General features: G+C 69.1%; 185 protein-coding genes, 1 tRNA gene, 3 rRNA genes, 9 pseudogenes and 1 riboswitch (2 of these 199 only partly in view). Of the genes and pseudogenes, 128 read left to right on the top strand and 70 right to left on the bottom strand.

Going from position 1 to position 230,686, the window contains the following annotated elements:
* Nucleotides 1-6, bottom strand: the start of a protein-coding gene (locus OG819_RS04120; protein WP_266648062.1) for a class I SAM-dependent methyltransferase. The gene continues 822 nt to the left of window position 1, outside the view; the window shows 6 of its 828 coding nt (coding positions 1-6); the start codon lies at nt 4-6; its stop codon lies beyond the left edge, outside the window.
* A gap of 199 nt (nt 7-205) precedes the next feature.
* Here OG819_RS04120 and proS point away from each other — a divergent pair, with 199 nt between their 5' ends.
* The 18 genes from proS to OG819_RS04030 all read left to right on the top strand — a co-directional run bounded on the left by proS (nt 206) and on the right by OG819_RS04030 (nt 14,954).
* Complete coding sequence (gene proS / locus OG819_RS04115) at nt 206-1,621, top strand: proline--tRNA ligase (protein WP_266648060.1); 1,416 nt, start codon at nt 206-208, stop codon at nt 1,619-1,621.
* A gap of 251 nt (nt 1,622-1,872) precedes the next feature.
* Nucleotides 1,873-2,469 carry a hypothetical protein gene (locus OG819_RS04110; protein ID WP_266430897.1) on the top strand — a complete coding sequence of 199 codons (597 nt, stop codon included), beginning with the start codon at nt 1,873-1,875 and terminating at the stop codon, nt 2,467-2,469.
* 309 nt (nt 2,470-2,778) lie between these two features.
* Nucleotides 2,779-3,207, top strand: coding sequence for a 30S ribosomal protein S16 (gene rpsP, locus OG819_RS04105; RefSeq protein WP_060901212.1), 429 nt, complete (start codon nt 2,779-2,781; stop codon nt 3,205-3,207).
* 2 nt (nt 3,208-3,209) lie between these two features.
* Nucleotides 3,210-3,449 carry an RNA-binding protein gene (locus OG819_RS04100; protein WP_003973401.1) on the top strand — a complete coding sequence of 80 codons (240 nt, stop codon included), beginning with the start codon at nt 3,210-3,212 and terminating at the stop codon, nt 3,447-3,449.
* 107 nt (nt 3,450-3,556) lie between these two features.
* Nucleotides 3,557-4,144, top strand: a complete 588-nt coding sequence (rimM, locus tag OG819_RS04095) for a ribosome maturation factor RimM (protein ID WP_266648058.1) — start codon at nt 3,557-3,559, stop codon at nt 4,142-4,144.
* A complete protein-coding gene (gene trmD, locus OG819_RS04090) occupies nt 4,144-4,965 on the top strand; it encodes a tRNA (guanosine(37)-N1)-methyltransferase TrmD (protein WP_266430892.1) in 822 nt (273 codons plus the stop codon). Before rimM ends, trmD begins: the two co-directional genes overlap by 1 nt.
* 131 nt (nt 4,966-5,096) lie before the next feature.
* On the top strand, nt 5,097-5,447 hold the full coding sequence (gene rplS / locus OG819_RS04085) for a 50S ribosomal protein L19 (RefSeq protein ID WP_266430890.1): 351 nt from the start codon (nt 5,097-5,099) through the stop codon (nt 5,445-5,447).
* A gap of 45 nt (nt 5,448-5,492) precedes the next feature.
* Nucleotides 5,493-6,209: a signal peptidase I gene (lepB, locus tag OG819_RS04080; RefSeq protein ID WP_266629051.1), complete on the top strand. Its 717-nt coding sequence runs from the start codon at nt 5,493-5,495 to the stop codon at nt 6,207-6,209.
* Nucleotides 6,202-7,284, top strand: coding sequence for a signal peptidase I (gene lepB, locus OG819_RS04075; protein ID WP_266629053.1), 1,083 nt, complete (start codon nt 6,202-6,204; stop codon nt 7,282-7,284). Before lepB (OG819_RS04080) ends, lepB (OG819_RS04075) begins: the two co-directional genes overlap by 8 nt.
* The gene (gene lepB, locus OG819_RS04070; RefSeq protein ID WP_266586169.1) at nt 7,169-8,119 is read left to right on the top strand and encodes a signal peptidase I; all 951 of its coding nucleotides are present in this window, start codon (nt 7,169-7,171) and stop codon (nt 8,117-8,119) included. Before lepB (OG819_RS04075) ends, lepB (OG819_RS04070) begins: the two co-directional genes overlap by 116 nt.
* 81 nt (nt 8,120-8,200) lie before the next feature.
* A complete protein-coding gene (gene lepB / locus OG819_RS04065; protein ID WP_266629056.1) occupies nt 8,201-8,944 on the top strand; it encodes a signal peptidase I in 744 nt (247 codons plus the stop codon).
* Nucleotides 8,934-9,464: an NUDIX hydrolase gene (locus OG819_RS04060; protein ID WP_266629058.1), complete on the top strand. Its 531-nt coding sequence runs from the start codon at nt 8,934-8,936 to the stop codon at nt 9,462-9,464. The genes lepB (OG819_RS04065) and OG819_RS04060 overlap by 11 nt, the downstream gene beginning before the upstream one ends.
* A 55-nt stretch (nt 9,465-9,519) precedes the next feature.
* Nucleotides 9,520-9,828, top strand: coding sequence for a DUF2469 domain-containing protein (locus OG819_RS04055; RefSeq protein ID WP_003965949.1), 309 nt, complete (start codon nt 9,520-9,522; stop codon nt 9,826-9,828).
* A gap of 169 nt (nt 9,829-9,997) precedes the next feature.
* Nucleotides 9,998-10,369 carry a YraN family protein gene (locus OG819_RS04050; RefSeq protein WP_266430878.1) on the top strand — a complete coding sequence of 124 codons (372 nt, stop codon included), beginning with the start codon at nt 9,998-10,000 and terminating at the stop codon, nt 10,367-10,369.
* A complete protein-coding gene (locus OG819_RS04045) occupies nt 10,369-11,994 on the top strand; it encodes a YifB family Mg chelatase-like AAA ATPase (RefSeq protein ID WP_266648057.1) in 1,626 nt (541 codons plus the stop codon). Before OG819_RS04050 ends, OG819_RS04045 begins: the two co-directional genes overlap by 1 nt.
* Nucleotides 11,991-13,139, top strand: a complete 1,149-nt coding sequence (dprA, locus tag OG819_RS04040; protein WP_266648055.1) for a DNA-processing protein DprA — start codon at nt 11,991-11,993, stop codon at nt 13,137-13,139. The genes OG819_RS04045 and dprA overlap by 4 nt, the downstream gene beginning before the upstream one ends.
* Nucleotides 13,140-13,411: 272 nt before the next feature.
* On the top strand, nt 13,412-14,254 hold the full coding sequence (whiG, locus tag OG819_RS04035) for an RNA polymerase sigma factor WhiG (protein ID WP_266430872.1): 843 nt from the start codon (nt 13,412-13,414) through the stop codon (nt 14,252-14,254).
* 142 nt (nt 14,255-14,396) lie between these two features.
* The gene (locus OG819_RS04030; protein ID WP_266431898.1) at nt 14,397-14,954 is read left to right on the top strand and encodes a TetR/AcrR family transcriptional regulator; all 558 of its coding nucleotides are present in this window, start codon (nt 14,397-14,399) and stop codon (nt 14,952-14,954) included.
* 137 nt (nt 14,955-15,091) lie between these two features.
* Here OG819_RS04030 and OG819_RS04025 read toward each other — a convergent pair whose 3' ends face one another.
* A complete protein-coding gene (locus OG819_RS04025; protein WP_266648053.1) occupies nt 15,092-15,751 on the bottom strand; it encodes a M23 family metallopeptidase in 660 nt (219 codons plus the stop codon).
* A gap of 270 nt (nt 15,752-16,021) precedes the next feature.
* On the opposite strand from OG819_RS04025, the gene rpsB reads away from it, so the two are divergent.
* From rpsB to OG819_RS04000, 5 genes are all read left to right on the top strand, one after another.
* Entirely contained in the window at nt 16,022-16,945 is a 924-nt protein-coding gene (rpsB, locus tag OG819_RS04020; protein ID WP_266430868.1) for a 30S ribosomal protein S2, read from the top strand.
* 95 nt (nt 16,946-17,040) lie between these two features.
* Nucleotides 17,041-17,877 (top strand): translation elongation factor Ts, encoded by an 837-nt coding sequence (tsf, locus tag OG819_RS04015; protein WP_266629069.1) that lies wholly within the window; start codon nt 17,041-17,043, stop codon nt 17,875-17,877.
* Nucleotides 17,878-18,056: 179 nt separating this feature from the next.
* Nucleotides 18,057-18,827 (top strand): UMP kinase, encoded by a 771-nt coding sequence (pyrH, locus tag OG819_RS04010; RefSeq protein WP_266430864.1) that lies wholly within the window; start codon nt 18,057-18,059, stop codon nt 18,825-18,827.
* Nucleotides 18,828-18,997: 170 nt separating this feature from the next.
* Entirely contained in the window at nt 18,998-19,555 is a 558-nt protein-coding gene (gene frr / locus OG819_RS04005; RefSeq protein WP_054235439.1) for a ribosome recycling factor, read from the top strand.
* Nucleotides 19,555-20,685: a phosphatidate cytidylyltransferase gene (locus OG819_RS04000; RefSeq protein ID WP_266430861.1), complete on the top strand. Its 1,131-nt coding sequence runs from the start codon at nt 19,555-19,557 to the stop codon at nt 20,683-20,685. The genes frr and OG819_RS04000 overlap by 1 nt, the downstream gene beginning before the upstream one ends.
* 137 nt (nt 20,686-20,822) lie before the next feature.
* Here the strand turns inward: OG819_RS04000 and OG819_RS03995 are convergent, their stop codons facing one another.
* Entirely contained in the window at nt 20,823-21,188 is a 366-nt protein-coding gene (locus OG819_RS03995; RefSeq protein ID WP_266430859.1) for a DUF6479 family protein, read from the bottom strand.
* Nucleotides 21,189-21,438: 250 nt separating this feature from the next.
* Between OG819_RS03995 and OG819_RS03990 the strand changes: the two genes are divergently transcribed.
* The 3 genes from OG819_RS03990 to OG819_RS03980 all read left to right on the top strand — a co-directional run bounded on the left by OG819_RS03990 (nt 21,439) and on the right by OG819_RS03980 (nt 24,098).
* Complete coding sequence (locus tag OG819_RS03990) at nt 21,439-21,735, top strand: hypothetical protein (protein WP_266648051.1); 297 nt, start codon at nt 21,439-21,441, stop codon at nt 21,733-21,735.
* Nucleotides 21,736-21,894: 159 nt separating this feature from the next.
* A complete protein-coding gene (locus OG819_RS03985; protein ID WP_266648049.1) occupies nt 21,895-22,893 on the top strand; it encodes an LppY/LpqO family protein in 999 nt (332 codons plus the stop codon).
* A complete protein-coding gene (locus tag OG819_RS03980; protein WP_266629076.1) occupies nt 22,893-24,098 on the top strand; it encodes a cytochrome P450 in 1,206 nt (401 codons plus the stop codon). Before OG819_RS03985 ends, OG819_RS03980 begins: the two co-directional genes overlap by 1 nt.
* A gap of 151 nt (nt 24,099-24,249) precedes the next feature.
* Here OG819_RS03980 and OG819_RS03975 read toward each other — a convergent pair whose 3' ends face one another.
* Nucleotides 24,250-25,563 (bottom strand): glycoside hydrolase family 3 N-terminal domain-containing protein, encoded by a 1,314-nt coding sequence (locus OG819_RS03975; protein ID WP_266648047.1) that lies wholly within the window; start codon nt 25,561-25,563, stop codon nt 24,250-24,252.
* A 529-nt stretch (nt 25,564-26,092) separates the two neighbouring features.
* Here OG819_RS03975 and rlmN point away from each other — a divergent pair.
* The 5 genes from rlmN to OG819_RS03950 all read left to right on the top strand — a co-directional run bounded on the left by rlmN (nt 26,093) and on the right by OG819_RS03950 (nt 31,491).
* On the top strand, nt 26,093-27,199 hold the full coding sequence (gene rlmN, locus OG819_RS03970) for a 23S rRNA (adenine(2503)-C(2))-methyltransferase RlmN (protein ID WP_266629080.1): 1,107 nt from the start codon (nt 26,093-26,095) through the stop codon (nt 27,197-27,199).
* Between the two features lie 90 nt (nt 27,200-27,289).
* Nucleotides 27,290-27,408, top strand: a riboswitch (TPP riboswitch).
* A gap of 79 nt (nt 27,409-27,487) precedes the next feature.
* Nucleotides 27,488-28,564 (top strand): thiamine ABC transporter substrate-binding protein, encoded by a 1,077-nt coding sequence (locus tag OG819_RS03965; RefSeq protein WP_266648045.1) that lies wholly within the window; start codon nt 27,488-27,490, stop codon nt 28,562-28,564.
* Complete coding sequence (locus tag OG819_RS03960) at nt 28,540-30,216, top strand: iron ABC transporter permease (RefSeq protein ID WP_266648043.1); 1,677 nt, start codon at nt 28,540-28,542, stop codon at nt 30,214-30,216. Before OG819_RS03965 ends, OG819_RS03960 begins: the two co-directional genes overlap by 25 nt.
* 53 nt (nt 30,217-30,269) lie before the next feature.
* A complete protein-coding gene (locus OG819_RS03955; protein ID WP_266634706.1) occupies nt 30,270-31,337 on the top strand; it encodes an ABC transporter ATP-binding protein in 1,068 nt (355 codons plus the stop codon).
* A gap of 10 nt (nt 31,338-31,347) precedes the next feature.
* A complete protein-coding gene (locus OG819_RS03950; RefSeq protein ID WP_266629086.1) occupies nt 31,348-31,491 on the top strand; it encodes a hypothetical protein in 144 nt (47 codons plus the stop codon).
* 223 nt (nt 31,492-31,714) lie between these two features.
* On the opposite strand, the gene OG819_RS03945 is transcribed toward OG819_RS03950, so the two are convergent.
* From OG819_RS03945 to OG819_RS03915, 7 genes are all read right to left on the bottom strand, one after another.
* Complete coding sequence (locus tag OG819_RS03945; protein WP_266629088.1) at nt 31,715-32,413, bottom strand: LAETG motif-containing sortase-dependent surface protein; 699 nt, start codon at nt 32,411-32,413, stop codon at nt 31,715-31,717.
* 149 nt (nt 32,414-32,562) lie between these two features.
* Nucleotides 32,563-33,678, bottom strand: coding sequence for an LOG family protein (locus tag OG819_RS03940; protein ID WP_266629090.1), 1,116 nt, complete (start codon nt 33,676-33,678; stop codon nt 32,563-32,565).
* Between the two features lie 57 nt (nt 33,679-33,735).
* A complete protein-coding gene (locus OG819_RS03935) occupies nt 33,736-34,143 on the bottom strand; it encodes a VOC family protein (RefSeq protein ID WP_266586199.1) in 408 nt (135 codons plus the stop codon).
* A gap of 149 nt (nt 34,144-34,292) precedes the next feature.
* On the bottom strand, nt 34,293-35,555 hold the full coding sequence (locus tag OG819_RS03930; protein ID WP_266648041.1) for a hypothetical protein: 1,263 nt from the start codon (nt 35,553-35,555) through the stop codon (nt 34,293-34,295).
* Nucleotides 35,537-36,274, bottom strand: a complete 738-nt coding sequence (locus tag OG819_RS03925) for an ABC transporter ATP-binding protein (protein WP_266586201.1) — start codon at nt 36,272-36,274, stop codon at nt 35,537-35,539. The genes OG819_RS03930 and OG819_RS03925 overlap by 19 nt, the downstream gene beginning before the upstream one ends.
* A 189-nt stretch (nt 36,275-36,463) precedes the next feature.
* A complete protein-coding gene (locus OG819_RS03920) occupies nt 36,464-37,846 on the bottom strand; it encodes an aspartate aminotransferase family protein (protein WP_266629096.1) in 1,383 nt (460 codons plus the stop codon).
* Entirely contained in the window at nt 37,831-38,349 is a 519-nt protein-coding gene (locus tag OG819_RS03915) for an Lrp/AsnC family transcriptional regulator (RefSeq protein ID WP_054235338.1), read from the bottom strand. The genes OG819_RS03920 and OG819_RS03915 overlap by 16 nt, the downstream gene beginning before the upstream one ends.
* Nucleotides 38,350-38,514: 165 nt before the next feature.
* Here OG819_RS03915 and OG819_RS03910 point away from each other — a divergent pair, with 165 nt between their 5' ends.
* Together OG819_RS03910 and OG819_RS03905 are read left to right on the top strand one after the other, a co-directional pair.
* Nucleotides 38,515-39,954, top strand: a complete 1,440-nt coding sequence (locus tag OG819_RS03910) for a gamma-aminobutyraldehyde dehydrogenase (RefSeq protein ID WP_266430827.1) — start codon at nt 38,515-38,517, stop codon at nt 39,952-39,954.
* 226 nt (nt 39,955-40,180) lie between these two features.
* Nucleotides 40,181-40,366 (top strand): annotated as a pseudogene (locus OG819_RS03905) (spermidine/putrescine ABC transporter substrate-binding protein); the annotation flags it as partial.
* Nucleotides 40,367-40,384: 18 nt separating this feature from the next.
* On the opposite strand, the gene OG819_RS03900 reads toward OG819_RS03905, so the two are convergent.
* A complete protein-coding gene (locus OG819_RS03900) occupies nt 40,385-41,839 on the bottom strand; it encodes a carboxylesterase family protein (RefSeq protein WP_266648040.1) in 1,455 nt (484 codons plus the stop codon).
* Between the two features lie 112 nt (nt 41,840-41,951).
* Here OG819_RS03900 and OG819_RS03895 point away from each other — a divergent pair, with 112 nt between their 5' ends.
* From OG819_RS03895 to OG819_RS03885, 3 genes are all read left to right on the top strand, one after another.
* Nucleotides 41,952-42,929, top strand: a complete 978-nt coding sequence (locus tag OG819_RS03895; RefSeq protein ID WP_266629101.1) for an Lrp/AsnC family transcriptional regulator — start codon at nt 41,952-41,954, stop codon at nt 42,927-42,929.
* Between the two features lie 214 nt (nt 42,930-43,143).
* A complete protein-coding gene (locus OG819_RS03890; protein ID WP_266648039.1) occupies nt 43,144-43,512 on the top strand; it encodes an amidohydrolase family protein in 369 nt (122 codons plus the stop codon).
* Nucleotides 43,473-44,768, top strand: coding sequence for an amidohydrolase (locus tag OG819_RS03885; RefSeq protein ID WP_266648038.1), 1,296 nt, complete (start codon nt 43,473-43,475; stop codon nt 44,766-44,768). The genes OG819_RS03890 and OG819_RS03885 overlap by 40 nt, the downstream gene beginning before the upstream one ends.
* Before the next feature lie 280 nt (nt 44,769-45,048).
* Here OG819_RS03885 and OG819_RS03880 read toward each other — a convergent pair whose 3' ends face one another.
* From OG819_RS03880 to OG819_RS03850, 7 genes are all read right to left on the bottom strand, one after another.
* Nucleotides 45,049-45,891, bottom strand: coding sequence for a PaaX family transcriptional regulator C-terminal domain-containing protein (locus OG819_RS03880; protein ID WP_266652559.1), 843 nt, complete (start codon nt 45,889-45,891; stop codon nt 45,049-45,051).
* An 18-nt stretch (nt 45,892-45,909) separates the two neighbouring features.
* On the bottom strand, nt 45,910-46,317 hold the full coding sequence (locus tag OG819_RS03875) for a thioesterase family protein (protein WP_266629105.1): 408 nt from the start codon (nt 46,315-46,317) through the stop codon (nt 45,910-45,912).
* A gap of 38 nt (nt 46,318-46,355) precedes the next feature.
* Nucleotides 46,356-48,725 carry a bifunctional salicylyl-CoA 5-hydroxylase/oxidoreductase gene (locus tag OG819_RS03870; RefSeq protein WP_266648037.1) on the bottom strand — a complete coding sequence of 790 codons (2,370 nt, stop codon included), beginning with the start codon at nt 48,723-48,725 and terminating at the stop codon, nt 46,356-46,358.
* Nucleotides 48,722-50,362: an AMP-binding protein gene (locus OG819_RS03865; RefSeq protein ID WP_266629109.1), complete on the bottom strand. Its 1,641-nt coding sequence runs from the start codon at nt 50,360-50,362 to the stop codon at nt 48,722-48,724. The genes OG819_RS03870 and OG819_RS03865 overlap by 4 nt, the downstream gene beginning before the upstream one ends.
* A gap of 63 nt (nt 50,363-50,425) precedes the next feature.
* Complete coding sequence (locus tag OG819_RS03860; protein ID WP_266648035.1) at nt 50,426-51,352, bottom strand: acyl-CoA thioesterase domain-containing protein; 927 nt, start codon at nt 51,350-51,352, stop codon at nt 50,426-50,428.
* Complete coding sequence (locus tag OG819_RS03855) at nt 51,349-51,831, bottom strand: cupin domain-containing protein (protein WP_266629113.1); 483 nt, start codon at nt 51,829-51,831, stop codon at nt 51,349-51,351. Before OG819_RS03855 ends, OG819_RS03860 begins: the two co-directional genes overlap by 4 nt.
* Before the next feature lie 2 nt (nt 51,832-51,833).
* Nucleotides 51,834-52,658, bottom strand: a complete 825-nt coding sequence (locus OG819_RS03850; protein WP_266648033.1) for a fumarylacetoacetate hydrolase family protein — start codon at nt 52,656-52,658, stop codon at nt 51,834-51,836.
* 113 nt (nt 52,659-52,771) lie between these two features.
* Between OG819_RS03850 and OG819_RS03845 the strand changes: the two genes are divergently transcribed.
* Entirely contained in the window at nt 52,772-53,194 is a 423-nt protein-coding gene (locus tag OG819_RS03845) for a RidA family protein (RefSeq protein WP_266430807.1), read from the top strand.
* 257 nt (nt 53,195-53,451) lie between these two features.
* Here OG819_RS03845 and OG819_RS03840 read toward each other — a convergent pair whose 3' ends face one another.
* A complete protein-coding gene (locus OG819_RS03840) occupies nt 53,452-53,925 on the bottom strand; it encodes a MarR family winged helix-turn-helix transcriptional regulator (protein WP_266648031.1) in 474 nt (157 codons plus the stop codon).
* 129 nt (nt 53,926-54,054) lie between these two features.
* Here OG819_RS03840 and OG819_RS03835 point away from each other — a divergent pair, with 129 nt between their 5' ends.
* The gene (locus OG819_RS03835; protein ID WP_266648029.1) at nt 54,055-55,248 is read left to right on the top strand and encodes an ABC transporter permease; all 1,194 of its coding nucleotides are present in this window, start codon (nt 54,055-54,057) and stop codon (nt 55,246-55,248) included.
* 251 nt (nt 55,249-55,499) lie between these two features.
* Here the strand turns inward: OG819_RS03835 and OG819_RS03830 are convergent, their stop codons facing one another.
* Nucleotides 55,500-55,958, bottom strand: a complete 459-nt coding sequence (locus OG819_RS03830; protein ID WP_266648027.1) for a MarR family transcriptional regulator — start codon at nt 55,956-55,958, stop codon at nt 55,500-55,502.
* A gap of 201 nt (nt 55,959-56,159) precedes the next feature.
* On the opposite strand from OG819_RS03830, the gene OG819_RS03825 reads away from it, so the two are divergent.
* From OG819_RS03825 to OG819_RS03805, 5 genes are all read left to right on the top strand, one after another.
* Nucleotides 56,160-56,582 carry a Tat pathway signal sequence domain protein gene (locus tag OG819_RS03825; protein ID WP_266629135.1) on the top strand — a complete coding sequence of 141 codons (423 nt, stop codon included), beginning with the start codon at nt 56,160-56,162 and terminating at the stop codon, nt 56,580-56,582.
* The gene (locus OG819_RS03820) at nt 56,579-57,190 is read left to right on the top strand and encodes a class F sortase (RefSeq protein WP_266648025.1); all 612 of its coding nucleotides are present in this window, start codon (nt 56,579-56,581) and stop codon (nt 57,188-57,190) included. The genes OG819_RS03825 and OG819_RS03820 overlap by 4 nt, the downstream gene beginning before the upstream one ends.
* Before the next feature lie 198 nt (nt 57,191-57,388).
* Nucleotides 57,389-57,880 (top strand): RNA polymerase sigma factor, encoded by a 492-nt coding sequence (locus OG819_RS03815; protein ID WP_054235333.1) that lies wholly within the window; start codon nt 57,389-57,391, stop codon nt 57,878-57,880.
* Complete coding sequence (locus tag OG819_RS03810) at nt 57,864-58,358, top strand: hypothetical protein (RefSeq protein ID WP_266648023.1); 495 nt, start codon at nt 57,864-57,866, stop codon at nt 58,356-58,358. The genes OG819_RS03815 and OG819_RS03810 overlap by 17 nt, the downstream gene beginning before the upstream one ends.
* Nucleotides 58,359-58,454: 96 nt before the next feature.
* Entirely contained in the window at nt 58,455-59,036 is a 582-nt protein-coding gene (locus OG819_RS03805; protein WP_266629142.1) for a PadR family transcriptional regulator, read from the top strand.
* Between the two features lie 34 nt (nt 59,037-59,070).
* Here the strand turns inward: OG819_RS03805 and OG819_RS03800 are convergent, their stop codons facing one another.
* A complete protein-coding gene (locus OG819_RS03800; protein WP_266648021.1) occupies nt 59,071-60,069 on the bottom strand; it encodes an Lrp/AsnC family transcriptional regulator in 999 nt (332 codons plus the stop codon).
* Between the two features lie 190 nt (nt 60,070-60,259).
* Nucleotides 60,260-61,726: pseudogene (locus OG819_RS03795) on the bottom strand (MFS transporter); the annotation flags it as partial.
* A gap of 338 nt (nt 61,727-62,064) precedes the next feature.
* Here OG819_RS03795 and OG819_RS03790 point away from each other — a divergent pair.
* Together OG819_RS03790 and OG819_RS03785 are read left to right on the top strand one after the other, a co-directional pair.
* Entirely contained in the window at nt 62,065-62,919 is an 855-nt protein-coding gene (locus tag OG819_RS03790; protein WP_266648019.1) for a class I SAM-dependent methyltransferase, read from the top strand.
* A gap of 159 nt (nt 62,920-63,078) precedes the next feature.
* Nucleotides 63,079-64,815 (top strand): sigma-70 family RNA polymerase sigma factor, encoded by a 1,737-nt coding sequence (locus OG819_RS03785; protein WP_266648017.1) that lies wholly within the window; start codon nt 63,079-63,081, stop codon nt 64,813-64,815.
* A gap of 44 nt (nt 64,816-64,859) precedes the next feature.
* On the opposite strand, the gene OG819_RS03780 is transcribed toward OG819_RS03785, so the two are convergent.
* Both OG819_RS03780 and OG819_RS03775 read right to left on the bottom strand, forming a co-directional pair.
* On the bottom strand, nt 64,860-65,543 hold the full coding sequence (locus OG819_RS03780) for a glycerophosphodiester phosphodiesterase (protein WP_266648015.1): 684 nt from the start codon (nt 65,541-65,543) through the stop codon (nt 64,860-64,862).
* A gap of 20 nt (nt 65,544-65,563) precedes the next feature.
* A pseudogene (locus OG819_RS03775) lies at nt 65,564-66,677 on the bottom strand (adenosine deaminase).
* 103 nt (nt 66,678-66,780) lie between these two features.
* Between OG819_RS03775 and OG819_RS03770 the strand changes: the two are divergent.
* On the top strand, nt 66,781-67,659 hold the full coding sequence (locus tag OG819_RS03770; RefSeq protein WP_266629152.1) for a DUF4190 domain-containing protein: 879 nt from the start codon (nt 66,781-66,783) through the stop codon (nt 67,657-67,659).
* Here OG819_RS03770 and OG819_RS03765 read toward each other — a convergent pair.
* Nucleotides 67,633-68,247 carry an NADAR family protein gene (locus OG819_RS03765; RefSeq protein WP_266648013.1) on the bottom strand — a complete coding sequence of 205 codons (615 nt, stop codon included), beginning with the start codon at nt 68,245-68,247 and terminating at the stop codon, nt 67,633-67,635. The genes OG819_RS03770 and OG819_RS03765 overlap by 27 nt on opposite strands.
* Nucleotides 68,248-68,425: 178 nt before the next feature.
* Between OG819_RS03765 and OG819_RS03760 the strand changes: the two genes are divergently transcribed.
* From OG819_RS03760 to OG819_RS03735, 6 genes are all read left to right on the top strand, one after another.
* Entirely contained in the window at nt 68,426-69,949 is a 1,524-nt protein-coding gene (locus OG819_RS03760; RefSeq protein WP_266629156.1) for a gamma-aminobutyraldehyde dehydrogenase, read from the top strand.
* A 100-nt stretch (nt 69,950-70,049) separates the two neighbouring features.
* Entirely contained in the window at nt 70,050-71,297 is a 1,248-nt protein-coding gene (locus tag OG819_RS03755) for a spermidine/putrescine ABC transporter substrate-binding protein (RefSeq protein WP_266648011.1), read from the top strand.
* A 159-nt stretch (nt 71,298-71,456) separates the two neighbouring features.
* On the top strand, nt 71,457-72,608 hold the full coding sequence (locus OG819_RS03750) for an ABC transporter ATP-binding protein (RefSeq protein WP_266648009.1): 1,152 nt from the start codon (nt 71,457-71,459) through the stop codon (nt 72,606-72,608).
* Nucleotides 72,608-73,531: an ABC transporter permease gene (locus tag OG819_RS03745; protein ID WP_266648007.1), complete on the top strand. Its 924-nt coding sequence runs from the start codon at nt 72,608-72,610 to the stop codon at nt 73,529-73,531. The genes OG819_RS03750 and OG819_RS03745 overlap by 1 nt, the downstream gene beginning before the upstream one ends.
* Nucleotides 73,532-74,332, top strand: a complete 801-nt coding sequence (locus tag OG819_RS03740; RefSeq protein ID WP_266648005.1) for an ABC transporter permease — start codon at nt 73,532-73,534, stop codon at nt 74,330-74,332.
* A 71-nt stretch (nt 74,333-74,403) separates the two neighbouring features.
* Nucleotides 74,404-75,822 (top strand): FAD-dependent oxidoreductase, encoded by a 1,419-nt coding sequence (locus OG819_RS03735; RefSeq protein ID WP_266648003.1) that lies wholly within the window; start codon nt 74,404-74,406, stop codon nt 75,820-75,822.
* A gap of 170 nt (nt 75,823-75,992) precedes the next feature.
* On the opposite strand, the gene OG819_RS03730 is transcribed toward OG819_RS03735, so the two are convergent.
* The gene (locus OG819_RS03730) at nt 75,993-76,814 is read right to left on the bottom strand and encodes a phosphatase PAP2 family protein (protein WP_266648002.1); all 822 of its coding nucleotides are present in this window, start codon (nt 76,812-76,814) and stop codon (nt 75,993-75,995) included.
* A 338-nt stretch (nt 76,815-77,152) separates the two neighbouring features.
* On the opposite strand from OG819_RS03730, the gene OG819_RS03725 reads away from it, so the two are divergent.
* Nucleotides 77,153-78,310: a transposase gene (locus tag OG819_RS03725; RefSeq protein ID WP_266647998.1), complete on the top strand. Its 1,158-nt coding sequence runs from the start codon at nt 77,153-77,155 to the stop codon at nt 78,308-78,310.
* Nucleotides 78,311-78,514: 204 nt separating this feature from the next.
* Here the strand turns inward: OG819_RS03725 and gabT are convergent, their stop codons facing one another.
* Nucleotides 78,515-79,849 carry a 4-aminobutyrate--2-oxoglutarate transaminase gene (gene gabT, locus OG819_RS03720; RefSeq protein WP_266647997.1) on the bottom strand — a complete coding sequence of 445 codons (1,335 nt, stop codon included), beginning with the start codon at nt 79,847-79,849 and terminating at the stop codon, nt 78,515-78,517.
* 331 nt (nt 79,850-80,180) lie between these two features.
* Here gabT and OG819_RS03715 point away from each other — a divergent pair, with 331 nt between their 5' ends.
* The 3 genes from OG819_RS03715 to OG819_RS03705 all read left to right on the top strand — a co-directional run bounded on the left by OG819_RS03715 (nt 80,181) and on the right by OG819_RS03705 (nt 86,361).
* Nucleotides 80,181-82,634, top strand: a complete 2,454-nt coding sequence (locus tag OG819_RS03715; RefSeq protein WP_266647995.1) for an ATP/GTP-binding protein — start codon at nt 80,181-80,183, stop codon at nt 82,632-82,634.
* Nucleotides 82,635-82,822: 188 nt separating this feature from the next.
* Nucleotides 82,823-84,484 (top strand): PucR family transcriptional regulator, encoded by a 1,662-nt coding sequence (locus OG819_RS03710; protein WP_266647994.1) that lies wholly within the window; start codon nt 82,823-82,825, stop codon nt 84,482-84,484.
* 431 nt (nt 84,485-84,915) lie between these two features.
* Nucleotides 84,916-86,361 (top strand): aldehyde dehydrogenase family protein, encoded by a 1,446-nt coding sequence (locus tag OG819_RS03705; protein WP_266647993.1) that lies wholly within the window; start codon nt 84,916-84,918, stop codon nt 86,359-86,361.
* 102 nt (nt 86,362-86,463) lie between these two features.
* Here the strand turns inward: OG819_RS03705 and OG819_RS03700 are convergent, their stop codons facing one another.
* Nucleotides 86,464-89,319: a glycoside hydrolase family 3 C-terminal domain-containing protein gene (locus OG819_RS03700; RefSeq protein WP_266647991.1), complete on the bottom strand. Its 2,856-nt coding sequence runs from the start codon at nt 89,317-89,319 to the stop codon at nt 86,464-86,466.
* Between the two features lie 376 nt (nt 89,320-89,695).
* Between OG819_RS03700 and OG819_RS03695 the strand changes: the two genes are divergently transcribed.
* From OG819_RS03695 to OG819_RS03665, 7 genes and pseudogenes are all read left to right on the top strand, one after another.
* Nucleotides 89,696-91,393, top strand: a complete 1,698-nt coding sequence (locus OG819_RS03695; RefSeq protein ID WP_266647989.1) for an extracellular solute-binding protein — start codon at nt 89,696-89,698, stop codon at nt 91,391-91,393.
* 27 nt (nt 91,394-91,420) lie between these two features.
* Nucleotides 91,421-92,455, top strand: coding sequence for an ABC transporter permease subunit (locus tag OG819_RS03690; protein WP_266647988.1), 1,035 nt, complete (start codon nt 91,421-91,423; stop codon nt 92,453-92,455).
* Nucleotides 92,452-93,387 (top strand): carbohydrate ABC transporter permease, encoded by a 936-nt coding sequence (locus tag OG819_RS03685; protein ID WP_266629189.1) that lies wholly within the window; start codon nt 92,452-92,454, stop codon nt 93,385-93,387. The genes OG819_RS03690 and OG819_RS03685 overlap by 4 nt, the downstream gene beginning before the upstream one ends.
* A 150-nt stretch (nt 93,388-93,537) precedes the next feature.
* Nucleotides 93,538-94,242: pseudogene (locus tag OG819_RS03680) on the top strand (1,4-beta-glucanase); the annotation flags it as partial.
* A gap of 2 nt (nt 94,243-94,244) precedes the next feature.
* Nucleotides 94,245-95,345: pseudogene (locus tag OG819_RS03675) on the top strand (beta-galactosidase trimerization domain-containing protein); the annotation flags it as partial.
* Nucleotides 95,342-97,621 (top strand): glycoside hydrolase N-terminal domain-containing protein, encoded by a 2,280-nt coding sequence (locus OG819_RS03670; protein WP_266647987.1) that lies wholly within the window; start codon nt 95,342-95,344, stop codon nt 97,619-97,621. The pseudogene OG819_RS03675 and the gene OG819_RS03670, both read left to right, overlap by 4 nt.
* A gap of 35 nt (nt 97,622-97,656) precedes the next feature.
* A complete protein-coding gene (locus tag OG819_RS03665; RefSeq protein ID WP_266629193.1) occupies nt 97,657-98,370 on the top strand; it encodes a hypothetical protein in 714 nt (237 codons plus the stop codon).
* Nucleotides 98,371-98,389: 19 nt separating this feature from the next.
* On the opposite strand, the gene OG819_RS03660 is transcribed toward OG819_RS03665, so the two are convergent.
* The 3 genes and pseudogenes from OG819_RS03660 to OG819_RS03650 form a co-directional block, all read right to left on the bottom strand.
* The gene (locus tag OG819_RS03660; protein ID WP_266629195.1) at nt 98,390-98,881 is read right to left on the bottom strand and encodes a hypothetical protein; all 492 of its coding nucleotides are present in this window, start codon (nt 98,879-98,881) and stop codon (nt 98,390-98,392) included.
* Between the two features lie 117 nt (nt 98,882-98,998).
* Nucleotides 98,999-101,046, bottom strand: a pseudogene (locus OG819_RS03655) (TIM-barrel domain-containing protein).
* 181 nt (nt 101,047-101,227) lie between these two features.
* Entirely contained in the window at nt 101,228-102,241 is a 1,014-nt protein-coding gene (locus tag OG819_RS03650; protein WP_266647985.1) for a LacI family DNA-binding transcriptional regulator, read from the bottom strand.
* Nucleotides 102,242-102,559: 318 nt separating this feature from the next.
* Between OG819_RS03650 and OG819_RS03645 the strand changes: the two genes are divergently transcribed.
* The 5 genes and pseudogenes from OG819_RS03645 to OG819_RS59065 all read left to right on the top strand — a co-directional run.
* Nucleotides 102,560-103,366, top strand: coding sequence for an endo-1,4-beta-glucanase (locus tag OG819_RS03645; RefSeq protein ID WP_266629201.1), 807 nt, complete (start codon nt 102,560-102,562; stop codon nt 103,364-103,366).
* Between the two features lie 166 nt (nt 103,367-103,532).
* On the top strand, nt 103,533-105,464 hold the full coding sequence (locus OG819_RS03640; RefSeq protein ID WP_266629203.1) for an acyl-CoA dehydrogenase family protein: 1,932 nt from the start codon (nt 103,533-103,535) through the stop codon (nt 105,462-105,464).
* Between the two features lie 645 nt (nt 105,465-106,109).
* A complete protein-coding gene (gene dxr, locus OG819_RS03635) occupies nt 106,110-107,402 on the top strand; it encodes a 1-deoxy-D-xylulose-5-phosphate reductoisomerase (RefSeq protein WP_266629209.1) in 1,293 nt (430 codons plus the stop codon).
* Nucleotides 107,399-108,703, top strand: coding sequence for a site-2 protease family protein (locus OG819_RS03630; protein ID WP_266629211.1), 1,305 nt, complete (start codon nt 107,399-107,401; stop codon nt 108,701-108,703). Before dxr ends, OG819_RS03630 begins: the two co-directional genes overlap by 4 nt.
* A 120-nt stretch (nt 108,704-108,823) precedes the next feature.
* Nucleotides 108,824-109,645, top strand: a pseudogene (locus tag OG819_RS59065) (recombinase family protein); the annotation flags it as partial.
* A 271-nt stretch (nt 109,646-109,916) separates the two neighbouring features.
* Here OG819_RS59065 and OG819_RS03625 read toward each other — a convergent pair.
* Both OG819_RS03625 and OG819_RS03620 read right to left on the bottom strand, forming a co-directional pair.
* Nucleotides 109,917-110,363 carry an inositol monophosphatase family protein gene (locus OG819_RS03625; RefSeq protein ID WP_266647983.1) on the bottom strand — a complete coding sequence of 149 codons (447 nt, stop codon included), beginning with the start codon at nt 110,361-110,363 and terminating at the stop codon, nt 109,917-109,919.
* A 2-nt stretch (nt 110,364-110,365) separates the two neighbouring features.
* Nucleotides 110,366-110,527: pseudogene (locus tag OG819_RS03620) on the bottom strand (inositol monophosphatase family protein); the annotation flags it as partial.
* Nucleotides 110,528-110,873: 346 nt separating this feature from the next.
* Between OG819_RS03620 and ispG the strand changes: the two are divergent.
* The 4 genes from ispG (at nt 110,874) to OG819_RS03600 (ending at nt 115,609) form a co-directional block, all read left to right on the top strand.
* Nucleotides 110,874-112,031 carry a flavodoxin-dependent (E)-4-hydroxy-3-methylbut-2-enyl-diphosphate synthase gene (gene ispG, locus OG819_RS03615; RefSeq protein ID WP_266430715.1) on the top strand — a complete coding sequence of 386 codons (1,158 nt, stop codon included), beginning with the start codon at nt 110,874-110,876 and terminating at the stop codon, nt 112,029-112,031.
* Nucleotides 112,032-112,279: 248 nt separating this feature from the next.
* Nucleotides 112,280-113,128, top strand: a complete 849-nt coding sequence (locus OG819_RS03610) for a GNAT family N-acetyltransferase (protein ID WP_266629217.1) — start codon at nt 112,280-112,282, stop codon at nt 113,126-113,128.
* Between the two features lie 112 nt (nt 113,129-113,240).
* Complete coding sequence (locus OG819_RS03605; RefSeq protein WP_266586303.1) at nt 113,241-113,810, top strand: GNAT family N-acetyltransferase; 570 nt, start codon at nt 113,241-113,243, stop codon at nt 113,808-113,810.
* 104 nt (nt 113,811-113,914) lie between these two features.
* Complete coding sequence (locus OG819_RS03600; RefSeq protein ID WP_266629219.1) at nt 113,915-115,609, top strand: proline--tRNA ligase; 1,695 nt, start codon at nt 113,915-113,917, stop codon at nt 115,607-115,609.
* A 247-nt stretch (nt 115,610-115,856) separates the two neighbouring features.
* On the opposite strand, the gene OG819_RS03595 is transcribed toward OG819_RS03600, so the two are convergent.
* The 3 genes from OG819_RS03595 to OG819_RS03585 all read right to left on the bottom strand — a co-directional run bounded on the left by OG819_RS03595 (nt 115,857) and on the right by OG819_RS03585 (nt 117,909).
* The gene (locus OG819_RS03595; RefSeq protein ID WP_266652557.1) at nt 115,857-116,798 is read right to left on the bottom strand and encodes an aminoglycoside phosphotransferase family protein; all 942 of its coding nucleotides are present in this window, start codon (nt 116,796-116,798) and stop codon (nt 115,857-115,859) included.
* Nucleotides 116,799-116,887: 89 nt separating this feature from the next.
* Nucleotides 116,888-117,370: a ferritin-like domain-containing protein gene (locus OG819_RS03590; RefSeq protein WP_266647981.1), complete on the bottom strand. Its 483-nt coding sequence runs from the start codon at nt 117,368-117,370 to the stop codon at nt 116,888-116,890.
* Entirely contained in the window at nt 117,367-117,909 is a 543-nt protein-coding gene (locus tag OG819_RS03585; RefSeq protein ID WP_266647979.1) for a hypothetical protein, read from the bottom strand. The genes OG819_RS03590 and OG819_RS03585 overlap by 4 nt, the downstream gene beginning before the upstream one ends.
* Before the next feature lie 582 nt (nt 117,910-118,491).
* Between OG819_RS03585 and rimP the strand changes: the two genes are divergently transcribed.
* The 9 genes from rimP to OG819_RS03540 all read left to right on the top strand — a co-directional run bounded on the left by rimP (nt 118,492) and on the right by OG819_RS03540 (nt 130,637).
* Nucleotides 118,492-118,998 carry a ribosome maturation factor RimP gene (rimP, locus tag OG819_RS03580; RefSeq protein ID WP_266430698.1) on the top strand — a complete coding sequence of 169 codons (507 nt, stop codon included), beginning with the start codon at nt 118,492-118,494 and terminating at the stop codon, nt 118,996-118,998.
* Between the two features lie 2 nt (nt 118,999-119,000).
* Complete coding sequence (gene nusA, locus OG819_RS03575; RefSeq protein WP_266430695.1) at nt 119,001-120,023, top strand: transcription termination factor NusA; 1,023 nt, start codon at nt 119,001-119,003, stop codon at nt 120,021-120,023.
* Nucleotides 120,024-120,125: 102 nt separating this feature from the next.
* Nucleotides 120,126-120,404: a YlxR family protein gene (locus OG819_RS03570; RefSeq protein ID WP_266430692.1), complete on the top strand. Its 279-nt coding sequence runs from the start codon at nt 120,126-120,128 to the stop codon at nt 120,402-120,404.
* A 147-nt stretch (nt 120,405-120,551) separates the two neighbouring features.
* Nucleotides 120,552-123,707: a translation initiation factor IF-2 gene (infB, locus tag OG819_RS03565; RefSeq protein ID WP_266629227.1), complete on the top strand. Its 3,156-nt coding sequence runs from the start codon at nt 120,552-120,554 to the stop codon at nt 123,705-123,707.
* 263 nt (nt 123,708-123,970) lie between these two features.
* Complete coding sequence (locus OG819_RS03560; protein WP_266647977.1) at nt 123,971-124,264, top strand: DUF503 domain-containing protein; 294 nt, start codon at nt 123,971-123,973, stop codon at nt 124,262-124,264.
* Between the two features lie 33 nt (nt 124,265-124,297).
* Nucleotides 124,298-124,753 (top strand): 30S ribosome-binding factor RbfA, encoded by a 456-nt coding sequence (gene rbfA / locus OG819_RS03555; RefSeq protein WP_266629231.1) that lies wholly within the window; start codon nt 124,298-124,300, stop codon nt 124,751-124,753.
* Entirely contained in the window at nt 124,750-125,655 is a 906-nt protein-coding gene (gene truB / locus OG819_RS03550) for a tRNA pseudouridine(55) synthase TruB (RefSeq protein ID WP_266647976.1), read from the top strand. The genes rbfA and truB overlap by 4 nt, the downstream gene beginning before the upstream one ends.
* A 255-nt stretch (nt 125,656-125,910) precedes the next feature.
* Nucleotides 125,911-129,567, top strand: a complete 3,657-nt coding sequence (locus OG819_RS03545) for a serine protease (protein WP_266647975.1) — start codon at nt 125,911-125,913, stop codon at nt 129,565-129,567.
* Nucleotides 129,568-129,683: 116 nt separating this feature from the next.
* On the top strand, nt 129,684-130,637 hold the full coding sequence (locus OG819_RS03540) for a bifunctional riboflavin kinase/FAD synthetase (RefSeq protein ID WP_266629237.1): 954 nt from the start codon (nt 129,684-129,686) through the stop codon (nt 130,635-130,637).
* Between the two features lie 127 nt (nt 130,638-130,764).
* Here OG819_RS03540 and OG819_RS03535 read toward each other — a convergent pair whose 3' ends face one another.
* The 5 genes from OG819_RS03535 to OG819_RS03515 all read right to left on the bottom strand — a co-directional run bounded on the left by OG819_RS03535 (nt 130,765) and on the right by OG819_RS03515 (nt 136,729).
* The gene (locus OG819_RS03535; protein WP_266647973.1) at nt 130,765-131,766 is read right to left on the bottom strand and encodes an ABC transporter ATP-binding protein; all 1,002 of its coding nucleotides are present in this window, start codon (nt 131,764-131,766) and stop codon (nt 130,765-130,767) included.
* Nucleotides 131,763-132,785 (bottom strand): ABC transporter ATP-binding protein, encoded by a 1,023-nt coding sequence (locus OG819_RS03530; RefSeq protein ID WP_266629246.1) that lies wholly within the window; start codon nt 132,783-132,785, stop codon nt 131,763-131,765. Before OG819_RS03530 ends, OG819_RS03535 begins: the two co-directional genes overlap by 4 nt.
* The gene (locus OG819_RS03525) at nt 132,782-133,705 is read right to left on the bottom strand and encodes an ABC transporter permease (RefSeq protein ID WP_266431891.1); all 924 of its coding nucleotides are present in this window, start codon (nt 133,703-133,705) and stop codon (nt 132,782-132,784) included. Before OG819_RS03525 ends, OG819_RS03530 begins: the two co-directional genes overlap by 4 nt.
* Before the next feature lie 23 nt (nt 133,706-133,728).
* Nucleotides 133,729-134,796 (bottom strand): ABC transporter permease, encoded by a 1,068-nt coding sequence (locus OG819_RS03520; protein ID WP_266629248.1) that lies wholly within the window; start codon nt 134,794-134,796, stop codon nt 133,729-133,731.
* A 61-nt stretch (nt 134,797-134,857) separates the two neighbouring features.
* Entirely contained in the window at nt 134,858-136,729 is a 1,872-nt protein-coding gene (locus OG819_RS03515) for an ABC transporter substrate-binding protein (protein WP_266629250.1), read from the bottom strand.
* Between the two features lie 699 nt (nt 136,730-137,428).
* On the opposite strand from OG819_RS03515, the pseudogene OG819_RS03510 reads away from it, so the two are divergent.
* A pseudogene (locus OG819_RS03510) lies at nt 137,429-138,651 on the top strand (RNA-guided endonuclease InsQ/TnpB family protein).
* A 57-nt stretch (nt 138,652-138,708) separates the two neighbouring features.
* Here the strand turns inward: OG819_RS03510 and OG819_RS03505 are convergent.
* The 3 genes from OG819_RS03505 to eccE form a co-directional block, all read right to left on the bottom strand.
* Entirely contained in the window at nt 138,709-141,798 is a 3,090-nt protein-coding gene (locus OG819_RS03505; RefSeq protein ID WP_266647972.1) for an SCO5717 family growth-regulating ATPase, read from the bottom strand.
* Nucleotides 141,799-141,984: 186 nt separating this feature from the next.
* Nucleotides 141,985-142,827, bottom strand: a complete 843-nt coding sequence (locus OG819_RS03500; protein ID WP_266629255.1) for a hypothetical protein — start codon at nt 142,825-142,827, stop codon at nt 141,985-141,987.
* A complete protein-coding gene (gene eccE / locus OG819_RS03495; RefSeq protein WP_266629257.1) occupies nt 142,827-144,149 on the bottom strand; it encodes a type VII secretion protein EccE in 1,323 nt (440 codons plus the stop codon). The genes OG819_RS03500 and eccE overlap by 1 nt, the downstream gene beginning before the upstream one ends.
* A 352-nt stretch (nt 144,150-144,501) precedes the next feature.
* Here eccE and eccB point away from each other — a divergent pair, with 352 nt between their 5' ends.
* The 10 genes from eccB to OG819_RS03445 all read left to right on the top strand — a co-directional run bounded on the left by eccB (nt 144,502) and on the right by OG819_RS03445 (nt 154,285).
* Nucleotides 144,502-146,103: a type VII secretion protein EccB gene (eccB, locus tag OG819_RS03490; protein ID WP_266629259.1), complete on the top strand. Its 1,602-nt coding sequence runs from the start codon at nt 144,502-144,504 to the stop codon at nt 146,101-146,103.
* 217 nt (nt 146,104-146,320) lie between these two features.
* On the top strand, nt 146,321-146,632 hold the full coding sequence (locus OG819_RS03485; protein ID WP_030602125.1) for a WXG100 family type VII secretion target: 312 nt from the start codon (nt 146,321-146,323) through the stop codon (nt 146,630-146,632).
* Between the two features lie 145 nt (nt 146,633-146,777).
* Nucleotides 146,778-147,062 carry a WXG100 family type VII secretion target gene (locus OG819_RS03480; RefSeq protein ID WP_266430643.1) on the top strand — a complete coding sequence of 95 codons (285 nt, stop codon included), beginning with the start codon at nt 146,778-146,780 and terminating at the stop codon, nt 147,060-147,062.
* A gap of 324 nt (nt 147,063-147,386) precedes the next feature.
* Nucleotides 147,387-148,592, top strand: coding sequence for a type VII secretion-associated serine protease mycosin (gene mycP / locus OG819_RS03475; RefSeq protein WP_266647971.1), 1,206 nt, complete (start codon nt 147,387-147,389; stop codon nt 148,590-148,592).
* Nucleotides 148,593-148,690: 98 nt separating this feature from the next.
* Nucleotides 148,691-149,041, top strand: a complete 351-nt coding sequence (locus tag OG819_RS03470; RefSeq protein WP_266647969.1) for a hypothetical protein — start codon at nt 148,691-148,693, stop codon at nt 149,039-149,041.
* Nucleotides 149,042-149,083: 42 nt separating this feature from the next.
* Nucleotides 149,084-150,631: a hypothetical protein gene (locus OG819_RS03465; RefSeq protein WP_266647967.1), complete on the top strand. Its 1,548-nt coding sequence runs from the start codon at nt 149,084-149,086 to the stop codon at nt 150,629-150,631.
* 210 nt (nt 150,632-150,841) lie between these two features.
* Nucleotides 150,842-152,071 (top strand): type VII secretion-associated serine protease mycosin, encoded by a 1,230-nt coding sequence (gene mycP, locus OG819_RS03460; protein WP_266647965.1) that lies wholly within the window; start codon nt 150,842-150,844, stop codon nt 152,069-152,071.
* Between the two features lie 310 nt (nt 152,072-152,381).
* Entirely contained in the window at nt 152,382-152,780 is a 399-nt protein-coding gene (locus tag OG819_RS03455; protein WP_266647963.1) for a hypothetical protein, read from the top strand.
* 47 nt (nt 152,781-152,827) lie between these two features.
* Complete coding sequence (locus OG819_RS03450) at nt 152,828-153,937, top strand: hypothetical protein (RefSeq protein ID WP_266647961.1); 1,110 nt, start codon at nt 152,828-152,830, stop codon at nt 153,935-153,937.
* A gap of 33 nt (nt 153,938-153,970) precedes the next feature.
* Complete coding sequence (locus tag OG819_RS03445; protein WP_266647959.1) at nt 153,971-154,285, top strand: hypothetical protein; 315 nt, start codon at nt 153,971-153,973, stop codon at nt 154,283-154,285.
* Between the two features lie 169 nt (nt 154,286-154,454).
* Here the strand turns inward: OG819_RS03445 and OG819_RS03440 are convergent, their stop codons facing one another.
* The gene (locus OG819_RS03440) at nt 154,455-155,843 is read right to left on the bottom strand and encodes an IS1380 family transposase (protein WP_266622617.1); all 1,389 of its coding nucleotides are present in this window, start codon (nt 155,841-155,843) and stop codon (nt 154,455-154,457) included.
* 407 nt (nt 155,844-156,250) lie between these two features.
* Nucleotides 156,251-157,489, bottom strand: coding sequence for an IS701 family transposase (locus tag OG819_RS03435; RefSeq protein ID WP_266647957.1), 1,239 nt, complete (start codon nt 157,487-157,489; stop codon nt 156,251-156,253).
* 163 nt (nt 157,490-157,652) lie between these two features.
* Between OG819_RS03435 and OG819_RS03430 the strand changes: the two genes are divergently transcribed.
* From OG819_RS03430 to OG819_RS03420, 3 genes are all read left to right on the top strand, one after another.
* Nucleotides 157,653-158,156, top strand: coding sequence for an NUDIX hydrolase (locus OG819_RS03430; protein ID WP_266647955.1), 504 nt, complete (start codon nt 157,653-157,655; stop codon nt 158,154-158,156).
* Between the two features lie 637 nt (nt 158,157-158,793).
* On the top strand, nt 158,794-160,065 hold the full coding sequence (ltrA, locus tag OG819_RS03425) for a group II intron reverse transcriptase/maturase (protein WP_266647954.1): 1,272 nt from the start codon (nt 158,794-158,796) through the stop codon (nt 160,063-160,065).
* Nucleotides 160,062-160,523, top strand: a complete 462-nt coding sequence (locus OG819_RS03420) for a S8 family serine peptidase (protein WP_266647953.1) — start codon at nt 160,062-160,064, stop codon at nt 160,521-160,523. The genes ltrA and OG819_RS03420 overlap by 4 nt, the downstream gene beginning before the upstream one ends.
* On the opposite strand, the gene OG819_RS03415 is transcribed toward OG819_RS03420, so the two are convergent.
* Nucleotides 160,511-161,809, bottom strand: coding sequence for an ISAs1 family transposase (locus OG819_RS03415; protein ID WP_266647952.1), 1,299 nt, complete (start codon nt 161,807-161,809; stop codon nt 160,511-160,513). The genes OG819_RS03420 and OG819_RS03415 overlap by 13 nt on opposite strands.
* A gap of 134 nt (nt 161,810-161,943) precedes the next feature.
* On the opposite strand from OG819_RS03415, the gene OG819_RS03410 reads away from it, so the two are divergent.
* From OG819_RS03410 to OG819_RS03400, 3 genes are all read left to right on the top strand, one after another.
* A complete protein-coding gene (locus tag OG819_RS03410; RefSeq protein ID WP_266647951.1) occupies nt 161,944-162,456 on the top strand; it encodes a hypothetical protein in 513 nt (170 codons plus the stop codon).
* A gap of 24 nt (nt 162,457-162,480) precedes the next feature.
* Nucleotides 162,481-162,783, top strand: coding sequence for a hypothetical protein (locus tag OG819_RS03405; protein ID WP_266647949.1), 303 nt, complete (start codon nt 162,481-162,483; stop codon nt 162,781-162,783).
* A 124-nt stretch (nt 162,784-162,907) separates the two neighbouring features.
* A complete protein-coding gene (locus tag OG819_RS03400) occupies nt 162,908-164,257 on the top strand; it encodes an ISL3 family transposase (protein ID WP_266647383.1) in 1,350 nt (449 codons plus the stop codon).
* A gap of 585 nt (nt 164,258-164,842) precedes the next feature.
* On the opposite strand, the gene OG819_RS03395 is transcribed toward OG819_RS03400, so the two are convergent.
* From OG819_RS03395 to OG819_RS03380, 4 genes are read right to left on the bottom strand one after another with little or no spacing between them, the layout of a single operon-like run.
* Complete coding sequence (locus OG819_RS03395; protein WP_266647947.1) at nt 164,843-165,466, bottom strand: hypothetical protein; 624 nt, start codon at nt 165,464-165,466, stop codon at nt 164,843-164,845.
* A complete protein-coding gene (locus tag OG819_RS03390) occupies nt 165,463-166,167 on the bottom strand; it encodes a hypothetical protein (protein WP_266647945.1) in 705 nt (234 codons plus the stop codon). Before OG819_RS03390 ends, OG819_RS03395 begins: the two co-directional genes overlap by 4 nt.
* On the bottom strand, nt 166,164-167,447 hold the full coding sequence (locus OG819_RS03385) for a putative T7SS-secreted protein (RefSeq protein WP_266647943.1): 1,284 nt from the start codon (nt 167,445-167,447) through the stop codon (nt 166,164-166,166). Before OG819_RS03385 ends, OG819_RS03390 begins: the two co-directional genes overlap by 4 nt.
* Nucleotides 167,447-167,773: a hypothetical protein gene (locus tag OG819_RS03380; RefSeq protein ID WP_266647942.1), complete on the bottom strand. Its 327-nt coding sequence runs from the start codon at nt 167,771-167,773 to the stop codon at nt 167,447-167,449. Before OG819_RS03380 ends, OG819_RS03385 begins: the two co-directional genes overlap by 1 nt.
* Before the next feature lie 399 nt (nt 167,774-168,172).
* Between OG819_RS03380 and OG819_RS03375 the strand changes: the two genes are divergently transcribed.
* Complete coding sequence (locus tag OG819_RS03375) at nt 168,173-168,637, top strand: hypothetical protein (protein WP_266647940.1); 465 nt, start codon at nt 168,173-168,175, stop codon at nt 168,635-168,637.
* Between the two features lie 414 nt (nt 168,638-169,051).
* Here OG819_RS03375 and OG819_RS03370 read toward each other — a convergent pair whose 3' ends face one another.
* Both OG819_RS03370 and OG819_RS03365 read right to left on the bottom strand, forming a co-directional pair.
* On the bottom strand, nt 169,052-169,273 hold the full coding sequence (locus OG819_RS03370; RefSeq protein ID WP_266647938.1) for a DUF397 domain-containing protein: 222 nt from the start codon (nt 169,271-169,273) through the stop codon (nt 169,052-169,054).
* A complete protein-coding gene (locus OG819_RS03365) occupies nt 169,273-170,142 on the bottom strand; it encodes a helix-turn-helix transcriptional regulator (protein ID WP_266647936.1) in 870 nt (289 codons plus the stop codon). Before OG819_RS03365 ends, OG819_RS03370 begins: the two co-directional genes overlap by 1 nt.
* A 212-nt stretch (nt 170,143-170,354) precedes the next feature.
* Here OG819_RS03365 and OG819_RS03360 point away from each other — a divergent pair, with 212 nt between their 5' ends.
* The 4 genes from OG819_RS03360 to OG819_RS03345 all read left to right on the top strand — a co-directional run bounded on the left by OG819_RS03360 (nt 170,355) and on the right by OG819_RS03345 (nt 172,139).
* Nucleotides 170,355-170,594, top strand: coding sequence for a hypothetical protein (locus tag OG819_RS03360; protein WP_266629284.1), 240 nt, complete (start codon nt 170,355-170,357; stop codon nt 170,592-170,594).
* A 4-nt stretch (nt 170,595-170,598) separates the two neighbouring features.
* A complete protein-coding gene (locus OG819_RS03355; protein ID WP_266629286.1) occupies nt 170,599-170,898 on the top strand; it encodes a hypothetical protein in 300 nt (99 codons plus the stop codon).
* On the top strand, nt 170,895-171,293 hold the full coding sequence (locus OG819_RS03350) for a hypothetical protein (protein WP_266647935.1): 399 nt from the start codon (nt 170,895-170,897) through the stop codon (nt 171,291-171,293). The genes OG819_RS03355 and OG819_RS03350 overlap by 4 nt, the downstream gene beginning before the upstream one ends.
* Nucleotides 171,294-171,551: 258 nt before the next feature.
* Nucleotides 171,552-172,139, top strand: a complete 588-nt coding sequence (locus OG819_RS03345; RefSeq protein ID WP_266629290.1) for a hypothetical protein — start codon at nt 171,552-171,554, stop codon at nt 172,137-172,139.
* Nucleotides 172,140-172,145: 6 nt separating this feature from the next.
* Here the strand turns inward: OG819_RS03345 and OG819_RS03340 are convergent, their stop codons facing one another.
* The 5 genes from OG819_RS03340 to OG819_RS03320 form a co-directional block, all read right to left on the bottom strand.
* Complete coding sequence (locus OG819_RS03340) at nt 172,146-172,718, bottom strand: hypothetical protein (protein ID WP_266647933.1); 573 nt, start codon at nt 172,716-172,718, stop codon at nt 172,146-172,148.
* A 47-nt stretch (nt 172,719-172,765) separates the two neighbouring features.
* Nucleotides 172,766-174,064, bottom strand: coding sequence for an ISAs1 family transposase (locus OG819_RS03335; RefSeq protein ID WP_266647931.1), 1,299 nt, complete (start codon nt 174,062-174,064; stop codon nt 172,766-172,768).
* Between the two features lie 169 nt (nt 174,065-174,233).
* Entirely contained in the window at nt 174,234-176,312 is a 2,079-nt protein-coding gene (locus OG819_RS03330) for an SUKH-4 family immunity protein (protein ID WP_266647929.1), read from the bottom strand.
* Nucleotides 176,313-176,426: 114 nt separating this feature from the next.
* Nucleotides 176,427-181,436 carry a toxin glutamine deamidase domain-containing protein gene (locus tag OG819_RS03325; protein ID WP_266652555.1) on the bottom strand — a complete coding sequence of 1,670 codons (5,010 nt, stop codon included), beginning with the start codon at nt 181,434-181,436 and terminating at the stop codon, nt 176,427-176,429.
* 574 nt (nt 181,437-182,010) lie between these two features.
* Nucleotides 182,011-182,667, bottom strand: coding sequence for a hypothetical protein (locus OG819_RS03320; protein WP_266647927.1), 657 nt, complete (start codon nt 182,665-182,667; stop codon nt 182,011-182,013).
* A gap of 124 nt (nt 182,668-182,791) precedes the next feature.
* Between OG819_RS03320 and OG819_RS03315 the strand changes: the two genes are divergently transcribed.
* Entirely contained in the window at nt 182,792-183,220 is a 429-nt protein-coding gene (locus OG819_RS03315) for a hypothetical protein (protein WP_266647926.1), read from the top strand.
* A gap of 49 nt (nt 183,221-183,269) precedes the next feature.
* On the opposite strand, the gene OG819_RS03310 is transcribed toward OG819_RS03315, so the two are convergent.
* The 6 genes from OG819_RS03310 to eccCa form a co-directional block, all read right to left on the bottom strand.
* Entirely contained in the window at nt 183,270-183,575 is a 306-nt protein-coding gene (locus OG819_RS03310; protein WP_266629316.1) for a hypothetical protein, read from the bottom strand.
* A 104-nt stretch (nt 183,576-183,679) separates the two neighbouring features.
* The gene (locus OG819_RS03305) at nt 183,680-185,008 is read right to left on the bottom strand and encodes an SUKH-4 family immunity protein (RefSeq protein ID WP_266647924.1); all 1,329 of its coding nucleotides are present in this window, start codon (nt 185,006-185,008) and stop codon (nt 183,680-183,682) included.
* 51 nt (nt 185,009-185,059) lie between these two features.
* Complete coding sequence (locus OG819_RS03300) at nt 185,060-187,006, bottom strand: ATP-binding protein (protein WP_266647923.1); 1,947 nt, start codon at nt 187,004-187,006, stop codon at nt 185,060-185,062.
* Nucleotides 187,007-187,103: 97 nt separating this feature from the next.
* A complete protein-coding gene (locus OG819_RS03295; protein ID WP_266647922.1) occupies nt 187,104-187,418 on the bottom strand; it encodes a DUF397 domain-containing protein in 315 nt (104 codons plus the stop codon).
* Nucleotides 187,419-187,527: 109 nt separating this feature from the next.
* Nucleotides 187,528-187,914 (bottom strand): hypothetical protein, encoded by a 387-nt coding sequence (locus OG819_RS03290; protein ID WP_266647920.1) that lies wholly within the window; start codon nt 187,912-187,914, stop codon nt 187,528-187,530.
* A gap of 130 nt (nt 187,915-188,044) precedes the next feature.
* Nucleotides 188,045-191,989, bottom strand: a complete 3,945-nt coding sequence (gene eccCa, locus OG819_RS03285) for a type VII secretion protein EccCa (RefSeq protein ID WP_266629321.1) — start codon at nt 191,987-191,989, stop codon at nt 188,045-188,047.
* A gap of 271 nt (nt 191,990-192,260) precedes the next feature.
* Here eccCa and eccD point away from each other — a divergent pair, with 271 nt between their 5' ends.
* The 6 genes from eccD to OG819_RS03255 all read left to right on the top strand — a co-directional run bounded on the left by eccD (nt 192,261) and on the right by OG819_RS03255 (nt 199,446).
* On the top strand, nt 192,261-193,718 hold the full coding sequence (gene eccD / locus OG819_RS03280; RefSeq protein ID WP_266629322.1) for a type VII secretion integral membrane protein EccD: 1,458 nt from the start codon (nt 192,261-192,263) through the stop codon (nt 193,716-193,718).
* Between the two features lie 207 nt (nt 193,719-193,925).
* Nucleotides 193,926-194,213 (top strand): 30S ribosomal protein S15, encoded by a 288-nt coding sequence (gene rpsO, locus OG819_RS03275; protein ID WP_037741887.1) that lies wholly within the window; start codon nt 193,926-193,928, stop codon nt 194,211-194,213.
* A gap of 373 nt (nt 194,214-194,586) precedes the next feature.
* A complete protein-coding gene (locus OG819_RS03270) occupies nt 194,587-196,803 on the top strand; it encodes a polyribonucleotide nucleotidyltransferase (RefSeq protein WP_266647918.1) in 2,217 nt (738 codons plus the stop codon).
* A complete protein-coding gene (locus tag OG819_RS03265) occupies nt 196,800-198,179 on the top strand; it encodes a pitrilysin family protein (RefSeq protein WP_266647916.1) in 1,380 nt (459 codons plus the stop codon). The genes OG819_RS03270 and OG819_RS03265 overlap by 4 nt, the downstream gene beginning before the upstream one ends.
* A gap of 26 nt (nt 198,180-198,205) precedes the next feature.
* Entirely contained in the window at nt 198,206-198,958 is a 753-nt protein-coding gene (gene dapB, locus OG819_RS03260; RefSeq protein WP_266430514.1) for a 4-hydroxy-tetrahydrodipicolinate reductase, read from the top strand.
* Between the two features lie 32 nt (nt 198,959-198,990).
* A complete protein-coding gene (locus OG819_RS03255) occupies nt 198,991-199,446 on the top strand; it encodes a hypothetical protein (protein ID WP_266430511.1) in 456 nt (151 codons plus the stop codon).
* Between the two features lie 126 nt (nt 199,447-199,572).
* Here the strand turns inward: OG819_RS03255 and OG819_RS03250 are convergent, their stop codons facing one another.
* Together OG819_RS03250 and OG819_RS03245 are read right to left on the bottom strand one after the other, a co-directional pair.
* On the bottom strand, nt 199,573-200,130 hold the full coding sequence (locus OG819_RS03250; RefSeq protein WP_266629328.1) for a hypothetical protein: 558 nt from the start codon (nt 200,128-200,130) through the stop codon (nt 199,573-199,575).
* Nucleotides 200,131-200,252: 122 nt separating this feature from the next.
* Nucleotides 200,253-200,492, bottom strand: coding sequence for a hypothetical protein (locus OG819_RS03245; protein WP_266629330.1), 240 nt, complete (start codon nt 200,490-200,492; stop codon nt 200,253-200,255).
* A gap of 203 nt (nt 200,493-200,695) precedes the next feature.
* On the opposite strand from OG819_RS03245, the gene thyX reads away from it, so the two are divergent.
* The 8 genes from thyX to OG819_RS03205 all read left to right on the top strand — a co-directional run bounded on the left by thyX (nt 200,696) and on the right by OG819_RS03205 (nt 210,996).
* Entirely contained in the window at nt 200,696-201,436 is a 741-nt protein-coding gene (gene thyX / locus OG819_RS03240) for an FAD-dependent thymidylate synthase (protein ID WP_266586409.1), read from the top strand.
* Between the two features lie 210 nt (nt 201,437-201,646).
* Nucleotides 201,647-202,546, top strand: a complete 900-nt coding sequence (gene dapA, locus OG819_RS03235) for a 4-hydroxy-tetrahydrodipicolinate synthase (protein ID WP_266430499.1) — start codon at nt 201,647-201,649, stop codon at nt 202,544-202,546.
* A gap of 137 nt (nt 202,547-202,683) precedes the next feature.
* Nucleotides 202,684-204,369 carry a ribonuclease J gene (locus OG819_RS03230; protein WP_266629332.1) on the top strand — a complete coding sequence of 562 codons (1,686 nt, stop codon included), beginning with the start codon at nt 202,684-202,686 and terminating at the stop codon, nt 204,367-204,369.
* A 518-nt stretch (nt 204,370-204,887) separates the two neighbouring features.
* Nucleotides 204,888-206,413, top strand: a 16S ribosomal RNA gene (locus OG819_RS03225).
* A 317-nt stretch (nt 206,414-206,730) separates the two neighbouring features.
* Nucleotides 206,731-209,851: ribosomal RNA gene (locus tag OG819_RS03220) — 23S ribosomal RNA — on the top strand.
* A gap of 94 nt (nt 209,852-209,945) precedes the next feature.
* Nucleotides 209,946-210,062: ribosomal RNA gene (gene rrf, locus OG819_RS03215) — 5S ribosomal RNA — on the top strand.
* The 16S, 23S and 5S rRNA genes sit together here, the layout of an rRNA operon.
* A 114-nt stretch (nt 210,063-210,176) precedes the next feature.
* Nucleotides 210,177-210,839, top strand: a complete 663-nt coding sequence (locus OG819_RS03210; RefSeq protein WP_266652553.1) for a DegT/DnrJ/EryC1/StrS family aminotransferase — start codon at nt 210,177-210,179, stop codon at nt 210,837-210,839.
* Nucleotides 210,840-210,923: 84 nt separating this feature from the next.
* A tRNA-Thr gene (locus tag OG819_RS03205) sits at nt 210,924-210,996 on the top strand.
* Nucleotides 210,997-211,088: 92 nt separating this feature from the next.
* Here OG819_RS03205 and OG819_RS03200 read toward each other — a convergent pair.
* Nucleotides 211,089-213,836 (bottom strand): SpoIIE family protein phosphatase, encoded by a 2,748-nt coding sequence (locus OG819_RS03200; protein WP_266629334.1) that lies wholly within the window; start codon nt 213,834-213,836, stop codon nt 211,089-211,091.
* 443 nt (nt 213,837-214,279) lie between these two features.
* On the opposite strand from OG819_RS03200, the gene OG819_RS03195 reads away from it, so the two are divergent.
* From OG819_RS03195 to OG819_RS03150, 10 genes are all read left to right on the top strand, one after another.
* Entirely contained in the window at nt 214,280-219,775 is a 5,496-nt protein-coding gene (locus tag OG819_RS03195; RefSeq protein WP_266647913.1) for a HAMP domain-containing protein, read from the top strand.
* A 301-nt stretch (nt 219,776-220,076) separates the two neighbouring features.
* Nucleotides 220,077-220,760, top strand: coding sequence for a two-component system response regulator (locus tag OG819_RS03190; RefSeq protein WP_054228614.1), 684 nt, complete (start codon nt 220,077-220,079; stop codon nt 220,758-220,760).
* Nucleotides 220,761-220,904: 144 nt separating this feature from the next.
* Complete coding sequence (locus OG819_RS03185; protein WP_266647912.1) at nt 220,905-223,643, top strand: DNA translocase FtsK; 2,739 nt, start codon at nt 220,905-220,907, stop codon at nt 223,641-223,643.
* A gap of 313 nt (nt 223,644-223,956) precedes the next feature.
* Nucleotides 223,957-224,811, top strand: a complete 855-nt coding sequence (locus tag OG819_RS03180; protein WP_266430479.1) for a helix-turn-helix domain-containing protein — start codon at nt 223,957-223,959, stop codon at nt 224,809-224,811.
* Nucleotides 224,812-224,953: 142 nt separating this feature from the next.
* Nucleotides 224,954-226,429: a 30S ribosomal protein S12 methylthiotransferase RimO gene (gene rimO / locus OG819_RS03175; protein WP_266430476.1), complete on the top strand. Its 1,476-nt coding sequence runs from the start codon at nt 224,954-224,956 to the stop codon at nt 226,427-226,429.
* Nucleotides 226,426-227,139, top strand: coding sequence for a CDP-diacylglycerol--glycerol-3-phosphate 3-phosphatidyltransferase (gene pgsA, locus OG819_RS03170; RefSeq protein ID WP_266647910.1), 714 nt, complete (start codon nt 226,426-226,428; stop codon nt 227,137-227,139). The genes rimO and pgsA overlap by 4 nt, the downstream gene beginning before the upstream one ends.
* Nucleotides 227,136-227,681, top strand: coding sequence for a CinA family protein (locus OG819_RS03165; RefSeq protein ID WP_266586423.1), 546 nt, complete (start codon nt 227,136-227,138; stop codon nt 227,679-227,681). Before pgsA ends, OG819_RS03165 begins: the two co-directional genes overlap by 4 nt.
* A 109-nt stretch (nt 227,682-227,790) precedes the next feature.
* On the top strand, nt 227,791-228,168 hold the full coding sequence (locus tag OG819_RS03160; RefSeq protein WP_266430466.1) for a helix-turn-helix domain-containing protein: 378 nt from the start codon (nt 227,791-227,793) through the stop codon (nt 228,166-228,168).
* Nucleotides 228,169-228,422: 254 nt separating this feature from the next.
* Complete coding sequence (locus tag OG819_RS03155; protein ID WP_266430463.1) at nt 228,423-228,893, top strand: Dps family protein; 471 nt, start codon at nt 228,423-228,425, stop codon at nt 228,891-228,893.
* A gap of 164 nt (nt 228,894-229,057) precedes the next feature.
* A complete protein-coding gene (locus OG819_RS03150; protein ID WP_266629343.1) occupies nt 229,058-229,300 on the top strand; it encodes a hypothetical protein in 243 nt (80 codons plus the stop codon).
* Nucleotides 229,301-229,515: 215 nt separating this feature from the next.
* Here the strand turns inward: OG819_RS03150 and OG819_RS03145 are convergent, their stop codons facing one another.
* Nucleotides 229,516-230,277: an SDR family NAD(P)-dependent oxidoreductase gene (locus tag OG819_RS03145; protein WP_266647909.1), complete on the bottom strand. Its 762-nt coding sequence runs from the start codon at nt 230,275-230,277 to the stop codon at nt 229,516-229,518.
* A 32-nt stretch (nt 230,278-230,309) separates the two neighbouring features.
* On the bottom strand, nt 230,310-230,686 hold the final stretch of the coding sequence (locus tag OG819_RS03140) for a DNA-formamidopyrimidine glycosylase family protein (RefSeq protein ID WP_266647908.1). It continues 484 nt past the right edge of the window; only the last 377 of its 861 coding nucleotides appear in the window; its start codon lies beyond the right edge, outside the window; the stop codon is at nt 230,310-230,312.

Genomic DNA, 230,686 nt, shown 5'->3' with positions numbered 1-230,686 from the left:
TGTCATCGAAAGCGCCCCAATCCGCCGAGAGTTGCCGCTGCGCCCCGTTTCCCTTGCCCCCGTGCAGTGCGCTCGCTCTTCCCCCGTATGTCAGGTAACTCCGCACTCGTCGCGCCGTCCAGGGGTTGTGGCGCGCTGCTTGCGCGCTGTTTGCGCGCGGCACAAGAATTCACATTCCGGCAACATGTGCCCGTACCATCGCGCCATGGCAAAGGCACCCGTTCTCACGCCCCAGGCGGACGACTTCCCGCGCTGGTACCAGGATTTGATCGCCAAGGCCGAGCTGGCCGACAACGGACCGGTGCGCGGCTCCATGGTCATCCGGCCGTACGGGTACGGGCTGTGGGAGCGGATGCAGGCGGAAATGGACGCCCGCATCAAGGAGACGGGTACCCAGAACGCGTACTTCCCTTTGCTGATCCCGCAGTCGTACCTCGCCAAGGAGGCCGACCACGTCGAGGGCTTCGCACCGGAGCTCGCGGTGGTCACGCACGGCGGCGGCAAGGAGCTGGAGGAGCCCGCGGTCGTCCGCCCCACCTCCGAAATGATCATCAACGACTACTTCTCGAAGTGGGTGCAGAGCTACCGCGACCTGCCGCTGCTGATCAACCAGTGGGCGAACGTGGTCCGTTGGGAGCTGCGGCCCCGCCTCTTCCTGCGGACGTCCGAGTTCCTCTGGCAGGAGGGCCACACCGCGCACGCCACGTACGAGGACGCCCGCGACTTCGCCGCCCACATCCACCGCCAGGTGTACGAGGACTTCATGGTGAACGTCCTCGGCATGGATGTCGTCCCCGGCCGCAAGACCGCCAAGGAGCGCTTCGCCGGCGCCATCAACACCCTCACGCTCGAAGGCATGATGGGCGACGGCAAGGCCCTCCAGATGGCCACGAGCCACGAGCTGGGCCAGAACTTCGCCAAGGCCTTCAACACCCGGTACCTGTCGAAGGAAGGCAAGCAGGAGCTGGTCTGGCAGACCTCCTGGGGCTCGACGACCCGCATGATCGGCGCCCTGGTGATGATGCACGGCGACGACAACGGACTGCGCGTCCCGCCGCGGCTCGCCCAGATCCAGGCCGTCGTCCTCGCGATCAAGGGCGACGAAGCGGTTCTGGCCAAGGTCCGCGAAATCGGCGACCGGTTGAAGGCGGCGGGTGTGCGCGTCCATGTGGACGACCGCACCGACGTCCCGTTCGGACGGCGCGCCGTCGACTGGGAGCTCAAGGGCGTCCCCGTCCGCGTCGAGGTCGGCCCCCGTGACCTGGAGAACGGCACGGCGATGCTGGCCCGCCGTATCCCCGGCGGCAAGGAGCCGGTCGCCATCGACGCTCTGGTGGAACTGCTCCCCACCGTCCTCGAAGAGGACCAGGCGCTGCTTCTGAAGCAGTCGCGTGAGCGCCGGGAGTCCCGCACTTCCGAGGTGTCGACCATCCAGGAGGCCGTCGAGGCGGCCGTCGCCGGCGGCTGGGCGCGCATTCCGTGGGCCGAGCTCGGAGAACAGGGCGAGGCCGAGCTCGCCGAGCACTCGGTGACCGTACGGTGTCTGGTCGCCGTGGACGGGTCGGTGCCCGACGCCGACGACGCACCGGGTAACGTCGCGGTCGTCGCACGCGCTTATTAAGTAGGCCCCCAGGGAGGCCGAAACGCCTCTTGCGCATCTGATGACCACAGGTGCCCCGGTGTGCGGACATCGTCTATGCGTCGGGGCGTACGTGTTACTACGTACCGGCTTGGCGTGAGCTGTGAGGCTTCTCCGCAGATCAGCGCACCCGCCCTCGTCCGGACGCATCAGCGGCAACTGACGGGTACGTGCAAATTATTTGGGATGGCCCGGAATAGGAACACAGAGGCCCCCCGGCTCGTTGTCATTACGTGAGCACGACACCACCTGTTCTCGCCGCAGAGCTGGCAGGGGCGTGGGCCGACATTCAGCGGCACCACCCCGAACTGCCCGATCTTGCCGCGCCAGAGTCCCTGATCGGAGAGTCGTCGTCCGCCTGCGGACACGAACTCTCCTTCGAACGACTGCTGCATGAGGCAGTCCATGGCATCGCAGCCGCCCGCGGAGTCCGCGACACTTCGCGCGCCGGCCGGTACCACAACCGCAGATTCCTCGCCATCGCCGAGGAGCTTGGCCTCGACCACCCGGAGGAGCCACACCCCAGTAGTGGCTTCTCCCTGGTCACACTCAACCCCGAGGCGAAGCGGCGCTACCGCCCGACGATCGAGCGGCTGCAACGCGCCCTCAAGGCGCACACCGCCGCGACCGCCGCCGACACGGCCCGCTCGTTCCGGGGCCCGGCCGCCCGGCACGGCTCCTCCGGAGGAGGCGTCCGGGTCAAGGCGGTCTGCGACTGCGGCCGCAACGTACGGGTCGTCCCGTCCGTGCTGGCGCAGGCGCCGATCATGTGCGGAGGGTGCGGGCAGCCGTTCCGCATCCCCGAGGTCGTGGGCGCTGCGGCGAGCTGAGAAGACGGCTGCTCGTGGCAGCCGTACTCAGCCGGCCTCAGCCCCGCGCGGCGGCACCCGGCCCGAGCCGGTGCGCGCTGCCGACCTCGGCGACGACCCCCGGTGCCGGGCATCCGGCGCCGGGGGTCGCCGCACGCTGCCCCGTGAAGGCGGCCCGTCAGGGTGTGGCACAATGGCTAGCTGTACTCGACAGCCGCACAGGACCCCTCTCTCCTCCGGCTGACGCGTCCATCGGGCACTCGGGTACCGCAACCCCACGCGGCCATCTCGCCGTGCCCAACCACGTCAAGACCAGGAGACACCACTTCCGTGGCAGTCAAGATCAAGCTGAAGCGTCTGGGCAAGATCCGTTCGCCTCACTACCGCATCGTCGTCGCCGACTCCCGTACCCGCCGTGATGGTCGGGCCATCGAGGAGATCGGTCTGTACCACCCGGTGCAGAACCCCTCGCGCATCGAGGTCGACTCGGACCGCGCGCAGTACTGGCTGGGTGTCGGCGCGCAGCCGACCGAGCCCGTTCTCGCCATCCTGAAGCTGACCGGCGACTGGCAGAAGTTCAAGGGCGAGCCCGCCCCTGCTCCGCTGCTCGTGGCCGAGCCGAAGGCGACGCGCCCGTCGTTCGACGCCCTGGGCGGCGACGACGAGGGCAAGGGTGAGGCCATCACCCAGAAGAAGAAGGCTGAGAAGAAGGACGAGGCCCCGGCCGCGTCTTCTTCGTCTGAGTCGACCGAGGCCTGAGCATGCTCGAGGAGGCTCTCGAGCACCTCGTGAAGGGCATTGTCGACAACCCCGACGATGTGCAGGTCGCCTCGCGCAACCTGCGCCGTGGTCGCGTTCTCGAGGTCCGGGTGCACCCCGACGACCTCGGCAAGGTGATCGGCCGCAACGGCCGTACCGCCCGCGCGCTGCGGACCGTCGTGGGTGCCATCGGCGGCCGAGGTGTCCGCGTCGACCTCGTCGACGTGGACCACGTCCGCTGACGTAACAGGCAGCACCGGCTCGGGCCGGGGAGGGCTTTCGAGCCGTCCCCGGCCCGTAGTCGTCTACGAACCAATGCCGTAGGCACATCGACAGGAGATCAAGCACAGTGCAGCTGGTAGTCGCTCGCGTCGGCCGCGCCCACGGCATCAAGGGCGAGGTCACCGTGGAGGTCCGTACGGACGAGCCGGAACTCAGGCTCGGGCCCGGCGCCGTCCTGCTCACCGATCCGGCCTCCACCGGACCGCTGACCATCGAGACCGGCCGTGTGCACAGCGGCCGTCTGCTGCTGCGCTTCGCGGGCGTACGCGACCGGAACGCCGCCGAGGCGCTGCGCAACACCCTTCTGATCGCCGAGGTCGACCCGGACGAGCAGCCGGAGGACCCGGACGAGTACTACGACCACCAGCTGATGGACCTGGACGTGGTCACCAAGGACGGGGTGGAGGTCGGGCGGATCACGGAGATCTCCCATCTGCCCTCACAGGACCTGTTCGTGGTCGAGCGGCCCGACGGGACCGAGGTCATGATCCCGTTCGTCGAGGAGATCGTCACCGAGATCGACCTGGAGGAGCAGCGGGCCGTCATCGACCCGCCGCCGGGCCTGATCGACGACCAGGCGGAAATCGTCTCCTCCAGGGACGCGGAAAACGCCTCCTCCAAGGGCGACGAGGACTCCTCAGGGGCCGACGCCTGATGCGGCTCGACGTCGTCACGATCTTCCCCGAGTACCTGGAACCGCTCAACGTCTCGCTCGTCGGCAAGGCACGCGCGCGTGGGCAGCTGAACGTGCAGGTCCATGACCTTCGGGAGTGGACGTACGACCGCCACAACACGGTCGACGACACTCCGTACGGCGGCGGCCCCGGCATGGTGATGAAGACCGAGCCCTGGGGCGACGCCCTGGACTCCGTCCTGGCCGACGGCTACGAGACCGGCTCCCACGGGCCCGTCCTGGTCGTGCCCACGCCGAGCGGACGCCCCTTCACCCAGGAACTCGCCGTCGAGCTCTCCGAGCGCCCCTGGCTGGTCTTCACGCCCGCCCGCTACGAAGGCATCGACCGAAGGGTCATCGACGAATACGCGACCCGGATGCCTGTCTACGAGGTGTCCATCGGCGACTACGTGCTCGCCGGCGGTGAGGCGGCCGTACTCGTCGTCACGGAGGCCGTGGCGCGGCTGCTGCCGGGTGTTCTCGGCAACGCCGAGTCCCACCGGGACGACTCGTTCGCCCCCGGGGCCATGGCCAACCTCCTGGAGGGGCCCGTCTACACCAAGCCCCCGGCGTGGCGCGGTCGCGAGATCCCCGACGTGCTGGTCAGCGGCCACCACGGGAAGATCGCCCGCTGGCGTCGCGACGAGGCGCTGCGGCGTACGGCGGCGAACCGGCCCGATCTCATCGAGCGCTGCGACTCTTCCGTCTTCGACAAGAAGGACCGCGAAATGCTCTCGATCCTGGGCTGGCAGCCGGATCCCGGCGGTCGATTTTGGCGCAGGCCGGAGGCCGTGGAAGAATAGGCCGCTGTTGTCTGCGTAGACCGGGCGCCCCTGCCACAGGGGGACACGACGACCGTCCCGACGCGACAGCACCCTCTTGGAAAACTAGCTCCCGTTGATGACCTGTGGCATCAGCGAAGAAAGCAGACGAAATGTCTCACCTGCTCGACACCGTCGACAGCGCGTCGCTGCGCAGCGACATCCCGGCCTTCCGCCCGGGTGACACCGTCAACGTCCACGTCCGCGTCATCGAGGGCAACCGCTCCCGTGTGCAGCAGTTCAAGGGCGTAGTCATCCGCCGTCAGGGCGCCGGTGTCCGCGAGACCTTCACGGTCCGCAAGGTCTCCTTCTCGGTCGGCGTCGAGCGTACCTTCCCGGTGCACACCCCGATCGTCGAGAAGATCGAGCTCGTCACCCGTGGTGACGTGCGTCGCGCGAAGCTGTACTACCTGCGTGACCTGCGCGGCAAGGCCGCGAAGATCAAGGAGAAGCGCGACAACTGAGCTCGCGAAGGGGTTCACATGGACGCCGGATAACATCTGGCTCCGATGGACACCGAAGCACAGCACACGGAGCGCGACCGCTCCTCCCGCCCTGTCGAGTCCGAGGACATCTCGGACGTCGAGGGGCCGGAGGAACGGTCGCGTTTCGCGTTGGTGGCCCGGGTCGCGGACTGGCTCCCAGGTGGACGGTTCACTCTGACCGTGCTGGTCTGCCTGCTGTTCGTGGTGCTGTTCAGCAACTTCGTGATGCAGCCGTTCGAGATCCCCAGCGGTTCGATGGAGCGCGGATTGAGGATCGGGGACCGCGTTCTCGTAAATAAGTTGGCGTACCGTTTTGGTGCTGGGCCGCAGCGGGGCGACGTAGTTGTGTTCGACGGCACTGGGTATTTCGGGAACGCGGACTACGTCAAACGCGTCGTCGGTGTGGGGGGAGACCACGTGGTCTGCTGTGACAAGGACGGGAGGCTCCAAGTGAACGGCAGGTCGGTCGACGAGTCGACGTTTCTGTACCCGGGGAACAGCCCGTCCGATGTCCCCTTCGACGTCGTGGTGCCCGACGGCAGCCTGTTCCTCCTCGGCGACCACCGCAGCGACTCCAGCGACTCCCGCGACCATCTGGGGTCCCCCGGCGGCGGCATGGTCCCCGTCGGTGACGTGATCGGCAGGGCCGACTGGATCGCCTGGCCCGCGGGCCACTGGACCCGGCTGCGGCGTTCCGCCGCCTACGCGCGTGTGTCAGCCGCGGACGGTGCCCATGGGTAACCGTGGCAGGCCACGCGGAGTCTCCGACCACGTCGCCGACAACCTGCTGCCCACCGGCACCCGGCGCGCCGCCGGCGGCGCGGTCCGGCCCGGCCGTGCCGAGCGCCGCAAGCTCCAGCGCAAGGTCAAGCGGCGCCGACGGCGCTCCGCGGTCAAGGAGATACCTCTCCTCGTGGGCGTCGCGGTGCTCATAGCCCTTGTCCTCAAGACCTTCCTCGTCCAGGCCTTCGTGATCCCGTCGGGCTCCATGGAGAACACGATCCAGATCGGCGACCGTGTGCTCGTCGACAAGTTCACGCCATGGTTCGGCTCCAAGCCCGAGCGCGGCGACGTCGTCGTCTTCAAGGACCCCGGCAACTGGCTGGCCGGGGAGAAGACCACCAAGAAGAACGACCCCGTCGTCGTCAAGCAGGTCAAAGAGGGCCTGACGGCCATCGGTCTGCTGCCCTCCGACAACGACAAGGACCTGATCAAGCGGGTCGTCGCGGTCGGCGGCGACACCGTGAAGTGCTGCGACACCCAAGGGCGCGTGACCGTCAACGGCATGCCGCTCAACGAGACGTACATCCAGGCCGGGAACAAACCGTCGGACTTCTCCTTCGAAGAGACCGTGCCCAAGGGCCGTCTCTGGGTGATGGGCGACCACCGGGCCAACTCCGCCGACTCCCGCTACCACCGCACCGAGAAATACGGCGGTACCGTCTCCGAGAGCTCGGTCGTCGGCAGAGCCATGGTCATCGCCTGGCCCTTCGGGCACTGGACCCGTCTGAAGGAACCGGACACGTTCTCGTCCGTACCGAGCGGGTCGACAACCGCCCTCGGCCCGTCGCATAGGGTGGCGTCCGCGGATCTCAATCGATTGATCCCGCTCCCGAGCCCTGCGGAACTCCCGCTCGTTATGGGAGTGGTGGGCCTGCGCCGGATCCGGAGCAGGCGGCGGCACGGAGTGAGGAGTGGATGTGGGGGATTTGGCGGTCGGCGCACGATCCGGACATGGTGGCCCCGAGGAGCAGCCGGAGCGACCCGACGGATCGGCCACCCCGGCCACGAACGACGTCACTGGTTCCGGGAGTGACTCCGGGGACGGTGGCGGCGGTACGAAGGAGCAGGGCGAGCAGGAGCCGAAGCCCAAGAAGCCGCGTTCCTTCTGGAAGGAGCTTCCGCTCCTCATCGGTATCGCGCTCGTTCTCGCGCTGCTGATCAAGACCTTCCTGGTCCAGGCGTTCTCGATTCCCTCGGACTCGATGCAGAACACCCTTCAGCAGGGCGACCGGGTCCTGGTCGACAAGCTCACCCCGTGGTTCGGTTCGGAGCCCTCGCGCGGCGAGGTGGTCGTCTTCCACGACCCCGACAACTGGCTGGCGGGCGAGCCCACGCCCAACCCGAACGCCGTGCAGACGTTCCTCAGCAAGATCGGCCTGATGCCGTCCGCCAACGAGAAGGACCTCATCAAGCGGGTCATCGGTGTCGCCGGTGACACGATCGAGTGCAAGGGCAACGGCCCGGTGAAGGTCAACGGCAAGGCGCTGAACGAGACCTCGTACGTCTACGCCGGGAACACCCCGTGCAGCGTGGACGACCAGGGCGGCCAGTTCAAGGTGACGGTACCCAAAGGCAAAATCTGGGTCATGGGTGACCACCGGCAGAACTCGCTGGACTCCCGCTATCACCAGCAGGACAGTCACCAGGGCTTCGTGCCGGTGGGCAATGTCGTCGGCCGCGCCATCGTGATCGCCTGGCCGCCCACCCGCTGGGACACACTGCCGATTCCCGACACCTTCGACCAGAACCTCAGCGCCGCCGCTCCGGGCGCGCTCGGACTGGCCGGCGCGGTGCCGCTGGTGCTGTGGCGCAGGCGTCGCCTTACCGCCGGAAACCCGAGGGTTTCTGGTCGGGGTACCGCCGGGTAGGGTGCCGTCCCAGATCGCCGATCTTCCGCGGCCCGCAGGTGGGGCCGTGGGATCGATTCTCCGAGTTGGGGGAGCACTGGGATGAGCAGGACGTCAGGTCGTACGGACGAGGGCCGCGGGCGGCTCGGCAGCGTGCTGTCGGGGCTGGCCGTGGCCCTCGGCTGTGTGCTCTTTCTCGGCGGCTTCGCCTGGGGCGCGATCGAATACCAGCCGTACACCGTGCCGACCGAGTCGATGGTGCCGACCATCAAGGCGGGCGATCGCATTCTGGCCCAGCGGATCGACGGCGATGACGTCAAGCGCGGCGACGTCATCGTCTTCAAGCAGAAGAGCTGGGGCGACACGCTCATCGTCAAGCGGGTCGTCGCGGTCGGCGGTGACTCGGTCGCGTGCTGCACGAACAACAAGCTGACCGTCAACGGCAAGCAGATCGACGAACCGTATCTCCCCAAGGGCCAGGCCGCGGAGTCGAAGCAGATCCCGACCATCGAGGTGCCCAAGGACCGGCTCTTCCTGCTCGGTGACGAGCGCAGCGGCTCACTGGACTCCACAGCCCACCTCACCGAGGCCTTCAACGGTACCGTCGCGCGCAGCGCGGTGAAGAGCCGTGTCGACGCCGTCGCCTGGCCGATGAACGGCATGCTGGCACGCCCCACGGGCTTCGAGAAGCTCGGCGGGATCTCGTCGCCGGGGCCGCTGCGGCTGGTCCTGACCGCCGTCGTGGTCGGCGCGGTGCTGGTGCTGGGCGGGGCGGCGTACGGGCCGATCGCGGGGCGGCTGAGGCGGCGCGGCCGGACGCGGACGGAGCTGGCCGGTGCCGCCTGAGGCGTCGTACGGGGGTTTTGTCACGGACTCCGGCGCCGGCGGGCCACGGAAGGTGGCCCGGGTCGTGCTGCTCGACGCGGAGGACCGCATTCTGCTGCTGCACGGTCACGAGCCGGACGATCCGGCGGACGACTGGTGGTTCACGCCCGGCGGCGGCCTCGAGGGCGACGAGACGCACGAGGAGGCCGCACTGCGGGAACTCGTGGAGGAGACCGGCATCACCGATGTCGACCTGGGCCCGGTGCTGTGGCAGCGGACCTGTTCGTTCCCGTTCGCGGGCCGCCGCTGGGACCAGGACGAGTGGTACTTCCTGGCCCGTACGACCCAGAAGGGAACCGTCGCCGCCGGGCTGACGGAGCTGGAACGGCGCAGTGTCGCCGGAGCGCGCTGGTGGACGTGCCGGGAACTGACCGAGGCACATGAGACGGTGTATCCGACCAGACTCGCCGAGCTGCTGCGCAGGCTGCTCGACGAGGGTCCTCCGGCCAGGCCCGAGATCCTCGACACCGAAATCGTCTAGGGGCTCGCGGGGCTGGCGCACAATAGGGGGACGCACGGCTGAAGGGGAACATGCCATGAGCGCCGAGGACCTCGAGAAGTACGAGACCGAGATGGAGCTGAAGCTCTATCGGGAGTACCGCGATGTCGTCGGTCTGTTCAAATATGTGATCGAGACCGAACGGCGCTTCTACCTCACCAACGACTACGAGATGCAGGTGCATTCGGTCCAGGGCGAGGTGTTCTTCGAGGTGTCCATGGCGGACGCCTGGGTGTGGGACATGTACCGACCTGCTCGCTTCGTGAAGCAGGTGCGTGTCCTCACGTTCAAGGACGTGAATATCGAGGAGCTGAACAAGAGCGACCTGGAGCTGCCGGGCGGCTGATGACGGGTGGCCGATGACAGACGGCCGGCGACGGACCCGGATCCCTCGCTGACAACGGACCAGGAACCCTCGTGTGGGTGAGGGAGTTGTCCACAGTCGGCCGTTTGTCCACCAAGATCCAATAGCGGGTCGAAGTGGCCTCAGTGTTGGCGCCGGAGGTGGTGCCGACATGAACACACCCGAGGCACGCAACGCACTGGGCAAGTACGGCGAGGATCTGGCCGCACGGCGGCTGACCGAGACCGGGATGACGGTCCTGGCGCGCAACTGGCGCGGCGGCAGGACCGGCGAGATCGACATCGTGGCCCGGGACGGCGACGCGCTCGTCGTCTGCGAGGTCAAGACGCGCAAGTCGGGGGCCTTCGAGCACCCGATGGCGGCCGTCACCCCGGCCAAGGCACAGCGCCTGCGTGGCCTGGCCGAGCGCTGGCTCCAGGAACACGGCGGGGCACCACCCGGCGGCGTCCGCATCGATCTGATCGGCGTCGTCCTCCCCGACCGTGGTGCCCCCGTGGTCGAGCACGCGCGAGGGGTGGCCTGATGGGATTCGCACGTACCTGTGCGGTGGCCCTCGTGGGCGTCGAGGGCGTGGTCGTCGAGGTCCAGGCGGACCTGGAGCCGGGCGTCGCGGCCTTCACCCTGGTCGGTCTGCCCGACAAGAGCCTGACCGAGAGCAAGGACCGGGTCCGGGCGGCGGTGGTGAACTCCGGCTCGGCGTGGCCCCAGAAGAAACTCACGGTCGGCCTGAGCCCGGCCTCCGTACCCAAGGGCGGCAGCGGTTTTGACCTGGCCGTCGCCTGCGCGGTGCTGGGAGCCGCCGAGCGCATCGATCCCCGGGTGCTCTCCGACATCGTGATGATCGGCGAGCTGGGCCTGGACGGACGTGTGCGGCCGGTGCGGGGCGTGCTGCCCGCGGTCCTGGCCGCCGCGGACGCCGGGTACGAGCAGGTGGTGGTGCCCGAGTGCGCGGCCGCCGAGGCCTCGCTCGTACCGGGGATCTCGGTGCTCGGGGTGCGCAGTCTGCGCCAGCTGATCGCGGTGCTCACGGACGAACCGGTGCCCGAGGAGGACCCGGACGAGCAGGGCCGACCGGACCCGCTGATGGCGGGGTTGCGGATGCCGGGCACGGGCGCGGCCACCGGCATGCACAGCATGGGCGCGGCCCGGCACGGCCACGGCCATGACCTCGCCGACGTCGTGGGCCAGCACTCGGCACGGACCGCCGTGGAGGTCGCGGCGGCGGGCGGGCACCACCTTTTCCTGGAAGGTCCCCCAGGAGCGGGCAAGACGATGCTCGCCGAGCGGCTGCCGGCCATCCTGCCGCCGCTCACCCAGGGCGAATCCCTGGAGGTCACCGCCGTCCATTCGGTCGCCGGCCTGCTGCCACCGGGCAAACCTCTGGTCGACATCGCTCCCTACTGCGCCCCGCACCACTCGGCGACCATGCAGGCCCTCGTCGGCGGCGGCCAGGGGATCGCACGGCCGGGCGCGGTGTCCCTGGCTCATCGAGGCGTGCTTTTCCTGGATGAAACGCCCGAATTCAGCAGCCGGGCCCTCGACGCGCTGCGCCAGCCCCTGGAGGCGGGGCATGTGGTGATCGCGCGCAGTGCGGGGGTGGTGCGGTTTCCGGCGCGGTTCCAGATGGTGCTGGCGGCGAATCCCTGCCCGTGCGGCCGCTTCTCGCAACGGGACGACCTGTGCGAGTGTCCGTCCTCCATGATCCGCCGCTATCAGGCCCGGCTCTCCGGGCCGCTGCTCGACCGCGTCGACCTGCGGATCGAGGTGGACCGCGTCACCCGCGCCGAGCTGACCGAGCGTGGTGCCCGGGGTGAATCCACCGAGACGGTCGCCGACCGGGTGCGGGCCGCCAGGGAGCGGGCCGCCGCGCGGTTGGCGGGCACGCCCTGGCGGACGAACAGCGAAGTGCCGGGACGGGAGCTGCGCAGCCGCTGGTACGCGTCCCTGGGCGCGATGGACGAGGCGGAGCGCAGCCTGGAGCGAGGTGCCCTGACCGCCCGTGGCCTGGACCGGGTGCTGCGTGTCGCCTGGACCGTCGCGGACCTGGTGGGACACGACCGACCCGGCGCGACGGACGTCGCCCTCGCCCTGCAACTGCGCACCGGCGTCCCCCGTGGGGTGCCGATGGCGATCGGCGCGCTGTCGTGAGCCAGGAGGACGAAAGGCTTCAGCGGGCCTTCCTCGCGCGGGTGATCGAACCGGGCGACGAGGCGTGCGGGCGCTGGCTCCGTGCGGTCGGTGCCGCGGAGGCGGTCCGGCGGCTCGTCGCGGGCGGTGAGCAACCACGGGGAGTGACGGACAAGCGCTGGGCGGGGCTGCGGGCCCGGGCGGAGCGGGCGGACCCGGAGCGGGACCTCGCGGTGGCGCGGGAGGCGGGGACCCGGTTCGTGTGCCCGGGGGACCCCGAGTGGCCGGCGCAGCTCGACGACCTCGGCGACACACGTCCCACCGGCCTGTGGGTACGGGGGCGGCCCAGCCTGCGGATATGGGCACTGCGCTCGGTCGCCGTGGTCGGAGCGAGGGCCTGCACCGAGTACGGCGCCCACGTGGCGGCCACGCTCGGCGCCGGGCTCGCCGAGCGTGGCTGGGTGGTCGTGTCGGGCGGTGCCTACGGGGTGGACGGCGCCGCGCACCGGGGTGCCCTCGGGGCGGGCGGTGCGACCGTCGCCGTGCTGGCCTGCGGAGTCGACCGGCCCTATCCGCGCGGACACACCGAGTTGATCTCCAGGATCGCCGAACAGGGACTGGTCGTCGGGGAGTTGCCGCCCGGTGACCATCCCACGCCGAGCAGATTCATCCTCAGGAACCGGGTCATCGCCGCGCTCACCCGGGGGACGGTGGTCGTCGAGGCCGCGTACCGCAGTGGCGCGCTGGTCACGGCGCGGGCGGCGCAGCGGCTGGGACGGTTCGCGATGGGGGTGCCGGGCCCCGTCACCAGTGGACTGTCGGCCGGGGTGCATGAGCTGCTGCGTGGGGAAGCGGTCCTGGTCACGGACGCCGCGGACGTCACAGAGCTGGTGGGCGACATCGGCGAGCTGGCCCCCGACCGGCGTGGGCCCGTGCTGCCGCGTGACCTGCTGGATCCGGGCGCCGGACGTGTGCTGGCCGCGCTGCCGGCGCGCGGTCCGGCGGAGGCGGAGGAGATCGCCCGCGAGGCGGGGACCACCACGGACGACGCGGTCGGGAGACTGTACGAACTCCGATCACTTGGTTACGTCGAACGACACGGCGACGGCTGGAAGTTGACACGCCAGGCAACGATCTCGGTCCGTGATGATCATCGCGGGTGTTGACCGAGCGTGTTCGGCCGTCCGGGCGAACGCCGACAGCCTTGGTAATTCCCGCAGTTGATGTCCCTCGGTGATCACGGAGGGCGACGAACATGCCCCCGAGGGGCACACAGCGGAACGTATCTGCGCACGACTGATCCGCTCCCCTTCGCGCACTGCGACGCTCCAGTCACGCTACGCTCACGTGGATTCCGACGCAGGACAGGCAACTCGACATCAGCGCGACAGCGCACCCAGGTACCCCCAGTTCACGGCAGAACGGCACAAGGCGACGAATGCCCCAGCACACCTCCGGGTCCGATCGGGCGGCGATCCCCCCAGCCGCCCGCGACGGCGGTAGCGTGCGGCCGCCCGCTCCCTCGACGCTCGACGAGTTGTGGCGGTCGTACAAGGCGACAGGGGACGAGCGGCTGCGCGAGCAGTTGATCCTGCACTACTCGCCGCTGGTGAAGTACGTCGCGGGCCGGGTGAGCGTGGGTCTGCCGGCCAATGTGGAGCAGGCCGACTTCGTCTCGTCGGGGGTGTTCGGGCTGATCGACGCGATCGAGAAGTTCGACATCGAGCGGGAGATCAAGTTCGAGACGTACGCGATCACGCGGATCCGGGGCGCGATGATCGACGAGTTGCGGGCGCTGGACTGGATCCCCCGCTCGGTGCGGCAGAAGGCGCGCAATGTGGAGCGGGCGTACGCGACGCTCGAGGCGCGACTGCGGCGGACGCCGTCGGAGGGCGAGGTGGCCGCCGAGATGGGGATCGGGGTGGAGGATCTCCACGCGGTCTTCAGTCAGTTGTCGCTGGCCAACGTGGTGGCGCTGGAGGAACTGCTGCACGTCGGCGGTGAGGGCGGTGACCGGCTGAGCCTGATGGACACGCTGGAGGACACCGCGGCGGACAATCCGGTGGAGGTCGCCGAGGACCGGGAGCTGCGGAGGTTTCTGGCGCGGGCGATCAACACGCTGCCGGAGCGGGAGAAGACCGTGGTCACGCTCTACTACTACGAGGGTCTGACACTCGCGGAGATCGGGAACGTGCTGGGAGTGACGGAGAGCCGGGTGAGTCAGATCCACACCAAGTCGGTGTTGCAGCTGCGCGCCAAGTTGGCGAGTTTCGGGCGCTGACCTCGAGCGGGGCAGGCTGCTGAATCGTCCCTGCCTGGTCACTCCGACTCCCTGGCGCGTTCCTTTCGGTGGTGGGAGTGGCTGCCGTTCGGGGCGGTCCGTCCGTAAAGTGGAGTGCGTGCCAAGGATTCGAGCGGCCTCCGTGGCCGAGCACCGGTCGATGCAGCGAGCCGCCCTGCTGGACGCGGCCCGGTCCCTGCTGTCCGAGGGCGGGACGGAGGCGCTGACCTTCCCGGCCCTCGCGGAGCGCACGGGGCTCGCGCGGTCTTCCGTGTACGAGTACTTCCGGTCCCGGGCGGCTGTGGTCGAAGAGCTGTGCGAGGTGGACTTTCCGGTCTGGGCCGCGGAGGTCTCGTCGGCGATGGCCGCGGCGGACGGGCCCGAGGGCAAGGTCGAGGCGTACGTCCGGCAGCAGTTGGCGCTGGTCGGGGACCGGCGGCACCGGGCTGTCGTGGCCATCTCCGCGAGTGAGCTCGACGCCGGGGCCCGGGAGAAGATCCGCGCGGCGCACGGCGGGCTGGTCGCGATGATCGTCGACGCGCTGCGGCAGATGGGCCACGCCGAGCCGCGGCTGGCCGCGATGCTGCTTCAGGGCGTGGTCGACGCGGCGGTACGGAGGATCGAGCTCGGGGCCGCGGAGGATCCCGGCACGATCACGGACGCCGCGGTGGGGATGGCACTACGAGGCGTACGGGGCTGAGCACCTGTACGCCGGGTGCCCGGCATCGGGGCAGGTCGCACTGCGTGGCCCCGTGCGGAGTGCCCCTTGCGGATCGAGGCCCCGCTTCCGATCGCACGTGCGCCTGTCGGCGTGGCGGCGAGTGCTCTGCCGGTTTCTCAGGGCATGTGGGCCGGGGACCCGGACGGCTGTCTCTGGGCCCCTGTCAGCGGGAGCAGGCGGGACGGACCCCTGTGCAGGAGCCAGGGCGGGAGCAGGGACAGGGGGTTCAAGTAGGTTCTGTCTCGGCGCAGGCCCCAGTGCAGGCATGATGTTCCACAGTGGGCGTCGCCCGGTTCGAGCGTGCCCAGCACCTCGCCCGCGGCCACCTCGTCGCCCTGGCGCACTGTCGCCCGTACGGGGGTGAAGGTCGTGCGCAGGGGCGGAGTGCCCGTGCCCGCCAGTTCGACGGCGACCACTCCACGGCCCGCGACGCGCCCCGCGAAGGAGACGCGGCCGGCCGCGACGGAGCGGACCGGGGCACCCGGGGGCGCCGCGAGGTCCACCCCGCGGTGGCCGCGGGCGTACGGCGTCGCCGGCGGGTCCCAGCCGCGCAGGACCGAGGGGCGCAGACCCACCGGCCAGAGACGGGCGAGAGGCGCAACCGTCGTGTCGGAGGCCGGTGGACCGGCGGGAGTCGGGGCCGGTGGACCGGCGGGAGTCGGGGGCGCCGGACCGTTCGCCCGGGCCAGGGCTGAGGGGGTCAGGGCACCCAGAACGGTCACCGTCATTCCCAACAGCAACCCCAGCCACGTACGCACACATCGTTTCGCTCGCATGCGAGAACGGTCCCGCATCGGACGGATCTTGGCCGGGATCTGTGGACCACCGGCCGGTTGTGGACAGCGGCGTCACCCCGCACCTCGCGGGTCCCGTACACTTCTCGTGGCGATCCGGGTCACCGGGTCGACTTCGCACGCCCCGACATCCGGTCATCAAAAGCCGGTGTCAGCGCCCCTCGGTCCCTCGTGGCAAGGCGCATCGCGGGCGTCAGGCGCGAGTGCCGTCCGGCACACGCGGCACAACCGAGAACACCAAGGAGAACGGCCATGGCCGTCGTCACGATGCGGGAGCTGCTGGAAAGCGGCGTCCACTTCGGTCACCAGACCCGTCGCTGGAACCCGAAGATGAAGCGCTTCATCTTCACGGAGCGCAACGGCATCTACATCATCGACCTGCTCCAGTCGCTGTCGTACATCGACCGCGCCTACGAGTTCGTCAAGGAGACCGTCGCCCACGGCGGCACGGTCATGTTCGTCGGCACGAAGAAGCAGGCGCAGGAGGCCATCGCGGAGCAGGCCACCCGCGTCGGCATGCCCTACGTCAACCAGCGCTGGCTGGGCGGCATGCTCACCAACTTCTCCACCGTCTACAAGCGTCTGCAGCGCCTCAAGGAGCTCGAGCAGATCGACTTCGAGGACGTCGCCGCTTCGGGTCTGACCAAGAAGGAGCTTCTCGTGCTCTCGCGCGAGAAGGCCAAGCTGGAGAAGACCCTCGGTGGTATCCGCGAGATGCAGAAGGTGCCCAGCGCCGTCTGGATCGTGGACACCAAGAAGGAGCACATCGCGGTCGGTGAGGCCCGGAAGCTCAACATCCCGGTCGTCGCCATCCTCGACACCAACTGCGACCCCGACGAGGTCGACTACAAGATCCCGGGCAACGACGACGCGATCCGCTCCGTCACCCTGCTCACTCGCGTGATCGCCGACGCCGTCGCCGAGGGCCTCATCGCCCGCTCCGGCGCCGGCAAGGCCGAGGGTGACAAGGCCGCGGGCGAGCCGCTCGCCGCGTGGGAGCGCGACCTGCTCGAGGGCGAGAAGAAGGCCGACGAGGCCGAGGTCCAGACCTCCGCCGAGACCGAGAAGGTCGCCGACGCCGAGCAGGCCGAGGTTGTCGCCGAGGCCGTTGTCGAGGCTCCGGCCGCCGAGGCCCCCGTCGCCGAGGCCCCGGCCGCGGACGCCGAGCAGGCCTGACCCCTCACCCCTTCGGGTAACGAACGGCGGGGGCACACCGAGCCCCCGCCGTTCGGCCCGTAGATCTTCAGACTTCGAGAGAGATTCCAGGAATCATGGCGAACTACACCGCCGCCGACGTCAAGAAGCTCCGTGAGCTCACCGGCGCCGGCATGATGGACTGCAAGAAGGCGCTGGACGAGGCCGACGGCCACGTCGACAAGGCCGTCGAGGCGCTGCGTATCAAGGGCCAGAAGGGCGTCGCCAAGCGCGAGGGCCGCTCCGCCGAGAACGGCGCCGTGGTCTCCATCATCGCTGACGACAACACCTCCGGTGTCCTGGTCGAGCTGAAGTGCGAGACGGACTTCGTCGCCAAGGGCGAGAAGTTCCAGACCGTCGCCAACGAGATCGCCCAGCACGTCGTCAAGACCTCCCCGGCCGACCTCGAGGCGCTTCTCGGCTCCGAGATCGAGCCCGGCAAGACGGTTCAGGCGTTCGTCGACGAGGCCAACGCCAACCTGGGCGAGAAGATCGTCCTGGACCGCTTCGCCCAGTTCTCCGGCGCCTACGTGACCGCGTACATGCACCGCACCATGCCCGACCTGCCCCCGCAGATCGGTGTCCTGGTCGAGCTGGACAAGGCCGACGCCGACCTCGCCAAGGGTGTCGCGCAGCACATCGCCGCCTTCGCGCCGAAGTACCTCTCCAAGGAGGACGTCCCGGCCGAGGTTGTCGAGTCCGAGCGTCGCGTCGCCGAGGAGACCACCCGCGCCGAGGGCAAGCCCGAGGCCGCCCTCCCTAAGATCGTCGAGGGTCGCGTCAACGGCTTCTTCAAGGAGGCCACCCTCCTCGGTCAGCCGTACGCGCTCGACAACAAGAAGTCCGTTCAGAAGGTCCTGGACGAGGCCGGTGTCACCCTGAAGCGCTTCGTGCGCATCAAGGTCGGCATCTGAGTCCGTACCGCGATCGACGCGCGGCCCCTATAGGGTCGGCAGCAGTCGTCCGCGTACGCCGACACGCGCGCGTGCGTGACGGACGACAGCAGATCTGACGAGGAGGCCATTGCCGCGTATGGGAGCCAACACCCCACCGGCAATGGCCTTCTTCGTATGTGCACCATGAGGAGATCTCCATGACCACCACCCAGGCCGACAAGGGCGAGAAGACCGACGACGGCAAAGGCGCGGGCCGCTTTCTGCTGAAGCTTTCCGGTGAGGCGTTCGCCGGCGGCGGCGGACTGGGCGTCGACCCCGACGTGGTGCACAAGATCGCCCGCGAGATCGCGGCCGTCGTGCGCGGCGGCGCCCAGATCGCCGTAGTCATCGGCGGCGGCAACTTCTTCCGCGGCGCCGAGCTCCAGCAGCGCGGCATGGACCGGGCCCGCTCCGACTACATGGGCATGCTCGGCACGGTGATGAACTGCCTCGCGCTCCAGGACTTCCTGGAGAAGGAGGGCATCGACAGCCGCGTGCAGACCGCCATCACCATGGGCCAGGTCGCCGAGCCGTACATCCCGCTGCGCGCCGTACGGCACCTGGAGAAGGGCCGTGTGGTCATCTTCGGCGCGGGTATGGGCATGCCCTACTTCTCCACCGACACCACCGCCGCCCAGCGCGCCCTGGAGATCGACGCCGAGGCCCTGCTGATGGGCAAGAACGGCGTGGACGGGGTCTACGACTCCGACCCCAAGACCAACCCCGAGGCCGTCAAGTTCGACTCGCTCGGCTACGGCGAGGTCATCACCCGCGACCTCAAGGTCGCCGACATGACCGCCATCACGCTGTGCCGCGACAACAAGCTGCCGATCCTGGTCTTCGAACTCCTGGCGGAGGGCAATATCGCGCGGGCCGTCAAGGGTGAGAAGATCGGCACACTCGTGGGTGACCAAAGCGGCCGGGGCTGACCGGGACCGACCCCGGCCGGGGACAAGCCCGGGCCGAGGACGGACCCTGACCGGGGGATGGACAATGTCCTGCCGGTCCGGAACCGTGCAGGAATAAGACGCGACGCAGCCGGCCGCCACCCCGACGAGGAGCAGCTGCCGGGCCTACTCAAGACACGCAGGAGCAAGTGGTGATCGAAGAGACCCTCCTCGAGGCCGAGGAGAAGATGGAGAAGGCCGTCGTGGTCGCCAAGGAGGACTTCGCCGCGATTCGCACCGGCCGTGCGCACCCGGCGATGTTCAACAAGATCGTGGCCGACTACTACGGCGCGCTGACGCCGATCAACCAGCTGGCCTCGTTCTCGGTGCCGGAGCCGCGCATGGCCGTGGTGACCCCGTTCGACAAGAGCGCGATGCGCAACATCGAGCAGGCGATCCGCGACTCCGACCTGGGCGTCAACCCCAGCAACGACGGCAACATCATCCGGGTGGTGTTCCCCGAGCTGACCGAGGAGCGCCGCAAGGACTACATCAAGGTCGCCAAGACCAAGGGCGAGGACGCCAAGGTGTCCATCCGCTCGGTCCGCCGCAAGGCCAAGGACGCCATCGACAAGCTGATCAAGGACGGCGAGGTCGGCGAGGACGAGGGCCGCCGCGCGGAGAAGGAGCTCGACGACACCACCGCGAAGTACGTCGCGCAGGTGGACGAGCTCCTCAAGCACAAGGAAGCGGAGCTGCTCGAGGTCTGATGAACGACTCTTCCTGGGGGGCGCCGCCACAAGCCGGGTACTGGGGGCCGTCCGAGCAGGGGCCTGTCCAGGGGGCAGCCCCGGCGGGTCCCGCATACGATGCGCATAACGCGCAGCAGACTCGCCCCATGCCCATCGTGCCCGGCGTACCCGCACACGGCGGAGACCAGGATGACGACCGGGGGGCCGCTCGGCTGAGTGGCCCCCTGTTCCGCGACGACACACCGCAGGCGGGATCCCTCGGGACCCCGTCGCAGAAGCCGCAGGAGCCCATGCCCAGCCCCGCCCCACAGCCCGCCCCCGCACCGCAGAAGAAGAGTGCGGGACGCGACCTGGGCGCCGCGATAGGGGTCGGCGTCGGGCTGGGCGCGGTGATCGTCGCGTCGTTGTTCGTCGTCAAGGCCGTGTTCGTCGGGGTCATAGCGGTCGCCGTGGTGGTGGGCCTGTGGGAGCTCACATCACGGCTCGAGGAGCGCAAGGGCATCAAGGCACCGCTCGTCCCGCTGGCGGTCGGCGGTGCGGCGATGGTCGTCTCCGGCTACGTCCGGGGGGCCGAGGGCGCGTGGGTGGCGATGGCGCTCACCGCGCTGGCGGTCCTGGTCTGGCGGATGACGGAACCGCCCGAGGGCTACCTCAAGGACGTCACGGCGGGCGTCTTCGCCGCGTTCTACGTGCCGTTCCTGGCGACGTTCGTGGCCATGATGCTGACCGCCGACGACGGTCCGCGCCGCGTCCTGACGTTCCTGCTGCTGACGGTCGTCAGCGACACGGGCGCGTACGCGATCGGCTGGCGCTTCGGCAAGCACAAGCTGGCGCCGCGCATCAGCCCCGGCAAGACCCGTGAGGGCCTGTTCGGAGCGGTCACCTTCGCGATGGTCGGGGGCGCGCTGTGTCTGCAGTTCCTGATCGAGGGCGGCACGTGGTGGCAGGGGCTGATCCTCGGCCTCGCGGTCGCGGCCACCGCCACGCTCGGCGATCTCGGCGAGTCCATGATCAAGCGGGACCTGGGCATCAAGGACATGGGCACCTTGCTGCCGGGCCACGGCGGCATCATGGACCGGCTGGACTCACTCCTGCCGACGGCGCCGGTGGTCTGGCTGCTGCTGGTGCTCTTCGTGGGATCCGGCTGACCCGCACACGTGAATGAGGGGCTCGTCGGCCACAGGGCGGCGGGCCTCTTTTCGTGGCGGGCCTCTTTTCTTCTGCGGTGGCCGAGACGTCTTCGGGTGTGGCGGAGACGTCTTCGAGTATGGCCGAGGCGCCAGCGTCAGTGGTGGCCCAGTCCGCCGCTGCCGAACGAGCCGCTGCCGCCCTCGTGCCAGCGTTGCCGCTTCTGCGACGAGCTCGTACGGGTCGACATATGGGTCAGCTCGTACGGGGTGAGAGCGTGCCCGCCCTTGGCCACCTTGGGTATCTCGGCGGGCTCTCGGATCTCCCGCGCCTCGCGGACCGGGCCGTCCTGCGGCATGTGCGGCTGCTCCTCCGGGCGTGGCAGGCGCGGTGCGCGGGTCCGCATACGGCAGCTCAGCCAGAAGCTGCCGGCCAGGAGCGTGATGAGAGCCACGGCGATCAGGAACAGCCCGAGGCTGAGCAGACCGCTGGGTTCCGCCAAATACATCGATGCATTACTCATACCAGGCAAATACCCTCAAATCGGCCGACGAACCAGCCGTCCCGACCGCGCCGGACGTCGGCTGGACCGTCGACGGTCAATCCAAAAGGGCGCCGTCAACGTAGTCATGTAGAGAGCCCCACCTCGGGGGTACGCCCCGGTCGGCTGGTTTCCGTACCGCGGGGATCTTGGCTGCGAGACGTGATTCCCGTACGTATGCGCGACACCTGCGACCGCGCCGCTCCTCCACGGAAGGAAAGGTGCATCCATCATGCGAGTACAACGCGTGACGCGTCTCGCCGCGGTGTCCGCGGTCGGCATTCTGATGGCCGGTGGCGCCGCGATCGGCGCGGCGGGCACGGCCTCAGCGGCAACCCCTGCCGTGCACGCTCATGTGACCACGAACTGGTGCGGCGACCGTGGTGACCGGTGGGGCGGAGGCTGCTTCGATCACCGCTTCGATCACAACGGGTTCGGCTTCGATCACCGCTTCGATCACAACGGGTTCCGCTTCGACCACCACGGGTTCTTCGTCAACCGCGGAGGTGTCCTGATCTTCGTGTTCTAGTACTCCCTCGCCACCCGGCCCGCTCGGTGACAGGGGCGAGCTGTGGCACGGCCGCGGTCCATCGGCGGCAGCCAGTTAGCCCACCTGGCGGGACGTGGCTGTGCCGATCAGCGGTCCGGGAGGTCTCCTGTGCTTCCATCGCGCCAGGAGGCATATGACATGGCTGACGAGCGACAGCAGGACACCCGCTCCCGACCCATCGCGTCCCAACGCCGCATGCCGGCCGCGGCCGCCCTTGCGCCCGTACTCACCGGTGTGCCTGCCGGGGCCCGAGCCCTGTCCCCCGGACCGGAGGACCGCTCCCCGGTCGAACCGGTGATGACCGAGCCGGCGGACTGGGCGGACGTGGGAGAGGCTCTGGGCCGGCCCGGTGACATGAGGCGGTTCATGTACCACACGGGCTTGCCGCGCCGGGACCTCACGGTCTTCTCTCGCGGTATCCGGATCAACCCCGGGCTCGCCCTGGGCACGCAGGTGTCCTTCGTCCGTTACGCGGACCGCAGCACGCTTCTGATGGGCGACGCGGTGGTCACCGAGCGCGAACTGCAGCACTTCAGTGACGTCCTGCAGGAGTACGGGATCATGCAGGTCGGCATCCACAAGCACCTGCTCGCCCACGAGCCGGATGTCTGGTGGGTTCATCTGCACGCACACAGCCACGATCCCGTCACCGTCGCACGCGGTCTGCGCGCCGCGTTCGACCGCACCGGCACCCCGCCCGCCGAACCCACCACCTCTTCGCCGCCCGTCGACCTGGACACCGCCGCGATGGACGCCGTCATGGGCGTCAAGGGCGCCACCGACGGTGAGATCTACAGGTGCGCCTATGTCCGCCGCGAGACCGTCGTCGACGGCCCTGTGATCCTGCCTCCGGGGCTGGGTGCCACCAGCTCCGTCAACTTCCAGCCGCTCGGCGGCGGAAGAGCCGCCCTCAGTGGTGGCCTGGTCGTGATCGCCGAGGAGGTCCGGGCCGTCCTCATGGCCCTGCGGCGCGGCGGCGTCGAACTCGTCGAGGTGCACCACCACAACCGCACCGATGAACCACGCCTGTTCTTCGTCCACTACTGGGCCGACGGCGATGCCGTCAGGCTCGCCCAGGCCATTCGCCGGGCCGTGGACACCACCAACGTCGTACCCATGCCCGGAGGAGCCGGCTGATGGCCGTGGACAACGAGAAGAACATCTGCCCGTTCGACTTCAGTGAAGCCCTGGAGTTCGACCCTGAGCTCGCGGACCTGATGGACCGCGATTCCCCTGCGTACATTCGCCTTCCCTACGGTGATGCGGGCGCCTGGCTGGTCACCGGCTTCGACGCCGTCAAGCAGGTGACCACCGACCACCGGCTCAGCCGGGCCGCCATCATCGGCCACGACTACCCCCGACTGACGCCGGAGCCGATCGTCTCGCCCGAATCGGTCAACGTGATGGACCCGCCGCACAGCAGCCGTGTCCGCCAGCTGGCCTCGCAGGCCTTCACACAGCAGCAGGTCGAGGGGATGCGGAGCCGGATCACCTGGCTCGCGGATGTCCTGCTGGACAAGATGGAGGAGGACGGCCGGCCGGCGGACCTGGTCCAGTACCTCTCCGACCCGCTTCCCCAGCACACCATCCTGGACCTCCTCGGCATCGAACGGGACGAGTGGCCCCAGATGCAGGAGTCCGTGCGTCGGCTGCTCGTCGTCGACCCGGACAACAAGGAGGCCGCGGCAAGCGCCAAGGCCGACCTGACGTCCTACTTCGCCAAACTCGTCGAGCAGCGCCGGAAGTCACCCGGCAAGGACATCATCAGCACGATGGCCGCGGCGCGGGACGGCAAGGACCAGCTTGACGACAGGGAACTGGCCGTCATGGCACTGACGCTGACACTCAGCGGCCAGGACACGGCGACGTGCCAGATCAGCGACATCGCCTACCTGCTCCTGACGCGTCCCGAGCTGATGGAACACCTCAGGCGCAGGCCGGAGACCCTGACCGACGTCCTGCAGGAGATGCTCCGTCACATCCCGTTCCGCAAGGGGGTCGGCATCCCCCGGCTGGCCCTTGAGGACGTGGAGCTGGACGGCGCACGGATCAGGGCGGGCGACTTCGTCCATGTGTCGTACCTGGCGGCCAACCGTGACCCGAAGCGCTTCCCGGACCCGCACGTCCTCGACCCCGACCGGCCGTACCAGCCGCACATGACGTTCGGCTGGGGCGGACACCGGTGCATCGCGGTGCCCTTGGCCATGGCGGAGCTGGAAGTGGCCATCGGGCGTCTCTTGCAGCGCTTCCCCGGGCTGCGGCTCGCGGTGCCGCCGGAGGAAGTGCGCTGGGACACGGAGACGATCCGGCGCTTCCCGATGGAGCTGCCGGTTACTTGGTAGGAACGCCCGCTCTCGCTGTCCGGCCGACAGCGGGAGCAGGCACCGACGCCAATCGTTTACAGGTTCGATCCCAAGGTCGTGGAGAGCTGACGGGCATCAGACGTGAGTAGGCCCCCTACCAGCACCTTTGGCGCTGGTAGGGGGCCCGCTGTCAGGAGCAGAGGTTCACGTGCCGGACGGCCAGGACGTGCCCCGCCGCGTCGATGAGGCGGCTGCGGGAGAGGTGTCCGCCGGCCACCGCATTGGTGATCGCCGTGGCGATCGAGGACGTTTGGGAGCTGACGTTGCCTCCCAGGTCGAACATGACCATGTCGGCGCCGGAGCGCAGGGCCTGGACGGCGGCGGCGGGAACGCTGAAGCCGGCGGCGGAGATGGCCTTGGCGCTGAGCGAGTCGGTGACCACCAGCCCCTTGAATCCCAGCTTGCCGCGCAGCTCGGAGCTGATGGCGGTGGGTGACAGGCTCGCCGGATTGGTGCCCAGTCCCGGCACGATGTTGTTGGAGACCATGATGGCCGGGGCGCCGGCCTTGATGGCCGCTGTGAACGGCGGGATGCCCACCTTCTGCAGGGTGGACCAGGGCAGGGTGCGGGCCGGGCCGAAGTCGGAGTTGTACGTGGAGCCGCCGAGGCCCGGGAAGTGCTTGACGACGGGTATCACGCCGCCGGCGCGCAGCCCGTTCATGTACGCGACACCGGCCTTGGAGACCACCGAGGTGCTGCCGCTGAAGGACCGCCATCCGTCGGGATTGGTCTTGCTGGGGGCCACGTTCCTGCCGTCGACGTCGACCACCGGCGCGAGGTCCATGTTGACCTGGGCGGCAGCCATCTTTTTGGCGACCTTCGTGACGTTCTGCTGGATCTGGGCCGGGGTCCAGTGCGCGCCCATGTACGCGGGCCAGGGCAGGGACCCGACGAGGTTCGACATGCGCTGGATGCCGCCGCCCTCCTCGTCGGTCATCACCAGCAGGCCCAGTTTGCCGGGTACATGGGACTTCAGGGCGGTCAGCCGGGAGCCGAGGTCGGTCGGAGCCTTGCTGCCGAACAGCAGCACGCCGCCCGCACCCGCGCTCACCTCGGAAGTGACGTCGGACACCGAGGTCTCCGACACCGGGACGGCGACGGTCAGCATGGCCAGCCGGCGGTTCGACCACCCGGCCAGCTTCGTGCTGTTGGTGCACGCGGTGGCGGCGGAGGTGAGGGCCGGAGCGAGGGACGAACGAGAGGAGGAAGGCGTGGCGGACGGGGCGAAGGCCGAACGGGAGAGGGAAGGCGTGGCGGACGGGGCGAGGGACACGCCGGGGCCACTGGAGTGCGGGGCCGCCTTGGGGGTGTCTGTGCCACAGCCCGCCAGGAGCATCGCCGCCACGGCGGCGGCCGTGCTCAGTCTTCGTGCGGTCGTGGCGCGGCCGGGGAGCCGCGGCGGTGGTGTCGCGCTTCTGCGGTCACGGTACGACAGGAGATCCATCGCCCGGCCTCCTTGGGGAAGGCGCGACGGTACCCGTCGCACTGAGAGCCGTATGAGCATGAGGTGAGCCTTCCGGCGCGTGAGAGGCGCACCAGCCCGGATTTGTGCGCTGGTCCACGGTCGGAGTACCAGGATCTCGCGCCTAGGAGCCGGACGAAAGTCCAGCCGACGTGAGCCAGGGCGTGCCTTCGAGCGCGCTTCACCCGAGTCGCAGCGAAGCTCACCGTGGGACGGGTGTCGGGCGAGGGCGCCCTCGGGCCGGGAAACGGCAGGTCAGGGCGGCTCCGAGCGCGGTCTGCGGATCTGCCGACGCGCCGCCTCCTGGCCCGCCCGGCAACGCTCCGCGGCTGGGTACGTCCGCTGCCGCACCGGCAAGGGAAGCGACGGTGCCTGATCAGCACAGGCGGGCGTGCCAAGCCCCGAGTCCCCCCAGGCAAGGCCCGGCGACGACCGGCGACGGCCCATGACGACCACCCCGCACGGCTCGCGGCCCAGGTCACGCAATTCGATCTGCGACACTGGTATGGCCATGCCTAAGCCCGGAGAACTCACATTCGTCGCCCCCCGCGGAGCCAAGAAGCCGCCGCGGCATCTCGCCGACCTCACGCCCGCCGAGCGTAAAGAGGCGGTTGCCGCGATCGGTGAGAAGCCGTTTCGCGCCAAGCAGCTCTCGCAGCACTACTTCGCGCGGTTCGCGCACGACCCCGCGGAGTGGACGGACATCCCGGCCGCCGCGCGCGGCAAGCTCCAGGAGGCGCTGCTTCCCGAGCTGATGACGGTCGTGCGGCACCTGTCGACCGACCAGGACACCACCCGCAAGACCCTGTGGCGCCTGTTCGACGGCACGCTCGTCGAGTCCGTGCTGATGCGCTACCCGGACCGGGTGACCATGTGCATCAGCTCGCAGGCGGGCTGCGGGATGAACTGCCCCTTCTGTGCCACCGGACAGGCCGGGCTGGACCGGAACCTGTCCACCGGTGAGATCGTGCACCAGATCGTGGACGGGATGCGGGCCCTCAGGGACGGCGAGATCCCGGGCGGCCCGGCGCGGCTGAGCAACATCGTCTTCATGGGCATGGGCGAGCCGCTCGCCAACTACAAGCGGGTCGTGGGCGCCATTCGCGCGCTCACCGACCCCGAGCCGGACGGGCTCGGGCTCTCGCAGCGCGGGATCACCGTGTCGACGGTCGGGCTGGTGCCCGCGATCCACCGGTTCTCCGACGAGGGCTTCAAGTGCCGCCTCGCCATCTCGCTGCACGCCCCGGACGACGATCTGCGCGACACCCTCGTCCCCGTCAACACGCGGTGGAAGGTGCGCGAGGTGCTGGACGCCGGCTGGGAGTACGCGGCCAAGTCCGGACGTCGGCTGTCCATCGAGTACGCCCTCATCCGGGACATCAACGACCAGGCATGGCGCGGTGACCGGCTCGGGCGGCTGCTCAAGGGCAAGCCCGTGCACGTCAATCTCATCCCGCTGAACCCGACGCCGGGTTCGAAGTGGACCGCCTCGCGGCCCGAGGACGAGAAGGCGTTCGTCGAGGCGATCGCGGCCCATGGTGTGCCGGTGACCGTCCGGGACACCCGGGGCCAGGAGATCGACGGGGCATGCGGTCAGCTGGCCGCGACCGAGCGATAGTCTGATCCGCGGCAGTTCCCTTTCGGGCAGTGCCACCGGCCAGTGCCCGTCACCGTGCCAGTCAGTGCAATTCGATATTCCGACATCTTCATATTCCGACAGGGGAGCGCCACAGCGCTGAGAGTGCGGTAGCCGGAGCACCGGTGGGCCGCAGACCCTCTGAACCTTGCCCAGGTCATTCTGGGTAGGAAGTTCGGGCATCACTCAAGCTGTTGCGCCCTGCCCGGGAACCTTCCGAGGATCCCGGGCAGGGCCGCGTCTCTTCCTGGTCATCCCAGGAGGAATTCAGTGAGCATCAAGAGGACGACCACGGCCGTGGTCATCGGGCTGGGCCTCGTCACGCTGTCCGCGTGCGGGTCCTCCGACAGCGGCGGGGCCGGGGACCCCAAGACCGTCACGCTCGTCAGCCACGACTCGTGGGCCGTGTCGAAGAGCGTGCTGGGGGACTTCGAGAAGCAGTCCGGGTACAAGGTCAAGGTCCTCAAGGACGGCGACGCCGGGCAGGCCGTCAACAAGGCCATCCTCACCAAGGACAACCCGCAGGGCGACGTCTTCTTCGGCGTCGACAACACCCTGCTGTCCCGTGCGCTCGACAACGGGCTGTTCCAGCCGTACGAGGCCAAGGGCTCCGACCAGATCGTCCAGCAGTACCGGATCGACCAGGACAAGCACCGGGTCACGCCCATCGACTCCGGTGACATCTGCGTCAACTACGACAAGGCCTACTTCAGCAAGCACAAGCTGGCCCCGCCCACCTCGTTCGACGACCTGATCAAGCCCGCGTACAAGAACCTCCTCGTCACCGAGAACGCGTCCACGTCCTCGCCCGGCCTCGGCTTCCTGCTCGGGACCGCCGCGAAGTACGGCGACGACAGCTGGCAGGACTACTGGAAGAAGCTCAAGGCCAACGGCGTGAAGGTGGTCGACGGCTGGGAGCAGGCCTACAACGACGAATTCTCCGGGTCCGCGGGCGGCAAGAAGGCCAAGGCCGACCGGCCGCTGGTCGTCTCGTACGCCTCCTCGCCGCCCGCCGAGGTGATCTACGCCGACCCGAAGCCGAAGACCGCGCCGACCGGGGTCGCGAGCGGCACCTGTTTCCGGCAGATCGAGTACGCGGGGCTGCTGAGCGACGCGAAGAACACGAAGGGCGGCAAGGCACTCCTCGACTTCCTCATCAGCATGAGGTTCCAGGAGGACATGCCGCTGAACATGTTCGTGTACCCGGTCCGCGAGACCGCTCAGGTGCCCGAGGAATTCGTCAAGTTCGGCCCCCAGGCCGAGCACCCCGAGACCATGGCCCCCGCCAAGATCGCCGACAACCGTGACCAGTGGGTCAAGTCGTGGACCTCGCTCGTACTGAAGTAGCGCCTCGAAGGAGCCGCAAGGAGAGCGCGACGCGGATCGGGCTGATGGCCCTGCCCGTCGCGTTCTTCGCCGTCTTCTTCGCCTACCCCGTCGCCGCGATCGTCGCCCGCGGCCTCAAGATCGACGGGGTCTGGCGGTTCGGGCGGATCGGTGAGGTGCTCGCGCAGTCCGACATCCGGCACGTCCTGTGGTTCACCACCTGGCAGGCGCTCGCCTCCACGGCGCTCACGCTGCTGATCGCGCTCCCCGGCGCGTATGTCTTCGCGCGCTTCGACTTCAGGGGCAAGCAGGTGCTGCGGGCGGTGGTGACGGTCCCGTTCGTCCTGCCGACGGTCGTGGTCGGTACGGCGTTCCTCGCCCTCGTAGGCCGGGGCGGATTCCTTGACCAGCTGTGGGGCGTACGGCTGGACACCACCGTCTGGGCGATTCTGCTCGCGCATGTCTTCTTCAACTACGCGGTGGTCGTACGGACGGTCGGCGGGCTCTGGTCGCAGCTGGACCCGCGTCAGGAGGAGGCCGCGCGGATGCTGGGCGCCTCCCGGTTCGCGGCCTGGCGCAGGGTGACGCTGCCGGCGCTGAGCCCGGCCGTGGCCGCCGCCGCGCTGATGGTCTTCCTCTTCACCTTCACCTCGTTCGGTGTGGTGCAGATCCTCGGCGGGCCGACCTTCTCCACTCTCGAGGTCGAGATCTACCGGCAGACCTCGGAGATCTTCGACCTCGCGACCGCGGCGGTACTGACGATCGTCCAGTTCGTGGCCGTCGGCGCGATTCTCGCCGTGCACGCGTGGACCGTACGCCGCCGGGAGACCGCCCTGCGTCTGGTGGCTCCGGAAGTGACCGCGCGCCGACCGTGTGGGGCTGGTCAGTGGGCGCTGCTGGGCGGGGTCCTGGCGAGCATCCTCGTCCTGCTCGTCCTGCCGCTCGGCGTACTGGTCCAGCGGTCCCTGGACGCACCGGGCGGCTACGGATTCGCGTACTACAAGGCGTTGACCTCGGCCGACAGCGGTATCTTCCTGGTGGCACCGATCGCGGCGATCGGCAACTCGCTGGAGTACGCGCTCGCCGCCACCGCCATCGCCGTCGTGATCGGCGGTCTGGCGGCCGCCGCGCTCACCAGGCGGACCGGGCGTCTCGTACGGGGTTTCGACGCGCTGCTGATGCTGCCGCTCGGTGTGTCCGCCGTGACCGTCGGGTTCGGCTTCCTGATCGCGCTCGACGAACCGCCGCTGGATCTGCGCTCCTCGTGGATCCTGGTGCCGCTCGCGCAGGCGCTGGTGGGTGTCCCCTTCGTCGTACGGACCATGCTGCCGGTGCTGCGGGCGGTGGACGGGCGGCTCCGGGAGGCGGCAGCCGTCCTCGGGGCGTCGCCGTGGCGGGTGTGGCGGGAGGTCGATCTGCCGATGGTGCGGCGGGCGCTGCTGATCGCGGCGGGGTTCGCCTTCGCCGTGTCGCTGGGCGAGTTCGGGGCGACGGTCTTCATCGCGCGGCCCGACAACCCGACCCTGCCGGTCGCCGTGGCCCGGCTGCTCGGGCGCGCGGGTGACCTCAACTACGGCCAGGCGATGGCCCTTTCGACGATCTTGATGGTGGTGTGCGCGGTGGCCCTGCTGCTGTTGGAGCGCATCCGCACCGACCGGACGGGGGAGTTCTGATGGCGCGGCTCGCGAAGCAAGCGACAGAGGTGGCGCAGGAGACGCATGAGCGGATGCCGACGCCGGTGCATCCCCGGACGCGTAACGCCCTGCTGAGGGTCGAGGCCGCGACCGTACGCTTCGGCGGTCGGCCGGTGCTCGACGCCGTCGGCCTCGACGTCGCCGAGCACGAGATCGTGTGTGTGCTCGGACCCAGCGGCAGCGGCAAGTCCACGCTGCTGCGCGCGGTGGCCGGATTGCAGTCGCTCGACGCGGGCCACGTGCTCCTGGCGGGACGCGACCAGGCAGGGGTGCCCGCGCACAAGCGGGGCGTCGGACTCATGTTCCAGGACCATCAGCTCTTCCCGCAGCGGGACGTGGGCGGCAATGTCGCCTTCGGGCTGCGTATGCACGGCGCGTCGAAGGCCCAACAGGCCGTACGGGTCGAGGAGTTGCTGGAACTCGTGGGGCTGCCGGGGGCTCGTGCGCGCGCCGTCGCCGCCCTCTCCGGCGGTGAGCAGCAGCGGGTCGCGCTGGCCCGTGCGCTCGCGCCGCGCCCCCGGCTGCTGATGCTCGATGAGCCGCTCGGCCAGCTGGACCGCTCGCTGCGCGAACGGCTCGTCGTCGAACTCCGGCAGCTCTTCGGAGAGTTGGGCACGACCGTGCTCGCGGTCACCCACGACCAGGGCGAGGCCTTCGCGCTCGCCGACCGGGTCGTGGTGATGCGTGAGGGGCGGATCGCCCAGTCCGGCACGCCACTTGAGGTCTGGCAGCACCCGGGGGACGAGTTCGTGGCACGGTTCCTCGGCTTCGACAACGTGGTGGCGGCGACGGTGCGTGACCGGATCGCGGACACCCCATGGGGGAGGCTCCCGGTACCGGAGGGTACCCCGCAGGGACCCGGCACGCTCCTTGTACGGCCCGCCGGTGTACGGCTGGTCGCCCCCGCGGACGGGCTGCGCTGCACCGTGGCCGCACGCACCTTCCGAGGCACCCACGTCGCCGTACAGCTACTGCCGGAAGGCGCGCCGCGCATCGAGGCGGCGTGCGCGCTACGGGAGGCGCCCGCGCCCGGTGACGAGGTCGGCGTGGTGTTCGAGGCAGCCGAAATCGTCGTGCTCGGAGAGCCGCCGGCGCCATAAGGTACGGATCATGACGCCACTCGCACATGACCGCTACTGCGACGCGATCGAGCTGGTGATCCACCGCGCCGACGCGACGCCGGCGGCCGGGCTGCCGTACGAGGTGGCGCCCGATGTGGCACGGTCGCCTTCTCGTGGTTCCGGCGCCAGGTGACGCCCTCCTCGGTGAGCTCGATGACCCACTCGGCGTCTCGCCTTCTACCGCCGACTCCCGCTGGACGACGCGCGGTTGGAGGTGCTGGGGGAGCGGGAGCTGCTGGACTTCTGGCTGGAGCGGGCGACCTTCGGGTAGCAGGCGCACCACCCGGACAGGCGTGTGGCCCGCTCCCTTCGAGAGGGGCGGGCCACACGTTTCACTCAGACGTACGGTGTGCGGTTCAGCTCGACTTCGAGGCGCCGCGGCGACGCATGCCGAAGAACACCGCTCCGCCGCCGACCACCACGAGGGCACCGGCGATACCGGCGATCATCGGCGTGTTGGAGTTCGCACCGGTCTCGGCGAGGTTGGAGCTACCGGCCGCGGGCGACGGGGCGTTGTCGCCCGGCGTCGCGGGAGCGGCGCTGCTCTCCGACTCCGACGGGTTCGCGGAAGGCGTCTCCGAGGAGGCGGGCGAGGACGGGGTCTCCGACGGCTTCGGGGTCTCCGAGGCCGACGCCGACGGCGACGGCGACTCGGTGGTCGCGCATGCCGTGGACGGAGCGGTCACGTTCGTCGGGATGTCCTTGTCGACCTGGTTCCCGGCCTTGACGTGGACGCGGTACGTGGCGTTCGGCTTCCAGTCCTCGGCGAAGGTGATGGTGACACCTTCGCGCGAGCCCTTGACCTCCTGCTGGCCGACCTTCTGCACGTCGGCACCGTTGTTCTCGAGGAACACGGAGACGACCGCCGGAGTGCCGGAGGCGTCCACGTCCGTGACGGAGATGATGCCCTTGGCGCCGTCGCACTTGGCTTCGGCGGAGAACTCACTGATGTTGCAAGCAAGGGCGTTGCCGGCGGCACCGAGCGCGAGCGCGGCGGTGGCGGAGGCGACACCGAGGATTCGCACGGAACGTGCGGTACGGCGAGATATGGACACGATTGCCCTTCACAGAATGCGCAACTGCGGGGGGTTTAAGGGGGGTTCTGCTGTGTCAACAGGGCCCCCTCGGGCCTCACAGGTCTATAAGCGCCACCTAAGTGCTGTCAATGCATATGCCCTGCCGTGCCGTCGGTTTTGCCTTGTCATTAACCACCGAGGCGTTTGAGCGCCTCCGGTGCCTCCTCGATCCGGTCCACCAACGCGATCCGGGACTCCATGGACCGCTCGCGGGCAAGTGACTGGAGAAGGGGCCAAGTGGGAAGTTTTACGGTCCAATGCGCACGGTTCACCAGAACCATGGGGGTGGGCTCGCCGCGCGACTCGTAGTAGTTCGGGGTCGCGTTGTCGAAGATCTCCTGTACGGTCCCGGCGGCGCCCGGCAGGAAGACGACGCCCGCGTTCGAGCGGGCCAACAGCCCGTCCTCCCGGGTCGCGTTGGCGAAGTATTTGGCGATGTGGGCGGCGAAGGCGTTCGGCGGCTCGTGGCCGTAGAACCAGGTCGGGATGCCGACGGAGGGGCCGCCGTCCGGCCAGCGCTCGCGCACGGCGAAGGCGGCACCCGCCCAGTCGCTGATGGAGGGGGTGAACGACGGCGCCTCGGCGAGAAGCTGGAGTGCCTTGGTGAGCATCTCGTCGTCGAACGCGGCGGCGTACGCGCCGAGGTTCGCGGCCTCCATCGCGCCGGGGCCACCGCCGGTGGCGACCATGAGTCCGGCGCGCGCCAGTTCGCGCCCCAGGCGTGCGGCGCCCTCGTACGCCTCCGTGCCGCGTGCCATCGCGTGACCGCCCATCACTCCCACCACTCGGGTGCCGACGAGGAGTTCGTCGAGCGCGTCCGACACCGAGTCGTCGTGGATCGCGCGCAGCATCGACGCGAAGACGTCGCCGTCGGCCTTGGTCTGCTGGAACCAGGTGTACGCGAGGGCGTCCGGGGTCGCCTCGTAGCCGACGTCGAGCGACGCGAAGAGCTCGTCCGGGGAGTAGAGGAGCCCGCGGTAGGGGTCGAAGGGCAGCCCGGGTATGGGCGGGAAGACGAGCGCGCCCGTGCCTCGTACACGTGCCGCCGCCTCGGGGGCCATCGGACAGCCGAGGAAGACGGCGCCCGCGGTGTCCATGGTGAGCAGGGCGTCCGTACGGTCCGTCAGATCCACGGCCTGGACGCGGAACCGGGTGAGCGAGCCGTGCTCCGAGACGACCTTGTCGAACTCGGCGAGGGACTCGATCTCGCGGTCATGGGCGGCATGGAGGGGGGTTGGCTGCACGCGGCCATGCTAGGGCCTCCCTTGAGGGGGACACGCGCGTCGGTGTCCCCCCGGGGCTCAGCCCTGGACCGCCGCCGGGTCCATCCACATGACCTCCCAGGTGTGGCCGTCCGGGTCGTCGAAGGCGCGGCCGTACATGAAGCCTTGGTCCTGGGCCTCCCGGGTCCCCGAGCCACCCGCGGCGAGGGCCTTGTCACAGAGCTCGTCGACCTTCTCGCGGCTCTCGGCGCTCAGACACAACAGCACCTCGCTGGTCTTCGTCGGGTCCGCGATGTCCTTCTTCGTGAAGTCCGCGTAGCGCTGCTTGCTCAGCAGCATCGCGATGATCGTGTCGCTGATGACGACACAGGCGCAGTCGTCCGTCGTGAACTGCGGGTTGATCGTGTAGCCGAGCTCGGTGAAGAACTTCTTCGAGGTGTCGACGTCGTTCACGGCGAGGTTCACGAAGATCATCTGCTGGTACATGAGGGGCCTCTCCCGGTGCGGGTGAAGTGATGCGGTGCCGTTCGCAGAGGTAGACCGCTCCTCCGCGCGGAACTCATCGCTCGCCGGGAAAAGAGCGGGAAGAAGGCGGGAAGCACGGGAAGGAAGCGGGAAGGAAGCGCGTACGCGTCTCAGCGCGTCAGCGGCAGCGCCGCGAGTTCAGCGACCACCCAGGTCAGCGGGCCGAACGCGGCGAGCAGCGCGCCCGCGCGGAGCAGCGCGGCGCCCCGCAGCACCGTGGTCGGTGCTCCCAGGCGCAGCAGCGCGGCCGTGGTGTCGGCGCGCGCGTGCTTGGCCTCGACCGCCGCGGTCAGCAGGGTCGCGACGGTGCACCCGGCCACGAGCAGCGCCCCGAGCGTGCTGAGCGGACCGAACGAGGGGCGCGCCCCGGAGTACACGGTCGCCATGGCGTACGCGCCGGACGCGACCGCGCACACCACGCCGAGCGGGCGCCCGATGCGCCGGGCCTCCTCCTGGAGCACGCGCCCGGCCAGCAGCCGCAGCGCGCCGGGGCGTACGGCCTGGAGCAGCCGCCCGCACAGGTGCGTGATCGCGGGCGCGGCCAGCATCAGCCCGAGCGCGGTCAGGGACCAGCCGCCGAACACCCGGGCAGGGCCGCCCGTGAAGCGGCCGGGCAGCGCCAGGCCGGGTCCCGAACGGCTCGCGTACGCCTCCACGGCAAGGCCTGCCGCGAGGACGGCGATGCCCCAGGGCAGTCCCCCGGGGGTGGGTAGCGGAGGGGCGGGCTGCTGCGGATCCAGCGGGCGCCCCGGCTGGTCGGCGTACGGGCCGGACTTGGCGCGCGTACGGGACGGCTCACGGGAGGAGTCGCCGTCGGCGCCCGGCCGTCGGGGACGGGTCGGCCTGGGGCGGGTCGGCCGGGGACTCCGCGGTCGCAGTGCCACCGCGGTCGCCAGGGAGGCGGCCAGCGGGACCGGGAGCAGCAGGGTCAGGGCCGCGGGCAGGGGCAGCGGCTGGTCGGAGGCGAGGAAGGCCGCCGCGTCGCCGTCGAAGGACATGCCGGGGAGGTCGCCGCGCAGGTGCAGGAAGACGAGCAGCGCGAGGATCGAGCCGAGCGTGGTCGACAGGGCGGTGGTGACGGCCGAGATCGCCATCAGCCGGCCGGGGCCGAGTCCGACTGCCGAGAGCCCGGGGCGCGGCCGAGTTCCCGGGTCCGTACGGGCGACCGCGACCGCGAAGTGCACGGTGGCGGCGGCGGGCGCGAGGCACCACAGGAGTCGGAGCAGCGCGCCGGCCGAGGGGTCCGGGTGCGCCAGTGCGTACCCCAGCGTGCACAGCAGCAGGAAGCCGGTGCCCGCCGAGGCGGCGACGACAAGGAGTCTGCGCAGCTGGACGAGGGAGTGAGCCCCGAGGGCTAGACGGAGAGCGAGCACGCGGCCCGGCCTTCCGCCTCGACGACCGGGGGCAGATGGAGGGTGTTCACGCGCCGTCCGTCGAGCAGCGACACCGTGCGGTCGGCGAGGGCCGCGGTGTCCGCGTAGTGCGTGGCGAGGACGACCGTGATGCCGTGAGAGCGGGCCGCCGAGGTGAGGGTGCGCAGGACGTGGTCGCCGTCCGCGCGGTGCAGCGGGGCGGACGGTTCGTCGGCGAAGAGCACCTTGGGGGAGAGGGCGAGCGCCCGGGCGATGGCGACGCGCTGCCGCTCGGTCTGGAGCAGGGCGTGCGGGCGTTTGCGGGCGCAGTCACGGATGTCGAGGCGTTCCAGCCATTCGAGGGCGGCGGTCTTGGCGGCCCGACGGCCGCAGCCGCGCAGCATCAGGGGCAGCGCCGCGTTCTCCCAGGCGTTCAGTTCCGGTACGAGGACGGGCGTGGGGTCGATCCAGCCGAAGCGGTCGCGGCGCAGCCGTTCGCGGGTGACGGGGTCCATGGTGTGCACCGGCGTGCTGTTGAACCAGACCTCGCCCTGCTGGGGCAGCAGCTGCCCCGACAGACACTGGAGCAGGGTCGTCTTGCCGCTGCCGCGCGGGCCGCCAACGGCGAGGATCTCGCCGTCGCGGATGCCGAGCGAGACACCGCTGAGCGCGGGCGAGCCGTTGTGCTTGACGTGCAGGGCGCGTGCCCAGAGCACGTCGTTGTCCGGCGGGGCCACCATCGCGTACACCTCGTTCAGATCAGATTTGCGCTGCCAATCCCCCGGACGAGGGAACGAAGGCAGGGCCGATCGGTCACTGGGCACGCTAGGGAGTCGGGGCCGTCAGGGCGGACAGCACGCGGCCCCGGGGCGCCCTTTCTCACTCGAACGGGCGGCACCGGGGCCGTTGTTGATCATCCGGGAGGAAGATCAGAGCTTCGCCCACGCCTCCGTCAGCACCTGACGGACGATCCCCTCGATCTCGTCGAAGGTCGACTGGTCGGAGATCAGCGGCGGCGACAGCTGGATGACCGGGTCACCGCGGTCGTCGGCGCGGCAGTAGAGGCCGTACTCGAAGAGCTTCTTGGAGACGAAGCCGTAGAGCACGCGCTCCGACTCCTCGTCCGTGAAGGTCTCCTTGGTGGCCTTGTCCTTGACCAGTTCGATGCCGTAGAAGAAGCCGTTGCCGCGGACGTCGCCGACGATCGGCAGGTCGTGCAGCTTCTGCAGGGTCTGGAGGAAGTTGGCCTCGTTGTCGAGGACGTGCTGGTTGAGGCCCTCGCGCTCGAAGATGTCGAGGTTGGCGAGGCCGACCGCGGCGGAGACCGGGTGGCCGCCGAAGGTGTAGCCGTGCAGGAAGGTGTTGTCGCCCTTGTAGAACGGCTCGGCCAGGCGGTCGGAGATGATGCAGGCGCCGATCGGGGAGTAGCCCGAGGTCATGCCCTTGGCGCAGGTGATCATGTCCGGTACGTAGTCGAACTTGTCGCAGGCGAACATCGTGCCGAGGCGGCCGAAGGCGCAGATGACCTCGTCCGACACCAGCAGTACGTCGTACTGGTCACAGATCTCGCGCACGCGCTGGAAGTAGCCGGGCGGCGGGGGGAAGCAGCCGCCGGCGTTCTGCACCGGCTCCAGGAAGACGGCCGCGACCGTCTCCGGGCCCTCGAAGAGGATCTGCTGCTCGATCTGGTCGGCGGCCCAGCGGCCGAAGGCCTCCGGGTCGTCGCCGAAGAGCGGGGCGCGGTAGATGTTGGTGTTCGGGACCTTGTGGGCGCCCGGGACCAGCGGCTCGAAGGGGGCCTTGAGGGCCGGCAGGCCGGTGATGGACAGGGCGCCCTGCGGGGTGCCGTGGTAGGCGACCGCGCGCGAGATGACCTTGTACTTGGTCGGCTTGCCCTGCAGCTTGAAGTACTGCTTGGCGAGCTTCCACGCGGTCTCGACGGCCTCGCCGCCGCCCGTGGTGAAGAAGACCTTGTTCAGGTCGCCCGGAGCGTAGTTCGCGAGGCGCTCGGCGAGCTCGATGGCCTTGGGGTGGGCGTAGGACCACACCGGGAAGAAGGCCAGCTCCTGCGCCTGCTTGAACGCCGTCTCCGCGAGTTCGGTGCGGCCGTGGCCCGCCTGGACCACGAACAGGCCCGCGAGACCGTCGAGGTAGCGCTTGCCCTTGTCGTCGTAGATGTAGGTGCCCTCACCACGGACGATGGTGGGAACGGGCGCGTTCTCGTACGAGGACATGCGGGTGAAGTGCATCCACAAGTGGTCGTACGCGGTCTTGCTGAGGTCCTTGGTGCTCACGGCTATCGGGTTCCCCACATGTAGGTCTGCTTCTTGAGCTTCAGATAGACGAAGCTCTCGGTGGAGCGCACCCCGGGCAGGGCCCGGATGCGTTTGTTGATGACGTCCAGCAGGTGGTCGTCGTCCTCGCAGACGATCTCGGCGAGGATGTCGAACGAGCCCGCGGTCATCACCACGTACTCGACTTCCGACATGGCGGTCAGCGCGTCGGCCACCGGGTCGAGGTCGCCCTCGACATTGACGCCGACCATCGCCTGCCTGCGGAAGCCCACGGTGAGCGGGTCCGTGACGGCGACGATCTGCATCACGCCCTGGTCGAGCAGCTTCTGGACGCGCTGGCGCACGGCCGCCTCGGACAGGCCCACGGCCTTGCCGATCGCTGCGTACGGGCGGCGTCCGTCCTGCTGGAGCTGCTCGATGATGGCGAGGGAGACGGAGTCCAGCTGGGGACTGCCGTTCCTGGACTCGCGGGTGGAGTCCCTGGGGTCTGCGCTTCGACTGGCCACGAGCTCACTGTGCATGACGTCTCGACGGTTGCGCAAGGCTGTGGCGATGAAATTCGTTGTTTACGAGGCCGTAGCTTGCGGATTTCGCAGTCAAGGGGTGACCAGGGGTGTTGAAAACGTGGGGCCACGGATTAGGGTGGGTGTCTCAGCGATTGGACACCTGAACTTGGAGGGCCGGCAGTGAGCACCGAGCTGCGTCGTCTGCGCAATTACATCGACGGTGAGTTCCGGGATGCCGCCGACGGGCGGACCACCGAGGTCGTCAACCCCGCGACCGGCGAGGCGTACGCGAGCGCGCCGTTGTCCGGTCAGGCCGACGTGGACGCCGCCATGGCGGCCGCCGCCGCGGCCTTCCCGGCCTGGCGCGACCAGACGCCCGCCGAGCGCCAGAAGGCCCTCCTGAAGATCGCGGACGCGTTCGAGGAGCGGGCCGAGGAACTGATCGCGGCCGAGGTCGAGAACACCGGCAAGCCGATCGGGCTGACCCGGTCCGAGGAAATCCCGCCCATGGTCGACCAGATCCGCTTCTTCGCGGGTGCGGCGCGGATGCTCGAGGGCCGCTCGGCCGGCGAGTACATGGAGGGGATGACCTCCATCATCCGTCGCGAGCCGATCGGCGTCTGCGCGCAGGTCGCGCCGTGGAACTACCCGATGATGATGGCGGTGTGGAAGTTCGCCCCGGCGCTCGCGGCGGGCAACACGGTGGTCCTCAAGCCCTCGGACACCACCCCCGCCTCCACCGTCCTGATCGCCGACATCATCGGTGGCATCCTGCCCAAGGGTGTCTTCAACGTCATCTGCGGCGACCGCGAGACCGGCCGCGCGATGGTCGAGCACCCGACCCCCGCGATGGCCTCCATCACGGGCTCCGTACGCGCGGGCATGTCCGTCGCCGAGTCGGCGTCCAAGGACCTCAAGCGGGTCCACCTGGAGCTGGGCGGCAAGGCCCCGGTCGTGGTCTTCGAGGACACCGACATCGCCAAGGCCGTCGAGGACATCTCGGTCGCGGGCTTCTTCAACGCGGGCCAGGACTGTACGGCCGCCACCCGCGTCCTCGTCCAGGAGTCCATCCACGACGAGTTCGTCGCCGCGCTCGCCAAGGCCGCCGCCGAGACGAAGACCGGCCAGCCGGATGACGAGGACGTGCTCTACGGCCCGCTGAACAACCCGAACCAGCTCAAGCAGGTCGCCGGCTTCATCGAGCGGCTGCCCGCGCACGCCAAGGTCGAGGCGGGCGGCCAACAGGTCGGCGACAAGGGCTACTTCTACGCCGCGACCGTCGTCTCGGGCCTCAAGCAGGACGACGAGATCATCCAGAACGAGGTCTTCGGGCCGGTCATCACCGTCCAGTCCTTCACGGACGAGGCCCAGGCCATCGAGTGGGCCAACGGCGTCGACTACGCCCTCGCCTCCTCGGTCTGGACGAAGGACCACAGCCGCGCGATGCGCCTGTCCAAGTCCCTCGACTTCGGCTGCGTGTGGATCAACACCCACATTCCGCTGGTCGCCGAGATGCCGCACGGCGGCTTCAAGAAGTCCGGCTACGGCAAGGACCTGTCGGCGTACGGCTTCGACGACTACACGCGGATCAAGCACGTGATGACGTCGCTGGACGCGTAGTCCGTACAGAAACCGTGAACACTTAAGCGCTTAAGTGTTCACGGTTTTCCGAGGAGGGTGTCCCCGGCGGCGGATTCGCCGCCGGCGTCCGGGCGTAACCGCCCGGTAACGAGCCGGTCGACAGGGTGTCGGGTCGGCGCGCGAGTGCTCGACGCAGCGTCCATTGTTCGCGCCGAGTCGCAGAAGGCATGCTGCCGGAGTGCCAGAGATTCGGAAGACCTCGCCGATGTCCCGCCGGTCCCTGCTGCGCGCCCTGGGCGGGGGTGCGGCACTAGGGGCCCTCACGGGCTGCGGGGTGCCCGCCGCGTATGTGTCACCCGGTGACCGCGCCGGAGCCGACCTCTCGGCCCGCGACAAGCGGCTGACCTGGGCGAACTGGCCGCTCTACATAGACACCGACGACACGGACCACACAACGGCCCTCCTCGGCTCAGGCGAAATGCCGGATGCGGGCGGCCGTTGAGGTCGCGTAGGGCAGCCAGTCGTTCACCGATCCAGTGGTGACGAACTCGGTGACGGCGGTCGCGAAGGTGTGTCCCAGGGCGCGTTGGGCATCTGTGGGCCTGCCCAGCATCGGGCTGTCCGGGTAGGCGTCGAAGGTGTTGAAGAGGAAGGGCAGTTCGCCGCAGTGGGTGGCGCCCAGGGCGTGTGCGTCCTCGGCCGGCTGGTAGTCGAACTGGTAGGCGTAGGTGGCGTTGCCGCCGGCCGCGTGGTGGTCGGCGATCTGCAGCGCGCCGTCGCGGAACAGCTCATCGGTCTGGACCGCGGTGAAGATCTGCGCCGGCGTCGCCTGCGGAAGCCGGGCGGCATGCCGCCGGAAGACCTCGTGGGCGTCCTGTTCGCCGATCTGGCCGGCGAGGATGTCCAGCGCGCCGGTGGCGGTGAGGTTCTGGATGCGCGGGTCGAAGGCGAAGAAGGCCGTCGCTTCGTCCCGGGTGGTGCCGATCAGTAGAGCCTTGCCCTCCAGGGCGCCGTCCGCGAGAGCTCGCTGCCAGGTGCGGGGCACGCCGGGGCCGCCGAGCACCGGATACATCGGCGGGGCCGCGTTGCCCGGACGCGCAAGCTGACCCGCGAGCCGGCCGTACGCGGACAGCAACTGCTCGACCGGCAGTGCACGCAGCGTCTTCGCGGTGTCCGCGCCGCTCTGGACGCCGAGCAGCCGCAGGTATGCCTCGGCGTTCTCGGCCGCGTTCTGCGGGTCCTGCGGGGGCAGGCCGAAGGGGCCGCTTTCCAGCAGTACCCGGGTGACGAGTCCCGTGGTCTGCGGGTCGAGCGCCAGCGACAGGGCGGAGTACGCTCCGGCCGACTGTCCGCCGACCGTCACGGTGCGCGGGTCGCCGCCGAAGGAGGCGATGTTGTCCCGCACCCAACGCAGCACGGCGGCCTGGTCCTGGGGGCCGGAGTTCGCGGCGCCGATCTCCGGCAGGTACAAGTAGCCCAGCGGTCCCACCCGGTAGTTGGCGGTCACCACCACGATGTCGCCCAGTGCGGCGAGGCGGCCACCGTCGTACCAGTCCCAGCCGCCGGAGCCGCTGGTGAAGCCGCCCCCGTGCCACCAGACCAGGACCGGGCGGGGCGCCCTGTCCTCCAGTGCCCGCCGCGGGGTGAAGACGTTCACGGTCAGGCTGCCGTCCTCGTTCCAGTCCGGCACGCGCTGTCCCATCACCTGCTCCAGCCGGGAGGCTGCCTGCGGTACTGCCGGTCCGGCCGTCACCGCCTCCCGCACTCCCAGCCAGCCCGGGTGCGGCTGCGGCGGCGCGAAACGCAGCTCACCGACGGGCGAGGCGGCATACGGGATTCCCCGGAAGGAGATCGCCTCACCCTCTGTGACGCCCCTGACCTTGCCCCGGTCCGTGTCCACGACCTGGCTCTCGGTACCTGTCATCGTGCTCACCTCTCCCACCTCGGCTGCTCTGTGACCGTTTCTATGCGGCCAGAGCAATCTGAGCCAGAAGAAGCACCTGGATGCGCGAAAGAAGGACATAGAATGCTGCTGCATGGAGAAAGTGCGCCACAGTCTGGATGAAACAGACAGCCGGATCGCCGCCGCGATACTGGCTGCCCCGCGCGCCTCGTGGCGTACGGTCGGCCGCGTCCTGGGCATCTCGGAGCGCACCGTGGTGCGCCGTGCGTCGCCGCTGTTCCACGACGGAACGCTGCGTGCCACAGCCGTGCGCAACCCCACGCACTTCCCCGATCTGATTCCGCTGGCCCTGCGCATCCGGTGCCGCCCCAACCGGATCACCGCCATCGCCGCCACCCTGGCCCGCCACCCCGACACCATCTGGGTGGACGTCCTCGGCGGCGGGGACGAAATCTGCACCATCCTGTTCCTGGACGGCCCGGACGCACGCAACGCGCTGCTACTGCGCGACCTCCCCGCCACCCCCGCGGTCCAGTCGTGGACCTCTCATGTCCTCCTGCGGGTCTTTCCCGCCGCCTTCGACTGGAGCGGCGGCCTGCTGTCAAAGGCCGAGCTGACCAGCCTGCGGCCGAACGCGCCTGCGACACCCGGCCGTACCGGCCTCCTGCCCCTCGACCACCAGCTGATCGCCGCGCTGACCGAGGACGGAAGGGCCTCCTACACCGACCTCGCGCGCCGCGCCGACACCACCGCCCTCACCGCCCGCCGCCGCCTGGAGGCGCTGGTGGGCGGCCAGGTCATCCGACTCGCGACCGAGGTCGATCTCGCCCGGCTGGGCATCCGCACCGAGGCGCTGTTGTGGATCACCGTCGCGCCGGGCGGCCTGGAGGAGACGGGCCGACAACTCAGCCGTCACCCACAGGTCCGTTTCGCGTCCGCCACCACCGGCCCGGCCAACCTCCTCGTGGCCGTCGCGGCAGCCGACCTCAACGCGCTCTACCACTTCCTGAGCGACACCATCGGCGCCCTCGAACACGTCTCCACCATCGAGGTCACCCCCATCCTGACCGGGGTCAAGAGGACCGGGCTGGTCCGCCCCGGCAGCCTCTGAGCGTCGAGCGTTTGGCGCATGATCTGCATCGCAGCCCAGCACCGTGGCGCATTTCATGCATTCATCACCACCGAACGTACGTGAATCAGCTGACGGCTCGTACAACGGTCTCGTCAGCGGACGCGGCGGACCAACGGTCAGCCGAGTACGGTCCCGGCCACTCGCGGCGTCCCTGACACGCTCCGAAACACTTCGAGATGGCATGGAGATGACGATGACTGACCACGGAGCCGATCTGCTGATCCGGGCCGATGCCGTGCACACCCTGGTGCCCGGCCAGGCTCCGCAGCGGGCGCTGGCCGTACGGGGCGACCGCATCGCGGCCCTCTCACCCGACCCGAACGGCCTCGACCACCTGGTGAGCGCGCACACCAGGGTCCACGACCTGCCCGGCGCCACCGTGCTGCCCGCCTTCGACGACACCCACACCCACATGATCTTCGCCGCGCTCGGCGCCCAGGACGTCCCCGTGCACCGGGCCCGCACCATCCCGGAGTTCCTCGACCTGATCCGGGAGCGGGCCGCGGTCACCCCGGAGGGCGAGTGGATCCGCACAACACCACCACCAACTGGCAGGAACTGAACCTGGCCGAGCGCCGCCTGCCCACCGCGGCCGAACTCGACACCGCCACCGACCGGCACCCGGTCCTGGTCAAGCGCGGCGGCCACAACGACGTCGTCAACAGCTACGCGCTGCGTCTCGCGGGCATCACCAAGGACACCCCCGTACCGCCCGGCGGCACCATCGGCATCGGCGCCGACGGCAGGCTGGACGGGCGGCTGGTCGACAACGCCCTGCACCTGGTCGAGCGTCTGGTCCCGGCCCCGGACCGGGCCCAGCGCGTCGAGGGACTGCGGATCGCCTCCCGCGACTACGCCGCCACCGGCATCGGCACCGTGCGCGACTGCGCGGTCACCCCCGAGGACTACCGGGTGCTCCGGGCCGCCCGCGAGGCCGGAGCGCTGCACACCCGGGTGCGCGCGCTGATCTCGGCGCTCGGCATGACCAGCGCGGCCCAGGTGGAGGACCTGCTCGACGTCATGGAAGAGTGGCGCGACACCTCCGACCCGCAGTTGTCGGTGTGGGGCGTGAAGTTCGGCCTCGACGGCGGCCTGGAGGCCGGTGCCACCGAGGAGCCGTACGCCTGTGACCACTCCTTCTCCGGGATGCTGATCTGGGAGCCGGACGCGCTGGTCGAGGCGGTCGAGGCGGTGGTCCGGCGCGGCTGGCGGGTCGGCACGCACGCCTACGGCGACCGGGCCGTCCGTACCCTCCTCGACGTCTACGAACGCGTCCTGGAGCGCAACCCCGGCCTGCCTGCCGGTTCGCTGGTCATGGAGCACGGCGGCCTCGCCGGCCCCGAGCAGCGCGCCCGCGCCGTCGCCCTCGGCATCCCGGTCACCATCCAGCAGCCGCTGCTGCACGACACCGCCGAGGTCGAGGAGGTCTTCTGGGGCCCGGAGCGGGTCGCCCGCCTCTTCCCGGCCCGCGGCTGGGTCGACCTGGGCGCCCAGGTCAGCGCGGGCTCCGACTTCCCGGTCGGCCAGTTCGGCGCCATGCGTTCCGTGTGGGGCATGACCACCCGGCAGACCGTCATCGGCGTCAAGGGCCCCGAGCACGCCATCACCTACGACGAAGCCGTCGCCCTGCACACCGTCAACGCCGCCCGCCTGTGCGGCGAGGAGCACCTGCGCGGCACCCTCACCCCCGGCCGCTTCGCCGACCTCACCGTCTGGGACCAGGACCCCGCCCACTGCCCCGGCGACGCGCTGCGCGACCTCAACGCGACGCACACCTTCGTCGGCGGCCTCCTGATCACACCCGCAGACGCGCGGTAGGCCGGGCCGGGACGGCGGCCGTGCATGCCTTCGTATGCGGCACGGCGGCCGTCCAGGACATGTGCGAGACCGCTAGGGCCTGTCTGACAATTCCCGCCTGCCTGGCGACGCCATGCACGCTCCCCCACTGCCTCAAGGGCGTGGGAGGTGCCCCCACTCGCCGCACCGGCCCCAGACCCGAGTACATCCAGTACGCGGGACTGGGGCCGGCACGCCGAGAGCACGCACCTGACGCCGCCAGGCCGCCCTTCGGGCGACGACGGGAATTGTCAGACAGGCCCTAGGAGTCGGCCAGCAGGCCCCGCGCGAACTCGTGTGCCGGCTCCTCCAAGGTGCGCCGGAGCTCGAAGAAGAGGTCCGCTGCCGTTGTGCCGGACCAGGTGGCCGGGAGGAGGGCGGCGGGCAGGCCCGGATCGAGGTAGGGGAAGCGTCGCCAGGCTGTCAGGACGTGGACGTAGTCGACGAACGCGTCCCGGGACGCCGTGTTCTTCTCGGTCTCGGCCGCACGCGTGGCCATAGGCGTGAACCTGGCGACGAACTCGTCGTAGAGGCCCTGGAGTGCTGCCAGGTCCCACCAGCGGCTGACCTGGTCGGCGGGGTCCCCGAAGGCCACGTAGTCGCCGCGGAAGAGGTTGACGTACTGGTCCAGGCCGTGGCGGAGCAGGTGGTCGCGGGTGTCGTCGAGGGCGTGGGCGGGAGCGATCCAGACTCCCGACGCGACGGTGCCGAAGCCCAGCCAGGTGAGTCGTGACCGGAGCTGGTGGCGGTGCTGCCGCTCGCTCTCCGGTACCGAGAAGGCGGCGATGACCCAGCCGTCGGCGGGGGCGGCGTGGCGCTCGAAGATACGCCGGTCACCGGTCTCGAGGACAGAGCGGGCGTACGGCGAGAGCGCGTAGCCCGCCCGGCCGTCGCGCCGCTCCGACAGCAGGATCTCGCGGCGCTTGAGACGGGAGATCGACGAGCGGACCGCCTGGGCGTCGACGCCGAGTTCGGAGAGCAGCCGTATCAGGGTGCCCACCCCGATCCAGCCACCGACCTCGCGCGCGTAGAGGCCGTAGACCGTCACGATCAGGGATCGCGGCGGTGCCGCCTGGGTCGGGTCGTCGTCGACGAGGTCGCTCATGGTCACGAAAGCGGAATTTTACCGGAGTCGGTCGACCACCTCCGGGTACACCCCTTCGGCCAGCGCCGTGCGCCAGGCGGCCGGCCAGGGCGCGCTGCCGCCCGCTTCCTTGCCGGGGACGTGCACGGTGACGTAGCTGCCCCGGGCGGCACGTCGGCGTGGCCGGCCGGCGGAGGCCTCCCGCCACACCTCGAAGGCGAAGGTCATCGAGGACCGGCCGAGGCGGATGAGCTCGACCCGGGTCTCCACCTCCTCGCCGAACAGGAGGGGTGCCTCGAACTCCGCCTCGTAGCGCACCCTGGGCGCCACCGGGAAGTAGCCGGGGACACCGCGCTCCCGCATCAGCGCGGCCTCCGCCGCCTCGGCGAACCGCACGACGGTGGTGTTGTGGTAGATCCCGGCGGCGTCGGTGTCCACCCATTCCACGCGGGCACGGTGGACACCGAACGGGCGGCCCGGGCGGCTCATCCCGTCGTCCGGCCGGGCGTCCACCGCAGGTGGACGGCGTCCCGGGGGGCCTCGCGCAGCAGCGCGAGGCGCGGGCGGACCGCGTCGGTGCGTGAGGTGGGAGGCTTGCGGCGGCCGGCCGCGAACTGCGTCGGCCACTGGGCGCCCGGGCCGCGGTACTCCTGCTCGGCGGCCGCCTGCAGGGTCCACTGCGGGTTGTAGAGGTGGGTGCGGCCGAGCGCGCACAGGTCGGCGCGGCCGGCGAGCAGGATCGAGTTGACGTCGTCGTACGACGAGATCGCGCCCACGGCGATCACGGCCGTCCCCGCCGGGGCGGCGACCTCGTGGCGGATGCGGTCGGCGAACGGGGTCTGGTAGGACCGGCCGAACGCGGGCTTCTCGTCCTTGGTGACCTGGCCGGAGGAGACGTCGACGGCCGCCGCTCCGTGGGCGACGAAGGCCCGGGCGATCTCGACCGCGTCGTGTTCGGTGTTTCCGTCGGGGGTCCAGTCGGTCGCCGAGATGCGTACGGTCACCGGGCGGTCGGCGGGGAAGGCGGCCCGGACGGCGTCGAAGACCTCCAGAGGGAAGCGCAGGCGGTTGGCCAACTCGCCGCCGTACTCGTCCGTCCGGTGGTTCGCGACGGGGGTGAGGAAGGAGGAGAGCAGGTAGCCGTGGGCGGCGTGTACTTCGAGGAGGTCGAAGCCCGCGTCGCCGGCCCGCCTGGCGGCGGCCGCGAAGTCGGCGAGGACCGCGTCCATGTCCGCACGGGTCATCTCGCGCGGTACGTGGCTGCCCGCGCCGTAGGGGAGTGCGGAGGGGCCGAGCACCTCCCAGTTGCCCTCGTCGAGCGGCTGGTCGATGCCCTCCCACATCAGCCTGGTCGAGCCCTTGCGGCCCGCATGGCCGAGCTGGAGCCCGATCTTCGCTGTGCTGCGCTCGTGGACGAAGGCGGTGACCTCGGCCCACGCCTCGCGCTGCTCGTCGTTCCACAGGCCCGAGCAGCCCGGGGTGATCCGTGCCTCGGGTGAGACGCAGACCATCTCAGTCATGACCAGGCCGGCGCCGCCGAGCGCCTTGGAGCCCAGGTGGACCAGGTGGAAGTCGTCCGGTACGCCGTCCACGGCCGAGTACATGTCCATCGGGGAGAGCACGATCCGGTTCTTCAGTTCCAGGCCGCCGATCGAGAACGGCTGGAACATCGCCGGGGCCGCCTCCGGCAGCCCCTGTGCCTGCGCGAAGCCGCGCTCGATCAGCTCGGCGAAGCCGGGGTCGCGGTCCTTGAGGTTGTCGAAGGTGATCCTGCGGGAGCGGGTGAGCAGGTTGAAGCAGAACTGCGCGGGGTCCTGGCCGACGTACATGCCGATGTTCTCGAACCACTCCAGCGAGGCCTGGGCGGCGCGTTGCGTGGACTCCACCACCGGACGGCGCTCGGTCTCGTACGCCGTCAACGCCTCGGTGACGGTGGGGTGTTCGTGCAGACAGGCGGCCAGGGACAGGGCGTCCTCCATCGCCAGCTTGGTGCCGGAGCCGATCGAGAAGTGGGCGGTGTGGGCGGCGTCGCCGAGCAGGACGACGTTGTGGTGGTGCCAGCGCCGGTTGCGGACGGTGGTGAAGTTGAGCCACTTCGAGTTGTTGGTCAGGAGTGTGTGACCGGCCAGTTCCCCGGCGAAGATCTCACGGATCTGTGCGACGGCCCGCTCGTCGGAGACCCCGGGCGGGAACACCGTGCCCTCGGTCGCGTCGAAGCCGGCGCGACGCCACACGTCCTCCTGCATCTCGACGATGAAGGTCGATCCGGCGTCGGAGTACGGGTAGCCGTGGATCTGCATGGTCCCGAACTCCGTCTGCTTGACGAAGAACTGGAAGGCTTCGAAGACCCGGTCGGTGCCCAGCCACATGTACTTGTTCGTCCGCCGGTCCAAGGAGGGGCCGAAGGCGTCGGCGTACTTGGTCCGCACGGCCGAGTTGAGCCCGTCCGCCGCGACCACGAGGTCGTGGGACTCGCGCAGTTCGTCCGGGTCCGGCGCGGTGGTCAGGTAGTGCACGGTGACGTCCAGCGCGGAGGCTCGCTCCTGGAGGATGTGCAGCAGGTCCTTGCGGGACATCGCCGCGAAGCCCTGGCCCCCGACCGTGAACGGGTGCCCGTTGAACTCGATGTCGATGTCGGTCCACCGGGCGAATCGGTTCTCCATCGCGTCGTGGACGACGGTGTCGGCGTTCTCGATGCCCCCGAGGGTCTCGTCGGAGAAGACCACCCCGAAGCCGAAGGTGTCATCGGGGGCGTTGCGTTCCCAGACGGTGATCTCGTGGGAGGGGTCCAGCTGCTTCATCAGAGCGGCGAAGTAGAGCCCGCCCGGGCCGCCCCCCACGATTGCGATCCTCATGCCTGGTTCTCCTTCTCGATCAACTGGCGCAGCAGGTAGTGCTGGAGCTTCCCGCTGGTGTTACGGGGCAGGGCGTCGCTGAAGCGCACCGCGCGCGGGTACTTGTACGGCGCGAGCCGGGCCTTGACGTAGTTCTGGATGTCCTTGGCCTTGGCGTCGTCGCCGGCCACCCCCTCGCGCAGCACGACGAACGCGCACACGACCGAGCCGCGTTCGGGGTCGGGCTTGGCGACCACCGCGCACTCGATCACGTCCGGGTGGGTGTCGATCGCGGCCTCGACCTCGGGGCCTCCGATGTTGTAGCCGGAGGAGACGATCATGTTGTCCGTACGGGTGCGGTAGCGGAAGTAGCCGTCCTCGTCGCGGATGTAGGTGTCGCCCGTGACGTTCCAGCCGTTGACGACGTAGGTCTCCTGGCGCCGGTCGTCGAGGTAGCGGCAGCCGACCGGGCCGATCACCGCCAGCCGTCCCTCGACACCGGGGCCGACCTCCTCGCCGTCGGGGCCGAGGACGGTGGCGCGGTAGCCAGGGACTGGTCTTCCGGTCGCTCCGGGGCGGATGTCGTCACCGGCGGCGGAGATGAAGATGTGGATCATCTCGGTGGCCCCGATGCCGTCGACGACCCTGATCCCGGTCTCGGCGTGCAGCTGCTGCCACACGTCGTCCGGCATGTGCTCCCCGGCGCTGACCGCGGTGCGCAGACCGCGCAGCCGGTCCGCCTTGCCGGACTTGAGGATCTGTTTGTACGCCGTCGGCGCGGTCGCGAGGACGGTGACCCCCGTCTTGGCGACGAGGTCGGCGAGCGGCTCCGGTGCGACGGCCTCGGTCAGCAGTGCGCACGCGCCGGCGCGCAGGGCGCAGACCACCAGGATGCCGAGGCCGAAGGTGAACGCGAGCGGCGCGGTGCACGACACGAGATCGTCGGGCCGCAGCCGGAGTGTGTGCCGGCCGAAGGTGTTGTCGATGGAGAGGAGGTCGCGGTGGAAGTGGGTGGTGATCTTCGGTATGCCGGTGCTGCCCGACGTGGGCCCGAAGAGGGCCACGTCGTCAGCGGCCGTGTCCACCGCGGTGAACTCCGCGGGCTTCGCCGCCGTCCGGCGGGTCAGGTCGTCGGGTGCGTCGCCGCCGTACGGCACGATCGTGAGGTCCGGCAGGACGGTGTCGCGTACGGCCTCGACGTCCCGTGTGTACCGGTGGTCGACCAGTGCGACGGCGGGGCGGGTCTTCTCCGCGATGGGGGTGAGCTCGCGCACCCGCAGGGCCGCCATGGTCGTCACGACGATGCCGCCGGCCTTGAGGACGCCGAGCCAGGCCGCGACGGTCCACGGGTTGTTCGGGGAGCGCAGCAGCACCCGGTTGCCGGGTATCAGGCCGAGGTCCTCGGTGAGCACGTGGGCGACCTGGTTGGCGCGGCGCAGCAGTTCGCCGTAGGTCCACACCTCGCCCTCCGGCGTGCGCAGGGCGGGACGGTCGGGGCCGAAGGCGGTGGCGGGTACGTCGATGATCTCGGTGGCGGCGTTGTGGCGTTCGGGGTACTGGAGTTCGGCTGTGGTGAATTCGAGGACCGGCCACAGGTGGTGCGGGGGGAGGTGGTCGCGGGCGAACGTGTCCGGGTAGGCGGAGGGCGCGAGGGCCATCGAGGGTTCCTTTCTGCGGGGTCCGTGCCGGGTGTGGGTGCGGGCCGTGCAGAGCGCAGGAGTTCAGGAAGTGGTGCGGATCAGGCCTTCCTGGACGACGGTGGCCAGGTGGACTCCGGCGGCGGTGAAGAACCGGCCGGTGGCGAGGCCGCGGCCGGACTCGGCGGCGATGGCCTCCTGGGCGTAGAGGAGCCAGCCGTCCACCGGGCCCGGGCGGTGGAACCACATCGCGTGGTCGAGGCTGGCGGTGACGAGTCCCGGCAGGGTCCATGGCAGGCCGAGCACGCGCAGGACGGGTTCGAGGATCGTGAAGTCGCAGACGTAGGCGAGCGCGGCGAGGTCGCGCTGAGCGTCGGTCAGCCCGTCGACGGGCTTGAGCTGGTCGAACGGCCGTACCCACACCGCTTGGTGGGGGGTCCGCTCGCCCTCGACGGTGAGGTAGAGGGGGCCGGGGACGTGCCGCATGTCGAAGCTGCGGCCGCCGCCCCAGTACTCCCGTACCGCGTCGGTCATCGTGTGCGGTGGCTGGGTGGTCGGCCGGGACGCGGTGTCGCGGAGATACGACCCCGCGGTGGGCAGCGACTCGGGATCCGGTACGTCCGCGGGCGGCTGCGTGGCGTACTCCCGCGAACCCGGCTCGCCCGCCGCGAAGTTGGCGAGGCAGACGTAGACGGGTTTGCCGTTCTGGAAGCCACGGACCTGCCGGGTGGCGTAGCCGCGGCCGTCGCGCAGCAGCTCCACCTCGTAGCGCACCTCGGCGCCGATGTCGACCGGCCGCAGGAAGTAGGAGTGCATGGAGTGCAGCGTCTTGCCCTCGACCGACCGGATGGCGGCGGCCGCGGCCTGGGCGACCATGTCGCCGCCGTACGCCTTCGGCCAGGGGCAGGGCTGGGTGGTCGCGGTGAAGGCGCGGTCGAAGTGTTCGGGCTCGGCGGGCTTCAGCGTGACCGCCGCCGCGAAGGCCGCGGACGTCGGCTCCGTCCTCGTCATCGGTTCAGCCAGTCGCGCAGCTCGGCGTCCGCGACGTCGGGCAGGTTGACGACGATGTTCTCCGGTGTCCGGGTGGTCATCCACGTCAGTGGCCTGGACCGTGAGAGGTTGCACTCGATGTGCGGCATGAACGGCGGTACGAAGACCCAGTCGCCCTCCGCCATGTCGACGTAGTCCTCGAACTTCTCGCCGAAGTAGATGCGCGCCCGGCCCGACAGGACGTAGCCGCCGGTCTCGGCCTCGCCGTGGTGGTGGGTCACCGAGCGGTAGCCGGGCTCGTTGCTCACCTTTCCGAACCACAGTCTGGTGGCCGGGGTGTGCTGGACAGAGACACCGGAGACACGGGTCGCGCCGGCGGACTGGCCGGTGGCGCCGGCCTCCAGGCCGCCGCGCGTCACGAACGGCACGACCAGGCCGGACTCGTCGGCGTACATCGAGTTGTCGCCCTCCAGGGCGTACTTGGAGAAATCGGGTTCCATGATCAGCTCCTGGAATCGGTCAGGCGAAGGCGGTTGCGCAGGGTGCCGATGCCGGGGATCTCGGTCTCGACGAGGTCGCCGTCGGCGAGGAAGACCGGCGGGGTCATGCCCATTCCGACGCCGCCGGGGGTTCCGGTCAGCACCACGTCGCCGGGGCGCAGGGTGGTGAAGGTGGAGACGTAGGCGAGCAGGTCGGCCGCGTCGAACACGAGAGTGCGGGTGTTGCCGCGCTGGCGTTCGGTGCCGTCCACCCGGCAGATCACCTCGACGCCCGCGGCCGGGTCGAGTTCGTCGGGGGTGACGACCACCGGGCCGAGCGGGGTGGTGCGGTCCCATGCCTTGCCCTGGAACCACTGCAGGGTGCGCTTCTGCCAGTCCCGCACGCTGATGTCGTTGGCGACGGTGTAGCCGGCGATCGCCGCCCGGGCCGAATTCCGGTCCGCGCCGGTGAGTTCGGCGCCGACGACGACCGCGAGCTCCGCCTCCCAGTCCACGTCCAGGCCCTTCGGGAGGACCAGGTCGTCCTCGGGTCCGGTCAGCGAGTCGGCGTACTTGGCGAAGAGCGTGGGGTGGGCCGGCAGCTCCCGACCCATCTCGGTGATGTGGTCGGCGTAGTTGAGGCCGCAGCACACCACCTTCCGGGGGGACGGAAGCGGCAGCACGGGGACGGCGCCGGGCAGGGCCACGCCGACGAGGTCCGCGGCGCGGTCGAGCGCCGTGGCGGCCAGCAGGTCGGAGAGGTTGTCGGCCGGCAACGAGCGCCAGTGGTCACCGTCGAGGACGGCGGCCGTCGTACGGCCGTTGTGAGCCACCGTGGCGAGTTTCATCGGAGTTCTCCCTGGGCCTCGGCAGCGGTATAGCGAGATTTTCACGATCGTCGAAAACAGTCAATAGATGGGTTACGCTGCCCGCACTCACCCCGTCCCAGGAGGTACGCGCAATGACTCCGATCCCGGTGAACCCGCCCTCGCTCCCCGCACCGAGCGGCTACTCGCATGGCACGCTGAGCGGCAACACGCTCTATCTGGGCGGCCAGACCGCGCTCGACGAGCGGATGCGCATCGTCCCCGGCGGCATCGTCGAGCAGTTCCGGCAGGCGTTCGGCAACCTGCTCACCACGCTGCGCGCCGCCGGCGGGATCCCCGAGGACCTGGTGAGCATCACTCTCTTCCTCACCGACATCCCCGACTATCAGGCGCACGGCAAGGAGATCGGGAAGGCCTGGAAGGAGCTCGCGGGGGGCCCGGTCTTCCCGGCGATGGCCGGCATCGGCACGACCGCCCTCTGGCAGCCGGAGGCGATGATCGAGATTCTCGGCGTCGCCGTGATCCCGGACGAGCGGCTCATTCGCCCGCAGAGCTGAGACGACGGCGTCAGGGGTCGGCCCACCGTGTACCGGGGCCGGCCCCGACGCGTGAGGGCCGACTGCCCGGCATTTTGACAAGCGGTACATCCCGGGGCGGCTGGGCATACGCGGATGCCGGCCCTGCTCCCGGGGGGAAGGGTGATGTCCTCCGTGCCGTTCAGGCGGGGGGAGAAGGCGCACGGCGCCCTGGGCCGCCTACGTCACGGGCCGCACCGTCGAGGCGGGCGGCGGTTTCTGATCCCCGCCTGCCGGCCTTACATCGGCTCGCGGGCTCCCCGGAGTGCGCTGTCGCCGTCCATGAATGCCGGATTCAGCGACGTCAACAGTTTCACCAGCAGTGAGTGCACCTGCTCCTGCTCCTGTGGCGCCAGTGCCTCCAGGGCTTCGGCGTGTGTGGAGTCCACCGCGCTCCTGGCCTCCGCCGCGAGCCGCCGGCCGGGCTCGGTGGCGTGCAGCCGATGGGTGCGCCGGTCGCCGGGGGTGGTCCGGCGTTCCAGAAGTCCCCGCTCGACCAGCCCGTTCACCGCGGTTCCCATGGACTGAGGGGTGATCGCGGTCCTGCGGGCCGCGGTCGCACTGGAGACACCCGGATCGAGGATGGCCTGCGTCAGGGCGTTGTTCTGGGCGAGGGTCAATTGGAACGGGCGCAGTGTGCGCTCGATCCGGGTCGCCATGATCTGGCCGATCTGCCAGGCCACATGGCCTGTGCGCTGGTCGGAATGGTTCACGTGGCGGATCCCTTTGTAAGTCAACTGATTATGATGTACAACAGACTATCAGTTGGCTTCTATTCTAGGAATCTGTTCGCGATGGCCCTTCGCTCCTCTTCCGCAAAGTCTCACAAGCATGCGCTGGATGTGGCCCATCCGCTCCCCCGCCCTGGAACCGCACGCGCCGTCCTGGGCCCCGTAGCGGTCGTCCTGCTGATAGGCACCGTGTTCGTCAGCGTCTATCTCGCCGCCTTCCACGCGCCACGCCCGCATGAGCTGCGCGTGGGCACGACGGAGGTCGGCACACATCAGGCGCAGCTGCGCGAGGGCCTCGCGCGCGCCGTACCGGGCGGCTTCACGCTCGAGACGTACCCCGATGAATCCGCCGCCCGACGGGCCGTCCAGGACAGGTCCATCTACGCGGCCTATCTCGGCAAGGGGAACCTGCTCTACGCCAGCGCCAACGGAGCCGGCGTCACCGCGACCGTGACCACCGCTTTCGGCGGCGTGGCCCGTGCGGAACACCAGCACCTCTCCGTCGAGGACGTCGCCCCGTCGGCGGCCGAGGACACCCGGGGACTCTCCGCCTTCTACGCGGCCTTCGGCCTGGTGCTGGCCGGATACCTCTTCGGCATGACGACCTACCAGCTCGCACCCCGGCTCACGTTCCGCTGGCGTATGGGCAGCCTGGCCCTGTTCGGAGTGATCGGCGGCATCATGGTCGCGCTCATCGGCGGGAGCGTGGGGTTCGGTGCGCTGCCCGGCGCCTCCCTGCCCCTGGCCCTCGTCGTCGCGCTGATGGGCGCCGCGGTCGGCGGCACGACGATGGTGCTCCTGCGACTCTTCGGTTCCGCGGGCGTCAGTCTTGCCTCGATACTCCTGTTGATCCTCGGCAATGCCAGCAGCGGCGGGGTCCTGCCGGCGGCGTACCTCCCGTCCTGGCTGCACCCGCTGTCCGAGGTTCTGCCCGTCGGGGTGGGCGTCCGCGCGATGCAGGGGCTGTCCGGGTTCCAGAACGACGGTCTGACCCGCGCCCTGGTGATCCTCCCGCTGTGGGTGCTCGGCGCCGCCGCCGTGCTCTACCTGAAGGACGTGTTCCGACGCGAGGGCCCGGGTGCCGAGCAGAACACGGCCGAGCCTCAGTACGCGGCAGCCCTTCCGGTCGAGGAGGCCGGGACCCGCGCCGAGCCGACGTGGCAGGCCGGGGCCCGCACCGAGCCGACGTGGCAGGCCGGGACCGGCGTCGAGCCGACGTGGCAGGCCGGGCCTGGCGGTCTGTCGGGTCTCGGCGGCGGCGGTTTCGATGAAGGGGCGCAGCAGCGCGCGACGTGGTTCGGGTGAGCGCACTCCGGCCCGGGCGTATCGACCCGCAGGGTTGTGCGGGCGGCTGATCGGTGGCCGGCCCGCGAGTGCGATGCGCCGGAGCGTGCCGCGCCCGGCCTCACCGCTGACGTCTGCGCGAAGCCGCCGCAGCAGCTCGGCGGCCTTTTCCGCTGTTCAGGCTCGCCCCCGGGGCGCGTGCCCTTCGTCTTCGTCTTTGCTGGGGAGCCGCCCACACATCGTGTGCGGTTCCTCATTGTGTGCGGTCGACGTCATCGTGTGCGGTCGACGTCCGTGGCCGCCGGATTCAGTGCTGCCAGGAGTTTCAGGAGCACTGTGTGGATCTGTCCCTGTTCCGCCGGTGTCAGCGCGTCCAGGGCTTCGGCGTGGGTGGCGTGCACGGCGGTGTCGGCCTGTGCCGCGAGCCGCAGGCCGACCTCGGTGGCGTACAGGCGTTGGGTGCGTCTGTCGCCGGGGGTGGTGCGGCGTTCCAGCAGTCCGCGTGCGACGAGTCCGTTGACGGCGGTGCCCATGGACTGGGGGGTGATGGCCGTTCGGCGTGCGGCGGTGGCGCAGATGACGCCCGGGGTGAGGGCGGCCTGTGTCAGGGCGCTGTGCTGGGCGAGGGTGAGGTGGAAGGGGCGCAGGGTGCGCTCGACCCGGGTCGCCAGGATCTGGCCGATCTCCCACGCGATGTTCCCGGCGGGGCGGTCGAGATGGTTCAGGTTCACGTCGCGGGCCCTCTTTATAAGCCAACTGATTGTGGTGAACGGGAGATTATCAGTTGGCTTCCATTGTGTGTGGACCACCTCCTGTCGCCCGGCTTTGCCCGCTCTTTACAACCCGCTCTCCCGCTGCCTCGTCTCTCCGCACGATCCGTAACTCAGCCCGCTGGTTCACCGGACGGGCGGACCGACGAAAGAGAGCGATTCATGCGCCGAACTGTCCTCAGCACCATGGCACTCGCGTGCACCGCCGTGCTGGCGAGCACGGTGCCCGCGTTCGCCTCCGGGGCGAGCCCGGTACCGACGACGGTCCACCCGACCGCCACCACCGCCCCGTCCCAGGCGCCGACCGCCACCGCCGCCCCGAGCGCCGCCCCGAGCGCGGTGCCGACCAGCCGTCCGGGCTCCGGCACCCCGTCCCCGGTTCCGAGCGCCGGCCTGCCGACCCGGGCGCCGTCCCCGGGCCAGGTCTCCGTCGTACCGAAGGGAGCCCCCGACACCGGTGTGGCGCCGACGGCGTCGAAGTCCGGAGGCCAGGGCGGGCTGATCGGCGGGAGTGCCGCCGCGGTGTTCGCCGTGGGCGGCGCGGCGGTCTTCGTCGTACGTCGCCGGCGGGCGACCGGGGAATGACCTCGCTCTCCAGGCGCGCCTTCGTCACCGCGGCGATGGCCTCGCTGCTCGTGAGCTGCGGCGGCCACGGGACCGACTCGGCCGCACCCGGACACCCCAGCGGCACGTCGGTGCCTTCGCGGACCTCCGCGAAGGCCGCGCACGCCCTCGGGCGTTCGGTCCCGGTCGGGTTGCGGATCCCGGCCATCGGGGTCGACACCCCGGTCATGCGGCTGGGGCTGGCCGCGGACGGCAGCGTGCAGGTGCCCCCGATCACGGCGCACGACCGGGCCGGCTGGTACCGGCACTCGCCGACACCGGGCCAGACCGGCCCGTCGGTGATCCTCGGCCATGTCACGGTCGGCTCCTACGGGGACGGGGTGTTCCGCAACCTCGCACGGCTGCACCGGGGCGACCGGATCGTGGCGCGCCTGGAGAACGGCAGGACGGCGGAGTTCACGGTCGACGCCGTACGGACGGTCGCCAAGGCGGACTTCCCGGCGGACGAGGTCTACGGGGACGTGGACCGGCCGGAGCTGCGGCTCATCACATGCGGCGGCGCCCGTACCGGTGACGGATACCCCGACAACGTGATCGTCTTCGCCACGCTGAGCTCCGCGAGCCCCTGACCCACCACGGCGCCACAGTCACCACGGCCACTCGCCACAGTCACCCACCACCGCCCCCGGATCGCGGGGGATTCCGGGCCGCTGGAACGTACGCCGGCGGCCCGGACTCCTCACCCACGAGTGCGGTACGAGACTCACGAGTGGCATCCATCCGGGCACCCGAGTGGTGTCCGAGCACCCCCACGACCATGGAGAGCGTTGAAACGGTCCCGCGAGAAGGCCGCGTCCGAGCTGTTCGCCGCCCTCTATCCGCGCCTCGCCGGCTGGTGCCGCCGTCTCGTCGACGACGACGAGACGGCCCACGAGATCGCCTCCGAGGCGTTCACCCGGCTCTGGGCCCGCTGGACCTCCGTGGCGGAGCCCCGAGGCTTCCTCTACGTCACCGCCGCCAACCTCGTCCGGGACCACTGGCGCAAGCTGGAGCGCGAACGCAGAGCCGTACACCGTGCCACCGCCGAGGCGGCCGTCCGCCCGCACACCGAACAGTCCGACCCGTCCGTACGCCTGCTCGTGCAGTCGCTGCCGGAACGACTGCGCGTCCCGATCCTCCTGCACTACTACGCTGACATGCCGATCCGGGAGGTGTCCGTGCTGACCGGACGCAAGGAAGGAACCATCAAGGCCGACCTCCACGCGGCCCGCGAACTGCTCCGCGCCCACCTGAGGAGAAGCCTTGATCACACACTCTGACGAGGGCTCGGACTTCGAACCCGACGACCCGCTCGCCGTCATCCTGCGGCCCGCCTCCGACTACCTCGGCCCGCCCGCCGGTCGCTACGAGGCGATCCGCCGCGGTGCGGCCCGCCGCAGGCTGCTGCGCACCGCGGTAGGGGTCGGGTCGGTGTGCGCCGTCGCTGTCCTCGTCGCGCTGCCGGTCCGCCTGTCGACGTCCCAGGCGCCCACGTCCCCGACGGTCCCGCTCGCCCCGCCCTCCGAGGGCAGCCCGTCGGCCGTGCCCCCCACCCCGCAGGCGTCCCCCGAGTCCGTCAGCCCCAGTCCCACCCCGGGGAGACGGACGACCGTTCCCACCCAGACGGCTCGGACGACCGGCCGCGCCACGACCCACCCGGCCGTCCCCACCCCGGCGCCGTCCTCGACACCGACCACGCCCGTCGTCGAGCCGTCGATCGAGCCGTCGATCGCGCCGAGCGGATCTCCATCCCAGTGACCGAACGATTGACCGACTGATCGACCGAGTGATTGACCGACGGTCACTGCGTTGACTAATCAATGGAGTGTCGATACGGGGTGTTAATTTGGGGAAATGGCTCTGCGCAACGCGGTGATGGCCGCGCTTCTGGAGGGCGAGGCGTCCGGATACGACCTCGCGAAGGGGTTCGAGGCCTCCGTCGCCAACTTCTGGATGGCCACCCCCCAGCAGATCTACCGCGAGCTGGAGCGCATGGAGGGCGAAGGGCTCGTCCGCGCCCGCGTCGTGCAGCAGGAACGCCGTCCCAACAAGCGGCTCTTCTCGCTCACCGAGGCCGGACTCGACGCGATGCGCGCCTACACGGCCGAAGTCCCCAGCAAGCCGACGGCGATCCGGGACGAGCTGCTGGTCAAGGTGCAGTGCGTCGACATCGGCGACGCCGAGGCCGTACGGGCCGGGGTCGCCGAGCGCGTGGAACGGGCCGGAGCCAAGCTGGCCCGCTACCGGCGCGCGCAGGAACGCATGCTGGCCGGGCGCACCGAGGAGGAGTACCTCGCCACCGTCGAACGCGTGGGCCCCTACCTCACCCTGCTCGGTGGCATGACGCTGGAACAGGGAAACATCCAGTGGGGGGAGACGGTCCTGAGGAGGCTCGACCAGCGGGCCGAGGCCCTCGGCGCCAGGGCTCGCGGCTGAGGCTCCCGGTACCCCGCGGCCGCCCTGCGCGAAGTCAGCGGCCCGGGTCGTAGGCGAGTTGCTTGACCAGGCGCAGGGTCAGGGCGGTCTCGACGGCCCGGACACTGTCGAGGGCGCCGATCTTCTCGCTCAGATACGTGTACAGCTCCGCGCTGTTGCGGTAAACGGTCGCGGCGACGATGTTGGCCTGGCCGGTGGTCGCCGCGGCGAAACGCACCTCGGGATGCGCAGCGAGGGCCCGCCCGACGTCGGCGAGCGCGGTCGGCGCCACGGTGAGCCACAGCATGGCCTCCACGTCGTGGCCGAGGGGCTCCTGGTCGAACTGGACGTCGAAATAGAGCACCCCGGTGGCCCGCATACGCTCCAGACGCCGCTTGACCACGGACTCGGTCTGGCCGGTGGCCGCCTGGAGTTCGGTGAGGGTGGCGCGCCCGTCCCGGACGAGCACAGCCAGCAGCGCCTCGTCGGCCGCCTCCAGCGTGACGGGTTCGGTGACCGGCTCGACCGGCGGTGGACGCAGGGCCGCCCGCTGGTCGGGGGAGAGCCCGTCGGCCTTGTTGAGCCAGTCCAGGCGGCCGCCGTAGAAGGAGTGCAGCACACAGTGGGCGCTGACCGACACGACTCGGGGGGTGCGCTGCAACCGGTCGAAAAGCAGCTCGTCCCGGGCCTGTCGGCTGCGCGGTTTCATCGCGCACAGCACCTCGGTGCCTCCGGAGATCAGCGACACGTACGCGGTGTCGGAGCGCCGGGCGAGCGCGCCCGCCAGTTGCTCGGCCACGTCCGGGGTGCAGCGCAGCCGGACGATCCAGTTGGTGCGTCCGAGCAGGCTCTCGTCGACCACGCCGAGCACCCGCAGGCGGGCCGTGGTGCGCAACCGCCGCATGCGCCGGGCGACGGTCTGGTCGGAGACCCCGAGCACCTCCGCGATCCGGGTGAGCGGCGCCCGTCCGTCGATCTGCAGGCACTGCAGCAGTTTCAGGTCGAGCGGGTCGAGCGCGCGGGACGGCATCGGCTCCGCCTCCTCCCGCTCCATGTGGACTCCCGAGGTCAATGATCGAGCACGACGGCGAGGCCCGGGACCCGCATGCTACGACGGCGAGGCCCGGGACCCGCATGGTCCCGGGCCCCGTACGGGCGCCCGCTCCGTCCCCACGACAGGGCCTGGTGCCGGGGTCAGCCGCGCTGCCCCAGCCGGGGCTCCGCCGCCCCGGTCTCCTGAAGCGCCGCGGGCTGCGCAGCAGTACGGCACCGACCGCCGCGGCCACCAGGGTCAGCACCGCGGCGATGATCAGGCACAGGTGGAGGCCGTCGAGGAAGGCCTCGGACAGGGCGCCCAGGGCGCGGCCCCGGTCGGCGCCCAGGTTCATGCCCGCGACCGCGCCCAGGCCGCCCGCGTCCACCACGGAAGTGACGCTCCGTACCGTCGCGGCGGGCAGACCGACGTCGGTGAGGTGTCCCGGCAGGGTGTGCACGGCCTTGGTGGACAGCACGGCGCCGAGGACGGCCGGGCCGAGCGCGCCACCGACCTGGCGGAAGGCGCTGTTCCCGGCGGCCGCCATACCGGCTTGACGGAACGGTACGGAGGCGACGGCCGCGGCCGTCATGGGCGTGATGACGAAGCCCAGGCCGAGGCCCAGCAGGGCGAGCCGCCAGGCCAGCGAACCGAACGACGTTCCGGCGTCGATGGACGTCAGCGACAGCAGCGAGGCAGCGGTCACCAGCAGCCCGCCGGTGATCAGGACGCGCGGCGACACCTTGTGCATCAGCCGTCCGGCCGGTGCCCCGACGAGGATGCACATCAGCGTGACCATCAGCATCCGGGCCGCCGCCTCCAGGGTGCTGAGCTGTTGCACCATGCCGAAGTAGAGGCTGAGGGCGAAGAAGAAGCCGATCAGGCCCAGGAAGCTGATCATGGCGACGAGCGTCGTGGCGGTGAAGGCGGGGCTGCGGAACAGCGTCAGGTCCAGCATCGGGCTGTCGCTGCGCCGCTCCGCCAGGACGAACGCGACGGCCGCGACCGCCGCCGCCACCAGGGCCACGATCACCTTCACCTCGGTGAAGGAGCCCGCGCCGCCCTCGATGACGCCGTAGACCAGCGCGGTGATCGCCACCGCGGCGGTGATCTGGCCGGGCCAGTCCAGGCGCCGTGAGCCGGGGGCGCGCGAGTCGGTCACCAGCCGGGCCGCGACGGCCATCGCGAGGAGCGAGGCGGGTATGGGCAGCAGATAGATCCAGCGCCAGGAGAAGTGCTCCAGGATCAGTCCCGCGATCACGGGGCCGACGGCCAGGGCTCCCAACAGGGCCGTGGCCCACAGCCCGACGAACTTGCCGCGCTCGCGGTGGTCGGGCACGGCGTGGCTGATCAGCGCCAGCGTCGTGGGCAGCAGGGCGGCCGCGCCCAGACCGGCGAAGGCCTGGCCGACCCAGAGAACCTCGACCGACCGCGCGCACAGCGCGATCGCCGCTCCCACCGCGCTGAACGCGAGGCCCGCCTGGAAGACCTTCTTGCGGCCGTGGACATCGCCGAAGACACCGGCGGTCAGGATCAGCGCGGCCATGGGCAGCACGAACGCGTCCGAGACCCACGACAGTTGGGCGGTCGACGTGTTCAGCGCCCGCTGGATGGCAGGCAGACTCACCGAGACGGTGGTAACCGGCAGATACGCGACGAACACGCCCACGCAGGCCATGACAAGCGTGGCCGCCCGCCGTTCCCGCGGCTCGTTCACCGTCGTTGTCGTGACGTTCACGGAACTCTCCTCCCCTGCGGCGCACGGCACCGCGATCGCTCGATACGGCGCTCACCCTCGGGCCTGTCCGCGAGCCGGAGCCAGCCACGGCGGGGGAAACCCGGAAATTCGACATTCCGGGCCCGGTTTCCGGGGATTTCCGTGATGACGGTCAGGGGGGGAGACCGCTGGGCGTGCGGGTGCCGGTCGGCGGGGGAGAGGCTCGCTCGGCGGACAGGTTCGCTCGGCGGACAGGTTCGCTCGGCGGACAGTTTCGCTGGGCGGATAGGTTCGCGAGTATGACGACGACATCGCAAGAAGCCTTCCTGCGGGCCTTCCACGCCGAGCGGCCGGCGGTGACGGCGGACGCGTTCGCCGACGGCCGGGCCGCGGACGGCCGGTCCAGCTACGAGCTGCTGTGCGACCGGGTCGCCGGACACGGTCGGGTGCTGGATCTCGGCTGCGGCGACGGCCTGTTGCTCGAACTGCTCGCCCGGACCGGGGGACGGCGGCTGGCCGGGGTGGACCTCTCCCCGGAGGCCCTGGCGCTGGCGCGATGCCGACCGCTGCCCACCGGGACGACGCTGTCGGAGAGCCGGGCCCAGGACCTTCCCTTCGCCGACGACACCTTCGACGCCTGCGTCTCCCACATGGCCCTGATGCTGATGGGTGAGGTGGAACAGGTCGCCGCGGAAGTGGCCCGGGTGCTGCGCCCCGGGGGCACGTTGGCCTGCGTGATCGGCGGCGGCGCCGTGGGCGGTGAGGCGTACGAACTGTTCATCGGACTGTTGCGGTCCGCGATCGAGACGGCCCCCGCCGGGCAGCGCATCCCCGCCCTCGGGGACCGCAGGACCCGCAGCCGTGCGGGGCTCGACAGCGTCCTCGCGCCGGTGGGATTCGCTCCGGTCGACTGGGAGACCGTGCCCATCGACCTGAGCGGACCGGTGGAGCAGGTGTGGGACGCCCTGTCGGGTGTCTATGACGTCGGCCCGCTCGACCCGGCCACCGTGGAGTCCCTGCGCGCGGCCTTTCTGACCGGGGCGAAGAATCTCACGGCACCGGACGGGGTCGTCCCGTGCGGGATGAACGTCCATCTCGTGACGGCCCGTCTGACGGCGAAGCGAGCGGCGGATGTGACGGTGAGTCCGCGGTGACGAGCAAAAAACTGTTATCGCGGAGGGCGTCCCTCCGTCTCCTGTGTGTCGGGACCCGACGAACGGCTGTGATCTGCGGCATAGCGCGCGGACAGGCTCGCCGGGGTGGGGGATCCTGCACTCCCGCCCGTGTGTCGTCGAGCGCCACGGGCGGTCACCGTGACACCGGAAGGGACGTACGTGGACGGGCGGCAGTGGCGCTTCACCATCGCGGCCGCGCAGGCCGGTGACCGGCGCGCCCTCGACGAACTCGTCGAGGGCTGGCTCCCCCTCGTCTACAACATCGTCGGCCGCGCCCTGAACGGCCACGCGGACGTCGACGACGTCGTGCAGGAGACCATGCTGCGCGCCGTCGACAACCTCGGCTCGCTGCGTGCCCCGGACAGCTTCCGGTCGTGGCTGGTCGCCATCGCGATGCGGCAGATACGGGAGCGCTCTCGCCGTCGGACGGTCGAGCCACTGGCCGACGGTGCCGGCGAACAGGCCGCCGACTTCGCCGAACTGACCGTGTTGCGGCTCCAGTTGGAGGGGCAGCGGCGCGAGGTCGCGGAGGCGGTGCGCTGGCTCGACGACGAGGACCGCCAGTTGCTCTCGCTGTGGTGGCTGGAGGTCGCGGGCGAACTCACCCGGCGCGAGCTGGCGGCGGCGGTCGGGATCAGCAGGCAGCACGCGGCGGTGCGGGTGCAGCGGATGAAACAGCGGCTGGAGACCGCGCGGGACATCGTGCGGGCGCTCGACGGCCACCATCCCGGCGCGGGCAACTCCCCCTGCCCCGACCTGCGGTTGGTGACGGCCCGCTGGGACGGACGGCCCGACTCGGTGTGGCGCAAGCGGCTGGCCCGGCACATCCGGGGCTGCGCGTACTGTTCGGGCGCCCGTGAGGCCGTCGTACCGGCCGAGCGCCTCCTCGTCGGGATCGCCCTCGTCCCGCTGCCGGTCGGCTTCACGCTGTCGCTCGCGCTCGGCGGCAAGACGGCGGTCGCCGCCACCTCCGTCGGCTGGTCCGCCAAGATCCTCGGTCTGCTCACCAAGCCCGCCGTCGCCGTCACGGCGGGTGCCACCCTCGCGGCGGGCGGCCTGTACGTCGTCACCCGGACGCCCGCCGATCCGCCCCCGGCCCTCGCCTCGCCCACGGCGGCGAGCACCGCCCGCCCACCGTCGGGACGTACGGGCGAGCCGTCCCCCTCCCCGACCCCGACCGCGTCACTGTCCCCCTCCGCCTCTCCGTCACCCTCACCCTCGCCCTCGAAGACCCGCGCCCAGCTGTACGGCACCGTCGTCGACGCCGTCGACAGCGCGCCCGCCGCGAGCGCGCTTCCGGTGGCGCTGCCCCGGCGCGCCGAGAAGGGCGTGACCGCCACCGGCGCGCCCGCCACCGGCCTCACCCACCGCGGCGAGACGGTCACCCTCAGCGGCCAGGGCTACTTTCGGGTCCGCTGGCAGGTCCTGCCCCAGCAGCGTCCCGGCGCCCTGCTCATGCCGACCTGGACCGGACTCAGCGGCAAGCTCTTCCACGTCGCCTCGGGCGGCGGTCATCGCATGGACGACGTCCAGCCCGGCTCGACGGACGGCACGACATGGATGGGCGGCCCGTCCGTGGGCTATGCCGTCCTGCCGTCCGGCACCCAACAGATGTGGCAGAACGAGTACTTCTGGATCGACGGCACCGTCACCCTCCACCAGAACGAGGGCCCCGCCGACTACAACCTCTTCGTCCAGACCTCGACCTGGGACAAGGTGACCGAGGACGTCACGACCGGTCCCGCCCAGGGCGCGGTCCGCTACGGCCTCGTCCGCGACAACGGCAAGGACACATCCCCGGTGCCGCAGTACCTGACCCGCTCGACCCCCACCGACCCGGCGACGGTGAGCCGGCGCTCGCGGGTCTCCTCGTGACTCCTCGTGACTCCTCTAAATCCGTTCGAACCGGCCGCGTCGACTCAGGCCTTGCGCAGTGCGCACAGCGCGTCGATGCGGTTCGTCGTGATCGAATCCACCCCCATGTCGAGCAGCCGGCGCATGGAACGGCGGGTGTCGGGCGTCCAGACGGAGAGCAGGTGGCCGCCGCGGTGGACGCGGGCCGTCAGGGCGCGGTCGACCAGACTGAAGCGGTAGTTGAGCCAGCGCGGCCGTACGGCTTCGAGGAGGGCCGGGCGCGGCGGTGCGATGCTCGTCCAGGTCAGCGCGATCTCGGCGGCGGGGTCGGCGGCGCGTACCGCCAGCATGGCCGGGGCGCCCGCGCAGTAGTACACCCGGTCCTGGGCCCCGCACTCGCGGACGACATCGACGATCCGGCGTACGGCCGCGCCGTCGGGCTCACCCGGCAGATCGACCAGGATCCGGCTGTCCTTGGTCGCCTCGATGGCCTCCGCGAGCGTCGGCACCCCGCCGTCCGTGAGCCCGCGCACCTCGTCGGAGGAGAGCGACGTGAGCGGCCGCTCCAGCTCCCACAGCCGTTTCAGCGTCTCGTCGTGCAACAGCACGGGCACCTTGTCGCGGGTCAGCCGTACGTCGATCTCGACGGCGTCCGCGCCCAGTTGGAGCGCGGAACGCAGCGAGTCGAGGGTGTTCTCGCGGACGCGATAGGGGGCGCCGCGGTGGGCCACGGCAGTCACGGTGCGCATGGGCCCATTGTGCTGGTCGCTCAGGGAGCGAGCCACGCCGAGGCGTAGGTGTCGATCTCCTCGGCGAGGCGCGTCTTGTCGGCCGGGTCGAGGAAGGACGCCTCCACCGCGTTCTTGGCGAGCGCGGCGAGGCCGAGCTCGTCGAGGTCGAGGAGACGGGCGGCGACCGCGTACTCGTTGTTGAGGTCGGTGCCGAACATCGGCGGGTCGTCGGAGTTGATGGTGACGAGGACCCCGGCCCGGGTGAACTCCTTTATGGGGTGCTCGTCGAGGGTGCGGACCGCGCGGGTGGCGATGTTGGAGGTCGGGCAGACCTCCAGCGCGATGCGGTGCTCGGCGAGGTGGGCGAGCAGCTTCGGGTCCTGCGCGGAGCTGGTGCCGTGCCCGATGCGCTCGGCGCGCAGCTCGTTCAGCGCGTCCCAGACGGTCCCCGGCCCGGTCGTCTCACCCGCGTGCGGCACCGAGCGCAGTCCGGCCGCGATCGCCTGGTCGAAGTACGGCTTGAACTGCGGCCGCGGTACGCCGATCTCGGGCCCGCCGAGCCCGAAGGAGACCAGCCCCTCCGGTCGCAGCCGGTCGTCGGTCGCGAGCCGCAGGGTCTCCTCGGCCGCCTCCAGCCCCGCCTCGCCGGGAATGTCGAAGCACCAGCGCAGGACGACCCCGAACTCGGCCTCCGCCGCCTTGCGGGCGTCCTCGATGGCGTCCATGAAGGCGCGCTCGTCGATGCCGCGGCGGGTGGAGGACCACGGGGTGATGGTCAGCTCGGCGTAACGGACCTGCTGCCGGGCCATGTCCCGCGCGACCTCGTACGTCAGCAGCCGCACGTCCTCGGGGGTGCGGATGAGGTCGACGACGGACAGATAGACCTGGATGAAGTGGGCGAAGTCGGTGAACGTGAAGTAGTCGGCGAGAGCCTCGGGGTCCGTCGGCACCTGGGAGTCGGGGTGGCGGGCGGCGAGGGTGGAGACGATGCGGGGGGAGGCGGATCCGACGTGGTGCACGTGCAGTTCGGCCTTGGGCAGTCCGGCGATGAAGGCGTGCAGGTCGCGGACGCCCTCGCGGGTACTGAGCTGGTCGGTCAAGGGTTCCTCCCCAAAGCGGCGTCCCCGGAAGGTGGGAGGGGACGCGGGTGATCGGCTGATCGGCGACTCGGGGATCATCGTAGGCCGCCGCTCACGGGGTGCGGCCCCGGGCCGTAGCATGACGGCAGGTACAGACAGGGGAGGGGACCTCACACATGTCCGACGACGCGCAGGCGCCGCAGAACGCCGCCGCGAACCCGTGGGCGTCCCCGGACCCGTCGGCTCCGCCGCCGACGCAGATCGACATGCCGTCGGCCGCCGGTCCCGAGGACGCGATACCCGGTGGTGACCCCCAGCCGGGTTCCCCGTCCAAGGACCCCCAGGACAACGGCGCCGCCGGAGCGCGCCCTGAGCCGAACCCCTGGGCCCCGCCCGCGGACCAGGCACCCTCCCGCGCGCCCGGTGCTCCCACACCCCCCTCGGTGCACAACCAGCCGACGGTCGTCGCCCTCCCCGGAACGGGCACCCCGAGCCACCCCCAGCCGCACCCTCATCCCCAGTCCCCGCCGCAGTCCTGGGACAACCCCTTCGCGTCCCCCGCCGCCGGGCCCCCGCCCCACCCCGTTCCCGGAGAGCCGGTTCCCCCGCCGCCCATCGCCCCCGAGGGCCCCGGTCAGGTCTCGTACGGATATGGATACGGCTACCCGGCCTACCCCGCGCCGGGAGCCGGCCACCCGGGCGCGCCCGGCTACGGCTGGCCGATGATGCCCCCGGCGCCGAGCAACGGCATGGGCACCGCCGGGCTGGTGCTCGGCATCATCTCGGCCGTCGTGTTCTGTCTGTGGCCGGTGGCCATCATCCTGGGCATCCTCGCGGTGACCTTCGGCGTGCTGGGGCGCCGCAAGGCGCGCCACGGCGAGGCGAACAACCCCGGGCAGGCGCTGGCCGGGATCATCTGCGGAGCGGTCGGCATCGCGCTCGGTATCGCGATGATCGTGGTCTTCTTCGCCCTCCCGGACGACAGCGGCGACAGCGACCCGTTCAGCGGGGACGACGGCTACTCCACCTCACTCGTCGTGCCGCACCTCGGCTAGATCCTTCTGATGGAGGCGTTCGCGCGCCTCCATCAAGGCGAATCCCAGCAGGTTCAGCCCGCGCCACCGCTCGGGATTCGCCGTCCGCTCGTCGTCCGCCGCGAGCCCGATGCCCCACACCCGGTCCATGGGGCTGGCCTCGACCAGTACTCGCGCGCGCGTGCCCAGCAGGAACGCCCGCAGTTCGGGATGGGCGGCGAACTTGTGCACGCTGCCCTCGACGACGATCCCGAAGCGCTCCAGCTCCCAGGTCGCCTCGTCGAAGCCGCGCACGAGCCGCCCCGCCTTCTTGGCGAGTGCGGGGCTGGACGCCTCGATCGCGCGCCGCTCCGCCTCCGCGTCCCCGAAGAGCCGTGCCTTGCCCGCCATCATCCAGTGCTCCGCGGTCGCGTAGGAGACACCGTCCACCATGAACGGTGACGGCCACCACTGGCTCAGGCAGCTCGCGCTCACCTGGCCGTCCGGTCGCGGGCGGTGCCCCCAGAAGTGCAGGTACTTGACTCTCGCCCCCGAGCGGACCGCGCTGACCAGCGCTTCCCAAGAATCGATCTTCGCCATGCACGCCACTGTGGCACGCACCACTGACATTCCGTCCCGCCTTTTCCATGGGGACTCGACACCTGGTCGACAGATTCCGTCGCGTAACCAAAAGGCAACAACGGAATCACTTGTTGGAGTCCCTTGGCTCTGTCAGGATCGGCACTCAAATCGAGCTGGAGCTACGCCCACCCCCGCGTCACCGGGGAGAACGGCGGAGGAGAGCGACATGCACAATCCGGGCCATCGCTTCCAGGCGCAGGACCGTTTCGCGGACGGCGCGCAGTACATCGCGGGCAGGCTGACCAAGGGCACTTCGGGCCGTACGCACGCGGTCGTCGACCCCGCCACCGGCGACGAGGTCTACACGTACGAGCTGGCGAGCACCGTCGACGTCGACGCGGCCGTCGCCGCCGCCCGTGAGGCGTTCCCCGGCTGGGCGGGCGCCACCCCCGGCGAGCGCTCCGACGCCCTGCACCGCTTCGCCGCCGTACTCGCCGACCACGCCGAGGAGTTCGCCCGGGCGGAGTCGCTCCAGTGCGGAAAACCCCTCAAGCTGACCCGTGAGTTCGACGTGCCCGGCACCATCGACAACACCGCCTTCTTCGCGGGTGCGGCCCGGCATCTGCAGGGGCAGTCCGCGGGCGAGTACTCCGGCGACCACACCTCGTACGTACGCCGCGAGCCCATCGGCGTCGTCGGCTCCATCGCGCCCTGGAACTACCCCCTCCAGATGGCGGCTTGGAAGATCCTCCCGGCGATCGCCGCGGGCAACACGATCGTGCTGAAGCCCGCCGAGCTGACCCCGCTGACCTCGCTGCTCTTCGCCATGGCGGCCACCGAGGCGGGCATCCCGGACGGCGTGATCAACATCGTGACGGGGGCGGGCAAGGACGCCGGTGAGCACCTCGTCGGCCACCCCGACGTGGCGATGACCTCCTTCACCGGGTCGACCGCGGTCGGCAAGCGCGTCGCCGAGATCGCCACCTCGACCGTCAAGCGGCTCCACCTGGAGCTGGGCGGCAAGGCCCCCTTCGTGGTCTTCGACGACGCGGACCTGGACGCGGCCGTGAACGGCGCGGTGGCCGGCTCGCTCATCAACACCGGGCAGGACTGCACGGCCGCCACGCGCGCGTACGTGCAAAGGCCCCTCTACGAAGAGTTCGTGTCGAAGACGGCCGCCCTGATGGCGAGCGTCCGCCTCGGCGACCCGTTCGCGTCCGGCACCGACCTCGGCCCGCTGATCTCGCACGCCCAGCGCGACCGCGTCGCCGGATTCGTCGACCGGGCCCGCGGTTACGCGCGTGTGGTGACGGGCGGAGAGATCCCCGAGGAGCTCAAGGACGGCGCGTACTACCGGCCCACGCTCATCGCCGACGCTCCTCAGGACAGCGAGATCGTGCAGTCCGAGATCTTCGGTCCCGTCCTGGTGGTGCTCCCCTTCGACAGTGACGACGAAGGAATCCGGCTCGCCAACGACACTCCGTACGGCCTCGCCGCCTCCGCGTGGAGCCGGGACGTGTACAGGGCGAACCGTGCGACCCGGGAGATCAAGGCGGGCTGTGTGTGGGTCAACGACCACATTCCGATCATCAGCGAGATGCCCCACGGCGGCTACAAGGCGTCCGGCTTCGGCAAGGACATGTCGGCGTACTCGTTCGAGGAGTACACCCAGATCAAGCACGTCATGTTCGACAACACCGCGGTCGCCAGGAAGGACTGGCACCGCACGATCTTCGGGGACCGGCCCTAGTCGATCCGGAGTCGGCCGCGCGTCGACTTCCGACTATCGCCGAGTGGCAGACCAGGCCGCCAGACCACGGCCGCGACCCTTCCGAAAGGGCATCACGAGCATGGAGCAGTACGAGCCAGACCGCCTCTCCCCGGCCCAACTGGCCGCCATGCGGCGCAGCTTCAGGAACGGCAGGGCGGCCCTCAGCCGCCGCTCGCTGCTGCGCGCCTCCGCGGGCGGCGCGCTCGCCGTCGGCGGGCTGGGTGCGCTGAGCGGCTGCGGAATCCCGGCGGCGGGCAAGACCCAGGGCGGCGTCTCCGCCGAGGACCACTCGGCCAAGGAGAAGACGATCAACTTCTCCAACTGGACCGAGTACATGGACGTCGACGACAGCGGGAAGCACCACCCGACGCTCGACGCGTTCACCAAGCGCACCGGCATCTCGGTCAAATACACCGAGGACATCAACGACAACGTCGAGTTCTTCGGCAAGATCAAGCCGCAGCTCGCGGCGGGCCAGGACACCGGGCGCGACCTGATCGTGGTCACCGACTGGCTGGCCGCCCGGCTGATCCGCTTCGGCTGGGTGCAGAAGCTGAACGCCTCCAACCTCCCGCACGCTTACGCCAATCTTTCCGCCCAGTTCCGGGGCCCCGACTGGGACCCCGGACGCGCCTACTCCTACCCCTGGCAGGGCATCTCGACCGTCATCGCCTTCAACAAGGAGGCGTTGAACGGCATCGAGGTGAAGTCGGTCTCCGACCTGCTCGACAATCCCAAGCTCAAGGGGCGTGTCGGCTTCCTCTCGGAGATGCGCGACAGCATGGGCATGACGCTGCTCGACATGGGCAAGGACCCGGCGAAGTTCACCGACGACGACTTCGACGCGGCAACCGCCCGACTCCAGAAGGCCGTCGACAAGGGCCAGATACGCCGCTTCACCGGCAACGACTACACGTCCGACCTCACCAAGGGCGACCTCGCGGCCTGTGTCGCCTGGGCGGGCGACGTCGTCCAGCTCAAGGCGGACAGCCCGGACGTCGACTTCATCATCCCGGACAGCGGCTATCTGACGTCCACGGACAACATGCTGATCCCCAACAAGGCCCGTCACAAGACGAACGCCGAACGGCTCATGGACTACTACTACGAGCCCGGTCCGGCCGCACAGCTCGCCGCGTACATCAACTACGTCTGTCCCGTCGACGGGGTCAAGGACGAGCTCGCGAAGCTCGACAAGTCGGCGGCGGACAACCCGCTGATCATCCCCGACAAGGCCATGGCCGCGAAGTCCCACGCCTTCCGCTCGCTGACGCAGAAGGAAGAGACGGCCTACGAAGAGAAGTTCGCCAAGCTCACAGGGGCGTAACGCCTCCGGCGGCTGAGCGGTCGCGGTGCTCCGGGCCGCCGGGCGGTTGCCCGGCGCCCCAGTAGTCGCGTGCCGGCTGCGCCGCGCGGCCCCCGACCGGCGCAGCGACCGCAACCCGCCCCGGACACCCCTACGACCCCGACATCCAGGGACCACACCATGACGACAGACAACGGCGGCGACGTCCGCCTCTCCGGGATCAGCAAGACGTACGGCTCCTTCACGGCCGTCCACCCGCTCGACCTGACCGTCCCCGAGGGCTCCTTCTTCGCCCTCCTCGGGGCGTCGGGCTGCGGCAAGACCACCACCCTGCGGATGATCGCGGGTCTGGAGGAACCTTCCTCCGGCACCGTCTTCCTCGGCGACCAGGAAGTGACCCACCTGCCGCCGTACAAGCGGCCGGTGAACACCGTCTTCCAGTCCTACGCCCTCTTCCCGCACCTCGACATCTTCGAGAACGTCGCCTTCGGCCTGCGCCGACGGGGCATCAAGTCGGTGAGGAAGCAGGTCGAGGACATGCTGGAGCTCGTCCAGCTCGGCGAGCAGGCCCGCAAGAAGCCGCACCAGCTCTCCGGCGGCCAGCAGCAGCGCGTCGCCGTGGCCCGCGCCCTCATCAACCACCCCAAGGTGCTGCTCCTCGACGAGCCGCTCGGCGCCCTCGACCTCAAGCTGCGCCGCCAGATGCAGCTGGAGCTCAAGCGCATCCAGACCGAGGTCGGCATCACCTTCGTACACGTCACGCACGACCAGGAGGAGGCCATGACGATGGCCGACACGGTCGCCGTGATGAACGCGGGCCGCGTCGAGCAACTCGGCGCCCCCGCCGACCTCTACGAGAACCCGCAGACCACGTTCGTCGCCAACTTCCTCGGCACCTCGAACCTCATCGAGGCCGCCGTCGACAGCAAGAACGGCGAGGACATCGTCCTGGCGGCGGGCGGCGGCAAGCTGGTCCTGCCGCAGGCGCGCTGTTCGGCGCCCACGACGGCCGGCGGCAAGGTCCTGGTCGGGGTCCGCCCCGAGAAGGTCTCCCTCACCCATGTCGACGACGCGGGCGAGATACCGGACGGCCGCAACCGGATCACCGGCAAGATCGCCGACTCCAGCTTCATCGGAGTCTCCACGCAGTACGTCATCGACAGCGCGGTCTGCCCCGAGTTCGAGGTCTACGCCCAGAACATCGACCGCGACGCCCGGCTCACCCCCGGCGCCGAGGTGGTCCTGCACTGGAGCCCGGCGCACACCTTCGGGCTCGACGCGGCACAGGACATCGACGCGGGCGTCGAGACCGTCGAGGAGGAGGCCGCCTGATGGCCAGCGTCACCGAGGCGCCACCCCTCGCGCCGCAGCTCGACAAGAAGCCGCCCAAGAAGCGCGGCCGCCTGGTCCCGTACTGGCTGCTCCTGCCCGGCATCCTGTGGCTGCTGGTCTTCTTCGCGCTGCCGATGGTCTACCAGGCCTCCACGTCCGTGCAGACGGGCTCCCTGGAGGAGGGCTTCAAGGTCACCTGGCACTTCCAGACGTACTGGAACGCGCTGGCCGACTACTGGCCCCAGTTCCTGCGCTCGGTGCTGTACGCGGGCGCCGCGACGATCCTGTGCCTGCTGCTCGGCTACCCGCTGGCGTATCTGATCGCGTTCCGCGCGGGCCGCTGGCGCAATGCCGTGCTGATCCTGGTCATCGCGCCGTTCTTCACCAGCTTCCTGATCCGCACGCTCGCCTGGAAGACGATCCTCGCGGACGGCGGCCCGGTCGTCGGCGCCCTCAACACCCTGCACGTCCTGGACGTCACCAACTGGCTCGGCTTCACCTCCGGCGACCGCGTCCTGGCGACACCGCTCGCGGTGGTCTGCGGCCTCACGTACAACTTCCTGCCCTTCATGATCCTGCCGCTCTACACCTCGCTGGAGCGCATCGACGGACGCCTCCACGAGGCGGCGGGCGATCTGTACGCGAAGCCGTTCACGACCTTCCGCAAGGTCACCTTCCCGCTGTCGATGCCCGGCGTCGTCTCCGGCACGCTGCTGACCTTCATCCCGGCCAGCGGCGACTACGTGAACGCCGATCTGCTCGGCTCCACGGACACCCGGATGGTCGGCAACGTCATCCAGACGCAGTTCCTGCGGATCCTCGACTATCCGACGGCCGCCGCGCTCTCCTTCATTCTCATGGCCGCGATCCTCATCATGGTCACCCTCTACATCCGCAAGTCCGGGACGGAGGATCTGGTCTAAATGGCCTTCGCACGCTGGTTCAAGCGGAATCTCGTCGTCATCGGGGGACTACTGACGCTGGGATATCTGCTGCTGCCCAATGTCGTCGTCACGGTGTTCTCCTTCAACAAACCGAAGGGGCGCTTCAACTACGAGTGGCAGCAGTTCTCCCTGGACGCCTGGCGCGATCCGTGCGGCGTCGCCGACATGTGCGGCTCGCTCTCGATCAGCCTCCAGATCGCCGTCTGGGCGACCATCGGGGCCACGATCCTCGGCACGATGATCGCCTTCGCGCTGGTCCGCTACCGCTTCCGGGCGCGCGGCGCGGTGAACTCGCTGATCTTCCTGCCGATGGCGATGCCCGAGGTCGTCATGGCGGCCTCGCTGCTCACCCTCTTCCTCAACCTGGGTGCTCAGCTGGGCTTCTGGACGATCCTGATCGCCCACATCATGTTCTGCCTCAGCTTCGTCGTGACGGCCGTCAAGGCGCGCGTGATGTCGATGGACCCGCGCCTGGAGCAGGCGGCACAGGACCTCTACGCCGGCCCGGTGCAGACGTTCCTGCGCGTCACCCTGCCCATCGCGGCCCCCGGCATCGCGGCGGGCGCGCTGCTCGCCTTCGCGCTCTCCTTCGACGACTTCATCATCACCAATTTCAACGCGGGTTCGACCGTCACCTTCCCCATGTTCGTGTGGGGTTCGGCGCAGCGCGGGACACCCGTTCAGATCAATGTCATCGGTACGGCCATGTTCATCGTCGCCGTACTGTTCGTCCTGGCCGGAATGGTCGTCAGCAACCGCCGAAGCAAGCAAAAGGCATAGTAAAAGGCATCGCGGAAGGCATAACCCACAAGAAGACTCGGTGGGTAATTCAGCTGTAGGGAGTTGAAATCATGGCCCCAAGCGCCATGACCCGTTGGACCACGTCTCTTTCCGAAGCCCAGCCGGTTCCGTACTGGCTGGACGACCCCGGCAAGCCCCACCCCGAGCCGGCCCTCACCGGTGCCGAGACCTGCGATCTGCTCGTCGTCGGTGGTGGCTACAGCGGACTGTGGACCGCGCTGATCGCCAAGGAGCGCGACCCGCGGCGCGAGGTGGTGCTCCTGGAGGGCCGCGAGGTGGGCTGGGCCGCCTCGGGCCGCAACGGCGGCTTCTGCGCCGCGTCCCTGACCCACGGTCTGGCCAACGGACTCACCCGCTGGCCGGACGAGATCAAGAAGCTGGAGGAGCTGGGCGCCCGCAACCTCGACGAGATCGAGGCGGCCGTCGCCCGCTACTCCCTCGACTGCGACTTCGAGCGCTCCGGCGAGATCGACGTCGCCACCGAGCCGCACCAGGCGGCCGAACTCCGTGAGTGGCACGAGGAGCTGCGGGAGCGGGGCCTGGCGGACGGCATCGATTTCCTGGACGCCGACGCGGTCCGAGAACAGGTCGACTCGCCGACCTTCCTCGCGGGCCTGCACGACCGCCGCGGCGTCGCCATGCTCCACCCCGCCAAACTCGCCTGGGGCCTCAAGCGCGCCTGTCTGCGGCTCGGGGTGCGGGTGTACGAGCACACGCCCGCGCTCGCCCTGAAGGCGTACGGCGCCGGCATGGCCGTACGCACCCCGTACGGTTCGGTGCGCGCCCGCAAGGTGGCCCTCGCCACCAACATCTTCCCGAACCTGGTCAAGCGGGTACGCGCGTACACCGTGCCGGTCTACGACTACGCGCTGATGACCGAACCCCTGACCGCCGACCAGCTGGCGTCCGTCGGCTGGAAGAACCGCCAGGGCCTCGGGGACTCGGCGAACCAGTTCCACTACTTCCGGCTCTCCGCCGACAACCGCATCCTGTGGGGCGGTTACGACGCGATCTACCCGTACGGCGGCCGGGTGCGCGCCGAGTACGACGATCGCCCGGAGACGTACGCGAAGCTCGCCGGGCACTTCTTCACCTGCTTCCCGCAGCTGGAGGGCGTCCGCTTCACCCACGCCTGGGGCGGTGCGATCGACACCTGCTCGCGCTTCTCGGCCTTCTTCGGCACGGCGCACCACGGAAAGGTCGCGTACGCGGCCGGGTACACGGGTCTGGGGGTGGGCGCGACCCGGTTCGGCGCGGACGTGATGCTCGACCTGCTGGCGGGGGAGCGCACCGAGCGCACGGAACTGGAGATGGTCCGCAAGAAGCCCCTGCCCTTCCCTCCCGAGCCCTTCGCCTGGACCGGCATCGCGCTCACCAAGTGGTCGCTGGCGCGGGCGGACGCGCACGGCGGGCGGCGCAATCTGTGGCTGAAGACGATGGACAGGCTGGGACTGGGCTTCGACAGCTGAGCCGCCCTGCCGGGGCGTGCGCCGCCGTGGGTGATCCACAGGCATACGCCCAGCTCATCCACTGCGATCCGGCTCACCACCAACGCCTGGCGGAACCCGCGTAATGCCCGGAAGACCGCTACGGGAACTGGGAGTTCCAGCGGACCTTCGACGCCTATTTGGGCTGACGCCTACTTCGGCCTACGGTCGTTGCGGCTGAGGAGCAGCCACAGTGAGCGCAACAGCACCGCGCACAGGCACCAACTGGCCGCCACGTCCAGCGGCCAGTGGTAGCCCCTTCGGATCAGGCCGAAGGCGACGCCGAGATTCAGGGCGAGACAGCCGACAAGCAGAGCGCGGCGGGCCCCGGTGCTCCGCAGCCACGGCATCAGCACCAGGGCCGCACCGCCGTACGCGATGACGGCGGTGGCGGTGTGGCCCGAAGGAAAGAAGCCCGTGCCCGTGCCCGTGCCCGGGCCCATGACCGGTGGGCCGGGCCGGGCGACCAGTTCTTTCAAAGGCACGATCAATGCCGGTACGACCGCCATCAGGACCGCCGCCGCGAGAGACGGCAGCCACCAGCGCTCCCGCCCGGCCGCGCGGGCCCGCCACGCCACGTACCCGAGCACGACGGCCAGGAGCGGCACCGCGACGGTGACATTGCCCAGGTCGGCGAGGATTTCGGAGACCCGGTCGGGGTGGGCGAGAGTGTGGCTGAGGCGTTCGTCCGCGCGGGCGAGGGGGCCGTGGGCCGCGACCTGCCAGGTGATCAGCGCGAAGAGAAGGGCCGGAAGGCCGAGGAAGCCGAGGAGCCCGAGGAGGAAGGTCGGCCGCCCCGGAACAGGGGGGGTAGTTCCGAAGCGGCCGTCCGGATCGGGTCGTCGCGCGCCCCGGGGGGTTTGGGGCGAGCGACTGTCCGATCGGTGAGGAGATCCGGAGCCGGAAGCTCCGGGTGTGTGCGCGAGGGCACGACCAGGGCGAAGCTGGGGAGGCCTCGACCCGGTGTCACCCACAGTCCCCTGTGGGCGGGGTGTATCTCTCATCTGGGTAGAACCTACGGCAGGGGGATGGGGTCCGACAGGTGGAATCGAGCCCCGTCATCCACCCTGCACACGTTCTTCACCAGACGCTTGCGAGGAGGCTTCGGCGTCTGCACCGGGTCGGAGTCGCGTATGGCACGGCGACGAGCAGCGTCGCAGTATTCGATGTCCACAAGCGCAGACGCGGAGTATCGACTCGCTGTCCGGCGGTGCCAGACAGTGCGAACACGCGTCCCGGCGGTCACCCAGTATGGGGAACCGGCCATCGAAGGCAGTCCACTTGTGCGGCGATTGTTTCTACGGTGTGGCGTGTGAAGTTGGTAGTGCAAGTCAAGCTACTGCCGACGCCGGAGCAGGCGTCGGCGCTCGAAGCGACCCTCCGTGCCTGCAACCGGGCTGCCAACTTCACCTCGCAGGTGGCTTTCGAGAAGAACCTCACGGAACGTAACGCCCTGCAGCGCGAGGTGTATATCGATGTGAAGGCGACCTTCGGGCTATCCGCGCAGCCGACGGTGCGGGTAGTGAAGAAGGTAGTGGACGCCTACGCCGCGCTGCGGGCGAGCCTGCAGGCCCGAAACCTGGGAGAGCCGACGTCCCAGCGCTACCGCAAGGCGGCAGCCTCACCGATTGGTTTCAGGCCAGGGGCCGCCCAACCCTTCGACGATCGCTGTCTGTCCTGGCAGATGGATGCCCGCACGGTGTCGATCTGGACGGTGGACGGGCGGATGAAGAACATCCGGTTCGTGGGGGCGGCCGATCAGCTCAAGGTTCTCGCCGAGCAACGCAGGGGCGAGAGTGATCTCGTCCAGCGGGGCAGCAAGTGGTTCCTGATCGCGACCTGTGAGATCCCCGAGCCGGAGGTATTCGAGCCGGTCGGCTTCATCGGGGTGGACCGGGGCATCGTGAACCTGGCCACTACCAGCGACGGCGTGAACTACCAGGGCCGTCGGCTGGGGCGGTATCGGCGCTGGCAGGCCCGCAAGCGGGCGGAGCTTCAGGCCAAGGGCACGCGGTCGGCCAAACGTCGCCTCGCGCTGCGTGCGCGACGCGAGCAGTGCCATGCCACCCAGGTTAACCACACAATTAGCAAGGAGATCGTGGCCGTCGCGCAACGCACCGGACGCGGGATCGCTGTTGAGCAACTCGGCGGGATCCGCGATCGGGTACGGCTTCGCCGCGACCAGCGGGCCACGCTCTCCTCCTGGCCGTTCAACCAACTCGGACAGCACCTTGCCTACAAAGCCAAGCGGGCAGGGGTGCCGTTCGTAGAAGTGGATGCGGCTTACACATCGCAGCGCTGCCCACGCTGCGGCCATACCGGGAGAGCCAACCGGCCGACTCGGGACCATTTTGCCTGTCGTCGGTGCGGTCTCGCTGGGCCCGCCGACGTCGTCGCCGGGGTCAACGTGCGTGATCGCGCACGCTCGGCGTGGGTGTTTGTCACCGCACCCGCACCCTCCCCTGCTTGACGCAGCGGAGGGTGGATGCGACCCGTGACCGTCCTGTCGTAGAGGGCTGTCGGGAGCGCGACGAGGTGTGAACAGCCGAGTACCTTCTCGGCCGTTCACGGCCGAGAAGGCGACACGCTCTGACCCCGGTCGCCGCAGCCCCGGAACCAAGCGGAATCCGCTCAGCGCGGCCGGCCGGGTCGCGGGGCTGGGGCGGGTGGGGCGTCAGATACGGGCGAAGGCCTGCTCGATGATGTCGAGGCCCTCGTTCAGCAGATCGTCACCGATGACCAGCGGCGGCAGGAAGCGGAGGACGTTGCCGTAGGTGCCACAGGTCAGGACCAGCAGGCCCTCCTGGTGGCAGGCCTTGGCGAGCGCGGCGGTCGCCTCGGGGTTCGGCGCCTTGGTGGCGCGGTCCTTGACCAGCTCGATGGCGATCATGGCGCCACGGCCACGGACGTCGCCGATGACGTCGAACTTCTCGGCCATCGCGCCGAGGCGGGCCTTCATGACGGCCTCGATGTTCTTCGCCTTGGCGTTGAGGTCGAGCTCCTTCATCGTCTCGATCGCGCCGAGCGCGCCCGCGCAGGCCACCGGGTTGCCGCCGTAGGTGCCGCCCAGGCCGCCCGCGTGCGCGGCGTCCATGATCTCGGCGCGGCCCGTCACGGCGGCGAGCGGCAGACCGCCCGCGATGCCCTTGGCGGTGGTGATCAGGTCCGGGACGATGCCCTCGTCCTCGCAGGCGAACCACTGGCCGGTGCGGCAGAAGCCGGACTGGATCTCGTCCGCGACGAAGACGATGCCGTTGTCCTTGGCGAACTTGCTGATGGCGGGCAGGAAGCCCTTCGCGGGCTCGATGAAGCCGCCCTCGCCGAGCACCGGCTCGATGATGATCGCGGCGACGTTGTCGGCGCCGATCTGCTTGTTGATCATGTCGATCGCCTGGGCGGAGGCCTCGGCGCCGGCGTTCTCCGGGCCGGTCAGCCAGCGGTAGCCGTACGCCACCGGCACCCGGTACACCTCGGGCGCGAACGGGCCGAAGCCGTTCTTGTACGGCATGTTCTTGGCGGTCAACGCCATCGTGAGGTTCGTACGGCCGTGGTAGCCGTGGTCGAAGACGACGACGGCCTGGCGCTTGGTGTACGCACGGGCGATCTTGACGGCGTTCTCGACGGCCTCGGCGCCCGAGTTGAACAGGGCCGACTTCTTGGCGTGGTCACCCGGGGTCAGCTCGGCCAGCGCCTCGGCGACGGCGACGTAGCCCTCGTACGGGGTGACCATGAAACAGGTGTGGGTGAAGTCCTGGAGCTGCGCGGAGGCGCGGCGTACGACGGCCTCGGCGCTCGCGCCGACGGAGGTCACGGCGATGCCGGAGCCGAAGTCGATCAGACGGTTGCCGTCGACGTCCTCGATGATGCCGCCGCCGGCGCGCGTGGTGAAGACAGGGAGCACCGAACCCACACCGGCCGCGACCGCGGCGGTGCGTCGGGCCTGCAGCTCCTGCGACTTCGGGCCGGGGATGGCGGTGACGACGCGGCGCTCCTGCGGAAGTGCGGTCATGAGGGGCTCCCTGATGATCTTGCGAACCGGACGGCCCCGCGGCGGACGGGGTGCGCCGGGCGGGGTGTTTTCGGACTCTTGACTTCTTTCTTCGCAGGCTAGGGCCGGGAACGGGGGGTCGGCATGCTCCATGTGGGCGTTGTCGGAGGATTCCGTTGTCCGCGGTGGACATAGAGGCCCTCAGGGCCGGTGATCCCGTGCCGTCGCCGGCCCCCCGCCGCTGCGCCCGGGCAAGGTGCGGACCCGGCCGCGTAAACGGTGAACTCCCCCCGCAGGGGCACTAGATTGACTCGCGGACGAAGCACGGAGCGGCTGGTCAGGGGGCAGGGCGATGGACAGCGACGGGACACAGGACGCGCGGGGCGGGCATACCGGTGCGGTGCCGGGACCCGCCGTGCCGCCGCCACCTGGTAAGGCACCCGCGCCTGCGCCACCTGGAGTACCCCCCATGCCGAGGGGGAACCCGCCGCGGCCCGCGGGTCTGCCGTCCGTGCCGGAGCAGTCCCCGGCCCCCCGGCCCACCGTCGCCGACTGGCTCAACAAGCCGCGCCCCGTCACCGGTCCCGGGATCTGGCGGTACGGATACCGGGTGCGTCGCCCGTCGAAGGGGCGGGAGCGGCTCTCGCCGGTCACCATCGTCGGGCTCGCGGTCCCGCTCGTGGTGGCACTGGTCGTCTGGTCGCTGTGGCGCCACGGCAGCGTCCCCTACATGTGGGTCGTGCTGAAGCTGTTCACGCCGGACGACTGGTGGTGGAGCGGCACCACCTCGCCCAAGGCGTGGCAGGGGGCGGAGGCCATCGAGGTCTACAACGGCGTCTTCTTCGGCGTGCTGGTGTACGCCATGGGCCGGCTGGGGAGCTGGCCCGAGGTCGTCCGCCACTACGTCACCGGGCGGCCCCAGCCCCTGCGCGCCGCCCTCGCCGCGCTGGGCGCACTGATCGCGCTGACGTTCGTCTTCCCGAACGCCTTCCCCGGAGTCGGCTGGGACGCCCTGCCGGTCGTCGCCCCGCTGTTCTCCCTCGTCGCCCTGGTCTTCGGCGGCTACGACCTGTTCCAGTCGCAGCTGATCACCGACGGGCTCTACACGCTGATCACCCTGCTCGTCCTGTGGCCGTTCGCCCGGATCGGCGCCTGGCGCGGGTACGCCAGGGAGTGGCTCGCCGCCCGAGCCGCGCGCAATGCGGCACAGGAGGACGGCACCGCGAAGTTCGCGCCGGACCTACCGGCCGCCCAATGGCCCGAACTCCGTGACGCCGGACAGCACGAGGCGGCGGAACTGCTCACCGCCGAAGTGCTCGGCGGCCGGATGAACGACGTGGACTGCGCCCGGGTGCGGCGCGCGTGGGCCACGGCGAAGTGGGACGCCACCCGCCTGACCGCCTTCGTCGACACCGTGCTGCGACGGGGCGGAGCGGCCTGGACGCATCCCTCCGGGGCCCGCGACCTGCCCGCCCGCACCGCGGTGCACGACGTGCTCGTGGGACAGGTGCGCATCGGGCGGTGGACGACCGGAGACCGTACCCCCGAGGCCTACGACGGCGGGGGCGCGGCCCTCGACCCGGAGGCCCTGGGCACCTCCCTGCTCGCCGTCGGTCCTTCCGGCTCCGGGAAGACCCGGCACCTGGTCGGCCCCGTCGTCGAGTCGCTCGCCCTGCAGGCGCTCACCGGGCGGTGCGCCGTCGTCGCGGTCGCTGCCGCCGGGACGCCGCTCGGCCCGGACTCGGCCTTCGACGTCGTGGTGAAGATCGGCGACCCCGCCTCCGTCCACGACCTCGATCTGTACGCGGACTCCGAGGACCCCGACGAAGCGGCCTCCTTCCTCGCCGAAGGCCTGGCCGGGGACCTCGACACGGTGGCTGGCCAGCGGGCCACCACCGCGCTCGCCCAACTCCTCGGCCCCTACCGGGCCGTGCACGGCACGTTCCCGCCCATGGCCGCTCTGCGGGAACTCCTGGAAGGCGTACCGGCGGCCCTGACCGGCCTGCACGAAGCCCTTTCGGAGCCGCGGCACGCCGGGATGCGCCGCGAACTGGAAGCACGCATGCGGCAGATCGGCAGCCCGGCCGACGCGGGCCCGGCGCTCGCCGACCGGCTGGCGCTCCTGGACCGGCCCGCCTTCGCCGACTTCTTCAGCGCGGGCGGCACGACCCGGGCGTTCTCGCTGCGCGCCGTCGCCCACCATCCCCTGCGGGTGCGGATCGACCTGCCCGAGCACGGACACGAGGAGGCGGCCCGGCTCCTCGCCCGGCTGGTGCTCGCCCAGTTCACCGCCGTCGTACGTGGCGGGGAGCGCCCGCACTTCGCCTGCCTGGTCCTCGACGACGCCACCGGAACGCTGACCACCGACTCGGTACGCCGCATTCAACGCCTGCGTTCCCAGAACGCGGGAGTGGTGCTCGCCCTGCGCACGATCGGCGACATCCCCGAGGCACTGCACGGGCCGCTGTACGGCGCCGTGGGCTGCCGGATGGCCTTCTCCGGCGTCACGACGTGGGACGGCAGCCGCTTCGCCCACGCCTGGGGCACGGAGTGGGTGGAGACCCGCGACGTGGCCAAGCACACCGTCTTCGCGGACCAGCCGATGACCCGGGCCATCCACGCCCTGCGCAAGCTGGTCACCGGAAAGGCCGTCACCACGGACGCGGTGACCATAAGGAAGGTCGAACGGGAGCGGTGGTCGGCATCCGAGCTGGCGCACGAGGTGCCACCGGGGCACGCGGTGCTGTCGCTCACCACGGTGACGGGAGAACACGCGCCGCCGTTGCTGGTGGATCTACGGAGCTGAGCTCCGGGACCGTCCGCGGGGGGCGGGACAGAGGCCGGGGGGCTGACCGCGGCGTCTGGACACAAGGTCACCGGCTGACCATACGGTGAGGCAGAATCGACATAGGTCGTTCATACGTTGCGGCCAAAAGTTTTAAATGATCACACTGCCCGTGACCGTCGAAGATCCTGTGAAGACCTGAAGGTCCCATGCGCCCCACGCTCGCCTCGCTAGTCCACCACTCCGCGCTCAAGCTGACCGTGCGGGCGGGCGAGGACCGTCTGGACGTACCCGTCCGCTGGGCCCACGTCAGCGAGCTCGCCGACCCCGTGCCCTATATGGAGGGCGGGGAACTGCTGCTGATCACCGCGCTCCAGCTGGACGCGGAGGATCCGGACGTCATGCGGCGCTATGTGAAGCGGCTGGTGGGGGCCGGGGTCGTCGGGCTCGGCTTCGCCGTCGGGGTCAACTACGACGAGATCCCGAAGGCCCTGGTCGACGCGGCGGAGGAAGAGGGCCTGCCACTCCTGGAGGTCCCCCGCCGCACCCCCTTCCTGGCGATCAGCAAGGCGGTGTCGGCCGCGATCGCCGCGGACCAGTACCGGGCGGTGACGGCGGGCTTCGCCGCGCAGCGCGAACTGACGAAGCAGGCACTGAACGACGGCCCCGAGGGGCTGCTGTCCGCACTGGCAGGACAGGTGGACGGCTGGGCGGCCCTGTACGACGCGTCCGGCGCCGTCGTCGCCACCGCCCCCGAGTGGGCCGGGCGCCGGGCCGCGCGGCTCACCCCCGACGTGGAACGACTGCGGGAACGCCCCGCGCCCGCCAGCTCCGTCGTGGGCGGCGAGGACCGCGTAGAACTGCACACCCTCGGCACCGGGCGCCGCCCCCGCGCCGCGCTCGCCGTCGGAACGGCCGCCGCCCTCGGCACCGCCGAGCGCTACGCCGTGCACTCCGCGATCGCGCTGCTGACCCTCACCACCGAACGCTCCCGGTCACTGCACGCCGCCGAGCAGCGCATCGGGGCGGCGGTGCTGCGCATGCTGCTCGCCGGGCAGCCCGAGCACGCGCGGACCGTGGCCGGGGACCTGTACGGGGAGCTGCTCGACGCGCCCTTCCGGCTGATCCTCGCCGAGTCGGCGTCCGCGTCGGCGTCCCGGGCGCACGCCGACGGGCACGCGCGGGTGGCCGCCGCGAAGCCGTCCAAGGCCCCCGTCGCGGTGCCGGACCCGACGAACGGCGACCCGCTCGGCGGGCTCGCCGAGATCGTCGAGTCGGCCGCCGCCCGCTCCGGGGAGTCCGTGCTCGTCGTGCCCGACGGGGAGCGGCTGGTCGTGCTCGCCGTGGACGGGGGCGCGGCGGTGACGGCGTGCGGGGAGTACGCGGCCGCGCTGGACGCCGCGCGGATCGCCACCCGGGAGCAGCTCGTGGGCGACGAGGACGAACTGGTCGTCGGGTTGTCGGCCCCCGCCGGCCCGATCGCCGCGGCCGCCGCCTACAAGCAGGCCGAGCAGGCGCTGTCCGTGGCCCGGCGGCGGGGGCGGTCGCTGGTCGAGCACGAGGAGCTGGCCGCGGGGTCCGTCCTGCCGCTGCTCGCCGATGACGCGGTGCGGGCGTTCGCGGACGGGTTGCTGCGCGCGCTGCACGAGCACGACGCCACCGGGCGGGGGGATCTGGTCGCCTCGCTGCGGGCGTGGCTGTCCCGGCACGGGCAGTGGGACGCCGCCGCCGCGGACCTGGGTGTGCACCGGCACACCCTGCGCTACCGGATGCGACGCGTCGAGGAGATCCTCGGCCGCTCCCTCGACGACCCCGACGTCCGCATGGAGCTGTGGCTGGCACTGAAGGCGACGGCGGCGGCGGGGGAGTAAGGACCCCGGGTGGGTTCTTCGTCCGCGGCCGGCGGGGGCTGGTCGCGCCGTTCCCCGCGCCGCTGGGGCGGGGCTGCGCCCCGAGAGCCTTGCCGGCTCGGATTCGTTCAGCCGCGGGCCGTCTGTGGCTGGTCGCGCCGTTCCCCGCGCGCCTGGGGCGGGGCTTCGCCCCGTATCACCGTCCGGCCCGGGTTCAGGGGCGCGGGGAACTGCGCGGTCTTTTCGGGGGTCCGGGGGCGGAGCCCCCGGGGGATGGGACGGGTAGGGGCGGCGGGGGCGAGAGAAACCCGGCGGTCACCTCGATCGGGCCAAAGCGGAGTGCTCCGCCCCGCCACTGCTACGTCTCGGACAAACGACCTCCCGCCACCCCGGCCCTACCGTGGACCATGAAAGCCAAGGACTCCTCAACCTCGGAAGGGCCGGGAATCGACATGACTTCCACCCACGCCTTCTGGCTCGCCGGCCGCCAGGCCACCGGTGAGACCACCTTCGATGTCACCTCGCCGTGGGACGGCCGGGTCGTCGGACAGGTCAGCGTCCCGACCGAGGCACAGGTCGAGGAGGCCGTCGCCGCCGCGTACGCCGTACAGGACGAGTTCGCCGCCACCCCCGCCCACGTACGTGCCGCCGCCCTCGACCACGTCAGCAAGCGCCTGGTCGAGCGCACCGAGGAGATCGCGCAGCTCATCTCCGCCGAGAACGGCAAGCCGATCAAGTGGGCCCGCGGCGAGGTCGGCCGCGCGGTGTCCGTCTTCCGGTTCGCCGCCGAGGAGGCCCGCCGTTTCAACGGCGGCGAGGCCCAGCGCCTCGACACCGACGCCGGCGGCCAGGGCCGCCTGGCCCTCACCCGCCGCTTCCCGAAGGGCGTCGTCCTCGGCATCGCGCCCTTCAACTTCCCCCTCAACCTGTGCGCCCACAAGATCGCCCCGGCCATCGCCGCCGGCGCGCCGATCATCCTGAAGCCGGCGCCCGCGACCCCGCTGTCCGGCCTGATCATCGGTGACCTGCTCGCCGAGACGGACCTGCCGGCCGGCTGCTGGTCGATCCTGCCGGTCTCCAACGACCGGATGCCCGCCCTCGTCCAGGACGAGCGGCTCCCGGTCATCTCCTTCACGGGGTCCGAGAAGGTCGGCTACGCGATCATGGACTCGGTGCCGCGCAAGCACTGCACCCTGGAGCTCGGCGGCAACGGCGCGGCCGTCGTCCTCGGCGACTGGGCGAGCGACGAGGACCTGGACTGGGCCGCGACCCGCATCGCCACCTTCTCCAACTACCAGGGCGGCCAGTCCTGCATCTCCGTGCAGCGCGTGATCGCGGACGCGGCGGTGTACGACCGGCTGCTGCCGCGCATCGTGGCCGCCGTCGAGGCCCAGGTCACCGGCGACCCCTCGGACGACAAGACGGACGTCGGCCCGCTGGTCAGCGAGGTCGCCGCCCAGCGCGTGGAGTCCTGGGTCGACGAGGCTGTCCGGTCCGGCGCCACCCTCCTCGCCGGTGGTAAGCGCGACGGTGCCTCCTACGCGCCGACCGTGCTCACCGACGTACCGGCCGAGGCGACGATCTCCTGCGAGGAGGTCTTCGGACCGGTCCTCACCGTGCGCAAGGTGGACGGGGAGGCGGAGGCCTTCGCCGCCGTCAACGACTCCAAGTACGGCCTCCAGGCAGGCGTGTTCACCCACGACCTGCAGGCCGCCTTCCGCGCCCACCGCGCGCTGGAGGTCGGTGGCGTGATCGTCGGCGACGTGCCGTCCTACCGTGCCGACCAGATGCCGTACGGCGGTGTGAAGCAGTCCGGTGTCGGACGCGAGGGCGTCAAGTTCGCGATGGACGACTACACCTACGAGCGGGTCCTCGTCCTGACGGGCCTCGCGCTCTAAGGACACAACAGCTCAAAGGCGCGACAGCCGACGGCCGGAACCCAACTGTGCGGGGGTTCCGGCCGTCGGCATGTCCCCCTGGTGGCCGGCCTGTCCGGACCCTCAACCGGAGAAGCCGACCCGCGCGAGGCGCAGCGGGCCGCGCAGCCTGAGACGCAGGTCGTGCACACCGGAGGCCGCGAACTCGGCGCCGGTGGTGGTGTAGTCGTACGGGCCCTTCGTCGCGCCGAAGGTGATGGTCGCGAGGGACGGGCCCCCGTCCAGGGACACCTCGACGACTCCCTCACCCGACGCCTCGACGTCGACCCGTGTGACACCGGTCCCGAAGTCGCAGCCCCGGTAGACGAGTTCGCCCGTCGCGTCGGCCCGCGGTGTCACCGCGTCGCCCGACACCCTCGTACGGTCGACGATCTCGGTGTCCCGCTGTTCGTCGAAGTCGGCCGCGTTCAGGCCCGGTTCGCCTACCGGGCGGGGCGCGGCGGGCTCGCCCGCGAGGTCGAGTGTGGCGCGCAGGCGGATGTCCTCGCTGGACGCGCCCGCGAGGAGCTCGTAGGCGCCCGGCTCCAGACGGGGGCGGCCGACTGCCACGTCCCAGAACTCCAGCGCGGAGAGGGGGAGTTCGAAGGTCAGCCGGTCCGAGGCGCCGGGGGCGAGGTGGAAGCGGCGGTGTGCCAGCAGCTCGCGGCGGGGGCGTGGCACCGACGGGTGCACGGTGCGCGCGTAGAGCTGGGCCACCTCGTCGGCGGGGGCCTCGCCCGTGTTGGTGACCGTGAAGGAGACCCGCAACGCCTGCTCCGTCGCGGTGGCCTCGAGAGCGTCGTACGCGAAGGACGTGTAGGAGAGGCCGTGGCCGAACGGGAACAACGGGACGCCCTCGAAGTACAGATACGTCTGGCGGCCGCCGATCACGTCGTAGTCGAGCAGGTCGGGCAGGTCCGCGTCGGAGGCGTACCAGGTCTGCGGGAGGCGGCCCGCGGGGGAGACGTCGCCGGCGAGGACACGGGCCAGGGCGGTGCCCGCGGCCTGGCCGCCGTGCGCGGTCCACAGGACGGCCGGGAGATCGGTGGGGTCCACCGCGTAGGGGTACGCCGAGACCAGGGCGAGGACGGTGTCCGGGTTCGCGGCGCGGGCGGCGCGCAGCAGGCGCTCCTGGTGGGCGGGGAGCCGGAGGGTGGTGCGGTCCTCGGTCTCGCGGCCGTTGATGTGCGGGTCGTTGCCCGCCACGACCACGACGACGTCGGCCGCCCGCGCCACGCGGGTCACGGCGTCCTCGCCGCGCTCGGTGAACTCCAGCTCGAAAATCTCCGGGGCCTCGTCGGCAACCTTGACGCCGTCGGCGGCGACAGAGAGGTGCCCATCCGTCCCGACGTGCCTCAGGAGGTGGCCGTTCGCATGGGATCCGGCGCGGGAACCCGCCGGTTCGAGGCGGAACGTCTCCTGGACGACCCAGCCGCCCGGCTGGTCGGCGGACGCGCGGAGGTAGCCGTCCTCGGCGACCGAGAGGTAGCGGCCGTCGGGGGCCCGCAGGGTCAGCAGCCCCTCGCCCCAGTCGATCAGCGCGAGGTCGGTGCCGGTGGCGTCGGTGGTGAGGGGCGGCAGGTCCGTACGGCCCGCGAGCAGGGCCGGGTCCAGCGCGCCCTCGGCGCCGCGCACCTCGTCGGCCGCGTCCCCGGCCGGGGGCACCGCCAGATACGTACCGGAGGAGGTCCTCAGGCGTACGCGGTCCACGCCCTCGGCGAAGTCGATGTGCTCGGCGCCGAAGCGCTCGTACAGGCCCTCCAGCGGTGTGGAGCGGTGGATGAGCGTGCCGCTGTACCAGTCCAGCTTGCACTCGTCGGCGAGGAGGCCGACGACGGCGACGCGCACGCCCGGATTCAGTGGCAGCAGGCCGTCGTTCTTGAGGAGGACGATCGCCTGCTCGGCCGCCTCCCGGGCGAGCGCGCGGTGGGCCGGGGTGTCGAAGTCCGAGGTGCCGGCATGGGGGTCCGTGTGCGGGTCGAACTCGCCGAGCCGGAAGCGGATCGCGAGCTGGCGGCGGACCGCCGTGTCGATGTCCGCCTCGCTCAACAGGTCCTTCTCCAAGGCCCCTCGGACCCGGTCCACGATCTTCGAACTGTCCGTGCCGTGGTCCGTGAAGCTGTCGACCCCGGCGAGGACCGCGGCGGCGGTCGCCTCCTCGTGGGTGTCGAAGTAGCGCTCGGAGTCGACCAGGTTGGAGGGGGCGCCCGCGTCCGAACAGACCAGGAGCTCCTGGTCCGTCCAGGTGCGCAGGTGTTCCGCGAGATACGGGGAGACGTGGTTGGGGCGGCCGTTGACCAGGTTGTACGCCGGCATCACCCCCGCCACCGCGCCCGCCTCGACGGTCGCGCGGAAGGCCCGCAGGTCGTACTCGTGCAGCACGCGTGGGCGGACCGAGGAAGAAGCGGTGTCCCTGTCCGTCTCGTTGTTGTGGGCGAGCCAGTGCTTGAGGACGGGGGCTGTGCGCCAGTAGTCGGGGTGGTCGCCGCGCAGGCCCCGGGTGTACGCGGTGGCGATCGCGGAGGTGAGCCTCGGGTCCTCCGAGTAGCCCTCCTCGTTGCGGCCCCAGAGCGGGTGGCGCAGCAGGTTGACCGTGGGGGACCAGACGTTGAGGCCCACGCGGTCGTCGCGGGCGCGCATCGCGCGGACCTCGGCCGAGACCGCCTCGCCGACGCGGCGCACGAGTCCGTCGTTCCAGGTCGCGCCGAGGCCGACGGCCTGCGGGAAGACCGTCGCCGGGCCCATCCAGGCCACGCCGTGCAGCGCCTCCTGGCCGGTGCGGAACGCGGCCACCCCGAGCCGCTCCACGGCGGGCGCGTACTGGTGCAGGAACGCGATGCGCTCGTCGAGCGTGAGCCGCGCCAACAGATCGTCGATGCGCTTCGCGAACGGCAGCCGCGGATCGCGAAAAGGCGGCGTAGGCGGCGTTTGTGCGGTCACGTGGTGATCCCTTTGCGATGGAGCGACAGGGTGTTTTCGAAGCGCTTCGATGCTGGTTCGCCCGGGGGGCGGGTGTCAAGACACCTCGACGCAACAACTCCGTTTCCTCATTGGCATTTCGGGCGCCCGATGAGGCTGATCCAGTCCTGTACACCTCCGAGGAATCTTGGAATCGGCTCTTGTGCACCCCCAGGTGTTCACTTAACCTCGCAGCAACATCGAAGCGCTTCGACTAGTGGGGCGGCTCCCTCGGGGGCACGCAGTCCTCCACGCAGTCCTCCGAGGACCGCTTCGGCTCAGCCAGTTCCACTCAAGACACCGCAGCCGACGGCTCCACCGCCGGGTGTCCTGCTGTGCGCGATGAAGGGTTGACGCAATGACGCCGAACGCCGCCACCGCCGCCACCTCCGCTCCCAGCCGGAGAAGCTTCCTCGCCTCCACGGCGGTCGCCGCCGCAGCGGTGGCGGGAGGGATGCCGCTGCTCGCCGCGTGCGGCGGTTCGGACAGCGGCTCGGGCGGGGGCACGTCAGCGGGCAAGAACGCCAAGAAGCTGCTGCCGGCCTACGTCGCGACCAACGTGGTGACCCCTGACATCGCCGCCAAGAACGGCTCCGCGGTCGGCTTCACCAGCAAGCTCGACATCGCTTCCCTGAGGACCTCGGTGCCGAAGAAGCTCGGCAAGGGCGGCAAGGTCAGCATCATGTCGCCGTTCTGGGGTTCCCCGCCGAAGGGGGACAACGCCTACTACAAGGCGATGAACGACCTGATCGGCGTCGACGTCCAGTGGCAGAACCAGGACGGCAACACCTACGACCAGAAGCTCGGCGCGGTCCTGGCCTCCAGTGACATCCCGGACGTCGTGGTCATCCCCGGCTGGAACATGGGCGGCAAGATACCCAGCGCCATCATCGGCAAGTTCGCGGACCTCGGCCCGTACCTCTCCGGGGACGCGATCAAGCAGTACCCGAACCTCGCGGCGATCCCGACGGACGCCTGGCAGCGCTCCCTCTTCGGCGGCAAGCTGCGCGGCCTGCCGCAGCCGTCCCCGTACGTCACCGGCATCGTGCCCCTGTACCGCAAGGACATCTTCGACAAGGAGGGGTACCAAGTCCCCACCTCGGCGGACGAGTTCATGGCACTGTGCAAGGAGATCACCAACGCCAAGGCCAAGCGGTGGGCCTGCCTCGACATGAAGTGGACCGCCTTCCAGTCCTTCGGTGTGCTCTCGGGCAGTGAGAAGCCGCTCGGCTGGAACCTCGTCGACGGCAAGATGGTCTACCGCATCGAGACCCAGGAGTACCTCGAAGCGTTGGAGTGGACCCGCAAGCTCTTCGCCGCCGGATACGTTCACCCGGACGCGAAGCTGGGCAAGAGCGCGGCCACCGACCCGGGCCCCAAGTTCGCGGCCGGCGAGTTCCTCATCTACGCCCAGAACATCTCGCAGTGGTGGAGCCGCACCGCCGAACAGGCCACCCAGAACCCGGACTACAAGATCTGGGGCATGGACATCTTCGGCCACGACGGCGGCTCGCCGACCCTCTGGGCCGAGCAGCCGGCAGGCATCTTCGCCTTCGTCAGCAAGAAGGCCTCCGAGTCCGTGATCCGTGACGTGCTCGCCGTCGCGAACGTCACCGCCGCGCCGTACGGCACCAAGGAGTACATGCTCACCAACTACGGCGTCGAGGGCACCCACTACACCGTCAAGAACGGCGTCCCCACCAAGACCGACCAGGGCAACAACGAGGTCATCAACGCCTACGTCATGGTCGCGAGCCCCACCGCGACCATCGCCCACCCCGACTTCCCCGAGGTCGCCAAGGCACAGGTCGAGTGGCAGCAGCGGATGGGCGCCTTCACCAAGAAGTCCTCCTTCTACGGCATGCAGATCACCGAGCCGTCCCGCTACACCAACCTCTCCAACGACTTCGAGCAGCTGGAGGACGACATCGTCCGCGGCCGCAAGAAGATCAGCGACATGCAGCAGGCCGTCTCCGACTGGAAGAGCAAGGGCGGCGACAAACTGCGCGACTGGTACAAGAAGCTGCTCGACGAGAACGGCTCGGCGACGAGCTGACCGGGTACCGAGGCAAGGAGAACGGCCGTGTCCCACAGCACGGTGCCTCGGAGCGGGACCGAGGCCGACACGACAGGGAAGACCCCGGTGGCGTCCGGTGGCGCCACCGGCTCCCGGGAGAAACGCCCGTCCGGGAAGGTGAGCCTGCGGCTCAGGTTCAGACGCGACCGCGTCCTGCTCCTGATGACGCTGCCCGCGGTCCTGCTGGTCCTGCTCTTCAACTATGTGCCGATCCTCGGCAACCTCGTCGCCTTCCAGGACTACGACCCGTACATCAGCGACAACGGCATCGTCTCCATGCTGCACAGCCCCTGGGTGGGCATCGAGAACTTCCAACGGGTCTTCGCGGACTCGGCGTTCTGGGATGCCGTGCGGAACACCCTCGTGCTGTTCTTCCTCCAGCTCGCCTTGTACTTCCCGATCCCGATCGCGCTCGCGCTGCTCATCAACAGCGTGGTCAGGCCCAGGGTCCGGGCGCTCTCACAGGCGATCCTCTACCTGCCGCACTTCTTCTCCTGGGTGCTGGTCATCGCCGTCTTCCAGCAGCTCTTCGGCGGCGCGGGAATCCTCTCGCAGCTGCTGCGGCAGCACGGGTACGACGGCCTCGAAATCATGACCGACCCCAACACCTTCAAGTTCCTGATCACCGCGGAGAGCGTGTGGAAGGACGCCGGCTGGGGGATCATCGTCTTCCTCGCCGCGCTGTCCTCGGTCAGCCCGGACCTGTACGAGGCCGCCGCGATGGACGGCGCGGGTCGCTGGCGCCGCATGTGGCACGTCACGCTGCCCGCGCTGCGCCCGGTGATCGCCCTGCTGTTGGTGCTCCGCGTCGGTGACGCCCTCACCGTCGGCTTCGAACAGATCCTGCTCCAGCGCGACGCCGTCGGACCAGGTGCGGCGGAGGTCCTCGACACCTTCGTCTGGTGGAACGGCGTCCGCAACCAGGACTTCGGCTACGCGGCTGCCGCCGGACTGATCAAGGGCGTGGTCAGCCTCGGCCTGGTCCTCGCCGCGAACAAGGTGGCCCATCTCATGGGCGAGCAGGGGGTGTACAAGAAGTGACCGCCGTCATCGACAAACCCGTGCGCGGCCCCGGTCGCTGGGCCGCGCCGCCCCGGCCGGTGTGGGAGGAGGAGCCCAGCAAGGCCGGTCTCGCGGGCAAGGGACTCGTGCTGACCCTCGCCTGCGTGGGGATCTTCTTCCCGCTGTGGATCGTCATCGTCACCAGCCTCTCCTCGCGGAAGACCATCGACGAGGCCGGCGGCCTGGTGATGGTGCCCAAGGGCATCACCTTCGTCGCCTACAAGGAGCTCCTCAGCGGCGGCCAGGTCACCCGTGCCTCCGTCATCAGCATTCTGATCACCCTCGTCGGCACGCTGTTCTCCATGGCGGTGTCCGTCCTGTGTGCCTACGGCCTCTCCCGCATCGGCTCGCTCGGCCACCGCTGGATCCTGATGGCGCTGCTGGCGACCATGTTCTTCAGCGCCGGTCTCATCCCGACCTATCTGCTGGTGCAGTCGCTGGGCCTGACCGACAGCTATCTCGCGCTGATCCTCCCGAGCGCGATCAGCGTCTTCAACATCCTGGTGCTGCGCGGCTTCTTCATGGGTATCTCGCAGGAACTCATCGACAGCGCCCGCATCGACGGCGCCGGTGAGCTCCGCATTCTGTGGCAGATCGTCATGCCGCTCTCCCGCGCGGTCCTCGCGGTGATCACCCTCTTCTACGCCGTCGGGTACTGGAGCGCCTGGTTCAACGCCTCGCTCTACCTCAACGACCAGGACATGATGCCGCTGCAGAACGTCATGATCCAGCTCGTGCAGAAGCAGGAGGCCCCGGTGGGCCTCGGCCAGGCCATCAAGACCGGCCAACTGTCCGGCCTGGCGGTGCAGATGGCGGTCATGGTGATGGCGTTGCTGCCGGTGGCCGTGTTGTCGCCGTTCGTGCAGCGGCATTTCAAGAAGGGCATGCTGACGGGCGCGGTGAAGGGCTGACCGGCGCCTGTTGAAGAGGGCGCTTCGGTCGTTCGGTGGCTGCGGGTTGTTCGTGGCCGGCCGCGCCCACGCGGCGGAGCCGTATATCGATACAGCCCCGCGTCCCTCAGGTAGCTCCCCTGACCGTCTCTCCGTAGAACGAGGTATGTCATGCACGCGTCCCGACTGAGCCGCCGGGCTGTTCTCGCCGGGACTGCGGCCGCCGCCGCGCTCACCACCGGGGCCCTTCAGGGCCGCGCGCACGCCGCCGAGGTCACGGCCGCCACCCCCTCCTACCGCTGGCGCAACGCCGTCATCGGCGGTGCCGGATTCATCACGGGGGTGCTGTTCCATCCTGCCGTGCAAGGGCTCGCCTGCGCCCGTACCGACATCGGCGGCGCCTACCGCTGGGACGAGCGCGCCGCCCGCTGGACCCCGCTCACCGACCACCTCGGCTGGGACGACTGGAACCTGCTCGGTGTCGAGGCGCTCGCCGTCGACCCCGCGCACCCTGACCGGCTCTACCTCGCCCTCGGCACGTACGCCCAGTCGTGGGCGGGCAACGGCGCGATCCTCCGCTCTGACGACCGCGGCGCCACCTGGACCCGCACCGATCTCACCGTGAAGCTGGGCGGCAACGAAGACGGACGCGGGGCGGGGGAGCGGCTGCTCGTCGACCCGCGTGACAGTGGCACTCTCTGGCTCGGCACCCGGCACGACGGGCTGCTCAAGTCGTCGGACCGGGGCGCCACTTGGGCAGTCGTGAGCGGCTTCCCGGCCACCGCGAGCGCCTCCGGGCAGGGTGTCACCTTCCTCGTCGCCGTCGGCCGTGCCGTCTACGCCGGGTGGGGTGACGGCGACGGGACCGCGACCGCCGCCGCTCACAGGCCCGCGGCGGACCCTGGATGGACATGGAGCAGGGGGCGGGGCCTGTGAACTGGCGTGGCGTGAACCACCCGAAGCCCCGCGGCCTCAACCGTCTCTGGTCTCTCCAGGCCGTCGCGCGGGGCGCGGACGCCGTCTGCTACTTCCAGTGGCGGCAGTCCCGGCAGGGAGCCGAGAAATTCCACTCCGGGATGGTCAGCCACGCCGGGGAGCGTGGCCGCACCTTCCAGGAGGTCAAGCGGATCGGGGCCGAACTCGCCCTGCTGAGCGGGAAAGTGGCGGACACCCGGGTCGTCGGCGCCGATGTCGCCGTACTGATGGACTGGAACGCCTGGTGGGCGAGCCAGCAGGACGGGCGGCTGTCCCACGAGGTCGACCACCAGGCCGTCGTGAGTGCCTGGCACCGCGCGCTGTGGGAGGCGAACATCACCGCCTCCTTCGCCCACCCCGAGCACGACCTGTCCGCGTACAGGCTGGTCGTCGTCCCGCAGCTGTATCTGCTGACGGACACGGCGATCGACAACCTCGTCGGATACGTGCGCGGCGGCGGCACACTCGTCTCCGGCTTCCTGACCGGCGTCGCCGACCAGGACGACCGGGTGCGGCCCGGCGGTATGGACGAGCGGCTGCGCGAGCTCTTCGGCATCCGCACCCTGCACGAGTGGTGGCCGCTGGACGCAGGCGAGAAGGTCGACGTCGAGGGCTTTCGCGGCACGCTGTGGTCCGAGGAGATCGAGGCCGCCGACGACACCTACGCCGTCGTCCCGTACAAGGGCGGTGAGCTGGACGGTCTTCCGGCCGTACTGCGCAAGGGCCGCGCCTGGTACCTGTCCGCCCTCCCCGAGCCCGAGGCGCTGTGGCCGCTGCTCGCCGGGATCGCCGAGGACGCGGGCGTACGGCCGCCGCTCGACCACCTCCCGGCGGGCGTGGAGGTGGTACGCCGGGGCGAACTGCTCTTCCTGCTCCACCACGGACGGGACACGGTGACCGTGCCGGTGCCCGGACGCCACCGCGACCTGCTGACCGGCGAGAACGTCGTCGACGCCGTGGAGCTGGGGCGGTACGGGGTCGCCGTACTGGAGACAGCGCCATGAGCGACCCGGCCGACGGCTCCACCGACGCCCCTGCCCACGGCCTCACGGACGCTCCCGTCCACGGCTCCACCGACGCTCCCGTCCACGGCACCTGGGAGCCCGCTCCCGCCGCCCGCTGGGAGGACGCCTTCCTGAGCGGAAACGGCCGGCACGGCGTCATGGTGTTCGGCGATCCGAACGACGACCGGGTCATCGTCAACCACCACACCCTGGTCCGCCCGAACGGCAGCGAGGCCGCCCGGCCGCCCGAGCTCGCCGCACGACTGAAGGGCGTCCAGGACCGGTTGCTGGCCGGTGACGTCACCGCCGGGGAGGACTTCACCGACGGGCGGCCGCTGCTGTGGGTGCAGCCCTTCCACCCGGCGTTCCAGGTGCGGCTGCGCCGGACACCACGGGAGTCGCCCGCCTATCGGCGCGAGGTCGACTTCACCACTGGTGTCGTCCGCGCCGAGTGCGGAGGCCGGCGCAGCGAGGTCTTCGTGTCGCGCGCCGACGACGTCATCGTCCAGCACGTGACCGAGGCCGACCTCACCGTCGACGTGACGCTCGACCACCGACTGCCGGGCGTCCCGTCGGATGTGACGGGACGTCACAGTTCCGTCCTCACCGCCGAGGGCGCTCTCCTCACCCTGCGGGCCCGCTATCCGGGCAGCGAGCGGGCGTTCACGGGGGTGACGCTCGCCGTGGTCACCGGCGGCCGGACGCGCACCGCGCCGCCCGGGATCCGGATCGAGGGCGCGCGTTCGGTGCTGCTGCTCACACGGGTACGACGGCACAAGGGGGAGTGGGACGCGCTCGCCGAGGCCCGTGAGCTGCGCGCCCTGCTGCCAGACGGCGACGGCGACGAGGACACGTACGACGTTCTCCTCGCCCGCCACACCGTCCTGCACCGCCCGGCCTATCTGCGGGCGGGGCTGGAGCTGGGCGCCGACCCGGCCGAACGGGCGCTTCCCGGCTCGGAGCTGGTCGGCCGCCCGAAGAGCCCGGCCCTGCTCGAACGGCTCTTCGCGGCCGGTCGCTACCACCTGCTGTCCGCCGCCGGAATGCTGCCGCCGCGCCTGACCGGGCTGTGGACCGGTGACTGGGACACCGCGTGGTCGGGGGCCTTCACCACCGACGCCAACGTCAATCTGCAGACGGCGTCGGCCGCCGCGGCGGCGCTCCCGGAGGTGTCCGGGGCCCATGCCGCCCTGATCCACGGCCAGTTGCCGCACTGGCGCGACAACGCCCGGGCGGTCTTCGGCACCCGGGGTGTCGTCGCCCCCGCGCACACCGACGGCGAGTCCGGGCACATCTACCACCTCAGCCGCGAGTACCCCCTGCACGTGTGGACCGCGGGCGCCGACTGGCTGCTGAAACCCCTCGTGGACCACGACGAGACGCGCGGCGCACGCGACCCGCGCCTGGCCGCGGTGCTCGCCGAAGTGGCGTACTTCTACGAGGACTTCCTCACCCGGACCGACGAGAACGGCCACATTGTGATCGTGCCGTCGTACTCGCCGGAGAACCGGCCCGCGGGCGCGAGCTGGATCACCCTCAACGCCGCCATGGACCTCTCCGCGGCACGCCACGCCCTGCGCACGGCGGCCGACCACCACCCCGGACCCGACGCCGAGCGCTGGCGCGCGCTCGCCGACCGGCTGCCGCCGCACCGCGTCAACGCCGACGGGGCACTCGCCGAGTGGGCCTGGCCCGGCCTCGACGACACCTACGACCACCGGCACCTCAGCCACCTCTACGGCGTCTGGCCGCTCGACGAGATCAACCCGTACGACACCCCCGAGCTCGCCTCGGCGGCCCACCGCGCCCTCGAACTGCGCGGCGCCGAGAACGACTCCGCACACGGCCATCTCCACCACGCCCTGGTGGCGGCCCGGCTGCGGGATGCCCAGCGGGTGGCGGGAGCCCTCGACAACGTGCTGGCCGGGGACTTCTTCCATGTCTCCCTGATGAGCGGCCACTACCCGAACCGGCACGTCTACAACGCGGACGCCGCCCACACGCTTCCCGCCGTGCTCATCGAGATGCTCGTCCAGTCCACGCCCGGCCGGCTGGTCCTCTTCCCCGCGCTCCCCACGGCGTACCCGAGCGGCCGGCTCCACGGCATCCGCACCCGGTTCGGCGCCGAGGTCGACCTGATCTGGAGCTCGGAGGAGCGCACGGCCGTCATCCGCCCCACCCGCACCACGCGGATCGATCTCAGGACTTCCGCCGGCGCGCGACCGCTCTCCCTGAGCGCCGGAGAAGACTGCGTCCTCACCCTGGGGCCGCAGTAGCACCCGCAGTTCCCCCCACCCATGGAAGGGACACCATGGCAACACGGACACTCGGCAGGGTCGCCAAGACCCTGCTGGCCCCCGCGCTCGCGCTCGGCGCCACCGTCGGCCTCGCCTCCGCCCCCGCCCAGGCGGCCGTCTGGAGCTCCTGCGAGCAGTACGGGAACACCAGCCTCAACGGGTACACGCTCTACAACAACATCTGGGGCTCCGGCGCGGGCAGCCAGTGCATCTGGGCCAACTCCGGTACCAACTGGGGTGTTTGGGCCAACCACCCCAACACCGGCGGCATCAAGTCGTACCCGAACGCCAAGAAGGTGATCAACAAGTCGATCACCTCGCTCGGCTCGCTCAGCAGCGGCTACAACGTCACGGTCCCGTCGTCCGGCGCGTACAACACGTCGTACGACATCTGGGACACCGCCTACAAGTACGAGGTCATGCTCTGGGTGAACAAGACCGGAGCCGTCGGTCCGCTCGGCACCTCGCAGGGCACCCTCACCCTCGGCGGCCACACCTGGACCGTCTACAAGGGCAACAACGGATCCAACGACGTCTTCTCCTTCGTGCGCACCTCGAACTCCAGCTCCGGCACCGTCGACGTCCTGCCGATCCTCAAGTGGATCAAGGACACCAAGGGATGGTTCGGCAACGTCACCATCGGCGACCTCCAGTTCGGCTTCGAGATCACGTCCTCGTCCGGGGGCCTGGACTTCGCGACCAACAGCCTGTCGGTGAGCAGCAGTTGACCGATGCCGCAGGTGACCGTCAGTGGCCCGGTTCCCGCGTCGCGCGGGGGCCGGGCCGTCGCGACACGAGCCGCGCGGCACCGGCGCACCCGGCGCCGGCCAGCGCGAAGCCCAGCACGCTGGGGTTCAGATAGTCGGGGACGGTGTCGGTGACATAGCTGTCGCCGTCCCCCGTCTCGCAGACGAACCGGAGGGGCAGATAGCGCACCGTGTAGTCGACGATGCCGGGGTCCTGCGCCCACTCCTCCCAGCCCGGCGTACGACAGGGCCGCATCGGTGCCGAGTCGGCGCCGTTCTCCTCCGCGTCCATGACCGCGCCGACCAGATGGAGCAGGCCCCACACGTACAGGACGGCCGCGGCGGCCCCCATGAGGGCGGCGAGGACACGCAGCCACGCCACGCGGTCGGCCTGCCGCAGGCCGATCCGGCCGAGGGTGCCGAAGCAGTACCCGACGAAGGCGAAGGCCGCGACCAGGCCTCCCGGGACGAGCGGCAGGAGCAGGTACACCATCCGGTGACTTCAGCAGCCCGAGATCGCCTCGGCTGTGATGGAGGCCATAGTTCCGGCAACAGTAGCGTCACGGATCATGCGGGGGAGGCCCGCCCGGCCTCCCCCGCATGCGCGTGGCTACTCCGCCACCGGCAGCCGCGCCCCGTCCCGCAGGAACAGCGGGATGCGGTCCAGCGGGGCGTCGACGGTGACGGCCGCGCCGCCCTCGTACGTCTCACCGGTCCACGCGTCGGTCCACCAGGCGCCCGCCGGAAGGTACGCCGTACGCACGGTCGCGCCCGCCGTGAGCACCGGCGCGACCAGGAGGTCGGAGCCGAAGAAGTAGGAGTCGTCGACCGACCAGGCCGCGTGGTCCTCGGGGAACTCGAGGAACAGCGGGCGCATCACCGGCAGCCCCTCCTCGTGGGCCTCCCGCATGACGTCCAGTACATAGGGCTTCAGACGCTCGCGCAGCCGCAGGTACTTTTCCAGGATCGCGCCGGCCTCCTCGCCGTAAGACCAGACCTCGTTCGGGCCGCCGGTCATGTCGGGGCCCAGCGGCATCCCGGGGTCGCGGAAGCCGTGCAGGCGCATCAGCGGGGAGAACGCGCCGAACTGGAACCAGCGGACCATCACCTCGCGGTACGCCGGGTCGTCGGGGTCGCCGCCGTGGAAGCCGCCGATGTCGGTGTTCCACCAGGGGATGCCGGAGAGCGCGGTGTTGAGGCCCGCGGCGATCTGGCGGCGCAGGGTCGGGAAGTCGGTGCCGATGTCGCCGGACCACAGGGCGGCGCCGTAGCGCTGGCTGCCCGCCCACGCCGAGCGGTTGAGGGTGACGATCTCGGTCTCGCCCGCCGCGAGCATGCCCTCGTAGAAGGTGCGGGCGTTCTCACGGGGGTAGAGGTTGCCGACCTCCAGACCCGGGCCCGCGTGATAGCGCAGGTTCTCCTGGAAGCCCGGCTTCAGCTCGGGCTCGCAGGCGTCCAGCCAGAAGGCCGAGATGCCGTACGGATCGAGGTAGTTGTCCTTGACGCGTGACCACAGGAAGTCGCGGGCCTCGGGGTTCGTCGCGTCGTAGAAGGCGACCTGGACGGTGGAGGCGACCTCCTTGTCGGGCCAGTCCGCGTGGGCCATCGGGCCGTACTGGGTGCCGATGAAGTAGCCGCGCTGCTCCATGAGCGGGTGGTTCTCGGAGAGCGGGGAGACCGACGGCCACACGGACACGACCAGCTTGACGCCGAGTTCGGCGAGCTCGCGCCGCATCGCCGCCGGGTCCGGCCACTCGGCCGGGTCGAACTTCCAGTCGCCCAGGTGGGTCCAGTGGAAGAAGTCGCAGACGATGGCGGACAGGGGCAGGCCCCGTCGCTTGTACTCGCGTGCCACGTCGAGGAGTTCGTCCTGGGTGCGGTAGCGCAGCTTGCACTGCCAGAAGCCGGCCGCCCACTCGGGCAGCATCGGCGTACGGCCGGTGGCGGCGCTGTAGCGGCGCTGGGCGTCGGCCGGGGTGCCCGCGGTGATCCAGTAGTCGAGCTGGCGGGCCGAGTCGGCGACCCAGCGGGTGCCGTTGCCCGCGAGCTCGACGCGGCCGATCGCGGGGGAGTTCCACAGGAAGGTGTAGCCGCGGCTGGAGGTGAGCACCGGGACGGTGACCTCGGCGTTGCGCTGGATCAGGTCCAGGACGGTGCCCTTCTGGTCGAACAGCCCGTGCTGGTGCTGGCCGAGGCCGTACAGCTTCTCGCCCTCGTACGCGGCGAAGCGCTGCTCCAGGCGGTGGTGGCCGTTTCCCGTCGGGGTGTACAGGCGTGGACCGGGCCACCAGAAGTGGGCGCGCTCCTCGGCGAGGAGTTCCGTGCCGTCGGCCGTGAGGAGGAAGCGGATCTGACCCTCGGCGTCGACCTCGACGGTCAGTGCGCCGACCGTCAACCGGCCCTCGCCGTCCTGGATCTTGACGGTGCTCTCGGTCGCCCGCGGCTCGTCGAGGAGCGCGCCGGGGAGCCCTTCGAGGACCCGCCCAGGCGCGCGCGGACCCGGACCGCGTCCGGGCCCCAGGGCTCGATAAGGACGGTCTCCTGACGGCCGCTCCACTCCAGCCCGCCGTCCCGCTCACGGAACGTGCCGACGGTCGGGGAGGACTGCGCGAGGCTGACCGCGCCTGACTTGGTCTGGTTTTCGACAGGCTGATTCACGGGGGCGCTCCTGAAGGAATGCAGACATGAGGAATGCAGACATGCAGACATGCAGACATGGGGGTGCCCGGCGAGGAGGGCACAACGCTGGGGCTGGGGCTGGGGCTGGGGCTGGGGCTGGGGTTGGGGCAGTGCGGCGTGGTGCGGTGCGGGGTGGGGCAGGGAGTGGCCGGGCCCAGGGTCAGGCGGTGGTCGGCGCCGGGCCCGTGCTCGCCCGTACCGTCAACTCGGGTGCGATGAGCACGACTTCGTCCTTGCCGTGCCCTTCCAACTTGGCGATCAGATGCTCCACGGCGAGCCGGCCCATCTCCTGCGCCGGGATGGCGACCGAGGTCAGCCGCACCGAGGCCTGTGTCGCGACCTGGTCCGGGCAGATCGCGATCACCGACACGTCCTCGGGGACGGCCCGGCCCTGCTGGCGCAACAGTGCGAGCAGCGGCTCGACCGCGGACTCGTTCTGCACGACGAAGCCCGTGGTGCCGGGGCGCTCGTCGAGGATGCGGGCGAGGGTCAGGGCCATCGCGTCGTACCCGCCCTCGCAGGGGCGGTGCAGTACACGCAGGCCCAACTCCCTCGAACGGGACCGGAGTCCGTCGAGGGTGCGCTCGGCGAAGCCGGTGTGCCGCTCGTAGACCGCGGGGGCCTCGCCGATGACAGCGATGTCACGGTGCCCCAGCAGCGCGAGATGCTCGGCGCACAGCGCGCCCGTCGCGCCGAAGTCGAGATCGACGCAGGTCAGGCCCGAGGTGTCGGCGGGCAGGCCGATCAGTACGGAGGGCTGGTCCGTCTGGCGCAGCAGCGGGAGCCGTTCGTCGTTGAGCTCCACGTCCATCAGGATCATCGCGTCGGCGAGCCCGCTGCCGGTGACGCGGCGCACGGCGTCGGGACCCTCCTCGCCGGTGAGCAGGAGCACGTCGTAGCCGTGCGTGCGGGCGTGGGTCGCCACCGCGATGGCGATCTCCATCATCACGGGTACGTACATGTCGGTACGGAGCGGGATCATCAGCGCGATGATGTTGGACCGGCTGCTCGCCAGGGCCCGGGCCCCCGCGTTCGGGTGGTAGCCGAGCTCCTGGATACTCCGCTCGACCCGCTGCCGGGTGCCCGCGGAGATGGACCGCTTGCCGCTGAGGACATAGCTCACCGTGCTCGCCGAGACTCCGGCGTGCTGGGCGACCTCGGCGAGGGTGACCATCCAGCTCTCCAAGCATTGTGTGAAGCGCTTCGACAGTGCGCATTGCGAATAAGGGCGTGTGAGGGTGGCTCGACAGTAGCTCGACGGGTGGTGGGTGTCCATAGGTTGTCGAAGCGCTTCGACAGGATTCTTGCGGTGGGGATCGGGAGCCGTGGTCGTGCCGTGCGACGGTGCGTTCTCCGCGTCGCGCCTGGGCGTGTTTCCAGTGTCGTGCGCCGGTACGTTTCCCGCGCCGGACTTCACCATGCGGGGGCAACCTTTTGCGGACCGGTGGTCACTGAGAAGGCGTACGCAGACCGTTTTCCGGAAGGACCCCCGATGCAACACCGCCGACCGCGCCTGTCCAAGAAGGCGAAGACGATGCTCGCGGGAACGGTGGCGCTCGCGGCCGCCGCGGGTGTCACCGTCGCCCAGGCAGGCGAGGCCAGCAAGAAGTGCGGCGCCTTCGACACCGTCACGATGGGCAAGTACTACGTGAACAACAATCTCTGGGGGCAGGACGACGGCACGGGTACCCAGTGCGTCTGGGACACCTCGCGCTCCGGCGACACCATCGGCTGGGGCACGAACTACACCTGGACCAGCAAGGCCGGCAAGGAGAACAGCGTCAAGTCGTACGACAGTACCGTGCTCGGCTGGCACTGGGGCTGGAAGGCCGACAAGGCGGCCACCGAGCTGCCCGTCCGGGTCGGCGATCGCAAGCCGGTCAAGACCAGCTGGGAGTTCTCGGTCAGTTCCAACCCCGGCACCATGAACGTCGCGTACGACCTGTGGCTGCACGCCAAGAACGACGCGGACTGGCAGGACCAGCCCACCGACGAAGTCATGGTCTGGCTCAACCGCCAGGGCGGTGCGGGCCCCCTCGGCACCAAGTACGGCAGCGTCAGCCTGGACGGCGCCATGTGGGACATCTACCAGGGCGACATCGGCTGGAAGGTGTACTCCTTCGTCCGCCGCACCAACACCACCAAGGCATCCCTCGACCTCGGCGACTTCACCCAGGCCCTGGTCCGCCGCAAGCTGCTCGGCAACGACAAGTACCTCTCCGGCATCGAGTCGGGCAGCGAGGTCTTCCGGGGTTCGGGACGGCTGGACACCAAGGCGTATTCGGTCGACATCGGCTGACATCGGACCAAACCCCTGGGGTACACGTTCATGCGAACGCGCACGCACGTTCACGCGAACGCGCGCGAGGACTGGTGGGGTCACCCGTATTCGGGTAAATACGATCGAGTAGAACCGATCGGTAACGATGGTCCCCAAGATCCCTATGCGCGGCGAGGTGAGCCTCATGTCCGCAACACCCCACCAGCCCACCGTCACTGAACGTGAGGCACGTCAGGTCGCGGAGGCGGCCCGCGAACAGGACTGGCGCAAGCCCAGCTTCGCCAAGGAACTGTTCCTCGGCCGCTTCCGCCTCGACCTGATCCACCCGCACCCCATGCCCCCCGAGGACGACGTACAGCGCGGCGAGGAGTTCCTCGCCAAGCTGCGCGACTTCTGCGAGACGAAGATCGACGCGGCCCGTATCGAGCGCGAGGCACAGATCCCCGACGAGGTCATCGACGGCCTCAAGGACCTCGGCGCCCTCGGCATGAAGATCGACACCAAGTACGGAGGCCTCGGCCTCACCCAGGTGTACTACAACAAGGCGCTCGCCCTCGTCGGCTCCGCGAACCCGGCGATCGGCGCGCTGCTGTCCGCGCACCAGTCGATCGGCGTACCGCAGCCGCTGAAGCTCTTCGGCACGCAGGAGCAGAAGGACGTCTTCCTGCCGCGCTGCGCCCGCACCGACATCTCGGCCTTCCTCCTCACCGAGCCGGACGTCGGCTCCGACCCGGCGCGGCTTGCCACGAGCGCCGTCCCGGACGGCGACGAGTACGTCCTCGACGGGGTGAAGCTCTGGACGACCAACGGCGTCGTCGCCGATCTGCTGGTCGTCATGGCGCGCGTCCCGAAGTCCGAGGGCCACAAGGGCGGCATCACGGCGTTCGTGGTGGAGGCCGGCTCCGAGGGCGTCACCGTCGAGAACCGCAACGCCTTCATGGGCCTGCGCGGTCTGGAGAACGGCGTCACCCGCTTCCACCAGGTCCGCGTCCCGGCCGCGAACCGGATCGGCCCGGAGGGCGCGGGCCTGAAGATCGCCCTCACCACGCTCAACACCGGACGCCTCTCCCTGCCCGCCATGTGCGTGGGCGCGGGCAAGTGGTGTCTGAAGATCGCCCGCGAGTGGTCGGCGGCGCGCGAGCAGTGGGGCAAGCCGGTCGCCTTCCACGAGGCCGTCGGCTCCAAGATCTCCTTCATCGCGGCCACCACCTTCGCCCTCGAAGCCGTCGTCGACCTGTCCTCCCAGATGGCCGACGAGGACCGCAACGACATCCGTATCGAGGCCGCCCTCGCCAAGCTGTACGGCTCCGAGATGGGCTGCCTGATGGCCGACGAACTGGTCCAGATCCGCGGCGGCCGCGGCTTCGAGACCGCCGAGTCGCTGGCGGCGCGTGGCGAGCGGGCGGTGCCCGCCGAGCAGATCCTGCGCGACCTGCGCATCAACCGCATCTTCGAGGGCTCCACGGAGATCATGCACCTGCTGATCGCCCGCGAGGCCGTGGACGCGCACCTGTCGGTCGCCGGTGACCTCATCGACCCCGACAAGTCCTTCTCGGACAAGGCGAAGGCAGGCGCGAACGCCGGTGTCTTCTACGCCAAGTGGCTGCCGAAACTGGTCGCGGGACCGGGCCAACTCCCACGCTCGTACGGCGATTTCAACCGGCACGTGGATCTCTCCCCGCATCTGCGCTACGTCGAGCGCAACGCCCGCAAGCTCGCCCGCTCCACCTTCTACGCCATGTCCCGCTGGCAGGGCCGGATGGAGACCAAGCAGGGCTTCCTGGGCCGGATCGTCGACATCGGCGCCGAGCTCTTCGCGATGAGCGCGGCCTGCGTCCGCGCCGAACACCTGCGCCTCACCGGACAGCACGGCCGCGAGGCCTACCAGCTCGCCGACGCCTTCTGCCGCCAGTCCCGCATCCGCGTCGACGAACTCTTCGGCCGGCTGTGGAGCAACACCGACGACCTCGACCGCAAGGTCGTCAAAGGCGTGCTCGCGGGCACGTACGAATGGCTGGAGCAGGGCGTGATCGATCCGTCCGGGGAAGGTCCCTGGATCGCCGACGCGACGCCCGGCCCGAGCCGGAAGGAAAACGTCCACCGCCCCATTCGCTGACCTCTTCCCCAGGAATTCACTGCCGTCCCGGTTCGCCATTTCCACGCTTGCCGCACCGAATATGTGCGTCGACAATGAGGAGAATGGCGAACGGGGACGGCAGATGCGCCAAGGAATCGGGGAAGAACACGCTCACGGCCTTTCCGCGCAGCTGACGCGCGCCCGCGCCGAGGCCCGGCGGCAGCTGGACGAACCGGATCCCGCAGGGGCCCTGCGGACCGTCCGCAAGGAAGTGCGGCCGCTGGGGCAGAAGCTGCGCGAAGCCGCGCCCGAGACCTTCGCGGCGCACCGTGACGGCCTCGCGGTTCTCCTCAACGACTGCGCGCTGGCCCTGGTCGACACGGAACCGCGCCCGCCGGCCGCCTGCGCCGGAGTGCCGAGAAGGAACGTGCCCGTCAGTGCCACGACGCCCGCGAGCGCGGGCAGGGCAGCGCGTATCCGCATGAGAACCCCCCAGGGTTTCGCCCCCCGGCCGGTCGTCCACCGGCCAGTGAGAATGATGAAGTGCTATCACATGATCTTCACGCGGGATTCACAAAGGGTGATTTCGCTTCCTCCGGTACGTCGGGGTGCTAATGGGGTCAGAAGAGGGGAGAAGAGGGGAGCCCTGTCCTGCGCGGGTCGCGATGCGGCCACAATGGGGGGATGAGCGACAGTCCAGCCCCCCTCGCTGATCCGCATCTCGTCTTCGACCCCGTGGACGGAGTCCGGGATGTCGTGATCCTCGGCTCCACCGGCTCGATCGGCACCCAGGCCATCGACCTCGTGCTGCGCAACCCCGACCGGTTCCGGGTCACCGCGCTCTCCGCCGCCGGCGGCAGGGTCGGACTGCTCGCGGAGCAGGCCCACCGACTGCGCGTACGCACGGTCGCGGTCGCGCGCGAGGACGTCGTACCGGCGCTGCGGGAGGCGCTCGCGGCCGAGTACGCACCCGGTGAGGCCCTTCCCGAGATCCTGGCCGGCGCGGACGCCGCCACCCAGCTCGCCGCCTCCGACTGCCACACCGTCCTCAACGGCATCACCGGCTCCATCGGCCTCGCCCCCACCCTCGCCGCCCTGGAAGCGGGCCGCACCCTCGCGCTCGCCAACAAGGAATCGCTCATCGTCGGCGGCCCGCTGGTGAAGGCGCTGGCCAAGCCCGGTCAGATCATCCCCGTCGACTCCGAGCACGCGGCGCTCTTCCAGGCCCTGGCGGCCGGGACGCGCGCCGATGTGCGCAAGCTGGTCGTCACCGCCTCCGGTGGACCCTTCCGGGGCCGTACGAAGGCGGAGCTGGCGAACGTCACTCCCGCCGAGGCCCTCGCGCACCCCACCTGGGCCATGGGCCCGGTGATCACCATCAACTCCGCGACCTTGGTCAACAAGGGGCTGGAAGTCATCGAGGCGCACCTCCTCTACGACATTCCCTTCGATCGCATTGAGGTAGTGGTGCACCCGCAGTCGTATGTCCACTCGATGGTTGAGTACACGGACGGATCGACACTGGCCCAGGCGACGCCCCCCGACATGCGGGGGCCGATCGCCATCGGTCTCGGCTGGCCCGGGCGCGTCCCGGACGCGGCGCCCGCCTTCGACTGGACCAAGGCGTCGAGCTGGGAGTTCTTCCCGCTCGACAACGAGGCGTTCCCCTCCGTCGGGCTCGCCCGGCATGTGGGGCAGCTCGCGGGCACGGCCCCGGCGGTGTTCAATGCCGCCAACGAGGAGTGCGTGGACGCGTTCCTGAACGGCGCCCTGCCGTTCAACGGGATCATGGAGACCGTCACCCGGGTGGTCGAGGAACACGGCACACCCGGAACGGGAACTTCCCTGACCGTGGCGGACGTCCTCGAAGCGGAGACCTGGGCGCGCGCCCGGGCCCGTGAACTGGCCGCACAGACGGCACAGACGGCACGGACAGCACCAATGACACAGATGACAACCGCGGAGGCTCGTGCATGACGACCCTGATGATGATCCTCGGCATAGTCGTCTTCGTGGTCGGCCTGCTCATCTCGATCGCCTGGCACGAGCTGGGACATCTGTCGACGGCCAAGCTCTTCGGCATCCGCGTGCCGCAGTACATGGTCGGCTTCGGGCCGACCATCTGGTCGCGGAAGAAGGGTGACACCGAGTACGGGGTGAAGGCGGTCCCGCTCGGCGGCTACATCCGCATGATCGGGATGTTCCCGCCCGGCCCCGACGGTCGCATCGAGGCACGCTCGACCTCCCCCTTCCGGGGCATGATCGAGGACGCCAGGTCGGCCGCCTTCGAGGAGCTCCAGCCCGGCGACGAGACCCGCCTCTTCTACACGCGCAAGCCGTGGAAGCGCGTGATCGTGATGTTCGCGGGCCCGTTCATGAACCTCATTCTGGCCGTCGCGATCTTCCTCGGCGTGATGATGACGTTCGGTGTGCAGACCCAGACCACCACGGTCGGCAAGGTCTCGGACTGTGTCATCCAGCAGAGCGAGAACCGCTCCAAGTGCGCGGCGAGCGACGTGGCCGCGCCCGCCAAGGCCGCCGGGCTCAAGGGCGGCGACAAGATCGTCGCGTTCAACGGCAAGGCGATCGACGACTGGTCGGTGCTGCAGTCCGACATCCGCGCCAACCCCGGCAAGGACGTCACGATCACCGTTGAGCGGGGGGGTCAGAAGGTCGACCTGACCGCCCACCTGATCAAGAACCAGGTCAGCAAGACCGACGGCGACGGCGGCTATGTCGAGGGCAAGTACGTGTACGCCGGCTTCCTCGGCTTCACGCCCGCGTCCGGCATCGTCCAGCAGTCGTTCGGCCAGTCCGTGAACCGCATGGGCGACATGATGCAGAACGGCGTCGAGTCGCTGGTCTCGCTGCCCGGCAAGATCCCCGACCTGTGGGACGCGGCCTTCGGAGACGGCCCGCGCAAGGCGGACTCCCCGATGGGCGTGGTCGGCGCGGCCCGTATCGGCGGCGATGTCTTCACGCTCGACATCCCGGCATCGCAGCAGGTCGCGATGATGCTGCTGCTGGTCGCCGGCTTCAACCTCTCCCTCTTCCTGTTCAACATGCTCCCGCTGCTCCCGCTCGACGGCGGGCACATCGCGGGCGCGCTGTGGGAGTCGCTGCGGCGGAACGCGGCGAAGGTGCTGAAGCGGCCCGACCCGGGCCCGTTCGACGTGGCGAAGCTGATGCCGGTGGCCTATGTGGTGGCCGGAATCTTCGTCTGCTTTACCTTGTTGGTGCTCGTGGCAGACGTCGTCAATCCGGTCAAAATCAGCTAAGAAGCGATCGGATTCTGTTGCCTCGCAAGTGTGGCGCCCTTCACGCGTGTAACTCGCACGAGTGAAGGGCGCCACTTGTTTGTACGTCGTATTCGCGGATTTCGTACGTTCCTGCTGTTCATGGGTGACCCCAGCGGTACGCGAACACCCTGGGGCCTGGCCAGTCTGGAAGGGACTGACATGAAGCAAGGTACTGCGGAGTGCGCGAAAAACAAGGGTGGTCCGGCGGAGACAGTTGATGCAGCCGCTTACATGCGGGTATCGACCACTGAACAGAGAGGTAGGTACGGGATTCCGGCGCAGGCCCTGGGCATCAAGGCCTTCGTGGAGCAGCGGCCGCTGCTGCGTCTTGTGGAATGCCGCGAAGACATTGGCGAATCCGGATCCACCTACTCGCGTCCCGGCTTCGACGCGCTACTCGATGACATCTCCGCGGGGCACGTGAAACTGGTCCTGGTGCATCGCCTTGACCGTCTGGGGCGGACGGAGGCCGCCATCTGGTGCTGCGTCTGGCAGGTCGAGGACGCCGGAGGGCAAGTGGAGTGCTGCACCGAGTCTCTCGGCGAACCGGGCATCGAGCGATGGCTCACGATCGACCGGCTGGCGCAAGCCGTGGAAACAGATTATCGGCGCATTCTCACGCGCACCCAGGCGGGTCGGCAGCTGAAGGCGGTCGACGGTGGATGGCCGGGTGGCCCGGCCCCCTACGGGTACAGGATCAGTGGCAAGGGCGCCTTCGGCTCAACCCTGGAGGTGGATCCGGCCGAGGCGCGCGTGGTGCGGCTCGTCGTTGATCTCGTGATCGGTGGAGTACGTGGTCTCACGGAACTCGCCAACGAACTGAACAAACGGGGCGCCTTGACGCGGACTGGTAGGTGCTGGACCCCTGCGAACCTCGTACATCGCCTCAAGAGCGGGACGTTTCACGGAGAGGTGGTATTCCGCCGACTCGATCGTCAGTGGGGTGACCATTGCACCAGACTCAGCAGCGACGGGCGCCCCCTGCACGGCGACAGCGTGGTGATCCCGCTGCCTTCGATCCTTACGACAGACCGGCTCAGGGCATTTCAGGGGACGGCGTGTGGGCTGACATCATCGAGCTGCTCGACGAGGAGGGGCAGGGGACGCCGGTCGTCGGCTACGACGCTGTCCCGGCACTGGCCATCCGCACAGGCCTGGACCCTGAAAGGGTGGGCTGACCGCCCCCGTGAGGTCAGTCGGACGCGGCGATGTCCAGAAGTTGTTGATGGATGCCGGGTCTGGCGAAGAGAGCCGCGCCTGTGTCGAAACGCTGCTGGCCTACGAGGTCGCTGAAGACGCCTCCGGCCTCCTGGACGATCGGGATCAGCGCGGCGATATCCCAGGAACCAGCGCCCAGCAGAAGGAAAGCGTCCAGCTGACCGGTCGCGACCAGGAGGGCGCCGTGGCAGGTGCCGGATCCGGTGGACGGTTTGCGGGGCGCTGGAGCAGCGAGGTCTGCCACGGACCAGTCGAGTGTGGGCCGGGTCTGAGCGGTGTGTGCCGACAGTCGCGCGGCGATGGCCCTTTCCGGCTCGGTCAGCCGGGCCGGCGGCGGCCATATACCGATGGTGGCGTCGCAAGCGTTGCCACCATCGGCGATCGTCAGTTGATGGAAGGTGCCGACAAGTGAGAAGGGCACGGTCCAGCCCAAGCGCCGGAACCCGGCGCCGCCCACCAGCGACGGCCCAGAGCGGGGGCGGAGACCATGCCCAGCGTGACGCTGCCGTCTTCTTCGACTGCGATCAGGGTGCTCCACTCCGGCTCTCCGGCGAGGAAGCTCGCGGTGCCGTCGATGCCCTCAATGTCCCGGTCGGCGGCGGTGACCAGGCTTCCATCGCTCTTGACCGCACCGTGAGCCCGACGGCCGAGAAGTGGCGACGCGCGATGGCATCCGCCTGGTTGGCCAGGCAATGCGCCAAGGCCAAGTCCGCTGAGTCCGACATACCTCCCCCTTTCCCATCGGATGACACGATCACATCACCACTGCATGACCCTGTGGAGCTCGACCCATGCCAGGCCGACCGTCATTGGACGCCATCGGGTGGACCTCCAAGATGCCGTGTGTTCCTGTCCACCTCTGTGCCGTAATCTCGGAGCCTGGAGCCCACGATTCCGGGACCTTGATCCACAACTTGGGGTTGCACAGCAGATGACTGCGATTTCTCTCGGCATGCCGTCCGTTCCGACCAAGCTCGCAGAGCGTCGGAAGAGCCGGCAGATCCAGGTCGGAACCGTGGCCGTGGGTGGAGACGCACCCGTCTCGGTGCAGTCGATGACGACGACGCGTACGTCGGACATCGGCGCCACGCTGCAGCAGATCGCCGAGCTGACAGCCTCCGGCTGCCAGATCGTACGAGTGGCCTGCCCCACCCAGGACGACGCCGACGCACTCGCCACGATCGCCCGCAAGTCGCAGATCCCGGTCATCGCGGACATCCACTTCCAGCCGAAGTACGTCTTCGCGGCGATCAACGCGGGCTGCGCGGCCGTCCGGGTGAACCCCGGCAACATCAAGCAGTTCGACGACCAGGTCAAGGAGATCGCGCGGGCCGCGAAGGACACCGGCACCCCGATCCGGATCGGCGTCAACGCGGGCTCGCTCGACAAGCGGCTGCTCCAGAAGTACGGCAAGGCGACCCCCGAGGCGCTCGTCGAGTCCGCCCTCTGGGAGGCGTCCCTCTTCGAGGAGCACGACTTCCGGGACATCAAGATCTCGGTCAAGCACAACGACCCGGTCGTCATGGTCAACGCCTACCGGCAGCTGGCCGCGGCCTGCGACTACCCCCTGCACCTCGGGGTGACGGAGGCGGGCCCCGCCTTCCAGGGCACGATCAAGTCGGCGGTGGCGTTCGGAGCGCTGCTCTCCGAGGGCATCGGCGACACGATCCGTGTTTCCCTGTCGGCCCCGCCCGCCGAGGAGGTCAAGGTCGGCCTTCAGATCCTGGAGTCGCTGAACCTCAAGCAGCGTGGCCTCGAGATCGTCTCCTGCCCGTCCTGCGGGCGCGCCCAGGTCGACGTGTACAAGCTGGCGGAAGAGGTCACCGCCGGTCTGACGGGTATGGAGGTCCCCCTTCGCGTCGCCGTCATGGGCTGCGTCGTCAACGGGCCCGGTGAGGCCCGTGAGGCCGACCTCGGCGTCGCCTCCGGCAACGGCAAGGGGCAGATCTTCGTCAAGGGCGAGGTCATCAAGACCGTGCCCGAGTCGAAGATCGTCGAGACGCTCATCGAGGAAGCGATGAAGCTCGCCGAGCAGATGGAGGCGGAAGGTATCGCCTCCGGCGAGCCTTCGGTGTCGGTGGCGGGCTGACTCACCTTGTGGCGCAAGGGACCCGGGTGCCCCTCCGGAGGTGGCGCCCGGGTTCCTTGCGTGCGGTGCTGCTTGGTATCTCCGGCTAAAGTACGGAGATCAGCAGACCGTGTGACTCCGCCCCGGGGGGCTTCTCGCAGTGATGCGACGGTCAAGCCCTGACCGGTGCCCGCAAACGAGCACACGACGACGCTAACAGGGTGCGCGACGCGCTGTCGTTGCCCGCAAGGAGTGATGGAGTCGTCCCGTTGTTGACCCAGACCACCACCAGGGTCCTCGAACCGAGTGACCTGGACGCCGCGCTCGCCGTCCTCGACCGCGACCCGGTCGCCAACGCCTTCGTCGCGTCCCGGGTACAGGTCGCGGGCCTCGACCCATGGCGGCTCGGCGGCGAGATGTGGGGCTGGTACGAGGACGGCATGCTGCGCTCCCTCTGCTACGCGGGGGCCAACCTGGTCCCGATCTGCGCCACCCCACGCGCCGTCCGCGGCTTCGCCGACCGGGCGCGAAGGGCGGGTCGCCGCTGTTCCTCGATCGTCGGCCCCGTCGAGGCCACCGCCCAGTTGTGGCGGCTGCTCGAACCCAGCTGGGGTCCGGCCCGCGAGGTCCGCGCCCACCAGCCCCTGATGGTCACCGACCGGGTCCCCGCCGACATCGCCCCGGATCCGTACGTCCGCCGCATCCGCAAGGACGAGATGGAAACGATCATGCCGGCGTGTGTGGCGATGTTCACCGAGGAGGTCGGCGTCTCACCGCTCGCCGGTGACGGCGGCCTGCTCTACCAGGCGCGGGTGGCCGAACTCGTCGGCACCGGCCGCTCGTTCGCCCGCCTCGACCAGAACGGCAAGGTCGCCTTCAAGGCCGAGATCGGCGCCGCCACCTCGCAGGCCTGCCAGATCCAGGGGGTGTGGGTCGCCCCCGAGTACCGGGGCCAGGGGCTCGCGGCCCCGGGCATGGCCGCCGTCATGCGCTACGCCCTCGCCGACGTCGCCCCGCTCGTCAGCCTCTACGTCAACGACTTCAACACCCCGGCCCGGGCGGCGTACCACCGTGTCGGCTTCCAGGAGATCGGCGCGTTCATGAGCGTGCTGTTCTAGCCCTCGGTAGGGGGCGGGGAACTCCGCGACCGTCCCCGACCGGGACGCACCGGAACCAGCCTCCCGTAGTCCCCGCCGCCATCCGGCGAAGCGCCCCGGTAGTCTCCCCGGCATGCTGCGCTTTCCCGGTCAGGGCCCCCGCAACCCCGACGACGTGGTCGTCGGCCCGCTGGATCTCGCGGCGCGCGTCGACGAGGCGCTCGCCGTGCAGGCCCTCGCCTTCGGGCTCGGCGCCGACGAGGTCGCCGTACGCCGGCAGATCGTGCTGCGTCACCTCACGTACCCGGGAGCCCGCGCACTCGGCGCCACGACGCCCGACGGACGGCTCGTCGGCTTCGTCTACGGCATGCCCAACGACCGCACCCACTGGTGGTCCACCGTCGTGGAGCCGTATCTGCGCGCCCAGGGTCACGACGCCTGGCTCGACCACTCCTTCGTGATCACCGAGCTGCACGTCCACCCGCACTACCAGAACCACGGCGTGGGCCGGTCACTGATCACCGGCATCACGGACAGCGCCACCGAACCCCGCTCGATCCTCTCCGCCATCGACACCGACAGCCCGGCACGCGGCCTGTACCGCTCGCTGGGTTACGAGGATCTCGCGCGGCAGGTCCTCTTCCCCAGCGCACCCAAGCCGTACGCCGTCATGGGCGCTCCGCTGCCGCTGCGCAGGCGCTGAGCGCACGGGTCTGCCGTCCGGCCGGGCGACAACCGATTTCCACCGGGCTGGGCCGCCCGGCTAACCTCCTAGCCATCACCCTTACGCAGCAGGAGTCGAGAATCATGGCCCAGGTCCAGCGCATGTCCCGTTTGATGGTCAAGACACTGCGTGACGACCCGGCGGACGCCGAGACGCTCAGCCACAAGCTGCTCGTCCGCGCCGGCTACGTGCGCCGCAACTCCGCCGGTATCTGGACCTGGCTGCCGCTCGGCAAGAAGGTCCTCGACAACATCTCCCGGGTCGTACGCGAGGAGATGGACGCCATCGGGGCGCAGGAGGTCCTCCTGCCGGCCCTGCTGCCCAAGGAGCCCTACGAGGCATCCGCCCGCTGGGAGGAGTACGGCGACCTCCTCTTCCGCCTCAAGGACCGCAAGGGCGGCGAGTACCTCCTCGGCCCGACCCACGAGGAGATCTTCACGCTCGTCGTGAAGGACCAGGTCGCGTCCTACAAGGACTTGCCGGTCATGCTGTACCAGATCCAGACGAAGTACCGCGACGAGGCCCGCCCGCGCTCCGGCGTGCTGCGCGGTCGCGAGTTCCAGATGAAGGACTCGTACTCCTTCGACACGACGGACGAGGGCCTCGCGGAGTCGTACGCGCTCCACCGCGCCGCCTACCAGAAGATCTTCGCCCGCCTGGGGCTGGACTACCGCATCGTGTCGGCCGTCTCGGGCGCCATGGGCGGCTCGGCGTCGGAGGAGTTCCTCGCGCCCGCCGCGGCCGGTGAGGACACCTTCGTGGACTGCCCGTCCTGCGACTACGCGGCCAACACGGAGGCCGTCACCTTCGCCCTGAAGCCGGTGGACGGTTCCGGTGTCGGCCCGGTCGAGGAGCTGGACACCCCCGACACCCCCACCATCGAGACGCTCGCCGAGCACCTCGGCGTCCCGGCCTCCGCCACCCTCAAGAACCTCCTCGTCAAGGTCGACGGCGAGATCGTCGCCGTCGGCGTTCCCGGCAACCGCGAGGTCGACCTCGGCAAGCTGGGCGAGCACCTCGCCCCCTCCGTCGTCGAACTCGTCACCGCCGAGGACTTCGAGGGCCGCGACGACCTCGTGCGCGGCTACGTCGGTCCGCAGGGCCTGGAGAAGATCCGCTACATCGCCGACCCGCGCGTGGCCCCCGGCACGGCCTGGATCACCGGCGCCAACAAGGTCAACACGCACGCGAAGAACGTCGTCGCCGGCCGCGACTTCGAGGTCGACGACTACCTGGACGTCGTCGTGGTGGAAGAGGGCGACCCGTGCCCCAAGTGCGGCACCGGCCTCAAGCTGGACCGCGCCATCGAGATCGGCCACATCTTCCAGCTCGGCCGCAAGTACGCCGACACCTTCCAGCTCGACGTCCTCGGCCAGCAGGGCAAGCCGGTCCGCGTGACCATGGGCTCGTACGGCATCGGTGTCTCCCGCGCGGTCGCGGCGCTCGCCGAGCAGTGGGCCGACGAGCAGGGACTGTGCTGGCCCAAGGAGATCGCTCCCGCCGACGTCCACGTCGTCGCCGCCGGCAAGGCTCTGCAGACCGAGCTGGCCCTCGACGTGTCGGAGAAGCTGGGCGCGGCGGGCGTGCGCGTCCTCGTGGACGACCGCGCCGGGGTCTCCCCGGGCGTGAAGTTCACGGACGCCGAGCTCATCGGCGTACCGCAGATCCTGGTGGCCGGGCGGCGCTCGGCCGAGGGTGTCCTCGAGCTGAAGGACCGCCGTACCGGCGAGCGCGAGGAACTGACCGTCGACGAGGCGATCGCGCGTCTCTCGGCGTGACCGAGGTACTCGAAGTCCGTAATTAAAGGGGTCTCTCAGGGACCTCTTCGGGGCGCACGAGCGCCTCAGGGGCTTCCCTCGGGCTGCTCCCCGACCGTAGGACGTGACAGAGCGTCATTCGGAGGGGAGCAGCCATGACAGGGGCGTCGTGATGGTCACTCTCTCCCGCGGCACCACGGCCGCCGCCGACCGGCGCGCCCTCGGCACGAGCGTCCGCCTGGGAACCACCGCCCCCCCCGCAGCGCAGTCAGAGCCAGCCGGCGAACTCCAGCAGCAGCTCCGCGTCCTGCGGACGCCCGACCCGCCCCGCCCGTACGCCGGACTCGACCGCCCGGAACAGCGTCCAGCCCCGCAGCCGCTCCTGGTCCACCTCCAGGGACTCGGCGAGCCGCTTCACCCGCCGCCGCGTGATCGACGACCCCGAAGGGGACGCGATCAGGTCCTCCACCCGGTCCCGGACCAGCCGGGCCAGGTCGAAGGCGCACTCGCCGACCACCGGGTCCGGGCCCACGGCCAGCCAGGGCATACGCTCCCCGGCGAGTACCTTGCTCTGCCGGAAGGTGCCGTGCAACAGCCGCTCCTCGGGCGGGTCGGCGAGGAGTTCCTCGCGGGCCGCGAGCGCCGCGTCGACCAGAGGCGCGACCTCCGTGTCGGCGCCCGCCGCCACCCGCATCGCCTCGGCCTGCCGCCCGGTCCGCTCGGCGACGGTCTCGATGACATGGGTGGCCGGCGGTTCGACCCACAGCCGCCGCAGCGTCCCGGCCGCCTCCAGCAGAGCCTTCGCCTCCGGCAGCGAACGCACGGACAGATCAGGACGCAGGCGCTCCAACAGCAGTACGCCGTGGGTGTCGGCCTGCGCGTCGGCGGGGTTGAGGAGCTGCACGGCGCCCCGGCCGTCCCAGTGGGCGAGCGCGGCCCGCTCGCTCTCCGGACGGGCCCGCGGCGGCGCCAGCTTCAGGACGGCGGGCGTCCCGTCGGCCTGCCGGACGAGCAGAACGAGGCTGCTGCGGCCGCCGGGCGCCTGCACCCGTTCCACGGTCAACTCGCGTAGATCGACCGTCTGTTGCGCCAGCGCGGGCAGCTTGTCCAGCCACTCACCCGTCTCGTCGGACCCGCCGGAGCCGTTGGACCCGTTCCGCTGCGTCTCGCCGAGCGCCCGTACCAGGCGCCGCGGCGGTTCGAAGGCCATGCGCGAGTCCATTGCGCGAGTGTTCCTTTCCAACTGGTCCACGTCGTCCACGTCGTCCAGGTCGACCCCACCTGGCTGTCAGGGGCGTGTCACGAAGGTGACGGCGTCGCCGCGACCGAGGTGGCCGAGGGGGCAGCCCGCTCGGCGAGACCAGGGAAGGCTACGCTCTCCCCGCGCCAGCGCACTGCCCGCACCGCCGCTTCCCGCAACGCCTCGGCGGCCATGCGCCGCCGGTCGCCCGAGGAGGCGCGTACGAGGTCGGAGTACACCCCGGCCACGCGCTCCTCCAAGTCGGCGGCGAGCCGTACGGCCGCGGCGGAGTCCCGTACGTCGAACGGCAGTGCGTACGCCGCGGCCGAGACCTCCGGCTTGCCGCCCACATCCCGTATGGCGCGCGCCAACTCGTCGCGCCGCGCCCGATGCGCGTCGTACGCCGATCGGGCCTCGCCCCGGCGACTGTCGTCGATCTTGCCGCCGACGACTCCGTACCCGTAGACGACGGCGTGTTCGGCGGCGAGCGCGGCCTGCAACGCGCCGAGCTCGGCGCCCTTCGTGTCCTTGGGTGTGCTCACTTGGCACCTTCCGTCAGCAGGAACGCGTGTGCGGCTCCGGCCGCGGCCACCGAGGCCAGGAGCCTGGCCAGCTCGCCCGGAACCGCCAACAGGGCTTTCGTCCGCTGGTCCGCCAAGGTGCGCTCGGCGGAGGCGAGATCGGCGAGGGCGTCCTTCTCGGCGGCGGGCACGGTGGGGGAGGGGCTGGGGTGCGCCGACGCGGAGGCCGACGGTGAGCCGGAGGCGGAGGGGCGGCTGCCGGCGGTTCCGGCGCCCCCGAACGCCTTCGCGTGCCGTACGACCTCCGCCCGCAGTGGCTTCAGCCGGGCCGCCAGTGGGGGATGGGCGGTGATCACGGCGCCGTAGCGTGCCGCGAGCGACTCGCTGTCGCGGGCCGCGCGTGCGCGTGCGCGGTCCTCGGCCGAGGGGCTCCTGTCCGTGGTGTCGGTGGACGACTCGGGGGCGGAACAGCCCACGAGCACGAAGGTGCCCGCGGCGGAGGCGAGCAGGCTCCTTCGGCGCGGCCCCGAGGGGGTGCGCGGCGGCAGGGTGAACGGCACGGCAGACGTCCTCGGGAGGCTCGTACGAAAGGGAGGGCGGCACGCCCGTGATCACGGTACCCGTGCCCCACTGGATAGCCCCCCAGCGGCTCTCCCCAACCCGTGTCCTCGCCCCCGCCGCCCCTACCCGCCCCATCCTCCCGGAACTCCGCCCCCGCCCCCGTCGGCTGCCCGTTCGGCTGCGGGCGGGTGGGAGCCACTCGCGCAGTTCCCCGCGCCCCCAGGGCGGGGCTTGGGCCCGATTCCCCGCCGGCCCGACGTTCTTCGGCTGCGGGAGGGTGGGGGCTGGTCGCGCAGTTCCCCGCGCCCCTGAAGGAACTCGGCTCGTCCGGCGTTCAAGGGCTACGACGAAGGCGGTACCTCGCCCGCCCCGCCCACCCGGCCCGTATGTTCAGCCCGTCCGGCGTTTGAGGACGAGCCCTTCGGGCGATGCGGGGGGCCGAGGCGAAGCCCCTGGGATGGGACGGGTAGGGGCGGTGGGGGCGAGGGAATGGTGGACGGCAACACCCTCCGCGACCGGATACCCTTTGACCAGACACGCGACCAACCCACAACAGCACACGCGGCCGAGGAGTCACCCGGATGAGCACCACCCAGAGCGAGAGGCTGCGAGAACTGCTGGAACCGCTCGTCAGCTCTCAGGGACTCGACCTCGAAGAGGTCGAAGTGGACTCGGTCGGACGCAAGCGTGTGTTGCGTGTCGTCGTCGATTCCGACGAAGGCGCCGATCTGGACGCGATCGCCGATGTGAGCCGCGCGCTCTCGGCGAAGCTCGACGAGACGGACGCGATGGGCGAGGGCGAGTACACCCTCGAGGTCGGAACCCCCGGTGCCGAGCGCGAGCTCAAGGAGCACCGTCACTACGTACGCGCCACGGACCGCCTGGTGAAGTTCCAGCTGGGGGACGGTGGCGAGTTGGTCGCGAGAATCCTCGAAGTGGACGAAGAGGGTGTCGATGTCGAGGTGCCCGGCGTGAAGGGGCGCAAGCCCACCGCCAAGCGGCTCGCCTTCGAAGACATCGCCAAGGCCCGCGTCCAGGTCGAGTTCAACCGTAAGAACAAGAACGAAGAGAACGCAGAGGAGGCGTAGCCGTGGACATCGACATGAGTGCCCTGCGGGGCTTGGTACGGGAGAAGGAGATCTCCTTCGACCTGCTGGTCGAGGCGATCGAGTCGGCCCTCCTCATCGCCTACCACCGCACCGAGGGAAGCCGCCGCCACGCGCGCGTCAAGCTCGACCGGGAGACCGGCCATGTGACCGTGTGGGCGAAGGAGGACCCCCAGGACCTGGAGGAGGGGCAGGAGGCCCGCGAGTTCGACGACACCCCGTCGGGGTTCGGCCGGATCGCCGCGACCACCGCCAAGCAGGTCATCCTGCAGCGCCTGCGGGACGCCGAGGACGACGCGACGCTCGGTGAGTACGCCGGCCGGGAGGGCGACATCGTCACGGGTGTCGTACAGCAGGGGCGCGACCCCAAGAACGTACTCGTCGACATTGGCAAGCTGGAGGCCATCCTGCCGGTGCAGGAGCAGGTCCCGGGAGAGACGTATCAGCACGGGCTGCGGCTGCGCTCGTACGTCGTTCGGGTGGCGAAGGGCGTGCGCGGTCCGTCCGTCACCCTGTCCCGTACGCACCCCAATCTGGTGAAGAAGCTCTTCGCCCTGGAGGTGCCGGAGATCGCCGACGGGTCCGTCGAGATCTCCGCGATCGCACGCGAGGCCGGTCACCGTACGAAGATCGCCGTCCGGTCCACCCGTTCGGGTCTGAACGCCAAGGGCGCCTGCATCGGCCCTATGGGCGGCCGGGTGCGCAACGTGATGGCCGAGCTGAACGGCGAGAAGATCGACATCGTCGACTGGTCGGACGACCCGGCCGAGATGGTGGCGAACGCGCTCTCCCCCGCCCGTGTCTCCAAGGTCGAGGTCGTGGACCTCGCGGCCCGTTCCGCGCGCGTGACCGTCCCGGACTACCAGCTGTCGCTGGCGATCGGCAAGGAGGGCCAGAACGCCCGCCTCGCGGCCCGCCTCACCGGCTGGCGCATCGACATCCGTCCGGACACCGAGCAGCCGTCCGAAGAGACCGCCCGGCGCGGCGCGGACCAGCACCGGGAATAGTTCTGAGCCGTAGGTGGCTTAGATCACGTCAGTTATATGCGCGGCAACTGTTCGATTCTTGCCCCAAAGGGGTGAGGTCGCCGCGGGGAGGTAGACTTAAGAGTGTCTGGCCGGACGCGAGCCCGCGCATGCCCTGAACGCACCTGTGTGGGGTGCCGGGAGCGAGCGGCCAAGACTGATCTGCTGCGGATCGTGGCGGTCGAGGGTGAATGCGTCCCCGATCATCGCGGTACGCTGCCCGGCCGGGGCGTTTATGTACACCCCGCCCTGGTCTGTTTCGACCTGGCGGTACGCCGCCGGGCGTTTCCTCGGGCGCTGCGTGCCCCGGGATCGCTCGACACGGCGGCGTTGCGCCTCTACGTCGAGCAGGCAACACCGTAAGGAGTGTCGTACGGAGCCCCCGTGCGGCCCTGGTACCCCGCGAGTTGGAAGTAGGTCGAGATTGCGATGAGCACTCGATGAGCACGCGATGAGTACGCCCATGAAGTAGCGACGGTCCGGACGCAACCCGGACCTAAAAGGAGCGAAGTGGCTAAGGTCCGGGTATACGAACTCGCCAAGGAGTTCGGGGTTGAGAGCAAGGTCGTCATGGCCAAGCTCCAGGAGCTCGGTGAATTCGTCCGTTCGGCGTCCTCGACGATCGAGGCGCCCGTTGTACGCAAACTGACTGACGCCCTCCAGCAGGGCAGCGGTGGCGGCAAGCCCGCCCCCGCACGTAAGGCTGCCCCGGCAAAGCCGGGTGCCCCCTCTCCGGCGCAGGCTGCCCGTCCGGCCGCCCCGCGCCCGCCGGCCCCGAAGCCGGCCGTGGCCGAGCGCCCCGCCGCTGCTCCGGTCACGCCGGCTGCCCCGGCTGCCCCGGTTGCTCCGGGTCCGCGCCCGACTCCGGGTCCCAAGCCCGCTCCGAAGCCCGCTCCGGCGGCTCCGGCTCCGGCTGTGCCCGAGTTCACCGCACCCCCGTCGGCTCCGGCGGCTCCTGCGGCTCCTGCCGCAGGTCCCCGTCCGGGTGGCCCGCGCCCCAGTGGCCAGGCTCCGCGTCCCGGTGGTGCCCGTCCGGCCGGTGGTCCCGGCCAGGGTGGTCAGGGTCGCGGCGACCGTCCCGAGCGCGGCGACCGTCAGGGCGCCCCGCGTCCCGGCGGCCAGGCCCCGCGTCCCGGTGCTCGTCCGGCCGGCCCGCGTCCGGGCAACAACCCCTTCACGTCCGGCGGCTCCACCGGTATGGCGCGCCCCCAGGCGCCCCGTCCCGGCGGTGCTCCGCGTCCCGGTGGCGACCGTCCCGGCGGCGCTCCGCGTCCGCAGGGCGCGGGCCAGGACCGTGGTCCCCGTCCCCAGGGCGGTCCCGGCGGCGCTCCGCGTCCGCAGGGCGGTCCGGGCGGTGCTCGTCCGACTCCGGGCGGTATGCCTCGTCCGCAGGGTGGCGCTCCGCGTCCCGGCGGTGGCCCCGGTGGCAACCGTCCGAACCCCGGCATGATGCCGCAGCGTCCCGCTGCGGGTAGCCCGCGTCCCGGCGGTGGCCCCGGTGGCCGCGGTCCCGGTGGCGGCGGCGGTCGTCCCGGTGGTCCCGGTGGCGGCGGCGGTCGTCCGGGTGGCGGCGGTTTCGCCGGTCGTCCCGGTGGCGGCGGTGGCGGTTTCGCCGGTCGTCCGGCCGGTCCCGGCGGTGGCGGTGGCGGTTTCGCCGGTCGTCCCGGTGGTCCCGGCGGTGGCGGCGGTGGCCGTCCCGGCTTCGGCGGTCGTCCGGGTGGTCCCGGTGGCCGTGGTGGCACACAGGGTGCGTTCGGCCGTCCCGGCGGTCCGGCGCGTCGTGGTCGCAAGTCGAAGCGGCAGAGGCGCCAGGAGTACGAGGCCATGCAGGCCCCGTCGGTCGGCGGCGTGATGCTGCCTCGCGGCAACGGACAGTCCGTCCGCCTGTCGCGCGGTGCGTCCCTCACCGACTTCGCGGAGAAGATCAACGCCAACCCGGCGTCGCTCGTCGGCGTGATGATGAACCTCGGCGAGATGGTCACTGCCACGCAGTCCGTCTCCGACGAGACGCTGAAGCTCCTCGCGGACGAGATGAACTTCGTCCTCGAGATCGTCAGCCCCGAGGAGGAGGACCGCGAGCTGCTCGAGTCCTTCGACATCGAGTTCGGCGAGGACGAGGGCGGCGAGGAGTTCCTCGTCGCGCGTCCGCCGGTCGTGACCGTCATGGGTCACGTCGACCACGGTAAGACCCGACTGCTGGACACCATCCGCAAGACGAACGTCGTCGCGGGCGAGGCCGGCGGTATCACGCAGCACATCGGTGCGTACCAGGTCACGACCGAGGTCAACGACGAAGAGCGTCGCATCACCTTCATCGACACCCCGGGTCACGAGGCGTTCACCGCCATGCGTGCCCGTGGTGCGAAGTCGACCGACATCGCGATCCTCGTGGTGGCGGCCAACGACGGTGTGATGCCCCAGACGATCGAGGCGTTGAACCACGCCAAGGCGGCCGACGTGCCGATCGTGGTCGCGGTCAACAAGATCGACGTCGAGGGCGCCGACCCGACGAAGGTGCGCGGTCAGCTCACCGAGTTCGGTCTGGTGGCCGAGGAGTACGGCGGCGACACGATGTTCGTCGACATCTCCGCCAAGCAGGGTCTGAACATCGACCAGCTGCTCGAGGCCGTGGTCCTGACCGCGGACGCCTCGCTCGACCTGCGGGCCAACCCGGAGCAGGACGCGCAGGGCATCGCGATCGAGTCCCACCTCGACCGTGGCCGCGGCGCCGTCGCGACCGTCCTGGTCCAGCGAGGCACTCTGCGGGTCGGCGACACCATGGTGGTCGGCGACGCGTACGGCCGTGTCCGCGCGATGCTCGACGACAAGGGCGAGAACGTGGAAGAGGCGGGTCCCTCGACCCCGGTCCTCGTCCTCGGTCTCACCAACGTCCCGGGCGCCGGCGACAACTTCCTGGTTGTCGACGAGGACCGCACGGCGCGTCAGATCGCCGAGAAGCGCGCGGCGCGTGAGCGCAACGCCAACTTCGCCCGCCGGGGTGTCCGGTTCTCCCTGGAGAACCTGGACGAGGCCCTCAAGGCCGGTCTGGTGCAGGAACTCAACCTCATCATCAAGGGCGACGCGTCCGGTTCGGTGGAGGCTCTCGAGTCCTCGCTGCTCCAGCTCGACGTCGGCGACGAGGTCGACATCCGTGTCCTGCACCGTGGTGTGGGTGCGGTCACCGAGTCGGACATCAACCTGGCGACCGGCTCCGACGCGATCGTCATCGGCTTCAACGTCCGCGCTGCGGGCCGCGCGGCGCAGATGGCGGAGCGCGAGGGCGTCGACGTCCGGTACTACTCGGTGATCTACCAGGCCATCGAGGAGATCGAGGCGGCCCTCAAGGGCATGCTCAAGCCGGAGTACGAGGAGGTCGAGCTCGGCACGGCGGAGATCCGCGAGGTCTTCAAGTCGTCCAAGCTGGGCAACATCGCCGGTGTCCTGGTCCGCTCGGGCGAGGTCAAGCGCAACACCAAGGCGCGCCTCGTCCGCGACGGCAAGGTCATCGCGGAGAACCTCAACATCTCCGGGCTGCGTCGCTTCAAGGACGACGTCACCGAGATCCGCGAAGGCTTCGAGGGTGGTATCAACCTCGGAAACTTCAACGACATCAAGGTCGACGACGTCATCGCGACGTACGAGATGCGCGAGAAGCCGCGGGCGTAACGCAGTGGCTTGAGCTGGCCGGCGGTGAGAAGTTCACCGTCGGCCAGCTTGCCGTTTAGGAGATCGCGCAGTTCCCCGCGCCCCTTCTAGGGGCGCGGGCCTGTGACATATGCGGCTCCGCCGCGTGGGCGCGACAAGCCACCACCGGTCCGCGGGCGAAAAACCCCGGCGAGCATCCCACCCGTTCGTTGTACGGTTCTGATGTCCCTGCCAAGCGCATTGGCAGGCCATCTATCCCGTACCGGCGGGACATCCGGTTACACATGTATGTGGGGACGCTGTCCTTCGATCTGCTCCTCGGCGATGTTCACTCGCTCAAGGAGAAACGCTCTCTCGTCCGGCCGATCGTCGCTGAACTCCAGCGGAAGTACGCGGTGAGCGTGGCGGAGACGGGCAACCAGGACCTTCATCGCAGGGCCGAGATCGGCCTGGCGGTGGTCTCCGGAGAGACCGAGCACCTCACCGAGGTACTGGACCGCTGCGAGCGGCTCGTCGCGGCGCGACCGGAGGTGGAGCTGCTGTCGGTACGGCGCAGACTTCATACAGACGAAGACTGACGGAACAAGCAAGGCGAAGAAGGAGACGGACCAGTGGCCGACAACGCGCGTGCCAAGAGGCTGGCGGACCTCATCCGAGAGGTGGTGGCCCAGAAGCTGCAGCGCGGGATCAAGGACCCGCGGCTCGGCACCCATGTCACCATCACGGACACCAGGGTCACCGGGGACCTCCGGGAGGCGACCGTCTTCTACACGGTCTACGGGGACGACGAGGAGCGCGCGGCCGCGGCCGCGGGCCTGGAGAGCGCCAAGGGCGTGCTCCGCTCGGCGGTCGGCGCGGCGGCGGGCGTGAAGTTCACGCCGACGCTGACCTTCGTCGCGGACGCCCTGCCGGACACCGCCAAGACGATCGAGGACCTGCTCGACAAGGCACGGGCCTCGGACGCGAAGGTGCGCGAGGTCTCGGCGGGCGCCGCCTTCGCAGGTGACGCGGACCCGTACAAGAGGCCGGGCGAGGACGACGAGACGGACGGCGACGCCGCGGAATGACGCAGAAGACCAAGACGCCCGACGGGCTTGTCATCGTCGACAAGCCGTCGGGCTTCACTTCGCACGACGTGGTCGCCAAGATGCGCGGGATCGCCAGGACCCGCCGCGTCGGACACGCCGGCACGCTCGACCCCATGGCGACGGGCGTGCTCGTCCTCGGTGTCGAGAAGGCGACCAAGCTCCTCGGGCACCTGGCGCTCACCGAGAAGGAGTACCTGGGGACCATCCGGCTCGGCCAGGACACCCTGACGGACGACGCCGAGGGCGACATCACCTCGTCCGCCGACGCCTCCAGGGTGACCCGGGAGGCCATCGACGCCGGGGTCGCCAAGCTGACCGGCCGGATCATGCAGGTGCCGTCCAAGGTCAGCGCCATCAAGATCGACGGCGTGCGCTCGTACAAGCGGGCGCGCGAGGGCGAGGACTTCGAGATCCCGGCCCGCCCGGTGACGGTCTCCTCGTTCGCGGTGTACGACATCCGGGACGCCGTGGCCGAGAACGGCACGCCGGTGCTCGACCTGGTCGTCTCCGTGGTCTGCTCGTCCGGGACGTACATCCGGGCGCTCGCCCGGGACCTGGGCACGGACCTGGGCGTCGGCGGTCACCTCACCGCGCTGCGCCGCACCCGCGTGGGCCCGTACAAGCTCGACGCCGCGCGCACCCTCGACCAGCTCCAGGAGGAGCTGACCGTGATGCCGATCGCCGAGGCCGCCGCGGCCGCGTTCCCGCGCTGGGACGTGGACGCCAGGCGGGCCCGGCTGCTGCTCAACGGCGTACGCCTGGAGATCCCCGAGGAGTACGTGGGGGTCGGCGCTGTGGCCGTCTTCGACCCGGAGGGCCGGGTCCTCGCGCTGGTGGAGGAAGAGAAGGGCAAGGCGAAGAGCCTCGCCGTATTCGGCTGAGGCCGGCGCTTCTTCCTGCTCGGGCACCTGCCCGTGGAGCGGCGGTCACGGGGTTTCGTGCCCGCCGCTCCACGGTCCCCCCTCGGTTCCCCCACCCAACTGTGTATCCATCCGCTCTGCCCTATTCACCCCTTCGGGCAGGCGCTCGGAGTGAACCGAGGGAGCGGAAGGGGGCGCGTTTCGTACGTGATCTGTTCCGCTGATCATTTGGCGCCTACCGTCGGGAAAAGGAGCACGGCGCGGGGAGGTTCGAGCATGGCGGGACGGGGCTCGCGGACCGGGAACGAGCAGACACCGGACGACGCCCGCCGCACGCGGGAAGCGTCCCTGGTGCGCGTCTGCGACCTGGCCGGACGTCCGCGCGGCACGGGCTTCGTCGCCGACCACCAGGGCACGGTGATCACCAGCCACGAGGCCGTCGACGGCCTGGCCCGCCTGGTGCTGCACGCTCTCGGTGACCGCAGCTGCGTGGTGACCTCCGACGCCGTGACCCCACTCCCCGAAACCGATCTGGCGCTCGTACGGACCGAGGGTCTCGGCCTCGATCCGCTCCCCGTCACCGTGCGGGAGAGAGTCGGGACCGGCACGTACGTACGGATCGCCGCGGGCGGCTGGCGCGAGGCCCGGGTACTGGGCAGCACCGCCGTGACGTACACGGCGACCGATCGCCTCCATCTCCTCGACGAGGCGATGGAGTTGGCGATCGGCACGGCGGGCGCGGACGCGCTCCGGCCGGCCGGCGGGGCGGCCGGGGGACCCGTCCTCGACGCCTTGACCGGTGCGGTGATCGGGGTGCTCGGCACGGCGCTGCACACCGAGCACCGGACGGCGGGTTTCGCGGTCCTCCTGCGCACCCCCGGCGTCACGGGGCCGCTCGCCGAACTCCTCGACCGCAACGCCGCCACCGTCCCCGCGTACGGGGCCGACCTCAATCCGGCAGGCGTACTCGAACTCACGGCGGCCTCGGTGGGCTCGGACGGCCGCGGGGCCGTGGCCTCGGCGGCCACCGGCGGCGCGGCACCCGCCATCGTCGAACGGGCCGCGGTCGTAAGGGAGTTCGCGGCCTTCGAGAGCGGCCCGGCCGCCGTTCTCGGACTCGTCGGCCCACCCGGCAGCGGCCGTACGACGGAACTCGCGGCGCTCGCCGCCCGCCGCACCCGCGGCGCCGAGCCGGCTCCCACCCTCTGGCTGCGCGGCGCCGACCTCCTCGCCACCGACACCTCCGTCGCCGACGCGGCCACCCGCGCGCTGGAGCGGGCGGGGCGGATCCTGGCGGCCCCGGAGGAGAGCGTGCGCCAGGAGCCGTGGGTGCTGCCGTCCGGCAGGTACGAGGGAGAGCTCGGCGACATCGGTCCCGACCGGCTGGCCCGGCTGGCACGGGCCGCCGGACGGCCACTGCTGCTCCTCCTCGACGGACCGGAGGAGATGCCGCCCGACCCCGCCCACCGGCTGCCCGAGTGGACCGAGGGCACGGCCGAGTGGCTGCGGGCGAGCGGGGCGCGGCTGGTCGTCGCCTGCCGTGCCGAGTACTGGGAGCAGGCGGGGGCAGAGTTCCCGGCCCAGTCGCTGCACCGGTCCGGTGCCGACCCGCAGCCGTCGAGTCCGCCCTGCGTCCGGCTGGACGGACTGACCGAGGAGGAGGCGCGGCGGGTCAGGTCGCGGGCCGGGATCCCCGAGGACGCGCTGGTGGCCGCCGACGCGCGGCATCCGCTGACGCTGCGGCTGCTGGCGGAGGTGTGGGCCACGCGGCCGGACGCGCCGACCCGGCCACTCGACCGCGAGGAGGTCTTCGCCGCCCATCTGGACCTGATGTGCCTGCGCGTCGCGGTCCGGCTCGCGGCGGCGAACGGGCTGCGCGGCACGGCCGTACGAAGGCTCGCCGCCCAGGTCTCCGGCCAGGTGCACGAGGCCGCGCGGCGCTGTCTGGGACCTGGGCAGGGCCGGTTGGACCGGGCGTCCTTCGAGGCCGTCTTCCCCTGGGGCACCGCCCCCGGACGCCGCCCGGGCGGTGCCACCGGCTGGGCCTCCGCCGTCCTCGCGGAGGGCCTCATGGTCCCCGCCGGGAGCGGCTACCGGTTCGCCCACGAGGAGCTCGCCGACTGGATCCAGGCCACCCACCTGGACCTGGGCCCGGCCTTGGACGCCCTGGTTCACCGGCGCCGCGAAGCCTCGTGTGCCGAGCGTGTACCGGAGCAGTGGATGCCCGCCAGCCCGTCGGCCCGCGCCCGTCCAGTGACGGTGCCGCGCCACCGCATCGGCCCCGTCGTGCAGGCCCTCCTCCTGCTGGCCCGTCACCAGGGTGCCGGTGCGCTGGCCCGCCGACTCGAAGACCTCGTCGAGGCCATGGACGACCTGCCGCCGGAGGAACACGCCCCGACCGAAGACGCCACCCCCACCGGGGACGGCATCTGGTGGGCCACCCATCTCCTCGCCGACGTCCTGGTGCGCCTGCCCGACGCGGCCTCGTACGTCAGCGTCCTGCGGCTGCTGGCCGAGCGGATCGTGGTGTGGCGCACCGAAGGCCGGGGCGTGCCGGCGGAGTTCGGGCCCTTCTTCTGGGAGGCGCTGCCGCTGCCGGAGGCGGAGCGCTTCGATCTGCTCAGGCGCCTGGTCGTCGCGGACGGGGCACCGCGTCCGGCGGGCCCGGCCGAGGACTCCCGCACCGCCTCCGGCGCCCACCGCCGCCGTCCCCCGGAGACCTCGCGCTACCTGGACGCCGTCGCCCGACTCCTCGCCGCCGACCCCACCGCCGTACAACCCCACCTCACGCCCTGGTTCGACGACGACCGTCCGCTGCCCGCCACGCCTCACGCGACCGTGGCGACCGCCGCGCAGGCCCTGCTGTACGCGCACCGGCGGCGCGCCCTGGACGACCTCGCGGAGGCCCTCGTCGACTGCGCCCACCGGCGCGCGGACGAGCTGCTGGCCGCGCTCGCCGAGGAGGAGCCCTCGGCCGTGTGCCGGGCGGTGGACCGGTGGGCACACGACGAGCGTCCGGCCCGGCGGGTGGCGGCGATGGCGTACGGGCTGCGCGCCGCGCCGCACGTGCGCACCGAGGCCGACCGCGAGCTGCTGCGCTACGCGGCGCTGACCCTGCTGGCCCGCCCCACCGACCGCGCACTGCACGGCGGCGCGCTCGGCCTGCTCGTACGGGATCCGTGGACGCGGGCCCGGTACCTGCCGCAAGCGCTGGAGCGCTTCGTCGCGGGCGATCCGCGGCTTCCCGCCAGTGCCCTGGTCGCGGCCCTGAACACGCACCCCGACCCGGTGCTCGACGCCTTCCGGACCCGGCTGCGGCAGCCGGACGCGGACGCCGCGGAAGCGCTGCGCACGCTCGCCGACGTCACCACGCCCGCGCTCGCCCGCCGCGTCGGTGTGCTGGTCAGGGAAGTGGTGGAGCTGTGCCCCGAGGCCGCCGCGCACGTGGCCGCGTATGTCGACCGCCGCCTCACACACGGTCCCGCGGCACGATCTGTCCTCTTCCCGCTGGTCACCGGTCTACTGGTCGGTTGTCCGGCCACCGTGCGGGCGGCCCTCGCGGCCGTCCTGGCGGCGCCGGGCGGCCGGGACTGCGGCCCGTTGCGGCGCGAGCTGCTGGACCTGCTGCTCGCACACGAGCAGGACCCGGCCGTCCTCGGCACCCTGCTGCGGGCCGCCGCGGACGGCGCGGCCCGCCGGGGCGAGGAACCCACCCGTGAGCTGGTGCACCGTACAGGCCTGCTCCTCGTCCGCACCCCCGCCGGAGCCACCGGATTCGACCGCGGTCTGGTCGAGCTCGCCCGCCAGGTCCCCGGCTTCGCGACCCTGGTGGCACGCTGGCTGACGGGCGCCCCCGAGGAGTGGGCCGGCGTGGTCGGCCCGAGTACCCGCCGCATGATCGAGAGCCTCTCCGGGATACGGGTTCCGGCCTGAACCGTGCGCGATGCGTCACACCCCGATGCCGATGCGAACCGAGCGCACGCGGCATGGCACCCTTAGAGCTGCGAATGAGGCAATCACGGACACGGGTTCGACAAGGAGCGGTCACAGTGCAGCGCTGGCGTGGCTTGGAGGACATCCCCGAGGACTGGGGGCGCAGCGTCGTCACCATCGGTTCCTACGATGGGGTGCACCGCGGACACCAGCTGATCATCAAGCATGCCGTGGACCGCGCCCGTGAGCTGGGCGTTCCCTCCGTCCTGGTGACCTTCGACCCGCACCCGAGCGAGGTCGTGCGCCCCGGCAGCCACCCCCCGCTGCTCGCCCCGCACCACCGCCGCGCCGAGCTCTGTGCCGAGCTGGGTGTGGACGCGCTGCTCGTCCTCCCCTTCACCACCGAGTTCTCGAAGCTGTCGCCCGCCGACTTCGTGGTGAAGGTCCTCGTCGACAAGCTGCACGCCAGGGCCGTCGTCGAGGGCCCGAACTTCCGCTTCGGCCACAAGGCCGCGGGCAATGTCGACTTCCTGCGCGAGCAGGGCAAGACGTACGACTTCGACGTCGAGGTGGTGGAGCTGTACGTGAGCGGATCCGCCGGAGGCGGCGAGCCCTTCTCCTCGACCCTGACCCGGCGGCTGGTCGCCGAGGGCGATGTCGAGGGCGCGCGTGAGATCCTGGGCCGCCCGCACCGCGTCGAGGGGGTCGTCGTCCGCGGCGCCCAGCGTGGCCGCGAGCTCGGCTTCCCCACGGCCAACGTCGAGACCCTCCCGCATACCGCGATCCCCGCCGACGGCGTCTACGCGGGCTGGCTGCACGTCGAGGGCGAGGCGATGCCCGCCGCGATCTCCGTCGGCACCAACCCGCAGTTCGACGGCACCGAGCGCACGGTGGAGGCGTACGCCATCGACCGCGTAGGCCTCGACCTGTACGGCCTGCACGTCGCCGTCGACTTCCTCGCCTACGTCCGCGGCATGGCCAAGTTCGACTCCATCGAGGCGCTGCTGGAAGCCATCGCCGACGATGTGAAGCGCTCGCGCGAGCTGATCGAGGCGTACGAGGGGGAGTGACTCGTCGTACGGGCCAGGGGCGTCGGCGCTTTCAAAGGCACCGGGCGCCCCCGCTTACGTCTTGAGCCGCACCCGGCCGCACGCCGTCCGCTTCACGTACCGAGCCGTCAGTGGCACGCCGTCTGCTTCACGTCCGGAGCCGTGCCCAGTGGCACGCCACCTGTGCCTCGCCGCTCCCGGCCAGCACCTCCAGATCCTCGCCCCGGCACGCGTCCGCGACGCCCGCCCGCTCGGCCTCCCCGCTCGCCAGGATCTGGCAGCGCGCGTGGAAGCGGCAGCCGGCGGGGATGCGGGAGGGGTCCGGGGGTTCGCCGGTGAGGACCACCGGCTCGCCCGGGGCCTCCGGGAGGACCGACAACAGGGCCTGGGTGTACGGATGCCGGGGCGCCGTCAGGACCTTCTCCACCTCGCCCGTCTCCACGATTCGGCCCAGATACATCACCGCGACCCGGTCGGCGATGTTCCACGCCAGCCCCAGGTCGTGGGTCACCACCAGGGCGGACAGGCCGAGCTCGGCGCGCAGCCGCAGCAGCAGGGCGAGGATCTCGCCGCGTACCGACGCGTCGAGGGAGGCCACCGGCTCGTCGGCGACGATGAGTTCGGGCTCCAGGACCAGCGCGCCCGCGATGACGACGCGCTGGCGCTGGCCGCCGGACAGCTCGTGCGGGTAGCGCAGGAAGAAGCGGTCCGGCGGACGCAGACCCGCCCGTGAGAGGGCTTCGGCGACCGCCGCGCGCTCGTCGCCGCCGTACCGGTGGATGCGCAGTCCCTCGGCCACGGCGTCGTACACCGTGTGCCGGGGGTTGAGCGAGCCACTGGGATCCTGCAGGACCAGCTGGACGCGCTTGCGGTAGGCCTTGAGGGCGCGTGCGGAGTAGTCGAGCGGCCTGCCGTCGAAGGTGACGAGGCCGTCGGTCGGCGGGACCAGGCCGAGCAGGGAGCGGGCCAGCGTCGTCTTGCCGCAGCCCGACTCGCCGACCAGGGCGACGATCTCGCCGGGGCGGATGTCGAGGTCGACCCCGTCGACGGCACGCGCGCGGGCGGCGCCGTGACGTCCGGGGAAGGCGATGTGCAGGCCCTCGGCGCGGAGCAGGGGAGCCGCGGTCACGGCGGTGGTCGTCGTGGTCATGGGGCGCTGCTCCTGGCTTCTTGGGCCGGGGTGCTGCCCGGCTCGGGGACGGTCGCGCCGGCGTGCACACAGGCGGCCCGGCGCCCCGCACCCGCCTCCCGCAGTGCCTGATCCTCGGTCGCGCAGCGGTCCAGCGCCACCGCGCACCGGGGGTGGAACGTACAGCCGGACGGCAGCGCCGACGGGTCCGGTGGATCGCCCGGCAGTCCGCGTGGCGCGAACCGCGAGGCGGCGTCGCCGATGCGCGGGAACGCCGCCGACAGCGCCTTGCCGTACGGGTGTCGGGCCGCGTCGTACACCTGCCGGGCGGGGCCCTCCTCGACGACACGGCCCGCGTACATCACCGCGAGCCGGTCGCAGGTGTCGGCCAGTACCGCGAGATCGTGGCTGATCATGATCAGGCCCAACTCCTGCTCGGCGACGAGGTGTTCGATCAGGCGCAGGATCTGGGCCTGGATCATCACGTCGAGGGCCGTGGTCGGTTCGTCGGCGATGACGAGCCGGGGGTCGCAGGCCAGGGCCATGGCGATCATGACGCGTTGGCGCTGCCCGCCGGACAGCTCGTGCGGGTAGGCGTTCGCGCGGGCGGCGGGCAGGCCGACGTGCTCCAGCAGCTCGCCGGTCTTCTTCTTCGCGCCCGCCGGGGTGGCCTTCTTGTGGAGCAGGATCGGCTCGGCGATCTGGTCGCCGACGCGGTGCACGGGGTTGAGGGAGTGCATCGCGCCCTGGAAGACGATCGAGGCGCCCGCCCAGCGGACCGCCCGTACCCGCCCCCACTTCATCGTGAGCACGTCCTCGCCGTCGAGCAGGATCTCCCCGCTCGTGCGGGTGCCCGCGGGCAGCAGCCGCAGCAGCGCGAGCGCCAGCGTGGACTTGCCGCAGCCGGACTCGCCCGCGATGCCCAGCTTCTGGCCCGCGTCGAGGGAGAGGTCCACGCCGCGCACGGCGGCCGCCCCGCCCGCGTACGTCACCTCGAGGTTCCTGACCTCCAGCAGACGCCGCTTCGTCGCAGTGCTCATCGGGTCACCCCCAGCTTGGGGTTGAGGACGGACTCGACCGCGCGCCCGCACAGCGTGAACGCCAGCGCGACCACCGCGATCGCGACCCCCGGCGGCACCAGGTACCACCACTTGCCCGCGCTGACCGCGCCCGCCTCCCGCGCGTCCTGGAGCAGCCCGCCCCAGGACACGACGGTCGGGTCACCGAGCCCGAGGAAGGCGAGGGTCGCCTCGGCGAGGATCGCGGAGGAGATGATCAGGGTGGTCTGCGCCAGCACCAGCGGCATCACATTGGGCAGCACGTGTCGGGACATGATGTGCCAGTGCCCGCCGCCGAGCGCCTTCGCCCGCTCGATGTACGGCCGCGACTCCACGGCGAGGGTCTGCGCACGCACCAGCCTGGCGGTGGTCGGCCAGGTGGTGACGCCGATTGCCAGGATGATCGTGCCGATCGAGCGCGACATCACGGTCATCAGCGCGATCGCGAGCACCAGCGTCGGCATGACCAGGAACCAGTCCGTGATCCGCATGATCACGGTCGCGTACCAGCCGCGGAAGTGACCCGCGGTGATCCCGATGAGCGCGCCGATCGCGACGGAGAGCACGGCCGCGAGCAGTCCGACGAGCAGCGAGACCCGGGCACCCCACACCACGAGCCCGAGCAGATTGCGCCCGAACTGGTCGGTGCCGAGCGGGAATCGGGCGCTCGGGCTCTCCATCGGGCCGCCCGGCGCGTCGGTCACGCTCTGCACGTCAGAGCCGACGGTCAGCGGCGCGGTCAGGGCGATCAGGGCGAAGAGGGCGAGGGCGGCGAGTCCGAAGACGCCCGCCCGGTGGGTGCGGTACTGCCGCCAGAAGCGGGCGGCGGAGTGGCGGCGGCGCTGCCAGGCGAGGGTGCGCGGGCCGACCGCGGCCACCTGTGGGGTTGCTTCGGTTGTCATCGGCCCGTCCGACTCGGTCGTGGTCATCGGCCCACCCGTGGGTCCAGCAGCGGATAGATCAGATCGGCCAGGGTGTTCATCACGATCACCGCCGAGGCGAAGACGAAGAACAGTCCCTGGACCAGCGGCAGATCGGGCACGCTCAGCGCCTGGTAGAAGAGCCCGCCCAGGCCGGGCCAGGAGAAGACGGTCTCGACGAGGATCACTCCCGCGACCGTCCGGCCGAGGTTGATGAAGATGAGGGTGACGGTCGGCAGCAGCGCGTTCGGCACGGCGTGGCGACGGCGGACGAGATCGTCCCGCAGGCCCTTCGCGCGCGCCGTCGTCAGATAGTCGCTGCCCATCTCGTCCAGCAGCGCCGAGCGTGTGACCAGCAGTGTCTGGCCGTACTCGACGGCGACCAGCGTCACCACCGGCAGGATCAGATGATGGGCGACATCGAGGACGTACGCGAAGCCCTCCTTGCCGCCCGACTCCATGCCGCCGGTCGGGAACAGGCCCGGGATCGGGCCCATGCCCACCGAGAAGACGATGATGAGCAGTAGGCCGAGCCAGAAGGACGGGATCGAGTACAGCGTCAGGGCCAGGCCGGTGTTGAGACGGTCGCTCGTGCCGCCGCTCCGCCAGGCCGAGCGGGTGCCGATGAAGATGCCGAGCGCGGTGTACAGGATGAACGCCGTGCCGGTGAGCAGGAGGGTGTTCGGCAGTGCTTCGGAGATCTTGTCGATGACGGGGGCCCGGAACTGGTACGAGGTGCCCAGGTCACCGGTGAGCGCCTTGCCGCAGTAGTCGGTGAACTGCTGCCACAGCGGCAGATCGAGCCCGAACTCCTCTCGGTAGTGCGCGAGTTGCTCGGCCGAGACCTGCCGGCCACCCGTCATGTACTTCACCGGATCGCCGGGGATGAGCCGGAAGAGGAAGAAGCTGGTGACGAGGACGGCCAGCAGCGAGACGGCCGCGCCGCCCAACTTGCCCGCCACGTACCGTAGATACGCGGTGGTGGTGCGCGCCCGTGGCCCGCGGACCGACGGCCCGGCCTGAGCCGGACCGTCGGTCGCCTCGACCAGCGAGGGTGTTGCCTCAGCGGTCATGAACTACTCATTCGCTCGTACGTTCATGGGGTGCCCGTAGGTGTCGGGGGGACGGGGAGGGCTACTCGCGGTCCTCGGCCGTGGCGCGGCGTCGCATCGCGAAGAACGCCCCGACGCCGACGAGAACGACGACGCCCGCGACGATGCCGATGATGACGCCCGTGGAGCTCGAACCGTCGGAGGACGCACCGGAGGCGTCGGCCGGAACCGCCGACCACCAGCTCCAGTAACCGTCCTGGCCGTAGATGTTGCCCGCGGCCTTCGGCATCGTCTCGATCGACTTGATCTGGTCGGTGCGGTAGGCCTCGACCGCGTTCGGGTACGCCATGACGTTCATGTACCCGGTGTCGTACAGCCGTGACTCCATCTGCTGGACGATGTCCGCCCGCTTGGCGGTGTCGTACTCGGCGAGCTGCTGGTCGTACAGCTCGTCGTACTTCTTGTCGCAGATGAAGTTGTCCGTCGCGCCGGTGTCCTTGGGAGTGGCGGGCAGGGCGGCGCAGGTGTGGATGGACAGCACGAAGTCGGGGTCCGGGTTGACGGACCAGCCGTCGAAGGCCAGGTCGTACTTGCCGGCCAGCCAGGGGTCGGTCACGTTGTCGAGGCAGTTGAGAGTGACGCCGATGCCGAGCTTGCCGAACCACTCCTTCACGTACTGCCCGACCGCCTTGTCGTTCGGGTCGGTGGCGTGACACAGGATCCGGTAGTCGATCGGCTTGCCGTTCTTCTCGACACGCTTGCCGTCGGCGTTCTTCTTGTAGCCCGCCGCGTCGAGGAGCTGGGCCGCCTTCGCCGGGTCGTACGCGAGTTCCTGGCTCGCGGACGGCTTCCAGTGGTACGTGGAGAAGCGCGGCGGGATGTATCCCGCGCCCTCGACGGCGTGTCCCTGGAAGACCTTGTCGATGAGGGTCTTCCGGTCGATGGCCATGAAGAGCGCCTGGCGCACCTTCTGGTTCAGCAGCGACTCGGCGCCGTCACCGAAGTGCTTGCCGTCCTTGGCCTGGGCACCGGGGTTGGTGGCGAGGGCGTAGAAGCGCCGGCCGGGGGCGTCGTTGACCTTGATGTTCGGCTCGCCCTTGAGGGACGCCGCCTGGGCGGGAGTCAGCGCGGGGGAGCCCGCGACGAAGGAGACCTCACCCTTGCGCAGGGCGGCCACCGCGGCGTCCTGGTCCTTGAAGTACTTGAAGACCAGCTCGTCGAACTTGGGGGCGCCACGCCAGAAGGTCTTGTTCGGCTTCAGACGCACATAGCTGTCGGGCTTGTAGTCGGTCAGGACGAACGGCCCGTTGCCGACGATCGGGAAGCTCTGGTCGTTGTTGAACTTCGAGAAGTCCTTGACCTTCTCCCAGATGTGCTGGGGGACGATCGGCACGTCGAGCGCGCCCATGGTGGCCTGCGGCTTCTTCAGCTCGATGACGAGCTGGGTGGGGCTCGGCGCGGTGACCTTCCTGAAGTTGGTGACGAAGCTGCCGTTGGCGGTGGCCGCTCCCTGGTCCGTCATCATCTTGTTGAACGTCCACGCCGCGTCCTCGGCGGTGGCCTGCTGTCCGTCCGACCACTTGGAGTTCGACCGGATCGTGTAGGTCCAGGTGAGCTTGTCGGCGGACGGCTCCCACTTGGTGGCCAGGCCCGGGACCGTGTGGTTGTCCGCGGGGTCGTAGTTGGTCAGGTACTCGTACATGAGCCGGTGGATGCTCGTACTGAGAAGGCGCGCCGCCAGGAAGGGGCTGAGCGAGTCGACGCTCTGCGCGACCGCGACGGTGAGGACCTTCTTGCTCTCCTTGGCCTGCTGGCTCCCCTTGGCCTGGGCCTGCTGCGGGGCCGGGTTGAGCGGGGTCGCGAGACCGGCGGTGAGAGTGAGTGCGGCGGCGGCTGCGGCGGCGAGGAGCCGTGGGCGCAGACGTCCTCTGTTGGGCTGATCGTGTCTGTTCATGGGTCGGTGACCTCGCGTCATCGCTCGCACAGGGATGGCTGGTTGACCTACTGGATCAGTGGTGATCGGGGGGCGCCGGCGGGGTTGATGTGTGTGTCTATCAGCGGGGGTCTCCGCACGTCAACGGCGCGTCAACCCCGTGTGGCCTGCGGAAATAACGAGTTGGCGTGAATTTCGCGCCTATTGGTTCAGACCGGTGAAGCCCCCCAGGTGACGGGCTGACGGCTCGTAACGCCCATGGATACGAGACGGACCCGCACCGTGAGAGTCGGTGCGGGCCCGGGTGGCAAATCGGCTTCGGCCACAAGGCCGCCGGCAATGTCGACTTCCTGCGCGAACAGGGGGAGACGTACGACTTCGATGTCGAGGTGGTGGAGCGCCGTACACGGACGTCAGGGGGTCGGCCCCTTGACGTTGCCGACCGTCCGGCTATCGGGATTCATTCGCAGCGCATCGGCCTTCAGGCCGGTGGTGAAGCGGATCTGTCATGGTGGCGTGGAGCGTCACGGATGCTGTCCTGCGGAGCATGAGGGCGCAGGCGTCACCACGGCCGGCGCGGAGCGTCACGGGGCCCGGTCAGGCGAAGCCGGGCAACGCCTCCCCCGTTCGGCCCGTTCTGCTCCCCCTGGTTCAAGGGGGGTACCGACCGTTCATACGTTCCCTCTGGTAGCGGGCGGCGCTCGTTCGTACGATCGCCGCATGCAGCTTCGGTACGCCTTCAGGCTGTACCCGGAACCGGGCCAACGCCTCGCGCTGGTCAGGGCGTTCGGGTGCGCTCGCGTCGTGTACAACGATGCGTGCGCGCCCGTGAGGACGCCCGCAGGGCGGGCGAACCCTTCCCCACGGCGGGTGTGCTGTCCCAGAAGCTGATCACCCAGGCCAAGCAGACACCCGAGCGGTCCTGGCTGGGCGAGGTCTCCGCGGTCGTCCTCCAGCAGTCCCTGCGCGACGTCGAGGCCGCCTACAAGAACTTCTTCGTCTCCCTCAAGGGCGAGCGGAAGGGCGCGAAGAGCGGTGCGCCCCGCTTCAAGTCCCGCAAGGACAGCCGTCAGTCGATCCGCTTCACGGCCAATGCCCGCTGGTCGATCACCGGTTCCGGGCGGCTGAACCTGCCGAAGATCGGCGCGGTGAAGGTGAAGTGGTCACGCACCCTGCCCGCACAGCCCTCCTCGGTCACCGTGATCAAGGACGCGGCCGGACGGTACTTCGCCTCGTTCGTCATCGACACCGACCCGGCCGCCGACGCCGCCCACATGCCCGACACCGACCAAACGGTCGGCATCGACCTGGGCCTGACCCACTTCGCCGTCCTCTCCGACGGGACGAAGATCGACAGTCCTCGGTTTCTGCGCCGGGCGGAGAAGAAGCTGAAGAAGGCCCAGCGGGAGCTGTCTCGCAAGCAGAAGGGATCCAAGAACCGGGAGAAGGCCCGCCTCAAGGTCGCCCGCGCCCACGCGCAGGTGGCCGACGCCCGCCGGGAGTTCCACCACCAGCTCTCCTCGACGCTGATCCGCGAGAACCAAGCGATCGGCGTGGAGGATCTGGCGGTGAAAGGACTGGCGCGTACCAGGCTGGCCAGGAGTGTTCACGACGCGGGATGGTCGGCGTTCGTGCACATGCTGGAGTACAAGGCGGCCCGGTACGGGCGGACCCTGGTCAGGATCGGCCGGTTCGAGCCGACCTCCCAGACCTGCTCGGCCTGCGGCATCAAAGGCGGACCCAAGCCCCTGAACGTCCGGGAATGGACCTGCACCGCCTGCGGCACCCTCCACGACCGGGACCACAACGCCGCGAAGAACGTCAAAACGGCCGCCGGACTGGCGGTGACAGCCTGCGGAGCGCAGGTAAGACCAGGACTCGTCCCGGCACAGCGCGAAGAAACAGGAAGCCACGGATTCCCGCCCGAACCCTGTGCCGCGTAACGGCACGGGGTTCCGGCGGGAAGGCCGGAATCCTCGGGCTTCAGCCCACGGAGCAAGTCAATGCTGCGTCCAGCCGGGCGGTACGGAGCCGTGCTGTGGCGGGTTTTGCGGCGGATTCTGGGGTTGCGCCGACTGCTGCTGCTGCCAGCCCTCGTCCGGTCCGGGCTGCTGCTGCGGGTGCTGCTGCCAGCCCTGCCCCGGCTGGGGCGTTACGCCGGGCTGGGTGTAGGGCTGCTGCGGGGGCGCGTACCCCTGCGGGGGCGCGTACCCCTGCGGGGGCTGCTGGAACTGCAGGTTCGGGTTGCCGAAGCCCTGCTGCGTACGGGCGATGTCCTCGGCGATGAGCGCGGCGAGATCGAAGTAGGCCTCGCGGGTCTTGGGACGCACCATGTCGAGGTCCACCTCGGCGCCCGCCGCGAGGTGTTCGTCGAAGGGCACCACGACGACACCGCGGCAGCGCGTCTCGAAGTGCGCGACGATGTCCTCCACCTTGATCATCTTCCCCGTCTCGCGGACGCCGGAGATCACGGTGACCGACCGCTGGACGAGATCGGCGAATCCGTTCGCCGACAGCCAGTCGAGCGTTGTCGAGGCGCTGCTCGCGCCGTCCACCGAGGGTGTGGAGATGATGATCAACTGGTCGGCGAGCTCCAGGACTCCGCGCATCGCGCTGTAGAGCAGACCGGTACCCGAGTCCGTGAGGATGATCGGATACTGCCTGCCCAGCACGTCGAGTGCGCTGCGGTAGTCCTGGTCGTTGAAGGTGGTGGAGACCGCCGGGTCCACGTCGTTGGCGATGATCTCGAGCCCCGACGGCGCCTGCGAGGTGAAGCGGCGGATGTCCATGTAGCTGTTCAGCTGCGGGATCGCCTGAACCAGGTCGCGGATGGTGGCGCCCGTCTCGCGACGGACCCGTCGGCCGAGGGTGCCGGCGTCCGGGTTGGCGTCGATCGCCAGGATCTTGTCCTGGCGCTCGGTGGCGAGCGTGGCGCCGAGCGATATGGTCGTCGTGGTCTTGCCGACGCCGCCCTTGAGGCTGATCACCGCGATCCGGTAGCAGGACATCACCGGCGTACGGATCAGAGTCAGCTTCCGCTGCCGCTCCGCCTCCTCCTTCTTGGCGCCGAACTTGAAGCGGGACGGGCCCGTGTTGTTCTTGCGGGCCTTGGGCTGATTGCGCAGCAGCCGGTCGGAGGAGAGCTCCACGGCGGCGTTGTAGCCGAGCGGGGTGCCGGGCGTGGCCTGCTGCTGGGGGGCACCGGGCCCGGCCTGCGGGCCGACCGGGGCGGTCCAGCCCTGGTTGCCGTAGGCGGCCGGCGGGGCAGCGGGCTGCTGAGGCAGAGGCTGGGCCGGAGGCTGCTGGTGGGGCGCGGGCTGCTGCGGCTGGGCGGGCTGCGGGTAGCCGTAACCGGCCTGCCCGGGCGGCTGCGGCAGCGGCTGGGCGGGGGGTTGGGGGTAGCCGTATGCGGCGGCCTGCGGCTGCCCGGCTTGCGCCGGGTACCCGGGCTGAGGCTGGGCCGGGGGCACCGGCTGGGCCGGGCCGAACGAGCCCTGCGGAGAGGGCTGGTGCTCGGGCTGGGCGGGCTGCGGCTGGGCGGGGGGTTGGGGGTAGCCGTATCCGGCGGCCTGCGGCTGCCCGGCTTGCGCCGGGTACCCGGGCTGAGGCTGGGCCGGGGGCACCGGCTGGGCCGGGCCGAACGAGCCCTGCGGAGAGGGCTGGTGCTCGGGCTGGGCAGGCTGCGGCTGGGCGGGGGGTTGGGGGTAGCCGTATGCGGCGGCCTGCCCGGCTGCGGCCTGTGCGGCTGCGGCCTGCTGGTCCGGCTGCCCTGTCTGCTGTGGTACTCCCTGGACGGGGTGCGCGGGCACGTAGCCCTGCGGCAGCGGGGGAAGTTCGTGGTCGGCCTGGGGCGCCGCGGAGGCCTGCGCAGTGGGCGGCTCCTGTGGCTGCTGCCCCTGCGCCGCAGGCAAGGGTCCGGGAGCGGTGGGCGTCGGCGGTGTCTCCGCCTCTGCCTCCGGCTCTGCTTCCGCCGTCGCTGACGCGGCCTCAGTATCGGTCTGCGTGGGGGATTCCGCATTGGACCGGACGTTCGCCGTCTCGTCGTCCTCCGCACCGGACACGGACCCGGCGAAGTCACCCGACTCCGCCTCGTGGCTCCGCTCCTCCGCCGACTCCTCGTCGTCGTGGGCACCGCCGAACAGCCGCGCCGCCTCGGCGTCGGCGGCGGCATGGTTGATCTCGGCCATCGGCTGCTCGGGGGCGGGCCGTTCGGGGGCGCCGGCTGCCGGGGCAGCAGCCTGGGGCGGGATGCCCTGGGCGTCCTCGTCGACCGGCCGCAGCACGGGGAAGCCGGGCGCGGCGGGCGGCTGGGCCGGCGTCTGCTGCTGAGGCTGTCCGTAACCGCCCGACGTGTCCTGGCTCGGCTGGGGCGCGCCCGCTCCCGCCTGCTGGGGGTAGCCGTACCCGCCGGGTGCCGCCGCGCCGCCGGCCGCTTGAGGGGTGCCCGGCGCGGACTGCTGCTGCGGAAATCCGTAGCCACCCGTGCCGTACTGGTTCGCGCCGGGCACACCCTGCGCGGGCTGCTGCGGTGCGCCCTGGGCGTACGGCTGCGCCGGTGACGGGGCGTGCGGTGCGGGAGCGTGCGGTGCGGGAGTCTGGGGTGCCGGGGCGTGCGGTGCCGGGGCGTGCGGGGCGGGAGTCTGGGGTGCCGGAGCGTGCGGCGCCGGGGCGTGCGGGGCGGGAGTCTGGGGTGCCGGAGCGTGCGGCGCCGGGGCGTGCGGGGCGGGAGTCTGGGGTGCCGGAGCGTGCGGCGCCGGGGCGTGCGGGGCGGGAGTCTGGGGTGCCGGAGCGTGCGGCGCCGGGGCGTGCGGGGCGGGAGTCTGGGGTGCCGGAGCGTGCGGCGCGGGAGCCTGCGGCACGGGACCGCCCGGCGGCCCGGTCAGTGGCCCGACGGGTGGTCCGGTCGGCGGTGGTGGCGCAGTCCGTCCGGCGTCCCGCTGGTCGCCGGCCGTGGAGCCACCCTGCGTGCCTTGGGCGTACCAGGCGGGAGGCGTGTAGACGATTTCGAACTCGCCGGTGAGATCGACGTCGTGATCGTCCCCATCCGAGGACGGGCTGTCGCCGTTGTACTCGGACCGATCCCTGTTCACTGCTTGCCTCCTGGTCAGCCGCTGCTGCTGAGCTGGTCGTCGTCGCGGCCGGGCGGACCGAGTGGCGAGTCCCACGCGGCTGCGATCGTCACCGCATCACCAGAAGCCTAATCACTCGCGTCGCGGTAGGGAAAAGAGCCCATGGGCGCAGCCGGTTTGTACCCCGCTCCAGGAGACGACGACGCGTCAGTCCATACGGCGGGCCACGCCGAGCAGGCCTGTCTCCGCATCAGTGGGTTCGGTCATGACGAACTTGTGGTGCTTGCGGGTGCACCACAGGGCGACGCCGTCGTGAAGGGTCGGCATGTGCTGGAGATGCTCGTCCGGGATGCCCAGAGTGTCGCGTACGACCTCGGTCTCCTGGGGCGAGATGCGCTGGATCCCGACCAGGTGGGCCTGAGCGAGCCAGAGTGGCGCGTGCTCGCCGACGAAGGGCAGCACCGTCACCACGGCCTGCCACGGCAGTGAGGTCACCCGCCCGCGCGGCGGCCGGATACCACAGTCCCGGATCAGCACCACCGGGCTCGAGACGGAGGGGCCCTGCGCAGGCACCCGCCCCACCGGATAGACCGTCACGCACTGCTGGCCGCCGCCCGCCGCCTGGGCCAACTGCTGCCAGGCCTGCGGCCGGCCGGTCTCCACGCCCACGCGCGCCCCCGTCGCCGCGGCGCGCAGCGCCAGCACCTGGGCGAGCCAGAGGCCGCCCACGAGCACGACGTCGAAGGGGGTGGGGCGGGACAGCCCGAGCACGGCCGGCTGTGATTCCGCATCGGCGCCGATGATCACGCCGTCGTCGCCGATCGGCATGCTGATCGCCGCGAGCTCGTCGGCGGTGACGACATGGCGGTTCCGGCGCGGCCCGCGCAGCCCGAAACCCGGGCTGAAGATGCGCCGTTGCTGCTGCGGCGTCTGCGGCTGCCGGATGATGGGGATCATGCCGGTGTCGGTGGGCGAGGCCACGTGCGCCGGCGTGCGCCCGGAGGCCCGGCCGTGCTGCCCCGGGTCCGTGGCCGTAGCGGGGTGGGACATCAGTACGTACCTCCGAGCGGCAGAGTGGCGAGGGCTCCGGGGACCTGCTCCCGGTCGAGGCGCACCAGACCGGCCTTCGCGGCACTCGCGGCCCGCTCCAACTCGCGCCCCACCTCCCCGAGTTCACTCTCACCACGGGCGGTGACGCGGATATGGCCGGTGAGGGAGACGCCCCGGTTGCCGGCCCTCCCCAGGGTCACGCTGAACGTCGTGGCGAGCACAGGGAGCGAGGTGAACCGCGTGATCAGCTCGGGCAGCGCCACACCGCCGTCCCCCAACTGCGGCCAGCGGGAGAGCCAGTACGTGGTGTGCCACCGGTCGTCGACCCGCCAGGTCCGTACCGATTCGACCGTACGCCGCTGGGGCTGCCGCCCGTCCTGGGCGTGTTGCGCGTTGGCCCGCGGGTTCAGGCAGCTGGACGTCGCGAGCGCCTGCACCAGCTCGTTCTCGTCCAGGAGGGTCGCCTTGAAGCCGGCCCCGGCCAGCCGGCTCGCCAGCTGGTCCGCCACCCGCAGCAGTGCCCGCTGCGCCCCGGGAACGCCGTCCCCGCGCGCCTGAACCGCCTCCGGGCACAGCTCAGGGTCGAGCTTGAGGGCGACCCAGGTGAGCCGGAGCGCGGGAGAACCGGCCTTCGCCTGGAGCGGGCCGTACGACCGTGCGGCGACCGCCTGTTGGGGCAGATGCGGCGCGGGCGCCGGCTGGGTGTGCTGCACGACCTGTGCGGACGCGAGACGGATCCCGTCGACCTCCAGGGCGCCGTGGATCAGCTGGAGCGGCAGCTGCCGCCCGACGGACTCGGGACGCAGCGGCTGGTCTCCCGGCTGCACGAAGAGCACGGCGGTCAGGAAGGTCCCATCGCCGATCATGCCGATCGAGCGGTCGTCACGGGACACGAAGCCGTACGTCCGCAGGGCGGGGTCGCACTCCAGGAGCGGGGCCAGCATCGCGTCCGTCCCGGGCGGCACGTGCAGCTTGGCGTCGCGTCGACGCTGCCTCAACGCGCGCGTCGTCTCGTACCACTCGGGCAGCGGACGTCGGCCCCGGCGCAAGACCGCCAGGAGCAGCAGCAGCGCCGCCACGGCACCGGCCGGGGCCAGCAGCCAGGACGTGTCGGCAACCCAGGCGGCCAGCATGACCGTCGCCGCGAGCTCCACCAGGATGAGCTGCTGCAGCCGCACCGGGCCCAGGCTGCCGGGGCGGGGCAGCGTGCGCGGCGACGCGGCGACGGGGGAGGCTGGAGCAACTGACGTACGTCTGCCGCTCGGACCTTCCTGTTGCTGCGGTGCGCGGCGTCCGCGCCGAGTGCTCGTAGCGCTGGTCATCCCCCGGGGCATCCCTTTCGCGAAGTAGTGGCCCTTCGTCGGACGGGATCCTCTGTCCGAGATCCCGGCGACGGGCCAGGGGCGTCGATGGCCCACATCATGTATGAGACTGGCTCACGCTACCCGCTGCGGAACGCGAGACGACACAGGGGACACAGAAACCCCGGCTGGCCAGCCTGTCACGGACCGGCCCCGCATGGTGGAGGGCTGTGGTGAAGCTCTGTGAAGATGCGGGGTCGGCCGTACACCTGATGAACCGTCGTCCCGGAGCGCAGGGCATAGTTGGTGCCTGCGTGGCCGAAGTGGCCTTTCGAACACGATCGAGCAGTACAAAACGGGAGAAACGGGGACCATGGCAAAGCGTCAGGATGAGCTCGCCGCCTACACGTTCGCTCGCAAGCGCACCGTCGCGGCGTTCCTGGCGCCGTCGCCGGGCGGATCCGAGGAAGGCGCGCCGCGTCCCATCCGTACGGTGATGCCCAGCCTGGCGGTCGGCGTCGCACTCGTGGTGGGCTTCATCGGCTGGGGCGTGATCAAGCCGACGGCGCCCGAGGGCTGGGACAAGCCCGGTGAGTACATCATCGTCGACAGCGACTCCACGACGCGCTACGTCGTCCTCCCCGACGAGGCGTCGAACGGCAAGAAGACCCCGACGCTGCACCCCGTCCTCAACTACGCCTCCGCCAAGCTCCTCCTCGACAAGGGCAAGGGCAGCGTCCTCGAGGTCCCCGGCAAGGAGATCGACAAGAGCGGCATCCCCCACGGCGCGACCCTCGGTATCCCCTACGCCCCCGACCGGCTGCCCTCCAAGGACGACGCGTCGAAGACGAAGACCTGGGCGGTGTGCGAGCGCCCGGCCCCGGGATCGGACGACGCCATCGACCGTGCCGTCTTCGTCCTCGACGCCGACGACGCCAAGTCGCTCGGTGACGCGGGCAAGGTCAACGGCCGCGAGGCTCTGTACGTCGTCGACCGCAAGACCTCACTGGAATACCTGGTCGACGGCAAGGGCAACCGCTTCCTGCTGGGCGGCAAGTCGGGTCTCGACGACACCACCATGGCGCAGCTGCTGCGCTCCGCCGTCATCGGCAGCAATGCCGAGCCGCAGCCGGTGAGCCAGGAGTGGTTGCGCACCCTCAACGACGGTGGGGTCATCGCCTTCCCGGCGGTCCCGTCCGCCGGACAGCCGACCACGGTCCAGGGGCTCCCCGCCGATGCGAACAAGGTGGGCCAGGTGCTCGAGGCGCAGGACGCGGGGGGCAAGCAGTACTACGTCGTCCTCAAGGACAAGGTCGCCTCCGTCACGTCCTTCGTCGCCGAACTGCTCAAGCGGTCGCCCTCCGCCGTGGGGACCGATGCCGTCAAGGTCCCCACCCAGGACATCATCGCGGCCAACAGCGGCCAGGCGGACCGCTTCTACGCGGACAAGGGCTGGCCCGAGAGCGTTCCGCAGCAGGCCAACCCCGCGGCCACGGGGACCGACGAGGCCCGTACCACCTCGTGCAGCGTCTACAACGGCACCATCGGCACGGACAAGAAGCCGCAGCTCGCCGCCTGGGCCGGAACGACGTACCCCAAGAAGGTCATCGCCGATTCGCTGAGCGCCTACGTCTCGTCCGGCTCGGGGCTCCTCTTCCAGGAGGTCATCGGTGCGGCAGGGGGCGGCGGGGCGACGTACCTGCTGACGGACACGGGCCTGCGGTACTCGCTGCCGGCGAACAACGACAGTGAGGCGGAGGGGAGCGGCAGCGGTTCGTCTTCGTCGTCCTCTTCGTCGTCCTCTTCCTCCTCGTCCTCGTCGGAGGGTGGGGCGAGCGAGACGGACAAGGCGCGCACGCGGCTGGGTTACGAGGACGTCTCCAACCCCGCGATCGTGCCGCAGACTTGGGCGACATTCATTCCGAAGGGGCCCACTCTCGACACCGGTAGCGCGGCGCAGGAACAGAGCCAGTAGCCAGCCAACGGGCGGGCCGGCAGGCGCACTTGAGAGTAAGACGGCCCGTGGGTCACGAGACGATCGCTCAAGTGTGTGAGCCGTGTAACTGATTGGTCCTGCCTGTGGATGAATGACAGGCTGACGATAGAGTGTTTGCAGCGCTCAATGATGCGAAGTTCCTCCGGGCACCAGGGCAGGTTTCCCGGATCAACGACAACATGGGGGAAGGTTCATCATGGCCGGCCAGTTCCGGGTAACAGAGGACGAACTCACAAAGCTCTCCGGTGACATCAGCACCGTCAGCGGTCAGCTGCAGGGCGAGATCCGCCGTCTCAACGGAGTGATCGACCAGATCGCGGGCGGCTGGCAGGGCCAGGCGGCCCAGTCCTACCGCCAGCTGCAGGACCGTTGGAACTCGGACGCGAAGAGGATGAGCGACATCCTCAACGACATCAAGGAAGCCGTGGACTCCACGCGGAGCAACTACTCCGCGTCGGAAGAGCAGCAGAACAGTGAGATCAGCAAGATCATGTCCGACTTCGGCTGATCAAGCCGCGCGGACTCCAGCTGTTCCTCCCGATCTCGATCGATCTTCATCGATCCCACCGGATCTTCATCGATCCCAACAGATCTGCATCGATCTTGATCGATCTCCACTGACTTCCCACGACTCTTCCTGAAAGGGAACGACGATGTCGATCCTCGTCAATTACGCAACCATCACCAACGCCTCCACGGACGTGAAGTCGACCGCCGGCCGCATCAAGCAGCAGCTCGACGACCTCGAGGCCGCGGTCAAGCGCGTCGCCAACTCCTGGGAAGGTGAAGCGCAGGAGGGTTACCAGCGCAAGCAGCGTGAGTGGGACCAGACCGCCGCTGACCTGCACGCGACCCTGCTGAAGATCTCCACCGCGCTGCAGAGCGCGGCCGAGAACTACCAGGCCACTGAGAAGAGCAACGCCTCGACCTGGGGCTAAGCCCGTCGGCGACCCGAGGGACATGAGATGAAGAGAATCGGCCCAGTGGACGCCACGGCGTCCGCTGGGCCGATCTCTGCTTCGGGGTCGTACACAGTTCCTGCGGTACCGCGCACAGTAAATCCAGCAAATCTTCTCACTCACCATCGACACGACCGTCACACAGACATGACCCAGCTTCGAAGGAAGCAAGGAAGCCCTGGGGGCCTGAACATGGGGGGCCTGAACGTGAAAGGCCAGACAGTCCGTTCGCGCAGCCGCAACAGTGGAACCCGCGCACTGCATCGGGTTTTTGGCGTGCTAGCGGCGACCGGGATCTGCTGCGTGTCGGCGCCGGCGTCGGCGCCGCTGGCACTGGCGGACACGGCGGTGCCCACCCGCCTCACGGACTCAGGCAGCCCGGACTTCGGCCTGGCAGCCAGCACGGAGTGCGTCTTCGGTGGCGACGTCATCAAGTCCACACCGTGGTCGCTCCAGCGGATCCTTTTGGACCAGCTGTGGGGACAGGCGAAGGGCAAGGGCGTCACGGTCGCGGTGATCGACACGGGCGTCGACGACTCCAACGTCCAACTGCGCAGTGCCATGGCTTCTGGCGGCAAGTCCTACGTCGGCGGTTCCACGGACGGCACCCAGGACCTCGAAGGCCACGGCACCAGGGTCGCGGGCATCATCGCCGCCCGCCCGATCAAGGGCACGGGCTTCGTGGGCATCGCACCGGACGCCAAGATCCTTTCCTTCCAGTACACGGGCGGGGAGGAGAAGCAGGGCAACTCGGGGACCATGTCGGCGGCCATCCGGGCCGCGGTCGCCGCGGGCGCGAAGATCATCAACATCTCCTCGGACACCGCGAACAAGAAAGACGACCCGACACTGCGGACCGCCGTGGAGGACGCGGTGGGCCAGGGTGCCCTGATCGTGGCGGCCGCCGGCAACGACGGAGCCGACGGCAAGTCCGCGGACACCTACCCCGCCTCGTACCCGGGCGTCCTGGCGGTGGCGGCCTCCGACCGCAACGACGAACGCGCCTACTTCTCACAGGCGGGCGACTTCGTGGACGTCGCGGCCCCTGGGGTCGACATGGTCTCCACCGTCCCCAAGAGCGGCCAGTGCAGCGCCGACGGCACAAGCTTCGCGGCCCCGTACGTCGCGGGCGTAGCGGCCCTCCTGAAGGAGAAGCACCCGACGTGGAAGGCGGCCCAAATCGCCACCCGCATCGAGGAAACCGCCCAACGCCCGGGCCGCGAACCCAACCGCTACATCGGCTGGGGCGTGGTCGACCCGGTCGCCGCGCTGTCGGACGACTCCACGCCGGGCAACTCTCCGACGCCGGACCCGGTGGTCACGGCCGGTGCGGGCAGGGTCATCCCGATGGCCGTGACGATGGGCGAGAGCGAATCGGAGCGGGAACGCCGGATCGCCATTTACGTCCTGGGCACGGGACTCGCGCTGGCCCTCGTGGTTGCGGGGAGCGGGGTGGCTGTGCGGGACTGGCGGAGTCGGCGGGTTGGGCGGGCTGGGCGGTCGGGTTAGCCGGCTTGTGCGATGACTGGGCGACTTCGGCAATTTGGGCAACTTGAGCACCGAGCGGGTGCTGACAACTTGAGGAACAGGGGAGAGGACAACGGGGTATGAGTAACGATGTGCGGGTTGATCTGAGCGCGCTGGATGAGGTCATCCGCAGGCTCTGGAGATTGCTGGACGACATGGACAAGGCTGGCACCACGTCGAAGTACGACACGGAAATCCCGATGGACGCCTTCGGACAGACCTGCTACTTCACAGAGTCCGGGGACCTGCATGCGGCGCAGGGCGAGATGAAGACCAAGATCGAGAAAATCATCAAGCAGCTCCATGAGTTGATCGACGACTTCAGCACGAAAACCTCGCATGTCCGGGACAAGTACAACGATAAGGAGCACGAGATCAAGACGAGCGTGGGGGGCGACTCGGGTGGCTCCACGGACAAAGCGCTGAAATAGCAGGCAGGTTGTGGAAGTAGCACTGACGAGGGGAGTGTGGCCATGGCCGATACGGTAGGGGACTACAAGGCCAGCCAGCAGTACGCGGAAAATCAGGAAAAGGAAAGGAAGGCAGAGCGCAAGAAGGAACATGACCGCCTCCTTGAGTCCGACAAGGTCGCACACAATGGGCAGGGCGGCCGTCCCACAGGCCTCAAGACGGACTTCATCTCCTACTCGATCAACGGCCTGCGCTCGATGATCCTGGACTCCAACCCAGGCAAGATTTCGGAGGTTGGAAGCCACTGGAAATCGGTCCACAACATCCTCTCCGGCGGCGACGGTGACGGCAAGAGCGGCGGTGTGGACCAGGTTTCGGCGAAGGACAGCGTCGCGGGCATGCTGCAGAGTGCTGTCGACAACGTCCTGGAGCACTGGGAAGGCCAAGCGGCTGAAGCCTTCCGGAAGAAGGCGGACGACGTCGGGGCCCAGCTTCGCAACGGGGGCGCGCACGCCAACTTCATGGCGGAGCAACTCTTCGCGATCAGCAAGGACCTCGATTCTTCCAAGGCCAAGATGGAGGAAATCAAGGAACCGTCCATGGCCGAGAGGGCGAGCGACAAGCTCAATGACGACGGCCGGGATGACTCCCAGATGAGGAAGGACCTGGCTGCGGGCGTCAGGGCCGACACGGCCGCCCAGGCAGACGAGAAGAACCTGTCACTCCAGATGGAGCGGCGGCTTCAGGCCGTGGCGGTCATGGAGGACTTGGCGGCCAACTACCAGGTCTATTCGAAGAACCTCAAGAGTGGCGGGGCAATTAACGAGAGAGAGGGCGTCAGCCCTCCGAATAATAACGTGACGATGCCTCCTCCGGTCTCAGTGCCGAGTGCTTCGGCTGGCGGACCCAGTGCGGGCCGTGTGGCCAACAAGCCGTGGAGCGCTGGCTCGACCACCAGCATCAAGCCGGTCCCCGCGGTGCCCCGTGACCCGGGTATCACGGGTGGTTCGCAGCTCCCGACCGCCAAGACGAATGTGGACAGCATCTCCCCGGGCCTGACCGGGACTGGCCCCAGGACGGGCGTTGGCGGACCCAGCGTTGGTGGTGGCAACTTCGGCACCAGTGGAGGTCAGGGTTCTGGCATCGTGACTACTGGCGGAGTGTCTGGCCTCGGGGGCAGTACTGCCGGACGCGGCGGCATCGGAGCCGCAGGTGGTCGCGGTGGCTTGGCCGGTGGCGGTGCGGCGGGTCGCGGTGCCGGAGGTCGAGCCGGTATGGGCGGCATGGGTGGCGGGGGGGCCGGTGCGGCTGGTCGCGGCGGCGCTGGCGCCGGCGGCCGTGGAGCCCTCGCGAGGTCCCGTGGCGGTGTGGTCGGCGCAGCCAAGGGCGTCGCAGGCAAGGGAACTGGTGGCGGTGCTGGCCTGCATGGCAGTCGCGGCGGAAGCCAGCGCGGCGCCATGGCGGGCGGAGCCGGCGGTGCGGGTGGTCGCGGCCGACGGTCCGAGGAAGAGAACAGCCAGGGCGACCGCCCCGACTACTTGGTCGAGGACGAAGAGACCTGGATCTCGGAAGAGGACCGTAACCGGAACGTACCGCGGACCATCGAGTAAGCACGTAAGCGGGCCGGACGGAAATTTTTCGTCTACCCATGTATGAAGGCTGGCGCACCCAGCCATCGCTGAGTGAGGAGCAAGGAATTGGGTTTCAAGCGAGTCTGGCCCACGACAGGCGTCGTGGCGTTGACAGGAGCCTTGCTCCTCACTTCAGCCCCCACTGCCTCAGCGGATTACATCCGAGACAAGCAGTGGGTCATTGATGTCATGGACTATAAGGCAGTTTGGTCAGAGTCGCAGGGCCAAGGCGTCACGGTTGCAGTTGTCGACACCGGGGTAGATGCCAACCACCCTGATCTGGTCGGCCGGGTGCTAAAGGGTAAAGACGTCACTGTAAACGGCGAAAATGCCCACGATGACACTGATGGTCATGGTACCGGCATGGCTAGCCTCATCGCGGGGCAGGGGCATGGGGAAAATAATTCCTCTGGTGTGATTGGCCTGGCACCGAAGGCCAAGATTCTCCCAATCAAAGCTGCCCATGCCAACGATTTCAATGATGATGAGTGGGCCAAGGGAATCCGATATGCAGTTGATCAGGGTGCAGATGTGATCAACCTGTCATTCACTGATTCTCTAGCTTCTCCTGGTTCTGAGGGCGCTAAAGCAATTCAGTATGCGCAGCAGCATGACGTTGTTGTCGTGGCCGGTACTGGAAATGATGGAGTCGCCGAGTTGCCCTATCCTGCAAAGCTGCCAGGGGTGGTGACTGTAGGTGCAATTGGCGAGTCTCTGAAGGTCTGGGAGAACTCCAATTATGGTGAAGGAGTAACACTCGCTGCCCCCGGTGTCAATATCGTCGAGGCTGATCCAAGTCAGTCCAGTGGTTATTCAGAAGGAACGGGTACTTCTGATTCAACTGCCTTCGTCTCAGCTGCCGCTGCCCTTGTTCGCGCCAAGTACCCCGACCTCACCGCAGGCCAGGTCATCAACCGCCTGATCAAATCGGCCACATTCCTCAACCACGACGTCAAGAAGGCGCCTGATGAGGAGTACGGCTACGGCATTATCCGCCCGTACAAGGCGTTGACGATGGACATCCCCAAGGGCTCCAAGGAAGGCCCTCTCGCGCAGGCGTCGCCGTCCACGTCCGCGAATTCAGGTGCCGCCTCCGACGACAACGACAGCACGAGTCTGGCCAAGAAAAAGAAGAAGTCCTCCTCGGGCAGCATTCTTCTCAGCGCCGGCATCGCAGTCGGCGTGGTCGTCATCGCCGTCCTCTTCGTGGTGATGCGCAGCCGCCGCAACGGCGGTAGCGGCGGCCCCGGCTCCGGCGGCGGAAGCCCCTCGTACGGCACGGGCTACCCGCCTCAGCCCCCGACGGGCTATCAGCCGTACCCCAACACAGCTCCCAACCAGGGGTACCCCACGCCTCCAGGACAGTCCCCGCAGCACCCCAACCCTTACGCCCAACAGCCCCCGCACCAAGGGCAGTAGGAGTAGAAGCTCACCCATCCAGCGGCTGCGGAGGGCGCTAGGTAATCACGGTCCTCGTACTTCTGGTGGCGCTGGACGACGTCATCGGGATGCGCCACAGCCGGCGCGGCAGAGGCGGAGGCCGTCCAGGCACTGATGCTCCTGGGTACAGGGCAGCAGCAGGCCTATCCGAACCCTGCGTTGGGAGAGGTCTACCCGTCCTCTCCAGGGGTGGCCTCGCAACAGCCCAACACATATAGGCAAGGCCAGTAAGCAGCGGTAGTACTCTTCCTCGCCGTCGCGAGGCGGCAAAACTCTATAGGGATAACGAATGGTCCGCGAGCCCGACAAAAAGATCGATGAGTCCGAGTTCTTGGACATCGCGAAGGACCCCGCCGAAGCGCGGGCCCTGAGGAAGGCGCTGGAGCAGCTCGCGAGCGGTAGCGCGGGGGGCGTCCTGAAAGAAATGTCCCAGGAAGTCCTGTCTGGCCGCATCGGACTCCGTGAGGCTTCAAACATTCCGGCCTATGTCGAGGCGGTGAGTGAACGGAGCCACGACTTCCTGAAGGCGTGGGACGAGATGAGCGAGCAGGAGCGCGCCGCCAAAGCGGCGGAAGGTGAGGGCTATCTCGGCGAGTTGCGCCGGGAAATGGCCGACGAACGAGGCGTGGGCGCCGCCGAAGACAGCGGGAACTCGCGCCACAGCGGGAAGGGTTGGTCCCTCTACTAGTCCGGAACTCAACAGCTTACGGTAGGGACACACGAAGGGGAATGACCATGGATTTCTCGGTGCAGGCTGATGATCTCGAGGGATACGGGAGACTCCTATCCCGCGCCGATGAAGATTTGCAAGCTGGCGTGCAATTTATGGCCACCCATGCCAACATCGATGACCAGGCTGGTGACCTTTGGCAGTTCGTATTTGGCCAGCACAGCGAGATTTCCGAGGAAGCGAAGACTTGTCTCAATGGTTTTCAGCACATCCTCAAGGCATCCTCGGATGAGCTCGCAAAGTCGGCTCAGTATTACCGCACTACGGATGCCGACCAGGCGCGGAAACTTGATCGCCAATATCCGGGAAGCAAGACCGATCGTAATGGTGACACGGAGGCCAGCAAGGGCGGTTCTTCGGGTTTCGCCGACAAGGTAGACGCAACGGATCGGTTGAAGGCGCCGGGCGGCGCTGACGGTTACAGCGCGGGGTTCGTTTCGGAGCTCAAGGAGCTTCCGGTTGAGAAGGCTCTTGGTACGCTTCTCGATTTCGGAAGCCCGTCGGCTATGGCTCTTGAATTCATTAAAATGTTCACGGGCTGGGATCCTGTTGGGGATTTCACAAGTTGGTTGGCTGGAGATTGGGAATCCTTCCAGGGATGCGCCGATGCATGGGGCAGCCTGGAGGGGGTGAGTGATGGCATCACGGTGAACGTCCGTGCGGGAAACGTCGAGTTGGATTCATCATGGCAGGGGAATGCTGCAGATGCGGCATACGCGTACTTTGATGAACTTGGTGGTCGGCTTGATTCTCTGGCGGAGACGTTCAACTCGCTGCAGGCGCAGTACGAGGACATTGCGAGAACGGTCTATTCTTTTGCCGAATTGATCAAGTCGATTATTATGGATGCCATCGATCTAGGCTTGCAAGGAGCCATCAAGATGGCGGCCGGTACGGCATCGGGACCGTGGGCGGCCGTGGCACTTTATGCTCTGGCAATTAAAGACGCCATGGAGGTGATTAAGAAGTATAGCGAAGCGGTTGAAATGTACGAGACGCTTCTCAAGGCGGTCAATGGAATCTGCGGTGTCATCCGAGGCGTCATGGCCAAGACCATTCATGATGCACAGAACTTCCCCGTCCCGGGCTCTGCTTACAACAACCCGGCAGTTTAACCGTTCGTATCGTAACCGATCTGGAGGAAGATCATGATCGTCCCCGAACTTCCCCCCATGGAGGAACAAAAAGCGGAAAATGGTATTTTTGCGCATAGTAGCTATCTATTCTATATCTGGCTGCTGATTGCGGTGGCGATTTTCGTTCCGCTGCTTTTCATCTATGGAGCGAGAACGCACTTGGGTCTCATCTGGATCCCGGTATTTAATATGTGCATCACCTATAGTGCGCTCTTTTTCACGATTCGAGCTTGGCGCCGGAATGAAAAGCCGCGCATCTACCTAGGCTTCGCAACCATGGTGGCCAGCTTCTTGGTGAGTGTATCGGCCTACTCTATGGCTGCGTGATTTATTAAGCCCGGATCCACCGGCTTGATTGTGGTGTGATCGGTTCGGGGTCGTGCAGGGCGTGTCGGGGCTGAGTTGCGGATTCGGGCGTGGGGTGGCCGCTGGTCTGCCCAGCCTTTCCACTTTTCCGCAGTTCTCGGGCCCTTTCGGGCAGGTCGGTCGGGGAGTGTCAGGGGGCTGGTGGCGCGTGCACGATGCTGAAGAGCTGGGTGAAGTCCGTGCTCCAGGGCCAGCGTTCGGGCAGGTGCAGGGTGAGGCGGCGGGCGGAGCGGGCCAGGCGGGCGGGCACGTTGATCAGGTGGTCACGGATGGTGGCGGTGGTCGCTCTGGCATGGAACGTGCCGGCCAGTGCGCCGGCGGCGCGGGTCAGGTTGTGCGCCAGGGCGGCCAGGGCGAGCCACGCGGCATTGGCCTGGAAATGCCCGGAGGGTGCGTGGGCGAAGGCGCTGTTCTTGACATCCGCGATCACCTGCTCGACGACAGCGTGCCGTCGGTGATCACGCTCGGCATCGTTCAAGGAGAGCGGGGAGTCGGTGAACGCGGCGTGGTAGCGCCAGGTGTCAAACAGCGTGCCCTGTCCGGCGGGGACGGTGCCAGTGTTCAGGCGTTTGACGCGGCGCACGATCAGACGGGCGGTGACCTGCTGCTTCTTCGGCTTGGAAGTGAAGGCGGTGTAGCCGGTCTCGGCTATCTCGGCGTCGGAGATCCAGCACTGGCCCTCCTCGTCCCAGACCGCCTTGGGGTACTTGATCGGCATCCAGGCGTCCTCATCGATGCGGGCGATGGCGGCCTTGACGGAAGCGTTCATCCGCACGGTGATGGAGAACCGCGCGCCCAGCGCCCGGCAGGAGTTGACGACATCGGCGCCGTAGAACGCCGAGTCCGCGCGCATCACCAGCAGGCCATTCGCGCCGCAGGCGCGGGCGGTGCGGATGGTCTCGGCGACGAACGCTGCCGCCCCGCGCGCGGAGTTCGATGGTCCCTTGCGCAGCCTCGTGGCGGCGATCACCGGGGCGGCCAGGGGTGTGGAGACGATGCCGAGCAGCGCGTTCAGGCCCTTGACCTTGCTGTATCCGTAACCGGTGCCCTGCTTGGCGTAGCCGTAGGTGCGGCGGATGGTGTCATCGATGTCCACGTAGGCGACCTGGTCCGCGCCGGGCAGCAGCGGGGCGTGACGGGCCAGTTCGGGAAGGAACCGGCGGGCCACGGCGTGCAATTGCTTCACATGCCCGTGCGTGAAGGAACGCAGAAACGACCCCAGCGTGGACGGGGCCCGCACACCGGAGAACAGGCGGCCCATCGCGCCGTGCCGTAGCCGGTGCATGTCATCGATGCTGTCGGCGCCCGCGACCATGCCGCCCACCAGCGACATCACTTTCGCTGTGGGGAAGGCACCGGTGCCGTCCTTCGAGGCCGGCAGACGGATGTACTCCCCGACCAGTGCGGGCAGACCGCACCGCTCGGCCAACCGCACCACCGGCTCCAGGCCGCCGTACGCGATTAGGTTCGGGTCGTCGAACGCGGATGAGACCGCCGCTGCGGCATGGGAAGATTGCATCTCGGAAGTGCCTTGCTGATCGTGCCTGATGTGGTCCTAGAGAAACCCCATCATCGCAGGTCACAAGGCACTTCTTCGTTCCCCGAGAAACTGTCCACAGACATCAAGCCGGTGGATCCAGGTTAAGGAATTATCCAAAACGGGGAGTGAGTGAAAAAGGTGAGGTGGCCAAGAGTCAACAGGTTCGTGGCCAGAAAAGCGCTGACGCCCTTGTTTCTCGGTATGCACGTTGTTCTCTTCATCGAACCGTAGGGGCACCGCGATGACAATCGTGCTCGGAATTGGTGGGGTGGGAACTGGCAGCACGACCTGACTGCCCTGTCTCGTCATACTCGCAGTTTTGCTGTGATCTAGATACCAAGAATGAGAAGGGACCCTCCTAGTACTCCAGCTGTAGATCGTGATCTTCATGTCTGGGCTGCGGCTTGTCGGCGGTAATGGCTGATCTGTGATCGTGCCTGGTGGCGTCGTCGCCAGTCGGACCAGCCGAGCCGGTGGGCGAGGTCGTTCAGCGGCCGGACGGTGACGGCGAGGAACAGGTGCTGGATCTCGTTGCAGGTCAGCGGGGCCAGGTCGTCCGGTCCGGCGCGATGTGTGTGTTCGTCTGCGCGGACGACTGCGAGGAAGGCATGAGCGAGCATGGCGAGGGTGACCCAGCGGCTCCAGGACGGGTAACGGCGGACCTGGTGTTCATCGAGTCCGGCCAGGCCCTTCTCGATCTGGAAGGTCTCCTCCACCCGCCACCTGGATCCGGCCGTCCTGACCAAGGTGTGCAACGGGACCGGCCCGGTGGAATGGCAGCGGTAGTAGGCGAGTTCTCCGGTGGTGCGGTTGCGCCGGATCAACAGCTGACGGTGGCCGGGCGCCGGGTCGGTGAGGTCGATGACGGCCCAGTCGTAGTAGCGGTGCCCCTTCGCGCCGCGTCCGGCGGACAGTTTCTGCCAGGCCCGCTTCGGGAGCTTCCTGGCCAGCGCGTCGGCGCGGAACGTGCCCGCACCGGTGGTCACTTCGGCCGAGCAGGCCACTGCGAGGACATAGCCCAGGCCGCGTTTTTCCAGGGCGGACCTCAGTTTCGGGTTGCCGCCGTAGACCTCGTCGCCGGTCACCCAGTCGATGCGGTGCCCGGCGTCCAGGAACCGTTCGATCATCGTGCGGGCCAGCTCCGGCTTGGTGGCGAAGACGGTGTCCTCGCCGAGCCCGGCCGCCCGGCATCGGTCCGGGTCCGAGGTCCACGAGCGCGGGACGTACAACTCCCGGTCCACCGCCGCGTGCCCGCGGGCGCCCGCATAGACGAGGTAGACGGCGACCTGGGAGTTCTCGATCCGTCCGGCGGTTCCGGTGTACTGGCGCTGAACCCCGACGGTGCGGGTGCCCTTCTTCACATCGCCGGTCTCGTCCACGACCAGCACTGCCGCCTCGTCGTGGAGATGTTCGACGACGTACTCGCGCACGTCGTCCCGCACGGCATCGGCGTCCCAGGCGGCCCGGCATAGCAGGTGCTGCATGCCATGCGGGGTCTTCTCCCCGGCCCACTCCGCGATCGTCCAGCAGTTCTTGCGCGGCAGGTCCGACAGCAGCCCCAGCACCAACCGCCCAGCCCGCAGCCGGGGTTCGACCCGGGCAAACCGGCCTGCGATGCGGCCCATGGCCACCTCGAACACCTCCCGCCAACGGCCTGGATCTATGCTGTGACCTGCGGCCACCGTCTCTTCGTCAGTCCACACAACTCACGATGATCAACGGTGGCCGCACCCGTCACCGCACCGGCCCTGGCTATCCGCGCACTGGCCATCACGTACGGTCTGCGGCATGACGGCAGAGGATTCGAAGGCCCCAAAACCCCGGGTGCAGTTGGTCATTGGCATCATCCGCCAAGGCGACGAGATCCTGCTCGTGCGAGAGAGTCTCGGCGCCGCCGGCGAGATCCTCTGGTCGCTGCCCGGTGGCGGGGTCGAGGACGGCGAGCTCATGCACGAAGCCCTCCGGCGCGAGCTACGGGAGGAGACCGGCCTGCTGGTAGGCGACCCGGTGCGGACCGCATTCCTCATGCACATCGACTCCGAGCCCTACCCTTCGGCACTGGCCGCTGCCTTCGAGATCGACGAGTGGTCGGGTGACATCGCGCCACAGGACGACGACATCAAACAGGCCGCCTTCTTCCCCCTGCCCGACGCCCTGAAGCTGCTCGGCGAGCTGGACAGCGCAACACAGCGGGAGCCCATCGTCGGCTATCTGACCGGGGATGTCGCGCCCGGGACCACCTGGCTGTACCGCAACCGAGGTAGAGACGAGACGCTGGTCGCCCGCTGGTGACGCCAGACGATGGCCACCACACGAAGATCACGATCTACAGCTGGAGGTGTGCCACGAACACTGAGAGTGAGGTTGATGTAGGCAGAGACCCTGCTTGATGTGGTGCTGTGCGGAAGATGAAGGTCTTGTGGCCCTTCGGCGTCGCCCTGCGGTGGGAGGCGTCAAACCGCCCCGAGCTGCGTTGGCTGAAGACCGTCGTGGTGAGCGTCCGGGGAAAAGGCGCTGGTCAGGCGTCAGGTGGGGACCGGGAAGGCGAACGCGAGTGAACCGCTGATGACGTGTCGTAAGTAGTAGGTGACATCGAAACCGGGGTGACTTCAGGATCCCGGGACAAGCCTGGCGGGTGACCGCTTATTGGCCAGGCGGTGTCCGGCATGAAGGCGGCGCGAGCCCGGTCTGCGGCTTCCGTGCGGAACGTGGGAAGGCGTGTCGCGATACTGCCCTGGCTCAGCGGCCGGGGCGACAGGAAGAGCCCGGTCCGGAAGTCCTCCGACCGGGTGCTGAGTACCGTCGCGCGGCGCGCCGGCGGACCGGCTCGTAGTAGTGGGCAAGCCCCGGTAATCGGGGTGGAGCGAAGGGGCCGGGTTGTTCGTGACTGGTTTGTTCGGTCAACCGGAAGTTTTCCGGGAGGAGCGGGATGGACGAGTTGAAAGCGTCGGCCAAGCCGTTCGACATCTCCAAGCAGGAGGTGTGGGACGCCTGGGTGAAGGTGAGAGGGAACAAGGGCTCGTCCGGGGTGGACGGAGTGTCGGTCGAGGCGTTCGAGAAGGACCTGAAGAACAACTTGTACAAGGTCTGGAACCGGATGTCCTCGGGCACGTACTTCCCACCGGACGTCAAAGCGGTGCCGATCCCCAAGAGCGGGGGTGGCATCAGGGTGTTAGGGGTGCCGACCGTCGCCGACAGGGTCGCGCAGACGGTGGTGGCCGGACATCTGTCGGAGCGGGTGGAGCAGATCTTCCACGCGGACTCCTTCGGGTATCGGCCGGGCAAGTCGGCACTGGACGCCGTTGCGTCCTGCCGGGAGCGGTGCTGGCGGTTCGACTGGGTGGTCGAGCTCGACATCCGGAAGTTCTTCGACACCGTCCCGTGGGACAAAGTGGTGGCCGCGGTCGAGGCGCACACCGACGCCGGTTGGGTGGTGCTGTATGTCAAGCGGTGGCTGGCCGCGGGGCTGCGCCTGCCTGACGGGTCCACGACTGAGCGGGTAGAGGGCACGCCGCAGGGTTCTGCGGTGTCGCCCGTCTTGGCGAACCTGTTTCTGCACTATGCGTTCGATGCGTGGATGGTCCGAGAGTACCCGGGCTGCCCGTTCGAGCGTTACGCCGATGATGCGGTGGTGCACTGCCGCACCCTGGCGGAAGCGGAACGTGTCCTGGCCGCGCTGCGGTCCAGGATGGCCGAGGTCGGTCTGGAGCTGCATCCGGACAAGACCAGGATCGTGTACTGCAAGGACGACAACCGTCGGGGCCGGTTTCCGGTCACCGAGTTCACGTTCCTGGGGTTCACGTTCCGGCCGCGAGGAGCCAAGGACAGACACGGGGTGATGTTCACCGCGTTCCTGCCCGCGATCAGTAACCAAGCCCTGAAGAGGCTGAGCAGGACGGTGCGGTCCTGGAGGCTGCACCGGCGCACGGCGCAGGAGTCATCCGATCTGACCCGGACGGTCAATCCGGTGGTTCGGGGATGGATGAACTACTACGGGCGCTTCTACCGCTCAGCGCTGTATCCGCTGTTCGACCGCATCAACACCTACTTGCTGCGGTGGATTCAGAAGAAGTACCGGGTCGGGATGAAACAAGCCCTGCAACGGCTGGCCCAAGGCCACACGTTGCGCCCGAAGTACTTCGCTCACTGGACCTGGGCGGCCCCGGCAGGGGCGAGGCCCAGAACGACAAGAGCCGTATGACGGGAGACTGTCACGTACGGTTCCGTGGGAGCCCGGGGGTGAGATTCCCCCGGGCGACCCGACTACTAAGCGACGGTCGTGCGGCCATCGCGTATGCACAAGCACACGATGTCGTAGTTGTTGCATCTGCAGGAAACGATGGGTCTATTGCTGTCGATGAGCCGGCGGCGCTGCCAGGAGTGGTGTCTGTTGGCGCTGTAAACAAAGAGGGAAACCGCTGGGATGGCTCCAATACTGGAAAGGGGCTCACGCTCATGGCTCCCGGTGTTGACATTCTCGCGGCGGATATGACTCGGTCGCAGCAGTACAGTCTGTCAACCGGTACATCGGATTCCACAGCCTACGTATCCGCTACTGCCGCCCTGGTCCGCGCAAAGCACCCCGACCTCACCGCAGGCCCACGGCCCCGGCGTTGTTCGGTTGTGTCCGGCTTCGTGGTAGTTGATCAGATGCCGTAGACGGCGAAGGCGTCGTTGTGGTTGAGGAGATCGCGGCGGGCGTGGGCGATGTTGGCTCGTCCGGCCAGGCGGAGCGTGCTGATGCCCAGGTTGCGGAAGCTGGCCAGTGCTCGGGGTGCGGTGCCGGTCCTGACCTGGGAGTTGTCCTCATGGAAGGTGACGTCCCGCACCCAGTGGATCTTGTTTTCTATGGACCAGTGGACCCTCTCGTAGTGGTTGAGGTGAGCGGGGCCTGCGAGGTGGGCGGGCAGGCTGGTGACGCCGAAGACGATCTCCTTCCCGGTCCAGGTTCCGTCGAGGCCGCCGGTGTCACGGCGCAGGCGGAAGACCTGTCCCGCGCCGGGGAAGAGGGCGTCGTCGGCTTGGGCGGTGCGGATCGTGCGACGCTCGGTGCGCCCGTGCCCACGGTCGTCCTCGGCCTCGGTGGTCTCGGTCCACTCGGCGTCGGTACCGGCCAGCAGCGCCTGGGCGGCGGCGCGGGCCAGCGGCTGGTTCCCCTTCAGGATCAGGACGTAGTGGGCGTCGAGCCGGTCCGTGATCAGGTGGGCGGTCTTCTTCGTGGTGTGCAGGGCGTCCAGGGTGAACACCCGGCCGGACAAGGCGAGTTGGGCCAGCAGCATGCGGGCCGCCTCGCCCTCGCCGCGCTTGTCCGGAACCTGCCTCTGGCCGAGGACCGCGCCGCTGGCGTGGTCGACCGCCCCGACCAGGAAGACCCGCCCCGATTCGGTGCGGGCGCCGGTCAGGGCCTTGCCGTCGAGAGCCGCAGCGGGCAGCAGCCCGGCCGCCGCCGGGTGTTCCACGGCCCGCTGGGCGGCGCGGCGCTGTTCGCGCTCGATGGGCCCCGGGGTGTCCGGGACCTCGGGCGTCGGTGCCTTTCCGGTCGCGACGTCGGTGACGTATGCGCAGGTCGCCGCGTCCAGCACGTCGGCATCCAGGTCGGCGAGCACGCGGCGGAAGGTGCGCTCGCTGGGCACAAGGTACTGGCCGGCCAGCGGGTCGTACCGGGCGCCGAGGCGGGCCAGTTTGACCTGCGGGGCGCGGGCGGACCACTGCCAGATCGCGGTCATGGAGTCACCACCGACCACCAGCGTCGCGCACGCGGCCAGCACCAGGATCACCACCAGGGGATGCCGCCGCCCACGCTCCGCACGCCGGTCAGGGACCTGCCGCAACCTGCTGACCAGCGCGGATTCCACTGCCACAGGGTCGGCGGCGAGCTCGGCCTCCCACAGCGCGAGATCGGTGAGCTGGCCAAGGACAGGGCTGATCAGGGAGGATGCGGACACGAGCGCGGCTCCTGAGACGATCTTCTGGCGTAGGAACCTGAAAGATCATCAGAGGCCGCGCTCGTCTGGCAACTCGCACCCCTCCCCCTGGGCAAACGACCCAAAACCCATCAAAGATCAACTACGCCGGGGCCGTGACCGCAGGCCAGGTCATCAACCGCCTCATCAAGTCGGCCTCGTTCCTCGGCCACAAGGGACTGAAGGCACCTGACGAGGAGTACGGATACGGGATTATCCGCCCCTACCAGGCGGTCACAATGGACATCCCCGCAGGCTCCAAGGAGAACCCTCTCGGCCAGCTCAAGTCGTCCACCTCGACTTCCAGCGAGGCATCCAAGGGAACGGGCACCTCAACCGAGGCTAAAAAGAAGAAGTCCTCCTCCAGTAACATTCTCGTCATTGCTGGCGGTGTCGCAGTCGTTGTGGTCATCGGCGCGATTGTCATCGTGGTAATCCGAAACCGCCGCAACGGCGGTAATGGCGGCCCCGGATCCGGCGGTGGCGTCTCTTCTCAGGGTTTGGGCTACCCGCCTACCCAGCAGCCTTACCCCAATTCAGCTCCCAACCAGGGGTACCCCGCTCCTCCGGGACAGTCTCCGCAGCACCCCAACCCCTACGCCCAACAGCCCCCGCACCAAGGGCAGTAGGAGTAATTCCCCCTTGGAGGGGCTGTGAACTCGGAGCTGCCGGATCTGAATCCCCAATCCGCTGCCGATGAGATGACGTCGCATACCGTGAACCACTTCACCACCTTCTTGCTCGGGATTGCACTCGTTGCCCCTTGGCTGCTCCTCTTTATGTCGATCATGTCTGGCAAATTTTTGTGGCTGACAGTGCTCGATCTGATCGGTACGCACGTGGGTCTCGTGGTCATGCTGCGCGGGTACCGCGATGACAATCGCGCTTTGAAGAGGTGGGGGGGCAGGAGCTCACGCTATAACGGGTCTTCGAATTTAGTGGGGGTGCGGCGGTGACGGCCTGACGTTCAGTCACCGAGCGTGATGGGCCTGGGGTGTGGGTGGCCTGGACGCAAGGAGCCCGCGGGTCTTCGTGATCATGGTTGTTGTCTAGGCAACCGATCATGAAGAACCCACGGGCTTGAGCATCGACGATACCGGGACCAACGAGGCTGCGACGCGACTGCTTGGGCTGGAGGGGGTGAGTGTGACGCAGGTCAAGGACGACAAGGCAGGCGGATCGACGGTATACGTCGTGACGAACGAGGAGTCCGCGAGGGCCTGCCCCTCGTGCGGGGTTTTCTCCACCCGGCTGAAGGACTACCGCACCACCGCCCCCAGACACCTGTCCTGCGGCGGGCGCCCGGTGAGTATCCGGTGGCGCAAGGCACGCTGGCACTGCACCGAACTCGACTGCGACCGCCGCTCGTTCACCGAGTCCATAGGCCAGGTACCCGCGCGGATGCGTACGACCGGGGCGCTTCGGCGGGCGGCCGGGGCCGCGGTGTGTGACGGCGGGCGATCGGTGGTGCAGGCCGGCCGGGATCTGGGCCTGTCCTGGCCGATCGTGCAGCACTGCTTCGAGGACTACGCCGCGAAGGTCCTGCCCGAGGAGCCGCCGGTGACCGAGGCGATCGGGATCGACGAGACCCGGCGGGGTAAGCCGGTGTGGGAGCAGAACCCGGACACGGAGAAGTGGGAGCTGGTCGCGGACGCCTGGCACATCGGCTTCGTCGACGCGATCGGCGGGCGCGGCCTGTTCGGCCAGGTCGAGGGCCGCAACTCCGCCTCCGTCGCCGACTGGCTGACGGCCCGGCCCGCCGCCTGGCGCGAGCAGGTCCGCTACGTCGCCATCGACCTGTGCTCCACCTTCCGCGCCGCCGTCCACCGTGCCCTGCCGCACGCGGCGGTGGTCGTGGACTGCTTCCACATCGTGCAACTCGCCCAGCGCCACCTCGCCGACCTGCGCCGACGCCTCACCTGGAAACAGCACGGCCGCCGGGCCCGCAAGGGCGACAGCATCTACAGCGTCCGCAAGCTCCTGCGCCGCAACAAGGAAGACCTCACCGACGAACAACGCGAGCTCCTCAAGACCGAGTTGGAGTACATGGGGACCTACGGCCGACAGATCTATGCGGCCTGGCAGGGCAAGGAACTCCTGCGCGACCTCCTGGGCCTGACCGTCACCCGCAGGCACGTCACCCCCGACCACTCCGCGATCTCCACCGCCCGCCACCGCTTCTTCGCCCACGTCGCCGACCACGCTCACCTGCCCGAACTCGTCACCCTCGCCGAGACCATCGAGCAGTGGTGGGACGGCATCGAGACCTACCTGACCACCGGGATCACCAACGCCGCCTCGGAGGGCAACAACCGCCTCATCAAGCTCGAAGCGCGTAACGCCTTCGGCTTCCGCAACCGAGCGAACCAACGCCTCCGCTCACGCTGCGCAACCACCCGGCGAAGCCGACGGGAGGCACACCCCCACTAAATTCGAAGACCCGCTATAACCCTGCTGCTTTGTCTCGTAGTGCTCGCAATTTTGCAGTGACCCAGCTACGGATGATCCGCCTCTACAAGGGCCTCACGATGGATATCCCCAAGCGGCTCACGGTTAGTCTCCGCTCGGTCGGATCCAGCTGGCCGCCGAGGCACGCGGAAACAACGACACCACAGCGAATCAGCCCGAGAATGAGAAGGGACTCTCCTCGATGGGCGCCATCGTCCTTATCGTCCTTATCGTCGGCATCATCGGCATCGGAGCCGTGATTGCCGCCGTCGTCACCTTCGTCGTAACCCGTAAGCGCAACAACCCGGGGAACGGCGGCCCCATCAACGGCACTTCCCCGCAGAACATGGGCTACCCGCCCCAGCAAGCGCCGTACCCGACAGCCCAACAGCCGTACCCCACCCCAGCTCCCAACCAGGGACACGGGCACCCCGCTCCTCCGGCACAGCCTCCGCAGCACCCCAACCCCTATACTCAACAGCCCCCTGGCCAGGGGCAGCTGTGAATGAGCGGCACCATGTCCGCTTGTCTACCTGGTGATGGGTTTTCCGCGGTCGCCCGTACCGCCTATCGCGTCAGGGAGACATAGCCCTTGATGCCCGCGCACTTCGCTCTCATGACACGTTCAGAGTCGGCGTTCGCCCGCTGCTCTCTCATCAGGATCCATTCCTGAGGCTGCATGAACAGCAACTCCCCGGTATGGGGTAGGAAGGCGATGCCGCCGAACAGCTCGTCGCCGGCGAACCAGAAACCATCTTCGATGTCTGTCGGCCATCCACTGTCGAAGAGATTGACAGCCGACATCACGGGGGCTCCGGACTGCTCCTCGGCCAGTCGGAAGGTGAGGACCCGTCCTCTCCCTGTGCCGAGCTTCACGAACTGCGAGCGGTATTCGAGAGGATATTCACGGAACACCTTGGAGCACCTGCGGAGCCATGACAGGTGAGCCCAGAGGCGGAGTGCAGAGATGAGGAGGCCGAGGAAGCCGAGAATGGACACCGGCACTGCGTAGTCACTGCCTGTGATGAACACCAAAAGCCATAGCGGCAGGAAGACTGCGAAGCGTTTCGCGAACCGCTTCAAGACGGTGCCGTAGTGACGCTTCACCGAGCTGCGGAAGTCCGCCGCATCGGTGTCGTACGGAGTCGACGGTCCCACCGGAGCGCTTCGCGCTTGTTGGTGCGCACTCATCCGAAGTCGTTCCTTACGGCTTGCGCGGCGGAGCTGGACACCGAGTCGGCGTCGTGTCCCGTCCCCGCAGCTGTCGGGTCGGTGAACGTCAAGGTGCGTGCGGTACCAAGCAGTACGGCGCGGTAATCGTCGGCGAGTTCGACCGCTGGTGTCACCAACTGCACGGTGATGATCGACGGGGTACGGGTGTCCGGTACCGCCACCATTCCCTGCCAGACCGAACCCTCCAGGGGTTCCTCCTGCCCTTCGGGCGGGACACCGGGTGCCGCTGTCTTACGTACCTGCTCGGTCAAGAACCCGATGCCAACCGGTAGTTCGATGGGCTGCATGCCGTCGCTGGCACCTCCTCCCGCGTGGGAGGTCACCATGTCGGCCAGGACGAGCTTGGGGTTCGCTCCGGTGGACGGAACAGCTGAAATGGTGAGGACCGACAGCGACGCCTCTCCGTTGCCGTCGGGGTGCATGCCTAGCGCGCAGGTGGCCACTGACTGCTTCCGCAGCATCATCACGGTTGTGGCGTACAGGCGAAACAGCTGCGCCACCCGGTCGCGGACCTCCTGGGGGAATCCGCTGACCCGCCGTGCCAGTTCCGCGACCCCCTCCGACGACGGATTGAGATCGAGTTCCAGATACCCGTGGGGGAGTCCGTACCAGAGCATCGGCTGCGGCGCGGTGTCGGCAACGCCGAGGTGCTTGTTCACAGCCGGATACTCCTTGCGAGTTCAGCGATATCGGTACCGAAGGTCCCGAGCGTGCCTGCCGCGCCGGACGCCGCCACGCCGGCCTTGGTGGTTTCCGTGGAGTCGTGACCGATGCCGTCTTCCGGGAGCCACCCGATGGTCTCCGCCGAGGAGATCGAGTTCGCCGCGGTGTTGATGCCGTTGAGGGTCCAGTCCAATCCCTTGGTGGGGCTGGTGGCGACGTCCAGGGCACGGTACGAGTTGACGGCCTTCACCTCGCTGGCGAAAGTACCGGCCTTGGCGCCCAACGACATCGCCTCACCGCCCTCCCTGGCCACCGCGGACGCCAGGCCCACCTCGCTTCCCGCTCGGGCCAAGATGCCGATTCCGGGTACCACCCCCATGGTGTCGCCAACGAGGGAGCCCCATGCGGTCAGGCCCGCGTTCCATCCGTACTGACCCGTCAGGGAGTCCCTGAAGTCCTCGCTGGAGAGGTTCTTGGCCAGTGAAGCAGCGCTGGCCACGATGGCGATGGCGGCGAAAGCAGGCGCGAGAGGCGTGGGGAAGAGCGCCAGGAGGCCGGCGATCGCCCCGATGGTTCCGGCGTGGTCCAGCAGGAATTGCCCCACCTTGCTGAGGGCCTCCCCGATGCCCTCAAGGGTCTTACTGAGCCACCCGGGTTCCTTGGGAGCCAGTTTATCGTCCGCCTCGTCGAGCTTCCTGGAGATGACGTCGGCCCTCTCCTTGTGCTCGTTCTCCAGAGCGCGGGCCTTGGCGATGACGTCCGCGTAGGCCTGATTGGCGTTGTCGAGCTGGGTGGTGGCCTCATTGAGTGAGCGCTCGGCGGCGCGTAGGCGCGCTGTCGCGGAGTCGGCCTCCTGCTGACTGGGGAACTCCTTCCCGGCGAGTTGGAGGTCCGGGTGCTGGGCCGCCTCGTCATGGTGCTGCTTCGCCTTCTCGGCGGCGGACTTCTTGTCGCCTGCTTCCTCGTCGTACTTCTTCGCAAGGTCGCGGTGGGAGGAGAGGTCTCCATTCCAGACGTCGAGCCACGCCGCTGCCTTGCCGAGCGAATGCCCGGCATTCATCATGTACTTCGGCAGCTCACCGTCCAGGGCCTCCCGGAAGGCGTCTGCCGCGTCACCCTCCCAGTGCGCGCTCTCTCCGAGGAGCCGCTCGATCTGCTGGTAGGAGCTGTCCAGCGCTGCTGCCGCGGCCTTCACCTTCTGCTGTAGCGCGGCGACTTCACCGGGTACGCCAGGAGCCGGGTTCCAGCCGAGATTCGGATACGGGTTCACGGCCATCAGCCCTTCACCCCGTCGCCCGACGTAGAGGCCTTGGCCATCTGCTTGAGGGCGTTTTGCAGATTCTCTTCGAATTCTTCATAACTCAGCTTGTTAGCCTTCACGCCCTCACCGATGGCGCCGATCATCTCGCTCAACTGTTCAGACCCGTACTTCCACCGTTCCTGGAATGTGTCACAGGCCTCGTCCAGTCGTGACGTCCCGATCTCAGCGGCGCGGACGTGTGCAAGCGCCTTGCGCGCATCGTCGAGGTCTTTCGTCGCCTGCTGAAGTGTTTTGACGAATCGGTCCAATTGGTCGACATCGATTTTGAAGTGGTCCCCCACCAAGCACCCCCGTGGCGGCAAAAAATAGAATTCCGGGCATTCCGGGCATTCCGGGCGTGCGGGCTTGCCTGGCGCCGACCGGCCGGGCAGCAGCCTATATATGAGTAGAGTGGTGTGTCGATCGCGCTCGGACGGTGCGCCTCCGGAGGCCTGGGTGGCGCGAAGTCGATGCCTCGTGAGTTTTCGTGCCGTACTGGAGGAGATTCTGTGGAAGAGAGTGGTGGGGGTCTTCCCTTGGATGAACTCGGCGCGTCAACCGAGCGAGGCAGAGTCACCGTACCGATGCCTCTGGCTAAATGTGCATTCGATCACCCCGAGACCCGGGCGGCATGGGAGAAGGCGCGACGCAAAGCGAAGAGGGGGCGCTGGATCTGGCACCTCCCGTATGGCCTGTCCTGGGTGGCGTACTTTGTGTTGAGTGGGAATGCCTCAAGCGAGATCGAGAAAGAGCGGTTTGCCGGAGCGATCGTCCTGGTGTCGTTCGTTTATCTAATTCTTCTCTATCTACGCCGCGACGTAATGGCCTCCCTGAAGCGCATCCGTCGCGTTCTCGAAGAGCACCCGTGGCAGTTCATCCCTGAAGCGCACAAGCCTTCTGGCGTCAAGGACGTCATGGGCGTTCCGCTCCAACTGCGCTACAGCGAAGGTGAAGAGCTGACCGGTCTCATGTCCGCGCGGAGTCCGCTCCACCGGCGTCGCTGGCCCCAGGGGCTGGAGCAGGGTGCCTGGTACGCCGGCAAGGTCTGGCAGGCGGGCGGCGCCAGGACGCGAGGATTCGGTGTCCTGGCTGTGCCGGGCGGTGGCGAGCTCATGGAAGTGTCCAGTGAGACGGCGGCGCGTAAGGCCAACGCCTCAAGCGGTTGAAGCGGCGTTCGCCGCGTTGCGCTGCTTGTAGAGCTGGGTGGAAGGCTGGCGGGCGATCCGCCGCGGCGACTGCGCCGGATACTGCGCACCGCAGCGAGACGTTGGTGTGCTCATCATCCGCCTGGACACCTTCGCGGGATTTTTCGTGCCGCCCCTGGCCGGCTGCGGTGTGCTCGCGGTCTTCCGGAGCGCCCACAACGTCGATTACCTGCCAAGGCAGTTCATGCAGGGCGGCACGATCACCCTCGGCAGGCAGGGGGCGCTCTACGACAGCGCGGAGCGGGCCCAGACCCTGGCGTCGCGCGCACGGATTGTGCTGACGTGCTCGGGGCCGGAGCCCTCAAGGCGCTTACGCAGGGGCCGCACCCGGCGATTCCCAGGTGCGGCCCCTGGGTACGTGCACGACGTGGGCGGTCAGGTCGTACGATCCATCTGGCCGTGCTTGACTCCGCCGAGGAAGACGGCAAACGCCTCACCACTAACAGCCAGGAGGGGCCCCGGGACCACCTTCGAGTCACGCACCCCGACCGTCTCGCCGGCTCCGAAGTCCACCTCGACACAATCGCTGCCGGCCCCGCCGCTGTACGAGGACTTGACCCAGAGACGGTCACCTATGTCTCTGCCAGGTGCAGCCATCATGACTCCCTACCTGCGCGCTCCGTGAATTCCGTGACCAGACTTTCGAGCAGCCGCGTGGTGTCGCTGCTGCTCAGCGCCTGCGATCGCAGGTACTCGAACACCACCTTATGCCGCTCCAACTCGGCTTCCTTCTCCAGGTACAGGGCGCCACTGAGATTACTCATGTGTACTACATCGAGTGATGGCTCCGGACCTCGGATGATGATGAAACCCGTGCTCTCAGCTGCATATGCTCCGGCATCGAACGGGAGTACCTGCAACGTCACATGCGGGGTCAAACTGCTCGTGCGCAAGTGCTGAAGCTGCTCGGCCATCACGGCAGGCCCTCCGACACAGCGACGCACAACCGCCTCATCGACGATCGCCCAGACATGCGGTGGCGTCTCCCGCTTCAGTACCTCCTGCCGCTTCATTCGTACGTCCACCATCCGCTGAATGGTGTCTTCGTCGGCCCTGGCCTCGATGGCCCTGATGACGGCGGTGGCGTACGCGCGGGTCTGGAGCAGGCCGGGCACGTACGCATTGGCCCAGTGACACTCCTCAACAGCTTCGTCCTCGAGTGTCAGAAATGGCGTGATCCATTCGTGGATCGCGTCGCTGTATCCCTGCCACCAGCCTTGCACCTTGGCTGACTTGGCCAGAGCGACGATCGCTTCACGTTCATCATCCGTCGCGTCGTAAGCACGGCACAGGCCTTCCACCACGATCCACTTGACGGGCCCCTTGTTGGACTCGTAGCGATTCACCGTGGCACGCGAGACGCCGACGGCCTGCCCAGCAGCCTCCAACGTCATTCCCTTGCGATCGCGCAGCCTGCGAAGCTCAGCTCCCAGTTGGCGGCGGCGAGTTGTGGGCCCCACTGTCACGCCCTTCCCTATGTCCAGGTCACGCCATTGTCCCGGTCGCGACGAGTGCCTTCAACGTCAGCAGAGCGCACGCGAGCACTCAGAGAAGTTCGTCATGAGATTCACATGGCGAGATGAACAGTGCCATACTCCAGAGGCGCGCTACTCACAGCGACCACGAAGCAACCCTGCGTGGCTTCACTTCTCACGCCTGGAACCGCCTGGAGTCGAGCATGACGACCCGAGAACCCTCCGATCTCCGCACCGGCACCCACGACCCCCTCCGCCTCCCCTACGAGTCCTGGCGCCGCCTCTACGGCCTGGCGTGCGTCCGCTGCGGCGGAGGACAAGGGCTCGAGCCCTGCGGTCACGCGTACACACAGCACCCCGATGGAGGCCGGCTCGGCTGGGCCGTACAGATCTGCGCCGACTGCGAGCGCCACTCCAAGACCACTGACGGCGACGTGAGTTGACGCAATGATCAACCAGATCCTCCGCGCCCTCGACGCGCTTGCCGTCCTCTTCGCCCCGCGTGGCCGTCACCGCGCCGGACACACGCCGCTCGCCCCCGTACACCGCCGGGAACCGAGGCCTGCGCTCCGCAGAGCACCTGGCCCCTACGCCACCGACGCGCCCCTCGACGGCTGCGCCACCCCACCTGTTCGCCCCTACGTACTCACCAGTGAGCAGCGCGCCCGGCGCCGAGCTCTCTGGCTGGCGACGTACGACATCGACGTCGGCACTCGCCGTATCCACGGAGTGGAGGTCGGCGGATGACCTGGTCGGAAACGGATGGGCCGGGAGGAGGGGGAGACCTCCCCGAGAAGTCCGATCCCCGCGCCCGCCTACTCCCCTGGACCGGCTCCCTCGGCCAGCGCTGCTACCTCATCGAGGACGGCGCCGGTGACGGCACGCTCTCCCGGATCGCCGACCGCGTGGAGACCGTACAACTCGGCCTCGCAGAACGGCTCCACGAACGGGCCTGGGAAGTACTCGCCATACCCGCTGCCCCCGATGCCCAGGTCCGAGACCTCGCCGAACAACTCGCCCAGGCTCTCGGTGACACCCTCCTCATCGCGGAAAGCCGAGGCGCACGACTCCGACAGCCCGCCAAGCCGCCGCCCGCCCGTACTGCTGCCGCACCCGCAGACTGTGGGGGCCCGCAAAGCTGAGTTGCGGGGCAGGTCGAGGCCCAAGCGGGCTCTGTGCCACCGGACCAGCCGATGTCAGCAGGTCTGTCCGAAACCGAACTCCAGCTCCAGGACGAGGGACCACCTCCGGGTGCGGATTGCGGTCGTCGTGCTGCTTTACTTGGGCAGTATGAAGGAGTGCGACAAGGTCGGCACACGTGTGGAGTCGAGGCCGGGGGACGGTTTGAGGCAGGACCGTGCGCTAGTTGAGACGTGCGGTATGGGCGAGGGAGTGTAGTGGTGCAGCCAGAACTGACGCCGCTCGCACCGACCGCAGCACTGCCCCGGCCCAGCATCATGGGCCGCGCTCTCGGGGGGCTGTTCTTCGTTCTCGCCCTGGTGACTTTCGGGTTCGGCCTCTACAACGCGGCCCACGCGGCCGGCCTCGCCGGCACCCACGGCACTCTGGCCGTGGAGCGCTGCTGGGTCGAACAAGGTAGCCGCAACTCCAGCGACACCAAGGTGTGCGGAGGGACCTTCCGGTCCGACAACGGCAAGATCATCGATGACCAGGCGAGCATCCGGGCGGAGGTGAAGCCGGGTAGCAAGGTTTCCGTGCAGCAGGCTGGCAACGGGTACGTGAAAGTCGGCTTTGGCGAGACGACACGGTGGATCGCGATGTTCTTCCTCGGCTGGCTCGTGGTGGCGTTCGGCATGTCATTCGCTGTCACAGGCATGTTCCCCCGCAGCGGTATGCAGGTAGCCATGATCACCCGGGCGGTATCTGGTACCCGCGTAGGCATGGTGCGCAAGTGGCTCGTCCGCGGGGGCCTCGCCGGTTCTGGCGTCTGTCTCCTCCTGACGCTGTCGGCCTGGCTCCTGAACTAACAGCGGCTACACCGCGGGGTTGTCGTAGCTCTTCCCCGGCTCGGGAAAGCTCTTCAGGGCGACGCTGAGACTGCCGACCACCAATCCAGCAGCGGCCGTCGACACATCCACAGCTTCCTGGGCAGCGCTGTAGGCTTCGGTCATACGCCCCCATGTCTTGATCATTTCAGCGATTTCGAGAGCGGCAGCCGCATAGCCCACGACGGCACCCACACCTGTCTCGGCCAGCAGCGTGCCCGCCGTGAGCTCGACCTCCGCGATGATTGCCTCATCCGCCAGCTGCTCGAGCAAGCCCTTGACGAGGTCTGCACCTCTGGCCACAGCAAGGCCGACATCGTTGTAAGCGCCCTGAAGCTCCTTCAAGTTCTCGTCCAGGGAGTCGATCTTCCTCGCCAACTCGTCAAAGTAGACATAGGCGGAATCGGCCGCGTTGCCGTTCCAAGTCGCATCCAGCTCCCTGTTTCCGGCCTTCAGATTCGTGGCTATGTCCTTGGCGAACTTTCCCGTGTTGGCCCACATCTCGCCGCATTTGACGTATGACTCCCAGTCGCCGGTGAACCATGCGATGGCCTCTTCCAAACACGGCCCCGGCGTTGTTCGGTTGTGTCCGGCTTCGTGGTAGTTGATCAGATGCCGTAGACGGCGAAGGCGTCGTTGTGGTTGAGGAGATCGCGGCGGGCGTGGGCGATGTTGGCTCGTCCGGCCAGGCGGAGCGTGCTGATGCCCAGGTTGCGGAAGCTGGCCAGTGCTCGGGGTGCGGTGCCGGTCCTGACCTGGGAGTTGTCCTCATGGAAGGTGACGTCCCGCACCCAGTGGATCTTGTTTTCTATGGACCAGTGGACCCTCTCGTAGTGGTTGAGGTGAGCGGGGCCTGCGAGGTGGGCGGGCAGGCTGGTGACGCCGAAGACGATCTCCTTCCCGGTCCAGGTTCCGTCGAGGCCGCCGGTGTCACGGCGCAGGCGGAAGACCTGTCCCGCGCCGGGGAAGAGGGCGTCGTCGGCTTGGGCGGTGCGGATCGTGCGACGCTCGGTGCGCCCGTGCCCACGGTCGTCCTCGGCCTCGGTGGTCTCGGTCCACTCGGCGTCGGTACCGGCCAGCAGCGCCTGGGCGGCGGCGCGGGCCAGCGGCTGGTTCCCCTTCAGGATCAGGACGTAGTGGGCGTCGAGCCGGTCCGTGATCAGGTGGGCGGTCTTCTTCGTGGTGTGCAGGGCGTCCAGGGTGAACACCCGGCCGGACAAGGCGAGTTGGGCCAGCAGCATGCGGGCCGCCTCGCCCTCGCCGCGCTTGTCCGGAACCTGCCTCTGGCCGAGGACCGCGCCGCTGGCGTGGTCGACCGCCCCGACCAGGAAGACCCGCCCCGATTCGGTGCGGGCGCCGGTCAGGGCCTTGCCGTCGAGAGCCGCAGCGGGCAGCAGCCCGGCCGGCGCCGGGTGTTCCACGGCCCGCTGGGCGGCGCGGCGCTGTTCGCGCTCGATGGGCCCCGGGGTGTCCGGGACCTCGGGCGTCGGTGCCTTTCCGGTCGCGACGTCGGTGACGTATGCGCAGGTCGCCGCGTCCAGCACGTCGGCATCCAGGTCGGCGAGCACGCGGCGGAAGGTGCGCTCGCTGGGCACAAGGTACTGGCCGGCCAGCGGGTCGTACCGGGCGCCGAGGCGGGCCAGTTTGACCTGCGGGGCGCGGGCGGACCACTGCCAGATCGCGGTCATGGAGTCACCACCGACCACCAGCGTCGCGCACGCGGCCAGCACCAGGATCACCACCAGGGGATGCCGCCGCCCACGCTCCGCACGCCGGTCAGGGGCCTGCCGCAACCTGCTGACCAGCGCGGATTCCACTGCCACAGGGTCGGCGGCGAGCTCGGCCTCCCACAGCGCGAGATCGGTGAGCTGGCCAAGGACAGGGCTGATCAGGGAGGATGCGGACACGAGCGCGGCTCCTGAGACGATCTTCTGGCGTAGGAACCTGAAAGATCATCAGAGGCCGCGCTCGTCTGGCAACTCGCACCCCTCCCCCTGGGCAAACGACCCAAAACCCATCAAAGATCAACTACGCCGGGGCCGTGCCCTCAATCCGGGTTCGTAGGCTGGAATGGGCTCACAGATAGGAGAAATTGTCGGAGTCCAGGACGTGCCCCCAGTTCCTGGTGGCTGCCGCGGCGGGGTCGAGGCCGGACAGCCAGGCGGTGAGCTCGGCCAGCAGGTCCGCGCTGTCGAGCCCGCCCGACGTGGTGTAAGCGAGCATGTACTCCCACTGCAGGCACACCATCGCGACGAACGAGGCGAGGGAGGAGCCGGCCAGCGGGGCGCCGGGCTCCCTGTCGTCGACCGCACCTGGCTGTGACTGGCGTAGTACGCGGCCGGTGGGTCCGTCGAGGAGAAGGGTGCCGCCGATCCAGGTGCCCAATTCGTAGAACGGACCGTCACCTACGGGTGTTTCGAACTCCTTGGTGCCTTCCCAGGTGTGCTCCACGAGGCCGGTCTCGAGGAGATGGTGGGTGTCGAGGCTGTAGAAGTCGGAGATGGCTGGGAAGCCGATCTCGTTGAGGAAACGGCGGGTTGGTTCGTGTGTCAGGCCAGAGGGCAGCTGCTCATCGGTCAGTGTGGGGGCTGTCTGCGCGTTGAAGATGTCGCGTAGGCGGGCCCGGGTGGGGCGACAGGCCGCTTCGTCGAAGGGACGTGGCGTGATCTTCCCGCGGGGGCCGACTGCGGGCAGCGGACGCAAGGGGTTGCTTTCCGTTTGGTGGGGGTTGGGTTCGATGGCGTAGAGACCACGGTCCCCGCCCAGCACGACGAAATCGCCGACACAAGCGGCAGACTGGATCTTGGGTGCCTGCACCACGCGGGACACGGACGGATCAGCGGTGAGTTGGAGGCGCACGATGTTCCAGGACGGCTCCGCCCGCCAGACGGCGGTCTGCGGAGAGCGGCTGTCGGCCGGCGCCTCCACGTTGCGGCGTCGGCTGCCGGGCTCGGCGAGTTGCCCGGTGACCGCGTGCCAGGTCTGCTCCTCGCCGTTCTCACTGAGGCTGGTCACCGTGGAGTCGGCGGCGTCGGCCCGCAGACCGTCAATGGCGTCGATGTGGGGACCGCAGCTGCGGAGGCGACCGGGCGCCCGCCAGTTGGTCCAGACGGTCCGCCATGGCAGGGGGTCGGCGGATTCTGTCAGCGTGTGCGCACGCTCCGGATCGCCTTGGCTCAGTGCCAACAGGTGCAAGATGGACAGCCATTCGGCATGGGAGGACGGTGCTACGCCAAGTTTGTCGAGGTAATGCAGGTCCGCTGCGAAGGTGCCCGCGGGGATGCCGTCCGGAAATGCGACGGCCAGCGCTTCCACCAAGGCGGGATGCGCGCACCGGGTGAGTGTGCGTGGGGCGGAGAGGAGCTCTTCGAAGCGGCCCGCCGCAGCGGCATGGGCCGGCAACGCCCGAGCCAGATAGTCCGTGAGTGGATCGTCATCGCCGCACGCGAACAGGCGGTCCACGACGGCATGGTGAAAAGCGCGGAACTCTCCGGTGGGGACCTCGCTCCGTAGCGCATACGCGTTGGACTCGTGAGTCAGCGCTACGGGCAGATCGCTGCTGTCATCAACCGACACGCATTCCAATTCGTCGGCGATCGCCTGGAGTTCTGACACGCCGCACTCGGCGCCGAGGACGGAGCAGAGCGTGGCCCACTCCTCGAAACGCAGACTGCGGGGTTCGGCCAGGGCGAGCGCCCGGACGGCAGTGCGGTGGCCGACGCTCAGGGAGCGAACATCAAGTCGGACAGCGTCAGGGCGAGGCGGCAGTGTGAGGGGGGACCGGATCCAAGTGCTGAGGGGGTGGACACTGCTGTCGACTTCAAGGATGACTTTGACGCCGGTTTTCATGTATGGACTGCCGATGCCCCGTGCGAGAAGGTCCGCGATACGTCGTGGTTCGGTGGTACTGCGAGTTCGCCCAGCCCACTGTGTATTGGTCACGAGGACGATATGACTCAGACGCTGGTCCCTGACGTCGTCGATGAGGACGTCGGCGTCTCTGTAGTCCCCGTACGCGACGCCGAGGATCTGCATCAGGTTGTCCATCACCTCCTCGGTGGAGAGGCCTGCGGCATTGAGGAGGGATGTATCCGGAGTGGTCTCGGCGATATTCTGGAGGACCTCCGTTTTTCCGGCGGCGGAGGGGCCGTTCACGAACAGGTGACCATATTTGGCAGAAGGGTCGCTCGCCCACGAACGAATCTGAGTCGTGATTTCGTGTGAGCTGCTCTGACCGTGCATCGTGAATAACTTTCTTTGCTGGTTTCGTTATGCTTCGAGGTCCCGCAATCCGCCTTCCGACATAGTGCGGACCCATATCTTACCGAGTGCCGCTATATTCGCCGCAAGGTCTTTGTCGAATTGTTTCTTGTAGGTCCCTCCCGGGAGTGCTGTCGGGTCGACGACTTCTGCATTCTTTCGATACCCAGTCCCGTAGAATACATCGACGCCGCGCATCTCTTCGGTCAGTAGATTCGCGCAGTTTGCATACCCTTGTCCGTGCCCGCATGGTTCCCGGTCGGAATACATACTGAGGGCTTGGTATGCTTCCCCCTCTCCTCGGCCCTGGTTGACCTCCGTCAAGTAGTCGAGGATATTTCGTTCCGAGTGCTTTCCTTTTTCTCCGCCGCCGGGGTTCGGGTATGAACTGTCCACTACATAGCTTATATTTTTGCTGACTGGATCGTACACCTCGACAGTTGCATAGTTCCTTCCCGTAAAATCTGGGTGATGATCGCCTGAGCTTCTTAGCGCACCCGCAATTCCTGACCTTCCGAATTCCTTCTCGATTGCTTGCTTGAGTTCCTGATCGTCACGGTGGCTGGCATTCCAGCCTGCTTTTTCGTGTGCGTTCGCTCCGTGCGACGCATAGCCGTCTGTCGGCTCCGGACTTGCGCCCACGGCGTGGGACGCGTGGAAGTTGAGGCTCAAGCGCGCCAGTGACGCGACCACCGCCCCGCGCTCGCCGGGGTGCATGTCGGCGAAGCCCGGGAGGATCCTGGCCAGATCTTCGTGCCGCAGGACGGTCGGCTTGTGGTCGGGATCATCAGGCCGTGGCGGACTGCATGTCTGCAGGGCGTCGACGAGTGGGATGCGCGTGCCGCTGCCGCCCTCGTTGGGGACAGGGGTAAGCCAGTCGTTGAGATGGTGGTGAACCGGGTCCAGATCCACCTGCCGGACGTCGTTCGTCCGACGCAGCTCCGCCTGATGCTCCATCGGTGCCATGCCGTAATGCGTCGAGGTGTCGCTCTCGGGTTCCGAAAGGCGCGGGTGGTTGTTGCGAGCTGGATCATCCTTAGGGTGAGGATCTTCGCCATTCGTGTCGCCGTTCGGGTCTTGCGATGTGCCCGCAGGTTCTGCGGGGGCTCGGCGATCTGGGCTGCTTGGGGTGGATGGTGTCTGGCCGGGCGTGGTGTGCCGGCCCGTTGGCGGGGTGTTGCCTTGATTCGGCCGGTCCGGGCTCCCACTGATCGAATGGTCGCTCGGGGATGTATGGGGGGGCGAAGGAACGGCATTGCTCGTGGCCGTGCGAGTGTCAGCGTTATCGGAACGGTCGGCTGGAGACGGTGCGTTCTGCCCAGGGCCCGGGGTGGTGGTGTCGGGGTCCAGCCCGTTGGTCCCGTCGGTTCGGAGGCTGTTGTCCGATGCCGACACGTCATCCTGTGGATGAGGCGTGTCTCGGTCGTTGGTGGTCCCGTGCTCGCTCTGGCTGTCGGAGTGAGTGGGGCCGGGGCCGGACGCAGGTGCGGCGTCGGATGACCGACCTGTTGAGGCCGCATCGGACTGCGGTGAGTCGACGTGGGGCGTGCCTTCCTCGATGCTGCTGTCGGCGTCGGCGACCGATGGTTCGCCTGCAGTGGTTCTGGGGTTCGGGTCAGCAGAGTCCTGGCCGGGAGCGCTGTCCGAGTCCTCACCTGACGGATCCGTCGCGACGGAGTTCTGGTCCTCGTTGCCCTCTTGTGAGTTGTCCGTGTCCTCTTGGGGAGTGTCACTGCCGTCTTGGGGTGCTTCCGTATCCTGCTGGGACGTCTCGTCCGTCCCCTGCTCGGAGTGCTCGGAGTGCTCGGTGTCCTGGGCGTCTGGCTGGGTGGTGTCGATCGGGTTCCGGTCGGCGTCCAGCGGTATGTGCCAGACGTGTGCGGCGTTGTCGATGTGGAGGGGAGTGTTGCTGACCTCGCCGCTCTGGGTGTCGATCCAGACGATGTTGCCGTTGTGGTTGACGACGTTGAAGGCGTGGCCGCCTCCGCCGGGCCAGTCGACCTGGACGATGGCGGCTGAGCCGGGGCCGGATTGCTGGAGGACCGACGTGATGTTGTTGGCGGTCTCGGGGTTGTTGCCGGGGCCGGCGTAGGTGTGTGCGGCGCCTGTCCAGCGGATCTGGTTCTCGTTCGCGTTGTTCTCGGGGGCGAAGGGGTCGGGGTTGCCGTGTTCGTCGGTGTCGGGGGTGCGGGGGGCTGAGACCTGGGGGTTTCCGTACCAGGTTTCCAGGAAGGAGCGGGAGCAGTCGGCGCAGTTGTTGCTGCGTCCGGGGACGGTGTTGCCGCCGTCGTTCTGGAGTTGTGACCAGGAGCCGAAGGGGTCGGGGAAGCGTTCCGGGGTGCCGTCTTCGTTGTGCGGGACGGCGTCGGCCAGTGCCTGCTGGTCGGTGGGGTCGGGTTCGGTCAGGCCGCCGGGGTAGTGGTCGAGGTCGTCGCGGATGTCCTGCAGGCTGTCCTGCTGGGGGTGTTGCTGGTCGGTGGGGGTGCCGGGGTCGGTCTGGGGCGAGCCCGGCGGTTGCGGCGTGGTCGGGGTGTGGTGCGACGCCGGCGTCGAGGAACCCGGGGTGCGTACGACGGTGTGGACCGGGACCGCCGTGACTTGCTGATGCTGCTGTTGCTGCGGATCGTTGGGCGGGGTGTTGGACTGCGCGGCCGGCTGCTGCGGGGCGTTGGGCGTGCTGCCCGCGGGCTGCTGGGGAGGCCTGGCGGGAGTGGAGCCGGTGCCCGGCTGGTTCTGGGTGCCGCCTGTGCCGGGTGTGCCCTGGGTGGTGGGGCTGCTGGCGGGGCCGGGCTGGTTTGAGGAGTTGGGGGTGCCGCTGCTCGGTGTCGAGGAGCTGGGGGTGCGGCTACTCGGTGTCGAGGTGCGCTCAGATCCGGTGCCGGTCGAGGTGGAGGGCGTCGTCGTCGGGGTGCTCGTGGACGAAGATGCGGTCCTGGGGGGAGTCGACCGGGCCGGGTTCTGGTTCGGGGTGGTGGTACTCGGGTTCTGGCCCGGGGTGTGGGTCCGGGTGCCGCCGGTCGGGTCCGCGGTGTTGCGGGGCGCGGTGCGGTCGCCCGGGGTCGTGTTCCCGGGGGTGTTGCGGGGGGTAGTGCCGTCGCCGGGCGTCGTGTTGCGGGGCGGTGTACGGTCGCCCGGCGTCGTACCGGGTGTGTTCCGCGGTGTCGTACCGTCGCCCGGCGTCGTGCTCCCGGGGGTGCGCTGGGTCGGTATTCGGCCGTCCGGCGTGCCAGGGGTGCGACCGTCCGCCGTACCGGGAACGCGGCCGTCCGACGTCGGGGACGGAGTGCTCCGTGGCGTCGTTGTGGGAGACGTGGGGCTCGGGGTGGAGGCAGGTCCGGTTCCCGTAGGGGAGGGAATGCCTGGTGTATTGGCGGAAGGGGTCCTCGCCGCGCCCGAGTTGGGGCTCGGGCTGGTCGGGCTCGTGCCGGACGGGGTACTGCCGGACGTACTCCCGCCGTGGTGCGAGCTGGCCCCGCCACCCGCGGTGGGCGGCGCCACGGGCGACGTCGGTATGGCCGAGCCGCCATCCGCACGGCCCCCGGTACCCGCAGGGGACGGGTCGCTCGTCGTCGGTGTGGGCGACGCGTTGGTCTGGGTAGGGGCGCTGGCGGCCAGGCTGTCGATCGAGGTGCCGATCGTGCCGCCGCCTGGCGAGGACGACGTAGCGGCGGGTGATGCGTGGCTGGGTGCGGACTGGGTGCTCGGCGACGAGAGGCCGGACACGGAGGAGCCGCCGCCGGAGTGGGAAGGGCCGGACGAACCGTTGGAGTCCGCAGCACCGGGCGACGTTCCGCTGGGCGTGGGGTCGTCGAAGTCCGACAGCGTCGGACCTGACAGCGACGGTGTCGGCATCGAGGTCGACGTGTCCGAGGCGGAAGGATTCTGCCCAGACCCCGACCCGGAGTCGGACCCGGCCCCGGAGTCGGAGCCCGGCCCCGCACCCACATCCGGCCCGCCGACACCACTGCCGCCGGTGTCCGCGGATATACCGCCACCTATGTTCGTGCCCGCGCCGCTGCCCGAACGCGTCGACGCCGAGGAGTCAGACCCCGACGAGTCAGACCCCGACGAGTCAGAGCCGTTGGAGTTGGAGTCGGAGGAGGAGCGGGAGGACGAGTCCGAACCCCCGTCACCATCGGACGAGTTGGAACCCCCGTCACCATCGGACGAGTTGGAACCCCCGTCACCATCGGACGAGTTGGAACCCCCGTCACCGTCCCCCGAGCCGTCCCCGCCATCAGCCCCCGACGCTCCCGACGCCCCGTCATAACCATCGATACGACTGTCGATGGCATGGTGAGCACGGCTGCCGGCCTTGGCGCCCAGACTGTCGCGCACACCCTCGGCGAGGGTCTGCGGGGTCTGCTTGATGGCATCCCAGGCGCCGTCTTTGCCGGCCTTGACGGTCGTGGCGAGGTCGTAGCCCTGCTGGGCGCCGAAGCCGACGTTCACCGTCTGCCGGATCAGGTCGGTGATGATCGCCTCGATCGCGGAGACGGCGGGTTCCTTCATCGCCTCGACGATCGCCTCCAGGATGGCCTCCTTGAGCTCGTCGAGGAGGCGGCGCACGATCAGCCGGGTGGCCTGGGTCGCACCCAGCGCGCCGACCTCGGACAGGCCGAAGGTGAAGGGCGCGGCGGCCTGGGCGGCGAAGATTTCGATGGCCAGGGCGATCAGCTGGGCGATCACCGCCCATTTGGCGAACTCGACGAGGTAGGCGCAGGCCTCCAACACGTTCGCGATGATGTGGGCAGCCTGGGCGGCGTTCGCCAGGTAGCCGTCGGAGCCGCCTCCGCCGTCGAACTTGGCGTAGGTCTTGGTGAACGCGTCGATCGAGTCGCCGGCGTTGTGGGCGGTCACCTGGCGGGCGCTGGCGTTCGCCGCCTCGTGCAGCGCGGTGACGTCGTCGCCGAACTTCCGCCACAGAGCGGCGGAGTCTCTGAGCTTGTCCTCGTCTGCCGTCGGCCAGTTGTAGCCGAGCATCTCGAGAACCCATTCGAGCTCGTCCGGCAGCATCATCGACACAGCAGAAAGCACCCCCGTCAGACAACTCGGCCGTACAACTCCCTCACCGGTCAAGGGAATACGCACAGGAGTACAGCCGTCCGCAAAGTTTACGGACTCACCCGCAGGCGACTTCAGGGGATTGCTGTCACAAATCCGTTGCAGGTCCTGATGGTTGCCGCAAGAGACGAGACCGTTCACGACGTACGGCCCCGAGTGCGCTCCCGGTGTCTCTAGCGTCGGGTCGGCCCGACGACGGCGGCCTTCACGAACCGCAACAGACTCCCCGGCTAAGGACGTTGAGGGACGCGCGGCGGCTACGGCTATGGCTGTTGCGGGTATCCGTACGGCTGCTGCGGCTGTGCATGCGGCCGCTGTGGCTGCCCATACGGTTGCTGCGGTTGGCCGTAAGGCCGTTGCCCGTACGGCTGTTGCGGTTACCCGTACGGCGGTTGATTCGGGCGGCACTGCGATGGAGGCCTCGACATGCCTGAGAAACCTCGCAGTTGACTGAACGAATAGGAGATCAACGCGAAGTTGACCGGTGCAGGCTACCCTCCGTGGCCAGCCGGGTCGCCACCGCGGACGATCAGACGAAGTAGCTGACCAGGAACGACACCCCGGCTCCGACGACACCCACCCCGAGCATCCCGATCAGGATCGGGCGCGTCACCCCCCGTCCCGCCGCCTCCCAGGCCTCGTCGTACGAGATGCGGCTCTGGCCGAACGGTGCGTAACCCGTGGCGAGGCAGAAGACGCCGAGGCCGGTGAGGACCCAGCCGCCGAAGAAGCCGGCGAAGAAGCGCCAGCCCCGGGGCTTGTCGGTCTGCGTGTAGTCGCCGTCCGTGGAGGTGTCCGTCGTAGGCGCGCCAGCCTGCTGTACGGACAGTTCGGTGCCCTGCGCGTACTTGTACCTCACCTGCACCGCGGCATTGGCGTCCGTGCTCTTGCCGTCCTCGGACGCGAACGTGCCCTCGCAACGGACGTTGAGGCGCTTCTTGCGGCTGCTGCGTGAGGTGTTGAGCGAGGAGTTCAGTTCGCACTGCTTCACCGTCAGAGTGCCGTGCGTGCCCGCCCATCCCGCCGCGTACGCCCCTTCGTACGCGCCCCATCCGCTCAGGGCGAGGCCCGCGAGGAGGAAGACCAGGCCACCGGCGCGCCCGAGGCGGCCGAAGGCTCTTCCGACGAGGCCGGCGGCGGAACGGTCGGTTCCTGTGCCTTTTCCTATGCCTTGCGTTCGAGCCATGACAATGCGGTCCTTCTCTTCTTCGGACAGTTTCTTCGGACAGTGGGGAGTCAGCATGGCATCCGTACGTGACGGGAGATACTGCGGATGTCCGAGACGGCGAGGGGCAGCGAGGAGAAGCCACATGACCAGGCAACCCGAGAACTCACCGAACCCGCACGGTTCTTCACCGGACCGCGGTGTACTGGACGAGGCGCTCGAACCGGGGCAGATACGTTCGCTCAACTCGGCCCTGCGCAAGCTGTCCGAGACCGACGCCGTCGGCAAGGACATGGAGGACGCGGCGAAGAGGCTGCTCTCCGGCCGACTCGCCCTGCGCGACGCGCTGGACGACCCTGCGGTGGCACGCGCCCTGGGCGGAGGCATGGCCTCCCTGCGGGGTCAGTGGGACGCGCTCTCCGAGGAGGAGCGTGAGCAGATCGGGCACGAGGAGGCGGGGGCGAGCGGAAACCCCTCCTCCGGGCCGTCCGAGCCGAGGCGGCCGGAGGGCGGGGACTCGCAGTCCGGGAAGCAGAACCAAGGGCGGCACAGCGGCGGGTTCTCGCTGTACTGATCACGGATCACGGATCACGGATCACGGATCACGGATCACGCCGTACGTGTCATGCCTGGCGCTGCCTGCGGTACAGCGCGATGGCCGCCTCGGTCGGGTAGTTGGGGACGGTGACGGTCTCGCCGGTCTCCTTGGAGACCACGATCTTGCTGCCGCCGGGCGGAGCGGGCTGAGGCCGGCCGGCGGCATCTGTGACCGGCGGGAATACCGCGTACACCAGGTACCCGATGTCGAATTCCTCGATGCGCAGCTCGGCGGGGGTGCCGTCCGGCAGCTTGGGCTGTGCATACCGGCCGCGGACGATGGCGAGGGCCTGCTCGGAGGTGGTCGGCGCTGCCGGGTTGTCCGACGTCACGGGTTGTTCTCCTTGTTTTCTCAGCGGATGTTCACTCAGCGAGGGTTCTCTCAGTGAGGGTTTTCTCAGCGGGGGTTCCCCCGTGGGGATCTCCGCAGGACCGATCAGAACAACCCGTGCCACATCTGCTCGACGATCAGCGACCACCAGGTGTCCGCATGCGCCAAGGCGGAGGCATCGTCGGCCACCAACTGCTCCTGCAGCGCCGCGACTTCCGCGCCGGCCGCGACCGGGTCAAGACCCTGCATCCGCTGCCGTGTTGTGGCGAGCAGAGCCAGGGAGCGGGCGAAGGCGGCCGCCGAGACGTTGACATAGCGGGCCGCGGCGGTGACCGGGTCCACGGCCCAGACCGCGCCGAGGCCGTCCGGTTCCGTCGTACCGGGCAGGCACTGCACCGCGATGACCGCGACCCCGTCGAAGCCGACCCGGACCAGGTGCGCCAGGGCGCCGATCTTCTCTTCGCCGGCGGGGCTGCGGCGTTCGCGCAGATTCGTGGTGACGTCGGTGAACAGGCCGCCGGCCGGAGGGGCGTCGGGCCGGTCGGCGGTGAAGAAGAGGGGAAGGCCGGCGGGGAGACCCGCCCAGGTGAGCGTGGACTTGGTGGTCTCGGGCAGCGGGCTGTCGGCGATGTCGTCGGCGTCGTAGCGGCGTACGCCGTCCTGGCCGAAGACCTCGACGAGGTGGCGGCCGAGGGCCACGTCACGCATCGGCTCCGCGGGCGTCACCTGGGCGGGAACGGGGCTGCGGTGCGGGCGGGGCGGCGGCTGCTGGCCGGCGATCCGGTGCATCGTCTCGACCTGCTCGACCAGCGCCGCGATGCCTTCCGCGCGCTCCTCGGGAAGGGCTCCATAGGTCTGCGAGCAGGAGAGCTGGGCGTTGGGGAAGGTGTTGAGGAGTTCGGCGGTGTAGCCGCCGGGGAGCAGGCTGGGACGCAGGTCGGTATGGACGGCGACGACATTGCCGACGGGTACGTTCATCCGCTGCAGCTCGGCCCACGCCTGGTACTCGGCGGGAGGCAGGCCCGGGCCGGAGTTGCGGAAGAGGGTGGTCTCCTCGCCGCGTGCCGGGTCGACGTAGGTGAAGACGGCGGTGTTGCCGGGGCCGGTGACCGGACGGGCTCCTTGCGAAGAACCTCCGCCCTGGGCGTCGCCGCCGTGCTTCTGCCGGTACATCCGTACGACCTCGTCGACCGGCACCGACGGCCAGACCGTCAGCTCGCCGGTACGGCGGTTCACGACCCCGCACGCGTTGTCGATCTCGGCAGGTGGCCGACGCTCCCCGGTCATCGGATCGCGCTCGGGTGCCGAGGACGCGGCCCACACGACCCAGCCCAGGTCGAACTCCTGCATCCGGACCTCGCGGCGCGGCTCCGCCGAGCCTTCCGGGTTGAGCCAACGGTCGGCGAGGGCGAGCGCCTGCTCCTGGGTGGTCACGGGGAGGCTCCTTCGGGATGGCTGGTCGAACGTGTGGGGGACGGGGTGTTGCTACGAGGCTATCGCCGGGTCCGTCGGGCGGATGCGGAGGGCCTTGGCCCCGCGCTCGGTGGCGAGGAGGAGGATGCCGTCGGGGGAGAGGTCGGCGGCGGTGAAGGGGATGTCGGAGATCAGCGCGGCCACGACTTCCTCGCTCGCCCGGTCCCAGACGCGCAGGTAGTCGGCGCCGCGGCTCAGGCCGAGCGGGGCGGCGGCCCGCTCTTCCTCAGAGGGGCGAAGGACCAGCCCGGGGTCGGTGTCGCCGAGGTCGTCCGCTCCTACGAGGCCGTGGACGAGTACCGCGGAACGGGCCGCATCCTCAGGCTCGCCGACCGGATGCGCGCCAGGCGTGTCCGCGGGCACGACGAGAACGGCGACCGGGATGGTCGGCCCCTCGGGACGGGGCAGGCTGCCGACGGTCACGGCGCTGATGCCGGGGACGGGCAGGCTCCACAGGGTTTGCCAGGGCATATCGAGGCCGAGCCGATGGTGCACGGCGTAGGCATAGTCGGGCAGGCCGTCCTCGGCGAACGCGGTCTCCAGGAGGGCGGCGCGCAGCACGGCGGGTGCCTGGGTGCGGGTCAGCAGGGGTGCGGTACGCAGGTAGGTACGGGCCGGTGCGCCGAGTTCCTCGGTCGGGACGGCTTCGATGGCGGCTCGTAGCGGTACCGGGTCGGCGTGTACGAACAGCGCTGGGTCCGTGAGGAGTTGGGGCAGCAGGCCGGCTTCCAGGGTGTGGCCCGCGATGTGGTCGCGTACGTAGGGGTCGGCCTTGCTCCAGTCCTGCTCCGGCACGGTCTCCAGCAGCGCCATCGCGATCTGCGTCTGGGCGGCGCGGATGTTCGGCAGGCCGGCGCGGATCTCGTCGCCGAGGGCCGGGTGGAGCAGCCGGAGGAGCGTACGCGTGCCGTCCTCCTGCCCCGCCTCCTCTGCCGGCTGCTCTTCGGGCTGCACGAACGGCCCGGCGAGCAGCATCCCGCCCGCGACGGCCCGGCTCATGTCCTGTCCGGCGACCGCGCTCGCCAGTCGCGCCCACAGGTGGGCCGGTATGCCGTCGGCCTCGGCCAGGGCGAGTGGTGCCAGTATCAGCCGTAGCGTCTGCGGGTCGGAGCCGAGCCGTCTGGCGTGCAGGTCGAGGGCCTCGCCCACGGACGTCGGCAGCTGGCTCTCGTCGGCCGGGTCGAAGCCCTCGGGAGCCATCAGGATGCAGTGGACGGCGAGTTGGACGACCAGCGGGCTGGTCCCGGCCCGGCGGCCGATCGCCGCTCCCAGGGCGAGGCGGGCGGCGGGATCGACGGTGAACGGCAGCTCGGGTGCCCCGAACTCCGGGTTCAGCGCCGCCTGGGCGTGCCGTACCAGGCCCTCGGGGTCGGCCCACTCCGGTGCGTCGAGATCGATGATCTGCGCGGTGCCGGGCGGCAGGTCTGCGGCCAGCTCGGCGGCCAAGGGGCGCGGCACCTCGGCCAGGAGCCGGACCGTCTCTGTGGCGGCCAGGGGGGCGAGCACCTCCCGTACGAGCCGTGTGGGCTCGCCCGCGGCCCGCACCGGACCGGCGCGGTCGACGTCCGGTACGACGACGGTCACCGGCTCGTCGAGCGCGGCCAGTTCGGCGTACACGTCCTCGGTGCTGGTGGCGTTCAGCTCGTAGTGGTCGGCGAGGAGCCACAGGACCTGGGCCGCGGTCAACCCGTCAGGGGCCGGCACCGCCGGGGCCGGCAGCTCCGGCGGCACCGTCGACGGATCCATCTCGTCCAGCGGCAGTCGCTTGCGGAACTCCGGCTCGCACAGCATCAGGAACCCGGTGAGCAGCCGCGAACGTCCGCTGCCGGAGCTGCCGGTGAGCACGACCACGCGCGGAGCGCCGGGCACGGCCCCGTGCCACGCGGCGAGCGCGCGCAGCGCGGCGGCCCGGCCGCCTATGTGGGGATGCGGTGCGTAGTCCTCGGTCGAGCCGGTCATGGGTCCCCGTCCTCCGCCATCGCGGATGCCTTCGCGTACGACCCTGATCCTAGGTGCCGAGCGGAGGGTGACCGAGGCGGAGCCCGCCCCCCTGGTACTAGGGCGTGACGCCACCATTGTGCGGCGCAGGCTCCAGGTCGAACTCCCCGTCCCGCGCCCCGAGTACGAACGCCCGCCACTCCGCTTCGGTGTACCGCAGCACGGTGCCGGGATCGAGGGACGACCGCATGGCCACCGCGCCGTCGGGCAGGTACGCGATCTCGACTCGCTCCTCGTGCTCCTCGGTACCGGGCGCGCTGTGCCACTCGACCCCCGAGATGTCGAGGGCATACAGCTCGTCCTTCTCCCGTTCCTTGCGCGCCTTGACGTCCTCGGCCTGAGTCTCGACCCCGTTGTCCCGTGCCTCGGTCATGCTGCTGAGCCTCTCCTGACGTGCGAACGAAGTATGCGGCTCACCCTACTTGCGCGGGTGGCGCTCACGCTGCGGAAGGGCTGGGTCACCCACAGTCCACGGACTCGGGTCAGGGATCCTGCCGACGACGCTCATGGTGCACGCCTGTCGGGATCTCCACCTGACCGTCGTACTCGGCGGTCGTCTTCTGCCAGATGGCTTCCTCGTTGGCCTCGTTCTGCTCGTGCGCCACGCCCATCCTGGTGAAGGCGATCCCCATCCCCGCGAGCCGCTCCGCCAGGCTGTTCATCGACTGGTACACGCCGTCGCGCAGGCCCTCGTAGACGACGCCGAACTTCTCGCCGATGTCGTCGTCACCCCACGGCGGAGTGTCACCGCTGCCGCCCTCGAGCTGGGTCAGTCCTTGCTGCAGTCTCTTCGCGGCCTTGGCGAAGTCCTGGCCGACCGTGAACATGTTGTAGCCCTCGTCCTTGAGGACCTTGGGATCGGAGTTCATGAAGTCCGACGACACAACTGCCCCCCGTGGCTGGCCTTTTCCTGTCGCAACGCCACTTTAGCGGTGTACCCGTACGCGAGGGGCGGCACCCACATGGGTGCCGCCCCTCGCGTACGGGTACAGCCGACTCTCAGAACCGCGTGGGAAGCCATCCGGTCTGGATGAGCTGCCCACCGCGCCGCCGGGTGTGGAAGTACCCACGCCCGGGCGGCAGTTGCGAGGGAGTGATGTTGCCCAGCAGCGCACCCTCCGTCCGGTCGCCGGAGAGCACGATGCCCTGGGCGCCGAGCTCGCGCATCCGCTGCATCACCGGCTCGTACAGCGACCGGCTCGCACCGCCCGAGGCACGCGCGATGATGACGCGCAGGCCGACGTCACGGGCGAAGGGCAGGTACTCCAGGAGCGGGGCCAGCGGGTTCATGCCCGTCGCCACCAGGTCGTAGTCGTCGATGATGACGAACGCGTCCGGGCTGCTGTACCAGCTGCGGTTGCGCAGCTGCTCGGGCGTGACGTCCGGACCCGGCATCCGGCGGCTGAGCGAACCGGCGAGGCCTTCCAGCGTCTCCGACAGGGCGGGCGCCGACGCGCAGTACCTCGACAGGTGCGTCTCGGGCACACCCTGCAGGTGGGCGCGCCGGTAGTCACCCATGACGATCTTCGCCTGCTCCGGCGTGTACCGCTCGGTGATCTGCTTGATGAGCAGCCTCAGCATCGCGGACTTACCGGACTCGCTCTCACCGAACACGATGAAGTGCGGGTCTGCCTCGAAGTCGACGAAGACCGGCGCGAGCGATGACTCGTCGATGCCGATGGCCACACCGCGGTCCGGGTGCTCGAACCCCTTGGGCAGCCGCTCCGACGGCAGGAGCTTGGGCAGCAGCCGTACGGACGGGGCCTGGTTGCCCTGCCAGTTGTCGTTGATGCCGCGGATGAGGATCGACGTCGCCTCCGACAGGTCCTCGGTCGCCGAGGAGCCGTCGACCCGGGGCAGGGCGGTCATGAAGTGCAGCTTGTCCTGGGTCAGACCGCGGCCCGGCACGCTCGCGGGGACGTTCTGCGCGACCTTGCGGTCGATCTCCGACTCGGTCGGGTCACCGAGCCGCAGCTCGATGCGGTTCTGCAGCATGTCCTTGAGCGCGGGCCGCACTTCGGTGTAGCGGCTCGCGCTCAGGATCACGTGCACACCGAAACCGAGGCCTCGCGTCGCGATCTCGGTGACGGTGGACTCGAGCAGCTCGTAGTCCGTCTTGAAGGTGGCCCAGCCGTCGATGACGAGGAAGACGTCCCCCCAGGGCTGGTCGGGCAGCGCTCCCGCGGCCCGCCGCTGACGATACGTCTGGATCGAGTCGACGTTGTTGGTGCGGAAGTACTCCTCGCGCGCGTTGAGGATCCCCTCGACCTCGCTGACCGTGCGGCGCACCTTCTCGGCGTCGAGACGGTTGGCGACCCCGCCGACGTGTGCCAGGTCCTCCATCGCGATCAGGCTTCCGCCGCCGAAGTCCAGGCAGTAGAACTGCACTTCGGAGGGTGTGTGGGTGAGGGCGAACGACGAGATGAGCGAGCGCAGCAGCGTCGACTTGCCGGACTGCGGGCCACCGACGAACAGACCGTGACCGGCGCCGCCCGAGAAGTCCCGGTACAGCACGTCGCGCCGCTGCTCGAACGGCTTGTCCACCAGGCCGACCGGCACGTTGAGCCGGCCGAGAGCCGTGTAGTCGGGCGCGGTCAGGCCACGCTCCGGGGTGACGGCGAGCTGGGGGAGGAGCTGCTCCAGCGAGGGAGCCTCGTCGAGCGGGGGCAGCCACACCTGGTGGGCGGGCGGTCCCTGGTTGACCATCCTGCTGACGATGACGTCCAGGACGGTGTCGGCCAGCGCGTCGTCCACCCTGTTGTCGGCCTCGGGTTCCTCGACCACCGGCTGCGGGGGCAGCGCCACGTGCTCCGCCGTGAACAGCGCGGGCCGCAGCTGGGTCGAGCGGTGCACCCGGGACGGGCCCTCGCCGTGGTACGGCCCCGACACGTACGCCGCCTTGAAGCGGACCATGGTGTCGGTGTCGTAGCGCAGATAACCGGAGCCGGGGATCGACGGCAGGTGGTAGGCGTCCGGGACGCCGATCGCCGTACGGGACTCGGCGGCGGAGAAGGTGCGCAGACCGATCCGGTACGACAGGTAGGTGTCCAGGCCGCGCAGCTTGCCCTCCTCCAGGCGCTGCGAAGCCAGCAGCAGGTGCACACCCAGCGAACGGCCGATACGGCCGATCTGGATGAACATGTCGATGAAGTCCGGCTTGGCGGTGAGGAGTTCGGAGAACTCGTCGAGCACGATCACCAGCGAGGCCATCGGCTCGAGCGCGGCACCCGCCGCCCGGGCCTTCTCGTAGTCGTGCAGGTTGGCGTAGTTGCCGGCCGTGCGCAGCAACTCCTGACGGCGCTGCGTCTCACCCATGATCGAGTCACGCATACGGTCGACGAGGGTGAGGTCGTCCGCGAGGTTGGTGATCACGGCCGCGGTGTGCGGCATGTCCGCCATACCGGCGAAGGTCGCACCGCCCTTGAAGTCCGCGAGGATGAAGTTCAGCGTCTCCGAGGAGTGCGTCACCGCGAGACCGAGCACCAGCGTACGCAGCACCTCGGACTTGCCCGAACCGGTCGCGCCGACGCACAGGCCGTGCGGGCCCATGCCCTCCTGCGAGGCCTCCTTGAGGTCGAGCATGACCGGCTCGCCGGCCTCGCCGACACCGATCGGCACCCGCAGCCGCTCGTGCAGCGTGCGCGGACGCCAGGTGCGGGACACGTCGACGGTGCCCGCGTCGCCGATGCCCATGAGGTCCGTGAAGTCCAGGTTGGACAGGAGGGGCTCGCCCTCCTCCGCGGAGCCGACCCGGAAGGGGGCGAGCTGCCGCGCCAGCGACTCAGCCTGCGCCGCGCTCAGCACGTCCGGCTTGCCGGTGTACGCGGACTCGTGGCCGACGAACAGCCGCATCCGGTCCGGCTTCACATAGGCCGTCAGACCCGCGCGCAGTTCTTCCTCCATCTCACCGGGGGCGATCTCCAGGAAGGTGACGCCCTGGAGGCCTTCGGTACTGGCGAGTTCGGAGTCCGGCGGCACGGTGCCGCCGTCGAGCACCACGATCAGGTGGGGCTGGTCGTAGACGGGGTTCGCGTCCCGGTTCCAGCGGGGACGGTCGTCCAGCTGGTCCGCCAGGGCCTCCTCCAGCTCTCCGAGGTCGTCGAACAGGAGCCGGGTCGCGCCCGCTCCGTCCTTGGCCTTCGGGTGCTGGCTGTGCGGCAGCCACTTGATCCAGTCCCAGTCCGCCGCCGCGGAGGGGTGTGCCACCACGGCGATCATCAAGTCCTCGGGCGAATGCAGCGTCGCCAGCTGGGACAGAGACGCACGGGCGTTGCCGTACACCGTGTCGGTCTCTCCGCAGATCGTCATGTGGTAGAAGGCGCGCAGCGAGACGGAGACGGGCAGGTCGTTCAGACTGCCGTGCGCGTCGAGGAAGGCCTTCATGGCCGCCGCGGTCAGCGGCTCCAGTTCGTCCTTGGGTGCCGTCTCCGGCGCGACGAGCGGGGTGTTCAGCTGCTGCACACCGCGACCGATCCGTACGGAGGTGAAGTCCCCGTCGGTCGGGCGCCGCTCCCACAGACGTTTGCCGTCGGCCGCCACCGCCCACAGCTGCTCCGGGTCGGGATGCTGGAAGAGCTGGCTGTGCCGCTGCAGTTCCGCGGTCTTGTGTACGTCCTTGCGGACCTGTTCGAGGTAGCGGAAGTAGTCACGCCGGTCCTGCGCCATCCCCGCGCCGCCGCCCTGCCGGGACTTGGCGAACTGGGCGATGGCCATGGCCAGCGTCGAGGCCAGCATCAGCCCACCGACCACCCTCATGTACGAGGGCAGGTTGGGCATGAAGAAGAAGCCGACGGAACCCAGCATGCCCATCATGGGCAGCAGGTTCATCAGCATGCTCTCGTCGCCCTCGCGGGGGATCTCGGGCGGCGTCTCGAGCCTGACCTCGCCCTCCGGGACGACCGGGGACACTATCCGCGGTGGCCGTTTGATGATGACGACGCTCACCGAATGCACTCATCCTTCGCGATTGATACGTCCTGGCACCGACGCCCCCGTGTACCGCGACGTACTTCTCGTTCGCGTAGGCGTCGTTCGCGTAGGCGTCGATCCTACTGACACGTCCAGGGCCCGGGGGAGCCAGGCGCATGGAGATGCGGAGCAGGTCCTGGAAGAAATGAGAGAGCAGGCCCTGTGCCGCCCGAGGTAACGGATATGGTGGCGCTCCGCGTCGTACGAGCGGCGCGAAGAAGCTTTGTCTAGCAGGGGGAACTTCCAGGTGAGCACGGGGATTTCGACGGGTTTCTGCCGAATCACCATCGCAGCGCCGGACAGCCGTATCGATGTCGCGCTGCCGGAGGACCTGCCGATCCAGGACCTTTTTCCCGAGATTGTCAGGCTCTCGGGCCTGGTCCAGTCGGACACCAGCCCCGCCGGCTACCACCTCGTGACCCGCGAGGGCCAAGTGCTCGACGCGAGCCGTTCGTTGCTCGAGCACCGGGTCAGGGACGGCGAAGTGCTGCTGCTGCGCACATTCGCCGATTCGCTGCCGCCGGCCGTTCACGACGACGTGGTGGACGCGATCGCCACCACGGTCAAGCAGGACATCCGCAGCTGGAACGACAACCTGATGCGGGTGGCCGGCCTCGTCTCCGGCGCGCTGCTGCTGATCATGCTCGGCTTCGTCTTCTGGTTCGCGGATCCGATACGCCACGACATGCACGGCCTTCAGGGCATCCTCGCCGGCGTGGTCGCGCTGGCGCTGACGGCACTCGCCGGTGTACGGGCCCGGGTGTACGACGACCGCGGCAGCGCCGTCGCGCTCGGCGTCTCGGCGCTGCCGCACGCGCTCATCGCGGGCTCCGGCGCCATCCCCCAGGACGCGGGTGAAGGCCCAGGCAGGCTGCAGTTCCTCGTCGGCTGCGTCGCCGTACTGCTCTTCTCCGTCGTGCTGATCATGCTGCTGCCGCAGGGAGACGCCCCGTTCGTGGCCGCCGCGCTGGCCGCCGCGATCGGCACGCTCGCCGTGTTCTGCGGTGTGCTCACGGAGGCGGAGCCGCGGGAGATCGCCGCCGGCACCTCGGTCGTCGCGCTGGTGATCGTCGGCTTCCTGCCCGGATGGTCGGCCCGCTTCGCCAAGCTGCCGATCGGTTTCCGCAATCCGGAGGACCTGGCCAGGGCCCGTCGTGAGGGCGTGGAGGGCGACCTCGAGGCCGTCGACGTCCAGCGCATCGTCGCCCAGACCAGCCGGGGTCACGAACTGCTGTTCGGACTGGTCGGCGGCTGTGCCACCGTCATCATCGGCGCAGGTGGCGCGGTGCTCGGCTTCAGCGACAGCGGCTGGGCCCAACTGCTGGCCCTGTGCACCGGCCTCGCCGCGATACTGCGGGCGCGCCTCTTCCGGTACACCGCCCAGGTGACGTGCCTTTTCGTGGCCGGTATCGTCACGCTCGGTCTGCTGGTACTCGGCCTCGCGATCTCGCCCCCGGCCGGGATCATCATCGAATTGGTCCAGGGCAACTCCGGCCCCGTCGACATACGGACCCTGTGGCTCGGCGCCTCGGTTGGGGCAGGCGTGCTGCTCCTGATCGCGATCGCCCTGATCGTGCCGCAGAAGGGGCTCTCTCCCTTCTGGGGCCGCATGCTGGATCTCGCGGATTCCCTGGTGCTGCTCTCCCTGATCCCGGTCTGCCTGGCCGTCCTGGACGTCTACAGCAAGGTCCGCAGCGGCGTCTGAGGGCCGTCCGTCGGCCGTGGGGCCGCGACGGAGAACCGGCCACTTCCGGGCTGGTACGCTGTGTGACGGCCGTTTGTGTACGCACCCCCGGAGCCCATGGCTCTGGTGGCCGCGCCCAGCGGATCCCCGCCTCCCGAGTAACGGAAGCTCCCCTGAGATGTGGACCAGGGGCACTCGGTGGCTACTCAGAGACTACGAGGAGTACGCGTGTCGCTCGACGCCGCTACGAAGAAGCAGATCATCAGCGAGTTCGGTCAGAAGGAGGGCGACACCGGCTCCCCCGAGGTCCAGGTCGCCATGCTCTCGCGCCGCATCTCGGACCTGACCGAGCACCTCAAGACCCACAAGCACGACCACCACTCCCGTCGTGGTCTGCTGATCCTGGTCGGTCAGCGCCGCCGGCTGCTGCAGTACCTGGCCAAGAAGGACATCCAGCGCTTCCGTGCGCTGGTCGACCGCCTGGGCATCCGCCGCGGTGCGGCGGGCGCCAAGTAAGACGCCGTGAAGGGAGCGGTTCCCACCTCTTGGGAGCCGCTCCTTTTGCTGTACGTGCTGCTGCAAGTACTGCCGTACGTCTCTGTACGTGCGGAGTGTCAGCGACGCTTTGTAGTGTGGTAGCACAACGCAATACGCAGGACACAGCACGTACGACACAGCGTGACGGCTCCGTACCCGCCGGGTAGGGGGCGTCACGACAACGAACGAGGAGAAGCGCACCTCGCCGCCGCCGGTCCTCGGTAGTGGCCCCCGGGAGAATGAGACCCCGGGTGCTTCGATCGAAGACCGGCCCGCACCAGAAGGAGCGCGTCTCCGCCACCGTCCCCCTGCCACACGGGCAGGACGGGACGAAGACGAGGAGAAAACGCTAGTGGAGAACGAGACCCACTACGCCGAGGCCGTTATCGACAACGGTTCCTTCGGCACCCGTACCATCCGCTTCGAGACGGGCCGCCTGGCCAAGCAGGCCGCCGGCTCCGCCGTGGCGTACCTGGACGACGACACCATGGTGCTGTCGGCCACCAGTGCTTCCAAGAAGCCCAAGGACAATCTCGACTTCTTCCCCCTCACGGTGGACGTCGAGGAGCGGATGTACGCCGCCGGCAAGATCCCCGGCAGCTTCTTCCGCCGTGAGGGCCGTCCCTCCGAGGACGCCGTCCTCACCTGTCGTCTGATCGACCGCCCGCTGCGCCCGTCCTTCAAGAAGGGCCTGCGCAACGAGATCCAGGTCGTCGCCACGATCATGGCCCTCAACCCCGACCACCTGTACGACGTCGTGGCGATCAACGCCGCCTCCGCGTCCACGCAGCTGGCCGGTCTGCCCTTCTCCGGCCCGGTCGGCGGCGTCCGCGTCGCGCTGATCAACGGCCAGTGGGTCGCGTTCCCGACGCACACCGAGCTCGAGGACGCCGTCTTCGACATGGTCGTCGCCGGTCGCGTCCTGGAGGACGGCGACGTCGCGATCATGATGGTCGAGGCCGAGGCCACCGACAAGACCATCCAGCTGGTCAAGGGCGGCGCCGAGGCACCGACCGAGGAGGTCGTCGCCTCCGGTCTGGACGCCGCGAAGCCCTTCATCAAGGTCCTGTGCAAGGCGCAGTCGGACCTCGCCGCGAAGGCCGCCAAGCCGACCGCCGAGTTCCCGATCTTCCTCGACTACGAGGACGATGTCCTCGAGGCCCTCACCGCCGCGGTCAAGAGCGAGCTCGCCCAGGCGCTCACCATCGCCGGCAAGCAGGACCGCGAGGCCGAGCTGGACCGCGTCAAGGACATCGCCGCCGACAAGCTGCTCCCGCAGTTCGAGGGCCGCGAGAAGGAGATCTCCGCCGCGTACCGTGCGCTGACCAAGAAGCTGGTCCGCGAGCGCGTCATCAAGGACAAGGTCCGCATCGACGGCCGTGGCGTCACGGACATCCGTACGCTCGCCGCCGAGGTCGAGGCCATCCCGCGCGTGCACGGCTCGGCGCTGTTCGAGCGTGGCGAGACCCAGATCCTGGGCGTCACCACCCTCAACATGCTCCGCATGGAGCAGCAGCTGGACACCCTCTCCCCGGTGGCCCGCAAGCGCTACATGCACAACTACAACTTCCCGCCGTACTCCGTCGGTGAGACGGGCCGCGTGGGCTCCCCGAAGCGCCGCGAGATCGGCCACGGCGCGCTCGCCGAGCGCGCGATCGTGCCGGTCCTGCCGACCCGCGAGGAGTTCCCCTACGCGATCCGTCAGGTGTCCGAGGCCCTCGGCTCCAACGGCTCGACCTCCATGGGCTCGGTCTGCGCCTCCACCATGTCGCTGCTGAACGCCGGTGTGCCGCTGAAGGCCCCCGTCGCCGGTATCGCCATGGGTCTGATCTCCCAGGAGATCGACGGCCAGACGCACTACGTCGCCCTCACCGACATCCTCGGTGCGGAGGACGCCTTCGGCGACATGGACTTCAAGGTCGCCGGCACCAAGGAGTTCGTGACCGCCCTCCAGCTCGACACCAAGCTGGACGGCATCCCGGCCTCCGTCCTGGCCGCTGCCCTCAAGCAGGCCCGTGACGCCCGCCTCCACATCCTCGACGTGATGATGGAAGCGATCGACACGCCGGACGAGATGTCCCCGAACGCCCCGCGGATCATCACCGTCAAGATCCCCGTGGACAAGATCGGTGAGGTCATCGGCCCCAAGGGCAAGATGATCAACCAGATCCAGGAGGACACCGGCGCCGAGATCACGATCGAGGACGACGGCACCATCTACATCGGTGCCGCCGACGGCCCGGCCGCCGAGGCCGCCCGCGCCACGATCAACGGCATCGCCAACCCGACCATGCCGGAGGTCGGTGAGCGCTACCTGGGCACCGTCGTGAAGACGACGACCTTCGGCGCGTTCGTGTCGCTGCTCCCGGGCAAGGACGGTCTGCTGCACATCTCGCAGATCCGCAAGCTCGCCGGCGGTAAGCGCGTGGAGAACGTCGAGGACGTCCTCGGAGTGGGCCAGAAGGTCCAGGTCGAGATCGCCGAGATCGACTCCCGCGGCAAGCTCTCCCTGATCCCCGTGATCGAGGGCGAAGGCGACGACGAGCAGAAGGACGACACCGACAAGTGACGTCTCGTAGCTCCACGGCGACGGCCCGCACCTCCTCGGAGGCGCGGGCCGTCGCCCGTACCCAAACCCTCATCAAGGGCGAGAACGGCATCGGTACGGTTCGTAAGACCACCCTCCCCGGCGGCCTGCGCATCGTCACCGAGACCCTCCCCTCCGTACGCTCGGCCACCTTCGGGATCTGGGCGCACGTCGGCTCCCGCGACGAGACGCCGACGCTGAACGGCGCCACGCACTACCTGGAGCACCTGCTCTTCAAGGGCACCTCCCGGCGCAGCGCCCTGGACATCTCCTCCGCCATTGACGCGGTCGGCGGCGAGATGAACGCGTTCACGGCCAAGGAGTACACGTGCTACTACGCGCGCGTGCTCGACACCGACCTCCCGCTCGCCATCGACGTCGTGTGCGACATGCTCACCGGTTCGCTGATCGAGCAGGCCGACGTGGACGCCGAGCGCGGCGTGATCCTCGAAGAGATCGCGATGACGGAGGACGACCCGGGCGACTGCGTGCACGACCTGTTCGCGCACACCATGCTCGGCGACACCCCCCTCGGCCGCCCGGTCCTCGGCACGGTCGACACGGTCAACGCGCTCAGCGCCGACCGCATCCGCCGCTTCTACAAGAAGCACTACGACCCGACGCACCTGGTGGTCGCCTGCGCGGGCAACGTCGACCACAACAAGGTCGTACGCCAGGTCCGCGCCGCCTTCGAGAAGGCGGGCGCTCTCAAGGAGACCGCCGTCGAGCCGATCGCCCCGCGCGACGGCCGCCGCGCCATCCGCACCGCGGGCCGCGTCGAACTCCTCGGCCGCAGGACCGAGCAGGCCCATGTCGTCCTCGGCATGCCGGGCCTCGGCCGCACCGACGAGCGCCGCTGGGCCCTGGGCGTCCTGAACACCGCCCTCGGCGGTGGCATGTCCTCCCGCCTCTTCCAGGAGGTCCGCGAGAAGCGCGGCCTGGCCTACAGCGTGTACTCGTACACCTCGGGTTTCGCCGACTGCGGCCTCTTCGGCGTGTACGCGGGCTGCAGGCCGAGCCAGGTCCACGACGTGCTCAAGATCTGCCGCGACGAGCTCGACCACGTCGCCGAGCACGGCCTCTCGGACGACGAGATCGGCCGCGCCATCGGTCAGCTGCAGGGCTCCACCGTCCTCGGCCTGGAGGACACCGGCGCGCTGATGAACCGTATCGGCAAGAGCGAGCTGTGCTGGGGCGAGCAGATGTCCGTCGACGACATGCTGGTCCGGATAGCGTCGGTCACCCCCGACGAGGTCAGCTCGGCCGCCCGCGACATCCTGGGTCAGCGGCCCTCGCTGTCGGTCATCGGCCCGCTCAAGGACAAGCAGGCCTCCCGTCTGCACGACGCGGTCGCGTAATTCCCGTCTCGGTAAGGAACGAAGCAATGAGCAAGCTGCGCGTGGCGGTCCTCGGTGCCAAGGGCCGGATCGGGGCCGAGGCGGTACGAGCCGTCGAGGCCGCCGAGGACCTGGAGCTGGTGGCCGCGCTGGGCCGCGGTGACGAGCTGGAGGCGCTGGTCGCCACCGGCACCCAGGTCGTGGTCGAACTGACCACCCCGGCCTCGGTGATGGGCAACCTCGACTTCTGCGTCCGGCACGGCATCCACGCCGTGGTCGGCACGACCGGCTGGACCGACGAGCGACTCGCGCAGCTCAACGCCTCGCTGGCCGAGTCCCCGGAGACCGGCGTGCTCATCGCGCCCAACTTCTCCATCGGGGCCGTACTGACCATGAAGTTCGCCGAGGTCGCCGCGCCGTACTTCGAGTCCGTCGAGGTCGTCGAGCTGCACCACCCGAACAAGGTGGACGCCCCCAGCGGCACCGCCACGCGTACCGCCCAGCTCATCGCCGCGGCCCGCAAGCGCGCGGGCAGCGCCCCGCAGCCCGACGCCACGGCGACCGCCCTGGACGGCGCCCGCGGCGCGAACGTCGACGGCGTCCCGGTGCACGCGGTGCGCCTGCGCGGGCTCCTCGCCCACCAGGAGGTCTTGCTGGGCGGCGAGGGCGAGACCCTCACCATCCGCCACGACTCCCTCCACCACAGCAGCTTCATGCCGGGCATCCTGCTCGGCGTCCGCCGCGTGGTGACCACGCCGGGCCTCACCTTCGGCCTGGAACACTTCCTGGACCTCGGCTGAGCCGAGGGACGCACAACAGATAGCCGGCAGACATGCGCGCGAAGATCACCTACGCCGTCACGGCCGCCGTCCTGGTCGTCTACTTCGTCCTGGTCGGCAGCCGAGGCGTGCTGCTCATCCAGAACGGCACCCTGATCACCGTCACCTTCGGTGTCGCGGTGCTGATCCTGCCGGTCATCGGCATCTGGTTCCTGTGGAAGAACACCGAGTTCGTCCGCAAGGCCAACCGGCTCGCCGCCGAGCTCGACGCCGAGGGCGGCCTGCCCGTGGACGAGTTGAAGCGCACCCCGGGCGGCCGTATCGACCGTGACTCGGCCGACGAGGTCTTCGCCAGGCGCAAGGCCGAGACCGAGGACGCCCCGGACGACTGGCGCAGCTGGTTCCGCCTCGCGATCGCCTACCACGACGCCCGTGACACCCCGCGCGCCCGCAAGGCGATGCAGCGGGCGATCGCCCTGCGCGAGGGCAGGCCCCCGGCCGAGGCCTGAGCGCCAGGGCGAGCCCGAGAAGCACGAGGCAAGTGCGACGAGAAGCAGCAGGACGGGAAGCACGTCGAAGGGGCCGGTCCGCACTCCGCGGACCGGCCCCTTCGACGTGCTACGACCGCCGGGGGATCAACTCCGCCGGTACTCGTCGGCCCACACCTCGACGGCGTCCGCCGCCCGGTCGAACGCTTCCGCGCGCGCCAGGAAGTCGGAGTTGTGCGAGGTGAGCAGCGGCGGCACGGTGTCCGCCGCACGACCCTCGCGTACGAGGACCAGCGCCTGTCCCTGCACGGTGCGCGGCAGCCCGAGCCAGCGCACCGGCTGCTGGACGGTGCGTACGGCGACGACCTGCTCCCAGGACGCCGTACTCGTGTACAGGAAGCCCACGCGGCGCAGCCCCCGCGCACTCACCCAGACGCCCATCCGCAGCAGCCGCAGCGCGCACAGGATGACGAGCAGAGAGCCGACGAAACAGAGCAGCGCCGCGGAGCGGCTCCCGGTGAGCGCGATGATCACGGCCGCGACGAGCACGTAGGAAGCGAGCAGCAGGACGAGCGCGGCGAGCGCCACCCGCCAAGGCCCGGGCCGGTAGGGGCGCCGCCAGTGGCCGCGGTCGTCGAAGGGCAGGGCGACTTCGCCCGCCGCCTCGTCAAAGTCACGGTCCGCCGTCAGGAAGGGCAGGGGCACGACTGTTCCTCACTCAATCCACGCATGGGCTGTGCCCGGTGAGGCTATCGAGCGGGGTCCCCGCTCACCACCCTTGGGGGGCCATGGGGGTGCCCCCACGGCATTTGGGCAGCGGAGGAGGGTCAGCGGCCGTTGGAGGCTTCGGAATGCTGGGTCGTCGCGGACGACTGGTCCAGCGAGAGGGACGGCATCCCGAGAACCAACGCGCCCACCAGCCCGGCGACCACGGTGAGCCCCAGGAGCCAGCGGCCGAATATCTCGCCGCCCGACGCGCGCCCACGCGGTGGGGGAGTGACATTGCTGCGGAACTGGTCGGCTTCCGCGATGAAGGCGAACGGTACGGGTTCGCGCCGACGGAACATGGGGGTTGCTTCTCCTCTGGAGACTCGAACGAATCGCTGTCACCGGTACAGACGAGCGAAAGGCCCAAGAGGTGCCCGGAATCACCGAATTCGCTGAAGTTCGCCGACGAATGTCGCGGCACGGCACCGAACGCACCGTTGTCAGTGGCGGGCCGTAGAGTGGGCGCCGCCCGAGAGACGTGATGGGAAGGACCCTCCGCACCGTGACCGACACCCCCGCCGACGACCTCAAGCCCAGTTTCCGCAGCGATGTCACCGTCGAGCTGGTCAAGCACACCGCGTCCGACTCGGACGTGCTGTTCGCCGCCCGTGTCTCGACCGTCGGTGAGCAGTCCCTCGAGGAGCTCCAGAAGGACCCGGAGCGCTCCAAGGGCCTGCTGAACTACCTGATGCGGGACCGGCACGGCAGCCCCTTCGAGCACAACTCGATGACCTTCTTCGTCAGCGCCCCGATCTTCGTCTTCCGCGAGTTCATGCGGCACCGTGTGGGCTGGTCGTACAACGAGGAGTCGGGCCGGTACAGGGAGCTCCAGCCGGCCTTCTACGTCCCGGACGAGTCCCGCAAGCTGGTCCAGGAGGGCCGCCCCGGCAAGTACGTCTTCGTCGAGGGCACCCAGGCGCAGCAGGAGCTCACGGGCCGCGTGATGGAGGACTCCTACCGACAGGCGTACGAGGCCTACCAGGAGATGCTCGCCGCCGGTGTGGCCCGTGAGGTGGCGCGTGCCGTCCTCCCCGTCGGCCTCTTCTCCTCGATGTACGCCACGTGCAACGCACGCTCCCTGATGCACTTCCTGGGCCTGCGCACCCAGCACGAGCTCGCCAAGGTCCCGTCCTTCCCGCAGCGGGAGATCGAGATGGTCGGCGAGAAGATGGAGGCGGAGTGGGCCAAGCTCATGCCGCTCACCCACGCGGCCTTCAATGCCAACGGGCGCGTGGCGCCGTAACGCGCTCCCTCACGCCGTCCGGCACACATGTGCGGATGGACCGAGTGAGGTGTCCGTATTGCGGCATTTCGAGAAGTTCATCTAGCCTGATCAAACGGACCCGGCACTGCTTGAACCCCCGAGCAGGCAGTGCCGGGCTCCGCATTTGTCGCGCTTTGTCGTGTCCCCCGAGGGCAGACCACGCCCTGAGCAGCGAGTAGCGTGTTACCCATGGCTCCGACCTCCACTCCGCAGACCCCCTTCGGGCGGGTCCTCACCGCCATGGTCACGCCCTTCACGGCGGACGGCGCACTCGACCTCGACGGCGCACAGCGGCTCGCCACCCACCTGGTGGACGCAGGCAATGACGGCCTGATCATCAACGGCACCACCGGTGAGTCCCCGACCACCAGTGACGTGGAGAAATCGGATCTCGTACGAGCCGTACTCGAGGCGGTCGGCGACCGCGCCCACGTTGTCGCGGGCGTCGGCACGAACGACACCCACCACAGCATCGAGCTCGCCCGCGCCGCCGAGAAGACCGGCGCGCACGGCCTGCTGACCGTGACGCCGTACTACAACAAGCCCCCGCAGGAGGGCCTGTACCGTCACTTCTCGGCCATCGCCGACGCGACCGAGCTGCCGGTCATGCTGTACGACATCCCCGGCCGCAGCGGCGTACCGATCAGCACCGAAACTCTCGTGCGGCTGGCCGAGCACCCGCGTATCGTCGCGAACAAGGACGCCAAGGGGGACCTGGGCCGAGCCAGCTGGGCCATCGCCCGCTCCGGACTCGCCTGGTACTCGGGCGACGACATGCTGAACCTGCCGCTGCTCTCCGTGGGCGCGGTCGGCTTCGTCTCCGTCGTCGGCCACGTCGTCACCCCGGAGCTGCGCGCCATGCTGGACGCGTATGTCTCGGGTGACGTACAGAAGGCCACCGAGATCCACCAGAAGCTGCTTCCCGTCTTCACCGGTATGTTCCGCACCCAGGGCGTCATGACGACGAAGGCCGCGCTCGCCCTGCAGGGACTGCCCGCAGGACCGCTGCGCGCCCCGATGGTCGAGCTGTCGCCCGAGGAGACCGCCCAGCTCAAGATCGATCTTGCTGCCGGCGGGGTAGAGCTCTAAATACAGACTTCACAACTGAATACGCACGACAACGCAGGCCAGGGGCCTGCACCCCACACAGACAACTGCTACTGCACGAACGTCATGCGCGCCACGTGCCTTGCCAGGTACGTGGCGCGTGTGGTGAGGAGAGTCTTTTGAGTCATCCGCATCCTGAACTCGGCCCGCCGCCGAAGCTTCCCCAGGGAGGCCTGCGGGTCACCCCGCTCGGTGGCCTCGGCGAAATCGGCCGGAACATGACGGTCTTCGAATACGACGGCCGCCTGCTGATCGTCGACTGCGGAGTGCTCTTCCCCGAGGAGGAGCAGCCCGGAATCGACCTGATCCTGCCGGACTTCACGTCCATCAGGGACCGCCTCGACGACATCGAGGGCATCGTCCTCACACATGGCCACGAGGACCACATCGGCGCCGTCCCGTTCCTCCTGCGCGAGAAGCCGGACATCCCGCTGATCGGCTCCAAGCTGACCCTCGCCCTCATCGAGGCGAAGCTCCAGGAGCACCGCATCCGCCCCTACACGCTCGAAGTCGCGGAGGGTCACCGCGAGCGCATCGGCCCCTTCGACTGCGAGTTCGTGGCGGTCAACCACTCCATCCCGGACGCCCTCGCGGTCGCCATCCGCACCCCCGCGGGCATGGTCGTCCACACCGGCGACTTCAAGATGGACCAGCTCCCGCTGGACAACCGCCTCACCGACCTGCACGCGTTCGCACGTCTGAGCGAGGAAGGTATCGACCTTCTCCTCTCCGACTCCACGAACGCCGAGGTTCCGGGGTTCGTCCCGCCCGAGCGCGACATCTCGAACGCGCTGCGGACGGTCTTCGCCAGTGCCCGCAAGCGGATCATCGTGGCGAGCTTCGCCAGCCACGTTCACCGCATCCAGCAGATCCTGGACGCGGCCCATGAGTACGGCCGCCGGGTCGCCTTCGTCGGCCGCTCGATGGTCCGCAACATGGGCATCGCCCGGGACCTGGGTTATCTGAAGGTCCCGCCGGGCCTGGTGGTGGACGTCAAGACGCTCGACGACCTCCCGGAGCACGAGATCGTCCTCGTCTGCACGGGCTCGCAGGGCGAGCCGATGGCGGCCCTGTCGAGGATGGCCAACCGGGACCACCAGATCCGGATCGTCCAGGGCGACACGGTGATCCTGGCCTCGTCGCTCATCCCGGGCAACGAGAACGCGGTCTACCGCGTCATCAACGGCCTCACCCGCTGGGGCGCCAACGTCGTCCACAAGGGCAACGCCAAGGTGCACGTCTCCGGCCACGCCTCCGCGGGCGAGCTGCTGTACTTCTACAACATCTGCAAGCCGCGGAACCTGATGCCGGTCCACGGCGAATGGCGCCACCTGCGCGCCAACGCCGAGCTCGGCGCCCTCACCGGCGTCCCGCACGACCGCATCGTGATCGCCGAGGACGGAATCGTCGTCGACCTCATCGAGGGCAAGGCCAAGATCTCCGGCAAGGTCCAGGCGGGTTACGTGTACGTCGACGGCCTCTCGGTCGGGGACGTGGGCGAGCCGGCGCTCAAGGACCGCAAGATCCTCGGCGACGAGGGCATCATCTCGGTCTTCATGGTGATCGACGCCAGTACGGGCAAGATCACCGCCGGCCCGCACGTCCACGCGCGTGGTTCGGGTATCGACGACTCCGCCTTCGGAGATGTCATCCCGAAGATCACGGAGGTTCTGGAGCGCTCGGCCCAGGACGGTGTGGTCGAACCCCACCAGATGCAGCAGCTCATCCGCCGCACGCTGGGCAAGTGGGTGTCGGACAACTACCGCCGGCGCCCGATGATCCTGCCGGTCGTCGTCGAGGTCTGACCCCTCGCACACGCCAACTCCGGAGCGGGGCCCCTCGATTTGCATCGGGGCGCCCCGCTCCAGTAGGTTTACGGCTCCACCTGAACGGGAACCCGGCACGACCGTGTGCCAGGAACCATCTCGAGCGGGTCGGAAATTCCGACTCAGAATCTCTGATAAAGTCGGAGCCGCCGGAAAGGGAAACGCGGAAGCGGAAACCTGGAAAGCGCCGAGGAAATCGGATCGCGAAGCGGTCTGATAGAGTCGGAAACGCAAGACCGAAGGGAAGCGCCCGGAGGAAAGCCCGAGAGGGTGAGTACAAAGGAAGCGTCCGTTCCTTGAGAACTCAACAGCGTGCCAAAAATCAACGCCAGATATGTTGATACCCCGTCTCCGGCCGATCGGCTGGGGCGAGGTTCCTTTGAAAAAGTCCTGCCGGGCACTGCCTGGTAGGCGCACAGCGAGGACGCTGTGAACCGGGAGGATTATTCCTCTTCCTGGTTCCGCTCTCGTGGTGTCGTCCCGATTACGGGAAAACATTCACGGAGAGTTTGATCCTGGCTCAGGACGAACGCTGGCGGCGTGCTTAACACATGCAAGTCGAACGATGAAGCCCTTCGGGGTGGATTAGTGGCGAACGGGTGAGTAACACGTGGGCAATCTGCCCTTCACTCTGGGACAAGCCCTGGAAACGGGGTCTAATACCGGATAACACCTGCCTGGGCATCTGGGTGGGTTAAAAGCTCCGGCGGTGAAGGATGAGCCCGCGGCCTATCAGCTTGTTGGTGAGGTAGTGGCTCACCAAGGCGACGACGGGTAGCCGGCCTGAGAGGGCGACCGGCCACACTGGGACTGAGACACGGCCCAGACTCCTACGGGAGGCAGCAGTGGGGAATATTGCACAATGGGCGAAAGCCTGATGCAGCGACGCCGCGTGAGGGATGACGGCCTTCGGGTTGTAAACCTCTTTCAGCAGGGAAGAAGCGAGAGTGACGGTACCTGCAGAAGAAGCGCCGGCTAACTACGTGCCAGCAGCCGCGGTAATACGTAGGGCGCAAGCGTTGTCCGGAATTATTGGGCGTAAAGAGCTCGTAGGCGGCTTGTCACGTCGGGTGTGAAAGCCCGGGGCTTAACCCCGGGTCTGCATTCGATACGGGCTAGCTAGAGTGTGGTAGGGGAGATCGGAATTCCTGGTGTAGCGGTGAAATGCGCAGATATCAGGAGGAACACCGGTGGCGAAGGCGGATCTCTGGGCCATTACTGACGCTGAGGAGCGAAAGCGTGGGGAGCGAACAGGATTAGATACCCTGGTAGTCCACGCCGTAAACGGTGGGAACTAGGTGTTGGCGACATTCCACGTCGTCGGTGCCGCAGCTAACGCATTAAGTTCCCCGCCTGGGGAGTACGGCCGCAAGGCTAAAACTCAAAGGAATTGACGGGGGCCCGCACAAGCAGCGGAGCATGTGGCTTAATTCGACGCAACGCGAAGAACCTTACCAAGGCTTGACATGCACCGGAAACGGCCAGAGATGGTCGCCCCCTTGTGGTCGGTGTACAGGTGGTGCATGGCTGTCGTCAGCTCGTGTCGTGAGATGTTGGGTTAAGTCCCGCAACGAGCGCAACCCTTGTTCTGTGTTGCCAGCATGCCCTTCGGGGTGATGGGGACTCACAGGAGACTGCCGGGGTCAACTCGGAGGAAGGTGGGGACGACGTCAAGTCATCATGCCCCTTATGTCTTGGGCTGCACACGTGCTACAATGGCAGGTACAATGAGCTGCGAAGCCGTGAGGCGGAGCGAATCTCAAAAAGCCTGTCTCAGTTCGGATTGGGGTCTGCAACTCGACCCCATGAAGTCGGAGTTGCTAGTAATCGCAGATCAGCATTGCTGCGGTGAATACGTTCCCGGGCCTTGTACACACCGCCCGTCACGTCACGAAAGTCGGTAACACCCGAAGCCGGTGGCCCAACCCCTTGTGGGAGGGAGCTGTCGAAGGTGGGACTGGCGATTGGGACGAAGTCGTAACAAGGTAGCCGTACCGGAAGGTGCGGCTGGATCACCTCCTTTCTAAGGAGCATCTAGGCTGCCGGGCTTGCCCGGTGGTCCAGGGCCATTACGTCGGCAAATGTTCGACGGTGGTTGCTCATGGGTGGAACGTTGATTATTCGGCACTCTTGACTGTCTTCTCCTTCCAGTACTGCTCTTCGGGGTGTGGAACGAATGAGGGAAGCGGTGGGGGTGTCGGGCACGCTGTTGGGTGTCTGAGGGTTCGGCCGATTGTTGGCTGCCTTCAGTGCCGGCCCCAGTGCACTCGAACCGGAAGGTTCGGGGTGATGGGTGGTTGGTCGTTGTTTGAGAACTGCACAGTGGACGCGAGCATCTGTGGCCAAGTTTTTAAGGGCGCACGGTGGATGCCTTGGCACCAGGAACCGATGAAGGACGTGGGAGGCCACGATAGTCCCCGGGGAGTCGTCAACCAGGCTTTGATCCGGGGGTTTCCGAATGGGGAAACCCGGCAGTCGTCATGGGCTGTCACCCTTGCCTGAACACATAGGGCAAGTGGAGGGAACGCGGGGAAGTGAAACATCTCAGTACCCGCAGGAAGAGAAAACAACCGTGATTCCGGGAGTAGTGGCGAGCGAAACTGGATGAGGCCAAACCATATGCGTGTGAGACCCGGCAGGGGTTGCGTATGTGGGGTTGTGGGATTTCTCTTTCACGGTCTGCCGGCCGTGAGACGAGTCAGAAACCGTTGATGTAGGCGAAGGACATGCGAAAGGTCCGGCGTAGAGGGTAAGACCCCCGTAGTCGAAACGTCAACGGCTCGTTTGAGAAACACCCAAGTAGCACGGGGCCCGAGAAATCCCGTGTGAATCTGGCGGGACCACCCGCTAAGCCTAAATATTCCCTGGTGACCGATAGCGGATAGTACCGTGAGGGAATGGTGAAAAGTACCGCGGGAGCGGAGTGAAATAGTACCTGAAACCGTGTGCCTACAAGCCGTGGGAGCGTCGGGCAAGCACTTGTGCTTGCCTCGTGACTGCGTGCCTTTTGAAGAATGAGCCTGCGAGTTTGCGGTGTGTTGCGAGGTTAACCCGTGTGGGGAAGCCGTAGCGAAAGCGAGTCCGAATAGGGCGATTTAGTAGCGCGCTCAAGACCCGAAGCGGAGTGATCTAGCCATGGGCAGGTTGAAGCGGCTGTAAGAGGTCGTGGAGGACCGAACCCACCAGGGTTGAAAACCTGGGGGATGACCTGTGGTTAGGGGTGAAAGGCCAATCAAACTCCGTGATAGCTGGTTCTCCCCGAAATGCATTTAGGTGCAGCGTCGTGTGTTTCTTGCCGGAGGTAGAGCACTGGATAGGCGATGGGCCCTACCGGGTTACTGACCTTAGCCAAACTCCGAATGCCGGTAAGTGAGAGCGCGGCAGTGAGACTGTGGGGGATAAGCTCCATGGTCGAGAGGGAAACAGCCCAGAGCATCGACTAAGGCCCCTAAGCGTACGCTAAGTGGGAAAGGATGTGGAGTCGCAGAGACAACCAGGAGGTTGGCTTAGAAGCAGCCACCCTTGAAAGAGTGCGTAATAGCTCACTGGTCTAGTGATTCCGCGCCGACAATGTAGCGGGGCTCAAGCGTACCGCCGAAGTCGTGTCATTGCAGCAATACGCCCAACGGCGGCTGTGATGGGTAGGGGAGCGTCGTGTGCCGGGTGAAGCCGCGCCGGAAGGCAGTGGTGGACGGTTCACGAGTGAGAATGCAGGCATGAGTAGCGATACACACGTGAGAAACGTGTGCGCCGATTGACTAAGGGTTCCTGGGTCAAGCTGATCTGCCCAGGGTAAGTCGGGACCTAAGGCGAGGCCGACAGGCGTAGTCGATGGATAACCGGTTGATATTCCGGTACCCGCTGTGAAGCGTCAAACATCGAACCAGGCGATGCTAAGTCCGTGAAGCCGCCCCGGAGCCTTCGGGCAAAGGGGAGTGGTGGAGCCGACGGACCAGACCTGTAGTAGGTGAGTGATGGGGTGACGCAGGAAGGTAGTCCATCCCGGGCGGTGGTTGTCCCGGGGTAAGGGTGTAGGACGTCAGGTAGGTAAATCCGCCTGGCACATAGTCTGAGACCTGATGCCGAGCCGATTGTGGTGAAGTGGATGATCCTATGCTGTCGAGAAAAGCCTCTAGCGAGTTTCATGGCGGCCCGTACCCTAAACCGACTCAGGTGGTCAGGTAGAGAATACCGAGGCGTTCGGGTGAACTATGGTTAAGGAACTCGGCAAAATGCCCCCGTAACTTCGGGAGAAGGGGGGCCATCACCGGTGATGAGTCTTGCACTCTGAGCTGGGGGTGGCCGCAGAGACCAGCGAGAAGCGACTGTTTACTAAAAACACAGGTCCGTGCGAAGCCGTAAGGCGATGTATACGGACTGACGCCTGCCCGGTGCTGGAACGTTAAGGGGACCGGTTAGTCACTCTTCGGGGTGGCGAAGCTGAGAACTTAAGCGCCAGTAAACGGCGGTGGTAACTATAACCATCCTAAGGTAGCGAAATTCCTTGTCGGGTAAGTTCCGACCTGCACGAATGGCGTAACGACTTCTCGACTGTCTCAACCATAGGCCCGGTGAAATTGCACTACGAGTAAAGATGCTCGTTTCGCGCAGCAGGACGGAAAGACCCCGGGACCTTTACTACAGTTTGATATTGGTGTTCGGTTCGGCTTGTGTAGGATAGGTGGGAGACTGTGAAGTGCGGGCGCCAGCCCGTGTGGAGTCGTCGTTGAAATACCACTCTGGTCGTGCTGGATGTCTAACCTGGGTCCGTGATCCGGATCAGGGACAGTGTCTGATGGGTAGTTTAACTGGGGCGGTTGCCTCCTAAAGAGTAACGGAGGCGCCCAAAGGTTCCCTCAGCCTGGTTGGTAATCAGGTGTTGAGTGTAAGTGCACAAGGGAGCTTGACTGTGAGACCGACGGGTCGAGCAGGGACGAAAGTCGGGACTAGTGATCCGGCGGTGGCTTGTGGAAGCGCCGTCGCTCAACGGATAAAAGGTACCCCGGGGATAACAGGCTGATCTTCCCCAAGAGTCCATATCGACGGGATGGTTTGGCACCTCGATGTCGGCTCGTCGCATCCTGGGGCTGGAGTCGGTCCCAAGGGTTGGGCTGTTCGCCCATTAAAGCGGTACGCGAGCTGGGTTTAGAACGTCGTGAGACAGTTCGGTCCCTATCCGCTGTGCGCGTAGGAGTCTTGAGAAGGGCTGTCCCTAGTACGAGAGGACCGGGACGGACGAACCTCTGGTGTGCCAGTTGTCCTGCCAAGGGCATGGCTGGTTGGCTACGTTCGGGAGGGATAACCGCTGAAAGCATCTAAGCGGGAAGCCTGCTTCGAGATGAGGACTCCCACCCCCTTGAGGGGTTAAGGCTCCCAGTAGACGACTGGGTTGATAGGCCGGATCTGGAAGGCGGGTAACCGCTGGAGGTGACCGGTACTAATAGGCCGAGGGCTTGTCCTCAGTTGCTCGCGTCCACTGTGTTGGTTCTGAAACCACGAACAACCCCATTCCCAGGGCCACTGGGTGTGGTGCGGTAGTTACAGTTTCATAGTGTTTCGGTGGTCATAGCGTGAGGGAAACGCCCGGTTACATTCCGAACCCGGAAGCTAAGCCTCACAGCGCCGATGGTACTGCAGGGGGGACCTTGTGGGAGAGTAGGACGCCGCCGAACTCATATTAAAAGAGCTGGTCCCCGAACTTCGGTTCGGGGACCAGCTCTTTTTTGTTGTCCGACACTTTGCGTTCACTTTGCGCGACAAACATCCGCGGCATGGGTACTGCTGCAATGCTCAGGGCCGCGGGTGTCGGAGTCGGCGACGAGGTCATCGTGCCGGCGTTCGGGAACGTCGAGGTCGCGGAGGCCGCGACCCAGGTCGGTGCGTCGGCTGTCTTCGCCGACATAGACCCGATGACGTACTGCCTTGACGCCGGCGCTGTCGAGGCGGCCGTGACCCCGCGGTCGACGGCCGTCGTCGTCGTACACCGCTTCGGTCGGTCGGCCGACATGGCGCGGCTGCGGGAGGTCGGGCAGCGGCACGGGCTCCTGGTGCTGGAACTGGGCGAGTCCGAGGCGCCGTTCGACGAGATCGCGCAGCGCAGGGAACGGGCGGCCTATCTTGACGGGCGGCTGAGCGGAGTGTGTACGCCCGATGGTGGCGACGGGCACACGTATCAGCAGTACGTCGTGCGTGTGCCGGGCAATGGGCGACCGGACCGGGACGCCTTCGCGCGGGCCATACGGGCCAAGGGAGTTGAGTGCAGGGTGCCGGTGAAGACGCCCGTGCACCGGCTGCCCGGGTTCCGTCGGGACGTGCACCTCCCGGAGACGGAGCGGGCCGCCGACGAGACCCTGGCGCTGCCTGTGGACGCGTCGTTGACGAAGCGGGAGATGCAGCGGATCGTGTCCGCGTGCAATGCGCTCGGAGGATTGCTGCAGCCCGCGTTCTGATCCAGCGAGACTGGTTGGGAGCACGCTTCTGTTCGGGGTATGATCTATTCCGTTGCCGCGAGGGAAACCTCGAAATGGTGACAGGCCCCCCTAGCTCAGTCGGCAGAGCGTCTCCATGGTAAGGAGAAGGTCAACGGTTCGATTCCGTTGGGGGGCTCAGACAGAAAAGGCCTCCGCCCTTACGGGCGGGGGCCTTTGTCGTATCCCGGCGTCGACTCCGGAGCCATGTCCCCGGAGTCGAGCCCGACCTCAGTCCCGCTGCAGACCCGGCACCCGCATCGCCAGAATCGCCATGTCGTCGGACGGGGCGTCGGAGGCGAAGCGCTCGACCGCGCGCATGATGCGGGCGGCCACCGCTCCCGCCGTGAGGCCCGTACAGGTGGTGAGGACGTCCGTGAGGCCGTCGTCGCCCAACATGCGGGTGCCCTCGCGGCGTTCGGTGACGCCGTCCGTCACGCACAGCAGCACGTCGCCGGGATCGAGGGTGACGGTCTGCTCGTACAGCTCCAGGTCCTCCATGACGCCGAGGAGGGGCTGCGGTTCGGCGGCCGCCTCCACGGTGCCGTCCTGGCGCAGGCGGAGCGGGAGCGGGTGGCCCGCGCAGACCACCTTCAGCATGGCGCTGCCGTCCTCCTGGGGCCACAACTCGCCGTAGAGCAGAGTCAGGAAGCGGCTGCGGGCGCCCTCGTCCAGGATCGCGGAGTTCAGGCGCTCCAGGACCGCCGGGCCACCGAAGCCCTCGCGGGCCAGGAGGCGCAGGGCGTGCCGGGCGAGGCCCGTGACCGCCGCCGCCTCCGGGCCCGTACCGCAGACGTCGCCGATGGCGAAGCCGTAGACACCGTCGCGGATGGGGAAGAGGTCGTAGAAGTCGCCGCCGACCTCGTTGCCCTCGCCGGCCGCGCGGTAGATGACCTCGACCTCGACGCCGTCGATGTGCGGGAGGTCGGGCGGCAGGAGGCTGCGCTGGAGGGACTGGCTGATGGCCGTGCGCTCCGAGTACAGGCGGGCGTTGTCGAGGGCCAGGGCGGCCCTGCGGGACAGGTCCTCGGCCAGTTCCAGGATCTCCTGGCGGAAGTGTTCGTCGGAGGGCTTGCCGAGTGTCAGCATGCCGATGACGCGGTTGCGGGCGACCAGGGGCAGGACGACGGTCTCGCCGCCGACCGCCGCGGCCGTCGCCAGGGTCGTACCGATGCCGGAGGTGACCGAGGCGGGCGCGCCGAGGCCCAGGCTGCGCATGGAGGTGCGCAGGGCCGCCTGGTGGGCCGCTTCGCCGGGGGCCGCCCAGATGCGGGCGCCGGGGGTGGGGACCGGGTCCGGCGGGGCGATCTTCGAGAGGAGGGCCTTGAGGCCGTCGATGCGCTCCTCGTCCTCGTGCAGGACGTACGAGAGGTACGGGTCCGAGGCCTGGTCGGCGATCGTGTAGACGGCGCACCAGGTGGCGAGGGTCGGGACCGTCATCTGGGCCATGAGGGCGAGGGTCTGGTCTCGGTCCAGGGTGCCGGCGAGGAGGTCGGAGGCCTCGACGAGGAAGCTCAGTGAGCCGCGGCGCAGGCGTTCCAGCTCTCCCAGACGGGCCGATTCCACCGCGAGCGCGATGCGGTCGGCGGCGAACTGGAGGCGCAGGGCCTCCTCGTTGGAGTAGCGGGCGGGTCCTTCGGCCGCGACACCGAGGGAGCCGGTGAGGCGGCCCTCGACCTTCAGCGGGACCGTGACGACCGAGCGCATGCCGGTGCCGGCCAGCAGCGGTACGGCGCCGGGGACGACCGTCAGGTCCTCGTGCACGGCGGGCATGCGGGCCGAGCCGTAGCGGCCGGGGCCCGCCTCGACGGGGACGCGGGCGAAGCGCTGGCGGGCGGAGGGCAGGCCCGTCGAGGCGCGTACCTCCAACTCGGTCTCGTCGTCGGTCGCGAGGAGCAGGAAGGCGGAGTCGCCGTCGAGCATGTCGCGGGCGCGCTCCACCGTGCGCTGGAGGAGGCCGTCCAGGTCGTCCGGGGCGGGGGAGCCGATGAAGACCTCGAAGGGGTCCGTGGCCTGGCCCTCGGAGCTGGTCGTCGTGTCGGTGGCCGAGGCCCGCAACGGGGTCTGCAGGACCGCCCGTTCGTGGTCGCGTACGAGGAGGCAGACCGTGGAGGGTTCGCCGCCGGTGTCGCGGACGCGGAGGTGGGAGGCGTAGACCGGGGTCACGCGGCCGCTCGCGCTGCGGATTCCGTAACTGCCTTCCCAGCGCGAGAGTTGGAGGGCCTCGACGATGCCCGTGCTGGTGCCCGGGGTGTGCGGCCAGGCGGCGAGGTCGGTGAGGGGCTTGCCGATGACCTGCTCGCCGGCGTACCCGAAGAGGTCTTCCGCGTCCTCGTTCCAGGCCGAGATGGCGCCGGTGCGGTCGATCTGGACCACCGCGACGCGGACGCGGGCGTCGGCGAGCGGCAGGAGGTCGGCGGGGAGGGCGGGGCCCGCGGTGCGGGTGCCGACCGGGCGCTCGGGCAGGTCGAGGTGGAACCAGACCTGCTTGTGCGTGGGGGAGTAGTCGACGCCCCAGCGGCCGGCGAGGGCCGCGCACAACTGGAGCCCGCGCCCGCCCTCGCGGTCGGGGCTGCCCATGTTCACAGCCGTCACCTGGAGTGGAATTTCACGTTCCGGGTAGCGGTCCGCCACCTCGATGCGTACGCCTTCGTCGCTGCGCAGACACAGGACGTCCGCGGAGGTGCCCGCATGTACGACAGCGTTGGTGACGAGTTCGCTGGTCAGGACCACCGCGTCATCGACGATGTCGGCGAAGCCCCAGCCCTGGAGGGTGTCGCGGACGAAGGATCTGGCGGTCGCCACCGATCGCCCGACGGGATCGAAACTGGCGGCCGCGCGCGCGGTGATCACAGAACTCCTTGTCCGGTTGTCGGCGTGCGGGGCTCCGAGGCCCACCCGCTCCTGCCGGGGCAGTGCCTGGTTCCCCGTCGGCCGAGGATCCTGGGGCTGTTCCCCAGAATGCAGTCCGGTGGTCATGGTGCGGTGCCCCTCCGATGCCTGCCCGCTCGTTCTCGTGCCACCGCCCAGGCCGGACAAACCGGTTTGGCTGGACAGCCGCATGCAAGGTTACTTACCTTCGCCGTCCATGCGGATGCCGGTCACCAGTGTTTCCGTCGGGAGAGGGGCAGAGTTTCCGTTCGGACAGGTGCCTGTGATTCCGTCCTGACGAGGCTGTGCCCGCCTCCGGGCGGTGTGCGGACGATGTGCGAAGCTGCCGAACTGTTATGGCCTGGTTCAGCCGGGGTGAAACACTGGGCAAGCTCCAGTGAGAACGTCGGTCGGGCCGAGTGCCTGCCGGTTCGCAGAGCAAGCGGTACCGGAGCACGAGCAAGTAGTACCTGAGCACGAGCAGAAATACACGAGCGAGCAGTACCCGAGTACGCCGAGCAGTAATGGTCGACCCTTGCGGGAGGGACACAGTGGAGTCTGGCGCAGCGACGCGGGGCAGTAAGACGCGCGCAGAAGACGGACAGTCCCTGAACAACCGGCGCACACCACGCAATGGCACCACTGAGGTGGACACGGCTGCCCTGAACAGGCTGCTGGCCGCGCTGGTGTCGATGCGGGACGGCAATTTCCGCAAGCGCCTCACGGTCTCCGGCGATGGCGTGATGTCGGAGATCGCGGCTGTCTTCAATGAGGTGGCCGACCGGAATCTGCATCTGACGGGTGAGCTGTCGCGGGTGCGGCGCGTGGTCGGGCGTGAGGGAAAGCTCACGGAGCGGCTGGAGTCGGGCGCCTGCGAGGGTTCCTGGGGTGCGGCGATCGACGCGTCGAACGCGCTCGTCGACGACCTCGTACGACCGGTCTCCGAGGTCGGCCGGGTGCTGTCCGCCGTGGCGGACGGTGATCTGTCGCCGCGTATGGAGCTGCGGGCGCAGGCGGCGGACGGCAACGGGCATCCGCTGCGCGGAGAGTTCCTGAAGGTCGGACGGACGGTCAACAACCTGGTCGACCAGCTGTCGACGTTCACCGATGAGGTCACGCGGGTGGCCAGCGAGGTGGGCACCGAGGGCAAGCTGGGTGGGCAGGCCCGGGTGCGTGGAATGTCCGGTTCGTGGAAGGACCTCACGGATTCGGTCAACACCATGGCGTACCGGCTGACGGCTCAGGTACGTGACATCGCTCTCGTGACGACGGCGGTCGCCAAGGGCGACCTGTCGCGGAAGGTCACGGTGCATGTGGCCGGCGAGATGCTGGAGCTGAAGAACACCGTCAACACGATGGTGGACCAGCTGTCGTCGTTCTCCTCCGAGGTGACGCGAGTCGCCCGTGAGGTGGGCACCGAGGGCGAGCTCGGCGGCCAGGCGCAGGTGCCCGGTGTGGCCGGCGTGTGGAAGGACCTCACCGATTCGGTGAACCTGATGGCCGGCAACCTCACGGCCCAGGTGCGTGGGATCGCTCAGGTGACGACGGCCGTCGCGAGCGGCGACCTGTCGCAGAAGGTGACGGTTTCCGCACGCGGCGAGGTCGCGCAGCTCGCCGAGACGATCAACCAGATGACCGAGACGCTGCGGACGTTCGCGGACGAGGTCACACGCGTGGCCAACGAGGTAGGCGGCGAGGGGCGGCTCGGCGGGCAGGCGAACGTGCCGGGGGCCGCGGGGACCTGGAAGGACCTGACGGACTCCGTCAACACGGTCTTCAGGAACCTCACGACCCAGGTGCGGGACATCGCCGCGGTGACGACGGCCGTGGCCAACGGTGACCTCTCCCAGAAGGTCAGCGTCGAGGTCGCCGGCGAGATGCTGGAGCTGAAGAACACCGTCAACACGATGGTCGACCAGCTGTCCTCGTTCGGTGTCGAGGTCACGCGCGTGGCGCGCGAGGTCGGTGTCGAGGGTGAACTGGGCGGCCAGGCGCAGGTGCCCGGTGTGGCCGGTACGTGGAAGGACCTCACCGACTCCGTCAACACGGCGTTCCGGAACCTGACGGGTCAGGTCCGCAACATCGCGCAGGTGACGACGGCGGTGGCCAACGGCGATCTGTCGCAGAAGGTCACGGTCGACGTCTCCGGCGAGATGCTCCAGCTGAAGAACACCGTGAACACGATGGTGGACCAGCTGTCGTCCTTCGCCGACCAGGTGACCCGGATGGCCCGGGACGTGGGCACGGAGGGCCGCCTCGGCGGTCAGGCCCGCGTCGACGGCGTGTCCGGTACGTGGAAGGAACTCACCGACTCCGTCAACTTCATGGCGGGGAACCTCACCTCGCAGGTACGGCAGATCGCGCAGGTCACGACGGCGGTGGCGCGGGGTGACCTGTCGCAGAAGATCGACGTGGACGCGCGTGGCGAGATCCTGGAGTTGAAGAACACCATCAACACGATGGTCGACCAGCTCTCCGCCTTCGCGGACCAGGTGACGCGGGTGGCCCGTGAGGTGGGTACGGAGGGCCGCCTCGGCGGCCAGGCGCAGGTGCCCGGCGTCGCCGGTGTGTGGCGCGACCTGACGGACTCCGTGAACGGCATGGCGGGCAACCTCACCGCCCAGGTGCGCAACATCGCGCAGGTCGCGACCGCGGTGGCGCGGGGTGACCTGTCGCAGAAGATCGACGTGGACGCGCGTGGCGAGATCCTGGAGTTGAAGAACACCCTCAACACGATGGTGGACCAGCTCTCGAACTTCGCCGAGCAGGTGACGCGGGTGGCCCGTGAGGTGGGTACGGAGGGTCGGCTCGGCGGGCAGGCCGAGGTCCAGGGCGTCTCCGGGACCTGGAAGGACCTCACGCAGTCCGTGAACTTCATGGCGAACAACCTGACGATTCAGGTGCGCAACATCGCGGAGGTCACGACCGCGGTCGCCATGGGTGATCTGTCCAAGAAGATCACCGTCGACGCCAAGGGTGAGATCCTCGAACTGGTCACCACGGTCAACACGATGGTCGACCAGCTGTCGTCGTTCGCCGAGCAGGTGACCCGGGTGGCCCGTGAGGTGGGCACCGAGGGCCAGTTGGGCGGTCAGGCGCGGGTGCCCGGGGTCACGGGCATCTGGAAGGACCTCAGCGACAACGTCAACCTGATGGCCTACAACCTGACCATGCAGGTCCGGAACATCTCGCAGGTGGCGGCGGCCGTCGCCAATGGAGACCTGACCCGGACGGTGACGATCGAGGCGCGCGGCGAGGTCGCGCAGCTCGCCGACACCTTCAACACGATGGTGAAGACGCTGAGTTCGTTCGCCGAGCAGGTCACCAAGGTGGCCCGCGAGGTGGGTACGGACGGCATCCTCGGCGGTCAGGCGCAGGTTCCGGGAGTCGCCGGTACGTGGAAGGACCTCACCGAGTCCGTGAACGGGATGGCGTCCAACCTGACCGGTCAGGTGCGCAACATCGCGATGGTCACCACGGCCATCGCCAAGGGTGACCTGACCAAGAAGATCGACATCGACGCGCGTGGCGAGATCCTGGAGCTGAAGACCACCATCAACACGATGGTCGACCAGCTGTCGTCGTTCGCCGAGGAGGTCACCCGAGTCGCGCGCGAGGTGGGTACCGAAGGGCAACTGGGCGGCCAGGCGCGGGTGCGTGATGTCGACGGCACCTGGCGCGACCTCACCGAGTCGGTGAACGAGATGGCCGGGAACCTGACCCGGCAGGTGCGTGCCATCGCGCGCGTGGCGACCGCGGTGACCCGCGGTGACCTGAATCTGAAGATCGACGTGGACGCCTCGGGCGAGATCCAGGAACTTCAGGACTACATCAACAAGATGATCGCCAACCTGCGCGACACCACCATCGCCAACAAGGAGCAGGACTGGCTCAAGGGCAACCTCGCCCGGATCTCCGCCCTGATGCAGGGGCGCCGCGATCTCGACGACGTGGCATCGCTGATCATGAGCGAGCTGACGCCGGTGGTCTCGGCGCAGCACGGTGCGTTCTTCCTCTCCATGCCGCTGGTCGACGGCAAGGAGGCGGGCAACGACGAGGACGCGTACGAGCTGCGCATGCTCGGCTCGTACGGCTACTCGATGGGCTCCATGCCGACGTCGTTCCGGCCCGGTGAGGCGTTGATCGGGACGGCCGCCCAGGAGAAGCGCACGATTCTGGTGGAGAACGCGCCGAGTGGTTATCTGAAGATCTCGTCCGGGCTCGGCGAGGCGCCTCCGGCGCAGGTGATCGTGCTTCCGGTGCTCTTCGAGGGGACCGTGCTGGGCGTGATCGAGCTGGCGTCCTTCACGCCGTTCACGCAGATCCAGAAGGACTTCCTGAACCAGATCGCCGAGATGATCGCGACGAGCGTCAACACCATCTCCGTCAACACCAAGACGGAGGTGCTGCTCAAGCAGTCGCAGGAGCTCACCGAGCAGCTGCGGGAGCGCTCGGCGGAGTTGGAGAACCGGCAGAAGGCGCTCCAGGACTCCAACGCCGAACTGGAGGAGAAGGCCGAGCTGCTGGCCCAGCAGAACCGCGACATCGAGGTCAAGAACACCGAGATCGAGGAGGCGCGGCAGGTCTTGGAGGAGCGTGCCGAGCAGCTCGCGGTCTCCATGCGGTACAAGAGCGAGTTCCTGGCGAACATGTCGCACGAGCTGCGGACACCGCTCAACTCCCTGCTGATCCTCGCGAAGTTGCTCGCCGACAACGCCGAGTCGAACCTGACTCCGAAGCAGGTCGAGTTCGCGGAAACGATCCACGGAGCGGGTTCCGACCTACTCCAGCTGATCAACGACATCCTCGATCTGTCGAAGGTCGAGGCGGGCAAGATGGACGTGTCGCCGACCCGTATCGCGCTGGTCCAACTCGTCGACTACGTAGAGGCCACTTTCCGTCCGCTGACCGCGGAGAAGGGTCTCGACTTCTCCGTCCGGGTGTCGCCGGAACTGCCCGCGACGCTGCACACCGACGAGCAGCGGCTCCTTCAGGTGCTGCGCAACCTGCTCTCCAACGCGGTGAAGTTCACCGACTCCGGAGCGGTCGAATTGGTGATCCGGCCCGCCGGCGCGGATGTCCCGGTGGCGATCCGGGAGCAGCTCCTGGAAGCGGGTTCGCTGCGGGACGCGGACGCCGGTCTGATCGCGTTCTCGGTGACCGACACCGGCATCGGGATTGCCGCCAGCAAGATGCGGGTGATTTTCGAGGCCTTCAAGCAGGCGGACGGCACGACGAGCAGGAAGTACGGCGGTACGGGTCTGGGGCTGTCCATCTCGAGGGAGATCGCCCGTCTGCTGGGCGGTGAGATCTACGCTCAGAGTGAGCCGGGACGAGGTTCGACGTTCACGCTGTATTTGCCGCTGCACCCGAGCGAACTGCCCCCGCAGGGCTACGGGCAGCTCGCGCCCACGCTGGAGACCGGGGAACTGCTCGCCTCCGAGGCGGAGCTGTCCGGGGTCGGCATCGAGACGCCGGCCGAGGTGAAGTCGTACCAGGAGACGCAGAACGGGCCTGCCGCACTCTTCAGGCGGCGCCGCAGGGCGCTGCCCGCGACCGAACAGCGCCCGGGGCTGCCGGGGCCGAACGGGGCCGCGGGCGCGTCTCAGGACCAGTGGGCGGCCGGGGGCCGGCAGGAGGCGGCGGCGCAGCCGCGTCGAGGCATCCGGTTCGAGGGCGAGAAGGTGCTGATTGTCGACGACGACATCCGCAACGTGTTCGCGCTCACCAGCGTCCTGGAGCAGCACGGCCTGTCGGTGCTGTACGCGGAGAACGGCCGTGAGGGCATCGAGGTGCTGGAGCAGCACGACGACGTGACGGTCGTTCTGATGGACATCATGATGCCCGAGATGGACGGCTATGCCACGACGACGGCGATTCGACGGATGCCGCAGTTCGCCGGACTGCCGATCATCGCGCTCACGGCGAAGGCGATGAAGGGCGACCGGGAGAAGGCCATCGAGTCCGGGGCGTCCGACTACGTCACCAAGCCGGTCGATCCCGATCATCTGCTCTCCGTGATGGAGCAGTGGATGCGCGAGGAGTGAGCGGGACGGGTGCCGTGGGGCGGTGTGGACGGCCGGGAAGTCCGGCTGTGCGCGCCGCGGCCGCGGCGCGAGGCGCCCGACGTCGTATAACTGACTGTGGCCGAAGCCGTGTAGAAGCACGGGATTCGGGGAACCTTCTGGTCTCCCGCTACGTTTCTGCTAGGTGCACGGTGACATCGCGGTGACAGGGTGTGGCGACAGGCGGGGTGCGGCTACCATGACCGGCACAAGGACGGGCGACGCAAGGGAGTCGTCCCCTGGGGCGGCGCCCGGTGCACTGCCGGGGCGAGGAGGGCGGGCCATGGTGCAGAAGGCCAAGATCCTTCTGGTCGATGACCGGCCGGAGAATCTGCTGGCGCTGGAGGCGATCCTCTCCGCGCTCGATCAGACACTGGTACGGGCATCGTCCGGAGAGGAAGCGCTCAAGGCGCTACTGACCGACGACTTCGCGGTCATTCTGCTGGACGTCCAGATGCCTGGAATGGACGGGTTCGAAACCGCGGCACACATCAAGCGGCGAGAACGGACGCGGGACATCCCGATCATCTTTCTCACCGCGATCAACCACGGTCCGCACCACACCTTCCGGGGGTACGCGGCGGGTGCGGTGGACTACATCTCCAAGCCGTTCGACCCATGGGTGCTGCGCGCGAAGGTCTCCGTCTTCGTCGAGCTGTACATGAAGAACTGCCAACTGCGTGAGCAGGCGGCGCTGCTGCGGCTGCAGCTGGAGGGCGGCGGTAAGACGGCGCTCGGCTCGGCCAAGGAACCGGCCGGTCTCCTCGCCGAACTCTCCGCGCGGCTCGCGGCCGTTGAGGAGCAGGCCGAGGCGCTGTCCAAGCAGCTCGACGACGACTCGGCGGACGCGGCGGCGGTGGCGACCGCGGCCCATCTCGAACGCAAACTCACGGGATTGCGCAGGGCGCTGGACGCGTTGGAGCCGGGCACGGGAAGCGGGGCACCGTCGGTGCCGTCGCAGAACTGACCCTCGAGTCGCAGAACTGACCCTCGAGCAGTCCGTCGTTCGCGGTGAGCGCGCGTCAGTTCTGATCCCTGGTACGGGCGACACGAACGGGTGAAGCTGTAGGCACACGTGTCCGCTGTCGTCTGCACCGGTAACCTCACACACATGGCCTCACGTCAGTCCGCAGCCAAGAAGCCGCCCGCGAAGAAGGCGGCCGCTCCGACGAAGGCTCCGGCGAAGAAGGCCCCCGCGAAAAAGGCAGCCGCCAAGAAGGCGCCCGCCAAGAAGGTCGCGGTGAAGAAGGCCCCACCCCCGTCGGCGCCCAACCCCACCGCGGGTGTGTACAAGCTCGCACGCGCCGTGTGGTTGGGCATCGCGCACGCCGTCGGCGCGATGTTCCGCGGCATAGGACGGGGCGCGAAGGGGCTCGACCCGGCGCACCGCAAGGACGGACTCGCGCTCCTGCTGATCGGGATCGCGCTGATCGTCGCGGCGGGCACGTGGTCCAACCTGCACGGGCCCGTCGGCGACCTTGTCGAGATGCTGGTGACGGGCGCCTTCGGCCGCCTCGACCTGCTCGTACCGATACTGCTCGCGGTCATCGCCGCCCGCTTCATCCGGCACCCCGAGAAGCCGGAGGCCAACGGGCGCATCGTGATCGGCCTGTCCGCGCTCGTCATCGGCGTGCTCGGCCAGGTCCACATCGCCTGCGGGGCGCCCGCGCGCAGCGACGGCATGCAGGCGATAAGGGACGCGGGCGGGCTCATCGGCTGGGGGGCGGCCACCCCGCTGACGTACACGATGGGCGAGGTTCTCGCCGTACCGCTGCTCGTGCTGCTCACGATCTTCGGCCTGCTGGTCGTCACGGCGACCCCCGTCAACGCGATCCCGCAGCGGCTGCGGCTCCTCGGACAGAAGCTGGGCATCGTCCAGGCCGACTTCGACGAGGACGCCCTGGGCGAGGACGACGAGCGCTACGACGAGCAGTGGCGCGAGGGGCTTCCCGCCCGCTCCCGGCGGCGTTCACAGGCTCCTGAGGGGTACGACCCGGAGAGCGCCGAGGAGGAGGCACTTACCAAGCGCCGTGGCCGTCCCCGGCGGCCCGCTGTGCAGCAGCCCGACATGAACCGGCCCATGGACGCGGTGGACGTCGCCGCGGCGGCCGCCGCGGCGCTCGACGGGGCCGTGCTGCACGGGATGCCGCCCTCTCCGCTGGTCGCCGATCTGACGCACGGCGTCACGGTGGAGCGCGACGGCTACGAGGAGACGACCCCGGTGCCGGCCGCGCGCGCCAAGGTCGTCCCGGGTGCCAAGCGGCCCAAGCAGGAGGCCCTGGCCGTCGAGTCCGTCGTGCCCGACCTCACCAAGTCGGCGCCCGACGCGCCCCGCGACCTGCCCCCGCGCGCCGAGCAGCTCCAGCTGTCCGGCGACATCACGTACTCCCTGCCCTCGCTCGACCTACTGGAGCGCGGCGGGCCCGGCAAGACGCGCAGCGCCGCCAACGACGCGATCGTCGCCTCGCTCCAGAACGTCTTCATGGAGTTCAAGGTCGACGCCGCCGTCACCGGCTTCACGCGTGGTCCGACGGTCACGCGCTACGAGGTCGAGCTCGGTCCCGCCGTGAAGGTCGAGCGGATCACGGCGCTCACCAAGAACATCGCGTACGCCGTCGCCAGCCCCGACGTGCGGATCATCAGCCCGATCCCGGGCAAGTCGGCGGTGGGTATCGAGATTCCCAACACCGACCGCGAGATGGTCAACGTTGGTGACGTGCTGCGCCTCGCGGACGCGGCTGAGGACGACCACCCGATGCTGGTCGCGCTCGGCAAGGACGTCGAGGGCGGCTATGTGATGGCCAACCTGGCGAAGATGCCGCACGTGCTCGTCGCCGGAGCCACCGGTTCCGGTAAATCCTCGTGCATTAACTGCCTCATCACGTCCGTGATGGTCCGGGCGACCCCCGAGGACGTCCGGATGGTCCTCGTCGACCCCAAGCGGGTCGAGCTGACCGCGTACGAGGGCATCCCGCACCTGATCACGCCGATCATCACCAACCCGAAGCGGGCCGCCGAGGCACTGCAGTGGGTCGTACGGGAGATGGATCTGCGCTACGACGACCTCGCGGCGTTCGGCTACCGGCACATCGACGACTTCAACGAGGCCATCAGGAACGGCAAGGTGAAGCTGCCCGAGGGCAGTGAGCGCGAGCTGACGCCGTACCCGTACCTGCTGGTGATCGTCGACGAGCTCGCCGACCTGATGATGGTCGCCCCGCGCGACGTCGAGGACGCGATCGTGCGTATCACCCAGCTCGCGCGCGCGGCCGGCATCCACCTGGTGCTCGCCACCCAGCGGCCCTCCGTGGACGTCGTCACCGGTCTGATCAAGGCGAACGTGCCGTCCCGGCTCGCCTTCGCCACGTCGTCGCTGGCGGACTCGCGCGTCATCCTCGACCAGCCGGGTGCCGAGAAGCTGATCGGCAAGGGCGACGGGCTCTTCCTGCCGATGGGGGCCAACAAGCCCACCCGTATGCAGGGCGCCTTCGTCACCGAGGACGAGGTCGCGGCCATCGTGCAGCACTGCAAGGACCAGATGGCGCCGGTCTTCCGGGACGACGTCACTGTGGGCACCAAGCAGAAGAAGGAGATCGACGAGGACATCGGCGACGACCTCGACCTGTTGTGCGCCGCCGCCGAACTGGTCGTCACCTCGCAGTTCGGTTCCACCTCGATGCTGCAGCGCAAGCTGCGGGTCGGCTTCGCCAAGGCCGGGCGGCTGATGGACCTCATGGAGTCCCGCGGCATCGTCGGGCCCAGCGAGGGCTCCAAGGCGCGTGACGTTCTTGTGAAGGCCGACGAGCTGGATGGAGTGCTCGCCGTGATTCGTGGGGAAGCTGGAGCGTAGGGCTTTCGGCGGAGGAAAACGGGACAGCTCGGTCACCGTACGGGTGAGATCTCGGCGGCGCGGTCATGGCGCGGACGGTTCGCTCCGTGACACGTGGATATTCGAACGTGACTCACCCGTAAGGCAAGGACGGGCAACCGTTTCCCCCCGTCGTACGTCAAGTTGAGCGAGGGGACAGGTCACTGTCCCCACATCAGGATGACCGGCCATTCTGATGGCGTACAAAGTCCCACCGCCCGGTTGCCCCACCCTTTCGTACCCCCCCTAAACTGAACCTCCAGCACAGGTGGCTACACGCTCGAAAGGCGCCCCCGTGTCCATCGGCAACTCCCTTGACGGTAACTCCCCTGAAGACGAGCGCCCGTTCGAAGAGCACCGCGAAGAAGGCCTCTCGGTCGGTCGCGCCCTGCGGCAGGCTCGCACCGAGGCCGGACTGACCGTCGACGACGTCAGCAACGCCACCCGGGTCCGTATCGCCATCGTGCACGCGATCGAACAGGACGACTTCGCCCCCTGCGGCGGTGACGTCTACGCGCGCGGTCACATCCGGACGCTGGCCCGGGCCGTGCGCCTCGATCCGGCCCCGCTGCTCGCCCGCTACGACGCCGAACACGGCGGGCGTCCCGCGCCGACCCCCGCCGCCCCGCTGTTCGAGGCGGAACGCATCCGTCCCGAGCGCCGCGGGCCGAACTGGACCGCCGCCATGGTCGCGGCCATCGTCGCCGTGATCGGCTTCGTCGGGTTCACCGTGGTCAAGGGCAGCGGTGGGAGCGACGCGAAGTCGTCGGTCGCCGAGGGCTCCACACCGACCGCCAGTACATCCACCACCTCCGCCAGCCCCAAGATCAGCAAACCAGCCGACCCGAAGCCCGAGCCCACCGACAGCGCCATCGCGGCCGCCCCGCAGGACAAGGTGACCGTCCAGGTGAGCGCCCCCGACGGGCGCAGCTGGATCTCCGCCAAGGACCACAACGGTCGGCTCCTCTTCGACGGTCTGCTCAAGCAGGGTGAGTCCAAGACCTTCCAGGACAAGACGAAGATCGACCTGGTGCTCGGCGACGCGGGCGCCATCAAGCTGTACGTGAACGGCAAGAAGATCGACGACCAGTTCCAGCCCGGCCAGGTCGAGCGACTGACCTACACGAAGGGCGACCCCGTCGTCGGATGACTTCGGACGGCCGTGAGGGTCGGACAACGGGCGCACGAGCCGGGCGCACAAAGAGCTCACCGCACAGGCGGGTACGGGGTTGGCCAAGATCGGCCAACCCCGTCGACGTGGGCTGTCAGTGAGACAAAGTAGTCTTGAGCTCATGCCTGAACGCCGTACCGTCGCACTCGTCACCCTTGGCTGCGCCCGTAACGAGGTGGACTCGGAGGAGCTCGCAGGCCGCTTGGAGGCGGACGGCTGGCAACTCGTGGAGGACGCCGAAGAAGCGGACGTCGCCGTCGTCAACACCTGTGGCTTCGTCGAGGCCGCCAAGAAGGACTCCGTCGACGCCCTCCTGGAAGCCAATGACCTCAAGGGGCATGGCAGAACCCAGGCCGTCGTGGCGGTGGGCTGCATGGCCGAGCGGTACGGCAAGGAACTCGCCGAAGCCCTCCCCGAGGCTGACGGTGTGCTGGGCTTCGACGACTACGCGGACATCTCCGACCGCCTCCAGACCATCCTGAACGGCGGCATCCACGCCTCCCACACCCCGCGCGACCGGCGCAAGCTGCTGCCGATCAGCCCCGCCGAGCGGCAGAGCGCGGGCGAGGAGGTGGCCCTTCCCGGCCACGGGGCCCCCTCGGACCTTCCGGAGGGCGTCGCCCCGGTCTCCGGCCCCCGTGCGCCCCTGCGCCGGCGCCTGGACGGCTCCCCGGTCGCCTCGGTGAAGCTCGCCTCCGGCTGCGACCGGCGCTGCTCCTTCTGCGCCATCCCGTCCTTCCGGGGATCCTTCATCTCGCGCCGCCCCAGCGACGTGCTGAACGAGACGCGCTGGCTGGCCGAGCAGGGCGTCAAGGAGATCATGCTGGTCTCCGAGAACAACACCTCGTACGGCAAGGACCTGGGCGACATCCGCCTCCTGGAGACCCTGCTGCCCGAGCTCGCCGAGATCGACGGCGTCGAGCGGGTGCGCGTGAGCTACCTGCAGCCCGCCGAGATGCGCCCCGGGCTCATCGACGTGCTGACCTCCACGCCGAACATCGCGCCCTACTTCGACCTGTCCTTCCAGCACTCCGCGCCCGACGTGCTGCGGGCGATGCGGCGCTTCGGCGACACCGACCGCTTCCTGGAGCTGCTCGACACCATCCGCTCCAAGGCCCCGCAGGCCGGTGTGCGGTCCAACTTCATCGTGGGCTTCCCCGGCGAGACCGAGGCCGACCTCGCGGAGCTGGAGCGCTTCCTCACGGGCGCGCGCCTCGACGCCATCGGTGTCTTCGGGTACTCCGACGAGGAGGGCACGGAGGCGGCGACCTACGAGAACAAGCTCGACCAGGACGTGGTCGACGAGCGCCTCGCGCGTGTGTCCCGGCTCGCCGAGGAACTGGTCGCGCAGCGCGCCGAGGAGCGCGTCGGGGAGACCGTGTACGTGCTCGTGGAGTCGCTCGACGGGGACGAGGGCGCGTACGGCCGCGCCGCGCACCAGGCGCCGGAGACGGACGGCCAGGTGCTGTTCACGAGCGGCGAAGGGCTGACGGTCGGCCGTATCGTCGAGGCCAAGGTGGTCGGTACGGAAGGTGTCGACCTGGTGGCCGAGCCGCTTCTGGGCTCGCTCCCGTGTACTGAGGAGGCGGCCAGATGACCGGAGCCCCGGCGTCCGCGGCGGGCGGCTCCCCCAGCGCGAACGGCGCGGCGGGCGCTCCTGGCGTTCCCGGGGGCTCCAAGCAGGCGCGGGGCGGGAAGCTGAGCGCTGCGGCTGTCAATCAGGCCAGCCTCTGGAACATCGCGAACATCCTGACCATGATCCGGCTCGTGCTGGTGCCGGGCTTCGTGGCGCTGATGCTGGCCGACGGCGGGTACGACCCCGTGTGGCGTGCCTGGGCCTGGGCGGCCTTCGCCGTGGCCATGATCACGGACATCTTCGACGGCCACCTGGCGCGTACGTACAACCTGGTCACCGACTTCGGGAAGATCGCCGACCCCATCGCCGACAAGGCGATCATGGGCTCGGCGCTGATCTGTCTTTCCTACCTCGGTGATCTGCCGTGGTGGGTGACGGGCGTGATCCTCGGGCGCGAGCTCGGGATCACCCTGCTGCGCTTCCTGGTGATCCGCTACGGGGTCATTCCGGCCAGCCGCGGCGGCAAGCTGAAGACCCTCGCGCAGGGCACCGCGGTCGGGATGTACGTCCTGGCGCTGACGGGGCCGCTGGCCACCCTGAGGTTCTGGGTGATGGCGGTGGCGGTCGTCCTGACCGTCGTCAGCGGGCTCGACTACGTGAGACAGGCCATTGTGCTGCGCCGGAGTGGAATCGCCGAGCGGCAGGCGGCGGCCGAGGAGGCGGAACGGTGAGTTCCACGGCCGCCGAAGTGCTGCGACTACTCACGGTGAGGGGCGAGACGCTCGCCGTCGCCGAGTCGCTGACCGGTGGTCTGGTGGCGGCGGAGATCACCGCGACGCCCGGGGCCTCCCAGGCCTTCCGGGGTTCCGTGACGGCGTACGCCACCGCGCTCAAGCATGAACTGCTGGGTGTCGACGCCACTCTGCTGGCCGAGCGCGGCGCGGTGGATCCGCAGGTCGCGGCCCAGATGGCGGCCGGTGTGCGCAAGGCGCTCGGCGCGGACTGGGGAATCGCGACGACGGGTGTCGCGGGACCCGAGCCGCAGGACGGGCAGCCGGTCGGGACGGTTTTCGTGGCCGTCGACGGGCCCGCCCGGGCATATTTTCATGCTGCCGGCGGCGGGAAAGTGATGCAGCTGCGGTTGAACGGCGACCGGGCGGAAATCCGTATGGAGAGTGTACGGAGCGTACTCGCTCTGCTGCTGAAGGAGCTGGCGGGCGAACAGACCGGGAATGAGCGGGCACAGGATACGGAACAGAACGGGGGGTTTTGATGTTTGCAGCCCTGAGTGAACACGACATCGCTCCCCGCACGGCCGCGGCGCAAGGCGGTACGGTGGGGCGTGAAGGATGCGGCTACGCGGTCCGAGGAGGGAGCCACCGATGATTCTGCTCCGTCGCCTGCTTGGTGACGTGCTGCGTCGGCAGCGCCAGCGCCAGGGCCGTACTCTGCGCGAAGTCTCCTCGTCCGCCCGAGTTTCACTCGGCTATCTCTCCGAGGTGGAGCGGGGGCAGAAGGAGGCATCCTCCGAGCTGCTCTCCGCCATCTGCGACGCGCTGGACGTACGGATGTCCGAGCTCATGCGGGAAGTGAGCGACGAGCTCGCTCTCGCCGAGCTGGCCCAGTCTGCAGCGGCCACCGAGCCGGTGCGCACACCGGTGCGCCGTCCGATGCTGAATTCCGTATCGGTCACCGGCGTGCCACCGGAACGGGTCACCATCAAGGCGCCAGCCGAGGCGGTCGACGTCGTCGCCGCCTGACGCTCACGAGTTCACGCTCATGAGCTGAGCACGCTTGTGAAAGCCCCGGCCGGGGCTGCTCCAGGGAAGACCTGGAGCCGACTCGGCCGGGGCTTTCGCTGTCTCTGAGGGCCTCTGGGGATCTCTGGGGGTCTCTGGGAGACCGCTGGCGCGACTTGCTTCAGGTGACCCGAATTGTTCGTGTATGCCATGGTTGATGAGGTCGTGGTTGATGAGGCCGTATGTGATGAGGTCGAGTGGATCGGAGGATCCCGATGTACGTCGTGAAGAGCCCGTTGTCCGACGCGGACCTTAGGACCGTGTCCGGCGCCCTGCAGGGAGCGCTGGTTGACCTGGTGGATCTCTCCCTGGTCGCGAAGCAGGTCCACTGGAACGTGGTCGGACCGCGCTTCCGCTCGATCCACCTTCAGCTCGACGAGGTCGTGGACACCGCGCGGCTGCACTCCGACACGGTGGCGGAGCGCGCCTCGACGCTGGGAGTCCCACCCGACGGACGGGCCGCGACCGTGGCCACCAGCAGCGGCATCGGTGTGACGCCCGAGGGCTGGATCAAGGACACCGACGCCGTGGGGATGCTCGTGGACGCGCTGAGCGCGGTGATCAGCCGGATGCGGGTGCGGGTGGACGCGACCGGCGAAGCCGATCCGGTGAGCCAGGACATCTTCATCCAGATCACGGCCGATCTCGAGAAGCATCACTGGATGTTCCAGGCGGAGAACGGGTGACGCCCGGAGGCGGGCGGCTCACGCCGGCGACCGCCGGGCGCCTCGTGGCGGCCGCGGGGCGCCACGGCGGGCTTCGTATGTGCCGTGGGTGCGCCTCTGTGCCGTTGGTGCGCCCTGCCGGTGGGTGAGAGCGCAGGTCTAGCTTCGGGCTGGAGGTGGACACCATGGCAGGGCGGATAGCGCGCTGGGGGGCTGCGCTGGGGCTCGGCGCACTGTGGTGGTGGGGGGTTCTCCGGCTCGCGCTGGTGCCCGACGCCGGGGCGCTGGAGGGGGCGGTCGCGGCCGGGGGATGGGGGTTGAGCCTGCTGCCGGTGCACTGTGTGCCGAAGGCGGGGGTCGTGCGCGCCGGTGCCAGGGCACGTCGTCGGCGGGAGGCGCGTGGGGCGCGCGAGCCGGGGGCTTCGTAGGGGCGGGGCGCTCGGTGGAGGGGGTGGGGGACGGGCACGGCGCGTTCGGGGGCCTGTGGTGCTCGGGGCTCCGGTGCGCGGGGCGTGCCGGGGGCGCGTCGAGGTGCCGGCGGGGCGGGGGCGGGGCTGGGTCCGGGGGCCGATGCCGTGTGGCGGATGTCGGGTGGCGGCGGCGAGTCGCGGCGGTGTGGGGGTGCGCTGGGGGTTGACGGGGGCTACCAAGGCATCGCTACGCCGCCGTTCGGGCGGAGGATCTGACCCGTCGTGAACACCGAGGCGTCGGAGGCCAGATACAGCACGGCGTGCGCGACGTCCTCGGGTTCGCCGACCCGGCCCAGCGGCGAGAGTCGGGCCATGACCGCCTCGGTGCGCGCCTGGGCCTCCCCGTGACGGTCGGTCATCGGCGTACGCGTCCAGCCGGGTGCGACCGCGTTGACACGGATGCCGTGCGGGCCGATCTCGGTCGCCAGGGTCTTCGTCAGCTGCACGACGGCCGCCTTCGCCGCGCCGTAGCAGAGCAGGCCGGGGCCGCCGGTGTCGATGGCGCCGGACGCCATCGTGATGATGCTCCCGCGTACGCTCTTCGCGATCATGAGGCGGGCGGCTTCCTGGCAGGCGTACAGCACGCCCTTGAAGTTGACGCCCAGGACGCGGCCGAGGTCCTCGTCCCGGGTTTCCAGGACCGGGCTGCTGTGCATGATCCCGGCGACCGCCGCCATGACGTCGAGTCGCTCGCAGGACGCGACGGCTTGCTGGAGCTGCGCGCGATCGCTGACGTCGAGCGGGTGCGTGTGGGCCGTGCCGCCCTCAGCCTTGATGAGGGTGGCCGTCTCGTGCAGGCCCTGCGCGTCGTGGTCCGCGCAGTGGACGGTGGCCCCCGCCTCCGCGAGCAGGACGGCTGACGCGCGGCCGATTCCGCTCGCGGCTCCGGTGACGAATGCGGTGCGTCCGGTGAGGTCGTACGCCTTGACGGGCATGAAGGGACGGTACGAGGATTTCTGACGGGCCGTCAATTAGTCGTACGGTGGGGAGTTGTACGGGATCGACCGGCGCCCGGGGGCGGGATACGGCCCGGCGGCGGAGTCGGGTCCGGCTGGCACGTCGGGCACCAGTACGTGGGGCGCTCCCGCGCGCCGTCGCCCTGGTCGGCCCGGCGGATCGAGGTGCCGCAGCGCAGGCAGGGACGGGGTGCGCGGCCGTACACGAAGAGGTTCTGGTCGCGGCGGCCGGTGGTGATGCGGGTCGGGCGGTCGCGGTTGGCCTCCAGGAGCTTCTTGGCCAGGGCCGGGAGCTGGGCGGCGCGGTCGGCGGGAAGCTCGCCGATGGGGAGCCAGGGAGTGACCCGGAGGAGGAAGCACAGCTCGCTCTTGTAGACATTGCCGATTC

Origin of the sequence: Streptomyces sp. NBC_01549 (genome assembly GCF_026339955.1) — a bacterium.
Lineage (GTDB): Bacteria > Actinomycetota > Actinomycetes > Streptomycetales > Streptomycetaceae > Streptomyces.
The sequence above is the reverse complement of the archived record's forward strand: the minus strand, read 5'-3'. Positions and strand labels throughout refer to the sequence as shown.

Excerpts from the sequence above, each read along its gene's own strand:
- OG819_RS03770 (WP_266629152.1), top strand. The coding sequence starts at position 66,781 with ATGTCCGACGACGCGCAGGCGCCGCAGAACGCCGCCGCGAACCCGTGG.
- OG819_RS03820 (WP_266648025.1), top strand. The coding sequence starts at position 56,579 with ATGACCTCGCTCTCCAGGCGCGCCTTCGTCACCGCGGCGATGGCCTCG.
- OG819_RS03455 (WP_266647963.1), top strand. The coding sequence starts at position 152,382 with ATGGTCCGCGAGCCCGACAAAAAGATCGATGAGTCCGAGTTCTTGGAC.
- OG819_RS03160 (WP_266430466.1), top strand. The coding sequence starts at position 227,791 with ATGATTCTGCTCCGTCGCCTGCTTGGTGACGTGCTGCGTCGGCAGCGC.
- lepB (WP_266629051.1), top strand. The coding sequence starts at position 5,493 with ATGGACACCGAAGCACAGCACACGGAGCGCGACCGCTCCTCCCGCCCT.
- OG819_RS03995 (WP_266430859.1), bottom strand. The coding sequence starts at position 21,188 with ATGAGTAATGCATCGATGTATTTGGCGGAACCCAGCGGTCTGCTCAGC.
- OG819_RS03420 (WP_266647953.1), top strand. The coding sequence starts at position 160,062 with ATGACGGGAGACTGTCACGTACGGTTCCGTGGGAGCCCGGGGGTGAGA.
- OG819_RS03985 (WP_266648049.1), top strand. The coding sequence starts at position 21,895 with ATGGCTGACGAGCGACAGCAGGACACCCGCTCCCGACCCATCGCGTCC.
- OG819_RS03790 (WP_266648019.1), top strand. The coding sequence starts at position 62,065 with ATGACGACGACATCGCAAGAAGCCTTCCTGCGGGCCTTCCACGCCGAG.
- OG819_RS03955 (WP_266634706.1), top strand. The coding sequence starts at position 30,270 with ATGCCGACGCCGGTGCATCCCCGGACGCGTAACGCCCTGCTGAGGGTC.
- OG819_RS03735 (WP_266648003.1), top strand. The coding sequence starts at position 74,404 with ATGGCCCCAAGCGCCATGACCCGTTGGACCACGTCTCTTTCCGAAGCC.
- OG819_RS03480 (WP_266430643.1), top strand. The coding sequence starts at position 146,778 with ATGTCGATCCTCGTCAATTACGCAACCATCACCAACGCCTCCACGGAC.
- OG819_RS03805 (WP_266629142.1), top strand. The coding sequence starts at position 58,455 with ATGGCTCTGCGCAACGCGGTGATGGCCGCGCTTCTGGAGGGCGAGGCG.
- OG819_RS03900 (WP_266648040.1), bottom strand. The coding sequence starts at position 41,839 with ATGACAGGTACCGAGAGCCAGGTCGTGGACACGGACCGGGGCAAGGTC.
- dxr (WP_266629209.1), top strand. The coding sequence starts at position 106,110 with ATGAGCGACAGTCCAGCCCCCCTCGCTGATCCGCATCTCGTCTTCGAC.
- OG819_RS03435 (WP_266647957.1), bottom strand. The coding sequence starts at position 157,489 with ATGGGCCGCATCGCAGGCCGGTTTGCCCGGGTCGAACCCCGGCTGCGG.
- OG819_RS03765 (WP_266648013.1), bottom strand. The coding sequence starts at position 68,247 with ATGTCAGTGGTGCGTGCCACAGTGGCGTGCATGGCGAAGATCGATTCT.
- OG819_RS03145 (WP_266647909.1), bottom strand. The coding sequence starts at position 230,277 with ATGCCCGTCAAGGCGTACGACCTCACCGGACGCACCGCATTCGTCACC.
- OG819_RS03705 (WP_266647993.1), top strand. The coding sequence starts at position 84,916 with ATGACTTCCACCCACGCCTTCTGGCTCGCCGGCCGCCAGGCCACCGGT.
- OG819_RS03395 (WP_266647947.1), bottom strand. The coding sequence starts at position 165,466 with ATGAGTGCGCACCAACAAGCGCGAAGCGCTCCGGTGGGACCGTCGACT.
- OG819_RS03300 (WP_266647923.1), bottom strand. The coding sequence starts at position 187,006 with ATGACCGGCTCGACCGAGGACTACGCACCGCATCCCCACATAGGCGGC.
- dapA (WP_266430499.1), top strand. The coding sequence starts at position 201,647 with ATGGCTCCGACCTCCACTCCGCAGACCCCCTTCGGGCGGGTCCTCACC.
- OG819_RS03750 (WP_266648009.1), top strand. The coding sequence starts at position 71,457 with ATGACGACAGACAACGGCGGCGACGTCCGCCTCTCCGGGATCAGCAAG.
- OG819_RS03935 (WP_266586199.1), bottom strand. The coding sequence starts at position 34,143 with ATGTACCAGCAGATGATCTTCGTGAACCTCGCCGTGAACGACGTCGAC.
- rpsB (WP_266430868.1), top strand. The coding sequence starts at position 16,022 with ATGGCCGTCGTCACGATGCGGGAGCTGCTGGAAAGCGGCGTCCACTTC.
- OG819_RS03350 (WP_266647935.1), top strand. The coding sequence starts at position 170,895 with ATGACCTGGTCGGAAACGGATGGGCCGGGAGGAGGGGGAGACCTCCCC.
- rlmN (WP_266629080.1), top strand. The coding sequence starts at position 26,093 with ATGCCTAAGCCCGGAGAACTCACATTCGTCGCCCCCCGCGGAGCCAAG.
- OG819_RS04045 (WP_266648057.1), top strand. The coding sequence starts at position 10,369 with ATGGGATTCGCACGTACCTGTGCGGTGGCCCTCGTGGGCGTCGAGGGC.
- OG819_RS03895 (WP_266629101.1), top strand. The coding sequence starts at position 41,952 with ATGGAGAAAGTGCGCCACAGTCTGGATGAAACAGACAGCCGGATCGCC.
- OG819_RS03210 (WP_266652553.1), top strand. The coding sequence starts at position 210,177 with ATGCTCAGGGCCGCGGGTGTCGGAGTCGGCGACGAGGTCATCGTGCCG.
- gabT (WP_266647997.1), bottom strand. The coding sequence starts at position 79,849 with ATGACCGCACTTCCGCAGGAGCGCCGCGTCGTCACCGCCATCCCCGGC.
- dapB (WP_266430514.1), top strand. The coding sequence starts at position 198,206 with ATGAGCAAGCTGCGCGTGGCGGTCCTCGGTGCCAAGGGCCGGATCGGG.
- OG819_RS04100 (WP_003973401.1), top strand. The coding sequence starts at position 3,210 with ATGCTCGAGGAGGCTCTCGAGCACCTCGTGAAGGGCATTGTCGACAAC.
- ispG (WP_266430715.1), top strand. The coding sequence starts at position 110,874 with ATGACTGCGATTTCTCTCGGCATGCCGTCCGTTCCGACCAAGCTCGCA.
- OG819_RS03560 (WP_266647977.1), top strand. The coding sequence starts at position 123,971 with ATGTATGTGGGGACGCTGTCCTTCGATCTGCTCCTCGGCGATGTTCAC.
- OG819_RS03855 (WP_266629113.1), bottom strand. The coding sequence starts at position 51,831 with ATGGAACCCGATTTCTCCAAGTACGCCCTGGAGGGCGACAACTCGATG.
- lepB (WP_266629056.1), top strand. The coding sequence starts at position 8,201 with ATGAGCAGGACGTCAGGTCGTACGGACGAGGGCCGCGGGCGGCTCGGC.
- OG819_RS03320 (WP_266647927.1), bottom strand. The coding sequence starts at position 182,667 with ATGGCTCGAACGCAAGGCATAGGAAAAGGCACAGGAACCGACCGTTCC.
- OG819_RS03880 (WP_266652559.1), bottom strand. The coding sequence starts at position 45,891 with ATGAGCGACCTCGTCGACGACGACCCGACCCAGGCGGCACCGCCGCGA.
- OG819_RS03695 (WP_266647989.1), top strand. The coding sequence starts at position 89,696 with ATGACGCCGAACGCCGCCACCGCCGCCACCTCCGCTCCCAGCCGGAGA.
- OG819_RS03535 (WP_266647973.1), bottom strand. The coding sequence starts at position 131,766 with ATGACCACGACGACCACCGCCGTGACCGCGGCTCCCCTGCTCCGCGCC.
- OG819_RS03660 (WP_266629195.1), bottom strand. The coding sequence starts at position 98,881 with ATGGTGTACCTGCTCCTGCCGCTCGTCCCGGGAGGCCTGGTCGCGGCC.
- OG819_RS03545 (WP_266647975.1), top strand. The coding sequence starts at position 125,911 with ATGGCGGGACGGGGCTCGCGGACCGGGAACGAGCAGACACCGGACGAC.
- OG819_RS03595 (WP_266652557.1), bottom strand. The coding sequence starts at position 116,798 with ATGGCCTTCGAACCGCCGCGGCGCCTGGTACGGGCGCTCGGCGAGACG.
- OG819_RS03825 (WP_266629135.1), top strand. The coding sequence starts at position 56,160 with ATGCGCCGAACTGTCCTCAGCACCATGGCACTCGCGTGCACCGCCGTG.
- OG819_RS03860 (WP_266648035.1), bottom strand. The coding sequence starts at position 51,352 with ATGACGAGGACGGAGCCGACGTCCGCGGCCTTCGCGGCGGCGGTCACG.
- OG819_RS03780 (WP_266648015.1), bottom strand. The coding sequence starts at position 65,543 with ATGCGCACCGTGACTGCCGTGGCCCACCGCGGCGCCCCCTATCGCGTC.
- OG819_RS03760 (WP_266629156.1), top strand. The coding sequence starts at position 68,426 with ATGCACAATCCGGGCCATCGCTTCCAGGCGCAGGACCGTTTCGCGGAC.
- OG819_RS03845 (WP_266430807.1), top strand. The coding sequence starts at position 52,772 with ATGACTCCGATCCCGGTGAACCCGCCCTCGCTCCCCGCACCGAGCGGC.
- OG819_RS03190 (WP_054228614.1), top strand. The coding sequence starts at position 220,077 with ATGGTGCAGAAGGCCAAGATCCTTCTGGTCGATGACCGGCCGGAGAAT.
- OG819_RS03715 (WP_266647995.1), top strand. The coding sequence starts at position 80,181 with ATGGACAGCGACGGGACACAGGACGCGCGGGGCGGGCATACCGGTGCG.
- OG819_RS03150 (WP_266629343.1), top strand. The coding sequence starts at position 229,058 with ATGGCAGGGCGGATAGCGCGCTGGGGGGCTGCGCTGGGGCTCGGCGCA.
- OG819_RS03740 (WP_266648005.1), top strand. The coding sequence starts at position 73,532 with ATGGCCTTCGCACGCTGGTTCAAGCGGAATCTCGTCGTCATCGGGGGA.
- OG819_RS03290 (WP_266647920.1), bottom strand. The coding sequence starts at position 187,914 with ATGAACTCCGATCCCAAGGTCCTCAAGGACGAGGGCTACAACATGTTC.
- OG819_RS04025 (WP_266648053.1), bottom strand. The coding sequence starts at position 15,751 with ATGCGAGCGAAACGATGTGTGCGTACGTGGCTGGGGTTGCTGTTGGGA.
- OG819_RS03630 (WP_266629211.1), top strand. The coding sequence starts at position 107,399 with ATGACGACCCTGATGATGATCCTCGGCATAGTCGTCTTCGTGGTCGGC.
- OG819_RS03355 (WP_266629286.1), top strand. The coding sequence starts at position 170,599 with ATGATCAACCAGATCCTCCGCGCCCTCGACGCGCTTGCCGTCCTCTTC.
- OG819_RS03980 (WP_266629076.1), top strand. The coding sequence starts at position 22,893 with ATGGCCGTGGACAACGAGAAGAACATCTGCCCGTTCGACTTCAGTGAA.
- OG819_RS03600 (WP_266629219.1), top strand. The coding sequence starts at position 113,915 with ATGGCCCAGGTCCAGCGCATGTCCCGTTTGATGGTCAAGACACTGCGT.
- OG819_RS03450 (WP_266647961.1), top strand. The coding sequence starts at position 152,828 with ATGGATTTCTCGGTGCAGGCTGATGATCTCGAGGGATACGGGAGACTC.
- tsf (WP_266629069.1), top strand. The coding sequence starts at position 17,041 with ATGGCGAACTACACCGCCGCCGACGTCAAGAAGCTCCGTGAGCTCACC.
- OG819_RS04055 (WP_003965949.1), top strand. The coding sequence starts at position 9,520 with ATGAGCGCCGAGGACCTCGAGAAGTACGAGACCGAGATGGAGCTGAAG.
- rimO (WP_266430476.1), top strand. The coding sequence starts at position 224,954 with ATGCCTGAACGCCGTACCGTCGCACTCGTCACCCTTGGCTGCGCCCGT.
- OG819_RS03385 (WP_266647943.1), bottom strand. The coding sequence starts at position 167,447 with ATGGCCGTGAACCCGTATCCGAATCTCGGCTGGAACCCGGCTCCTGGC.
- OG819_RS03915 (WP_054235338.1), bottom strand. The coding sequence starts at position 38,349 with ATGCACAGTGAGCTCGTGGCCAGTCGAAGCGCAGACCCCAGGGACTCC.
- eccE (WP_266629257.1), bottom strand. The coding sequence starts at position 144,149 with ATGACCAGCGCTACGAGCACTCGGCGCGGACGCCGCGCACCGCAGCAA.
- truB (WP_266647976.1), top strand. The coding sequence starts at position 124,750 with ATGACGCAGAAGACCAAGACGCCCGACGGGCTTGTCATCGTCGACAAG.
- OG819_RS04000 (WP_266430861.1), top strand. The coding sequence starts at position 19,555 with ATGAACGACTCTTCCTGGGGGGCGCCGCCACAAGCCGGGTACTGGGGG.
- OG819_RS03315 (WP_266647926.1), top strand. The coding sequence starts at position 182,792 with ATGACCAGGCAACCCGAGAACTCACCGAACCCGCACGGTTCTTCACCG.
- OG819_RS03325 (WP_266652555.1), bottom strand. The coding sequence starts at position 181,436 with ATGATGCTGCCGGACGAGCTCGAATGGGTTCTCGAGATGCTCGGCTAC.
- OG819_RS03870 (WP_266648037.1), bottom strand. The coding sequence starts at position 48,725 with ATGAGGATCGCAATCGTGGGGGGCGGCCCGGGCGGGCTCTACTTCGCC.
- OG819_RS03990 (WP_266648051.1), top strand. The coding sequence starts at position 21,439 with ATGCGAGTACAACGCGTGACGCGTCTCGCCGCGGTGTCCGCGGTCGGC.
- OG819_RS03470 (WP_266647969.1), top strand. The coding sequence starts at position 148,691 with ATGAGTAACGATGTGCGGGTTGATCTGAGCGCGCTGGATGAGGTCATC.
- proS (WP_266648060.1), top strand. The coding sequence starts at position 206 with ATGGCAAAGGCACCCGTTCTCACGCCCCAGGCGGACGACTTCCCGCGC.
- OG819_RS03370 (WP_266647938.1), bottom strand. The coding sequence starts at position 169,273 with ATGGCTGCACCTGGCAGAGACATAGGTGACCGTCTCTGGGTCAAGTCC.
- OG819_RS03485 (WP_030602125.1), top strand. The coding sequence starts at position 146,321 with ATGGCCGGCCAGTTCCGGGTAACAGAGGACGAACTCACAAAGCTCTCC.
- OG819_RS03500 (WP_266629255.1), bottom strand. The coding sequence starts at position 142,827 with ATGTCCCACCCCGCTACGGCCACGGACCCGGGGCAGCACGGCCGGGCC.
- OG819_RS03865 (WP_266629109.1), bottom strand. The coding sequence starts at position 50,362 with ATGGCCCTCGCGCCCTCCGCCTACCCGGACACGTTCGCCCGCGACCAC.
- pgsA (WP_266647910.1), top strand. The coding sequence starts at position 226,426 with ATGACCGGAGCCCCGGCGTCCGCGGCGGGCGGCTCCCCCAGCGCGAAC.
- OG819_RS03200 (WP_266629334.1), bottom strand. The coding sequence starts at position 213,836 with ATGACCACCGGACTGCATTCTGGGGAACAGCCCCAGGATCCTCGGCCG.
- OG819_RS03520 (WP_266629248.1), bottom strand. The coding sequence starts at position 134,796 with ATGACCGCTGAGGCAACACCCTCGCTGGTCGAGGCGACCGACGGTCCG.
- OG819_RS03515 (WP_266629250.1), bottom strand. The coding sequence starts at position 136,729 with ATGAACAGACACGATCAGCCCAACAGAGGACGTCTGCGCCCACGGCTC.
- trmD (WP_266430892.1), top strand. The coding sequence starts at position 4,144 with ATGCGGCTCGACGTCGTCACGATCTTCCCCGAGTACCTGGAACCGCTC.
- lepB (WP_266629053.1), top strand. The coding sequence starts at position 6,202 with ATGGGTAACCGTGGCAGGCCACGCGGAGTCTCCGACCACGTCGCCGAC.
- OG819_RS03155 (WP_266430463.1), top strand. The coding sequence starts at position 228,423 with ATGTACGTCGTGAAGAGCCCGTTGTCCGACGCGGACCTTAGGACCGTG.
- OG819_RS03440 (WP_266622617.1), bottom strand. The coding sequence starts at position 155,843 with ATGCAATCTTCCCATGCCGCAGCGGCGGTCTCATCCGCGTTCGACGAC.
- pyrH (WP_266430864.1), top strand. The coding sequence starts at position 18,057 with ATGACCACCACCCAGGCCGACAAGGGCGAGAAGACCGACGACGGCAAA.
- OG819_RS03605 (WP_266586303.1), top strand. The coding sequence starts at position 113,241 with ATGCTGCGCTTTCCCGGTCAGGGCCCCCGCAACCCCGACGACGTGGTC.
- OG819_RS03745 (WP_266648007.1), top strand. The coding sequence starts at position 72,608 with ATGGCCAGCGTCACCGAGGCGCCACCCCTCGCGCCGCAGCTCGACAAG.
- OG819_RS03245 (WP_266629330.1), bottom strand. The coding sequence starts at position 200,492 with ATGTTCCGTCGGCGCGAACCCGTACCGTTCGCCTTCATCGCGGAAGCC.
- OG819_RS03890 (WP_266648039.1), top strand. The coding sequence starts at position 43,144 with ATGACTGACCACGGAGCCGATCTGCTGATCCGGGCCGATGCCGTGCAC.
- OG819_RS03465 (WP_266647967.1), top strand. The coding sequence starts at position 149,084 with ATGGCCGATACGGTAGGGGACTACAAGGCCAGCCAGCAGTACGCGGAA.
- OG819_RS03295 (WP_266647922.1), bottom strand. The coding sequence starts at position 187,418 with ATGACCGAGGCACGGGACAACGGGGTCGAGACTCAGGCCGAGGACGTC.
- OG819_RS04050 (WP_266430878.1), top strand. The coding sequence starts at position 9,998 with ATGAACACACCCGAGGCACGCAACGCACTGGGCAAGTACGGCGAGGAT.
- rplS (WP_266430890.1), top strand. The coding sequence starts at position 5,097 with ATGTCTCACCTGCTCGACACCGTCGACAGCGCGTCGCTGCGCAGCGAC.
- OG819_RS03975 (WP_266648047.1), bottom strand. The coding sequence starts at position 25,563 with ATGGATCTCCTGTCGTACCGTGACCGCAGAAGCGCGACACCACCGCCG.
- OG819_RS03255 (WP_266430511.1), top strand. The coding sequence starts at position 198,991 with ATGCGCGCGAAGATCACCTACGCCGTCACGGCCGCCGTCCTGGTCGTC.
- OG819_RS03185 (WP_266647912.1), top strand. The coding sequence starts at position 220,905 with ATGGCCTCACGTCAGTCCGCAGCCAAGAAGCCGCCCGCGAAGAAGGCG.
- ltrA (WP_266647954.1), top strand. The coding sequence starts at position 158,794 with ATGGACGAGTTGAAAGCGTCGGCCAAGCCGTTCGACATCTCCAAGCAG.
- OG819_RS03430 (WP_266647955.1), top strand. The coding sequence starts at position 157,653 with ATGACGGCAGAGGATTCGAAGGCCCCAAAACCCCGGGTGCAGTTGGTC.
- OG819_RS03360 (WP_266629284.1), top strand. The coding sequence starts at position 170,355 with ATGACGACCCGAGAACCCTCCGATCTCCGCACCGGCACCCACGACCCC.
- OG819_RS03645 (WP_266629201.1), top strand. The coding sequence starts at position 102,560 with ATGCAACACCGCCGACCGCGCCTGTCCAAGAAGGCGAAGACGATGCTC.
- OG819_RS03445 (WP_266647959.1), top strand. The coding sequence starts at position 153,971 with ATGATCGTCCCCGAACTTCCCCCCATGGAGGAACAAAAAGCGGAAAAT.
- mycP (WP_266647965.1), top strand. The coding sequence starts at position 150,842 with ATGGACTATAAGGCAGTTTGGTCAGAGTCGCAGGGCCAAGGCGTCACG.
- rimP (WP_266430698.1), top strand. The coding sequence starts at position 118,492 with ATGAGCACCACCCAGAGCGAGAGGCTGCGAGAACTGCTGGAACCGCTC.
- OG819_RS03665 (WP_266629193.1), top strand. The coding sequence starts at position 97,657 with ATGGCAACACGGACACTCGGCAGGGTCGCCAAGACCCTGCTGGCCCCC.
- eccB (WP_266629259.1), top strand. The coding sequence starts at position 144,502 with ATGGCAAAGCGTCAGGATGAGCTCGCCGCCTACACGTTCGCTCGCAAG.
- OG819_RS03670 (WP_266647987.1), top strand. The coding sequence starts at position 95,342 with ATGAGCGACCCGGCCGACGGCTCCACCGACGCCCCTGCCCACGGCCTC.
- OG819_RS03950 (WP_266629086.1), top strand. The coding sequence starts at position 31,348 with ATGACGCCACTCGCACATGACCGCTACTGCGACGCGATCGAGCTGGTG.
- OG819_RS03525 (WP_266431891.1), bottom strand. The coding sequence starts at position 133,705 with ATGACAACCGAAGCAACCCCACAGGTGGCCGCGGTCGGCCCGCGCACC.
- OG819_RS03850 (WP_266648033.1), bottom strand. The coding sequence starts at position 52,658 with ATGAAACTCGCCACGGTGGCTCACAACGGCCGTACGACGGCCGCCGTC.
- OG819_RS03530 (WP_266629246.1), bottom strand. The coding sequence starts at position 132,785 with ATGAGCACTGCGACGAAGCGGCGTCTGCTGGAGGTCAGGAACCTCGAG.
- OG819_RS03640 (WP_266629203.1), top strand. The coding sequence starts at position 103,533 with ATGTCCGCAACACCCCACCAGCCCACCGTCACTGAACGTGAGGCACGT.
- OG819_RS03800 (WP_266648021.1), bottom strand. The coding sequence starts at position 60,069 with ATGGAGCGGGAGGAGGCGGAGCCGATGCCGTCCCGCGCGCTCGACCCG.
- OG819_RS03650 (WP_266647985.1), bottom strand. The coding sequence starts at position 102,241 with ATGGTCACCCTCGCCGAGGTCGCCCAGCACGCCGGAGTCTCGGCGAGC.
- OG819_RS03710 (WP_266647994.1), top strand. The coding sequence starts at position 82,823 with ATGCGCCCCACGCTCGCCTCGCTAGTCCACCACTCCGCGCTCAAGCTG.
- OG819_RS03755 (WP_266648011.1), top strand. The coding sequence starts at position 70,050 with ATGGAGCAGTACGAGCCAGACCGCCTCTCCCCGGCCCAACTGGCCGCC.
- whiG (WP_266430872.1), top strand. The coding sequence starts at position 13,412 with ATGCCCCAGCACACCTCCGGGTCCGATCGGGCGGCGATCCCCCCAGCC.
- OG819_RS03925 (WP_266586201.1), bottom strand. The coding sequence starts at position 36,274 with ATGGTGGCCCCGCCGGACAACGACGTGCTCTGGGCACGCGCCCTGCAC.